Source organism: Methylobacterium sp. NMS14P (assembly GCF_028583545.1).
Taxonomy (GTDB): Bacteria; Pseudomonadota; Alphaproteobacteria; order Rhizobiales; family Beijerinckiaceae; genus Methylobacterium.
This window is the reverse complement of the sequence record NZ_CP087106.1, coordinates 4,796,912-5,000,000: the sequence shown is the minus strand read 5'-3', so window position 1 is coordinate 5,000,000 and position 203,089 is coordinate 4,796,912. Positions and strand designations below refer to the sequence as shown.

Here is a 203,089-nt window from a genome sequence, read left to right as displayed (position 1 = left end):
TTGCTTCGAATTAAACCACATGCTCCACCGCTTGTGCGGGCCCCGTCAATTCCTTTGAGTTTTAATCTTGCGACCGTACTCCCCAGGCGGAATGCTCAAAGCGTTAGCTGCGCTACTGCGGTGCAAGCACCCCAACAGCTGGCATTCATCGTTTACGGCGTGGACTACCAGGGTATCTAATCCTGTTTGCTCCCCACGCTTTCGCGCCTCAGCGTCAGTAATGGTCCAGTTGGCCGCCTTCGCCACCGGTGTTCTTGCGAATATCTACGAATTTCACCTCTACACTCGCAGTTCCACCAACCTCTACCATACTCAAGCGTCCCAGTATCGAAGGCCATTCTGTGGTTGAGCCACAGGCTTTCACCCCCGACTTAAAACGCCGCCTACGCGCCCTTTACGCCCAGTGATTCCGAGCAACGCTAGCCCCCTTCGTATTACCGCGGCTGCTGGCACGAAGTTAGCCGGGGCTTATTCCTCCGGTACCGTCATTATCGTCCCGGATAAAAGAGCTTTACAACCCTAAGGCCTTCATCACTCACGCGGCATGGCTGGATCAGGCTTGCGCCCATTGTCCAATATTCCCCACTGCTGCCTCCCGTAGGAGTCTGGGCCGTGTCTCAGTCCCAGTGTGGCTGATCATCCTCTCAGACCAGCTACTGATCGTCGCCTTGGTAGGCCATTACCCCACCAACTAGCTAATCAGACGCGGGCCGATCTTCCGGCAGTAAACCTTTCCCCAAAAGGGCGTATCCGGTATTAGCCCTAGTTTCCCAGGGTTATTCCGAACCAGAAGGCACGTTCCCACGCGTTACTCACCCGTCCGCCGCTGACCCCGAAGGGCCCGCTCGACTTGCATGTGTTAAGCCTGCCGCCAGCGTTCGCTCTGAGCCAGGATCAAACTCTCACGTTGAAGAGATTGATCTGGCCGATCACGTGTATTCTCAGACGGAGCCTCACATCGACCAAGTGCCAGACGCTTCACAGCGCCAGAACACCCGTCGGTGAGCTCAGAAAGAAGAACAACAGATCGGCACAAGTCTACTCACGCTAGGCCTCTCGACCTAGCCGCAAGGACAAACGCCGCCCGCGTCTCCCTTCCTCATTCCAACTTGTCAAAGATCAGTAATCACTCTCGTAATTACCGGCTGAGGAGAAGTCAAGTACCTCGGCTTTCGCCAGATCTACTTTTCTAAACCTCGGTAAGTCCGTCCGACCCGCTCCGTTTTTCTTCCGGACCGCGTCGGGAGGCGCCGTATAAGCTGCCCCAGACTTCCGTGTCAACCGCCCATTTTCCCGGCGAAAGAACCGAACCGGCCGAGCCGTTATCCGGTGCCTCCGTCGACAAAGCGCGGCGCGGAACGGCCCGGGGGCCCGTCGTTGCGGCGCTGGACGATGGACGCTCCCTCGATCGCCGGCTCCGGGTCGAGCCTGCGCTCGCGCCCGACAGTGTCGCGACCCCGGAGGGTCGATGCTGGCCGGTGATGCTGAAGGAAGTACCGGCCGACGGCGTGCCGTCGTGGCCGGTGAAGCGGATTTAGGGGCGCGCGCCGCGATGCGCAAGGGGCGGCACGCAGGACGGCCAAGCCCGGGACGCACGGCTCCCGGGTCGCCCTCACCGTGCGCCCGCCGCCCGACATCCGCTCACGGAAGGCGCGGCGGGGCGCCGATCTGGGCACGCAGAGCCGCGACTGCACCGCCTTTGGTCTTCCGCATCCAGGGGCGAGCGCGGATCATCCGCCATCGACACCGGTCCCGCGCGGGCGCCCACCCGGCGCGCCCGGACGCGCGTCCCCGCCGCAGAGGAATCGCCATGCCGCGCCACCACGAGATCCCCGCCGTCCCCGAGACCATGGTGCTCGGCACCTTCGACGCCGCGCGGCCGCCCGTGCTGAGGGTCGCGTCCGGCGACACCGTCACCCTGCACGCGCATCCCGCCGGCGGCCGGGCGACGCTCCACCCCGACCCGGCGCGGGTCCCGGCGGACCTGCTGCACGCCCTCGACACCCTGCCGCGCGGTCTGGGACCGCACTTCATGACCGGGCCGGTCCACGTCGAGGGTGCCGAGCCCGGCGACATGCTGCAGGTCGACATCCTCGACCTCAGGTTCCGGCTCGACTGGGGCTTCGTGTCGATCCTGCCGCTGCTCGGCACCCTGCCGGACGAGTTCACCGATTACGAGACCGTCCACGCCGACATCGACGCGGCGCGCGGCATCTGCCGCCTGCCCTGGGGGACGGAGCTGCCCCTCGCCCCGTTCTTCGGCATCCTCGGGACCGCCCCGCCGGCCGCCTGGGGGCCGGTGGGCTCCGCGGTCCCGCGCGCCTTCGGCGGCAACATGGACAACAAGGAGCTGACGGTCGGCACGACCCTGTACCTGCCGGTCTTCAACGCCGGCGGCGGCTTCTACGCGGGCGACGGCCACGGCGTGCAGGGCGACGGCGAGGTCTGCGTCACCGCCCTGGAGACGGGGCTCACCGGGACCGTCCGGCTGACGGTGCGCGAGGATCTCCGGGAGGCGCGGCCCTTCGCCGAGACCCCGACCGACCTGATGTCGATCGGCCTCCACGAGAGCCTCGACGAGGCGATGCGGCAGGCGGTGCGCGGGATGATCCGCCTCGTCTGCGACCGGACGCCCCTCACCCGCAACCAGGCCTACATGCTGTGCTCCCTCGCCGGGAACCTGCGGATCACCCAGACGGTGGACGGCAACAAGGGCGTCCACATGCTGCTCCCGAAGGCCGCGCTCGCCACCGCCTGAGCGCGGCGGACTCACCGGCCGGGGACAACACAGGACTTTTACGGATTTAACTTAGGTCAATACCGTATTTCCCGGCCACTTAAACACCGAATTAGCATCTTTCCGGCTATCCAGGCGCTGTTTTCCTGCCGCGCGCCGCCCGGCACTCACGCGAGGCCCTGGCATGCGCCCGGATCCCCAGCCCGCCCGCCCGCCGCTCCGGGACGCGGGGTTCCCGATCCCGCCCGGGCGGGACGCGGCGCGCGAGCCCCTGGTCCCCTATCTCGACGCGGTCCGGCAGGGCCTCCTGATGATCGACCGCGCCGGGACGGTCGTGGCGGCGAGCGCGCCGGCGCGGCGGCTCCTGGAGAGCCTGACGGTCGCGCCGCTGATCGGCGCCGCCGCGCTGCCGCTGCTGCGGGCCCTGCGCGACGGGAGCGCCCCCGCGCGGCGCGCGACCCTGCGCGCCCTGCGCGGCGCGCTGGCCCGGCGGCAGCCCGCCCTGTTCGAGGTGCGGCGCCGGGACCACACGGTCCAGGTCGAGCTCCACCCCCTCGCGGAGGGCGGCTGGGTCGTCACCCTGGAGGATGTCAGCACCCGGAAGGCCACCGAGGCCCGGGCCGACGCGATGGCGCGGCTCGACCCGCTCACCGGCCTGCCGAATCGCCTGCTCCTGCGCGAGCGCCTCGCCGAAGCGCTGGAGCGCCTCGCGCGCTCGGGCGAGTGCTGCGCCCTGCTGCTCATCGACCTCGACCGGTTCAAGCCGGTCAACGACACCCTCGGCCACCCGATCGGGGACGCGCTCCTCGCGACGGTCGCCGACCGCCTGCGCTCGACGGTGCAGGCCACCGACACGGTGGCGCGGATCGGGGGCGACGAGTTCGTCATCCTGCAGGCCGGGATCCGCGACGCGGCCGGCACGCAGGCGCTCGCCCGCCGCGTCGTCGACCTGATCGGCCGGACCTACATGGTGGAGGGCCATCTCCTGACGATCGGCGCCAGCGTCGGCGTGGCGCTCGCCCCCGCGGACGGGACCGACGCCGACCGGCTCCTGAAGAACGCCGACCTCGCCCTGTACCGGGCCAAGCTCGACGGCCGCGGCACCTACCGGTTCTTCGAGCCGGAGATGGACGCGCGCATGCAGGCGCGCCGGAAGCTCGAGCTCGACATGCGCCAGGCGCTGGCCCGCCGGGAATTCCAGCTGCACTACCAGCCGCAGATGCAGCTCGCGAGCGGCACGCTGATCGGCTGCGAGGCCCTGATCCGGTGGCGCCATCCCGACCGCGGGCTGGTCTCGCCCCTCGACTTCATCCCGCTGGCCGAGGAGATCGGCCTCATCGTCCCGATCGGCGAGTGGGTCGTCCGTCAGGCCTGCCGCGACGCCGTGACCTGGCCGGACCCCATGTCGGTGGCGGTCAACGTCTCGCCCGCGCAGTTCAAGAGCGACCGGCTCGTGGAGACGATCATCTCGGCCCTGGCGGGTTCGGGGCTGCCGGCGCGGCGGCTCGAGGTCGAGATCACCGAGGGCGTGCTGCTGCAGGAGAACGACCGGACGCTCCAGACCCTGCACCGGCTGCGGGAACTCGGCGTGCGCGTCTCCATGGACGATTTCGGCACCGGCTACTCGTCGCTCAGCTACCTGCGCTCGTTCCCGTTCGACAAGATCAAGATCGACCGGTCCTTCGTGAAGGACCTGACCAGCAAGCCCGACGGCGAGGCGATCATCCGGGCCATCGCGGGGCTGGGGAAGAGCCTCGGCATGACCACCGTCGCGGAGGGCGTCGAGACGTCCGAGCAGATGCAGCGCATCCGGCTCGAGGGCTGCACCGACGTGCAGGGCTACCTGATCAGCAAGCCCGTTCCCGCGGAGGACCTGCGCCAGGTCTTCGCCGCCTTCCCGCAGGCCTGACACCCCTCCCCTTCCGGACGCAAAGCCATGAGCGACCTCTACCGCCTCGTCTACGCCAGCAAGAACCTGCTCCAGGGCCCTGAGCCGGAGGCGGCGGCCGCGGTCCGGCAGATCCTGGACGCGTCCCGGCGGAACAACGCCGCGCTCGACGTGACCGGCGCCCTGATGTTCAACGCGGGCGCCTTCGCGCAGGTGCTCGAGGGCCCGCGGCGGGGCGTCGAGGCGACCTTCGAGCGGATCCAGCGCGACCTGCGGCACGACGACGTCACGGTCCTGCAGTGCGGCCCGGCCGAGAGCCGCGGCTTCGCGAACTGGTCGATGGCGTTCGTGGGCGCGTCGCGCAGCGGTCAGGCCCGTTTCAGCGGCCTCGCGACCGAGAGCGGGTTCGACCTCGCGCGGCTCGACGGCGACCGGGTCTTCGCCATGCTGCACGGCCTCGTTCTCGAGGAGGAGGGCCTCCCGGCCGTCGAGACCGCCGCCGCACCCGTCCCGGCGGAGAGCGGGCCCGAGCCGCGCGCGGTGTCCGGGCTCGACGTCGCGCAGGTGCGCGCCGAGATCGCGCGGCTGCGCCCGGAACCCGCGCCGCCGGTCGCCGCGCCGCCGCCTGTCGCGCCGGACCGGGCGCCGCCGGCCGAGCCGGCCCCGCGCCGGCCGATCGGGACGCGCGGCGCGACCGAGGCCGCCCTCAGCGTGCTCAAGGCGGCGCTGGCGAGCGAGCGGCAGCGCACGACCGACCTGCGGGCGGAGATCGACGCCCTGCGCGTCGCGCTGGCCGCGTCCGAGGACGGTCTCGAGGCGCTGCGCGACGAGCGGGACCTGTGGGCCGGGCGGGCCGGCCTGCTCGCCCGCACCCTGGCGCAGGAGGCCGACGGTGTGCGGGCCGCCGCACCGGTCGAAACGGGCGATCGGCCTCCGGCGCTGCGCGAGACGCGCGCCGCCTGAAACCGCCGCGGCGGGCGAGCGAATAGGCGTCATCGTGGCCGATCCCGAGGGATTCGATGACGCTGCTGCACGACCTCACGGGCGCGCCCCCCGGCATGACCGGGGGCGCGCTGCTCCTGCGCCTGTCCGCCATCGGCGCGGTGCTGGCCGGGACCGCCGGCACCTTCGCGTATGCCGGCGGCTGGCTCTCGCCAGGCCTGCTCACGCCGGCCCGGATCGTCGACCGGTTCGAGCAGGTGAACGGGCCGCATCCCGGCTTCCGGCGCAATCACGCCAAGGGGATGTGCGTCGCGGGCCGCTTCACGGGCAGCGGCGCGGGGGCGCGCCTGTCGAAGGCGGGCGTGTTCGCGGCGGGACGCGTGACACCGGTCGAGGGGCGGATGGCGCTGGCCGGCGGCCAGCCCTACGCGGCCGACGCCGCCGCCACCGTGCGCAGCCTCGCCCTGCGCTTCCGGCTGCCGGACGGCGAGGAGTGGCGCACCGGCATGAACAACATCCCGGTCTTTCCGGTGCGCACGCCCGAGGCCTTCTACGCGCAGCTCCTCGCGGCCAAGCCCGATCCGGCCACCGGCAAGCCGGACCCGGCGCGCCTGAAGGCCTTCTTCGCGGACCACACGGAGAGCGCGAAGGCCGCCGCGCTGATCAAGGCCCGGACCGTGACCGCGGGCTTCGCCGACAGCACCTACTGGAGCCTGAACGCCTTCCGGTTCGTCGCCGCGGACGGCGGCACCCGGCCGGTGCGCTGGGCCCTCGTCCCCGATCCGGCGCCGGCGACCGACGCCGCGCCGGGCGACGCGAACGCCCTGTTCGACGCGAACGCCCTGTTCGACGCGCTCGCCGCGCAGCTCGCGCAGGGCCCGCGGCACTGGCACCTGAACGTCACGCTCGGCCAGGCCGGCGACCCGACCGCCGACGCGACGCGGCCCTGGCCCGCCGACCGCGAGACGGTCGACGTCGGCACCCTGACCCTCACGGCGGCGACGCCGGAGGCCGCCGCCACCTGCCGGGACATCAACTTCGATCCGCTGGTGCTGCCGGACGGCATCGCGCCGAGCGACGACCCGCTGCTGAGCGCCCGGTCGGCGGCCTACGCGCAATCCGTCACCCGCCGGTCCGGCGAGGCCAAGACGCCGAGCGCCGTGACCGGCGCCGCGATCCACGGAGCCGCCCTGTGACGGAGACCGCCCGCTTCGACCGGCCCGCGCGCCTGCTCCACTGGACCATGGCGGGGCTGATCCTGGCGATGCTGCTGATCGGCGTCGCCATGGTGACCTCGCTCGCCGACTACGGCGCCCTCGTGGCCCTGCACCGGCCGCTCGGGATCCTGATCCTGCTGCTCGCCGGGCTCCGACTCGCGAATCGCCGGCGGCACGCGCCGCCGCCGCTGCCGGCGGATCTTCCGGGCTGGCAGAAGCGTGCCGCCCACGGCTCGCACATCCTGCTCTACGGCCTCATGCTGGCCATGCCGCTGATCGGCTGGGCGATGCTGTCGGCGGCACGCTATCCCGTCGTCCTCGCCGGCCCGTTGGTCCTGCCGCCGATCCTGCCGCAGGACCCGATGCTGTACGCCGCCCTGCGCCGGGTCCACACCGCGCTGGCCTACGGGCTGTTCGCCGTGATCCTCGCGCATCTGGCGGCGGCGCTGCTGCACGCGCTGGTCCGTCGGGACGGGGTCTTCGCCAGCATGGCGCCCTGGCGGTCGGCCGCGCCCGACGCCGCACCGCCGGGACCGCCGCATCGTTCTCTTGAAAGTCTGATCCGTTCTCCATAAAGAACGCCCGGCCGGATCGGACCCGGCGGCGATCTCTGCGTGGAGGACGAGGCGATGTCAGAGGGATTAGCGGCCCGTACCGTAGCGGCGGCCAACGGCGTGGCCCAGGACGCGGCCTTCGGCGCGGTGATCGCGCCGATCCACCTGTCGACGACCTTCAAGTTTCCGGCCTTCGAGCAGCCCGGCCCCTACGATTACTCGCGCCTGGGCAACCCCACCCGGGACGCGCTGGCCGACACGATCGCCAAGCTCGAGGACGGCGCCCGCGCCGTCCTGGTGGCGAGCGGCATGGCGGCCCTCGACCTCGCCCTGTCGAGCCTGCGGCCCGGCGATCTCTTGGTCGCACCGCACGATTGCTACGGCGGCACGCACCGCCTGCTCAGCTTCCGCGCGGACCGGGGCCACTACCGCGTCGCCTTCGTCGACCAGACCGACCCGGACGCTCTGGCGGCGGCCCTGGCCCAGGGGCCGAAGGTCGTTCTGATCGAGACGCCCAGCAACCCGCTGATGCGCGTGGTCGATGTCCGGCGCATCACCGCGGACGCGAAGGCGGCCGGCGCGCTGGCCGTGGTGGACAACACCTTCCTGTCGCCCGCCCTGCAGCAGCCGATCGCCCTCGGGGCCGATCTGGTCGTCCACTCCACCACCAAGTTCCTGAACGGCCATTCCGACGTGATCGGCGGGGCCGTGATCGCCGCCGACAAGGCGATGGGCGAGGACCTCGCCGCCTGGGCGAACACGATCGGCGTCACCGGCTCGCCCCTCGACGCCTACCTGACGCTCCGGGGCCTGCGCACCCTGTTCGTGCGGGTGGAGCAGCAGCAGCGCAACGCCGCCGCCCTGGCGACCTTCCTCGACGCCCATCCGGCGGTATCCCGGGTCCACTATCCGGGCCTGCCCACGCATCCGGGGCACGCCCTGGCCAAGGCGCAGCAGGCGGGCTTCGGGGCGATGCTGAGCTTCGAGCTGGCCGGCGGCCGCGCGGCGGTGAAGACCTTCGTGGAGGCCCTGCGGGTGTTCACGCTGGCGGAGTCGCTCGGCGGCGTCGAGAGCCTGATCGCCCATCCCCCGACCATGACGCACGCGGCGATGGACCCGGAGGCGCGCGCCATCGCGGGCATCACCGACGGGCTGCTACGCCTGTCGGTCGGCCTGGAGGCGGAAGCCGACCTGCTGGCCGACCTGTCGCGGGCCTTCCAGGCCCTGGACGGCTGAGCCGGCCGGTCACTCCTCCTCGACCACGCTGAACCCGGACTCGTCCTCGACCACGCGGAAACGGCCGAGCTGCACGGTCCGGGAGCGCTCGGCCGCCTCGTCGCGGCACTTGTCGACATGGGCGGCGCGGTTGACCACCCGCAGGTTCGGCGCGCCCCAGTAGCCGAGGAGCTCCGGCCAGGGCGCGTCGCGGTGCTCCCGCCAGACCCGGTAGAGCGGCAGCAGGTGGTCGACCTCGGCGGTCTTCAGCAGGCGCTTGCCGGTGGTGGTGCAGCGGTGGCGCTGGCGAAGCTTGAGCGCCCGGACCTGGGCGTGCGGCGCGATCCAGAACTTCCAGGCCGCGACACAGGCCGCGTGCCAGCCGGCATTGGTGTTGGGCGCACCGCGCGCCCAGAGATCCCGGTGCCAGCCGAACCGGTAGACCGGCTGGCCGCAGATGCAGCAGGCGCCCCGCCCGCGGGCGAAGGCCGGATGGCGGAAGGGGGCCGGCGGCAGGCGGAAGCTCCCGGCCCGGCCCGCGCCGCCGAGCTGCCAGGTCCAGCCCTCCGGTGTCCCGGAGCGGGCCGCCAGCGCCCGGGCGAGGCGGTCGGCCCGGAGGATGTGGTTGCGCCAGTAGCTCTCGACGGCGAGCCGCGGCGTCGGCGGGATCAGCGGCCGCGCGAGGGCGTGCTGCAGGACCGGCGCCGGGAAGACCGCCGGGAGGGCCTTCTCCAGCCGCGCCCGGGCCTGCACGTTGCGGAGGGTGCGCCAGCTCGATGTCGTCATGCCGGACCGGTGGTAACCCGGCCGGCGCCGCGCCGCGACGGCGCCAGTGCAACAGCCTGCCGGTCCCGCGCGGTCGCCGCTCAGGGTTAAGAAAATGTTTCCCGTGAAACATCGCGCGGCCCGGCAGGCCCGGCGCGGCCGTGCCGGCCCGGCTCAGAGATCCACCGCCATCGACAGCAGGTAGGTGCGCGGCGCGCCCTGGAAGAAGGTGCCGAACGAGGCGACCCCCGTCCAGTAGCGCGCGTCGGTCACGTTGAGGACGCTGGCCCGGAAGGTCGTCGGCCGCTCGGCGACGCGGGTCGTGTAGCGCAGGCCGAGGTCGAGGCGGGCCCAGTCCGGCAGGGCCTGGGTGTTCGCGAGGTCGACGAACTGACGCCCGGTATAGATGACCGCGCCGTTGAGCGTCAGGCCGGGCAACCTGGGCAGGTCCCACTCGGCGCCCAGGCTCGCCTGGACCTCCGGCACGCCGATCGGCCGGTGCCCGCGATTGGCGGCGAGCGCCGTCCGGACGAGGCGTCCGTCCAGCAGGGTCACGCCGCCGACCACCCGCACCTGCGGGGTGAGCTCGCCGAACAGGCTCAGCTCGAGCCCGCCGACGCGCTGCTCGGCGGTCGCCGCGAAGCGCCCCTGCGGGCCGAGTTCGCCCGCGGGCTTCGTGATCCGGAAGGCGCCGAGCGTGGCCCCGAACCGGCCGAGATCGAGCTTCACGCCCGCCTCGACCTGCCGGGCCACGTAGGGCGCCAGGATCGTTCCGGAATTGGTCGCCACCGCCGGGGCCACGTCGCCGCGGCTCAGGCCCTCGATGTAGTTGCCGTAGAGCGAGACCGTGTCCCAGGGCCGCACCACGAGGCCGACCATCGGGGTCGTGGCGCTCTTGTCGTAGGACGAGGTGAGCGTGCCGACATTCGACAGGTAGTTGTGCGCCTCCACGCGCTGGCGGCGCACGCCCAGGGTCAGCAGGATCCGCTCGTCGAGGGCCGACAGCGTGTCGGCCACCGCGATCCCCGACAGGGTGCTGTCGGACAGGCGGGGCCGGCCGACGCCGTAGATCGGCGCGATGTACGGGACGAGGGCCGGCGCGTAGAGGTTCGACAGGTAGGCGCCCCGGCCCGGCGAGAACCGCCGTCCCGTCGCCTCGTCGTACACGGAGCCCTGCACCGTCAGGGCGTGGCGGATGAATCCGGTCTCGAAGCGGGCCCGGACGCCGCCGTCGTAGGTGAGCCGGTCGACGCCCAGCGCGTAGAATTGCGGCGTGCTGGTCGTGTCGCCGCGTCCGTTGAGGATCGTCGGCGCCGACTGGAAGTAGCGCTCCACCCCGGTCTGCCCGCCGCCGACATCCGCGAACAGCGTGACCTGATCGGTCAGGTCGTACTCGGTGCGCAGCAGGCCGCCGCGATCGTCGACGTCCGAGTACTCCCAGGGCTGGGTCAGGTTCAGGCGACCGTCGGGCGCCCGCGGCACGGGCACGCCGGCCCGCAGGAGGAACGGGCGCAGCGGCGCGTCGAAGCGGTCGGTCTGCGCCAGCAGGTAGAGCCACGCGCGGAACCGGTCGCCCTGGTAGTCGAGGGCCAGGGCCCCGACGCCGGTCGTCTCGGTCTGGCGGTCGAAGGGCGTGGCGCCGCCGTGCAGGCTGCCGACGACCCGGGCACCCCATTCCCGGCCCGGCCCCCAGCGGCGGGCGACGTCGACCTGGCTGCCGCCCCAGGCGGACGAGCCGTAATCCAGGGTGACGCGGGTCAGGTCCGCGCCGGCGCGCTTCGGCACGATGTTGACCACGCCGCCGACCGCGCCGTTCGGCGACACCCCGGTGAGGGCGGCGGACGGCCCCTTCAGGACCTCGATGCGCTCCACGTAGTCGGTGAAGATGCGGAAGCTCGGGGCGATGCCGTAGAGCCCGTCGAAGGCGACCTCGCCGCTGGTGTTCTCGTTGGTCGGGAAGCCCCGGATGGAGAAGGAGTCGAACGGCGCCCCCGTGGTCTGGGTGGCGCGCACCGACGGGTCGAGGACCAGGGTCTCGGACACCGTCCGCGCCTGCCGGTCCCGGATGAGCGTGTCGGTGTAGCTGGCGATGCTGAAGGGCGCCTTCTGGGTCTCGGTATCGCCCAGAAGGCCGAGGCGCCCGCCCCGCGCCACCTGACCGCCGGCATAGGCCGGAACCGGGCCGCGCGGCGCGGCCGCGCTCGCGACCGAGAGCTCGTCGAGCTGGACGTCCCGGCCGGCGCCGGTCTCCTCCGCGCGGGCGGCGTGCAGCCCAGACCCGACGAAGCCCAGCAGGACGGCCATCGGGAGAACCGGCCGGGCCGCGCGCCGCCGGCGCCGGCGCCGGCGCCGAGCGGAAACAGGTACTGAGAAGTCGTGGGACCGCATTGTCGTGACGAAGGCTCCGAATCACGGAGCAAGGCAGCAAATATCTCTACATGTGTCAAAAATACATTTGGATTAATTACAATTCTATCCTGCTCGCGCCGCATCGACCTGAGATCTTCGATATTTATCGAAGAATGTGTCAGTATTTATTTCAAGACATCTCGTTTATCAATGCTGCGACCATTTTCGCGCGATCGCCGCGGCGATTTCACGGAAGGCCGGGCCGTATCCCGGCCGAGGCGCGCGGCCGGGATTGCCGGACCGGGCGGGCTGTCGAGGCCCGATCCGGTCCCGATTTCCGGTGGATCGCGCGCCCGATCGGACCACCGGGGCGCGCGGCCGCCCGATCTCGGCGCGGCCCGCGGGAGCGCTGCCCGGCGGCCGCGCCGCGGAGATTGGGGCCCCGGTTGCCAGGGTCGCCCGCCCCGCCTAGACGGGCCCGGCGCGAAACGTGCCCGTCACCCCTCCTCTAGTGCAGAGGTTTTCCCCGTGATCACCGGTCCGTGCCTCATCGTCCAGCCGATCCACGCGGCGGGCCTCGACCGGTTGCGCGCGGCCGGGCTGGAGCCGCGCCCGGCGAGCGGGACCGATCCCGAGACGCTGGCCCGCGAGGTCGCCGACTGCGTCGCCGTCATCACCCGCAACACCGGCTTCCCGGCCCGCGCCATCGCGGCGGCGCCGGCCCTGCGGGTGATCGGCGTGCACGGCACCGGCACCGACCACGTCGCCACCGCCGAGGCGACCGGGGCCGGGATCGCGGTGGTCAACACGCCCGGCGCCAACGCCGTCTCGGTGGCCGAGCAGACGCTGGCGCTGATCTTCGCCCTGGCCAAGGCCCTGCCGGAGGCCGACCGCTCGGTCCGGGCCGGCGACGACAGCTTCAAGTTCACCGCCCGGCTGATCGAGCTCGCCGGCCTGACGCTGGGCCTCGTCGGCTTCGGGGCGATCGGGCAGGCGACCGCCCGGCTCGCCGCCGCCCTGGGGCTGCGGGTGCTGGCCTACGGCCCGAGCCGCCCGGACGTCGACTTCGCCAATGCCGGCGCGCTGCGGGCGCCGTCGGTCGACGCGCTCCTGGCGGAGGCCGACATCGTCTCCCTGCACGTGCCGCTGACCCCGGGCACCCGCGGCCTGATCGGCCGGGACCAGCTCGCCCGGATGAGGCGGGAGGCCTTCCTGATCAACACCAGCCGCGGCGGCCTGATCGACGAGGCGGCCCTGGTGGAGGCGCTGGAGGCCGGCACGATCGCGGGCGCCGGGCTCGACGTCTTCGCCCAGGAGCCGCTGCCGGTCGACCACCCCCTCGCCCGCCAGCCCCGTGCGATCCTGACGCCCCATGTCGGCGGCTCCACCGGGGCGGCCCTGATCCGCACCGCCGAGACCGCCGCGACCCGCGTGGTCGACGTCCTCGCCGGCCGGCGGCCGGGCGGTCTGGTCAACCCGGCCGTCTGGGAGCGGCGCCGCGCGCCGTGATGGTCCCTCTCTCCCGTGCGGGAGAGGGTTGGGGTGAGGGACGAGGGGCTCCGGGATCAGGCACCCGATCGACGCGATTCGAGGGGGAGCCTCGTCCGGTGAGGTCTCACCCCTCGCCCTGTCCCTCTCCCGCACGGGAGAGGGGACCCGCGGCCGATCCTGACGGCGCGGCGGTCGTGGCCGGCCCGGTTCACGGTGTTTCGTCCGGACCGCGACCGCCCGCCGCGCGCTCTGTCATGCAATCGTCGCAGACGGGCCGGAAAGCCACCCGCTGCATCCGAGGCCAGAGAGGGCTCCATGGACTTCCACCGTCGCTTCACGGTCCTGATGTGCGCCCCGGCCTTCGACCCGGACGATCTCGAGGGCGCGCGCGTCAACCAGATCGTGGCGGCCGTGGAGCAGCGCGGCTTCGAGGTGGTGCGCGCCCGGCGCGTCGAGGACGCGGCCATCGCGGTCCAGACCGACGCGGCGGTCGGCTGCCTCGTGGTCGACTGGGGCAAGCGCGGCCTCGACGGCAAGGCCGCCGCCCTCATCGACATGATGCGCCGGCGCGGCCTGGAGATGCCGATCGTCATCATGGTCCGCCGCAAGCGGCTGGAGGACATCCCGGTCGAGCTCCTCGACTTCATCGACGGCTACATCTTCCTCGCCGAGGAGACGCCGGAATTCATCGCCCGCGGCCTCGTCAGCCGGGTCACGCAGTACGCCGAGACCCTCAAGACCCCGTTCTTCGGCGCGCTCGTCGACTACGCCGAGAAGGGCAACCAGCTCTGGACCTGCCCGGGCCACAACGGCGGCATCTTCTACAACCGGTCGCCGATCGGCCGGATCTTCGTGGAGCACCTGGGCGAGGCGATCTTCCGCGACGATCTCGACAACTCGGTCCTCGACCTCGGCGACCTGCTGACCCACGAGGGCCCGGCGCTGAAGGCCCAGAAGGAGGCCGCCAAGATCTTCGGGGCGGAGAAGACCTACTTCGTCCTGAACGGCACCTCGGCCTCCAACAAGATCGTCCTGTCCTCCCTGGTGGCGGAGGACGACCTCGTCCTGTTCGACCGCAACAACCACAAGGCGGCCCACCACGGCGCCCTGTTCCTGGGCGGCGGCATCCCGATCTTCCTGGAGACGGACCGCAACGCCTACGGGCTGATCGGGCCGATCTTCCACGAGGCCCTGGACGAGACCCGGATCCGGGAGAAGATCCGCCGCAACCCGCTGGTGACCGATCCGGAGGCGTGGCGCCGGGAGCGGCCGTTCCGCGTCGCGGTGATCGAGCAGTGCACCTACGACGGCACGATCTACGACGCTCAGGAGATCCTGGAGAAGATCGGCCACCTCTGCGACTACATCCTGTTCGACGAGGCCTGGGCGGGCTTCATGAAGTTCCACCCGCTCTACGCCCGCCGCTTCGCCATGGGGCTGACCGGCCTCGACGAGACCTCGCCGGGCATCGTCGCCACGCAGTCGACCCACAAGCAGCTCGCGAGCTTCTCCCAGGCCTCGCAGATCCACACCCGGGACGGGCACATCCGCGGCCAGTCCCGGCGGGTCGAGCACAAGCGGCTCAACGAGAGCTTCCTCGTCCACGCCTCGACCTCGCCGTTCTACCCGCTCTTCGCCTCCCTCGACGTCGGCGCCCAGATGATGAAGGGGCGCTCCGGGATGATCCTGTGGGACGACACGATCCGGCTCGGGATCGAGTGGCGCAAGAAGGTCCGGGCGATCCGGCGGGAGTTCGAGGAGAACGAGCGCGATCCCGCGCGGCGCTGGTTCTTCGACCCGTTCGTGCCGGACGTGACGGTGAACGCCGACGGCGCCGAGGTGCCGTGGGAGAGCGTGCCGACCGACGAGCTCGCCGCCACGCCGCGGCACTGGGAGCTGAAGCCGGGCGCGCGCTGGCACGGCTTCACCCACGTGGCGCCGGGCTACGCCATCACCGACCCGAACAAGCTCACCGTGCTGACCCCCGGCTTCGACCGGCACACGGGGGCCTACGCCCAGCACGGCGTGCCGGCGCCGATCGTGGCCCAGTACCTGCGTGAGAACCGGATCGTCGCCGAGAAGAACGACCTGAACTCGCTGCTCTTCCTGCTGACCCCGGGGGTCGAGTCCTCCAAGGCCGGCACGCTGATCTCGGGCCTCGTCGCCTTCAAGCGGCTCCACGACGACAACGTCCCGCTGGAGGAGGCCATGCCGGAATTCGTCAACCGCCGGCCGAACCGCTACCGGGGCGTGCGCCTGCGCGACCTCTGCGGCGAGTTCCACGCCTTCCACCGGGAGGCCGGCACCTCGACGCTGCAGCGGCGGCAATTCGCCCCCGAGCACCTGCCCGAGATGGTGATCCCGCCCAAGAAGGCCGCCCAGCTGCTGACCCGCAACAAGGTCGACTACGTGCCGATCGCCGAGGCCGAGGGGCGGATCGCCACCACGCTGATGCTGGTCTACCCGCCGGGCATCGGCACGGTGCTGCCGGGCGAGCGCCTGGACGACCGGGCCAAGCCCATGCTCGACTATTTCAAGATGTTCGAGGCCTCGGCCAACCTGTTCCCGGGCTTCGAGGCCGAGATCCAGGGCGTCTACCGCGAGGTCGAGCCGGACGGGCGGATCCGCTTCCACACCTACGTGGCGCGGGAGGGGGCCTGATGGAGATCGAGGTCGAGACGACCGAGCCCCTCGCGGCCCGTCCCTGCCCCGACATCGTCATCCGCGCCTCCTCGGACGCCGATGTCGAGGCGATGGTGGCGATCTACGAGCACCATATCGGCAAGGGCGTCAGCGACGTCGGCGTCGCCGAGGAGGACCGGCTGCTCCCCGACGACCTGAAGCGGCGGCGCAAGACCATGCGCAAGAAGCGCCTGCCCCACCTCGTGGCCGACCGGGACGGCACGGTGGCGGGCTACGCCTACGCGGTGCCGTTCCGGAAGCGCCCGGCCTACCGCTACACGCTCAAGCACTCGATCTACGTGCATCCCGACCACCTCCATGCCGGGATCGGCCGGCGGCTGCTGCCGGCCCTGATCGAGGCCTGCGCGGCGGGCGGCTACCGCCAGATGATCGGCTACATCGACGCCGAGAACGCGGCCTCCCTGCGGCTCCACGAGGCCTGCGGGTTCGAGCGGGTCGGCTACCTGCGGGCGGTGGGCTTCAAGTACGGCCACTGGTCGGACAGCGTCATGGTCCAGCGGGCGCTGGGAACCGGGTCGGAGGACCGGCCGGGGTAGCGGCCCGCGACCGGGCGGACTCCGACGCCCGGCCGCCGTCATTGCGAGCGCAGCGAAGCAATCCAGTAGCGCCACACTTACGGAGGGCGCGCTGCCCTGGGTCGCTTCGCTGCGCTCGCGATGACCGAGCGGGTGACGCCTGCCGAAGAACTCGACCGGCACCGGTCTCAGTGGCCGGCCGCCGGCTGCGCCGCCGCGACGATGTCGATCTCGACCCCGACATCGAGCGCCACCCACTGGCCCGAGGCCCACGCCCCCTGCCCGACGCCGAACTCGGTGCGGACGAGGCCGACGCGCCCCACGGCGTGCGCCGCCCCGCCGTCGAGGGTCAGGTGGAACGGCAGCGTCACGGGCCGGCTCGTGCCGCGGATCGTCAGCGTCCCGACCGCCGCGTAGTCGCCCTGCCCCTTGTCGACGAAGCGGGTCGCCTCGAAGCGCGCCTCGCTCGCCGCCTTGACGTCGAACCAGTCCTTCTGCGGCAGGGCCTGGTCGCGCTGGACGTCCCCGGTCCGCGTGCTGGCGAGGTCGACCAGCACGAGCGCGTGCCCCGCCTCGGGCTTCGCCGGGTCGAAATCGACCGTGGCCTTGAACCGCTCGAACCGCCCGGTGAAGGGCGCGCCGACCTGCACGCCCGAGAACCGGATCGCGCTCCTGGCCGGGTCCACCGCCCACTCGGCGGCGGCGGCCGGCAGGGTGACGGCCTGGAGAGCCGCCAGCAGGCAGAGGTGACGCGCGTTCATCGGGTCGGCTCCACGGTGGGGGCGGCGGTCGGGGCGGGCGACAGCCGGCGCCCCGGCAGCATGCGGCGCAGCACGTCGTCGCGCAGGAGGAGGTGGTGGCGCAGGGCCGCCGCCACGTGGACGGCGAGCAAAGCCGCCAGGAACCACGCCCCCAGGGCGTGGACCCGCTTCAGGACGCCCTCGGCGGCGGCTTGGTCCGGGACGAGATCCGCCAGCGGCAGGTGCGGCCAGGGCACAAGGCCGTACAGCACCGTCGGGATGTTGAACGGCGACAGCGACACCACGGCCCAGCCGGTCAGGGGCAGCCCGACGAGGAGCAGGTACAGCAGGGCGTGCGCCACCCCGGCGGCCCGGCGCTCCCGCGCCGGCATCCCGGCCGGGTGCGGCGGCGGCCGGTGGGTCAGCCGCCAGAGGACGCGCAGGGCCGTCAGCGCCAGCACCGTGACGCCGACGGACTTGTGCCACTGGTAGAGCTGGAACTGGCGCAGCGGCGCCAGGGTCGCGTGCGTCATGGTCAGCCCGAGGCCGATCAGGACGAGCACGCCGAGCGCGCTCGCCCAGTGCAGCAGGATCGCCACGGCGGAGTACCGCCGCGCGGAGACCCCGTTCGCCATGGCGGATCCTCCCAGGTCAGTCCTGCTTCTCGAAGGCGCCCGCGATGGTGAGGTGCAGCTCGTCGCCGATCAGCGGCACGTAGGTCTTCACCCCGAACTCGGAGCGCTTGAGCGTGCCGGTGGCCTCGAAGCCGACCGTGACCTTCTTGCTCAGCGGGTTCACGCCGGCGCCGACCAGGGTGACGTCGAGCGTCACCGGCTTGGTCACGCCGTGCAGCGTCAGGTTGCCGGTCACCTTCGCGCGGTCCTTGCCCTCGGGGGCGACCTTGGTGGACACGAAGGTCATGTCGGGGAACTTGGCGGCGTCGAGCCACTGGTCGCCCTTGAGCTCGTCGGTGAGCTTGGCGCTAGTGGTCGTCACCGAGGCGACCGGGATCTTCACCGAGAGCTTGGCGGAGGCCGGGTTCTTCGGCTGCAGCTCCAGCGTGCCGGACACGTCCGAGAAGCCGCCCGCGTAGTTCGAGAAGCCCATGTGGGAGACGCGCCAGCCGACCTGGGTGTGGCCGGGATCGACCGCGTAGGTGCCGGCCTGGATCTGCGCCGGATCGCGGGTCGGCGGGGTCTGGGCCAGCGCGGGGGTGGCGACCGGGGCGGCGACCAGCAGGGCCAGAGGGCCGGAGGCGAGAATCGACTTCAAGGGTGTCTCCTGCAGGGCAGACGGCCGAGCGCGATTCGCTGCGCCGCAGCAGCCGTGTAGACCCGTTCACGGCACCGGTTGAGCCTGCTATCCGGAACCCCATGGTTGCGAGAACGGAAACCTTCGGGGGCGGGCTCGACGACGTGCGGGCCTTCTGCGCCGTCGTCGATCTCGGCACGGTGACGGCCGCCGCCGCGACCCTGCGGGAGACCAAGGGCAGCGTCAGCCGCCGGATCTCCCGCCTGGAGCAGGCGCTGGGCGTCCGGCTGATGGCCCGGACCTCCCGGGCGGTCTCGCCGACTGCCGAGGGCCTCGCCTTCTACGCCAAGGCCCAGGAGAGCCTGACGCTCCTCGACGAGGCGGCCGAGACCGCCCGCGACGCCCGCACGGTGCCGGCCGGCCACCTGCGGATCACGACCTCGATCGATTTCGGGATCGAGGTGATGCCCGAGATCGTCGCGAGCTTCCGGGCCGCATACCCGCAGATCACCGTCGAGATGCTCAACACCGACGCGCGGCTCGACCTCGCGGCCAACCGGATCGACCTCGCCCTGCGGCTGGGCGGCGCGGAGGAGACCGGCTACCGCGCGATGGTCCTCGCGACCCTGGCGCTCGCCCTTTACGCCGCCCCCGCCTACCTGGAGCGCCGCCCGGCCCCGGCGGAGCTCGCCGATCTGCGCGACCACGACCTGATCCTCGCCCGGGAACGGATCGGCACGGCCGGGCTGACCCTCTCCGACGGCCAGGGCCGCACGGAGCCGCTGTCCCTGAGCCCGGCGATCCGGGTCAGCGACTTCGCGACCGCGCTCCGTCTCACCCTCGCGGGCGCGGGGATCGGCCACCTCCCGAGCCTCGTGGCCGCCCGGGCCGTGGAGGCCGGGCAAATCGTGCGCGTGCTCGGCCCCTGGGCGACCCGCAGCAGCACCTTGCGCGCCGTCACCCTGGCCGGGCGCGAGCTGCCGGCCCGCGTCCAGGTCTTCCGCGAGCATGTCCGGACCGTCCTGGCCTCGCGGGGATGTCCCCGCGATGTCGCGGAACACGGCAGCGAATACAGATAAAATTGCTTATTTATCTGTATACGTGCTCTACGCGAGTCTAAATCGGTAAATTTTTACCGGACATCGTAGCGACCGGTTGAGGGGCCGCGCGCATGCTGCGTCGCAGCGGCAAGCTCGGCCGCACGGCCAGCGCCCCAAAGGGTCAGGCCCGCAGCGCGTCACGTCTGGATATCGGTCATGTCCCTCCGCGGCAGGTGCCTGCGCCCCCTCGTGTTCGCCGGGATCCTGGCGCTGGCCGGGACGGGCATCAGCCTCGAGACGGCTCGGGCCTCGCTGCCGGCCGTGACCCGGATCGTGCTGCAGAAGGCGGGCCGGTACATGCCGACCGACCTGTACCTCCGCCGCGGGGACACCATCGCCCTGCGCAACGGCGACGCGCGCCTGACGCACCACGCCTTCATCGAGGCGGATCGCTTCTCGTTCGATGCCGGCGCTCAGGAGCCCGGCGCGGAGACGCGGCTCACGCTGGCGGAGCCGGGCGATTTCGTCATCCAGTGCGGCATTCACCCTAAGATGAAGCTCACTCTCCACGTCGAGTAGGGATCCGGGGCCCGGAGCCGGCTCAGCCGTCCCGGCCGAAGCCGAGGCCGCGGATGATGTCGCCGATCGGATCGATCTTCTGCGACGGGGCGGCTGCCGGCGCGGATTGCGGCGCGGGGGCCGCCGACCGGTCGGATTCGGCGGTGCGGACGACGGCGGCGTGGCGGAGCCGGGCCGCCCGGTGGACGCCGCGCTCCGTCCCCTTCGCGCGGTGCGCCGCTGTCTTGCGCGGCGGCTCGGCCGGGCGCGCCATCTCGGCCGGGAGCGGCGCCGACGGCATGGCGGCCGCCGGGACCGCCGCCGCGACCCGCGGTGCCGGCACGGCCGCCAGCGCACCGGTGGTCTCCGGCGCGGCCAGCTTGGCGGGCGGATCGACCCAGGCGCTCTGCGTGACCGGTGCGGCGTCCGTCACGGCCGGACGTGCGGGACGCGTCTGCACCTCGTAATTGCCCGGATGCAGAATATGCGCGGCTACCACCAGCCCGAATACGGCAACGGCAGTGGTACCGAGGGTGGAGCGGTAGTGTTCCATGGCGGAAAAACGTACCGCCAAGCTCCGAGTTCCGCGCGGTCGTGACGTCGCCGAACCGTCCGCGCGGCAGGTCGGCCGGCGCAAACAAAAAAGGCCACTCCCGAAGGAGCGGCCCGAAGTCTAGGGAGGAAACGCCCAAGAAGGGCAGCGGGATCGCGACGCCATCGCCATCCCGCAATGCAAAGATAGGATACCGCATTGCGGCATGCAATGGACCGGGCGCCGCGGAGGCATGCATATGTACCGGGTCCCGAACGTACAGCCATGCGAATTACGCATAGCGCCGCGCGGGGCTCACTTGGGGGTCGAGGGCGCGGCGCGCGGCACCCTTCGGGAGAACCTGAAACCGGTCCGCGAGTCTAGGCGCCACCGGACCGGCCGTCCTGGCCGATCAGGCGGTCGATCTCGGCTTCCGCGACGGCGCGCGCCGCGTGCTCGGAGCTGTGCGGGCGGTACGATCCCCGGACCAGCTTGCCGCGGTCGCGGATCGCCCAGGTGAAGCGGCCCGGATCATGCCGGCTCGGCCTGACCTCGACCGTGTAGAGATGCCCGCCCGTCGCACCCATGCCGGGAATGTGCGGAAGCGTCCCGCGCCGGGACAGGGGGTGCGACCGTGCGCGGCAGCCCCGGTCGGCGGAGCCGTTCCGCACCGGGGCGGGGGCGAGATCGCCGAGCCCGTGCCGTCCGCGACGCGGGGCCCCTCTCCCGCACGGGAGAGGGGGCGTGGCGCGGCCGCCGAGACCGAGACGCCTGTCGTCCAGACCGTCGCGGCGCGCTCGGGAGCCGCCCTAGCGCGCCGGCCGCCGCCGGCCCTGGGCCGGACCGCGCGGTCCGGAGCCGCCCGCTGCCCGGTCGTCGCCCCGGCCCTGGTCCCTCTGGCCCGGGCCTTCGGCCCGCCCCTCGGTCCGGGTCCCGAGCCAGACCACGTGCTTCGGGCCGCTGCCCCGGCCGCTCGCGTGGACGCGCTGCTCGTCGACCGCGAAGCCGGAGCGCTGCAGGCGGCTCTTGAACTTCCGGTCAGGCGCGCCCGACCAGACGCCCAGGATGCCCCCCGGCCGCAGGGCCCAGCGGGCGCGCTTGAGGCCCCAATTGTCGTAGAGCCGGTCGTTCGCCTTGCGCATCAGCCCCTCCGGGCCGTTGTCGACGTCGAGCAGGATCGCGTCGTAGCGCTCCGGACCGGCCTGGATCAGGCGGTTGACGTCGGCCTCCTGCAGGTCGACCCGCGGATCGTCCAGGCAGCCGGCGAAGACGTGGGCGAGCGGCCCCCGGGCCCAGGCGACCACGGCGGGCACCAGCTCGGCCACCACCACCTGCGCCTCCGGCCCGAGGCCCGCGAGCGCCGCCCGCAGGGTGAAGCCCATGCCGAGGCCGCCGATCAGGATCCGGGCGCGGGGCCGGTCCTGGAGCCGCGCGCAGGTCATCGCCGCGAGCGCCACCTCCGAGCCGCTGCGCCGGTTGTTCATCAGCTCGATCGTGTCGGCCATGATGGCGAACTCGTCGCCGCGCCGCATCAGGCGCAGGTCGGTGCCGCCGCCGGGCACGGATCCGGTATCGAGATGAACCCAGGGTATCACGCGCGCGTCCTCGTTTGCCGGCGCCCTGTCGTGCGGGCGGCGGAGGGATCGCGGCGGGAGCGGAGCGGCGCGGACCCGGCAGTGCGCGCCGCGCAACCCCCCGCCCGGCACCGCGCCTTGCCGCGACCGATTCCGGCGGCGTATCAGCACCTATGGCCAAGCGCATCAAGTCGAGACCGCAGGAGCGGGGCTCCGTTCTGTTCGATATCGTCTTCACGGACGGGTCCCGGGCCTCGAACCGGCGCGTGCCGGCCGAGATCCTCGGCGGCCTCGACGGCGACGAGCCCGCCCGGCAGCTCATCGCCGAGCAGGAGGAGGAGATCGCCCGCAAGGCCGGGCGGTCGGGACGCGCGATCGAGAGCCTGACCCGGTCGCCGATCGTCAAGCCGAAGCCGGTCGCCTGATCGGGGCAGCCTGAGGCGGCCGGGAACGGGAGCGGTCAGGCGCTCTCGGCCAGCCGGCGCGCGACCTCCTCGCGCAGGGCCTCGTTCATCGCGGTGAACCGGGCCTGCATGCGCGTCCGCAGCCACGGGAACAGGCCGGGGGCGAGCAGGCCCGCGACGGTCTCGGCCTGGACGAGGCGGACGCCGTCGGCGGTCTCGGTGATCCGGACCTCGTGCTCGCCGACGAGCAGGGGCGGCGTCGGGATGCCGCCGCGCCACGTGAGCCGCCGGCCGGGCTCCCAGCAGGTCACCGTCACCTGGCGCGCCCGGTAGGCGCGGCCGTTCAGGGTCCGCTCCAGGCGCCAGCGCGCGCCCTCGCGCAGGCGGCCCTCCGCCTTGCGGATGTACGGGTTCCACGCCGGGTAGGAATCCAGGTCCGTCAGCACCGACCAGACCAGTCCGGCCCGCGCGGGGATCGCGATCTCCGTGCTGCTGATCCGAGCGCCCGTCATCCGTCCCTCCCGGCGATCCGGCGACCGTTCGCGCCGGCCGCTCCCGCCCTCCCAGAACGCGCACCGCCCACCCTGCGGTTCAGACCGCGATTCAGCCGGCGCTCCGGGCGCGGCTCAGACCGCGCCCTCGACCACCTCCAGCGCCCGCAGGATGGCGAAGCCGATCCGCTCGGCCTCGGCCTCCGCGTCGGCGGGGAGCAGCGCCACGGTCTCGACCCCCGGCTCGTCCTCGGGCCCGACCACGATCCGGATGACGTCGCCCTCGACCGCCGACGGGTCGTGGATCAGGCCGACCCGGTGGCCGGCCCCCGTGCCGAAGACGCGCAGGGGCGCCTGGACCGGATCGGGCTCCGGCGCCGGGGTGCGGGGGACGCCGAAGGCGGGGCGGATGACGTTGTCGTCGGACATGCGAGAACCCAGTCTCCGTTCGTGCGCGACCGCCGCGGCTCAGGCCGGCCCGGGCCGGGCGCCGGCGAGGCCCGCCGTCGCCAGCACCGCGTCGGCCAGAACCTCCAGGCCGGCCCCGGCCCAGGCCGGCGTGATGCTCTCGGCCTCGTTGTGGCTGATCCCGCCGTGGCAGGGGCAGAACACCAGGGCCGCCGGCACCGCGCGGGCGCAGTAGACGGCGTCGTGGTAGATCGCGGTCGGCATCCGCGTCCAGGCATGGCCCCGCGCCTCGGCCGCCGCCTGGACGCGTCCCACCAGGACCGGGTCGAACGGTGTCGGCGGCGCGCGCCAGAACTCCGCGACCTGGATGGTGACGCCGCGCTCCGCCGCCAGGGCGTCGGCCCGGGCCCGGATCTGCGCCCCCATCGCCTCCAGCTGCGCGGTGTCGCCGTGGCGGGTGTCGAGGCTGAACCAGACCCGGCCGGGCGTTATGTTGCGGCTCGCCGGCTCCGCCCGCAGCACCCCGACAGTGGCGCGGCCGCGCTCCCCGCCCGCGCCGACCGCCGCCCCGGCGACGCCCTCGAGCGACGCGATCAGCGCCGCCGCGGCCATCAGGGCGTCGCGCCGGCCCGCCATGGGGCTGCCGGCATGGGCCTCCTCGCCCAGCACGGTGATCTCGTACCAGATCTGGGCGAGCGCCCGGTCGACCACCCCGATGGTGAGGCCGGCCTCCTCCAGGCGCTTGCCCTGCTCGATGTGGAGCTCGAAATAGGCGCCGATCTCCCGCAGGGCGGCCGGGTCCGCGGCCCCCTGCCAGCCGATGCGCCGCAGCTCGTCGCCGAAGGCGTGGCCCGCGAGATCCCGGGTCGCCAGGATGTCGGCCTCCGGGACGATGCCCATGGCGACGCCGCTGCCGCTCATCGGCGGCGCGAAGCGCGCGCCCTCCTCGTTGCACCAGTTGATCAGCAGGAGCGGCGCCTCGGTCTCGATCCCGGCCTCGTGCAGGGCGCGCATGATCTCCAGCCCGGCGAGGACGCCGAGGGGACCGTCGAACTTGCCCCCGGTGGGCTGGGTGTCGAGGTGGCTGCCGACCGCCACGGGCCTGCGGCCCGGATCGCGCCCGGGGCGGTGGAAGATCATGGTGCCGACCCGGTCGACGGTGAGCGTCAGCCCCGCCGCCTCGCCCCAGCGCTGGAACAGGGCGCGCCCCTCGGCGTCGCGGTCGGTCAGGGCCTGCCGGTCGTTGCCGCCGTTGGGCAGCGCGCCGATCCGGGCGAGGTCCATCAGGCTGGCCCAGAGCCGGTCCTGCGAGAGCGGGAGGTTGGTGCGGTCCACGGTGCGATCCATCGTGCAGTTCACGGCGCCTCTGCTGCGGGCCTCTCCGGCCGAATGCCTACCGGAAGGTGCAGGTTACGGCGCACCGGCAACCCGCACCAGGGCAGGCCCGGCGCGAGTCCCGGCTGTCGGACGCCGGCGGTGCCGGGTGGCGCCCGGCGATCCACGGGCCGAAGTGCGGATATCGGCCGGATCGCGGCGTCTACCGATCATTTGTGATCGAACTGTCCGCGCCGCGGCGCTGTGAATCCGGTCTTTGTGCCGGACCGGGACGGCCGAGGATTGTCGAGAACGGGTTTGTCCGGTGCCGAAGTCTTGATCATCCGCAATGCAACCCGGGGGTACGGGCCCGCGACGCCGTGTCAGAAGCCGTTCGCGCAGCCGATACTGGACTTCCGGCTTGCGGACTGCATGTGTTGCGGGTCAATCTGTCCGCCATCGTACAATCGTCGATTGTAGCCAGTTCGGAGGGAATTCTATGGTGCTGGCTTCCGCGGCCGCCTCTGCCCTGCAGGCCGCCGGATTCATCGGAATCTGGGATACGGACGTCCGGGCCGGCCGGTCCGTGCTGGACTCGGGCGCGGCCTCGCTGATGGCGGGGGATCCGGGGCTCGCCGGGACGCCGCTGCCGCTGGACGCCGCCCTCGGCCGTATCCACCCGGCGGACCGGGACTGGGTGTTCGGCCGGATCCGCCACGTCCGCCAGACCGGCGGCCCGGTCTCCCTCGAGTTCCGCGTCGTGACCGGGACGGGCGAGACCCGCTGGATCCTCAACCGCGGCTGCCTGACGCCCGATGCGGACGGTCTGCTGCACGGGCGCGGCGCCTACATCGACGTGACGGACCTCCACCGGCACGGGATCCAGGCCGCGGAGGTCAACGGCGCCACGAACGGTGCCACGAACGGCGCGCCGGACGGGGCGGCGAACGGCGCGGACCTGAACGCCGCGGCCGACCACGGCATCCAGATCCACGCGGCGCTGGAGCGCCACGGCGACCCCTATCTGCGCTCGGTCTCGGGGATGCTGCTCCTGGGGATCGGCCGCGCGCTGGCGCGGCGCGACCCCTGAGAGGCCCGGCGGCTCAGGTCCGCCAGGGATGGGCCGGCAGCTCGGTCCGGCCGATGGCCTTGGCGCCGGCCTCCGCGACGGTGTGGTCGTTCTCCACCGTCGAGCCGCTGACCCCGATGGCGCCCGACATGACGCCGTCGGCGTCGACGATCGGGATCCCGCCCGGGAAGGTGATGAGCCCGTCGTTGGAGTGCTCGATCCCGTAGAGCGGGCCGCCCGGCTGCGACAGCTGGCCGATCTGGCCGGTCATCATGCCGAAGAACACCGAGGTCTTGGCCTTCTTGTGGGCGATGTCGATCGACCCGACCCAGGCATCGTCCATGCGGTGGAACGCCTTGAGGTTCCCGCCGGAATCGACCACCGCGATGCACATCTGGGTGCCGAGCTCCACGGCCTTCGCCCGGGCGGCCGCGATCGCCTTCTCGGCCTGCTCGATCGTCACGTGCATGGGACACTCCCGTTCGCGTTGTTGGCGCGACAGCCTGTGACGGTTTGAAGCGGCCGATGCAAGATCAACCGCAGATCGGCATTGCCCTCGGCCCGCGCCGTCAGGCCGCGCTGTCCCGGACGGCGCGGATGCGCTCCAGGAGGTCGGTCGCGAGCGCCGTGCAGGCGGCGGAATCCGGGCAGGGCCGCTTCCACACCACTCGCCCGTCGCGCAGGACGATCCCGCCCTCGGCGGCCATCGCGGTCAGCGGCCGGTCGGGCCGCAGGTCGGCCGCGACGCCCTGCGGCCCGCCCCGGAGCCGGGCGACGCCCAGCGCGCAGCAGGAGGCGCGCAGCCGCGCGAGGTCGAACAGGGCGAGCACCGGCGCGGGGGCCGCGCCGAACCGGTCCTCGACCTCGCCGGCGAGCGCCTCGATCGCCTCGGCCTCCTGCAGGCGCAGCAGGCGCGTGTAGAGGCTGAGGCGGATCTCGGGCTCGGGGACGTAGTCCTCGGGGATCCGGCTCGGCAGGCCGAGTTCGATCTCGGGGCTCCAGTCCTCGGCGCGCTCGCCCTTGGCGGCGGTGAGCGCCAGCTGCAGGAGGTGCTGGTAGAGGCCGAGCCCCACGAGCTTGGCGTGCCCCGCCTGATCCTCGCCGACGAGGTCGCCGGCGCCGCGCAGGTCGAGGTCCCGGGCGCTGACCGCGAAGCCGGCCCCGAGGCGGTCGAGGGCCTCCAGGGCGCGCAGGCGCTGGAGCGCCGCCGCCGGCGGTGGCGCGGCCGGGTCGCTGAGCAGGTGGACGGTGCCGCGCCGCTGGCCGCGGCCGACGCGGCCCCGGAGCTGGTGGAGTTGCGCCAGCCCGAACCGGGCGGCCTCCCACACCAGCATGGTGTTGGCCCGCGGCACGTCGAGGCCGCTCTCCACGATGGCGGTCGCGAGCAGGACGTCGCCGTCGCCTTCCGCGAACCGGACCATGACCTCGTCCATGGCGGAGGGCTTGAGGTCCCCGTGCGCCACCAGGATGTCCAGGCCCGGCACGAGGGCCCGCAGGCGCTCGGCCATGGGGGCGATGTCCTCGATCCGCGGGCAGACCACGAAGCTCTGTCCGCCCCGGCGGTGCTCGCGGATGAGCGCCTCGCGGACCGCCTCGGCGTCGAAGGGCGCCACCACGGTCCGGACCGGCTGGCGCAGCGCCGGCGGCGTGGCGAGCACGCTGAGGCTCTGGAGGCCGACGAGCGCCGCCTGGAGGGTGCGGGGGATCGGCGTCGCGGTGAGCGTCAGCACGTGACCGCCGCCGGGCCCCGTCTCGGCGAGGCGGCGCAGGTCGGCCTTCATCTTCGCGCCGAAGCGCTGCTCCTCGTCGATCACGGTCAGGCCGAGATCGGCGAACGCCACCCCGCTGCCGGCGAGCGCGTGGGTGCCGACCACCAGCCGGATCGTGCCGTCGGCGAGCCCCGCCTTGACGCGCTTGGCCTCGGCCGGGGCCACGAGGCGCGAGAGCTGCGCCACCTCCACGCCGAACCGGCCGAAGCGGCGGCGCAGGGTCTCGGCGTGCTGGCGCGCCAGCACGGTGGTCGGGGCGATCAGCGCCGCCTGCCGGCCGGAGAAGATCGCGGCCGCGAGCGCCCGGAGCGCCACCTCGGTCTTGCCGAAGCCGACGTCGCCGCAGACCAGCCGGTCCATCGGCCGGCCGGAGGCGAGGTCGGCCATCAGGGCGTCGACCGCCGCCGCCTGGTCGGGGGTCGGGGCGAAGCCGAAGCCGGCGGCGAACCGCTCCATCTCGCTGGCCGGCGGCGCCAGGACCGGCGCCTCGGTCTCCCGGCGGGCCCGGGCGGCCTCCAGCATCAGGCGGGCGGTCCGCGCCATGGTGGCCTCGGCCTCCAGGCGGCGCCGGGGCCACGTGCCGCCGTCGAGCTTGTCGAGGGTGACGGCGTCGGGCTCCGACCCGTAGCGCCAGATCCGGTCGGCCTGCGTGACCGGCACCATCAGGATCGCGTCGCCGGCGAAGCGCAGGCGCAGCGCCTCGGAGGGCTCCCCGCCCTGCGCGGCGCCCTGCGCACTCATCTGCGCGGCACCCGGCGCGGAGACGGGCTCCAGCCCCTCGAACACGCACAGGCCGTGGTCCCGGTCGACCGCCACGTCGCCGGGGCGCAGGTCGACCTCGCCCATCGGCAGGATCGCCCGGGCGCCGCCCGCGACGGCGGCCTCCGGACCGAACAGGTCGGCGGCAGCGATCACCGTGGCCCCCTGCTCGGGCACCCGGAAGCCGGCCGCCAGCGGGGCCTCCAGGGCGAGGACGTCGCCGGGCGCCGCCTCGGCGACGTCGGCCCAGGCGTCGATCAGCCGGATCGGGCGCTCGGCGATCTTGCCCGCCTGGCGCACGAGGCGCCGGAGCGGCCGGACCGTGCCGGCGAGCACGACGACGTCGCCGGCCTTCAGCCGCGCGCGCAGGACCTTGGCGAAGGCCGTGCCGGGCCGGCGCTCCCCGGCGAAGCGCGGCATCGCGCGCGGTTCCCCGGCCGCCTCGGTGGCGGTGAGCCGGCCGTGGGCCGCCACGATGGCGCGCCACGCCTCCGGCGCCAGGTAGAGGCCGGCCCCGGGCCCGGCCGGCGCGTCGCGGCCCTTCATCCGGCCCCGCGCCTCGTCCATCTGCTCGAAGAAGGCGTCGATCCGGGCCTGCGTGCCGTCCTCGACCGCGAGGCGCGCCTCGGGCACGTAGTCGAGGAGCGTCACGAGGCGCGGGTAGTAGCGGTCCAGGCGGTGTTCCTGCCCGGTGAACGGCTCGAAGCTCTGGCCGGAACCGGGCTCCAGGACGATCTCGGTGGCCGGGTCGATGACGAGTTCGTCGACCTCCGCCACCGAGCGCTGCGAGATCGGGTCGTAGGAGCGGATCGCGGTGACGCGGCCCGCCGCGTGCTCGATCCGGCAGGGCCGCGGCGCGGCGGCGGGGAACACCTCCACGGTGCGCCCGCGGACGGCGATCTCGCCGGGCTCGTCGACCCGCTCGTCGAGGATGTAGCCGAGGCGCTTGAGGTCGGCGGTGGCGGCCGCGACGTCGAGGGGGTCGCCGACCCGGAGGGTCACGCGGGCCGAGGCCCAGGTCTCCGGCGGCGGCACCCGCTGCACCAGGGCGGGGGCGGTCGTCAGAACGAAGTCCGGCAGCGCGTCGCGGTCGGTCAGCCAGCGCATCACGGCGGCCCGGGCGCCCATCGTCGCCCGCGAGGGCGAGGCGTGGTCGAAGGGCAGGCAGTCCCACTCGGAATAGACCGCGACCCGCGCGTCGGGATCGAGCGCCCGCAGGGTCGCGGCGAGGTCCTCGAGACGGCGGGCGTCCCGGGCGACGTGCACCACCGGCCCGGGGCCCTCGGCGAAGGCCAGGAGCGCCACCGCCAGGGCGCCGGTGGGCATCAGCGGCGCGTCCTCCAGCCCCTGCTGGGCGCCCGCCTTCGTCCTGCGCTTGGCCATGCCTGATCCGAACCCATCCCGTGTGAGCCGGCAACGCCGCACCCGCCCGCGGGCTCCCGACCGCGGCGATCCGATCCACAAGGGCCGCCCGGCACGGACCCCGGCCGCCGGCCGGATCGCTTCGCGCGGCCCCTACGGGCGCCGCAGGAACAGATCCCGGCGGGCGCCCGAAGCCCGATCGGCCACACCAGCAAGACTTGGACGGTGGCCGTGAAACCGTGCCGCTACCGATAATCCGATATGAATGTCGAGTATTGGACGAACGCGGAATGCTTGCGCTGGTCCCGCCGCCGGACGCGCGATGCAGAGTTTCACTAGGGAGAAGCGGGAGCGTACGCTATGACGACCCCGTGTCGCCGAACGAGACAATAGCCCGCCCGTCGGGTTTCGAGCCCCAGCATCCCCAGCGGCTCGCCGCCCTGCGCGCCTGCGCGATCCTCGACACGCCGCCGGAGCGCGCGTTCGACGAGATCGCCGAGATGGCCGCCCGGGCCTGCGGCACGCCGATGGCCCACATCAACTTCGTCGACGCCGACCGGCAGTGGATCAAGGCCGCGTTCGGCCACGCCGCGCGGACGATGCCGCTCGATCTCGGCTTCTGCACCGAGGCCATGCGCGCGGACGGCGTCCTCGTGCTGCCCGATCTGGCCGCGGAGCCGGAGAGTGCCGCCAACCCCCTCGTGACCGGCGAACCGCACCTGCGCTTCTACGCCGGCGTGCCCCTGGTGACGCCGGACGGCTGGGCGATCGGGACGCTCTGCGTCCTCGACCGCGTCCCGCGCACGCTCACCGACCAGCAGCGCTTCATCCTGACGGCGCTCGCCCGGACGGTGATGACGCAGCTGGAATCCCGGAACGCCGAGGCGGCCCTGCGCCGGAACGAGGAGCGCTACCGCTCGCTGTTCACCTTCATCGATGCCGGCTTCTGCCTCATCGAGGTGGAGTTCGCCGACGGCGACCGGCCCGTCGACTACCGTTTCCTGGAGGTCAACCCCGCCTTCGAGCGGCAGACCGGCCTGCGGGACGCGGTGGGCCGCCGGATGCGGGACCTCGCTCCCGACCACGAGCAGCACTGGTTCGACCTCTACGGCCGGGTCGCCCTGACCGGCGAGCCGGTCCGGTTCGAGCAGGCCGCCGCGGCGCTGGGCCGCTGGTACGACGTGCACGCCTACCGGGTCGACGGGCCGGCGCGGAACCGCGTCGCGATCCTGTTCAACGACATCACCGAGCGCCGCCGGAGCGAGAACGCGCTGCGGGCCCGCGAGGCGGAGCTCCGGCTGGTCGCCGACGCGATGCCGGTCCTGATCGCCTTCATCGACCGCGACCTGACCTACCGGTTCGCGAACGCCGCCTACGAGACCTGGACCGGCCAGGCGCCCGACGCCGTCGTCGGGCGGACCGTCGGCGACCTCCTCGGCCCCGGCGCGTTCGAGGCCCGGCGCGCCGGCATCGAGCGGGCGCTCGCCGGTCAGGAGGTCCGCGAGGAATGGGCCTGGACCTTCCCGAACGGGCAGGCCCGGATCGCCGACACCCGCTACCTCCCGCGCCGCGGCCCGGACGGAAGCGTCGACGGGTTCTACGTCTTCGCCCACGATGTCTCCGAGCGGAAGCGGAACGAGGTCCTGCTCCAGTCCCGGGCGGAGCACCTGGAGGCGCAGGTCGCCGCCCAGACCCGCGACCGCGACCGGGTCTGGACGCTGTCGCCGGTGCTGAAGCTCGTCTCGGACCGGACCGGGCGGGTCCAGTCGGTGAACCCCTCGTGGAGCCGGGCGCTCGGCTGGTCGGAGGCCGAGACGATCGGGCGGGCGGCCCTGGACTTCCTCGCCTCCACCGAGCGCGACGGGGCGCAGGCGGCGCTGCGCCCGCTCTGCGCGGACAGCCGGGTCGAGGATGTCGAACTGTCCTGCCTGACCCGCGCCGGCGACCGGCGGCGGGTGCTCTGGACCGTCGTGCCGGAGGACGGGCTGTTCTACGGCTTCGGGCGCGACATCACCGAGCAGCGCCAGGCCGAGGAGGCGTTGCGCCAGTCGCAGAAGCTCGAGGCCATCGGCCAGCTCACCGGCGGGGTGGCGCACGACTTCAACAATCTCCTGACCATCATCCGGTCTTCCGTGGAGTTCCTGCGCCGGCCGGATCTGGCGGAGGAGCGCCGGCGCCGCTACCTCGACGCCGTCTCCGACACCGTCGACCGGGCGGCCAAGCTCACCGGCCAGCTCCTCGCCTTCGCCCGGCGCCAGGCGCTGAAGCCCCAGGTGTTCGACATCGGCGCGCGCCTGCGCAGCATCGCCGACATGCTCGACTCGGTCACGGGCGCGCGCATCCGCGTCACCATCGACCTGCCGGAGACGCCCCGCTACGTGCGCGCCGACGAGAGCCAGTTCGAGACCGCGCTGATCAACATGGCGGTCAACGCCCGCGACGCCATGGACGGGGAAGGCTGCCTGACCCTGCGGCTGGAGGGCGACAGCCCGATGCCGCCGATCCGCGGGCATGCCGGCGCGAGCGGGCCGTTCGTGGCCGTGCGGGTCTCCGACACCGGCGCCGGCATCCCGGACGCGGATCTGGGGCGGATCTTCGAGCCGTTCTTCACCACCAAGGAGATCGGCAAGGGCACCGGCCTCGGCCTCAGCCAGGTCATCGGCTTCGCCAAGCAATCGGGCGGCGACATCGACGTGGCGAGCGCGCTCGGCCGCGGCACGACCTTCTCGCTCTACCTGCCGCAGGTCGAGGCGCCCGCCGCGGCGTCCGAGGCCGACCGCGCGTCCGGCCGGGTGGCGGAGCCGCGGCGGGGCCTGTGCATCCTCGTCGTGGAGGACAATCTCGGGGTCGGGCGCTTCTGCACCCAGATCCTGGAGGATCTGGGCCACGCGCCGGTCTGGGCGAAATCCGCCGAGGAGGCGCTGGCCGAGCTCGACCGGGCGCCGGACCGGTTCGACGTGGTCTTCTCCGACGTGGTCATGCCGGGGATGGGCGGCTTCGCCCTCGCCCGGCAGCTCCGGACCCACCGCCCCGACCTGCCGGTGGTGCTGACCTCGGGCTACAGCCACGTCCTCGCCAAGGACGACGCCCACGGCTTCGCCCTCGTGCGCAAGCCCTACTCGGCCGAGCAGCTCGCCCAGGTCCTCTACGAGACGGCGCAGCGGGGCGGGCAGCCGGCCTCCCGGGCTCGACCCGACGTCGGCTCCGATTAACAGTCTTCGTCAGAATTCATCCGCGGACTGGACGGCAATGTTCCCGCAGATCGGATCCGGATGTAGTCTATCCCCATCTACCAACGGGGCCTCGACCGCCATGCCGCTGACCGGACGTTTCTGGTTCCGCCGGACCTGGACCGGCAAGCTGATCCTGCTCGTCGAGGAGGAGCGCGGGCGCTGGTTCCGGCGCCGCCTCGGCCGCAGCCTGCGCTGGCGCGACGCGCGGCTCCTCGACCTCGCGGAGGGGCCGCTGCGGGGGCTCATGACGCTGGAGCGGACCTACCGCGCCGAGTTCGGCCCCGGGGAGCCGCGCCGCCCCGCCGGCCTCACGGCGGTCCCGGGCGGGCTGGCCCTGCCGCGCGGCGGATCGGAGCCAGGAACAAGGCCGCCCCTGTCGGGTTGACCGGAGGCAGCACAGCGACGGCGTCGCTGTCTTGCAGCCCCTCGTGGGCGTTTCCTCCCTAGACTTCCGGACCGTTCTCCTTGGGGGCGGTCCTTTTTTTGCTGTCGTTCGCCAGCCCTCGACAGGGCTCGCGACGGACAGTTCTCAAAAACCTCTCACAAACTCTTCCCGCCGCCTCGGGCGTCGCCCGTGGCACCGGCCCCGTCACCCGACCCGTCACCCGCCTCGAGGGCCAGCAGCGCGAAGGTCGCGAGCCAGTGCTCGCCCATGTAGTCGCCGGTGACGTGCGGGAGCCCCGCCGCGAGGTGCGCCTCCGCGGCCGCGCGGAGCGGCGGCCGGCGGGGATCGTCTGGACCGAGGGACGCGGCGAGGGCGCGGAAGCACCACGCGCGGCTGAGGTTCAGCCCGTCGAGATGGGCGATCTTCCCGTCCGAGCGGTCGGTCACGCTGGCCGGGCGGAACAGGGTCCCGGGCTGGGCCGCCGCGAGACCGGGCAGGAACCGGTCGAACCAGGGCGCGAAGCGCGCGAGCGGCAGCAGCCGGCGCATGCACTCCGCCTCGATCAGCGCCGAGGAGAGGAAGTCGTCGCCGCCGGGCTCGCCCCAGGCCGGGCAATCCGCGTCGTCCCCGTACCAGCGGACGGCGGTGTCGCGCAGCAGGGCGGTCAGCCCCGTATCCCCCGCGCCCTCCGCGTAATCGGCCGCCAGACGCAGCGCGAAGGCGGTGTTGAAGTGGGTCCCGACCCGCACCGGATAGGCCGCCACCGGCAGGAACTCCGCGAAGCGCCGGACGATCAGCCCGGCCAGCGGCGCCAGGGCCTCGGACCAGCGGCGCTCGGGGAGCGCGGCGAGTTCGTCGGCGAGCTTCAGGAGCCAGCCCCAGCCGTAGGGCCGCTCGAAGCCCCGGGCGGCCGGGGCGGCGAAGTAGGCGCATTCCCCCGCCACCGTCCCGGGGGTCAGCTGCGCGTCGAACCGGGCGCGGATCGCCGCGGCCCGCGGGCCGTCCGGGAACAGCCGCAGCACGCGCGCCAGCAGCCACGTGCCGTGGACGCAGGAATGCCAGTCGTAGCTGCCGTGGAAGGCCGGGTGCAGGGCCGCGGGGGTGCGGGCATCCTCCGGCCCGGCCAGGACGTGACCCGGCTTGTTCGGATACTCGCGGCCGACATGGCCGAGGGCGACGGCGGCGAAGCGCGCGGCGATGTCGGGGGTGAGCGTGGAAGCGGGGGTGGGCGCGGGGGTGGGCGCGGGCGTCATCGCGGCATTCCGGCGGGGACTCGGCAAATGCCGGCATAGCGGGTTTCCCGGTGCGGCGTCAGGACCATCCTTTGCCGGCGCGGCCCCGGATCGGCTATCGCGGAGGGCCGGGCCGGACGCGCCGGCCTCACCGGGAGCCCCCATGCGCCGCGCGCCGCCCGCCGCCCTCCTCGTCGCGGCCCTGTCGGCCGCCGCGGCCCTGTCGGCCGCCGCGGCACCGGCCGAAGCCGCGCCGGACCCGAGCCGCGACGTGCTGTGGGCGGCCCTGAAGACCTGCGTGCTCGCCAAGCGGCTCGCCAACCGGACCTTCCCGTGCCTCTCGGTCGATCTCGGGGACGGCGACCGTCCGGGCTCGGCGGTCCTGCGCGCGCCCGGCGAGCCGACCCACAGCGTCGTCATGCCGACCGACACCGTGCCGGGCCTGGAGGCGCCGGTCCTGCGCGGGCCGCGCGGGGCCGCCTACTGGCGGGCGGCCCTGGCGGCGCGGCCGCTCGTGTCGGACGTGCTGAAGGGGAAGCTCACCCCCGCGGAGGTCGGGCTCGCGGTCAACTCGGCCCGGGGCCGCAGCCAGGACCAGCTCCATATCCACGTCGACTGCCTGAAGCCGAGCGTGCTCAAGGCCGTCCGGGCGCACGGCCGGCAGGTGCGCCACACCTGGAGCCGCTTCCCGGTGCCGCTGGCCGGCGACCGGTACTACGCCCTGCGCGTGCCGGAGGCGGAGGCCGCGCAGTTCAACCCGTTCGCGGCCCTGCACAGCCTGCCGGGCGCCCGGCCGGACCTGCACCGGACGAGCTTCGCGGCGCTCGCCACGCCCTTGGGCGATCCCGAGCCGGGCTACATCCTCCTGGCCTACCGGGCGCCGAGCGCCAGCGCCGAGGACGTGATGGACCATGGCTGCACCGTCGCGGCCGCCCGGGGCGGCGCCTGAGCGGCCGCGGTCACCGGCTCAGCCCCTCCGCGCGGTAGAAGCCGGCCAGGGCAGCCCCCGCGGCGAGCCGGATCTTGGGCAGGGCGACGTGGTCGAACAGGGCCGCGTCGCGGGCGCGGTTCCCGCGCTCGGTGACGGCGATGTGGCGGATCATCGCCCATTTCACGCTGTCCCGGCCGCCGTCGAGGGCGCCGAGCCGGTCGCGCACGAACCACGACCGGCTCAGGTAGCGGATCAGGCCGGTGGCGGTCGGGACGTCGAGGAGGATCACGCCCGTCGCCCGTGCCAGACGCTGCGGCAGGCATCGGGCGTAGGTGCCGTCCATGACCCAGCGGGGCTCGCGGATCGCCGCGTCGTGCAGGGCCTGGAACTCCGCGAAGGGCCGCGGCTCCCAGTCGGTGCCCGGTCGATGGTACAGCCGGTCGAGGTGGACCGGCGGCAGTCCGCGCGCCCGCGCGATGGCGACCGTCAGGGTGGACTTGCCGCTGTTCGACGGACCCAGGATGCAGAGCCGCGGGCCGAGCGCGTCGAGGGTCACGGCGATCGCGGCGGCGGCAGCGCGTCGAGCAGCTGGCGCAGGAACGCCCGCACCGCCCGGGGCAGCCGCCGGTCGCGCATGGCCTGGACCTTGATGCCGCGGGCAAGGCTCGCCCGGGACTGGATCGGCAGGCTGACCAGCTCGTTGAGGCGCAGCGGCGTCCGGACCGACAGCGCCGACATCAGCGCCAGGCCGCGCGACCGCCGCACGAAGGGCAGCAGCGCCGAGAGCTTGTTGGCGGTCAGCACCGGCTCGACCGTGATGCCCTCGTGCGCGCAGGCGGCGTCGAAGACCTGCCGCAGGGTCGTGTCCCGGGTCGGCAGGGCGACGGGATAGTCCAGCAGGTCAACGAGGCGCAGGGCCGGCGCCCGCGCGAGGGGATGGTCGGGGGCGGCCAGCGCCAGCATGTCGACCTGCCCGTCGTAGAGCACCTCGACCTGCGCGGTGGGTGTCAGCGCGAAGGTGATCCCGAGATCGGCATCCCCCGCCGCCACCGTCTGGGTGACCTGGGCCGGGGGCTGGACCGTGACCTCGAAGCGGATGCCGGGATGGTCGGCGTGGAACGCCGCGATCGCGTTCGGCACGATGTCGAGGGAGAAGCCCTCGGAGCAGGCGACCCGGATCAGCCCGCGGGCGAGCCCTTCCAGCTCCCGGATCTCGGTGACCACCTGCTCGGAGCGGATCAGCACCTGATGGGCGTGCTGCGCCAGGAGCTCGCCCGCCGGGCTCGGCACCATGCCGCGCGGGCGCCGCTCGAACAGCACGCAGTCGAGCTCGGCCTCGAGGTTGGCGATCTGCCGGCTGATCGCCGAGGCCGCCACGTTGAGCTGGGACGAGGCCGCCGCGATCGACCCGGTGCGGGCCACGGCGAGGAAGTAGCGCAGGCCCGTACTCTGCATTATCGTGCTCGATACACTGTATGGTGCCGTGCACATTGCCGATACGGCAACGCAGCACTCGCTAAATTCTACTTGTTGCGATCCCAGATGCACAACACCATGGCAGGGTGAAAAACGCGGCAGCCGCGGAACCATCCGCCGGACCTGTCCGCCGCGCCGTCGGAGCCTGCATGCCGCTACGGACTCTCACCCGGGCCGCCACCTTGGCCGCCTCGCTCGCCACGCTGCTGGCCGCGCACCCGGCGCTCGCCGGCAAGGCCAACGACACGCTGGTCTACGCGTCGGACAGCGAGCCCGAGAACGTCAGCCCGTATCACAACAGCGCCCGCGAGGGCGTGATCCTCGCCCGGAACTGCTGGGACACGCTGCTGTACCGCGATCCGAAGGACGGTACCTACAAGCCGATGCTGGCGACCGCCTGGACCTGGAAGGACGACACGACGCTCGATCTCACGATCCGCGAGGGCGTGGTCTTCCACAACGGCGACCCGCTGGGTCCCGAGGACGTGGCCTTCACGTTCAACTACGTGCTGACGCCAGAGGCGCGCACGGTCACCCGCCAGAACGTCGACTGGATGAAGTCGGTGGAGGTCACCGGCCCGCACAGCGTGCGCATCCACCTCAAGGCGCCGTTCCCGGCGGCGCTGGAGTACCTCGCCGGCCCGACCCCGATCTTCCCGGCGGCCTACTTCAAGAAGGTCGGCCTCGACGGCTTCGCCAAGGCGCCCGTCGGCAGCGGGCCGTACCGGATCACCAAGGTCGACAGCGGCCGCGGCGTCAGCATGGAGCGGTTCGACAAGTACTGGGCCGAGAGCCCGCTCGGGAAGCCGAAGATCGGCAAGCTGCAGTTCCGCGTCATCCCGGACGGCGAGAGCCGCATGGCCGAGCTGATGACCGGCGGCGTCGACTGGATCTGGCGGGTGCCGAGCGACCAGGCCGAGCAGCTGCGCGCCGCGCCCAACATCACGGTGCTGAACTCCGAGACGATGCGGGTCGGCTTCCTGCAGTTCGACACGCTGGGCCGCGCCAAGGAGAACTCGCCGCTCAAGGACGTGCGCATCCGGCAGGCGATCAGCTACGCCATCGACCGCAAGGCGATGGTCGACAACCTCGTGCGCGGCGCCTCGCGGGTGATGAACGCGCTGTGCTTCGTCGACCAGTTCGGCTGCACCGACCAGGGGGTGATGCGCTACCCTTACGACCCGGCCAAGGCCAAGGCGCTGCTCAAGGAAGCCGGGTATCCGAACGGCTTCGAGATCGACCTCGGCGCCTATCGCGAGCGCGACTACGCCGAGGCGGTGATCGGCTATCTCGGCGCCGTCGGCATCAAGGCGCGGCTCAACTACCTGCGCTACGCGGCCTTCCGCGACGCGCTGCGGGCCGGCAAGACCTCGATCGGCTACCAGACCTGGGGGTCGTTCTCGGTCCTCGACGTCTCGGCCTTCGACGGGGTGTATTTCCGCGGGGGCGAGGAGGACCTGACCAAGGACCCGCAGGTGATCGCCGACCTGCAGGAGGGCGACGGCTCCACCGACCCGGAGAAGCGCAAGGCCGCCTACGCCAAGGCGCTCCAGCGGATCGCCGCGCAGGCCTACGCCCTGCCGATGTTCTCCTACTCGACCAACTACGCCTTCACGTCGGACCTCAACTTCACCACCCAGCCCGACGAGGTGGCGCGCTTCTACGCGGCGTCGTGGAAGTAGGAGGCACCCCATGCTGGCCTTCACGTTCCGGCGCGTGCTGGTCGCCCTGGCGGTGGCCCTCACGGTCTCGGTGGCGAGCTTCCTGCTCCTCCACCTCTCGGGTGACCTCGCCACGGCCATCGCGGGCCCGGAGGCCACCGGGCCGCAGATCGCGCAGATCCGCCAGGATTACGGCCTCGACCAACCGCTGCTGACACAGTTCCTCACCTGGGGCTGGCGGGCTTTGCACCTCGACTTCGGCAACTCCTTCTATTTCCGCGAGAGCGTGATCGACCTGCTGGCCGCCCGCCTGCCGATCACCCTCTATCTCGGCATCATCGCGCTGGCCGTCGCGCTGTTCGTGGCGATCCCCCTCGGCGTCGTCGCCGCGGTGAAGCGGGACACGTGGATCGACCGGACGGCGCTCGCCGTCTCGGTGCTCGGCCAGGCGATGCCGAGCTTCTGGTTCGGCCTGACGCTGATCCTGATCTTCTCCGTCAACCTCCGCTGGCTGCCGGTCTCGGGCAACGCCACGTGGAAGAACTTCGTCCTGCCGGCGATCGCGCTCGGCTACTACGCGATGCCCGCCGTGATGCGGCTCACCCGCAACGGCATGCTGGAGGTGCTGGCCTCCGACTACGTCCGCACCGCCCGCGCCAAGGGGCTGCCGCCCCGAAAAATCCTGGTGCGGCACGCCCTGCGCAACGCCGTGATCCCGGTGATCGCCCTGTCGGCGGTGCAGTTCGGCTTCATGCTCGGCGGCTCGATCGTGATCGAGGCGGTGTTCTCGCTCCAGGGCCTCGGGCAGCTCGCCTGGGAATCGATCGCCCGCAACGACTTCCCCGTCGTCCAGGCGATCGTGCTGGTGCTCGCCATGATCTACATCGGCCTGACGCTGGCGGCCGATCTCCTGAACGCCTTCCTCGACCCGCGCCTGCGCCAGTCGTGAGGATCCGCCGATGAGCCTCCCCCCCGACACGGCGGCGCTCGCCGCCCCCGCCCTGCCCCCGGACGCGCCGATCGCGCTGGCGCCGGTCCCCTCCCCCACCCGCCTGATCCTGCGGCGGGGCCTGCGCCACACCGGCTTCCTGATCGGGGCCGGGATCCTCGGGCTGATCGTGCTGGCAGCGCTCGCCGCCCCGCTCATCGCGCCGCACGACCCCTATGCGCAGGACGTGTCGCGCCGCCTGATCCCGCCGGTCTGGCAGGCCAAGGGCAGCTGGGAGCACGTGCTCGGCACCGAAAAGCTCGGCCGCGACTACCTGAGCCGCCTGCTCTACGGCGGCCAGATCTCGCTGCTGATCGGGATCTCGGCGGCGCTGATCTCCGGGCTGATCGGCACGACGCTCGGGCTGTGCGCCGGCTATTTCGGCGGCTGGGTCGACTCGGTGGTGAGCTACATCGTGACCACGCGGCTGGCCATGCCGGTGGTGCTGGTGGCGCTCGCCATGGCGGCCCTCGTCGGCGGCTCGCTGAAGGTGGTGGTGCTGGTGCTGGGCTTCCTGCTCTGGGACCGCTTCGCCGTGGTGACCCGGGCCGCCACCCAGCAGATCCGCAACCAGGATTTCGTCTCGGCCGCCCGCGCCGCGGGGCTCACGGACCTGCGGATCATCCGCCAGGAGATCCTGCCCAACATCATGAACGCGCTGATCGTCGTGGCGACCCTGGAGATGGCCCACGCGATCCTGCTGGAGGCCGCCCTGTCGTTCCTCGGGCTCGGCGTGCAGCCGCCCCTGCCCTCCTGGGGCCTGATGATCGCCGAGGGCAAGCAGTACATGTTCTTCCAGCCCTGGGTGATCACCATCCCGGGTGTGGCGCTCCTCCTCCTCGTGCTGGCGATCAATCTCCTGGGTGATGGCCTGCGCGACATCACCGCCCCCGAGGCGCGCCACTGACACCTTCGCCAGGCCGGAACCGGCCGGCAGATTAACGAAATGTTTCACGGGAAACACACCATGACGCGAGACGCCGCCATCGCGCGCGCCACGGAGGCCTTCGACTCGGGCGCGTTCCTCGCCCTCCTGCGGGAGGCGGTGGCGATGCCCACCGAGAGCCAGGCCCCCGGCCAGGAGGCGGCGCTCCGCGCCTATCTCGACGCCTTCGTCGCCCCGCTCGTCACCCGCCTCGGCTTCGAGACCCCGAAGATCTTCCCGAACCCCGACGGGGTGCACGGCCCGTTCCTGATCGCCGAGCGGCGCGAGGGCGCGGACCTGCCGACCGTGCTGATCTACGGCCACGGCGACACGGTGCGGGGCTACCCCGAGCAGTGGCGGGAGGGTCTCGGCCCCTGGGAGATCGTGGTCGAGGGCGACCGCTGGTACGGCCGCGGCACCGCCGACAACAAGGGCCAGCACGTCCTCAACCTCGCGGCACTGGAGCAGGTGATCGCGGCCCGCGAGGGCCGTCTCGGCTTCAACGTGAAGCTGCTGATCGAGATGGGCGAGGAATCGGGCTCCCCGGGCCTGCGGCCGTTCTGCCGGGAGCAGGCCGCGGCGCTGCATTCCGACGTGCTGATCGCCTCGGACGGGCCGCGCCTCAACGGCGAGCGCCCGACCCTCTTCCTGGGCTCCCGCGGCGCCTACAATTTCGAGCTGAGCCTGAACCTGCGGGAGGGCCCGCACCATTCCGGCAACTGGGGCGGGCTGCTGCGCAACCCCGGCACGGTGCTGGCCTCGGCGATCGCCTCGATGGTCGATGCCCGCGGCAGCATCCTGGTGGAGGCCCTGCGGCCGCCGCCGATCCCCGAGGGCGTGCGCGCGGCGCTCGCCGACATCCGCGTCGGCGAGGACCCGACCGCGCCCACGATCGATTCCGACTGGGGCGAGCCGGGCCTCACCCCGGCCGAGCGGGTCTTCGCCTGGAACACGCTGGAGGTGCTGGCCTTCAAGACCGGCGATCCGGACGGCCCGCTCAACGCCGTGCCGCCCCACGCCAAGGCGACCCTGCAGCTGCGCTTCGTGGTCGGCACCGACTGGCAGAACCTGATCCGGAACGTGCGCGCCCATCTCGACGCGCACGGCTTCCCGATGATCGAGGTCCGGCCGGCCCGCGCCGCGGAAGTCTTCCAGGCGACGCGGCTGCCCGTGGAGGATCCGTGGGTCGAGTGGGCGCTCCAGTCGATCGAGGCGAGCTCCGGCAAGAAGCCCGCGCTGCTGCCCAATCTCGGCGGCTCGCTGCCGAACGACGCCTTCTCGGAGATCCTCGGCCTGCCGACCCTCTGGGTGCCGCATTCCTACCCGGCCTGCCGCCAGCACGGGCCCGACGAGCACATGCTCGCCTCCGGCACCCGCGAGGGCCTGGCGATCATGGCCGGCCTGTTCTGGGATCTCGGCGAGGCCGGACCCGACATCCTCCGCCGCCGCACAGCGAGGGCCTGACACGATGAGCGAGCCGGTCGTCCGCATCCGCGATCTGACGATCGCGCTCCCCAAGGGCGCCGACCGCCCGCACGCGGTCGAGGGCCTGAACCTCGACCTCGAGGCCGGGAAGATCCTGTGCGTGGTCGGGGAATCGGGCTCGGGCAAGTCGATGAGCGCCTACGCGCTCACCGGCCTCCTGCCCCGGGCCCTGAAGCCGACCGCCGGCACGATCCTGTTCGAGGGGCGGGACCTCCTGACCCTCGACGAGCCCGCGTGGCGGTCCCTGCGCGGTCGGCGCATCGCCATGGTGTTCCAGGAGCCGATGACGGCGCTGAACCCGGTGATGCGGATCGGCGACCAGATCGCCGAGATGTTCGAGGCGCACAACCTGCTCACCCGCGGCGAGCGCTGGGCACGGGCGGTGGCGCTGGCCACCGAGGTCGGCCTGCCGAACCCCGAGGAGGCGGTGCGGGCCTACCCGCACCAGCTCTCCGGCGGCCAGCGGCAGCGGGCGATGATCGCCATGGCGCTGGCCCTGGAGCCCTCGGTGCTGGTCGCCGACGAGCCGACCACGGCGCTCGACGTCACCACCCAGGCCCAGATCCTCCGGCTGATCCGCGACCTGCAGCAGAAGCGCGGGATGAGCGTCCTGTTCATCACCCACGATTTCGGCGTGGTGGCGGAGATCGCCGACCACGTGGCGGTGCTCCAGCGCGGCCGGCTCGTGGAATCCGGCACCGCCGAGGCCGTGCTGCGCGCGTCCCAGGCGCCCTACACCAAGGCGCTGCTCGCCGCCGTCCCGAGCCTGACGCCGCCGCCGCGCTCGGCCCTGGCAGCGGCTCCGGTCGCCCTGTCGGTGACCGGGCTGTCCAAGACCTATTCCGGGCGCTCCGGCCTGTTCGGCAAGCCGCGGGTCGTGGCGGCGGTGAAGGAGGTCTCGTTCGATGTCCGCCGCGGCGAGACCCTGGGCATCGTCGGCGAGTCCGGCTCGGGCAAGTCGACCACCGCGCGGCTCGCGATCCGGCTGATCGAGCCCGATGGCGGCACGGTCCGGCTGGGGGACCTCGACTACACGGCCCTCGGGAAGGCGGCCCTGCGCGACAAGCGCAGCCGCATCCAGATGATCTTCCAGGACCCGTTCGCGTCGCTGAACCCGCGCCGCACCGTCGAGCAGATCATCACGGCGGGGCCGATCGCCCACGGGGTGCCGGCCGCCGAGGCGCGCGAGCGGGCCCGGAGCCTCCTCGACCTCGTCGGCCTCGATCCCAAGGCCGCCGCCCGCTACCCCAACGCCTTCTCGGGCGGGCAGCGCCAGCGCATCGGCATCGCCCGGGCGCTCGCCATGGAGCCGGACGTGCTGGTGGCCGACGAGGCGGTCTCGGCGCTCGACGTCTCGGTCCAGCGGCAGGTGCTGGACCTGCTGGAGGATCTGAAGCAGCGGCTGTCGCTGGCGATGCTGTTCATCACCCACGACCTGCGGGTGGCCGCCACTATCTGCGACCGGATCGCCGTGATGCACCGCGGCGCCATCGTGGAGATGCGGGGCACCGCGGACCTGTTCGCCGCGCCGGAGCACGCCTACACCCGCACCCTGCTCGCCGCGGTGCCGGGGGCGCACGCGTCCTGAGCCGTTCCGGCCCCGGACAGGCCAATCTGGGACGCAGAGACAAGTTTTTTGGACGGGACTGCCCTGTCCGGATCCTGCAAGTTCAGTAGGATAGCGCCGTTGTCGAGGGTGGAGCACCCCGGCGGATCCACGGCTGCACCCGCTATCCGTCCCCGCTCGCACCTCGAACGGGGACAGGGTTATCGAGCGTGTCGATCTCAGACAAGACCGACGACATCCGGCCGAACCGCAAGCGCAGCGAGGCGGATCTGCCGCCGGTGCTGCGCCGCGGGCGCGAACACCGGATCGTGCGCTGGATCGGCGCCGCCAACCGCAAGGCACAGCGCCCCGCGGAGGACACCGCGCCCGCGGCCGCGGACAACCGCGTGATCAAGCTGAGCTGGGCCGACACGTTCGGCCGCCCGGGCCGCGTCGAGCCCGGCCGGTCCGCGCCGGGCCCCGCGCAGGTGCTCCCGTTCCAGGCGCGCCGGAGCGAGACCGCGCCGCGCGCCACCCCGCGCCGCGCCGCCGATCAGCCGCCGGTGCCCGTCCTGCGCTGATCGACGCGCCCGCCGGGCACGCCGAGGCCGATCGCCTTCGCCAGGGCGGAGCGCTGCGCGGCGTAGCCCGGCGCGGTCATCGGGTAATCGTCCGGCAGGCCGTAGCGCTCGCGGTACCGCTCCGGCGTCAGGCCGTGGGCGGTGAGATGGCGCTTCAGGGTCTTGTAGGTCCGGCCGTCGATGAAGCTGACGATCCCGTCCTCCTGAACCGACTTGCGGATCTGGGCCGGCGTCGGCCGCTCCACGGCCGGCTCGGCGGCCGCCACCGGCGGCTGCCCGTCGAGGGCCGCCAGGGCCGCGTGGACGCTCGCCATCAGCTCCGGCAGGGCCGTCGGCGGAACGGAATTGTTCGAGACGTAGGCGGCGACGATCTCGCCCACCAGCGTGACCAACCTGAGGCTGTTCTCGGGATTCTTTTCAGGCACTGCGCGAGTCCACACGAAGCTTTCGACGACGATGCCTGCGGTTCCAAAGCAAAAACCGCGTATGTGTCAAGACGGTCTTGACAGAGGGTCGAGCTCCCAAAGCGCTTTTCGGTGCCGGCGGGTCGGCTCGCCGGCGCGAAAGGCCTCGGTCACCTGCACAAAGGTGCCAATTTGATGCCGGTTACAGCGACCGACGGGCGGTGCGGCGTGAAATACCGCGCGCGGCGTCAGCCGATCCCGAGGGCGCGGATCAGCGTGAGGCTGAGGGCGATCAGGACCGCCAGGGAGGCGGTGACCGCGAGGGTGACCCGGCCGCCGACCCGGGCCAGGACGCGGACGTCGACCCCGAGGCCGAGGGCGGCCATGGACAGGACCGTGAGCACGCCGGCGAGCTGGGTCAGGGGCTTCACCGCCGGGTCCGGGACGAGGCCCAGGGAGCGCAGGGTGGCCAGCGCCAGGAAGCCGAGGATGAACCAGGGCACCAGCTTGGTGAAGCCCGGACGGGACGGCGCCGGCGGCGCACCCGCCGCCCGCGGCAGCCGCGGGGCGATCAGCGAGAACACCACCACGACGGGCCCGAGCATCAGCACGCGCACCAGCTTGACCAGGGTGCCGACCTGGGTCGACTGCAGGCTCACCGGCACGGTCGCGGCCAGGACCTGCGGGACCGCGTAGACGGTCAGCCCCGCCAGCACCCCGTACTGGTTGTCGGTCATGCCGGCGAGGGGCACGAACAGCGGCAGCCCGAGCACCATCAGCACGCCGAGGACGGCGGTGAACGCGATGGCGGCGGCGATGTCCTTCGCCTCCGCGCCGATCACGGGCGCCACCGCGGCGATGGCCGAGTTGCCGCAGATGGCGTTGCCGCAGGCCACCAGGATCGCCATCCGGGCCGGAAGCCCGAGCGCCCGGCAGATCGCCACGCTGGCGGCGATGCCGAGCACCACGGTCCCGACGATGCCGGCCAGCAGCGCCGGCCCGGAGGCGAGGATCGCCCCGAGGCTCAGGGAGGCGCCGAGCAGCACCACGGCGACCTCGAGCAGCTGCTTGGCCGAGAAGGCGATGCCGGTGCGGAACTGCGCCGGGGGGGTCCAGGCGGTCCGCATCGCGATGCCGATCAGGATCGCCAGGACCAGGGCCTCGATATAGGGGTGGCCGGCGACCCGCTCCTCCACCGCCTGCGCGGCCATCGCCACCGCGGTGATCACCGCGCACAGGCCGATCCCGGGCAGGACCGAGGCGGCCGTGTCCGACCGGCCGCCCCGCTCGGGGCGCGCCGTCGTCGGGGCCGTCTTGGAGGGGGCTTCAGGGCTCACGGGATCGGGCTCCGGGGGTCGTCGGCGGAGCCTATAGGAAGAAAACGTTCGTCGCACCCGCGCAACAGAGAAGTTCGATCTCTATTCGAGCAGCATGCGAGAAGACACATCTCGGCGGCTGTCGGTAACGGCGGCGGGCGGGGCGCTGCCGGAACGCTCCGCGTCCCCCGCGACGACGCGGGCCGGTGTCGCGCACCGGCCCGCGCCCGCTCAGGCCTGCATGCCCCAGCGCTGGACGGTGCGCCGCTCGATCGTCTGGAAGATCAGGTTCTCGACCACGAGACCGATCAGGATCACGGTGAGCAGCCCGGCGAACACGTTCGGGATGTCGAGCATGTTCTTGTTCTCGAAGATGAACCAGCCGAGGCCGCCCGCGCCGGACGACACCCCGAAGACCAGCTCGGCGGCGATCAGGGTGCGCCACGCGAAGGCCCAGCCGACCTTCAGGCCGGTGAGGATCGACGGAAAGGCCGCCGGGATCAGGATCTTGCCGATCAGCCGCGGGCCCGACAGCCCGTAATTGCGCCCGACCATCTTGAGCGTGCGGCTGACCGACAGGAAGCCCGAATGGGTGTTGAGCGCGATCGCCCAGGTCACCGAGTGGACGAGGACGAAGATCAGGCTGCCGTTGCCCAGGCCGAACCAGATCAGCGCCAGGGGCAGCAGCGCGATCGCCGGCAGCGGGTTGAACATCGACGTCAGCGTCTCGAGCAGGTCGGTCCCGATCCGCGACGCGATGGCGACGCCGGTGAGCAGGGTCGCCAGGGCGACGCCGGCGGCGTAGCCCATGAGCAGCACCTTCAGCGAACTCCAGGCCCGGGCCGGCAGCGTGCCGTCCGCGATGCCCCGGAAGAAGGCTTCCACCGTCGCCGTGAAGGTCGGGAACAGGAGGTCGTTGTCGAGGTAGCGCCCGTAGGCCTCCCAGATCCCGGCGAGGAGCACGAGGATCACGATCTTGCGCAGCCAGGCCTGGTTGTAGAGCCGCTCGGTGATCGACAGCGGTTTCTCCACCACCGCGGCGCCGTGGGCGTGGCCGGTCTCGCGCACGATCTCGGGCCGGCCGGACGGCAGGGGCGACAGGCGCGGCGCGGTGCCGGCCAGCGGGGCGCCGCTCAGGGCTCGCGCGCTAGACATTCTCCGCCTCCTGGATCTCTTCCGAGAACAGCATGTGCTGGATCCGGCCCTCGAGCTGCAGCGCCGCCTCCGGCGATTCGGCGCTGTTGAGCTCGGCCTTCACCTCGCCGGGATGGGGCGAGAGCAGCAGGATGCGCGAGCCGACCTTGATCGCCTCGGGGATCGAGTGGGTGACGAACAGGACGGTGAAGCGCGTGCCCTCCCACAGCATCAGCAGCTCGTCCTGCATGCGCCGCCGGGTGAGCGCGTCGAGCGCCGCGAAGGGCTCGTCCATCAGCAGGATGTCGGGCTCCATCGCCATGCCGCGGGCGATGGCGACGCGCTGCTTCATGCCGCCCGACAGGGTGTGGGGGTAGCTGTCGGCGAACTTCGTGAGGTTGACCTTGTCGATGTAGAGGTTGGCCCGGTCCAGGGCCTCGCGACCTTTCAGCCGGCCCGAGGCCTCGAGGGCGAAGACCACGTTCTGCCGGACCGTCTTCCACGGCAGGAGCTGGTCGAATTCCTGGAACACCATCATCCGGTCGGGGCCGGGCTCAGTGACCGGGCGCCCCTTCAGGCGGATCTCGCCCTCGGTCGGCGCCATGTAGCCGCCCACCGCCTTGAGCAGGGTCGACTTCCCGCATCCGGACGGCCCGAGCAGGACGAAGCGGTCCCCGGGCCAGACCCGGAAGTTCACCCGGTAGGTGGCCGTGACGAGGTGCTCGGGCGTCTTGTAGCGGAGCGTGACGCCGTCGACCTCCAGCAGAGGCTGACCCGTGTCCATCCATCCTCCCTGGCGCCGCGGCTTGGGCCGCGTTTCGCTGAGCGCCGGAGGTGGTCCGGCCCTCACGGGAAAGTGTATCGGCGAGCGGAAGAGGCTGTAAAGGTCGATATTTTGTATGCGATAGGACCGCTGTCCCCGAGAGGCGGGCCCGGCGCGGTCAGGCCGGGTGCCACCACGCCCCGCGCAGCACCACGCCCTCGGCGGTGATCCGCCGGTCGCCCGTCATGTGCTCGCCGCGTGTGTCGACGTAGTCGAACGCCCCGTCCCGCACCGCCAGCACGGTGGCGTCGCCGAGCGCCCCGACCTTCAGGGTCCCGTACTCCATCCGCTTCAGCGCCACGGCGGCGTTCACCGTGGAGGCGGCGACGACCTCGTTGAGGCTCATGCCGAGGCAGAGCATCTTCGACATGGTGGTGACTTGGTCGAAGGCCGGCCCCTCGATGCAGAGCTGGTGCACGTCCGACGAGATCGTGTCGGGCAGGAAGCCCCCCGCCAGCATGGCCCGCGCGGTCCTGAAGGCGAACGAGCCCTTGCCGTGGCCGATGTCGAAGATCACGCCCCGCGCCCGCGCCTCGCGGAGCGCCGGCTTCACGGCGCCCTGGGCCGTGATGGGGGAGTTCGGGAACGGCCGGAACGCGTGGGTCAGCACGTCGCCGGGCCGCAGCATGGCCAGCACCTCCTCGTAGCTCGGCGGCGGCTCGTCGATATGGGCCATCAGCGGCAGGCCGGTCTCCTCGGCGACCTGCAGGGCGATGTCGAGCGGCGCGGTGCCCTGGTCGCCCGAGGCGTGGCGCCCGACCCGGACCTTGATGCCGACGATCACGTCCCGGTTGGCGTCGGCGACCTCGACCGCCTCCCGGGGCGCCATGAGCCGCGGGTCCTCGCTCTCGCCGACCATGATGGTCTTCGAGAAGCCGAAGATGCCCGCGAAGGAGACGTGCAGGTAGGCGAGGATCCGCGCCTGGGACCGCTCGATCACGTGGCTGCGGAAGCCCGCGAAATTGCCCGGTCCGGCGCTGCCGGTATCGACCGAGGTGGTCACCCCCGAGGTCCGGCAGAACGCGTCCGCGTCGATGCCGAGGGAGGTGCCGCCCCAGTAGACGTGGGTGTGCAGGTCGATCAGGCCCGGCGTGACGATGGCGCCGGCCATGTCCCGGACCTGCGTGCCCGGGCCGGCCGGCAGGTCGCGGCCGAAGCCCGAGACGCGGCCGTCCGCGAAGGCGACGTCGCAGATCCCGTCGTGGTTCTGCGACGGGTCGATGACCCGCGCGCCCTTCAGGATGAGGTCGTGCTGCACGGTTGTCTCCAAAAGCCGTCTGCAGGGATCCGATCCGTCATCGCGAGCGCAGCGAAGCGACCCAGGGATCCGCCACGCTCGGGGATCGCGCGCCGCACTGGGTTGCTTCGCTGCGCTCGCAAAGACGGCTCCGTCAGGCCGCGCGGGCGGGCGCGGCCACGTCGTTGAGGTGGCAGGCGGCGAAGTGGCCGGCGCCGACCGGGTCGAGGCCCGGCACCTCGGTCCGGCAGCGGTCGAAGGCGTGCGGGCAGCGGGTGTGGAAGCGGCAGCCCGACGGCGGGTTGATCGGGCTCGGCACGTCGCCCTTGAGCACGATCCGCGTCCGCCCCGCCCCGGGCTCGGGGATCGGCACCGCCGAGAGCAGGGCCTGGGTGTAGGGGTGCTTGGGCGCCAGGAAGATGTCCCGGCGCGGGCCGATCTCGACGATCTTGCCGAGATACATCACGGCGACGCGGTGGGTCATGTGCTCGACGATGGCGAGGTCGTGCGAGATGAACAGCATCGCGAGGTCGAGCTCGCGCTGCAGGTCGCGCAGCAGGTTGACGATCTGCGCCTTCACCGAGACGTCTAGCGCCGAGACCGCCTCGTCGCAGATGATCAGGTCGGGCTCGGCGGCGAGTGCCCGGGCGATGCCGATGCGCTGGCGCTGGCCGCCCGAGAACTCGTGCGGCCAGCGCCCGAGCGCCTCCCGCGGCAGGCCGACCCGCTCCATCAGGCTGGCGAGCCGGCTCTCCAGGTCGGCGGCGTTGCGGGCGAGGCCGAAATTGCGGATCGGCTCGGCCAGGATCGCCCGCACCCGCATCCGCGGGTTGAGCGACGAGAACGGGTCCTGGAACACCATCTGGATGTGGCGCCGCAGGGGCCGGAGCGCCCCGGCCGAGAGGTCGTCGATGCGTTTCCCGCCGAGCACCACCTGTCCGGCGGTGGGCGCGTAGAGGCGCATAAGCGCCTTGGCGACGGTGGACTTGCCGCAGCCGGACTCGCCGACGAGCGAGAGGGTCTCGCCGCGGGCGACCGTGAACGACAGGCCGTCCACCGCCTTGAGCACGCGCTTGGACTGGCCGAACAGGCCGCCGCCGAGGGCGAAGTGCTTCTTGAGGTCGTTGACCTCCAGCAGGGTGCGACCGGCGGGTGCGGGCGTGGCGCTCATGCCGCGAGGGCGTCCTTCGGCGCGTAGTGGCAGGCGGCGAGGTGGCCCGGCGCCTTCGGCTCCAGGGCCGGCGCGTAGGCGCGGCACAGGTCGGTCACGTCCGGGCAGCGCCCGGCGAAGACGCAGCCCTCGATCCGGCCCTTCAGGCTCGGCACCATGCCGGGGATCTCGGCGAGCCGCGCGTCGGCCCCGTGCTCGACGGCGCCGAGCTTCGGCACCGCACCCATCAGGCCGCGGGTGTAGGGGTGGCGCGGCGACCGGAACAGGTCGCGGACCGGCGCCTCCTCGACCTTGCGGCCGGCATACATCACCACCACCCGGTCGGCGACCTCGGCGACCACGCCGAGATCGTGGGTGATCAGCATGATGGCGGCCCCGACCCGGGCCTTCAGGTCGCGCATCAGGTCGAGGATCTGGGCCTGGATGGTCACGTCGAGCGCCGTGGTCGGCTCGTCGGCGATCAGGAGCTTCGGCGAGCAGGCGAGCGCGATGGCGATCATCACCCGCTGGCGCATGCCGCCGGAGAGCTGGTGCGGGTATTCCCGCACCCGGCGCCGCGGCTCGGGGATGCCGACGAGGGTCAGCATCTCCACAGCCCGCTCCTCGGCCTCCCGGCGGCCGAGCCCCTGGTGCAGCCGCAGGGTCTCGCCGATCTGGCGGCCGACCGTCAGCACCGGGTTCAGCGAGGTCATCGGCTCCTGGAAGATCACGCTGATGTCGTTGCCGCGGATCTTGCGCATGGCGCTGTTCGGCAGGTCGAGGAGGTTTTTCCCTTCGAACCTGATCGCGCCGGCGATGCGGGCCGGCGGCTCGGGCAGGAGCCGCAGGATCGACATCGAGGTCACCGACTTGCCGCAGCCGGACTCGCCCACGATCGCCAGGGTCTCGCCCGACTGGATCGCGAACGAGACCCCGTCCACCGCCCGGTTCACCCCGTCGGGGGTGCGGAAATGGACCTGCAGGTTCTCGATCGACAGGAGGGGGGTGCCGCTCACGCCTGTGCTCATCACACGTCCTTCGCCATGCGGGGGTCGAGGGCGTCGCGCAGGCCGTCGCCGACGAGGTTCACGGCGAGCACCGTCATCGAGAGGAAGATGGCCGGGAACAGGATGATGTAGAACTTCACCTGCCAGAGGGCCCGGCCCTCGGCCATGATGTTGCCCCAGGAGGGCGTCGACGGCGGCACGCCCGCGCCGATGAACGACAGGATCGCCTCGGTGATCATCGCGGAGGCGCAGATGTAGGTCGCCTGCACGGTCATGGGCGCCAGCGTGTTGGGCAGGATGTGGCGCCAGATGATCGCCGGCATCCGGGTGCCCGTGGTCACCGCCGCCTCGACGTAGGGCTGCTCGCGCAGCGACAGCACCACGCCGCGCACGAGGCGGGCGACGCGCGGGATCTCCGCGATGGTGATCGCGATGATCACGTTCTGGACCGAGCCGCGGGTGAGCGCCATCAGCGCGACCGCGAGCAGGATCGGCGGGATCGACATCATGCCGTCGACGACCCGCATGACGATCCCGTCGAGCCAGCGCACCATGCCGGAGACGAGGCCGACCGCCAGCCCGGCGACCGAGGCGAGGAACGCCACCGAGAAGCCGACCAGCAGCGAGACCCGGGCGCCGTAGACCACCCGCGAGTAGACGTCGCGGCCGAGCATGTCGGTGCCGAACCAGTACTGCGCCGACGGCGCCCGGGTGCGCTTGGCCGGCGCCAGGGCGGTCGGGTCGACGGTGCCTAGGTAAGGAGCGAGGACCGCCATCAGGAAGACGACGAGGAGCAGCACGCCGCCGACCACGATGGTCGGGTTGCGGCGGACATAGGTCCAGACCCGGCCCCGGCGCTTGCGGGCCGGGATGACGTCGGGCAGCGGCGCCGCGACGGCGAGGCCGGGCGGCGGGGGCGCCTTGGGGGCGATCCCCTCGGGCGGGGCGCCCGCCTGCGGGGCGCTGCTGGGGAAGGGCGCGACGGTCGCGGTCAATAGCGGATCCTCGGGTCGAGCACGGTGTAGAAGAGGTCGATGGCGAGGTTCACGAGCACGTAGACGAAGCTGAACAGCAGCACGACGCCCTGGATGACCGGGTAGTCGCGCCGCAGGATCGCGTCGACGGTGAGGCGCCCGAGGCCGGGAATCGCGAAGACCGTCTCGGTCACCACCGCGCCGCCGATCAGCAACGCGATGCCGATGCCGATCACGGTGACGATCGGCACGGCGGCGTTCTTGAGGGCGTGGACGAACAGGACCGGCCCCTGCGCCAGCCCCTTGGCCCGGGCGGTGCGCACGTAATCCTGCTGGAGCACGTCGAGCATGGTCGCGCGGGTCACCCGGGCGATCAGCGCGATGTAGACGAGGCCCAGCGTCACCGCCGGCAGGATCAGGTTGGACAGCCAGGGCCACAGGCCCTGCTCGATCGGCGTGTAGCCCTGGACCGGCAGCCAGCCGAGCTCGAGGGCGAAGACGTAGGCCAGCACGTAGCCGACCACGAAGACCGGCACCGAGAAGCCCGTCACGGCGAGCCCCATCACGAGGCGGTCGATCAGGCTGCCGGCCTTCCAGGCGGCGACGACGCCGAGCGGCACCGCCACCACGATGGCGAAGACCAGGGTGACGAGCATCAGCGAGACGGTGGGCTGCACCCGCTGGCCGATCATGGTGGTGACCGGCAGGTTGGTGAAGATCGAGGTGCCGAGATCCCCGTGGAGGATCTGCCACGACCATTCCCAGAACCGCACCAGGAACGGCCGGTCGAGGCCGAGCGTGGCGCGGATGCGGGCGACGTCGTCGGGCGTCGCCTGGTCGCCCGCGATGATCGCGGCCGGGTCGCCCGGGGCGAAGTAGAGGAGGCTGAAGACGAACAGCCCGACCACCGCCATGACCGGGATGGTGGCGAGGATGCGCCTGCCGATATAGCCGAGCATGGGGCGCCTCCGGTCCTAAGCCTTCGACACGCCCCAGGTGAAGGGAATCGGCCCCTTCACGATGCCGGAGACGTTCTTGCGCCACGCCTGGTAGCCGAGGAAGAACCCGGTGGGCACGTAGACCACGCCCTCGCAGGCGGCGGCGTTGACCTTGTCGATGGCGGCCTTCTCGGCGGCCGGGTCGGCGGCGTCGAACCACTCGGCGATGGCAGTCTCGACCGGCGGGATGCTGGGCCAGCCGAACCATGCCTTGTCGCCGCTCGCCCGCACCGCCGGGTAGCCCGCCGGGTTGATGCAGTCGGCGCCCGCGTGCCACGTGTGGAACATGTTCCAGCCGCCCTGGGACGGCGGCGCCTTGGAGGCCCGGCGGGTGCCGGTCGTGCCCCAGTCGGTGGCGACGAAGTCGACGTTGAAGCCCATCTGCTTCAGGAGGTCGGCGGTGATGTCGCCCTGCGCCTTGGTGATCCCCTGGTCCTGCGCCACGACGCAGACCACCGGCTCGCCCTTGTAGCCGGCCTCCTTGAGCAGCTTCTGGCCGAGCTTGATGTCGCCCTTGCCGACATTGCCGCCGCCGGCCTCGCTGTAGAGGGGCGTCCCCGGCGTGAAGAAGCCCGGCAGCTTCTTCCACAGGCTGTCGTCGTCGCCGACGATCGCCCGCATGTAATCCTCCTGGCTCATCGCGGTCATGACCGCCTGGCGGATCTTCGGGTTGTCGAAGGGCGGGTGCAGGTGGTTCATCCGGAACGACCCGACATTGCCCAGCGGGTCGGCGATATCGACGTTGAGGTTGGCGTTCTTGCGCAGCAGCGGCACGAGGTCGGAGATCGGGTTCTCCCACCAGTCGACCTCGCCGTTCTGCAGGGCCGCCGACGCGGTGGCGGCGTCCGGCATGATCACCCACTCGACCCGGTCGACCAGCATGCGCTTGCCGCCTGCGAGCCAGGAATTCGGCTCGTCGCGGGGCTTGTAGTCGGCGAAGGTCTCGAACACCGCCCGGGCGCCGGGCACCCACTCGTTGCGGACGAACTTCATCGGGCCCGAGCCGACATACTCGGAGATCTGCGTGAACGGGTCGGTCTTGGCGATCCGCTCCGGCATCATCAGGGCCATCGGCGCGTTGGTCTTGCCGAGCGCGTAGAGCAGCTTCGGGAACGGCTTCTTCAGGCGCCACTGGAAGGTCTTGTCGTCGGTCGCCGCGAGGTCGTCCTGGATGCCGCGGATCATCAGGCCGATCGGGTCCCGGGCCATCCAGCGGGTGAGGCTCGCCACCACGTCCTTGGCGAGAACCGGCTCGCCGTCGTGCCACTTGAGGCCGGGGCGCAGCCGGAAGGTCCAGGTCAGCTTGTCGCCCGAGACCTCCTCGGACTCGACCATCTGGCGCTGCGGCTTCAGCTGCGCGTCGACGCCGTACAGCATGTCCCAGACGAGGGTGCCGGCGTTGCGCACCACGTACTGGGTTCCCCAGATCGGGTCGAAATTGGCGAGGTTCGCCTGCGGCACGAAGCGCAGGACCTTGCCGCCCTGCGCGAGGGCCGGCCGCGCGAGTTGCGGCGCAGCCAAACCGAGCGCAGCCGAACCCTTGAGAAAGGTCCTGCGGTCCATCGTCGTCTCCCTGGCGGTGCGGGTCTCAAGCATCGGTCGCCGGCCCGCACCTTGCGGGCGAGTTTGAACGGTTCTGATGCACGGGCGCAATGGCCCGGCGTGACAACGGGGCCCGGGCACGCGCCCGCCCCGCCGCCGGCCCCAGGGCGACGTCGGCGTGGATGGGGGCTGTGTCGGTGCGGCTCGAACTCACGGGGCGCGTCTCGCAAAGCCCGCGCCAGCCCGGCCGTCACTGCGTTATGTATTCAGGATCGGCGGGGGATTTTTTCGACGCGCGGGCGCGGCGCGCGGGATCTCGCGAACGCGCGCTATACCGGGATCGCATCGCGGCGCCCCGGGGAGACGGCGCGCGGCCGCGACCGGGAGGCCGGCGCGATCGCGCGCCGTCTCCCCCCTCGCTCCGCCCCTCCCCGCGGGGGAAGCGGGGGCGCGTCGTGCCGGGTCCGGGCTCAGCCCACCTGCCGCAGGTGGCCGCCCCGCGCGCCCGGCACCGCCTGCATGGCGCGGATGAAGGCCGCGATGCGGGGGGCGATCACCGCCCGGTAGCGCGAGCCGTTGAACACGCCGTAATGGCCGACGCCGGTCTGGAGATGGTAGGCCTTGCGCGCCTCCGGAAGGTTCGGCGTCAGGTCGAGGGCCGCCTTGGTCTGGCCGACGCCGGAGATGTCGTCGTTCTCGCCCTCGACCGCGAGGATCGCGCAGCGGCGGATGGCGCCGAGATCGACCGGCGTGCCGCGGTGCGTCATCTGCCCCGTCGGCAGGGCGTGGTCGACGAACACGGTCTGCACGGTCTGGAGGTAGTACTCGGCCGTCAGGTCCATCACGGCGAGGTACTCGTCGTAGAATTCGCGGTGCTTCTCGGCCGAGTCGCCGTCGCCCGTCACCAGATGGTCGAACATGTCCGAATGGGCGGTGACGTGGCGGTCGAGGTTCATCGCCATGAAGCCCGACAGCTGCAGGAAGCCCGGATAGACCCGGCGCCACGCACCTGGGTAGATCGGCGGCACGAGGCTGATCGTGTTCTGCTCGAACCACTTCTGGCCGCGCTCCTGCGCGAGGCAGTTCACCGCGGTGGGCGAGCGGCGGGTGTCGATCGGGCCGCCCATCAGGGTCATGGAGGTCGGCACGGCCGGCTCGTCGGCCGCCTCCATCAGCGCCACCGCGGCGAAGACCGGCACCGCCGGCTGGCACACTGCCATGACGTGCAGGTCCGGCCCCAGGACCGCGAACATCTCCTGCAGGTAGTCGATGTAGTCGTCGAGATCGAACTGGCCCGCGAAGAGCGGCACCATCCGGGCGTCGGTCCAGTCGGTGATGAACACCCGGTGGTTCGGCAGCATCGCCTCGACGGTGCCGCGCAGCAGCGTGGCGTAGTGCCCCGACATCGGCGCGACGATCAGCAGCTTGGGCTGCGGCTCCGCGGGGGCGGCCTGGAACGCGCGGTCGAAGGCGATCAGGCGGCAGAACGGCCGCTCCCAGACCACCCGCTCGGTGACCGGGACCGCCGCGCCGTCCACCACCGTCTCGGTGAAGCCGAAGGCGGGCTTGCCGTACTGGCGGGTGACGCGCTCGAACATCTCGCAGCCGGCGCTGACCGCGCGGGCATAGGGTCCGTAGGCCAGGGGATTGCCCGGCATCTGCAGGCCGTAGCGGGTGAGGTCGGCGGCGACGCGGGCGGGCGCCATCAGGGCGCGGGCGCCCTCGTACAGGGAATAGGCCAGCAGCATCGTCACCTCGCGGTCTCGGTCTGGCCGCGGGCATCGAGCCGCGCGGCCCTCACCCTCTGCAACCCGAATCGGTAGGATAATGCTCCACCCTGAACGCGGGCGGAACATCCCGGAGCTGCGGCGACTTGCCTGTGACCACGTCCGCGGGCGACCGTCCGCCAGCGACGACGTGTCCGGGTCGGCGTGCCGGGATTCCCACCGCCGCGTCATGCGAAGGGAGTCCGCGGGACGCCGCGCCGGCGGGCCCGTCCGGCGACGGACCGATACAGCCTATGCCCGATACCGATCTCAGCGGCCTCGGTCGCGACGCGCGACACCTGCGGCTCGACACCTTCGTCCGCCTGCGCTGGCTCGCCATCACGGGCCAGAGCGCGGCGGTCGTGGGGGCGCAGTTCGGCCTCGGCCTACCCCTGCCCTTCGGCTGGTGCTTCCTGGTGATCGCCACCTCGTCCTGGCTGAACCTCGCCCTGCGGATCCGCTTCCCGGCGAGCTACCGGCTCAGCGACGATTCCGCCGCGCTGCTGCTCGCCTTCGACATCGTGCAGCTCGCCGCCCTGCTGTTCCTCACGGGCGGGCTCCAGAACCCGTTCTCGCTGCTGTTCCTCGCCCCCGTGCTGATCTCCGCCACCGCCCTGCCGCCCGAGCGGACGCTGGCGCTCGGCCTCCTGGCGGTCGGCCTCGCGACCCTGCTGGCCCTGGTGCACCGGCCCCTGCCCTGGTTCGCGGACGGGCGGATTGAGCTGCCGTTCCTGTACGTCTCCGGCGTCTGGACCGCGATCCTGCTCGGCACCGCCTTCACGGGCGTCTACGCGTGGCGGGTGGCCGAGGAGACCCGGCTCCTCGCCCAGGCGCTCGCCGCCACCGAGCTGGTGCTCGCCCGCGAGCAGCACCTGTCGCAGCTCGACGGGCTCGCGGCCGCGGCTGCCCACGAATTGGGCACGCCGCTGGGCACGATCATGGTGGTGACCAAGGAGCTGATCCGCCAGCTCGGCCCCACCGCCTCCCCGGGGGTGGCGGAGGATCTCAACCTGCTGCGCGAGCAGGTCGACCGCTGCCGCGGCATCCTCGGCAAGCTGACCTCCCTCGACGGGGACGGGGCCGGGGCCGGCTTCCTGGAGACGGTGACGTTCAGCCACCTCGTGGAGGAGCTGGTGGCGCCGCAGCGGGCACTCGGCGCCGCCCTCGCCGTCACCAGCGCCGGCGAGGGGCCGGAGCCGGCCTGCCGGCGCAACCCGGGCGTCATGTTCGGGCTCGCCAACATCCTCGACAACGCCGTCGACTTCGCCGAGGCCGGCGTCACCGTGGAGGGGCGCTGGACCCCCGACCGGGTCTGGATCGAGATCCGCGACGACGGGCCGGGCTTCTCCAGCGAGGTGCTGCTGCGCGCGGGCGAGCCCTACGTCACCACCCGCAGCCACGACCGGCCGCAATCCGGCGGGACCGTGGGGGCCGGGCTCGGCCTCGGGCTGTTCATCGCCAAGACCCTGATCGAGCGCTCGGGGGCGCAGCTCGCCCTGATGAACGTCGCGGCGCCGGACGCCCACGGGGCGATCGTGCGCGTCTCCTGGGCCCGCCACATCTTCGAGCGCGGCGCCGCGCCGCGACATTCTCCGGAACTCAGTATCCGCGCCCCCCTGCCACCGCGCGACGCCGTACCTATATGAGGGACAGACCAAGAACCCGAATACGAAAACCCGAAAGGAGTGCCGGATGCTCACGCAGCCCGGGACCTCGGCGGCGTCAGACCCCGCCGTGATCAACGATGCCGATCCGCTGGCCGCCTTCTCCGACCGCAGCCTGCTGATCGTCGACGACGACAAGCCCTTCCAGACCCGCCTCGCCCGCGCCATGGAGAGCCGCGGCTACCACGTGCAGGTGGCCGACAGCGTCGCGGACGGCGTCTCGGCCGTCGAGGCGCGCGCCCCCGCCTTCGCGGTGATCGACATGCGCCTCGGCGACGGCAACGGCCTCGACGTGATCGCCCGCCTCAAGGAGCGCCGCCCCGAAGCGCGCGGCGTGATCCTCACCGGCTACGGCAACATCGCCACTGCGGTCACCGCGGTGAAGCTCGGCGCCTTCGACTACCTCGCCAAGCCGGCCGACGCCGACGAGATCCACGGCACGCTGATGGCGCAGCCGGGCGAGCGGGCCGACCCGCCCGAGAACCCGATGTCGGCCGACCGGGTCCGCTGGGAGCACATCCAGCGCGTCTACGAGCTGTGCAGCCGCAACGTCAGCGAGACCGCCCGGCGCCTCAACATGCACCGCCGGACCCTGCAGCGGATCCTGGCCAAGCGCGCGCCGCGCTGAGGCCGGGACCGCCCGGGTGGCGGCCTCGACGGCGGGCCGGCGCCGATCCGGTCGGTTGCATCGCCCCGCCTCTGTGGGCTAGCTGCGCGGGTCCCGGACGGTTCGTCCGGGGCCCGAAATCTTTTCGAGGGCGGATCTCGTGAACGGGCGCAACGCCATCACCATCATCAGCATGATGGTCCTCGTCGGCACCGAGGTGTTCGCCGTGGCCATCGCGGCGGGCTGGGCCATCGCGGGCATCTTCGATCTCGGCGACCGGGTCGGGCACGTCCTGATGGGCCTGTTCAGCCTGTTCGCGGCCTGGATCATGCTTCAGCTCTGGCGCCGGGCGACCAGCATCGAACCCCTGCGCGGGCCGGCCCCGGCGGCGCATCGCTGAACGAGCGCGCGCGGGCGGGTTCTTCATTCAAGTTGTATCCAACGGCGGAATGATCCCTATGCGTGCGGCGTGTTCGACAGTGCGCCGGCCTTCCTGCTAGAAGCGACCGGCGACGGTCTGTGTGATGTTGTCGCAGGTCACACCCCCGTCCCGGACACGCGTGAGACCCGAAGATCCATGAAAGCCCGTATCATCGTCACCCTGAAGACCGGTGTGCTGGACCCGCAGGGCAAGGCGATCGAGGCCGCCCTCCGATCCCTCAGCATCGAGGGCGTCGACGGCGTCCGGCAGGGCAAGGTCTTCGACATCGAGGTGTCGGCGGTCGACAGCACCGCTGCCGAGGCGACCCTGCGGGCGGCCTGCGAGAAGCTCCTGGCCAACACCGTCGTCGAGAACTACGCGATCGAGATCCTCTGATGCACGCCGCGGTCGTCGTCTTCCCGGGTTCCAACCGCGAGTCGGACGTCGTCCGGGCCCTGCGGCGCTCCGGCGCGCAGGTGAGCCTCGTCTGGCACGCGGACCACGAGCTCCCCGCCGGCACCGACCTCGCGGTCCTGCCCGGCGGCTTCTCGTACGGCGACTACCTGCGCTGCGGCGCCATCGCCGGCCGGGCCGCCGCCATGGACGCGGTCCGGGCCCACGCGGCCCGCGGCGGGCTCGTGCTCGGCATCTGCAACGGCTTCCAGATCCTGTGCGAATCGGGCCTGCTGCCCGGCGTGCTGATGCGCAACGTCGACCGGCGCTTCATCTGCCACCGGCAGACGCTCCGGGTGGAGCGCACCGACACCCGCTTCACCAGCGCCTACACCCGGGGCCAGGTGATCGACGTCTGCGTCGCCCACGGGGAAGGCAACTACTTCGCCGATCCCGAGACCCTGGCGCGGATCGAGGGCGAGGGCCGGGTCGCCTTCCGCTACTGCGACGCGACCGGCGCGATCACCGTCGAGGCGAACCGCAACGGCTCCCTCAACGCCATCGCGGGCGTCCTGTCGGAGACCGGGAACGTCCTCGGGATGATGCCGCACCCGGAGAACTTCGTCGAGGACCTGGTCGGCGGGACCGACGGGCGCGGGCTGTTCGACAGTCTCGCGGCCTGAGATCGATGCGCGAAAACGCGCCTTAACTCCCCATTAAGGTTTTCGAGGCATAAACAGACATCCAGTGATCTGGATATCGAGTTGGACATATTCGTCCGCTCTGTTTTGATGCCTCCCTGATGACTCCTCGAGCCGCTCCATCCGGAGCGGCTTTTTTCTGCGCGCTCGCCGCCGCGCCGAAGGGCCGGGCCGCGCGGGAGCGACCCGCACGGATGGGGCAGCCGCGCCGCATGACCCCCGTTGGGGCACCGCTGCGCGCGCGGCCCCGGACGGCGCCGGTCGCCGATCACGGGCCGTCACCCGGCGATGAAGTATCGAGCGCGCCGTCGCCCCGGATCCGGGACGCCGCCCTCGCGACCGTCCCCGCGCGAGACGCGCGTCCGCTCCGGATCCGCAACGCGAGAGCCCAGGCCGGGCGGACCCGACCTGGGCTGAGAGCGATCTCGGCTGAGAGCGGGCTGGGCGGGGCGAGCCGCCTCAGTACAGTCCGCCGGCCTGCGCGGCCCGGTCGGGATCGGGCGCGACCGCCGCGGGGGCGGCCGCCTGGCCGCCGCCCGATGAGGATGGCGCCGAGTAGGAATCCGGCGGCGCGGTGCCGGGCTTGAACGCCTCCAGGATCGTCCCGGCGCCCTCCCCCGAGCCGGCGCGGGTGCCGCTCGCGAGGTTGATGCGGATCAGCTTGATCCCCGGGGGCACGCGGAACGGCGTCGGCGGCTTGTCCTTGAGGGCCGTCTTCAGGAACTCCAGGGCGATCGGCGCCGCCAGCCCGCCGCCGGTGGCGCGGTCGCCGAGCGAGCGGGGCTTGTCGAAGCCGATATAGATGCCGACCGCCAGGTCCGGCGAGAAGCCCACGAACCACGCGTCCTTGGCGTCGTTCGTCGTGCCGGTCTTGCCGGCGAGCGGCTTGCCGATCTGCTTCAGGATCGTGGCGGTGCCGCGCTGGACCACGCCCTCCATGATCGAGACCATCTGGTAGGCGGTCAGCGGGTCGAGCACCTGCTCGGAATCGTCGACCAGCTTCGGCTCGTCCTGGCCCGACCACTTCTCGGCGTCGCAGCCGATGCACTTGCGGTTGTCGTGCCGGTAGATCGTCTCGCCGATGCGGTCCTGGATCCGGTCGATCAGGGTCGGCCGGATGCGCCGGCCGCCGTTGGCCAGCATCGAGTAGGCGGTGACCATGCGCATGACCGTGGTCTCGCCGGCACCCAGCGACATCGGCAGCACCGGCAGCATGTCGTCGTAGACGCCGAAGCGGCGGGCATACTCGGCGATCAGCGGCATGCCGACATCCTTGGCGAGCCGGACCGTCATCAGGTTCTTCGAGTGCTCGATCCCGTAGCGCAGGGTGTGCGGGCCGCCCGACTTGCCGTCGTAGTTCGAGGGCGACCAGGCCTCCTGGCCGGGACCCGCTTCGATGGTGATCGGCGAGTCCTGCACGATCGAGGCGGGCGTGTAGCCGTTGTCGAGGGCCGCCGAGTAGACGATCGGCTTGAACGAGGAGCCGGGCTGGCGCATCGCCTGGGTGGCGCGGTTGAACTCGGACTCGTCGTACGAGAAGCCGCCGACCATCGCGTGCACGCGGCCGGTATTCGGGTCCATGGCCACGATGGCGCCGGAGACCTCGGGCTTCTGGCGCAGGCGGAACTGGCCGCGGCCGCCGTCCATCGCCTCGACATAGACCATGTCGCCGGCCTGGAGATTGGCGCGTCCGGCCCAGCGCATGCCCTCGGGGGTGATCACGCCGGTCTCACGGTCCTTGCCGACCTGGCCGGAGGCCTCGCGCTTGGGCTGCAGGCCGATCTGCACGCCGCCGCCGCCGTTGCCCAGCACCACGGCGAGCCGCCAGGGCGCGACGTCGCCGAGCGCCGGGACCTCGGCCGCCGCCATGCCCCAGTCGCGCCCGGTCAGGTCGACCTTGGTGACCGGACCGCGCCAGCCATGGGCCTGGTCGTAGCGCACGAGGCCGTCGACCAGCGCCTTGCGGGCCCAGGCCTGCATCTTCGGGTCGAGGGTCGTGCGCACCGAGAGGCCGCCCTCGTAGAGCTTCTTCTCGCCGTAGCGCTCGGAGATCTCGCGGCGGACCTCCTCGGTGAAGTAGTTGGCGTTGGCGGCGTTCGGGAAGGCGACGCGCGGGTTGACGCCGAGCGGCATCTTCTTGGCGGAATCCGCCTCCTCCCGGGTGATGTAGCCGTTCTCCGCCATCAGGCGGATGATCTCGTTGCGGCGGTCCAAGGCCGCCTGGGTCTTGCGGTAGGGGTGGTAGTTGTTCGGCCCCTTCGGCAGGGCGGCGAGGTAGGCCGCCTCGTTGATGGTCAGCTCGTGGACCGACTTGCCGAAATAGTCGAGCGCCGCCGCCGCCACGCCGTGCAGGTTGCGCCCTGGGACGATCGTGCCCAGGAAGATCTCGTTGAGGTAGAGCTCGAGGATCTTGTCCTTCGAGTAGGCCGCCTCGATCCGGAGCGCCAGCAGCGCCTCCTTGATCTTGCGGTCGTAGGTCTGCTCGGAGGAGAGCAGGAAGTTCTTGGCGACCTGCTGGGTGATGGTCGAGGCGCCCTGCCGCTTGCCCGACTTGGCGTTGGTCAGGAAGGCGCGCACGATCCCCTCGGGGTCGATGCCGCCGTGCTTGTAGAAGTTCTTGTCCTCGGCCGACAGGAAGGCCGCGACGACGATCTTCGGCATCGCCTGGATCGGCAGGTACAGGCGGCGCTCGCGGGCGTACTCGGCCAGCAGCGAGCCGTCCGCCGCGTGGACGCGGGTCATCACCGGCGGCTCGTAATTGGAGAGCGCGGCATGGTCGGGCAGGTCCTGGCTGTACTTCCAGTAGAAGTAACCGCCCACCGCCGCGCCGACCACGAACAGCACCGCGGCGGCGCTGAACAGGATCCCAAAGAAACGAAGGATCAGACGCATCCGGTGTTCCGCTCGTCGCTGGCCCGGCCGAATGCCGGAATCGGCTCATCCGGCGCGTGCAATCCGCGCGCTGCGCGGCCGGCCCCCGGACGGTCCCGTGAGACCCCCTCGGAATGCCGGTTTCGGCGGCCGTGCGACGGGGCGTCGGACGTCCCGTATCGACACTCTATCTATGGTGAAACTGGGGCGGCGGCGGCCGAGCGGCGCGTCGGGGCCGGCCGGCCGAGCGTGGCGCGGTTGGTGAAGAACTGGTCGATCGCCTTGGCCATGGAGCCGGTGACGTCGGCCCGCCACTCCGGCGATTGCAGCATCTCCAGGTCGCGCTTGCTGGAGAGATAGCCGAGTTCCACGAGCACGCTCGGCACGTCGGGGGAGCGCAGCACCACGAAGCGCGCCTCCCGGTGGGGCTTGGCGCTCATCTTCATCACGGGGGCGAGCTGGCCCATCAGCGTGCGGGCGAAGCCCGACGAGAAGCCCCGGGTCTCGCGCAGGGTCAGCTCCTGCAGGATGTCGGCGATGTCGGGCGGCGCCTCGGCGGCGTCGACGCCCGCGGCGGAATCGGCCCGGTTCTCGCGCTCGGCGAGCTTGGCGGATTCGGCGTCCGTGGCCTTCTCGGAATTGGTGTAGATCGTGGCGCCGCTCACCTGGGGGGCCGCCGAGATCGAGTCCGCGTGGATCGACACGAACAGGTCGGCCCGGGCGTCGCGGGCGAGGCGCACCCGCTCGGCCAGGGGCACGAACACGTCGCGGTCGCGGGTCATCCGGACCCGGTAGCGGCCGCCGGCCTCCAGCTTCGCCACGAGCGCCTGGGCGAAGCCGAACACGATGTCCTTCTCGAACACGCCGCCCACCGCGATGGCGCCGGGATCGGTGCCGCCGTGGCCGGCATCGACCATGATCAGAGGCCGCTGGTCGGCGGGCTCCGGCGGGACGGCGCGGGCCTGGGCGGGGGCGGGATCGGCGGTGGCGGCGGCCTTGCGGAACGCGTCGCGGTCGGCGCGCTGCAGCGGGATCGTGAGCAGCACCGCGCCGTCGCGCGGCCGCGTCGCGGTCTCGATCTTGCCGACCGTGGCGGGCGCCGCGAGGTCGATCACGATGCGGGACCGCCCGGGGGCGAACAGGCCGTAGCGGAAGGATTGCACGAGGCCGTCGCGGCGGCTGCCGGTCCCCGAATCGAGCTGGAAGTTGACCTCGGGCAGGTCGATCACCGCCCGGTCGGGCCGCTCCATCACGAAGCCGCGGGCCTCCACGGCCCGGGACAGCGTCAGGGTGAGGCGCGTGGTTCCGGCCTGGCTCGCGAGGTCGGCCCCGATGGCGACGGCCGGCTTCTCGCCGTTCTGCGCGGCAACCGGCGCCCCCGCCAGCGCCGGCAGGAGCGCGACGGCGAGGCGGAGCCATGCGGAACGGATCAGGCGCGCGCAGTTCGGCATCGGTCCGGTGTCGTCTCCCGTGCCCTCCGATAAGGCATGGGACCGGCTTGGTTAACGGGGAGTTGCCGGCGCGGGTTCGATCCGGTCGGCCTTGTGGCCGGGATGCGACAAGTCCCGGCGCCTCGGGCGCGGCGCCTCAGCGGTACGCGACGAACCGGCTCGCCTGCCCGACCACCGTGACCCAGCAGGTCAGGGACGCGTCGGCGGCCCGCTGGGCCTCGCCGACCTGCAGCCGGAGGACGTCGGCCGGCGAGCGGGCGCCCGAGAGAGCCCGCAGATGCGCGACGGCCGCCTCGCCCTCGCCGCGCACGTAGCGGGCGATGATCGAGCCGATCTCGACGACGTCGAGGCGGTCGGGAGTGAAGACGATTCGGTTCGCGGCCGCGGCGAGGCCCGGACCCGTGGCCGGCACCGGCGAGGGGACGTCGATCGCGGCCTCGGCCACCGTCTCGACGGCGGCCTCAGTCACCGGGTCGGACGAGGTTCCCACCACCTCGTCGGGCGCGGTCTCGGCCGAGACGTCGGACGCCGTGTCAGGCCTCGCCTCGGGCACCGTGTCGGGCATGATCGCCTCGGCCGGCGGCGCGGCGGCCTCGACCGGCCGGTCCATCGCCGGGGCGGGTCGGTCTGCCGGGCCCGGGGCGTCCGCGGCCCGGATCTCGGGGGTGGCCGACGCGTCCTGCAACGGCTGGGGCGTCCCGGCGGGACGGCTCCTCGGTCGACGCGGCTTTCCCATCGCGCGATCTCCTCCTGTCGGCGTCGGCCGGTCCCGACGGAGCGGCGGCCGGAGGTCGTGCGCGGCCGGCTCGCCGGCGGTGTCGGCGCCGGGCCCGTGACGCCCGGGCGTCAGAGCGAGGGATCCGGCGGGCCCTGAGCGGCCCACCGGATCCCGGTCTTCGAGCCCCGATCGCGGATCGGGGCGGCCGGCCTCAGCGGGCGGCGGCGTTCTGCGCGAGGGCGCCGTAATCCTTGGCCTGGGCCTGGAGGGCGGCGAACTGGCTGCGGACGAACTCGGACTGGAGCTCGAACGCCTCGCGGAGGTCCTTCGTGCGCACCAGCTTCTGGGCGAAGTCGAAGGTCGCGTTGGCGTTGGCCTGGGCGTGATCGAACCCCTTCGCGATCGCGGCGCTGAAGGTCGACTGGAAGGTCTGGCCCGAGGCCTGGACCTGCTCGGAAGCCTTCACGGCGTTCGCCATCAGCGTGCCGACCGCCGTCCGGGCCTGGTCGACGCTCTTGTCGGCGAAGTCGCGCATCTCGGTCGGGATCTCGAAGTTCGGGGTCTGCATCGATGTCTCCAGCATCATCCATGGAGCGGGACGCCGCATGCGTCCGCGTTGACGCGCCTCTATATGTTGCACCGCAACAAGAAGTCAAGTGCAGGTTTCGGGGGCAATCGCGGAACCGGAAGCCCGATAAAATGCCGATCCGATGATCTCACGAAGTCATCGGAACGCGGGGCAGGCCCGACAGCAGGTTGCGATCAAGCTGTGCCGTTGAGACAGGGAGCTAAGATTGCTGATCCCGGCGGAGACCCGCTTCGCAAAAAACTATCCCGGTGTCCAGGGCGGCGCGAACGGATCGTGAATGCTTCTGGTATGCCAAATATCGCCGCGCCCGTCAGGACCGTTGCTCCGGGGCGAGCGCCGCGGGATGCTGCATCGCACCAGCCGCCGATTCGACCAGACGGGCGTAGAGCGCGCGGAGCGCCGCCGCGTGCGCGTCCAGGCCCGTCGGCGCCGCCCGGGAGAGCCGGGCCGCCTCGGCCCCGAAGGTGCCGGCCAGGGCGTCGTCGCGGAGCGCCGTGAACGCCTCGGCGAGGGCGCCGACCGCCGGCGCGACCACGAATCCGGTCCGGCCGTGCCGGACCTTCTCGGCGGCGCCGGAGCGGTCGGAGGCCACGACCGGGATGCCGGCCGCCAGCGCCTCGTAGACGGTGAGCGGCCCGGTCTCGTACCAGCGGGACGGCGCGGCCAGCGCCCGGGCCCGGGCGCGGAGCGTCGTCCAGACCGCCTCGGGCCTCTGCCACCCGATCACCTCCACGCCGTCCCGGGCGCGCAGCTCCGCCTCCAGGGGCCCGGCGCCGATGAACAGGGCCGGGAGCCCGGCGGCCCGGGCGGCGTCGGCCACGAGGTCGGCGCCCTTCTCGCGGGTGAGCCGCCCCACGTAGGCGATCGCGTCGCCGCGGGCGGGCTCGGCCGCCGGCCCTTCCGGGAGCCGGACGGGATTGTCGACCCGGTGATGCGTCAGGGCGTAGCCGCCGAGGAGGGCACCCAGCCGCTGCCGGCTGGCGTCGCAGACATGGACGACGTGGAGCGGGCGGCGCCGGCTCGCCCGTCCGACGACCTGACGCAGCGCCGCGGCGCGGGCGACGCGCACGGCCTTGTGCACCCGGCTGCGCGGGTCGCAGGGCGCCGCCAGGCAGGCGGCCGACAGGGGCGCGAGCCCGCACGGCTCGGCCCGGTCGAAGCGGTAGTAGACGCCGTTGGGGCAGGCCAGGGCGTAGTCGTGCAGCGTGACGACCACCGGCACCCCGGTCCCCGACAGGACCGGGAAGATCGCCGGCGACAGGGTCCGGGTCCACTGGTGCAGGTGGATGCAGTCCGGCGGCGCGGCGAGCCCGGCGAGGACCGCGGCGAGCCGGCGGGCGGCGCCCGCGTGCCAGATCCCGGCGGCGGCCGCCCGCGCGGCGCCGAGCGACCAGATGTCGGGCAGGCCGAGGTCGATCCGGCGGATGCCGGCATGGTCGAGGAGCGGGTCGACGGGGCCCGGGATCGCCTGGATGTAGGTGACGGCGAGGCCCGCCTCGGCGAGCCCGCGGGCCGATTCCAGCGCGACCTTCTCGGCGCCGCCGCTGGCGGCCGCGAACTCGGCCAGGATCACGACGTGCATGGTGACCCTCCCGGGGATCGATCGGTCTCGCGCGCCGGGAGGATGGGGCAGTCCGGTTTACGGGCGATCAACCGCGGCCGGATACAGGTGTCGTCCCGGGATCGCAGCGGCGGAAGTCCTGACGTGCACGTCGTCCTCGTCGCAGACCACGCCGCGATCAACGGCGGCCAGGCCAAGGTCGCCATCGAATCCGCCCTGGGGCTGGCCGCCCGGGGGGTCCGCGTCAGCCTGTTCGCCGCGGTCGGCCCGGTGGATCCGCGGCTGGAGCCGGCCGGCGTCCGGGTGGTCTGCCTGGACCAAGACGACGTCACCACGGCGCGCAGCAAGCTCGCCTTCGCGGTCCAGGCGATCTGGAACGGGCCGGCCTGCCGCGCCCTGGCGGCGGAACTCGCCGCCTGCGATCCCCGCGACACGCTGGTCCACGTCCACGCCTTCGCCAAGGCGCTGTCGCCGTCGATCGGCACGGCGCTCCGGGCCTCGGGGCTGCCCTGCCTCTACACGATGCACGAGTTCTTCCTCGTCTGCCCGACCGGCGGCTTCTACGCCTACCCGGCGCAGCGGATCTGCCACCGCACCCCGATGTCGCCCGCCTGCATCGTGGCGCATTGCGACGCGCGCAGCTACCCGCGCAAGGTGGCCCGGATGGTCCGCCACGCCGGCCTCGCACACGTGGCCCGGCTGCCGGAGCTGTTCGCCCACGTCATCACGATCAGCGACCTGCAGGAGAGCGTGGTGCGGCCGCTTCTGCCCGGCGGCACCGCCTTCCACCGGGTCGACAACCCGATCGCGGTGGCGCGGGCGCCGGTTCACGACGGGCCGCCGGGCGACTTCCTGTTCGTCGGGCGGATCTCCACCGAGAAGGGCGCGCCGATCTTCGCCGAGGCGGCCCGGCGGGCGGGGGTGCGGGCGGCCTTCGTGGGCGACGGCCCCGAGCGGGCCGAGCTCGCGGCGCGCTATCCCGAGGCGGTGATGCTCGGCTGGCGCGACGCCGCGGCCGTGCAGGCGCTGATGCGGCGGACCCGCGCGCTGGTCTTCCCGAGCGTCTGGTACGAGGGCCAGCCGCTCACCGTCTACGAAGCGCTGGCCTGCGGGGCGCCGGTGATCGTCAGCGACGCCTGCGCGGGCCGCGAGGCGGTGGCCGACAGCGAGACCGGGTTCTGGTTCCGCTCGGGCGACCCGGACGACCTCGCCGCGCACCTGCGCCGCCTGACCGACGACGGCCTCGCCGCCCGGATGGGCCGGGCCGCCCACGACCGCTACTGGGCCGCGCCCCTGACCCTGGACGCCCATCTCGACCGGCTCGAGGCCGTCTACGGGACGGTCATGCGCGAGTCCGCGGCCCGCGCGCCGGTCCACGGTCCGCTCGCGCGGCCGCTCGCGACCGCCTGAGACCCGGACCGGTCGCGCGTCGGCACCCCGCCCTCGGCCGGCGCGAACCGCACCCCGAGCCGCCAGATCGACGCGCGTCCCCGAAAGATCGGAAACACCCGCCCTCCCTCGCGTTGATGCGCACCGGCACCCTTGCGTGCCTCCGTCACGGACGAGCGAGCGACATGGCCGAGACCGACAAGCCGAACGAGACCAAGCCGGGCTTCCAGCAGGGCAGCGCCAAGCCGGGCGACGCCAAGAACCCCGACAACAAGCAGGAGAAGCTGAACGAGCGCCTGGACGACGCCCTGGAGGAGACCTTCCCGTCGAGCGACCCGGTCTCGGTGAAGATCACCAAGTAGGCCCGCCGTGCCGGCATGGGCCGGGCGGGATCAGGCCGCCCGGTCGTCCGGCACCGCCTCCCGCCCGCGGTCGATCAGGCGGCGGGCCTCGGGCCCCGGGACCGCGCGGCTGAACAAGAAGCCCTGCACCTCGTCGTAGCCCTCCGCGCGGAGCATCGCGAGCTGCTCGGCGGTCTCGACGCCCTCGGCGGTGGTGGCGATGCCGAGGCTGGTGCCCAGGCTCGCCACCGCGCGCACGATCGCCGTGCAGTGGGTGTTCTCGCCGACCTGGCTCACGAAGGAGCGGTCGAGCTTGATCTTGTCGAACGGGAAGCTGCGCAGGTAGCTGAGGCTGGAATAGCCGGTCCCGAAATCGTCCATGGCGATCCGGATCCCCATGTCCCGCAGCGCGTGCAGGGTCGCGAGATTGGCGGTGCTGTCGGCGAGCAGGACCGATTCGGTGATCTCCAGCTCGAGGCGCCGCGGATCGAGCCCCGTGGCGGCGAGCGTGCCGCGCACGGTCTCGACCAAGTTGCGGTTGCGAAACTGGATCGGCGACAAGTTCACGGCGAGCCGGATCGTCTCCGGCCACGTCGCCGCCTCGGCGAAGGCGGTCTGCATCACCCAGGCGCCGATCGGCACGATCAGGCCGGTCTCCTCGGCGAGCGGCACGAACTCGGCCGGCGAGACCGGGCCGTGCTCCGGGTGGTGCCAGCGCAGCAGCGCCTCGAAGGCCAGGATCCGGCCGGCGCGGGCATCCATGAGCGGCTGGTAGACCAGCGAGAACTGGCCGCGCGCGAAGGCCTCGCGCAGCTCGTTCTCGCGCCGCCGCCGCGCCTGCACCCAGGCATCCATCTCCGGCTCGAAGCACCGGAAGGTTCCGCCGCCCTCGGCCTTCGCCCGGTACAGGGCGAGGTCGGCGTTCTTCATCAGCGTCTCGGGATCGGTGCCGTCCCGGGGCAGGCAGGCGACGCCGATGCTGGTCCCGATGTGGCAATCCTGGTCCTCCAGGCGGAAGGGCCGGCCGAGCTCGGCGATCACCCGGGCGATCAGCCCGTCGGCCAGCGCCGGGAGATCCATCGCGCGCACCAGGATGGCGAACTCGTCGCCGCCGAGACGGGCCACGAGGTCGTCCTTGCGCAGGCAGCCGGCGATCCGCTCGGCCGCCTCGCGCAGCAGCGCGTCGCCGACCGGGTGGCCCAGCGTGTCGTTGACGATCTTGAACTTGTCGAGGTCGAGGCAGAGCAGCACCGCCTCCTCGCCGTCCCGGGCGTGGCGGGTGATCGCCTCGGCGAGGCGATCCCGGAACAGCACGCGGTTCGGCAGCCCGGTGAGCGCGTCGTGGTGGGCCATGTGGGCGATGCGGGCCTCGGCCCGGCGCCGCTCGGTCATGTCGATGGCGGCCTCGAGCACGGCCTGCCGCCCCTCGAACGGCATCGCCCTCTGGAACAGCGAGACCTCGATCGCGGAGCCGTCGGCGCGGCGGTGGAGCGAGCCGGCGGCGGAGGGCGGGCCGAGCCCGGTCGCCTCCCCGGCCGCGACGGCGAGGTCGGCCGGCGCCCGGCTCAGGAACTGCTCGCGGCTGTAGCCGTAATGGGCGACGGCCGCGTCGTTCACCGCCAGGAAGCGGTCGCGCGCGTCGGCCACGACCCACATCGGCACCGGGTTGTTCTCGAACAGGAGCCGGAACGAGTCCTCCCGGGCCTTGATGTCGCCGACATCCGTCATGGTGACCGAGAGGAGGTCGCCGACGCAGCCCGCCTCGACCTTGAGGTAGAGCGTGCCGCCGTCGGACCGGGGACGGCTCAGCTCGAAGGCCGAGCGCCCGCCCCGCTCGACCATGGCGGCGAGCGTCGCGATCGTCCGCGCGGTGACCGCCCCGGGGAAGAGCTGGCCCACGCGCTGCCATTGCAGGGCGGCGGCGGGGCGCTCCAGCAGGCGCTCGGCACCGCGGTTGAGGGCGACGATCTTGAAATCGACCGGGCGGCCCGCGGCGTCCCGGATCGTGCTGAGGGCCAGGATGCCCTGGTCGGTGGCGGTGAACATCGCCTGGACCAGCTCGGTCCGGACGCTCGCCCCGTCGAGCCCGATCAGCACGAACGGCTCGCCCCAGCGGTTGCCCAGGGGCACGCCGACGAGCCGGGTGGAGGTCACGACGCCGGCGGCGAGGCGATCGCACCGGCCGTAGGCGGGCTGGGCGGAAGCGAGGGCGGCCGCGACCATCTCGTCGACGGGCTCGCGCAGCTCGATCGGGAGCGCGTCGACCGGAAGGGTCTCGGCCGACGGGCCCTCCGCGCTGTCCGCGAGCCAGGCACCGAAGGCCTGGCCCGCCCAGAGGATCCGGGCGGCCCGCCCGTCGCGGGTCGTCACCAGGGCGGCCCGGTCGGCCAGCCGACCGAGGCTCCCCAGCACGACGGCCTCGTAGGACGGGATCGGCGCCCCCGGCGTCCGGCAATCCTGCCAGTGCCGGAGGAGGTTCTTGCCCGTCTGTCCGTCGTCGTGCTGCGCGCTCACCGAGCCGCCCCAGTTGTTCACCGGGCGCCAGGAAGCAGGGACTTCGTTTAAGCCGGGTTCATGTGCCGACTTATAATCCCATGATACGTACTGTTCCCCAGTTTTAGCCAGGCTTTCAGGCGGATTCGAGCAGCCGGCGGGCGATGACCTGGGCCTGGATCTCCGCGGCGCCCTCGAAGATCGAGAGGATGCGCGCGTCGCAGAGGATCCGGCTCACCGGGTACTCGAGCGCGAAACCGTTGCCGCCGTGGATCTGGAGGGCGTTGTCGGCCGCCGCCCAGGCGACGCGGGCGCCGAGCAGCTTCGCCATCCCGGCCTCCAGGTCGCAGCGCTTGCCCTCGTCCTTCTCGCGGGCCGAGAAGTAGGTGAGCTGGCGGGCGATGTTGATCTCCACCGCCATCATGGCGAGCTTGTCGGCCACACGCGGGAAGTTCACCAGCGCCTTGCCGAACTGGACCCGCTCCTCGGCGTAGCGCAGGCCGACGTCGAGGGCCGACTGGGCGACGCCGATGGCGCGCGCCGCGGTCTGGATGCGGGCCGACTCGAAGGTCTGCATCAGCTGGGCGAAGCCTTTGCCCTCGACCTCGCCGAGCAGGTTGCCGCCCGGCACCTCGAAGCCCTCGAAGGCCAGCTCGTACTCCTTCATGCCGCGGTAGCCGAGCACCTCGATCTCGCCGCCCGACAGGCCCTGGACCGGGAACGGATCCTCATCCGTCCCGCGCGGCTTCTCGGCGATCAGCATGGAGAGGCCCTTGTGGCCCTTCTCCTCGGGCTTGGTGCGGACGAGCACCGTCATGATGTCGGCGCGGACCGGGTGGGTGATCCAGGTCTTGTTGCCGGTGATCTTCCACGTCTCGCCGTCCTTGACGGCCCGGGTGCGCAAGCTGGCCAGATCCGAGCCGGTGTTCGGCTCGGTGAAGACGGCCGTCGGCAGGATGTCGCCGCTGGCGATCTTCGGCAGGAAGCGCTGCTTCTGCTCCTCGGTGCCGCCGCACAGGATCAGCTCGGCGGCGATCTCCGAGCGGGTACCGAGCGAGCCGACGCCGATATAGGCGCGGGACAGCTCCTCCGAGACCACGCACATGGCGGTCTTGGGCAGGCCCATGCCGCCGTACTCCTCCGGGATCGTCAGGCCGAAGACGCCGAGCTCGGCCATCTTGGTCACGATCTCCATCGGGATATAGGCGTTCTTCAGGTGCCACTCGTGCGCCTGGTCGACCACCTCGGCCTTGCCGAAGCGGCGCATCTCGGAGCGGATCGCCTCCATGTCCTCGTCGAGGCCCGAGGCGCCGACGGTCGCCGAGCCGCCGCCGTCGCGCATCAGCGCCACCAGGGCGGCGCGGTTCTCGGGCGTGTTGCCCTCGGCGATCAGGGTCTCGACCGCGTCGGTGCGGTACTGGGCCACCTCCTTGGCGGACAGGCCGAGCGACCCGGTGACGCGGACCATCTCGCCCTGGCTCATCGGGATGCCGGAGAACAGCTGGTCGAGATACTCGCCGGCGCCGATCCGGACGAGGAGCGCCTCGGTCTCGCCGAACCGGCCCTCTGCCTGGAGGCGCTCGGCGTAGCCGCCGAGCTCGTTCACCGCCTCCGCGTAGGTCGCGAGCCACGCGAGCCCGTGGGCGGCGTGCTGCTGGCCCTCGAGCTTGGCCGCGTCGATCCGCCCGTCCGTCCCGAGGATCCGCGTGCGGACCCGGCGCGTGGCCTCGGCGGCCAGCGCCTTCGCGCTCTCACCGGCGGCCTTGGTGAGGGACACGAGGTCCTGTGGCTCGGTCTGGATGGCGGGGGATGCGGACATGGTTCTCTGCTCGCGTGGCGTCTTCTTGGATCGGGTCTTTTAACCTGCCGCGGTCCGGAGCCGAAGCAGATTTCGTTTGTCTCGCCTTGAACTGAAGTTGAATACCGGGATCGGCGGGCCGGGGCGCGGCCCTGCGAAGTCGAGGCCGGACCGGCGCGGCGACGCGCGACGGTCCGGACACTGATGATCGTGCCTCCGGCCTGCTGAAACCTGCTCGCCGGACGGCCTCGGCTCAGCGCCTCTGCTCGCAACGCGTCTTCAGATAGGCCCCGTCCTCGCCCTTGAAGCCGGCATTGGCCGCCAGGACCGGGCCTTGGACGAGGCATTCCTGGAGCGTGTGGGCCGGGCCGGTGACCACGTCGATGGCGGTCTCGCGCGAGCAGTCCGGGGCCTGGACGGAGGCGGCGCAGATGAGGGCGACGACGATGATCTGGTTCATGGGGCCTCCCGTGCGGGCCCGGCTCTCGAGACGGCGGGCGGCGTCTACCGAAAGATGGGCCGCAGGACCTTGTTCCATCGACCCGGCTGCCCCGATGTCACGCCGATCTCGCCGCGACGTCACACCAGCGCGGCGAGGTCGGCGCCGGACTCGATCGCGTCGGGGCTGGGCACGCGTCCCTCGCCCAGCAGGTGGAGGAACGCCGTGAAGGCCGGGTTGCGGCCGATGCTGCAGGCGGCCACCGCGCGGCCGTCGCGGACGTAGTAGGCGATGAAGTCGAGCGCCGCCGGGTCGCCCCGCAGGATGATCCGCTCGAAATCCGGCGCGTAGCCGCCGTAATCCAGGCGCTTGTCGCCCTGGTTGCTCCAGAAGAACGGCGCGCCCGCGAAGGCGCCGGTGGCACCGAGCATCGCCCGGGCGACGTGCGTCCCGTGCTGCTGCGCCAGCCGCCAGTGCTCGATCCGCGCCGTGACGCCGCTGCCGCGCTCCGGGAACGCCGCGATGTCGCCCGCGACCCAGACGTTGTCGGCGAGCTTCAGGTCGGCGCCGACCGGGAGGCCGCCGGTCTCGTCGGGCTCCACCCCGGCGACGATCCCGGTCTCCGGCGCGGCGCCGGCGCCGATCAGCACGAGGTCGGCCGGGAACCGCGCGCCGTCCCCGGTCTCGACGGCCTCGACCGCCCCGGCGCCGGCGATCCGCGCGACCGTGCCGGTCACGAAGGTCACCCCGTTGCCGGCGTGGTAGCGCTTCAGCGCCGCGCCCACCGCCTCGCCGAACCGCTTGGCGAAGGGGATCTCTTCCCGGGACAGGACCGTGACCGACAGGCCGCGCTTGGTCAGGAAGGCCGCCGCCTCCAGGCCGATGAAGCCCGCGCCGATCACCACCACGCGCGCCGCCCGTTCCGCCGCGGCGCTGAGCCGCACCGCGTCGTCGAGGCTGCGCAGGGTCATCACGCCGTCGAGATTTCCTCCCGCGAAGTCCGGCACTACGGCGCGGCTGCCGGTGGCGATCAGCAGCGCGTCGCCGGTGAGCGTGCGCCCGTCCGCCAGCGCGACGCTGCGGTCGGCCGGGTCGATCCGCGTCGCCTCGGCCTCGACCCGCTCGACCCGGTGGGCGGCGGCGAAGTCCGGCTCCAGCAGGGTCTTCTCCGCCGGGGTCGGCTTGGCCAGGAACTGCTTGGACAGCTTGGTCCGGTCGTAGGGCGGGTGGCCCTCACGGCCGACCATCGTGATCGTCCCCGCGAAGCCGTCGCGCCGGAGCGTGGTGACGCAGGCCACGGCCGCCGCGCCGGTGCCGACGATCAGGACCGTCCCGACAGGGGCCTCGGCCCGCCGCGCCGGGACCGGCTCGGGGGTCAGCGTCGCCACCGCCTCGCCGCCCTCGATCCGGACGGGATAGCGAGTCAGCGCCTCCAGCGCCGGCGGCTCCTCCAGGGCGCCGTCGGCGACCGCGAAGGCCGCCTTGTGCCAGGGGCAGTAGAGCCGGCCGCCGCAGATCTCGCCCTTGGCGAGGGGCGCCCCGAGATGCGGGCATTTCGCCTGGAAGGCGCGCACCCCGTCGGCGTCGCGCACGAACAGCACCGCGTCCTCCCCCGCCTTGCCCTCGGCCTTGCCGCCGAGGGGGATCGCGTCGAGGGCGAGGCGGATCTCGCGGGGCTCGTCCTGGTTCATGCTCGCCTCGCGCGGTGCCGGCCCGGGCCGACCCGGCCCGCGCGCACCAAACCGCGAGGGCACGAAGGGTTTCCGCGCCTTCCGTCGCAGGGGCGACGGACTCGGCCGCGACTTCGGCGGCGGCTTCGGCGGCGACTTCGGCGGCGGCTTCAGCCGCGGCTCGCCACCGCCACGCCGAGGGCGGCGAGCGCCATGCCGGCGCCCTGCACCGGGGTCAGCACCTCGCCGAACAGCAGGTAGCCGAGCACGGCGGCGACCGGCGGAACGAGGAAGAACAGGGCGGCGACGCCCGCCACCGCCCCCCGCCGGATCAGCACCAGCAGCAGCAGGATCCCCGCGACCGAGTTGACCAGGACCGCCCAGCCGAGGCCGAGCCACAGGGCCGGCGCCGGGTCGAACGCGGTGCCGCCGAAGGCGAGCGCCAGCGGGATGGCGCAGGCCATACCGCCGACGAACTGGAGGGTCGCGCCGGCCAGGAGATCGACCCGGCCGCCGGTGCGCTTCTGCCAGAGCGTGCCGAGGGTCAGCGCCAGCACCCCCAGGAGGCTGACGGCCAGCGCCGCCGGCGGGATCCCGGACGGGTCCGTGGCGCCGAGCTTCGGGGCGAGCACCAGGCCCGTGCCGACGAAGCCCATGAGGATCCCGAGGGCCCGCCGGCCGCTGACCCGCTCGCCCAGCAGCGGCTGCGCCAGGAGCGCGGTGAGCAGCGGCTGGAGGCTGCCGACGAGCGCCGCGATGCCGGCCGGCAGCCCGTGGCTCACCGCCCAGAAGACGCCCGACAGGTAGACCCCCTGCATCAGGAAGCCCGCGATGACCGGGTCGCGCCACCCCGCCCGGTCCCCCGGCCAGCGCACCCGGGAGGCCGCGGCGATCAGGGCCAGGACCAGGGCCACGGCCGTGAAGCGGACGGCCGTGAAGGCGAGCGGATCGACGTGCGGCACCACCGCCCGGGCCGAGATGAAACCCGTGGCCCAGATCGGGATGAACAGCGCCGGGAGGGCGCCGGACGCGAGCGTCGACGGGCGTGAGAGCATCGGCATGGCCGCCGGACGGAGCACGCCGGCGCGCCCGGCGCAACGGTGATCTCGCCGGCCGGGCGGGGGGCGGCCGGGGCGCGGCCACGACGGGCGCCGGCGTGGCGCGGACGCGTCACCGGCCGCCGATCGGGACCGGAGCGCGCCGGCGGCGTTGACGCGCGGGTGCCGGCGCCGTTCATCGGCGGGCCTCTCTCCGGGAGGAGCGCCCCGAGGATCGCGCGATCGAGGATCGTTGGACACCCGTGAAACCTCTCCGCAGCGGATTACAGGTCATGGGCGTCGCCGCGCAGCGCTTCGTCTCCCATGACGGCTGGGCGATCGCGAGCCACATCGCGCTCTCGAGCCTGACCTCGCTGTTCCCGTTCCTGATCCTGCTGGCGGCGCTCGCCGGCCTGTTCGGCACCCAGTCGCTCGCCGACGAGGCCGGGGTGCTGATCTTCGACGCGTGGCCGCGGGAGATCGCCAAGCCGATCGTCGGCGAGGTCCACCGAGTGCTCACCGAGCAGCGCAGCGGCGTGCTGACGCTCGGCGCGCTGTTCGCCCTGTACTTCTCCTCCTCGGGTGTCGAGAGCCTGCGGGTCGGGCTGAACCGGGCCTACGGCCTGCGCGAGAGCCGGCCCTGGTGGCTGACGCGCCTCGAATCGATCGGCTACGTGATCTGCGGCGCCTTCGCGATGCTGGCCTTCGCGCTGCTCGTGGTGCTGGGGCCGCTGATCTGGCGCAACGTCGTCCTGGTGGCGCCGGGCCTGGAGCCCCTGAGCCTCACGGTGGCGATCGGGCGGATCGCCGTCACGGCCCTGCTGCTCGCCGTCGTGCTGGTCATCGCCCACAAGTTCGTCGCGGCCGGGCGGCGCTCGATCCTGTCGGTGCTGCCGGGGATCGGGGTGACCCTGCTCCTGTGGTTCTTCGCCGGCCTCGGCTTCGGCTACTACCTGGACCGGTTCTCCAACGCCTACGCGTCGACCTACGGGGGGCTGGCCACCGCGATGGTGTTCCTGGTCTTCCTCTACTGGCTCGCCGCCATGTTCCTGTTCGGCGGCGAGATCAACGGCACGGTGATCGCCGCCCGCCGCACCCGCCTGCAGGCGAAGATGCTGGCGCGCCGGGCCGAGATGGAGGGCAGGCGGGCGGGAACGGGCGCCCCGGGACCGGGCGCCTGAGGCCTCTCGGCCCCGGCCACTAGGCGGTGCGCCCGGCGGCGGCTCACGCCGCCAGCGCCAGCCCCTCGTCCTCCTCCGCCTGGGCCGCCATGAACTGCGCCCGGGCGAGCTCGGCGAAGCGGCCGCCCTCGGCCACCAGCTGGTCGAAGGTGCCGGCCTCGACGATCCGGCCCTCGTGGAACACCAGGATCCGGTCGGCGTCGCGGATCGTCGCGAGGCGGTGGGCGATCACGAAGGTGGTCCGCCCCTCCATCACGGTCTCCAGCGCGCCCTGGAGCTTGCGCTCGGTGGCGGCGTCCAGCGCCGAGGTCGCCTCGTCGAGGATCAGGATCGGCGGGTTCTTCAGGAGCGCCCGGGCGATCGAGAGCCGCTGGCGCTCGCCGCCCGAGAGCGACCGGCCGCGCTCGCCGATCACCGTGTCGAGCCCGTCGGCCTGGCGCGCCATGAAGGCGCTGGCCTGGGCGCGCTCCAGCGCGTCGAGCATCTCGGCGTCGGTGGCGTCGGGGCAGCCGACCTGCAGGTTCTCGCGGATCGAGCGGGCGAACAGCATCGGCTCCTGGAACACCACGCCGATGTTGTGGCGCAGCGAGGCGAGGCCGACGTCGCGGATGTCCATGCCGTCGATCCGGATCGCGCCGGAGGCCGGGTCGAAGCTGCGGTGCAGGAGGCCGAGCGTCGTCGACTTGCCCGAGCCGGTGGTGCCGACCAGCGCGATCGTCTCGCCGGGCTTGGCGGTGAACGAGACGCCGTCGAGCGCTTGGCGCCGGCCGTCGTACGAGAAGGCGACGTCGTCGAAGGTGACCGCGCCCTCGAAGCGGGCGACCTGCCGGGCGTGCGGCCGGTCGGCCACCGCCGGGACGGTGTCGTAGATCTCGAAGAACTCGGCGATCTTCGGCGCCTGCTGGAACAGGCCGTTGACGAAGCCGACCACGTGGTCGAGCCGGGCCACGAAGGCGGTGGCGAGGCTCATGAAGGCCACGACCTCGCCCACCGTGGTGGTGCCGGCCTGGTAGAGCCAGATGCCGGTGACGAAGATCGCCGTCATGGTGATGGTCGCCGACGCCCGGGTCGCTACGTTGGCCAGCGCCCACCAGGACAGGACCGGGATCTGCGCGGCGAGCAGGTTGGTGATGATGCCGCGCATCGCCTCCTTCTCGGCCTTGGCGCGGGTGAAGGACTGGATCACCGCGACGTTGCCGAGCGCGTCCGAGGCGTGGGCGGCCAGCCCCGAGTTGAACGCCTCGACCTGGCCCTGCAGCGTCTCGGTCCGGCGCATCACGAAGGTGGTGAGCGCCGTGAAGGCCAGCACCAGCACCACCAGGATCGAGCCGAGCTGCCAGTTGATGAACAGGGTCATCGGCAGGAGCACGCCGAGCGAGACCAGGGCGACGAGGTGGTCGCGGAAGAAGCCGAGCCACAGCCACGCCATGCCGTTCGTGCCCTCCAGCATCGCCTTCAGGACGCGGCCGGAATGGTTGGCCGAGTGGAAGGCGAGCGGCAGGTCGAGGACGTGCTCGAAGTAGCTCGCCATCGACGACAGGCGGTTGCGGTGCGCCAGCCGGTCGGCGTGGAGCGCGATGAACACGCCCGCCGCGATGGTGAAGAAGCCGAACGCCACCCAGGCGGCGAGCAGGGGCAGCATCGTGCCCATGGCGTCGCCGCCGCGCTTGAGGTGGGTCAGCTGGTCGATGATCCGGCCCATCAGCAGCGGTTCGGCGAAGGCCGCCACCGCCAGGACGACGTTGGTGGTGGCCAGGCCTATGGCCAGCCGCCGCTCCGCCTTCAGGAATCCCAGGACCCGCCCGTACAGACGAACCATCGTACCGCTCCGCCACCCCTGGCGCGGCCCGTGTGACCCGGGTCTCACGCCTTCACCGACGAGGTCCGCTCGGCCGGCATGAGTGCCGGATCCGAGTCAAACCCCTCGTACGAAACGGGTATGCCAGCGCCTGCCTGAACGGGCGATGACGGGCCGATACAGGTTCGAAACAGTCGCCCTTACGGTTGCTTCAGCAAAGTTTCCCGAAGCTTAGCGCGGCCCCGCCGCGTCCCGGACGCGCGGGCGGTGCCCGACGGCTCGGCGGCCTCGGCGCGGCGTTCGCGCCGTTCATGATCGACGGCGTCCGGCTGTCCGGACGACCGAATCGCCTCCGCCGTCGGCAGGGCGGCCCGCTCCATGCCGGCCGACCGGCGGAGCGCCGCTACTTCGCGGTGAGCAGAGCCCAGTAGACCTTGTACTTCGAGCCCGGCGCGTAGGCGGTGGCGATCCCCATCTTGGTCGCCCGGGGCGCCAGCATGGTGGCGTCGTGCGGCGGGCTCTCCCGCCAGCCGGAGAACGCCTCGGCCAGGGTGTGGTAGCCGGCCGAGAGGTTGGCGTTCACGTCCGCGTAGCCGAGCCGCTCCACCGCGCCCTTCACGGTCTGGGCCCGGCTCGGCCGGTCGGCGAGCGCCATGGCGGCCGCCTCGGCCTCGGCGAGGCGCTGCAATTCGGGATCGACCGTCAGCGGCGGCGCGCCGCGGTTGCGGCGATAGGACGAGATCATGTCGCGGGCCGCCTCGACGTCGATATGCGCGCTGTTGCTGGCGAGCGGCAGGTAGATGCTCGGCAGCGCGGTGCCGCTCGACGGCTGGGCGGCGCAGCCACCGAGCAGCGCCGCCGTCGCCAGCGCGGCCGGGCCGACCATCCGGGTCCTGATCCCGATGCTGATCCGGCCGAGCCCGCGCCCCGCCTGTCGACCGTCCCGATCGCGTCTCGTCACGACTGACTCATCCCTGCGACGGCCCTGCCGCCCAGGCGGCATATAGGGGCTGCCGGGCGGCCGTGCACCGGACGGTTAGGGCTTCCTCAAAAGCCTTCCGTCTAGAACTGCACACCGATGACGACCGCGCGTTCCCTGGCCCCGGTGGACCCACCCCGCGACCGATCCGTCGGCGGGCGAGCCGGCCCGTCGGCCGCGGCCGAGATGGCCGCCGAGGCCGATGCGGACGCCGAGGCCGCGGCCGCGTGCGCCCTGCGGCGCACGATCATCCGCCAGCAGGCCGGCCTGCTGGCGCGGCAGGAGCGCGCCCTGGCGGGCGCCGGGATGGGCCTGTGGTCCTGCCGCCTGCGCGACGGCGCCCTCGACTGGTCCGGGGGCGTCCACGACCTGTTCGGCGTGCCCCGGGGCGCGGCGCTGCACCGGCCCCGGATCCTGGACCTCTACGAGCCGGCCTCGCGGCGCCTGCTGGAGACGATCCGGCACCGGGCGATCGCCCGGAGCGGCGCCTTCGTGCTCGACGCCGAGATCCACGCCGGGGGCCGGCAACGCTGGATCCGGATCCGCGCCGCGGTCGAGACCGAGGACGGGCGCCCCGCCCGCCTGTTCGGGACCAAGCAGGACATCACCGAGGAGATCGCCCGGCTGGCCGAGCTGAGCCGGCGCGCCGAGCGCGACCCGCTCACCGGGCTGGCGAACCGCCGCGGCTTCGAAGCGCTGTTCGAGGCGCCGTTCGGGGCCGGGACGGCCGGCTCCGGTCCGGATCCCCACGGCGCCCTGCTGCTGATCGACCTCGACGGGTTCAAGCCGGTCAACGACGTCCACGGCCACGCGGCCGGCGACCTGTGCCTCCGGCGCTCGGCCGCGCGGCTGGCCGCCGTCTGCCGGGACGCGGCCCTCGTGGCCCGCATCGGCGGCGACGAGTTCGCCGTGCTCCTGCGGGCGCCCGTCGACCCGTCCGCGCTGGTGGAGCGCGGCCGGCGCATCGTCGCCGCCCTGAGCCGGCCGATCCCGTATCGCGGCCAGGGGCTGCGGATCGGCGCCTCCGTGGGGATCTCCGTCGGACTCTCCGCGGGGAGCGGCGGCCGCGCCCGGCTGTTCGGCCGGGCGGACGCGGCACTCTACGCCGCCAAGGACGCGGGCGGGAACACCGTCCGGATCGCCCGCGGCGGCCGGTCAGGCACCGGCACTGCGGAGGCCGCGGTCGCGCTGGGGCCGGGCTGATTCGCCGCCCTCGGGAACCGGGGCCGCCTGGATGAAGCGGCTGGCGATCTCGCCCATGGCGCTCTGCATCGTGTCGAGGCCCTGCACGGTGACGACGCTGGAGCCGGGCCCGAGCGGCGGGATGAAGCCCGCCTCCGAGAGGGTCGCGAACACCGAGAAGTTCAGGTCGGTCACCACCTTCTGGCCGAGGCTCACGTCCACGATCCAGACGAGGAGCTCGAATTCCAGGAACGGGTCGCCGATCTTCTTGAACACCACCCGGGGCGGGGGCTCCTTCAGGATGTCGGAATGGCCCTGCGCGCAGGCCGTCATCATCTCGGCGGCGCGCACCGGATCCTGGTTGCGCAGGACGCTGACCGTGATGCTGACGCGCCCGGTCCGGTCGCCCCGCACCCGGTTCTTGACCACCCCGGAGATCAGGTTCGAGTTCGGCACGATCACGGCCGAGCGGTCGAAGGTCTGGATCTCGGTGGAGCGGACCGAGATCCGCTTCACGATGCCCTCGGAATCGCCGATCACCACCTGGTCGCCGACCCGGATCGGCCGCTCCCACAGGAGCAGCAGTCCGGAGACGAAGTTGTTGACGATCGACTGGAGGCCGAAACCGATACCGACCGACAGGGCGCCGGCCACGATGGTGAGCTTCTCCAGGCTCAGGCCGAGATACGAGAAGGCGAGCGCCAGCGCGATCAGGAAGCCGCAATAGCCCGCCACCGTGGTGATCGAGTTGCGCAGGCCGGCGTCGAGGTCGGTGGCCGGCAGGTAGGTGTTCTCCAGCCAGCGCTGCACGCCGCGGGTGATGAACACGCCGACCACCAGGATGCCGATCCCGAAGGCGATGCTGGAGAGCGAGATCGTGACGTCGCCGACCTTGAAGCCGAAGAAGGCCTGCCGGACCGACGAGACGATGTCGGTGGAATCGAGCCCCCAGGGCGCCAGCACCAGGACCGCGGCCGCCAGGAACAGGACGAGCCGGGTCGCGCCGGTCGTCAGGACCGAGATCTGGTTGAGCGAGCGCTTGCGCAGGCCGGTGTTGGCCTGGAGCGTGGTGGCGAGCCGCGTCTCGTCGCTGAGCGCGCGGCCGACGAAGATGTCGACGCTCTGGACCAGCAGGTAGAGCAGCACGAGGACGGCCGCGTCCCAGATCAGCTGGTCAATCAGGAAGGCCGCGAAGGCCACGTAGCCCACCAGCGCACCGAGCCCGATCAGCGCCACCGCGGCCCAGCCCAGGAGCCGGGCCGGCCCGCCGATGCCCGTGGTGGTCTTGGTCGGCACGTAGGGGCCGAAGCACGCCTCCTCCTCCTGCTCGGTGTCGGCGAAGCGGTGGAGGCCGACCGCGAGGATCAGCGCGGTGGCGACCGCCCCGAGGCCCCGCGTGGCGATGGAGATCGGCAGGGCCGCCGAGATCCCGGAATTGAGCGCCTCGACGGACTTCACCACGGTGATCACCGTGGCGATGCCGACGGCGAGCCGGGTCAGGCGCGTGGCCGCCGCGTCGCTCACCGGGGCGGGCCGCCACGCCGGCTTCTCGGGGCTGAGCAGCCCGTCGCACAGGGCCTCCACGAAGGCGATGAAGGCGAGGCCGCCGAGGATCGCGGCGGCGACCGGCAGGAGCCGGGACGGCAGCAGGTTGGTGGAATCGAGGGCGTAGTAGACCGCGTAGGACCCGGCGACCGCCGGCACCGTGCCGAGCAGGATCACCCGCCAGGCGGCGAGCATCACGGCGCGCCGCGACGGATCGGTCTTGGTGGCGTCCCGGCGGGCCCCCTTGGGGGCGATGTTGCGGCGGCCGAAATACAGCGCCACCGAGATCCCGAAGGCGAGGCCCAGGAACAGCAGGTTGGCGAGGTTGCCGTTGCGGGAGAACAGCAGCCCGATATCCGACACGGCGCTCTGCAGGGCGCGCGTGTCCCGGGGCACGTCGCCCATCACCTTGGTCCAGAGACCGGGGCCGACCAGCGGCTGGGAGCGCTGGAGCAGGTCGCGCGTGAACGATTCGCGGCGGCGATTCGAGACCCGGTCGACGATCTGGTCGCCCTGCACCACCAGGGAGCGGGCGAGGCGCTGGGTCTCGTCGATGCGGGTGACGGCGGCCTCGCGCTCGGCGCGCTCCGCGGCGACGTCGGCGCTCTCCTGGGTGTCCTTCGGCTTCGGCCCGAGCTGGGCCAGGCGCTCGCGCGCGGCCTCCAGCGGCGAGTCGAGCCGGGTGACCAGGGTCCGGATCTCGTCGGTGACCGTGACGGCGCTGTCGCGGACGGCGTTGAGGTCGGCCACCGTCAGCTCCGCGTGGCCGAGCTGCTTCTCGCGGGCGTCGAGCTCGGCCTTGGCGGCGTCGAGCTTGGCCCGGACCTTCTTGAACTGCTCGGGAACCTCGGCCTTGGCGGCCGGCGGGGGCGCGGGCTTCGCGTCGGCCGGTTTCGTGTCGGGCGCCTTTGTGTCGGGCGCCTTTGTGTCGGGCGCCTTGCCGTCCGCCGGCTTGGCCTCCGGCGCGGCCTTGGTGTCCCCGGACTTGTGATCGGCGGGCTTCTGATCGGAAGACTTGGCGGCGGGCGCCGGATCCTGGGCGAAGGCCGGCAGGGTCAGGGCCGCCGGGGTTGCGAACACCAGCGCGGCGAGCAGGGCGAGTGCGCGGGACGGGCGCGGGGCGCCCTCCGGCTTCTGGGTCCGCGCTGGGATACGATGCATGAGCAACCTCTCGTCGGGCGCGCGGCGGCCGGCCGGAGTCCGGCATCGGCGAATCGGCGGCGATCGGGGACCGGGCGGGCCTCCTGGCGGCCGGGCGCTCTGGGCGAGCAATAGGGCGAAAGCGTGCCCCTGCCCACCCCGGGCCGGATCCCGCCGCGTCGAGCCCGCTGTGGGTGCGTCCCCGGGGCTCATCCGGAAAAGCTTCACAAGGGTGTCACGCTGGGATTAGATGAACACCTGATGGACAGGGCCTTTTCGTCGCTACGCGAAAGGGCGCGGCCGGTGGCGATACCGGCCCGGCCCGGCCGCGTTCCGGATGCTACCGCATCGACCGGCGCCCCCGCGCGCCGGCCCGCCGCCCTGTTGTTCCCTCCGTCTCTCCCGTCAAGCCGTCGCTCCGCGCGCCGGCTCGTCCTGCATCGGCCCCGGGCCGGTTCGGACGGGCCGGCGGGGCGGCGGCATGGTCCCGCGCGTCTCACGCGCCAGAGCTAGTCCGAAGAGTCGCGCCGATGATGGATCTCCAAACCCTCGTCCTCAACGCGGATTATCGGCCGCTCTCGTACAATCCGCTCTCCCTCTGGTCGTGGAAGGACGCCTTCACGGCCCTGTTCCTCGACCGGGTCACCCTGGTGGCGAGCTACGACGTCGAGGCGCGCTCGCCCTCGCGCGCCCTGCGGGTGCCGAGCGTGGTGGCGCTGAAGAACTACGTGGCGCTGGCCCGCAGCCCGGCCTTCACCCGCTACAACATCTACCTGCGCGACGGTTTCAGCTGCCAGTATTGCGGCCTGCGGCTGCCCTCGGGCGGCCTGACCTTCGACCACGTGGTGCCGCGCTCCCGGGGCGGCCTGTCGAGCTGGGAGAACGTCGTGGCGGCCTGCTCGCCCTGCAACCTGCGCAAGGCCAACCGCACGCCGGACGAGGCGGACATGCCGCTGATGACCGAGCCCCGGCGGCCGACGCGCTACGAGCTGCACCACCGGCAGCCCGAGTTCGACCACCGCCAGTACCATCACACCTGGCTCGACTACCTCTATTGGGACAGCGAGCTGGAGAGCTGAGGGCGGCGCGGAGGCCTCACCAGGCCGGCTCGCGGCGGGGCGGCTCGTTGTACATCGGGACGTTGAGGTTGCGCGGCAGGTAGCCCCGCACCAGGACGGGCGGGGGGACGGCGGGAACGGACCGCACCGGGCTCCGGTATCGAACGCTGCGCGGCGGATGCGGGTCGCGCGGCCAATCGGCCGCGACGGCGGGGTCGAGGAGCGGGCCGGCACCGAGCAGCAGGAGGGTGAGCCGGATGGTGCGTGCGTACCGCATGAGCAGGCTCCCGCCGAAGCGCGGCATCAGAACTTGACGGCCGCGCCGGCGCGGACGGTGTTCAGGTTGACCTTGTGCCCGTCGAAGGCATCGAAGAGAACGTATTGATACTCGGCGCGCAGGAGGATGTTGGGCGTGATGGCGTAATCGACGCCGGTTCCGGCCGAGAAGCCGCCGACGATCTTGGTCTTGGCGCGGTTGAATACCAAGGGATCGGACAGGATCCCAGCATTCGGGTTGCTCGCGTCGAACGAGCTGTACCCGTAACGTCCGACGAAGGCCGGCTTGGTAGCGTCCGTGATCGCCTGGTTCGCTCTGTAGGTCGTCTGGTCGTAGCCGGCCACCTGCACGGACACGTGGTCGGCGATCTGCGCGGAGCCGATCGCGAATCCGCCCGTCACGAAGGGAAGAATGTTTCCGAACGCGTAACCCGCTCGGGCGCGCAGCGTGGCGTAATCGTTGAGCTTGGTGCGGGAGCTGCTCGCGAGGTTGACGTAGTTCACGAAGCCATCGTTGGTCACCATCTGCCGACCGATGGTGTCAGTGACCGCGCCGCCCGAGCCGAAATGTGTGTAGTCGGCCTCGATACCGAGAACGATCTCGTCGAATTGAATGTTGTAGCCGACGAATGCGCCGAAGCTGGTTCCGTTCACACGCCGATTGGCGTTCGAGGACATCAGGGTCGAGACGTGGTACTGGCTCTCGACGCTGGTCTGGCGCAGATCATTGGCAACGATCGGCTGGGCGGTGTTCCCGAAGCCCAGGCTCGTCGACGTGAAGCCGCCGTGGCCGCCGACATACACGCCGCTCCAGTCGACCACCGGGGCCGGGACCGGGTCGTAATCGGCGCCGCGCAGGTAATCGTAATCCAGATCCGCGGCGCGCGCGGTGTTCACGCCGCAGAGACCGAGAACCGCCAGCAGCGGGAAAGTGACGGTACGCATCGGGATCGTCCTGGGACGGAAGAGACGGACGGCGGATCGAGCCTCGACACGGTGATACGCCGGTAACCTTAATTCTCCGTTGCTCGACTGCGACAGGCCAGTCCCGATCCAGGTATGCCAGTCCCGGCGCGTCGTGACGGAACTTGGGTCGGGCAAGAACTGGTCGAGAACCGGGCGAGAACCGACCCGGTCGCGACGGGACGCCGAAACGCGAAACGGCGCGGAGACCCTCCGCGCCGTCGTCGCCTGTCGGTGGGATCGCGGTCGAGGCGCGATCAGTACTTGCGCACCAGCGGGCCGGGGATCGGCTCCGGCATCAGCGGCGGCAGCGGGGCCGCCACGAAGCCGCCGAGGTAGTAGCGCAGGCCGATCTTCACGTCGTGCGCCTCGATGTCCTTGATCTTGATCGCCTGCAGGCTGCCGGTGCAGCACGGGACGAAGCCCGGGCCGGTCTCGGCCTTGCCGAGGTTCAAGTAGCGGTAGGCCACCTCGATCTTCAGCGCGTCGGTCACGTTGTAGGCGAGACCGGCGTGGAGCGCCCAGGCGAGGCTGCCGGTGGTCTTGTCCTTGTAGAACTTGCTGCCGCTGTTGGTGTTGTACACCGGGTTGCCGTTCGGGTCGTAGACCGGGGCGTACGGGATGCAGCCGCAGCCGGCATTGGTGTAATCGTACGCGTAGGTCGGGCTGGTGAACTGCTGGTTCGTCGAGTAGCTCGAGACGTGGTTGAACGCGTAGCCGACGCCGCCGCCGATGAACGGCGTGATGCCGTACCACGTGCCGAGGTCGAAATACGCGTTGGCCAGAACCACCGCGGAGTCGAAGTTGCCGCTCGACTTGTTCACGCCGTACGACCCGAGCCCGTTATCGAAATCGGGACCCTTGTAGTACTCGCTGCCGCGCAGGCCGGTGGAGTAGCGGTACTCACCGGTGATGTCGCCGCGCAGGAACGGGGTGAACTGGTAGCCGACGCCGACGCCGGCGAAACCGCCGCCGCCCACCGCGTTGCCGAAGGCGCGGTTGGACTCGGCGTAGCCGGTGTAGTCGTAGGCGTCGCTGTAGCGCGGACGGGTGTAGATGCTGGCGCCCACGTCGCCGCGCAGGTACCAGCCGCCGCCGACCTCGATCGGCGGGGGCGGCGGAGGCGGAGGCGGCGGGAGCATCAGATCCGCGGCCGCGGCGAGGCAGGGCGCGCCGACGCTCGCCGCGAGCGTCAGGCTACGCACCAAAGCGTTCAGCTTGGAGCGGGCCATGGAGATTCCTTCACTGGACTCGTGGGCCGGACGCGCGGCGCGCGGTCCCGGGGTACGAGGGAAGGATGGAAGGAACGTCTTAAATCCGGCTTAACGTTAAATGTTAGGCTTGCGCATCCGTTGCCGAGCTGTCGAACTGGTCGTCCGTGCGAGACTTGCTTGTTTCCGCTGCGTCGCGTCGCCGGGTTGGCGCAGTTCATCTGTCGGGGAAGGGCCGCATGAGCGACCGGATCGCCGTGGCCCGGTCGCCCGGGCCGCGCGGGGACTGACGACCGCATGGGGCCCGACGACGTGCGCGTCCTGGCGCTGATGCTGCCCGAGACGGTGGCGGGCGCCCACAGCGGCAACCCGGATTTCCGGGTCGGCGGCCGGGTCTTCGCGACCCTCTGGGTCGAGGAGGCGCGGGTGGTGCTGCGCCTCGCACCCGCGGATCAGGCCGCCCTGTGCGAGGCCGAGCCGGACCTGTTCGCGCCGCTCGACGGCGCCTGGGGGCGGCGGGGCTGGACCAATCTCGACCTCGACCCCTGCACCGAGGAGACCCTGCGGGCGGCGCTGCTGGGGGCGTGGCGGATGACCGCACCCGCGGAGCTGCGCGCCGCCTACGCCGACCTGGGCTGACCCCGCGCCCGATGCGGCTCCGCCCGGCCCCCGCAGGGTCGGGCGGCTCCGAGGCTCCGGCCTCAGGCCGCCGCGCGGGTGACGGCGTCGACCACCTCGTCGACCACCGCGTTGACGAGGCCGCGATCGTCACCCTCGGCCATGACGCGGATCACCGGCTCGGTGCCCGACGGGCGGATCACGAGGCGGCCGGCATTGCCGAGCCGCTCGCGCGCGTGCTCGATCGCGCTGACCACGCTGTCCTCGCGCAAGGGCTCGCCGCTCCGGTAGCGGACGTTCTTGAGGATCTGCGGCAGCGGGTCGAAGCAGTGGCAGACCTCGCTCACGGGCCGGTTCTGTCGCTGCACCACGCTCAGGAGCTGCAGGGCGGCCACGAGGCCGTCGCCGGTGGTCGTGTAGTCCGACATGATGATGTGGCCGGACTGCTCGCCGCCGAGGTTGTAGCCGTGCGCCCGCATGTGCTCGAGGACGTAGCGGTCCCCCACCGCCGTGCGGGCCAGGGTCAGGCCGAGGCCGCCGAGGAAGCGCTCCAGGCCGAGATTCGACATGATCGTCGCCACCACGCCCGGCTGCGTCAGGCGCTCGTCCTCTTTCCAGGAGCGCGCCACGACGGCCATGAGCTGGTCGCCGTCGACCACCTGGCCCTTCTCGTCCACGATCAGCACCCGGTCGGCGTCGCCGTCCAGCGCGATGCCGATATCGGCCCGGCGCTCGCGCACCATGTCGATCAGGGCCGCGGGCGCGGTCGAGCCGACATCCCGGTTGATGTTGAACCCGTCCGGCTCGGTGCCGATGGCGATCACCTCGGCGCCGAGCTCCCACAGGGTCTCGGGGGCGACCCGGTAGGCCGCGCCGTTGGCGCAGTCGACCACGACCCGCAGCCCGTCCAGCGTCACCTGCCGCGGCAGGGTGCGCTTGGCGAACTCGATGTAGCGGGCGTGCACGCTCTCGATGCGCTTGGCCCGGCCGAGGTCGTTCGAGCCGGAGAGGCGCTTGTGCATGTCGGCGTCGATCAGCCCCTCGATCTCGTGCTCGATCGCGTCGTTGAGCTTGAAGCCGTCGGGCCCGAACAGCTTGATGCCGTTGTCCTCGAACGGGTTGTGCGAGGCCGAGATCATCACGCCGAGATCGGCCCGCATCGAGCGGGTCAGCATGGCCACGGCCGGCGTCGGCACCGGCCCGAGCAGCAGCACGTCCATGCCGACCGATGTGAAGCCGGCGACCAGGGCGGTCTCGATCATGTAGCCGGAGAGGCGGGTGTCCTTGCCGATCACCACCCGGTGGCGGTGGTCGCCGCGCTGGAACACGAGGCCGGCGGCCTGACCGACCTTGAGGGCGAGCTCGGGCGTGATCACGCCGTTGGCCCGGCCCCGGATGCCGTCGGTTCCGAAATACTTGCGCACCATCACGTCTCCGGCGCCCGGTCTCGTGGACCCGGCACAGCTTAGCAGATTATCGCGCCCGCCGGCGGCTCACCGGCCGGCAGAGTCAACGGGGTGCTCCGCGACAAAGGCGGTCGAAATGGGGCGCCCGGCGCGCTGCAGGAGCCGCGGCACCGAGGCCGAGACCAGCGCGAGGCCCGAGACGGTCAGCAGGCCGAGCACGAGCCGGCGGAAGGCGACCTCTCCGATCCCCAGATAGATCCGGGTGCCGAGCAGCGTCGGGACCAGCATCGCCGGCAGGATCACCGCCAGCATCGGCAGCGTCTCCCGGGTGACGAGCCCCGCGGCGAGATAGGTCGCCATGGTCACGCTGAGCATGGCGAGGTTGAAGTTCTGGATCACCGAGCGCTGCACGTCGCGCTCGTAGCGGCGCAGGGTGCACCAGAGGGTCGGCAGCACGCCCGTGAAGCCGCCGAGCCCGCCCATCATGCCGCCGCCGAGGCCCACCGCGGCGTCGGCAAGCCGGCCGCCGGCCGTGATCCGCGGCAGGTTGCGGGCGAACAGCATGGTCGGGCACCAGACCATCAGCAGGAGGCCGAGGAGCATCTTGAACCAGTCGGCGTCGAGCCGCGGCAGCAGGAGGACGCCGAGGGGGATGCCGGCGAGGCCGCCGAGGACGAAGGGCGCGAGGCGCCCGGGCTCGAACCCGCGCCGGACCGTAACCGCCGCGATGACCTGACCGGTGAAGGCGCCGGAGACGGCGAGCACGGCGGCGAGCTGCGGGTCGATCACCCAGGCCCAGAACGACAGGGCCGTGAGCCCGAAGGCGAAGCCCGACAGGCCCTGCACGAAGCCGGCGACGACGGCGCCGAGGGCGACGACGAGATAGGTCGAGACCGGCATCGGGATCTGGCTGCGACCCGCGGAAAGGTTCTGTGTTTCCGATTCGTCGGATTCCGCCGAGCCTCCGGCCAAGCTGACGACATCGATCGGCAGACAGGAGGGTTGGTTTGTCACGGGCGACGCGCCGATGATCACGCGTCGCGGGTGAACACCGACGCTGATGAGAGAGCCCAGCGAGTTCCCTCCTCCGCCCGGGAGAGGGGACCCGCGCCCGCTCCCGACAGCGCACCGCCGACGGAGACATCGAAGCTGCACGTGCGTCGGAGGAGGCTGCACGGCACGAAAAAGGGCGCCTCGCGGCGCCCTTTCGCTCGTCCAACCGCGCGGTCTCAGGCCTGCGGCTGCGGCTCCAGGCCGCCGTCGCTCTCCTTCGGCCGGCCGCGGCCCGCCGAGGGGACCGAGGAGCCGCGGGCCGGGGTCGGCGGCACGTCGCCGCCGTCGCGGACCGGGGGCTGGCCCTTGAGCAGGTTGCGGATCTCCTCGCCCGAGAGGGTCTCGTACTCGAGGAGCCCCTGCGCCAGGGCCTCCAGATCGTCCTTGTGCTCGGCCAGGATGCGGCGCGCCTCCTCCAGGCCGGTCTCCACGAGGCGGCGGACCTCGGCGTCGATCTTCTGGGCGGTCGATTCCGACACCGACTGCTGCCGGCCCATCGACATGCCGAGGAAGACCTCGTCGTTGTTGTCGCCGTACGCGACGGTGCCGAGTTCGGGGCTGAAGCCCCAGCGGGTCACCATCATCTTGGCGAGACGCGTCGCCTGCTCGATGTCCGACTGCGCGCCCGAGGTCACCTTCTCGCGCCCGAAGATCATCTCCTCGGCGATGCGGCCGCCCATCATGATCGCCAGCCGCGAGGTCATCTGCTCGAAGCTCATGGAGAGCTTGTCGCGCTCGGGCAGCTGCATGACCATGCCGAGCGCCCGGCCGCGGGGGATGATCGTCGCCTTGTGCACTGGGTCGGTGGCCGGGACGTTCAGCGCCACGATGGCGTGGCCACCCTCGTGGTAGGCGGTGAGCCGCTTCTCGTCCTCGGTCATCACGAGGGTGCGCCGCTCGGCGCCCATCATGACCTTGTCCTTGGCGTCCTCGAACTCGTGCATCGTCACGATGCGCTTGCCGCGACGGGCGGCGAGCAGCGCGGACTCGTTCACGAGGTTCATCAGGTCGGCGCCCGAGAAGCCCGGGGTGCCGCGCGCGATCGTCTTCAGGTCGACGTCGGGGGCCAGCGGGACCTTGCGGACGTGGACGCGCAGGATGCGCTCGCGGCCGGTGACGTCCGGGTTCGGCACCATGATCTGGCGGTCGAAGCGGCCGGGACGCAGCAGCGCCGGGTCGAGCACGTCGGGGCGGTTGGTCGCCGCGATGATGATCACGCCCTCGTTGGCCTCGAACCCGTCCATCTCCACGAGGAGCTGGTTCAGGGTCTGCTCGCGCTCGTCGTTGCCGCCGCCGAGGCCGGCGCCGCGGTGGCGGCCGACCGCGTCGATCTCGTCGATGAAGATGATGCAGGGCGCGTTCTTCTTGGCCTGCTCGAACATGTCGCGCACGCGGCTGGCGCCGACGCCCACGAACATCTCGACGAAGTCGGAGCCCGAGATGGTGAAGAACGGCACGTTGGCCTCACCGGCGACCGCCCGGGCGATCAGGGTCTTACCGGTGCCGGGCGGGCCGACGAGCAGCACGCCGCGCGGGATCCGGCCGCCGAGCCGCTGGAACTTCTGCGGGTCGCGCAGGAACTCGACGATCTCCTGCAGATCCTCCTTGGCCTCCTCGACCCCGGCGACGTCGTCGAACGACACGCGGCCGTGGGCCTCGTTCAGGAGCTTCGCCTTCGACTTGCCGAAGCCCATGGCGCGGCCGGCGCCGGACTGCATCTGGCGCGAGAGGAAGATCCAGGCGCCGATGAAGACGAGGATCGGCAGCCAGCTCACGAGCAGCTGGATGAACCAGGGGGTGTTGTCGGATGGCGGGCGGGCGGTGATCTGCACGCCCTTGCCCTGGAGCTTGGAGACCAAGCTCGGGTCGTTGGGCGCGTAGCTCGTGAAGTTGCCGCCGCCCACGTAGGTGCCGGACACGTCCTGCCCGGAGATCACCACCGACTGGATCTTGCCGGCATCGGCGTCGTTCAGGAGCTGGCTGTAGGCGATCTCGCTGCCGCCGCCCCGGTGCCCCGGGTTCTGGAACAGGGTGACGAGGGCCAGCACCAGCAGGAAGATGACGACCCACAAGGCAAAGTTGCGAAAATTCGGGTTCATCGATCAATCCCTGGCGCGTGCGACCCCCGGGACGGACCCGCCACGCGGCTATTCCGGTCCATCCGTGCACACCTCGCCAATGTAGGCGGGGGGCTCTCCCTTGCCAAGTAAGTCGGGGGACCCTGCGGCGAGGGCAGCATCTGCGGGCCCGTGCCGGCGCGGCGGCGCCGGGGCGAGGCTCACGGTCCCGCCCGCGTCGGCGGAGACGAGGAACCCCGCCAGGGTGCGGCGGACCGGCTCCCGGCGTCGCAGGGCCGGCAGGAGCGATTCGAGGACGAGGGTCTCGAGGCGCTCGAGGCGGCGCGGCGCCGCGCCGGCCCGGGCCAGGGCGAGATCGAGGCAGCGCAGGGCGACGGCGTCCGGCAGCGCCGCCAGGGCGCGCCCGTCGAGCCGCAGCTCCGCGCCCGTCTGCGGCCCGGGCCGCTGCGCCGCGTCGAGGGCCCGCTCGGCCGCGCTCCGGAGCGCGGCCTCGTCGCGGGCGGCGCGCTCGGCGAGCCGGGCGAGGCGCGCGCGGGTCAGGCCCTCGCGCTCCAGGGCCGGCCAAGCCGCGCGCAGGCGGCCGCGGGCGAAGCGCGAGTCGCCGTTGGCGGGATCGCGCACATACGCGATGTCGCCTGCCGCGCACCACGCCACCAGACTGGCCTTCGGCAGGTGCAGGAACGGGCGCCCGAGGGCGAGGCCGGGGCCGAGGTCCCGCTCGGCGCGCATGCCGGCGAGGCCCGCGGGGCCGCTGCCGGCCGCGAGCCGGATCAGCACCGTCTCGGCCTGGTCATCCCGCGTGTGGCCCGTCAGCACGAGCCCGGCGCCGGCCGCCTCGGCATGGGCGGCGAGGAGTGCGTAGCGGGCCGTGCGGGCCGCGTCCTGCAGGCCGGTGCCGGGCTTCGCGCCTGCCCAGGGCAGGATCGCGTGGGGCAGGCCCAGCGCCCGGGCCGCGCGTCCGACGGCCTCGGCCTCCGCGCCGGATTCCGGCCGCAGGCCGTGATCCACGGTCGCCACAAGCAGCGACGCGCCGGCCGCGTCGCGCAGGCGCGCGGCGGCGTGCATCAGGGCGCTCGAATCGGGACCGCCCGAGACGGCGAGGAGCACGCCCCGCCCGCCGCGCGCGGCCCGGTCGAGCCAGGGACGGAGAGCGCCGAGGACCGGGTCGCCCGGATCGCTCAGGCGCCGCAGCGGGCGCGCTTCTGCTCGCGGGCGACGCCCTGGCGGACGCCGTTGCCGGCATTCGGGAACTTCCGGTCCAGCTCGGCCAGGGTCGCGCAGGCCTGCTCGCGGGCGCCGAGCGCGTTGAGCGTGACGCCGAGCTTCAGCATGGCGTCAGGGGCCTGGGAGGAGCGGGCGTAGTCGGTCGAGACCTTCAGGAACTGCTCGGCGGCCTCGCGGTTGCGGCCGCGGGCGAGGTAGCTCTCGCCGAGCCAGTAGGTCGCGCCGGCGACGCGGTTGTCGCGCGGGTGCGACTGGATGAACTGGCGCAGACCCATCTCGGCCTGCTCGTACTGCTTGGCGCGGTACAGCTCGACCGCGGCGTCGTAATCGACGGCCGGATCGCCCGTCCGGGTCGCCGCCACGCTCTCGGAGGGCCGCGCCGGGATCGCCCCGGTCCGGGCCGGCGGCCGCAGATCGACCGGCTCGTCGTAGCCCGGGGTCCCGGCCTCCGCGTCCTCCTCGCCCGATTCGTTGACCGCGCCCTGGGGCAGGCGCTGCGGCCGGGGCGCCGCCTCGGCGGCCTCCTCGGCCTCGCGGGGCGGCAGCGGCGCGGAGGGCCGCGTGCTGCCGAGCTGCACCGGGGCGCCCGGGGCCCCGGGGGATTGCGACGGGTCGAAGGCGTCGCCGCGCTTGCCGGGGCGTCCGGCGCCCGGGTTGCCGCCGTTGACGGGGCCCGACGGCGCGGGCGCGGCCGAGGGCTTGCCGCCCTTGCCCTCGTTCAGGCGGAACTCGACGTCCTCCTGGAACTTGCGCAGTTGCTCCTTGAGCTGGCGATTCTCGTACTGGAGGGTCTCGATCTGTCCGGCCATGAGCCGCGACTGGTTCTCGATGCGGCCGAGCCGCACCACCAGCTCGGAGGCGTCCTGCGCGGCGGCCGGGTGGGCGAGGAGCGCGGCTCCCAGGATCGTGGTGAGCGCGAGGCGGGTGCGAAGACGGGCGGACATGGTTCGGGTGCGATCCGGTGGCGGCGCGAGGCCCTAACAGATGCGCCGTTCCGCGGCAAAACTGCGGCGCGAGTCGAAGGCCGTGATCGAAGGCCGTGATCGAAGGCATTGACGGGGGCGGTCGGACGCTGCCCCCGGGGTCGTTCGCGGCGGCTCTACGCGCCGCCGCCGCGGCCTTACGCGCCGGCGCCGCGGTCGAGGACGATCACCGCGCGGCGGTTCTGCGACCAGCAGGAGATGTCGTTGCACACCGCCACCGGCCGCTCCTTGCCGTACGACACGGTCCGCATCCGGCTCGCCGCGATGCCGCGGGTCGCGAGGTAGTCGTTCACCGCCTGGGCCCGGCGGGCGCCGAGGGAGAAGTTGTACTCGCGGGTGCCGCGCTCGTCGGCGTGGCCCTCGATGATGAAGGTGTAGCGCGGGTAGCGCTGCAGCCACGCGGCCTGCTTGTCGAGGGTGGCGGTCGCGGTGGGCGTCAGGTCGGTGGAGTCCGACTCGAAGAAGACCCGGTCGCCGATATTGACGACGAAGTCCTGCGCGCTGCCGGGGGTCGCGGCGCCCGCCCCGAAGGCGGAGGCGTCGGCGAGGTCCTTGTCGTTGCTGCAGGCGCCCAGGCCGAGGGCGGCGACGAGCGCGAGGCCGAGGGCGGCGGCGCGGAAACGCTGGGGCATGGTCTGAAAACTCCTCGAGCGGTGCCGAAGGCCGGCTGCTGGTCTTCGAGGCGGGTCCGCGTAATCCTGGCGCCGTTGGTAGGCGGGGTTGGTTAAGCGACGGTTCCGCCGGGCGGCGCGGGGGCGTGGTGACGGTCCGCACCGATCGACGGCGTGCGCTGACGCACCCGGGACGCGCCCGGAATGCGGCGGCGGCGGGGCGGAGGGCGGCGCCGCGCCATTTCGGCCGCCCCGGTTGCGGCGCTGCAACAGGCGCCGGGGCCGCCCGGTAACGGGTCCGGGCAGGCCTTTAAGAGATCCTCAACCCTATCGCTCCCTAATCGGCGGGCCGAACACCGGACCTCCCGCATGCGCCCCGCCCAGAGCGTCCTCATCGTCGAGGACAGCTACCTGCTCCTCGAGATCATCGCGAGCCTGTGCGAGACGCACGGCATCCGGGTGATCGAAGCCTCCACGGGCGAGGCCGCGCTGACCGTCCTGCGCGAGCGGGGCGCGGCGATCGACTGGCTGTTCACCGACATCCACCTGCCCGGGCTGATCGACGGCTGGACGGTGGCCCACGCCTTCCGGGCGATCCACCCGGACCGGCCGGTGGTCTACACCTCGACCGACACGAACGGCCGCAGCGGCGTGCCGGGCAGCCTGTTCCTGCGCAAGCCCTTCCAGATGCAGGAGGTCAACCGCCTGGTCCGGATGATGGTCGAGGGCCTCGGCGAGGCCGGCTCCGACAGCCGGCTCTGCGCGGCGGGCTGAGTCACGGACCCATCCGAGCCGGACCGTCGTCGCGCGCGCAGCGACGAGCCTGCCGGCCGGACGCCTCGGCGCCCGGGGGCGCCCGGGGGCGGACTCAGCCGCCCCGGAACAGCGCGACGATCTCCGGCGCGGCGAGCCACGCCTCGACCCGCGGGCAGGCGAGATCCCCGGGGGGCACCGCGTCGTAGAGGGCGAAGCTCGCCGCGACGAAGCCCGGCAGGTCGTAGAGCACCGGGAAGTCGTCGCCCCGCGGCTTGGTCTTGAACAGGTACGAGCCGGTCAGGCCGAAATGCTCGGCGATGGGCGGGTAGATCGGCCAGACCACGTCCTGGGCCAGCTCGTCGCCGAGGTAATTCTCGATCTCCACGGGCTCCGGCGCGAGCCCGTTCTCCTGCAGCAGCCGCCGGGCGATGTCGCCGAGGACGTGGACCTTGGGATGGTTCATCAGGTGCATGAAGGCGCCGCGGCGCGCCCAGCGGGTCACCTCGCGCTCCAGCCCGAAGCCCAGGGCGTCGGCCGCGCCGACGAGCTCGCGCACGGCCGGGTCCCAGTGGTCGAGGTAGCCCAGGCGGGCGAACACGTCCTCGCGGAACAGGCCGGCGGTGCGGCCGGCGTCGAGGCCGAGCCGGTGGGCGGTGAGGACGATCGCCGAGTGGTACTGGCCCAGCGGCGACGGCGTCAGCTTCAGCGCGGCGAGGTCCGAGGCCTGCCCGACATAGACCATGTCCGGGTGGAAGGCCGAGAACACGATCGACGGGAACAGCTTGAGCCGCGGGTCGGCCGCCCGCACAGTGGCGACGTCGCCGCCCGGGATCAGCCCGGCCGGGAAGGCCTGCGAGAAGACGTGGTCGTGGGCGCGCAGGGTCCGGATCAGGCCGTCGACATGGCCGTGGTCGCGCTTCAGCGAGCCCATGGGCAGGTAGTGGACCGGGCTCTTCGGCGCGAGCAGGCGCATGGCCCGGGCGATGCCCCGGGCCTGGCAGTTGCCCAGCACCGCGATGCTCGGACCGTCACGGGTCGTGGCGGCACGGGCGCGGTTCCGCCATGGTGTCGCCCAGGTGGGGGCCCAACTGGGCGTCGAGCGGGCGAACGCGCTGCGGGCGCGCCGGGGCAGGTCGTTCAGGGCCACGTCGCGTGCCGGTGTCAGCGGACGGAGCAGCGCCCCCGAGGGCCTGCCGCCGTCGTGAAGAAGAGGGTTCGAAGATGGCGTTGAATCCGTATACGGGTCTACCGGCCGAGCGATTCTGGCGCAAGGTCGTCACCAACGTGCCGCCCTTCGCGGTCAATCCGCACCCGAAGGACACCTTCGTGATCGGGCCGACCGACAAGGTCGCCACCGGCGGCTCCTGCTTCGCGCAGCGGGTGGCCGAGGCGGTGCGCGGCGCCGGGTTCAACTACTACCTGACCGAGCCGCCGACCCCCGGCATGAGCGCCGAGGAGGCCAATGCCCGCCAGTTCGGCACGTTCTCGGCGCGGTACGGCAACCTCTACTACACGCGCCAGTTCGTGCAGCTGTTCGACCGGGCCTACGGAACGTTCGAGCCGGAGCTGAAGGCGTGGCTGCGCGACGACGGCCGCTACGTCGACCCGTTCCGCCCCACGGTCGAGCCGGCGGGCTTCGCCAGCGAGGCCGAGGTGGTCGCGGCGCGCGACGCGCACCTCGCCGAGGTGCGCCGCCTGTTCGAGACGCTCGACGTGTTCGTGCTGACGCTCGGCCTCACCGAGGGCTGGCGCTGGCGGGCCGACGGCGCGGCGCTGCCCCTGGCTCCGGGCGTTGCCGGCGGCACCTTCGACCCCGAGCTCTACGAGTGCGTGAATGCCGGCGCGGGCGAGGTTCTGGGCGACCTCAACGGCTTCCTCGACCGGCTCTGGAGCGTGAACCCGAAGGCGCGGGTGATCTTCACGGTCTCGCCGGTGCCGATGATCGCCACCTACATGGACCGGCACGTGATGGAGTCGAACAGCTACTCCAAGTCGGTGCTGCGGGTGGCGGCCGGCGAGGTGGTCGGCCGGGGCGACCCGCGGGCGGTCTACTTCCCCGCCTACGACATCGTCACGAGCAACGTGAATGCCGGGCGCTACTACAACGAGGACCAGCGCACCATCAACGACGCGGGCGTGCGCCACGTCATGCGCCTGTTCCTGGCGACCTTCGCCCGCGACCGGGTCTCGCCGGCGCCGACCCACGCCCCCGTGGACCTCGCGGCCGAGTTCGAGGGCAATGCCGGCGTGATCTGCGACGAGGAGGAGATCGAGCGCAGCGTGGCGTGAAGTTCGGAGCGTCTCGGTCAGCCGCTCCGGTGGCGGCACGCCTGCCGTCATCACGAGCGCAGCGAAGTGACCCAGGGTAGCGCGGCGTCGGAAGACGTGGCGCCGCCTGGATTGCTTCGCTCCGCTCGCAAAGACGGCGGCGCCTCGAAGCGCTCCGGGGGGCGGCCATGCGCGGCCTCCGCCCGGCAGGGGCCGGCGATCCGGGTTTGCCTCCGGGCGGGCGTTTCGGGCAAGCTCGGCCGGCCCGGGCGCCCCGCCCCTCCGGAGACGAATCCCTTGAGCCTGCCCCCGCCCCGCCGCGCCGACCACGACATCGATCCGGTCTTCGTGAAGCGGCACTCGCCCCGCGCCTTCACGGGCGAGGCCGTGCCCGAGTCCGAGCTGATGCGGATGATCGAGGCGGCGCGCTGGTCGCCCTCCGCCTACAACTCGCAGCCCTGGCGCTTCCTCTACGCGCTCCGGGGCGACGCCCACTGGGACACGTTCTTCGACCTCCTGGTGCCGGGCAACCAGAAATGGGTGTCCGGCACCGGCGCGATCCTGTTCCTGGTCTCGAACGGGCTCATGAAGGTCGGGGACGAGCTGAAGCCGTCCTACAGCCACTCCTTCGACGCCGGCACCGCCTCGCTGGCCTTCCAGCTCCAGGCGATCCACCAGGGCTGGCACGCCCACGGCATGGTCGGGTTCGACCATGTCCGCGCCCCCGCGGTGCTGCGCCTGCCCGAGAACCACCGGATCGAGGCCGCCTTCGCGGTCGGCCGCAAGACGCCCGAGGCGGACCTCACCGAGGAGCAGCGACCCCGCGAGACCCCGAACGGCCGCCGGCCGATCACCGACTTCACCATCGCGGGACCCTTCCCGCCGGCCGCCGGCTGAGACGGGCCGGAACCCGCTTGCACGACCGGGGATTGGCTTCGCATCGCGACGCCGTCGCAGGCCCGTGGGCGCAGGCCCACGGGCTCGACCCGGGCCGGCAGGGGGCCGCCGCCGCGCGCCTCCTGTCCGCCCTCCGACGCTTCGGGAGCTGGCTCATGGATCCGTCCGACACCGCCGCGTCCGACCCGTTCCGGGATGACGGGCCGTTCGATCCCGTCTCCGGGCTGCAGGCCGTCGCCGACCGCCACGGGGTCGGCCTGGACGCGGTGCGCCACCTGATCCGGGCCCTGGAGCGCGGCCACGGCACGATGGCGCAGTTCGACCATCCCGATCTCGGCGGGATGGGGCAGTGGTTCGCCGGCGGGATGGTGATGGTCGGCCGGATGTTCGACGACGCGCTGAAGGCGCGGGTCGACGCGCTCTGCACCGAGCTGGCCGGGGCGCTCCCGGCGGGCGGCTTCTCGGAGGCCGCGCCCGCGGCGCGCCGGGGCGGCGGCGAGTGGTGGCCGGCCGGCCTCGGGGATCCGGCCAGCACCGGCGCGCAGAACGGACTGCGCTACGCCTATTTCCCGGACAGGCGGCGGCTCGCCGTCGACGCGGGGTCCGGGGTCGCGCTCTACGACACCGGCGAGCACCGCATCACCGGCGTCTCCCAGGCGAACGGCAGCCTCGGCTTCACGGGACCGGCCGGGGCCGTCGCCCTCGACCGCCTGCGCCGGATCGAGGCGGAGGTCGCGGCGCCGCGCCAAGCGGACCCGGGCCAAGCGGATCTGGGCCATGCGAACCCGGCCGGGATCCCGGCGAAGGCCGCTTCGCCTGCCCCAGGCCCGTCATCACCGAGCGACGTTCTCGCGACCATCGAGCGGCTGGCCGAGCTGCACGCGCGCGGCGTGCTCACCGACGCGGAATTCGCGACCAAGAAGGCGGAGCTGCTGGCACGGCTGTGAGGGGTGCCCGGCCGCCGCATTCGCCGCCCCGTCCTGAGGCGCGGAGGCCTCGCGGGACGCGGGCGCGGATCGGACCTGCCGGGTCCGGACGGCCTCAGGCGATGCCGACGCGCAGCAGGTCGTGGACGTGCACGATGCCGACCGGCCGGCCGTCGGTGACGGCGAAGACCGCCGTGATCAGCCGGCGGTTCATCAGCTCCAGCGCGGCCTGAGCCAGCTTGTGGGGCTCCACGGTGACCGGGTCCCGGGTCATGACCGTCGAGACCGGCGTGTCGAGGAGCGCCGGACCCATGTGGCGGCGCAGGTCGCCGTCCGTGACGATGCCGACGAGGCGGCCGGCCGCGTCCGTGACGCCGACGCAGCCGTAGCGCCGCGCCGCGATCTCGATCAGCACCTCGGACATGAGGGCGGTCTCGTGCACCAGCGGCATGTCCTGGGGGCCGTGCATCACCTGCTGCACGGTCCTGAGGCGGGCCGCGAGGGTGCCGCCCGGATGCAGGGTGTGGAAGCGCGCCGAGGTGAAGCCGCGCCGCTCCAGGAGCGCCACCGCCAGGGCGTCGCCCAGCGCCAGCTGGATCAGGCTGGAGGAGGTCGGCGCCAGGTCGTGCGGGCAGGATTCCCGCACGCGGGGCAGTTCCAGCAGCACGTCGGCGGCCTTGCCCAGGGTGCTCTCGCCGTTGCGCGTGATGGCCACCAGGGGGATCGAGAACCGGCGGCTGAAGCCGACGAGGTCGGACAGCTCGGCGGTCTCCCCCGACCACGACAGCGCGATGATGACGTCGTCCCGGGCGATCATCCCGAGATCGCCGTGGCTCGCCTCGGTCGGGTGGACGAAGAAGGCGTGCGTGCCGGTGGAGGCCAGCGTCGCGGCGATCTTGCGGCCGACATGGCCGCTCTTGCCGATGCCGCTGACGATGACGCGGCCCTTGCTCTGCAGGATCGTCTGCACCGCCTCCTCGAAGGCCGCGCCGAGCCGGCCCTGGAAGGCCGCGCTCGCCTCCTGCAGGGCCGCGATGCCGAGCTGGAGGCTGCGGATCCCGAGGTCGCGGGTGGTGGCGAGATGCGCCGACGGCGCGTCGTAACGGTCGTCGCGCAGGGCGCTGGAGGCGGGAGCGTTCATCGTGTCCGTTCTTGACCCGTCGTCCGGATCCGGCACCGGGGCCGGGATCGGGGATCGGCGCAGCGAGGCGTCTCCGGCGACGCTAGGCAGCCGTCGTGGTTGAAATGTGACGCGGGGACGACGCAGCGCCGCACGCCGGTTGAAGGCGCGGCCGCCGGGGTCCATGCTGCCCCCACGCCATCCCGCGCGCCATCTCGCGCCGCGGGCCCCAGGAGGGCACGAGCCCCATGAGCATCCGCTTCCCCGACCCCGACCCCGCGATCCTCGCCCGCCGCGAGGCGATCCTGGCCGGCCTCGCGCCCCTGGTCGCGCCTGAGGCGCTGGTAATCAGCGAGGACGAGCGCCGGGCGTTCGAGACCGACGGGCTGACCGCCTACCGGCAGATGCCGCTCGCCGTCGTGCTGCCCTCCACCACCGCGGAGGTCGCCGCCGTGATGGCCTACTGCCACGCCAACGGCGTGCGGGTCGTGCCCCGCGGCGCCGGCACCTCGCTGGCGGGCGGCGCCATCGCGCAGGCCGACGCGATCATCCTGGGCGTCGGCAAGATGACCAAGGTCCTCGACATGGACTTCGCCAACCGCACCGCCCGCGTGCAGAGCGGCATCACCAACCTGGCGATCTCCGGGGCGGTCAGCCACGAGGGCTTCTTCTACGCCCCCGACCCGTCGAGCCAGCTCGCCTGCACGATCGCCGGCAACATCGCGATGAATTCCGGCGGCGCGCACTGCCTGAAATACGGCGTGACCACCAACAACCTGCTCGGCGTCACCCTGGTGCTCAACGACGGCACCGTGGTGGAGATCGGCGGCCAGCACCTCGACAGCGGCGGCTACGACCTGCTCGGCCTCGTCTGCGGCTCGGAGGGGCAGCTCGGCATCGTCACCGAGGCGACCGTGCGGATCCTCCGGGCCGCGGAAGGGGCGCGGCCCGTGCTGGTCGGCTTCTCGAAGGTCGAGGATGCGGGCGATTGCGTCGCGGCGATCATCGCGGCGGGCATCATCCCGGTGGCGATCGAGTACATGGACCGCGAGGCGATCCTCATCACCGAGGACTTCGCCCAGGCCGGCTATCCCCGCGACGCCGAGGCGATGCTGATCATCGAGGTCGAGGGCTCGGACGCCGAGTGCGACGCGATGCTGGCGCGGATCGAGACGATCGCCAGGGATTTCCGCCCGACCAGCGTGCGCGTCTCGCGCTCGGAGGCGGAATCGGCCGCGATCTGGAAGGGCCGCAAGTCGGCCTTCGGCGCCACCGGCCGGATCTCCGACTACATCTGCATGGACGGCACGATCCCGACCGGCCAGCTCGGGCCGGTGCTGGAGCGGATCGGCGCCATCTGCGCCGAGAAGGGCCTACGGGTCGCCAACGTGTTCCACGCGGGCGACGGCAACCTGCACCCGCTGATCCTGTTCGACATCAACAGGCCCGGCGAGTTGCAGAAGGCCGAGGCCGCGGGCGACGAGATCCTGAAGCTCTGCGTCGAGGTCGGCGGCTGCCTCACCGGCGAGCACGGGGTCGGCATCGAGAAGCGCGAGCTGATGCGCTTCCAGTATGACCAGGTCGATCTCGAGCAGCAGATGCGGGTCAAGGCGGTGTTCGATCCGGACTGGATGCTGAACCCCGCCAAGGTGTTTCCGCTGGACGGGCGCCTCGCGGCCTGAACCGGGCCGCGCGAGGGGTCCGGCCAAGACGTCTGGCCAAGACGTCTGGCGAATCGGTCCGGACCGGTGCGGACGCGATCGTCCCCGATCGCGCCTCCGCCCCGTCCGGCCCTCGCGGCCGCGCTCAGGCGGCTTCGACCTTGCGGCTCGCCCGGGCCTTGGTCGAGGCGGTCGCGGTCTTGCGGCGGCCGGACGCGGGGGCGGCGGGCGCCTCCTCGGCGGGGTCGGCGGCCTTGTCGCCCGACGGGGACCGGCCCGGCTGGCCGAGGCCGAGGCTCTTGGCGAGCGCCGAGCGCTGCGCCGAGTAGTTCGCCGAGGTGGTCGGGTAATCGGCCGGCAGGCCGTACCGCTCGCGGTAGGTCTGCGGATCGAGACCGTGCTTGGTCAGGTGGCGCTTCAGTGTCTTGTACGACTTGCCGTCGATGAAGCTGACCAGTCCGTCGGGGCGGATCGACTTGCGGATCTGGGCGGGCGTCGGCCGCTCGACGCTCTCGGTCGCCGGTGCGACGGGGCCGGCCCCGATCGTGTTCAGCGCCTCGTGGATGCTCGCGATCAGGGCCGGCAATTCGGCCGAGGGCAGCGAGTTGTTGGAAACGTAGGCCGCGACGACGTCCACGGTCCGCTCGATGAAATCCAATTGCGATGTCGGCGCAGCTTCTGACATTCTCTCATTCCTCGGCACAAAAGCCTGATGGGATCCCCACTTTCCGCGAGTTAAGACAGCGTCTGAAAAATGCAAGGCGATTCATACAATTATCTGTGATGAGGCCGAAGTCTAACTCTGCATCACGCGGCGAGGCTTACAGGGTATGGTTGCATTGGCGGCACTTAAGGGACACTTCTGAGAGGCTTTACCGGTGTCCGATCGGCGAATTCTAGTCGCTTCCTCGAAGCGGGTTTTCGCAGCCGGCAGAGACCTTTACCCCAGGGTTCGGGTCCGGCTCTAGACGATCGTATACGGTTGCCGCCCGGTCGTGCGGGCACAATGCGCAATCTTCGTACAGTTGTGCGCGCGCAGGGCGGGGCCCTGCGTCATTTTCGCCACCCGGTCGCGACCTCAGGCGAAAGTCTTGCGCGGGTCGAAGGCGTCCCGGACGGCCTCGCCGGCGAAGACGAGCAGGCTCAACATCACGGCGATGACCAGGAATCCGGTCAATCCGAGCCACGGCGCCGTCAGATTGTCCTTGCCCTGCGCGAGAAGCTCTCCGAGGGACGGCGAGCCCGGCGGCAGGCCGAAGCCGAGGAAGTCCAGCGAGGTCAGGGTGGTGATCGAACCGTTCAGGATGAACGGCAGGAAGGTCAGCGTCGCCACCATGGCATTCGGCAGCAGGTGGACCGTCATGATGCGGATGTTCGACAGGCCCAGCGCCCGGGCGGCCCGGACATACTCGAAGTTCCGCGCCCGCAGGAACTCGGCGCGCACTACGCTCACCAGCGCGACCCACGAGAACAGCAGCATGATCCCGAGCAGGACGAAGAAGCCCGGGGCGATGAAGGCCGAGATGATGATGATCAGGTAGAGGGTCGGGATGCCGCCCCAGACCTCGATGAAGCGCTGGAAGGCGAGATCGACCCAGCCGCCGAAATAGCCCTGCACGGCGCCCGCGACGACGCCGATCACCGACGAGACCGCCGCCAGGATCAGGCCGAACAGCACCGAGATGCGGAAACCGTAGATCACCCGCGCCAGCACGTCCCGGGTGGTGTTGTCGGTGCCGAGCCAGTGCCAGGGAATGTCCGCGCAGGTGCTGCCGCCGAGCTTCTCGGCGACCGGCCTGCACTGCGCGTCCGTGAGCATCCAGGTGGGCGGCGACGGCGACGGCGTCGGCAGGTCCTCGTTGATCGTGTCGTACGAGAACGGGATCGGCGGCCACAGCGCCCAGCCGTTCGCCGCGATCTCCCGGCGGATCTCGGCGGAGCGGTAGTCGGTCGTGGCGAGGAAGCCGCCGAACTTCTCCTCCGGGTAGTCGACCAGGACCGGGACCAGCCACTCGCCCTTGTAGGACATCACGATCGGGCGGTCGTTGGCGATGAATTCCGCGAACAGGCTGAGCACGAACAGGATCGTGAAGATCACGAACGATCCGTAGCCGAGCCGGTTGCGGCGGAAATTGTCGAGGCGGCGACGGTTGAGCGGCGAGAGCCGGGCGCGCCGCCCGGCGGGCTCGGGCAGGACCGGGGGCGGCGCTCCCTCGTCCGGCCGCAGGACCAGCGGCTGAGCGCCGGGCATCGGCGCGGGCACGACCTCGCTGTCGCCGGGACGCGTGACCTCGTTCATCCGTGCTGCCTCCCGCGCCGCGCCGCGCGCGCACCCGCCGCCCCGGGGCCCGGGCGGCCCCGCGACCGGCCGGCCGCGGGGCGGAGGCCGGGCACGCTCAGCCGTCGAGCCGGGTCGCGGTGCCGTCGATCTCGGTGGGACGCAGGTTGCCGCTGCGCTCCAGCCAGCGGCGCAGCAGCCGGACGTTGCGGCGGTTGGCCTTGAAGGCGGCGTCGAACAGGTCGCCCGCCACCGGCACCGCGCCGATCAGCCCGTCGAAGGCCACGTTCAGCCCCATCCGGGCCAGCAGCCAGCGCGGCGCCCCGAGGCGCTTCGCCTCGTAGACGATGAAGGACGAGATCACCATGCCGGCCAGGTCGCCGATCACCGGCACGAGGCCGATCAGCGCGTCGAACCCGACCCGACGGTTGATGCCCGGGATGACGAAGGCCGTGTCCATCAGGTGGGCCAGCGTCTCCAGCCGGGCGAGGCTCGCCTCCCGGCCGAGATCCGCCGACAGGAAGGGGGGCCGGGGACCGGCGCCGGTCCCGCCCCCGGGGAAGGTCTCGGCACGGGCGAAACGCCCGGACTGGGCAGCCTGGGTGAAGTCCATGGTCGGGATCCGTCGGGAAGCCATCGTCCCCAACGATGTGGCCCCCCGTCCGGATCCCCGCAAGGATGGCACCCGCTCGGCGCGTGCCGTCCGTCGTGCTGCCGCTCATGCCGCCGCCCCGGGGAGCCCGCGCATGCGGTCGAGCGCCGCATCCAGGGTGGCGTCGTCCTTGGCGAAGCAGAGCCGGACGAGGCCGCGCACGGAGGCGCCCGGGTAGAAGGCGCTCACGGGGATCGCCGCGACGCCGTGACGGGTGACGAGCGCCTCGCAGAAGGCCACGTCGTCGGCGTGGCCCCGCGCGGCGATGTCGATGTTCAGGAACCACGTGGCCTGAGCCGGCAGCACCGTGAAGCCGAGCCCGCGCAGGCCGTCCGCGAGCCGGTCGCGGGACCGGGCGTAGCCGGCCCGCATCGCCTCGAACCACGGGGTCGGCTTGCCCAGCCCGTAGGCCACCGCCTCCTGGAGGTTCGGCGGCGTGGTGAAGGTCAGGAACTGGTGCGCCTTGGCGAGCCCGCGCATCAGCCGGGCATCGGCCATCACGAAGCCGACCTTCCAGCCGGTGAGCGAGAAGATCTTGCCGGCGGAGCCGATCTTGACGGTCCGCTCCCGCATCCCGGGCAGCGCCATCAGCGGCCGGTGGCGCGCGCCGTCGAACACCACGTGCTCCCAGACCTCGTCGCAGAGGGCGGTCACGTCGAAGCGCTGGCAGTAGCGGGCGAGCAGGTCGAGGTCCTCCGGCGCGAACAGGGTGGCGCTCGGGTTGAGGGGATTGTTCAGCACCACGACCCGGGTCCGCGCCCCGAAGGCCCCCGCCAGCGCGGCCTCGTCGAGGCGGAAGGCCGGGGGCTGGAGCGCCACGATCCGCGGCACGCCGCCGGCCCGCCGGACCAGGGGCAGGTAGGCGTCGTACATCGGCGCGAACAGCACGACCTCGTCGCCGGGCTCGATCAGCGCCAGGAGCGCGCCGGCCAGGGCCTCGGTCGCCCCGGAGGTGACCATCACCTCGGTCTCCGGGTCGAGGACGAGCCCCTGGTGCTGCGCGTAATGGGCGGCGACCGCCTCGCGCAGGGCCGGCAGGCCCATCATCGGCGGGTACTGGTTCCAGCCGTCCAGGAGCGCCCGGGCGCCGCGCGCGCGCACGTCCTCCGGCCCGGGATCGTCTGGGAATCCCTGGCCGAGATTGATCGCGCCGTGGACCCGCGCGAGCCGCGACATGGTCTCGAACACTGTGGTGGGCAGCGCGTCGAAGACGGGGTTGATGACGGCGGGCGTCATGCGGCGCGGCGAGCGGCACGGCCCGGGGCGCGGCACGCGGCGCCGGGCATCGGGAAGGTCGGCATGGCGGGTCTCGGCATCGCCGGCCTGTAGCATGGCCGAGCCGGGCCGTCGCGCGTCGCGGAATGTGCGCGGTCGCACAGACCCGGTCTCCGGCGCGCAACCGACGGCTGACGAATGTTGACATTCATCAGCCGTCTCGTAGATTCGGATCACGGCTGGAGCGGCGCACTCGCCGACGGGGCTTCGCCCCCTCGCCCCGTCAGCGGGGTGCCGCTCCGGTCCCCAGAAGGGCCATCGACTTGCGGGTCGGTGGCCCTTTCGGCATGTGCGGCGGCGGCCGCACCGATCACCTTCCGATCACCGGGCCGGCCTTCCGGATTCGACGATGCGGCCCTCCTCACGCGTGTTCCTCGGCTGCCTGGTCCTGGCGCTGCTGACCGGCGGTCTCGGGCTCGGCCTGCGCCGCGCCGTGGCCGTCACCCCGGTCGATCCCGCGTTCCGGGCGGTGCTGCGCGCTTATGCGGCACCGGACGCGTCCGGCGGGCCCCAGCAACACGAGTGAAACGTCGCCGCCCTAGTGACGGCGCATTGGCCGGGCACCGGTGGAGCGCACCGCGAGGTGCGCGAGCGGCGCGACGCGGGCGACCATGTCGCCGCGGTAAGGAGCCGTTCGGGGCCCGGACAGCTTTATGGGCTTACGCTCCCGCGTACGGGATCAGGGCCGCCGGTTCCCGCGGGATCGGGCGGCTTCAGGACGGGCTTCCGGGACGCGGCGTTCCGGGGGCGGCATGGGGGCTTGGACAGCGAGGGATAGGGTGCCGCCGGTCGCGCTGACGACCGTCCTGTGCTCTAGTCAGGCATGAACGAGAGTTCACCGATCCGGACCGACACGGCCCGCGCCTATCAGCCCGGCGAGGCGCCCGCGCGCGAGGTCCGGACGCGGCGCTTCCGGCCGATCCGCTGGCTCGTGATCCTGGTGCTGCTCGCCGGCGCCGGGGCGATCGGCCATCGCTGGTACGAGGCGCGCACCGACAAGGGCGCGGAGCCCGCGACGGCGCACCGGACCGGCGGCCGCGGCGGCCGGCACGGCGGCTCCGACATGCCGCAGGCGGTGGGCATCGCCGGCGTCACGACCGGCGACATGCCGGTGGTGCTGCAGGGCCTCGGCACCGTGACGCCGCTCGCCACCGTGACGGTGAAGTCGCAGATCAGCGGCTACCTCACGCAGGTGCAGTTCCGCGAGGGCCAGACCGTGAAGGCCGGCGACGAGCTCGCCCGGATCGATTCCCGCCCCTACGAGGCGCTGCTCGCCCAGTACCAGGGCCAGCTCGCCCGCGATCAGGCGCTGCTCCAGAACTCGAAGCTCGACCTGCAGCGCTACCAGACGCTGAACCGGCAGGACTCGATCTCGAAGCAGAACGTCGACACGCAGGCCGCGCTGGTGAAGCAGAACGAGGGCACGGTCGCGGCCGACCAGGCACTGGTCGACCAGCAGAAGCTCAACATCACCTACACGCACATCGTCTCGCCGGTGGACGGCCGGGTCGGCCTGCGCCAGGTCGACCAGGGCAACTACATCTCGGCCGCCTCCACGGCGATCGTGGTCGTGACCCAGCTGCACCCGATCTCGGTGGTCTTCACCCTGCCGGAGGACGACGTGTCGCGGGTGATGCGGCAGGTGCGCGCCGGCGCCAAGCTCACCGTGCGGGCCTACGACCGCGGCGACGCCCACGAGATCGCCACCGGCCGCCTCGACACGGTCGACAACCAGATCGACACGACCACCGGCACGGTGAAGCTGCGCGCGCTGTTCGACAACGCCGACGAGGAGCTGTTCCCGAACCAGTTCGTCAACGCCAAGCTGACCGTCGACACGGTGCGGGGCGCGACGCTCGTGCCGAATTCCAGCCTGCTCCAGGGCACGCCCGGCACCTACGTCTACCTGATGGACGGGGACAGCAAGGTCACGGTTCGGCCGATCAAGACCGGCGAGACCGACGGGACCACCACCGTGGTGGTCTCCGGGCTGAAGCCGGGGGACCGCGTCGTCACGGACGGCACCGACCGGCTGAAGGACGGGGCGCCGGTGCGCATCACCGAGGGTGCGCAGGCGGCCGCGGGCGACGGCAAGGCCGCGGCGGTGAAGCCGGACGGCCAGGGTGAGGTGAAGCCCGATGCGCCGGCCGATGCCGCGGCGACGGAGTCCTCCCAGGGCACAGCGGAGGGCGGTCGTCGGCACCGGCGCCGTCAGGCGCAGTGAGGAGGTTGTCTGCGCGCGCGTGCGGCTTAACCCCTTCCCCCCGCACGGAGGGAGAGGGCCTCGCGCGCCCTGCCGGGGGCGACGCGAGGCGGCAGCCGAAGGTGAGGGGGCTCGGCCTTAGGAGCTCCACCCCGCGGCGCCCCCTCACCGCCGCTGCGGCCACGCCTCCGCTCCCCGCAGGCACGACAAGGTGCCTGCGGGCCTCCCCCCGCGTGCGGGGAGAGGGGAAAAACACGGCGCGCCCATGAACCCGTCCCGCCTCTTCATCCTGCGCCCGGTGGCGACGACGCTGCTGATGCTGGCGATCCTGATCGTCGGCGGCGTGTCGTACCTGAACCTGCCGGTCTCGGCTCTGCCGGCGGTCGATTACCCGACCATCCAGGTCCAGACCTTCTATCCCGGCGCCAGCCCGGAGGTGATGACCTCCTCGGTGACCGCGCCGCTGGAGCGGCAGTTCGGCCAGCTCGCCAACCTCAACCAGATGACCTCGCAATCCTCGGCGGGCGCCTCGGTCATCACCCTGCAGTTCAGCCTGGACCTGCCGCTCGACATCGCCGAGCAGCAGGTCCAGGCGGCGATCAACGCCGCCGGCAACCTCCTGCCCTCCGACCTGCCGGCGCCGCCGATCTACGCCAAGGTCAACCCGGCCGACGCGCCGGTCCTGACGCTGGCGCTGACCTCCAAGACCCTGCCGCTCACCCAGGTCCGCGACCTCGCCGAGTCGCGGCTGGCCCAGAAGATCAGCCAGGTGGCGGGCGTCGGCCTCGTCAGCATCTCGGGTGGCCAGCGGCCGGCCGTGCGGGTGCGGTTCAACGCGCGGGCGCTCGCCGCCTACGGGCTCAACATCGACGACCTGCGCACCACCATCACCAACCTCAACGTCAACACGCCGAAGGGCACGATCGACGGGCCGAAGCAGTCCTACGCGATCAACGCCAACGACCAGATCCGCGACCCGAAGGCCTACGACGCGGCGATCATCGCCTACCGCAACGGCGCCCCGGTGATGCTCTCGGAGGTGGCCGACGTGGTCGAGGGGCCGGAGAACACGAAGCTCGGCGCCTGGGCCGACGCGACGCCGGCGGTGATCCTCAACATCCAGCGCCAGCCCGGCGCCAACGTCATCGCGACCGTCGACAAGATCAAGGCGCTGCTGCCGCAGCTCCAGGCGAGCCTGCCGGCCGCCGTGGCGGTGGCGCCGCTCACCGACCGCACCACCACGATCCGCGCCTCCGTGGAGGACGTGCAGTTCGAGCTCGGCCTCGCCATCGCGCTGGTCGTGCTGGTGATCTTCCTGTTCCTGCGCAGCCTGTCGGCGACCCTGATCCCGAGCCTGTCGGTGCCGCTGTCGCTGGTCGGCGCCCTCTCGGTCATGGACCTCTACGGCTTCTCCCTCGACAACCTGTCGCTGATGGCGCTCACCATCGCCACCGGCTTCGTGGTCGACGACGCCATCGTGGTGATCGAGAACATCGCCCGCCACGTGGAGGCCGGCGATTCGCCCCTGGAGGCGGCGCTGAAGGGCTCTCGCGAGATCGGCTTCACCATCATCTCGCTGACCGTCTCGCTGATCGCCGTGCTGATCCCGCTCCTGTTCATGGGCGACGTGGTCGGGCGGCTGTTCCACGAATTCGCCATCACGCTGGCGGCGACCATCATCATCTCGGCGGTGGTGTCGCTGACGCTGGTGCCGATGCTGTGCGCGCGGCTCCTGAAGCACGTTCCGGAGGCGGCCCACCGCCGGGAGGGCGCGATCGCCCGCCTCGGCCGGCGCGCCATCGACGGCACGATCGAGTCCTACGGCCGCTCCCTGCGGGTCGTCCTGAACCACCAGGGCCTGACCCTGCTGGTGGCGCTCGGCACGCTCGGGCTCACGATCTACCTGTTCGCGGTGATCCCGAAGGGCTTCTTCCCCGTGCAGGACACGGGCATGATCCAGGGCATCACCCAGGCTGACCAGTCGGTGTCCTACGCCGCCATGGCCGAGCGCCAGCAGCGGATGGCCGAGATCGTCCTCAAGGACCCGGACGTGGCGAGCCTGTCGTCGTTCATCGGGGTCGACGGCCAGAACGTCACGCTCAATTCCGGCCGGATGCTGATCAACCTGAAGCCCCGGGACGAGCGCACCGCGACGGCCAGCGCGATCATCCGGCGGATCTCGGCGGCGGCGGCCAACCAGCCCGGCATGCGGCTCTACATGCAGCCGGTCCAGGACCTGACCATCGACACGGCGGTCTCGGCCACCCAGTACCAGGTGATCCTCGAGAGCCCGAACATCGACGATTTCGAGACCTGGGTGCCGCGCTTCACCGAGGCGCTGGCGAAGTCGCCCGTGGTCACCGACGTGGCGAGCGACCACCAGGGCCAGGGGCTCGCCGCCTACGTGACCATCGACCGGCCGACCGCCGGCCGCTACGGCATCACCCCGGCCACCATCGACAACGCCCTCTACGACGCCTTCGGCCAGCGGATCATCTCGACGATCTTCACCCAGTCCAACCAGTACCGGGTGATCCTGGAGGCCGACCCGAAGCTGCACACGACGCTCCGCAGCCTCGACGCGATCTACCTGCCCTCCTCCACGGCGACCAACGGGCAGGTGCCGCTCTCGGCCGTGGCGCGGATCAGCGAGCGGCGGGCGCCGCTGCTGATCTCGCATCTCGGCCAGTTCCCCGCGACCACCGTGTCGTTCAACCTCGCGCCCGGCGCGGCGCTGGGGCAGGCGGTCGAGGCGATCGACACGGTGAAGGCCGAGATCGGCCTGCCGCCCTCGTTCCGGGTGGTGCCGCAGGGCTCGGTCTTCGCCTTCCAGTCGGCGCTCGGCAACGAGCTGTTCCTGGTCCTGGCGGCGATCGTCACGGTCTACATCGTGCTGGGCGTGCTCTACGAGAGCTTCATCCACCCGATCACGATCCTCTCGACCCTGCCGTCGGCGGGGATCGGGGCGCTGCTCGGCCTGATGCTGTTCGGGCTGTCGCTCGACATCATCGCGGTGATCGGCATCGTGCTCCTGATCGGCATCGTGAAGAAGAACGCCATCATGATGATCGACTTCGCGCTCCAGGCGGAGCGCGAGGACGGCCTGGAACCCCGCGAGGCGATCTTCCAGGCCTGCCTGCTGCGCTTCCGGCCGATCATGATGACGACGCTGGCGGCGCTCTTCGCCGCGGTGCCGCTGATCCTCGGCACCGGCGTCGGCTCGGAGCTGCGCCAGCCGCTCGGCATCTGCATCGCGGGCGGCCTGATCGTCAGCCAGGTGCTGACGCTGTTCACGACGCCGGTGATCTACCTGGCCTTCGACCGGCTGGAGCGGCGGATCTCGGGGCGGCGAGGGCCGGATCTCGCGCGCGGCGAGGCGCTGCCGTGAACATCTCCGAGCCGTTCATCCGGCGGCCGGTGGCGACCACGCTGCTCACGATCGGCGTGCTGCTCGCCGGGCTGTTCGCCTTCCTGAAACTGCCGGTGGCGCCGCTGCCGCAGATCGACTTCCCGGTCATCCTCGTCCAGGCGCAGATGGCCGGCGCCTCGCCCGACACCATGGCCACCACGGTGGCGGCGCCCCTGGAGCGGCGGCTCGGCGCCATCGCGGACGTCAACGAGATGACGTCCACGAACTCCCTCGGCTCGACCCGGATCGTGCTGCTGTTCGGCCTGAACCGCGACATCGACGGTGCGGCCCGCGACGTCCAGGCCGCCATCAACGCGGCGCGCGCCGATCTCCCCGCCTCGCTCCGGCAGAACCCGACCTACCGGAAGTTCAACCCCGCCGACACGCCGATCATCATCCTCGGCATGACCTCGGATACCCTGACCCGCGGCCAGGTCTACGATTCCGCCGCCACCGTGGTGCAGCAGAAGCTGTCGCAGCTGCCGGGCGTCGGCAACGTCGATATCGGCGGCTCGTCCCTGCCGGCGGTGCGGGTCGAGCTCGATCCCACGGCCCTGTTCAACTACGGCATCGGCCTCGAGGGCATCCGGGCGGCGCTGGCCTCGGCCAACGCCAACTCGCCCAAGGGCGAGATCGACGCGGGCGACCGCCGCTACCAGCTCTACGCCAACGACCAGGGCCGCAAGGCCGCCGATTACCGCGACATCATCGTGGCCTACCGCAACGGCGCTGCGGTGAAGCTCACCGATGTCGGGCAGGTGCTCGATGGGGTCGAGGACAAGCGCAACCTCGGCATCGTCAACGGCAAGCCCGGCGTGCTGCTGTTCGTCTACAAGCAGCCCGGCGCCAACGTGGTCGAGACCATCAACGCCGTGAAGGAGGCGCTGCCGCAGATCACCGCGGCCCTGCCCGGCGGCATCGACATCAAGCTCACCGGCGACCGCAGCGCCACGATCCGCGCCTCCCTCGCGGCCACCGAGGAGACGCTGCTGGTGGCGGTCGGCCTCGTGATCCTGGTGGTGTACGGCTTCCTGCGCTCCTGGCGGGCCACGCTGATCCCGGCGGTCGCCGTGCCGATCTCGATCGTCGGCACCTTCTCGGCGATGTACCTGCTCGGCTACTCGCTCAACATCCTGTCGCTAACCGCGCTGATCATCGGCACCGGCTTCGTGGTCGACGACGCCATCGTGGTGCTGGAGAACGTCCAGCGCCACATCGAGGAGGGCAAGCCCCGGCTCCAGGCGGCGCTGATCGGCGCCCGCGAGGTCGGGTTCACGGTGATCTCGATGAGCCTGTCGCTCATCGCGGTGTTCCTGCCGATCCTGCTGATGGGCGGCCTCGTCGGCCGCATCTTCCAGGAATTCTCCGTCACCCTGTCGCTGTCGATCCTGATCTCGCTGGTGCTGTCGCTCACCACGACGCCGATGATGTGCGCCCGCCTGCTGCGGGCGGAGGGGCACGGCCCGGGCGGTGCGCCCGTCGCGGGGCGCCGGCCGAACCTGCTGATCCGGATCCTGGAGGGCGGCTTCGCCCGGCTGCTCGGCGCCTACGCGCGGACGCTGGAGGTGGCGCTCGCCCATCCGCGCCTCGTCCTGCTGAGCCTGCTCGCCACGGTGGGGCTCAACGTCTACCTCTACATCATCGTCCCGAAGGGCTTCTTCCCCGAGCAGGATACCGGGCAGATGATGGGCGGCGTCCAGGCCGACCAGCGCATCTCGTTCCAGTCCATGGAGCAGAAGCTCAAGCAGGCGACCGCGATCGTCGGGGCGGATCCGGCGGTCGAGAGCGTCGTCGGGTTCACGGGCGGGCGCGGCACCAACTCGGCCAACGTGTTCATCGGCCTGAAGCCGCTCAACGAGCGGGCGCCGATCTCGGCCGTGATGGCGCGGCTGCGGCCGAAGCTCGCGCAGGTCGCCGGGGCGCGTCTCTACGTCTTCCCCCGCCAGGACCTGCAGATGGGCGGCCGCCAGAGCTTCGCCCAGTACCAGTACACCCTCCAGGGCGACACCGCCGAGGAGCTGTTCGCCGCCGCCCCGAAGCTGGTAGCGGCCCTGCAGAAGGACCCGACCTTCGCGGACGTGACCTCGGACCAGCAGGAGGGCGGGCTGGAGAGCCGGGTCGTGATCGACCGGGCGACCGCGTTCCGCTACGGCATCACGCCGAACAAGATCGACAACACCCTCTACGACGCCTTCGGCCAGCGCCAGGTCTCGACGATCTACAACCCGCTGAACCAGTACCACGTCGTGATGGAGATCGCGCCGCGCTACCTGGAGACGCCGGAGACGCTCAAGCAGATCTACGTCTCGACCTCGGGCGGCAACGCGCCGGGCTCGGCCACCACCAACGCGGTCGCCGGCACGGTGGCGGCGGGCGGGACCGTCAACACCAACGCGGCGACCGGCACCAGCAGCCCGGGCAGCGGGGCGTCGGCGAATGCCGCGAGCGGCGTCGCCACCGGCTCCGGCGCGGTCGGCAGCACGGGCGCCGGTGCGGCGGCGGCCGCCTCCGCCAGCACGGCCGACACCGCCTCGAACGCCGCCGCCATCGCGTCCGACTCGGCCCGCAACGCCTCCGCCAACGCCATCGCGGCGAGCAAGGGCGGCGCCTCGTCGAGCGCGCCGGTCTCGGCCGCCAAGGAGACGATGGTGCCGCTCTCGGCCTTCGCGCGGATCGAGCCCGGCAGCGCCCCCGTGCAGGTGAGCCACCAGGGCCTGTTCGTGGCGACGACGATCTCGTTCAACCTCGCCCCGGGCAAGAGCCTGTCGGACGCCACCGACGCCATCGACCGGGCGATGGCGTCCCTGCAGCTGCCCGCCACGATCCACGGCGAGTATGCCGGCGCGGCCAAGAACTACGTCGCCTCCGCGTCGCGCCAGCCGCTGCTGATCCTGGCGGCGATCCTGGCGGTCTACGCGGTGCTGGGGATCCTGTACGAGAGCTTCGTGCACCCGCTGACGATCCTCTCCACCCTGCCGTCGGCCGGCGTCGGCGCGGTGCTGGCCCTGCTGGTGACCGGCACCGACTTCACCATCATCGCGCTGATCGCGGTGTTCCTGCTCATCGGCATCGTGAAGAAGAACGCGATCATGATGATCGACGTGGCGATCGACGCCGAGCGGACCCGGGCGGCGAATCCCGTGGACGCGATCCGCGAGGCCTGTCTCCTGCGCTTCCGTCCGATCATGATGACGACGCTGGCCGCCATGCTCGGCGCCGTGCCGCTGATCCTGGCCAACGGCGAGGGCGCGGAGCTGCGCCGCCCGCTGGGCATCGCCATCGTCGGCGGGCTGATTGTGAGCCAGATCCTGACCCTCTACACCACCCCCGTCGTCTACCTCACCCTCGATCGCCTCCGGCACAGGGTGCTCAACCGGCGCAGGCGCGGCGGGCGGAGCGGAGAAGCGGCGCTGCCGGCCGGAGAGTGATGGTTAAGGTTTCACGTGAAACAGCGGCGGCTCCGGTCGGGTGTGAAGGTTTGTCCAGCTCACACCCGCATCCCGAGGTGCCGCGCGGCAGCCGCGAAGGAGGCCTCCAGGAAGAGGCCTCGGCCGCGCTCCGGCATCTCGGGATGAGCGTTCGGGCTGGACGACCCGTCGCCTCCGATCGTCGGACCGGGCGGCCGGCACCGTCACTCCTCCGCGGTCTCGGACCCCTCCTGCTGGCCGGTCCCCTCCTCGCCGGCTGCGTGGTCGGCCCCGACTACACCCGGCCCTCCGTCGAGACGCCGCTGGCCTACAAGCAGGGCGGCGTCCGGGAGGACAGCCCGGCCTACGTCGCGGCGCGGAAGAAGGGCTGGCGCGAGGCCCGGCCGAGCGACGCCGTCGAGCGCGGCGACTGGTGGCGGGTGTTCAAGGATCCGGCCCTCGACCGGCTGATCCGCCTCGTCGACGTCGACAACCAGTCCCTCCGGCAGGCGGTGGCGAATTACCGGCAGGCCCGGGCGCTGGTCGCCTCCGCGCAGGCCGCCCTGTACCCGACCGTGATCGGCGCGCCGAGCATCACCCGGACCGGCAGCGGCACCACCACGCGCACCAACGTGGCGCTGATCGGTCAGGCGAGCTGGGAGCTCGACCTGTTCGGCGGCACCCGCCGCACCATCGAGAGCGAGGCGGCCCTGGCGCAGTCCGACGCCGCCACGATCGCGCTGACCCGCCTGTCCATCCAGGCGGAGATCGCGGCCGATTACCTGACGGTCCGCTACGCGGATTCCCTCCAGAAGGTGCTCGACGAGAACGTCGAGAACTTCAAGAGGACCCTCGCGATCACCGAGAACCAGTACGCCGCCGGCGTGGCGGCGCGCTCCGACGTGATCACCGCGCAGACCCAGGTCCAGACCATCCAGGCCCAGGCCATCGCGGTGCGCCTGACCCGGGTGCAGTACGTCAACGCCATCGCCACCCTGATCGGGCGGCCCCCCTCCGAGGTGTCGATCCCGGTATCCGGCATCGGGCGCAATCCCCCCGGGGTGCCGGTCGGGATCCCGGGCGATCTGCTGGAGCGGCGGCCGGATGTGGCCCAGGCCGAGCGCCTCGTCCAGGCGCAGAGCGAGCGCATCGGCGTGGCGGTGGCGGCCTTCTTCCCGACCGTGACGATCTCGGCCCAGGGCGGCATCTCGGGGGCGACCCGCAACGGCCTGCTCTCGGCGGCCAACCAGGTCTGGTCGGTGGCGGCCTCCGGCAGCGAGGTGCTGTTCGACGGCGGCGCCCGCACGGCGGCGCTGCGCTCGGCCGAGGCCGGCTACGACGCCGCGGTGGCCAATTACCGGCAGGTGGTGCTGGCCGCCTTCGCGGAGGTCGAGAACCAGATGGCGGCGCTGCGCATCCTCGGCCAGCAGCAGGGGGCGCAGGACACCGCCGTGGACCTGTCGCGCAAGGCCGTGGAGATCACGCTCAACGAGTACCGGGCCGGCACCCAGAACTTCACCACCGTGGTGACCGCGCAGAACCTGCTGGTGACCAACGAGGTCAACGCCCTCCAGGTGCGGCTGAGCCGCTTCACCGCGGCGGTCACGCTGATCCGGGCGCTCGGCGGCGGCTGGGACGTGCGCGCCCTGCCGAGCGATTCCGAGCTGAAGGGCCCGAGCCTGCCGATCGACCGGGGTGGCCAGGCGGTCCGCCCCGACGAGTAGCGGCCGCCGGGCCGAGCGCCCGTGCGGGGCCGCCGCCCCGCTCGCGACGCGCGCCGGGACGGGGCGCGGTGTCTCTCAGGCCACCGCCGCGTGCCCCCCGCAGGGCTGGACCTCGACGGTGACGTGGCTCAGGCCCCTCACTCCGGCGAGCCGCGCCTTGTAGTGCGCCGGCGGCCGGGGATCGTCGCTGACGAGGGCGATCACGGCGGCCCGGTGGCCCGGCCCGACCTGCCAGAGATGCAGGTCGCTGACCCGGTCGCCGCCGACCTCCAGGCGCTCCCGGATCTCCCGGGTGGCGGCGGGCGAGGGCCGCGCGTCGAGGAGCACGAGGCCGGACGTCCGCAGCAGGCTCCACGACCACGCCAGGATCACCGCGGTGCCGACGAGGCCCATGGCCGGGTCGAGCCAGGCGAGGCCGAGATAGCGCCCGCCGAGCAGCGCCACGATGGCCAGGACCGAGGTCAGCGTGTCGGCCAGGACGTGGACGTAGGCGGCGCGGAAGTTCGTGTCGTGGCCGCCATGGCCGCCGTGCGCGTGACCGCCGTGCGCGTGACCGTGGGCGGCGTGGCCGTGACCGTCGTGGTCGTCGTGCAGGAGCCAGACGCTCGCGAGGTTCACGGCGAGTCCCAGCACGGCGATCGGGATCGCCTGACCGAAGCCGATCGCCACCGGGTGCAGCAGCCGGTCGAGGCTCTCGGCGCCGATCAGCAGGGCGATCAGGCCGAGCAGCAGCGCGCTGGCGAAGGCCGCGAGATCGCCGAACTTGCCGGTGCCGAAGCTGAAGCGGGGATCGTCCGCGTGGCGCCGGGCGAAATGGTAGGCGAGCGCCGCGATGCCCAGCGCCGCCGCGTGGGTCGACATGTGCCAGCCGTCGGCGACCAGAGCCATCGAGCCGAGCCACGTGCCGCCGACGATCTCCACCACCATCGTGACGGCGGTGAGCGCGACCACCGCCCAGGTCCGGCGGGCGTGGCGATCGTGCCGGTCACCCAGGAAGACGTGGCTGTGGGCCCAGGGTTCGAGGGAGTGGGTATGCATGCGGGGTTCCTTGATCCTAGACTCGGCGCAGCATAGCCCAAGGGGGCACCGGAACGGGCCTCGCCGCGGCGGGTTGTCAGGCCGGTTTGCTGCACCGCAGCCACACGGGAGTCAGGGATGGCCGAGCCGACGACAGCCCTCAAGGACACGGCAGCCTGCGGCACGCAGCCGGCGCCGCCCTGCACGCTGGTGATCTTCGGGGCCGGCGGCGACCTCACCAAGCGCCTGCTGATGCCCTCGCTCTACAATCTCGCCGGCGCGGGCCTTCTGTCCGAGGGCTTCTCGATCCTCGGCATCGATCACAACGACGGCACCGACGAGTCGCTCCGCGAGAATCTCACCCAGACCCTGGAGGCGTTCAGCAAGGACCCGACCTCGGAGTTCCACGCCGACCACATCGACCCGAAGAGCTGGGGCTTCATCCGGGAGCGACTCCACTACCTCAAGGGCGATTTCGAGAAGCCCGAGACCTACGCGGCCGTGAAGCAGCGGGTCACCGGCAGCGCGGTGTTCTACTGCGCGGTGGCGGCGCGCTTCTTCGGGACGATCGTGGATGGGCTGGGGCAGGCCGGCCTGCTCAAGCAGGAGGGCGACAGCTTCCGCCGCGTCGTCATCGAGAAGCCGTTCGGCTCCGATCTCGCCTCGGCCCGGGAGCTGAACGCCCGCATCCTGCGCCAGGGCGACGAGAGCCAGTTCTACCGGATCGATCACTTCCTGGGTAAGGAGACCGTGCAGTCGATCATGGCGTTCCGCTTCGCCAACGGCCTGCTGGAGCCGGTCTGGCGGCGGGAATACATCGACAGCATCCAGATCACGGCGGCCGAGACCGTCGGCGTCGAGGAGCGGGGCGGCTTCTACGAGCCGACCGGGGCGCTGCGCGACATGGTGCCGAACCACATGTTCCAGCTGCTCTGCATGGTCGCCATGGAGCCGCCGAACTCCTTCGACGCGGAGGCCGTGCGCACCGAGAAGGCCAAGCTCGCCGAGGCCGTGAAGCCGATCCCGCCCGAGGACGCGGTGCGCGGCCAGTACACGGCCGGCACCTCGGAGGGGCGCGACGTGCCCGCCTACCGGGACGAGCCGCACGTGGCGAAGGACTCGGTCACCGAGACCTACATCGCCCTGAAGCTCAACATCGAGAACTGGCGCTGGGCCGGCGTGCCGTTCTACGTCCGCACCGGCAAGCGCATGACCGGGCGGCGCACCGAGATCGCGGTGCTGTTCAAGCCGGCGCCGTTCAAGATGTTCGAGGACACCCCCACGGCCGACCTCGCGCCCACCGTGATGCGGATCCAGATCGATCCCGATCACGGGGTCAGCACCGAGTTCAACGTCAAGGTGCCGGGACCGCAGATGAAGATCGGCCGGGTGCGCTCCGGCTTCCGCTACAAGGACTTCTTCGCCGACCGGCCGAATGTCGGCTACGAGACGCTTCTCTACGATTGCATGACCGGCGACGCGACGCTGTTCCAGCGCGCCGACAACATCGAGGCCGGCTGGGCGGCGGTCGATCCGCTGCTCGAGGGCTGGCCGCAGGCGGAGGTGAAGTTCTATCCCGCGGGCAGCGCCGGCCCGACGGAGGCCGACACGCTCCTCGCCCGCGACGGGCGCCACTGGCTGGGTCTGGACGGCGAGACCGACTGAGCGGCTCGACGATTCGTTCGAACGCGAGGGTCGGCGGTTCCGCCCCTTCCCGAAGCGGTGCGGCCGCCTGTTGCCCCCTGCGGCCCAGCCGTCACTGCGCGTGCAGCGAAGCGATCCAGGGCAGCGCTACGGCGACGAGCGTCGCGCGACCCTGGGTCACTTCGCTGCGCTCGTGATGACGGGGTTGGGCTCTGTCAAACCGGTCGTGGCAGACGGATCGACCCGGTTGTTCAGCGGGTCGCCGGCTCATCCGCGTCTCAGCCCGCCCGCCCGTAATCGCGGGCGTCCCGCGCCCGGCGGTGGAATGTGAGCCGGCGATCGAATTCCCGCGGGTCCTTCGGCTTCACAAGGGCGCCCGGGGGCACGTTCAGCCAGTCGACCAGCCGGGTGAGCATGAAGCGGAGGGCGGCGCCCCGGCACAGGATCGGCAGGGCGGCGACCTCGGCGGCCTCCAGGGGGCGCACGGCCTCGTAGCCGGCGATCAGCGCGGCGGCCATGTCGCGGTGGAAGGTGCCGTCAGGGTCGAAGCACCACGCGTTCAGGCAGACCGCGAGGTCGTACGCGAAGGCGTCCGTGCAGGCGAAGTAGAAGTCGATCAGGCCCGACAGGGCGTCGCCGATGAAGAAGACGTTGTCGGTGAACAGGTCCGCGTGGATGACGCCGCCCGGCAGATCCCGGGGCCAGTGCGCCTCCAGGACGGCGAGGTCCGACCGGGTGCGCGCCGCGAGGCCGGGCTCGACCGAATCGGCCTGGGCCTCGGCCTGCGCGAAGAGCGGGCGCCACGCGGACACCGAGAGGTTGTTGTCCCGCACCATCGGGAAGTCCCGGCCGGCGGCGTGCAGCTCCGCGAGGGCCCGGCCGAGTTCCCGGCAATGCTCGACGCCCGGCGCCTTGACCGAGACGCCCTCCAGGAAGCTCACGATGGCGGCGGGCCGGCCGCAGAGCTGGCCGAGGGCCTGGCCGGCCCGGTCGCGCACGGGCTGCGGGCAGGCGAGGCCGCGGGCCGAGAGGTGCTCCATCAGCCCGATGAAGAACGGCAGGTCCTGTTCCCGGACGCGCTTCTCGTAGAGCGTCAGGATGTAGGCGCCCTCGGTCGTGTGCAGGAAGAAGTTTGAGTTCTCGACGCCCTCCGCGATGCCCTTGAAGGAGAGCAGGCTGCCGATCGCGTAGGCGGACAGGAACTCGGCGAGCGCCGCGTCGGATACCTCGGTGTAGACGGCCACGTGTCTGCGCTCTGATGTCGGAAGTTCGATACGGCAAGGGGCGCCGAAGCGCCCCCGCACAAAGCCTGCCGCGCCCCGAGCCTGAAGCGTCGGGCCCGCGCTGTCGGATCGGACCGCCTACTCGGCGGCCTCGCTGCGCAGCTCCCGCGGCAGCGGGAAGACCATGTCCTCGATCACCGTCGAGACCGTGTCGACGATCACGTCGTAGCGGGCCGCGAAGGCGTCGATGATCTCCTCGACCAGGACCTCGGGGGCCGAGGCGCCGGCGGTGAGGCCGAGCTTGCGGATCCCCTCGAAGGCCGGCCAGTCGATCTCCTCGGCGCGGAGCACAAGGCGGGTGATCGGGCAGCCGACGCGCTCGGCGACCTCGCGCAGGCGCTGCGAGTTCGACGAGTTCGACGAGCCCACCACGATCAGGGCGTCGACCAGCGGCGCCACCTGCTTCACCGCCTCCTGGCGGTTGGTCGTGGCGTAGCAGATGTCGTCCTTGTGCGGCCCGGTGATGTTCGGGAACTTCTTCTTCAGGGCCTCGACGATGTGCCGGGTGTCGTCCACCGACAGGGTCGTCTGGGTGACCCAGGCGAGGTTGTCGGGATTGTCCGGGGTCAGGGCCGCGATCTGCTCGAGATCCTCCACCAGGGTGATCGAGCCCTTGGGTAGCTGGCCCATCGTGCCCACCACCTCGGGATGGCCGGAATGGCCGACGAGCAGCACGTGGCGGCCGCGCTTGTGGTGGATCTCGGCCTCGCGGTGAACCTTGGTCACCAGCGGGCAGGTGGCGTCGATCGTGGTCAGCCCGCGCGAATCAGCGTTGGCCGGCACGGTCTTGGCCACGCCGTGGGCGGAGAAGATCACCGGGGCGCCGCCGTCCGGCACCTCGTCGAGCTCGCGGACGAACACGGCGCCCTTCCGCTTCAGGCTCTCCACGACGTACTTGTTGTGCACGATCTCGTGGCGGACGTAGACGGGCGGCCCGTAGATGGCGAGGGCCCGCTCCACGACGTCGATGGCCCGCACCACGCCGGCGCAGAAGCCGCGCGGGGCGCAGAGCAGGATCTCCAGCGGCGGCTTGCCGGCGGTGCCCGGGACGGGCTCGGGGGTCGCGATATCGGCGGTCATGCGGGGGATGTGGCGAGGGCGGGGCTGTCCTGTCAACAGGACTGGCGCAGGAACCGGGCGGGAAGAGGGAAGCGGAGCCGCTCCGTGGCACGTCTGTAGCACGATTGCCGCGGCAATGGGACCCGTGCCGGCCCGCTCATAGCCGTTCATAGCCCGCTCAGAGGCGGCGGATCCCCGTCACGGCGCCGAAGCTGTGCGCCGCGATGCGGGCGACCGCCTCGGCGAGCGGCTCCGCGGCGACTGCCATGTGGTGGCCGTTGGCGTGGATCAGCGTCTCGGGATCGGCCATCAGCCCGACATGGCCGCGCCAGAAGACGAAGTCGCCCCGGCGCAGGCCCGCGACGTCCGGGCGCGCAGGGTCGAAGGGCAGCGCCTGCCCGAGGGCCCGCTCCTGCATGTCGGCGTCGCGCGGACAGGGCAGCCCCGCCGCGTCGAGGCAGAGCTGCACGAGGCCGGAGCAGTCGAGCCCGAGGCTGGTGCGGCCGCCCCAGAGATAGGGGGTCCCGGCGAGCCGCGCGGCCGTCGCCGCGTAGTCCGGCTCGCGCCTGTCGACGGGCGCGCAGTGGCCGGCGAACACGTAGCCGCCCGGCGTCTCGAGGTACGCGCCCGCCTCCCCCGTCGCGGCGAGGCGGGCGCCGAGGCTGAGATGGCCGAGGACCGGCCGCTTCAGGTCCGGCTCGGGATACAGGAAGGTGCGCAGGGCCGTGACGCGGTGCGTCGGCTCCGGATCGGCCGGACCGAGGCTGTCGGCCGGCAGGTAGCCGACGTAGCCGTCGCGGGCGAGCTGCACGAAGGCGAAGCCGTCCGCCGCGTCGTAGAGATCGACCGCGTCGCCCAGCAGCGCCTCGGTGTCGAGCCCCGCGTCGGCGACGGGCGCGCGGCGCAGCGGCGCCGACGGGGCGGTCACGCGGCGGCGCGTCCCGGCGACGTAGCGCGCCGCCGCGACGCGGTCCCGCAGGCGGAGATCGGCGACGTGCGGCCGGGCCGGGGTCAGCCGGGGATCGAGGCTCTCGGTCATACGCTGACCCTACCATGCCGGGTTGAAGCGCGGGTAAGAGCGGGCCCGTCGGTCTGCGCCACTATGACGCATGGAGGCGCGTTCCGCGACCGGTGCGGCTGGCATCTGCCCACGGGATCGCCCGAAGCCCGGCCGATCGGACACGGGACGCCCGCGGCTGCACAAGGCCGCGGCAACCGGGATCACGCCGGTTTCACATCGGCGCCACCCAGACGCGAGACATGTGCGGGAGGCGCCCACCACACGTTTTTGATGCACTGCACAACCTGCCCGGAAGGCGCTATGTCTGGTGCATGAAGACTGCGAGTCGCCCCGTGAAGAAGACGCAGAAGAGCTTCGCCGACCTGCCGCCGATTCGCGTCCGCCGCGAGCCACCCACCGTGAGCGAGGCGGTCGCCGCCGCGCAGGATCTCGCGGAGGACGTCGAGCAGCAGGTCGAGATCGCCGCGGGCCTGATGGGCCTGCCGGCCGACGAGGTCCGCCCCCACGTCCTGGCGGCCAAGAAGGTCAAGCCGGAGCGCGCGCCCGAGCGGATCCTGACCCAGGCGAGCCCGAGCCGGGCCCCGCGCACCGTGGTGGTGGAGCGCCGGACGCGCCCGACCGTGGTGATCGAGCGCCGCATCCGCCCCCTCGACCCGCGCCGCTGACGGCCCGGATCGCCCGCGCTCAGTCGGCGGTCTGCACCGACCACGTGGCGTGGCGGATGCCGGGCATGCGGGCCAGCTCGTTGGTCACGGCGTCGAGCTCCTCGGCCTTGACGGCGCTGGCCGTGAGCGTCGCCACCACGTCGACCGCGCTCTCGCCGCGCTCCTCGATCTCGACGCTGCCGACCGGGTAGTTCGCTGCCTCGAGCCGCTCCACCAGCATGTCCTGCGCCGGCCCGGCCTCGCCGGGCGCCGTGGTGACCTGGACCTCGTAGGTCGCCTCGGTGGCGGATTCCCGGATCGGCGCGCGGTTGATGGCGTTCACCAGCGGCCGGAGCGCCGTGTTGCAGGCGAGCACCGTCACCATCACGAACACCGCCTCCAGGGGCAGGTCAGCGCCGCAGAAGGCCCCGACCGCGGCCGAGCACCACAGGGTCGCGGCCGTGTTGAGGCCGCGGACGTTCATCCCCTCCTTCATGATCACGCCGGCGCCGAGGAAGCCGATGCCGGAGATCACGTAGGCCACCGTGCGGACGCCGCCGTCCGGCCCGGTCAGCCGCATGCCGAGATCCACGAAGGCGCTGGCCCCGACCGCGACCAGCACGGCCGTGCGCAGGCCCGCGGTGCGCTGCCGGTACTGCCGCTCGGCCCCGATGATCGTGCCCAGCACGAAGGCCACGAGCAGGCCGATCGCGGATTTCAGTTCTTCGGGGAGGGCGGCGTAGCTGGTCATCCACCGTCTCATGAAAGCGGGGAGGTGACGGAACCGTGACACCATGGCCCGGCCGGGACCGGAAAGCGTGTCCGAAGCGGGATTGACGGCCGCACCGGGCAGCGGGCACACCGGCAAGAGCCTGAGGATCCCTTAAGAATTCGGGACCCGGCCGAGGAGACGTGCAGGATGCAGCACACGGCCCACGATATGGCCCGACGGGCGGATTCGGTCCGCACCGGAACGTTCTCCGCATGAGCGGCGCCACCAGCGGCGCCCTCGCCGAACGCCGGCCCGACAGCGCGCCAGACAGTACCCCCACCAGCGCTCCCGACGCCGCCCTGCACGGCCGCGTCATGGCGCTGCGCGAGGGGCTGGAGCGCGGCCTGATCGGCAGCGCCGGCCTCGTGGAGCGCCTGCTGATCGGGCTCCTGACCGGCGGCCACCTGCTGATCGAGGGCGCGCCGGGGCTCGCCAAGACCCGCGCGGTCAAGCGGCTCGCCGACGGCCTCGACGGCTCCTTCGCGCGCATCCAGTGCACGCCGGACCTGATGCCGGCCGACCTCACCGGCACCACCGTCTGGCGCCAGGACAGCGGCACCTTCGAGTTCCTGCCCGGGCCCCTGTTCCACGCCCTCGTGCTGGTGGACGAGGTCAACCGCGCGCCCCCGAAGGTGCAGTCGGCGCTGCTCGAATCCATGGCCGAGGGGCAGGTGACGGTCTCGGGGACGACCCACCGGCTCTCCGACCCGTTCATGGTCGTGGCGACCCAGAACCCGATCGAGCATGCCGGCACCTTCCCGCTGCCGGAGGCGCAGCTCGACCGCTTCCTCCTCCACGTCGTGGTCGACATGCCCGACGAGACCACCGAGCGGGCGATTCTCGACCTCGTGGAGGGCGAGATCACCCACCACGTCGACGCGATGACCGTGCGGCTGTCGCTCGCGGACGTGCGCGCCGCCCGGGAGGCGGCGCTCGCCACCTACGTGTCGCCGGCCCTCAAGGACTACCTCGTCCGGCTGGTGGCGGCGACCCGCACCGACGCGGCCGCCCCGGACCTGCGCGCCATGATCGAGCACCCGGCCTCCCCGCGCGGCACCCTGGCGCTGATGATGGCCGGCAAGGCCCGGGCCTGGCTGCGGGGGCGCGACCACGTCACGCCCGAGGACGTCGCGGAGCTGGCCCGCGACGCCCTCTCCCACCGCATCGGCCTGACCTGGCGGGCGGCGGCCGAGGGCAGGACGGCGCGCGGCCTCGTCGGCGAGCTGGTGCAGCGGGTGCGGGCGCTCTGACGGTGTTCGGGTTCGGGCAGGCGCGCCGCAGATCCCCGCCCCCGGCCCCGGGGGCGGTCGGCCCGACCGCCGGGCCCCCATTCCCCGCCCAGGGGGCGGGGCGAGACCGCGCCGAGCACGGTATCCACCTCTCGGGCGAGGCCCTGATGGGCCTGCGCCACCTCGCCCGGCGGGGCTCCGCGCCCGCCACCCGGACGCTGGCGGGCCTGCCCGGCGGCATCGTCACCCGGCGCCGCGGGCGCGGCTCCGAGCCGGAGGATGTCCGCCTCTGGTCCGAGGGCGACGACCGCCGCTTCATCGACCGCAACGCCACGGCCCGCACCGGGCAGCTGCACGTCCGCACCCACCACGACGAGCGCGACCGCGCCGTGGTTCTGCTCGCCGATTTCCGGCCCGGGATGCTGTTCGGCACCCGCCGGGCCCTGCGCTCGGTGGCGGCCGCCGAGGCCCTGGCGCTGCTCGGCTGGCGGGTCGCCGCCGACGGCGGCCGGGTCGGCCTCGCGGTCGCCGCGGCCGGGGCGCCGACCGTGCTGCGGCCGGCGGGCGGCGAGCGCGCCATGATCGCGGTGACCGGCGCCCTCGCCCAGGCCCACGCCGACGCGCTGGCGGCCGAATCCGGCGCGCCGACCCGCGCGGAGCCGCCGCTGGAGGCGACGCTCGCCCTCGCCCGCAGCCTGCTGCCGGCCGGCGGCCACCTCGTCATCGCCAGCGCCCTGGACGATCCCGGCCCGGGCTTCGACGAGCTCCTGACCCTGCTCGCCGAGCGGATCGCCATCCGGCTGATCCTGGTGAGCGACGCCTTCGAGCGCGCCCGGCCGCCGGGCTACTACCCCTTCGCCCTCGCGGACGGCCGCCGCGGGACCGCGCTGCCGACCGTACCGTCGACCGTGGCCGGGGCGGCGGGGGAGTCCGCCGAGGCCCGGCTCGCCGACTACGCCCGCCGGGGCATCGCGGGCGTGCGCCTCGACGTCGAGACCGGCCCGGAGGCCTACGCGCCGCTCATGGAGCGCCTCGATGCGGTGCTGTGAGACCGGACCTGGCGACCTGATCCGCGGCGCGACCCGATGAACCCCGTCGCGCCCGCCGAGATCCCCCTGTCCCTCGACCAGCTCCGGGGCCTGCACCTGCCCGGGGGCGCCGCCGGCGCCGTGCAGGGCGAGGTCGTGGCGGCCGCCGCCCTGGGCTTCCTCGCCGCCCTGCTGGTCGGGCTCGTGCGCTACGCGCGCGGCCGGGCGCGGGCCACCCTGCGCCGGGCGGCGCTCGCCGAGCTCGCGCGGAGCCGCGGCCTCGACCCGGAGGCGCGTCTCGTCGCCCAGGCCCGGCTGCTGCGCAGACTCGACCGATCCCTCGACCGGTCCGGCGAGGCAGGGCCCGGGACCCGGGCGACGGGCGCGGACTGGGCGGCCCGGCTGGACGGGCTGTTCCGGACCGACTTCTTCACCCGGGGCGCCGGCCGGGTGCTCGCCGACGGGCTGTACCGGCGGCAGGATCCCGACCTCGACGCCCTGGACGCCGAACTCGCCCGCCTGATCGGGCGGCTGCGGGCATGAGCGGATTCCTGCCCGCGTGGCTCAGCGCGCTCCTGTCGGCCTTCGACCTCGCCGCGCCCTGGGTGCTGCTGGCGCTGCCCCTGCCGCTGCTGGCCGCGCGCCTGATCCCGGCGGAGCCGGAGGGCGGCAGCGGCGCCCTGCGCGTGCCCGCGACCCTGGTGGCCGGCACGCGCGCCGGCGCCGACCGCGCGGCCCGGGGCCGGCGGCGGGCGCTGCTCACCTGGACGCTCTGGATCGCCCTGGTGGCGGCCCTGTCGGGCCCGCGCCTCGTCATGCCGGCGGCCGCCCTCCCGGCCTCGGGTCGCGAGATCATGATCGCCATGGACCTGTCGGGCTCGATGGAGCGGCGCGACTTCGCCCTCGACGGCGAGACCGTGAACCGGCTCACCGCGGTCAAGCGCGTCGGCACCGACTTCATCCGACGGCGGGCCGGGGACCGGATCGGCCTCGTGATCTTCGCCGACCAGGCCTACGTGGCGGCGGCGCCGAGCTTCGACACCGCGGCGGTCGCCCGGGCGCTGGACGAGGCCACGATCGGCATCAGCGGTCGGTCCACCGGCATCGGCGACGGCCTCGGGCTCGCGCTGCGCCGGCTGGACCCGCGGGACGCGGGGGGCGAGGCCGCCGGGGTCAGGCCGGGCGAGAAGGCCGCGAAGGCCGTGATCCTGCTGTCGGACGGCGCCAACAATGCCGGCCAGACCGCCCCCAAAGACGTGGCGGAGCTCGCCAAGGAGCTGGGCATCAAGGTCTACACGATCGCGCTGGGACCCCGCGACATGGCCGACGCCGACGGCGAGCAGGACGTGGTCGACACCGAGACCCTGCGCGACATGGCGCGGGCGAGCGGCGGCGAGGCGTTCCGGGTGCGCACCACGGACGACCTCGTCCGCGTCGCCGACGCCATCGACCGGCTGGAGGGCGGTCGCGCCCTCGCCCCGCCCCTGCCGCTCCGCCGGGACCTCTGGCCGTGGCCGGCCGCCCTGGCATTCCTCAGCGCCGCGCTCCTGCTGGCCAGCCGGAGGGGGGTGTGATGGTTCGATACCACGCCTGTCCGACCGACCCCCGCATCCTGGCGTGCCGGTGCGTGGCACAGGCCGCGGAGGATGAGGGAATTCGGGTAGGAGGATCCACCCGATGAGCGCCCTCGACGCCGTCGCGCTGCTGCGCCCCTGGTGGTTCCTGGCGGTCCCAGTCGTGGTCCTGCTGGCCTTTCGCGCCGCGTGGCGCTCGGCGCCGCTCGGCGACTGGGCCCGGGCGGTCGACCCGGCGCTGATGGCCCATCTCGCCCGGGCCGGCGCGGTGCTCGGCGGCCGGCGGCAGGCGAACCTCGCCGCCGCGCTGGCGGCCGGGCTGATCGCCCTGGCGCTGACCGGCCCCGCGGTGGAGCGGGCGGACGGGCGGACCTTCCGCAACCTCGACGAGACCGTGCTCGTCGTCGACCTGTCGCGCTCGGTCACCGAGAGCGGCAACCTCCAGGGCGTCCGGCAGGCCGCCGCCGCCGTGGCGGAGGCCGCCGGCACCCGGGCGGTCGCCCTCGTGGTCTACGCGGGCGACGCCTACCTCGCCGCCTCCCCGACCACGGACCGCGACAGCCTCGGCACCACCCTGTTCGCCCTCGACGCCGACACGGTGCCGGACCGCGGCTCCCACCCCGAGCGCGGGCTGGCGCTTGCCCGCCGCACCCTCGCGGAGGCCAACGTGGTGGCGGCCGACGTGGTGCTGATCAGCGACGGCGACGGCATCGGCGAGGCCGCCACCCGCGAGGCCCGCGCCATCGCCGAGCACGGCTGGCGACTCCAGACCCTCTACGTCCCGGCCGACAAGCCGCTGCCGCCCGGCGCGCCGAAGCCCGACCGGACCGCCCTCGACGCCCTCGCCCGGGCCGGCGGCGGCACCACCGCCGACATCGCGACCCCCGGCCCGGTGCTCGACGCGGTCGGGGCCGGGCTCGCCCAGCACCTCGCGGCCGGCGGCTACGGCGTCCTGGCCTACGCGGATCTCGGGCGCTGGCTGCTGCTGCTGGCGGCGCTGCCGGCCCTGCTGCTGTTCCGCAGGAGCGCGTGATGCGGAGCGTCCGATGCGGCTGACCCTTCCCGAGACCGGCCTCGCCGCCCCGCTCCGGGCCGGCCTGCCGCCGCGCTGGCGGCGTCTCGCCCGCGTCGCCGGCCTCGCGCTCGCCGGGGTCGGCCTCCTGGCGCTGCTCGCGGTCTCGCAGCCCCGCACCGGCTTCGGGCGGCTGCTGATGGGCCTCGGCCTGCCGGGCCTCGCCGCGGACGTGTTCGCCGACCCGGCCTGGCGCGCCGCCGCGCTCTACGAGGCCGGCCGCTACGGGGACGCGATCGCGCTGTTCCGCGCCGGCGGGCGGCGGGCGAGCTACAATCTCGGCAACGCGCTGGCCAGGGCCGGCGACCTCGACGGTGCGCTCGCGGCCTACGACGAGGCGCTGCGCTTCAACCCCCGCGACGCCGACGCCCAGGCCAACCGCTCTCTCATCGCCCGGATGCGGGCCGAGGTGATCGACCGCGGGCCCGGCGGCGGCATCGCCAACGGCACGGCCCAGTACGGCGCCCGCTACAACAACACCGCCAACCAGGACCAGAACAACGACATCAACGCCGCCTCCAGCGGCGAGGGTCTCGCCGGCAACAAGGAGTCGAACGCCAGCGCGTCGCTGCCCGGCAACAGCAAGGTCGCTCGCCGCGGCAAGGCCGAGCAGCAGTCGATCGATGCCGGCAAGGGTCAGGCCCGGGGCTCGGCCGGCGACGCGGCCGGCCGCGGCCGGACCGGCGGCGGCGCCGCCATGGTGGCCGAGGCGCCCGAGCGCGAGGTCCGCCGGGTGACCAAGAGCTTCGAGGCCCACGAGATCCGCCCGGACCGGCTCTGGCTCCAGACCCTGCCGGACGATCCCGGCCGCTATCTCAAGCTGCGCCTGCGCGCCGAGCAGACCCGCCGGGTCGAGGCCGGCACCGCGATACCCGCCGGGAGCAACCCGTGGTGAGTGTTTTTGCGGTGCCCGAGACGCGCGATCCCCCTCCGCCCTCTGCGGGACACCTGCCACACGCAGCGTGGGCGATGACGCGGCTCCGGAACGGGGCGCGGGTCCCCTCTCCCGTGCGGGAGAGGGACAGGGTGAGGGACGAGAACGCGCCGGAAGCGGCGCGACCTGCCGACGCGTCGAGGGCGCGCTCGATCCCGAGACGTTTCGTCCCGCACCCCAACCCTCTCCCGCACGGGAGAGGGGGCAGATCGCGCTCTGCCACCGGCGTCGCCCACGGAGGAGGGAGAGTCTGCATCGTGTTGGCAGCTCTAGCCCTCATCCCCCTCCCGGCCCGGGCCGAGGTCGAGCCGGGCGACCTCACCCTGATGGTGACCGCGGAGCTCAACGGCAACAGCGCCCCCTTCCCCCGCGAGATGGTGCTGCTGAAGATCCACGGGGTCTACAAGCAGCCGATCCTGCTCGAGGAGGTGGTGCAGCCCTCCCTCGCCAACTTCTCCTGGACGCAGCTCGGCCGCGACCACTGGAGCCGGACCAAGCTCCCCGACGGTCAGAGCGCCATCGCGTTCGACCGCACCGTGGCGGTCTTCCCGCACCATGCCGGGCAGTTCACCATCGAGCCGTTCGTCCACAAGCTCACCGTCAACGATGTCGGCGAGCGGCGGGTGGTCGAGGTCCGCTCGAAGCCGATCCCCTTCCCGGTCGCGCCGTGGACCGAGTCCACCGGCGGCCCCGACGCCAAGGAGCCCTGGTGGCTGCCCGCCAAGGACGTGGCGATCACCGATTCCTGGAGCCCGGACCCCGAGACCATCAAGGTCGGCGAGACCACCCGCCGGATCGTCACCCTCGAGGCCCAGGGCATGGTCGCCGAGGGCCTGCCGCCCCGGCCGGTCATGCGCACCCGCGGCATCATCACCTTCGCGGGGCCGGTCACCCGCGAGACCCTGCTGACGCCCTCGGGCCCCGTGGCGCGGGCCACCTACCAGTGGGACGTGAAGCCCGGCGTCCCGGAGATCATCCCCCTCGACGCCATCGCGATCCCGTGGTTCGACACCAACACCCGCACGATGCGCGAGACCGAGATCCCGGCCCGGCAGATCGGCGGCGGCCTGCCCGACCGCGAGACCGACCGGGCGCCCCCCGCGATCCCCTCGCCCCTCGTGGTCGCCGCCGCGGCGCTCGCCGCCTTCGGGCTGGGCCTCGCGCTGATCGGCTTCGGCCTCGGACGGCCGCGCCTGCGCCTCTCCGGCGCGGCGCGGCGCTCCCTGCGCGCGACGGCCCGGGCCGGCGACCCGGTCGGATTTCGCGCGGCCCTCGACGCGGCCCTGCGGGAAGCCCCCGACCTCGCCCGGACCTGGCGGGCGCGGCCCGACCTCGCGGCCGCCCTCGCGGCCCTCGACCGGGCGGTCTTCGGCGCGGCGGACACCCCCGTCCCGGATCTCCGGGCCCTGGCCCGGACCCTGTCGCGCGCCGAGCCGGGCGAAGCCTCGGCCGCGGCGCCCGACCGGCTCGCACCGCTCGACGGCCCGGTCGGCTGAGCGCGGCGCGGCTCCGCATCTCGTGAAGGCGCGCGCGGGAACGCCCGCCGGGATCGTGATTTGGGCTGCCGGCACCGACTGCCACCGGAGATCCCCATGCCCGCGACCCCGCGTAGATCCGCCCGCACCGCGACCGTCGTCCTCGTCACCGCCCTCGTCGCCGGCTTGATCCTGCCGGCCGCGCTGCCGTCGGCGGCCCTCGCCCGGTCCTCCGGCACCGAGCGCACGCTGAAGATGGTCGACACCGACCACGACGGCACGATCGACTTGGCCGAGGCCCAGGCCGCCGCCGGCAAGGTCTTCGACACCGCCGAGAAGGATAAGGACGGCACCGTCGACGCCAAGGAACTGAAGGGCCGGCTCAGCAAGAAGGACCTGAAGGCCGCGGATACCGATTCCGACGGCACCCTCGACCGCAAGGAATACCTCGCCCTGGTCGAGCAGCGCTTCAAGGCGGCCGATCCCGACAACGACGGCACCCTGGACGCCAAAGAGCTCAAGTCCCCGGCCGGGCGCAGCCTGCTGCAGCTCCTGAAGTAAGCGCGCCTCCCTGACCCGCCGTTGCACAGTTCATGAGCAAGTATTATTCCTGTGCAACGGCTCACGTTCTGAGCAGGCATCAATATTTTGCACTATCTTGCGTCATCTGAATTGGCCCCGTAGGCTTCGGTTATCCGGTCGGCAAAGCATCGGATGAACCACCAGGGAGGAGCGCGATGGCACGCGCCAACGAGGTCAAGGACAGGTTTCGCGCGCGGCTGCAGGCGGCCGACGAGCGCAGCAACGACTTCCGGCGGAAGCTGCTCGAGGACGGCTCCCGGGCGCTCCAGCCTGTCATGGGCGTGCTGAACCTGATGGCCGAGGTCCTCAACGAGGAGGACAACGTGCACGGCAGCATCAGCGGCCTCGAGGCGAAGATCGATCAGGACAACTTCATCAGCCTGTGCGCGCAGCTGCGCGGCACCGAGTCCGAGCAGAAGATCAAGATCAAGTACGGTCCGGAACTCGGCGGCAGCAACTACATCTCGGTCTCGGGCCTGAACCAGCGCTACAACGAGCGCCTCGTGCCGGGGGCGGCGAGCTGCTCCATCGGCCGGACGGTCGGCAGCGACATCCAGCTCGACGAGCACCGGGGCGACGAGCTGGCCGAGGTGGTGCGCGAGGTCGTCGAGGACTTCTACGCCGCCCAGATCGAGCAGCGCAGCCACTTCGCCTCCGCGCGCTGAAGTCCGCGGCTCCGCGGCCCGACCCGCGGTCCGTCGGCATCCGTCGGCATCCGCCGGCCCGGCCCGGACCCCGCCGAAGATCCGAGCCCGTCGGAGGCCCCGTCTCAATCGGCGATGAACTTGAGCCGGTGGTCGCGGTAGAGGTCGACGATCGCGGCCGCCGTCTCCTCGATGGAGCGGCGGGTGACGTCGATCGTCGGCCAGCGGTTCTTGGTGAACAGCCGGCGGGACATCGTGATCTCGTCCGCCACCGCCGAGCGGTCGACGTAGAGGGACGATTCGTCGGCGTTGAGGCTCGACAGCCGGTTCTGCCGGATCTGCACGATGCGCTCCGGCGAGGCGAACAGGCCGACCACGAGGGGCTTGCGCGCCCGCTCGATCGCCGGCGGCAGCGGCATGCCCGGCACCAGCGGCAGGTTGGTGGTCTTGAGGCCGCGATTGGCGAGGTAGATCGAGGTCGGCGTCTTCGACGTCCGGCTGACGCCGAGCAGGATCACGTCGGCCTCCTCCAGGTCGTCCGGCAGGTTGCCGTCGTCGTGGGCCAGCGTGAAGTTCATCGCGTCGATGCGCTTGAAGTACTCGGCGTTCAGCATGTGCTGGGCGCCGGGCCGCGCCGTGGTCTCGGCGCCCAGATAGGCGCGCAGCAGGTCGTGGACCGGCCGCAGCACCGACAGGCAGGGCGAGCCGGTCTCCCGAGCGACCTCCTCCAGCCGCTCGCCGAGGTCGCCCCCCACCAGCGTGTAGAGGACGAGGCCCGGCGCGGCCCGGATCTCCGAGATCACCCGGTCGAGCTGCGCGGCCGAGCGCACCAGCGGGTAGACGTGCTCGATCGCCGACACGCCCTCGTACTGGGCGGCCGCCGCGCGCCCGACATTGATCAGCGTCTCGCCGGTGGAGTCGGAGACGAGGTGGAGGTGGAAGTAGCTGCGGCCCATTCCGATCGCCTCTGCGGTCGACCTTGCAGCCGACTTTGCGGTCGTCTCGCGCGGCGCCCACGTTGTCCACCGCCGGCCGCCAGGGGAGTCGATGAGTGTGGATAGGATGCCCCGCCGGGCCGGTCCAGGTCGATCCCGGTGCGGGCTATCGACTCCGCCGTTCACAGGCAGATGATCGGGACGCGCCGAATCCGGCTCTCTGGACGAATCGGTCGCGGATCCGGCGCCCGTACACGACTCGGCGTTGCCAAGGCGCTGTCGGACCATCCGGTTCTCGCAAGTTGGAGGAAATCCTTTAAAGCCCCGTTAACGGCGCGACGGCGGGGACCGCCTGTGGACGCTTTTGTGCCCCCGAGATTCGGCCCCCCAAGAGAAAAAACAGACTCCAAGATTCTCTCTTATCTTTTCGAAGGGGCCTGTGTGGGGATCGGCGCGCCTCGACTCGACAGGACGCCCGCCGAAGGGCATGCGGGGTGAGGGATACGGGATGGGAGCGACCATGACGGGGACGGAGCGCGAGCCCGGGCGGACGGCGTCGGGGACGACGTCCGAGCGCAAGGTGCTGCGGGTCCTCGAGGGCGAGGCGATCGGGCCGCCCCCGGCCTGGATGATGCGCCAGGCCGGGCGCTACCTGCCGGAATACCGGGCGACCCGGGCCGAGGCCGGCTCGTTCCTCGACCTCTGTTACAGCCCGGACTTCGCCGTCGAGGTGACGCTCCAGCCGATCCGGCGCTTCGGCTTCGACGCGGCGATCCTGTTCTCCGACATCCTCGTCGTCCCCCACGCGCTCGGCCAGGACGTGCGCTTCGTGGAGGGCGAGGGCCCGCGCCTCGACCCGCTCGACGGTCGGGACGCGTTCGCGCGGCTGCGCGAGGCCGGCGACCCGGCGGTGATGACCCACCTCGCGCCGGTCTTCGAGACGGTGACGCGGCTGCGGGCGGAGCTGCCGGGCGAGACCACGCTGCTCGGCTTCTGCGGCGCGCCCTGGACGGTGGCGAGCTACATGATCGGCGGCCGCGGCACGCCGGACCTCGCCCCCGCGCGGGCCCTGGCCGAGGGCGACACCGCCCTGGTCGACACCCTGATCGACCGCCTCGTCGCCGTGCAGACCGAGTACCTCGTGCGCCAGCTCGAGGCCGGCGCCGACGCGGTGCAGATCTTCGAGTCCCACGCCGGCACCCTGCCGCTCGCCGTTCCGGCCTCCGGCGGCACGGTCGAGCCCGTCGGCGACGTCGCCGAGAGCGCTGTGCCGGGCGCGTCTGCCGCCGATGCTCTCACCCGCTGGTCGCTGCGGCCGATCGCCCGGATGGTGGCGGGCGTCCGCGCCCGGGTGCCGGGGGCGAAGATCATCGTGTTCGCCCGCGGCTCGGGCCTCGACGGCCATGCCCGGGTGGTGCCGGAGACCGGCGCCGACGCCGTCGGCGTCGACTGGGGCGTGGACCTGAAGGCCCTGCGGCAGACGGTGCCGGCCACGACGGTCACGCAGGGCAACCTGCATCCCGACACGCTGATCGCGGGCGGCGCGGCCCTCGACGCCGCCGTGGACACGGTGCTCGAGGCGACCGCCGGCCTGCCGCACATCTTCAACCTCGGCCACGGCATCACGCCGCAGACGCCGGTGGCCCATGTCGAGCGGATGCTCGCGCGGCTGCGCGGCCAGGGCTGAGGCCGGACCCGTGCTGTACGACTGGATCAAGGCCCTCCACGTCATCAGCCTGATCGCCTGGATGGCCGGGATGCTCTACCTGCCCCGGCTGTTCGTCTACCACGCGAGCCTGCCGCCGGGCTCGGAGGCACAGGCCGCGACCTTCAAGGTGATGGAGCGCCGCCTGCTCAAGGCGATCATGAACCCGGCGATGATCGCCACCTGGGCGTTCGGGCTCACGCTCGCCTGGATGAGCCAAGCCTACATGGATCATTGGCTGCAGGCGAAGTTCGTGCTGGTGCTGGCGATGTCGGGCATCCACGGGTGGCTCGCCCGGATGGTCAAGGATTTCGCCGCCGACCGGAACACCCGCGGGCACAAGTTCTACCGGGTGCTCAACGAGGTGCCGACGCTGCTGATGATCGGCATCGTCATCCTGGCGATCGTCAAGCCTGGCCTCTGATCCCGCGATACCGCGATCCTGTGATCCCGGGCTGCGCGGTCCGACTGTCTGCCCCGGCGGCCGGAGCCTTTCCGCCGCCGGCCCGTTGGGAGGCCATGTCGAAACCCCTCATCCGCGCCCTCGCGCTGGCCGTCCTCGCCGCCCCGGTCGCCGGCGCGATGACCGCGGCCCCCGCCCGGGCGGCGAGCTTCCCGTGCGACAGGGCCGAGGCCCCCGACGAGAAGGCGATCTGCGCGCGTCTCCCCCTCAACGACCGGGACGTCGAGATGGCGACCCGGTTCGAGATCCTGAAGAGCGTGCTGCCGATGGGCGGCCAGGCCAAGCTGCGCGACGACCAGGAGGCGTGGCTGAAGGAGCGTCAGGCCTGCGGCGGCGACGTCGGCTGCCTGAGCGCCGCCTACGATGCGCGGCTCAAGGTGCTGCGCGGGGTCCTGGCGGAATTCGCCAAGCAGGGCCCGTGAGGGCGCCCGCGCGGGCGCCGGCGGCTCTCGCCCGCGATCAGGCCGCGCGCGGCAGCGTCGCCTGCGCGGCGCATTCCGGCCGGTCATCCGGTCGGCACGCCGCCACGCAGGCGCGCGCCAGCGCCTCTGTGGCGTCCACCAGCAGGCCCGACGGGTCGCGCCCGGCGAGCGCGAGCGGGATCTCCGTGCAGGCCATCACCACCCGGTCGCAGCCGGCCTCCGCCAGCGCCCGGACCTGTGCCTCCAGGAGCGGCCGCGCCTCGGCCGCGCGGTGCGCCTTCACCAGGCGGATCGCCGCCGCCACCGTGGCCTGACCCTCCGGACCGGGCGCGCGGCACGCGACCCCGCGCCGTGCCAGCTGCTCCCGGTAGAGCCCGGCCCGCAGGGTGCCGTCGGTGGCGAGCAGGCCGATCCGGCCGCCGGCCCCGATCCCGGTCCGCGCCAGGGTCTCGGCCACGGCGTCGACGATGTGGAGGATCGGGAGGCCGGTCCCGGCCTGCAGCGCCGCGTGCCAGTGATGGGCGGTGTTGCAGGGGATCGCGATCCGGGTGGCGCCGCCGGCCTCGAGCCGCGCCAGGGCGGCGCGCATCGCCGGCAGCGGGTCCGGACCGGCGCCCAGGATCGCGTCGGCACGGTCGGGAATGTCGACGGCCGAGCAGACCAGGGTCGGGATGTGGTCCTGGTCGCGCCCCGCGGGCGTCGCCCGCACGAGCTTGGCCAGGAAGTCCACCGTGGCCATCGGGCCCATCCCGCCGAGTACACCGAGCATCGCCGCCTCCGACCGTCGCGGCGCCGTGATGGGCCGCGGCGGGGCGGGAATCCAATGCCGTGTCGGCACCGGCCATGCCGATCCGGCACCGGGCGCGGGCGGCGGTGCCTAGGGCTCCGCTGCCAGGGCGGCGGCCGCGGCCCAGACCGCCTCGACCGCGCCGCCGCGCCCGGCCCGGCGGTACAGCCGGATCTCCAGCGCCGTGCCCGGCCCGGCGGCCACGAGGCTGCCCTCGGCGAGCTCGCGGGCGACGAGGCTCTCGGGCAGCCAGGCGCGGCCGTGGCCCGCGAGGACCATGAACTTCAGGGCCTCCGCCATGGCGTTCTCGTTGACGTGGGCGACGGCCGCCCCGTCACCGGCCAGCGCCGCGACCCGGCCCAGGAACGAGTCCCGGGGATAGCCGAGCCCGGGCCGGTCCGCGGCCGGTCCCGGCCGATGCACCGGCACGAGGCTGTCCCGGCCGATGGCGAGGTGCGGGAAGGCCGCCGGGTCGAGGGGGATCGGCACCAGGGGATGGTGGTAGGTCAGCAGCAGATCGTAGCCGCCCTCGGCCAGCGCCTGCACGCAGGCGTGGAAATCGTCGGGCAGCAGCCGGCTGCCGAGGGGCCCGGTGCGGGCCTCGACGTCCCGGAACCAGCGCGGGAAGACGGTCAGCGCCAGGGTGTGGAGCGCCGCCATCGACACGGTCCGCGGCGGCGGACGGATCCGGTCCCGGAGCGCGTCGCGGCTGCCGTGGAGCCGCCGCACGGTCTCCTCGGCGGTCTCCAGGAACAGCCGGCCCTCCGGCGTCAGGGCGGTCGGGTAGGTGCTGCGGTCGACCAGCGCGACGCCGAGCCAGCCCTCGAGCGCCCGGATGCGGCGGCCGAAGGCCGGCTGGGTGACGTGGCGCTCGACCGCCGAGCGCGAGAAGCTGCCGGTGCGCGCGAGGCTCAGGAAGTCCTCGAGCCATTTCAGCTCCATCGCGCGGCGGTCTCAGAGCCGCGCCAGGAGCCGCTCCGCCAGCGGGTTCTCGGCCGCGAAGGCGTAGTCGACCCGCCGCACCGTGACGGCCCGCGCGCCGGCCTCGACCAGGGCGCCGGCGAGGTCGAACACCGCGGCCTCCCGGCAGCGCAGGACGATCTCGCCCTCCGGACCCTTCGGCGCGCCGTAGGGCAGCTCGGCCTCGTGCAGGCCCGCGATCGTGGCGAGGTCGATGGTGCCGCTCTCCGGCAGGGCGGCGCGCACCTCCCGGGTGGTCCGGGCGCGCTCCTCGGCGGCGATGCGGCCGAGCACCGTGCGGAGCGCGGCCCGCTGGCCCTCGCCCCAGGGCGCCTTCAGCGAGGCGACGAGATTGGCCTCCGAGCGCAGGATGATGCCGTCGTCCAGCACCTTCAGGGCGTTGGCCGAGAGCGTCGCCCCCGTGGTGGTGATGTCGACCACGATCTCGGCCGAGCCCGCGGCCGGCGCCCCCTCGGTGGCGCCCAGGCTCTCGACGATCCGGTAATCGGCGACGCCCTTCTCGGCGAAGAACCGGCGGGTCAGGTTCACGTACTTGGTGGCGACCCGCAGGCGGCGGCCGTGACGGGTCCGCATCCCGGCCGCGACCTCGTCGAGGTCGGACATGTCGCGCACGTCGATCCAGGCCTGGGGCACGGCCACCACCACGGTGGCGTTGCCGAAGCCGAGCGGCGTCAGCAGCTCGACCTGGCCGCGCACGTCCGGCAGGGTCTCGCGGATCAGGTCCTCGCCGGTGACGCCGAGATGGGCGGCGCCCGAGGCGAGCTGCGCGGCGATCTCGGAGGCCGACAGGTAGCGCACCTCGACGTCGGGCACGCCGAGCAGCTTGCCCCGGTAGTCGCGGGCGCCCGCTCCTTGAGCGAGCTTCAGCCCGGCCCGGCCGAAGAACGCGCTGGCATTCTCCTGCAGGCGGCCCTTGGACGGGACGGCGAGGATCAGCGGCATGGCGGTCGCGTCCGGAGCACTCATCGGCCGGCTCCCGCGACGCGCTCGATCCAGAAGGTGCAGCCGACCGCGGGCAGCGGCGCCGGGCTTCCGAGATGGCCGAGCAGGCCGTCGTAGCGGCCGCCGCCGACCAGGGTCGGGCCCTCGCCCTCGGTCACCTCGAAGATGAAGCCGGTGTAGTAGTCGAGGTTGCGGGCGAAGCCGCCCTGGAAGCGGAAGCGCTCGATCGGCAGGCCGCGGGCCGCGATGAAGCCGGTGCGCTCCTCGAACAGGTCGAGGGCGGCCGCGAGGGCGTCGTGCCGGATGCCCGCGTCGGCGACCAGCGCCCGCAGGTCGCGGGCGGCGGCGTCCGGATGGCCGGCGATCGCCCGGTAGCGGTCGAGGAGCGCGCGGTTCTCGGCGTTGAGCCCGGCCCCGCCATGGGCCTGCGCGGAGGCCTTGGCGAGGAAGCGCTCGGCGATCTCGCCGGCGCTGCGCCCGCCCACAGCCGAGATCCCCGCGATGGCCAGCACGTCCTCCACGAAGGCGCGCACCCCGCGCGGATCCTGGCCCTGGATCGCCGCCAGCAGGCCCGCGTGGGGATCCTCGGGACGGGTGCCCTCGGCGCCGTTGGTCACGGCATCGAGCGTACGCCCGGCCGCGAGCGCCCGGAGCGTCCGGCGCTTGGCCGCGGGCGGAACCGCGAGGCCGTCGAGGAGCGCCACGGTCAGGCCCATGTCGCCGAGCCGCACCGCCGGGTCGGTCCGGCCGAACAGGGCGAGGCCCTCCAGGGCGAGGCCCAGCACCTCGGCGTCGGCCGCCGGCGTGTCGGTGCGCCCGATCGACTCGATGCCGGCCTGGAAGAACTCGTCGGGCTCGTCGGCGGCGAGCCGGAAGACCGGGCCGCAATAGCTGTAATCGGCCGCCCGGCCGTCGGCCTCGGCCCGGTGCAGGCGGCAGACCGGGATGGTGAATTCCGGCCGCAGGCACAGCTCGGCCCCGCCCGCGTCCTGGGTGACGAAGATCCGCCGGCGGATATCCTCGCCCGACAGTTCGAGGAACGGCTCCAGCGGCTGCAGCACCGGCGGCGTCACCGGCCGGTAGCCCGCCGCCGCCAGATGTGCGGAGAGCCGCGCGCGCGCCGCGTCCCCCGCCCCCGTCTCGCCCGCCTCCGGTCGTGTCATCGCAATCCACCTCGCGGGCGCTCTGTAGCAACCGCGACCGGACTTGGCGACACGCGGCGCGCCGGCACCGGGCCGGCGCGCCGCGCAGGACTGCGCAGTCCCGGGCAGGTCCCGGCCGGGACCCGGTATCCGCTACGGAATCAAGGACCTGACCGGCTCAGAGCGGCCGGAGGCTGCCGAGGCGCGCCCCGCGCGGTCGCCGGGCGGGCTTGCGGCGGGCGAGCACGGTCAGGGCCGGCGCCCCCGCGATCCCGGCGCTGAGGATCGGCGCGCTTCCGGTCCCGGGCGTGGCCTGCGCGACGGCGCTGGGCAGCCGGCCGAGGACCGGTCGGGCGGCCCAGACGGGTCCCGCCCCGGCGCAGAGCAGGCCGAGGGACAGGACGAGGATCTTCGCGCGCATCCCGACATCTCCGCGGCACCGACCGACGACAACGCCGCCGGAGCCCCTGCGTTCGATGTGCGGTTCGATGCGCGAGTGTCTCAGATCTCCGTTGACGGAAAATGCCGGGCCAGCACGGAGCGGACCTGCGCCACCAGGTCGGCCTCGGGGCACGAGACCTGCGCGGGCCGCGCGGCCTTCCACTCGGCGTTGCTGGCGATGGACTCGGCCGCCTGGGCGCCCGCGATCAGGTCCTTGATCTGGACCTCGCCGGCCAGGCGCTCGTTCGAGCCCTGGATGATGGCCACCGGGGCGCGGCGGCGGTCGGCGTACTTCATCTGCGCCTTCATGCCGGCGGCGCCGAGGTAGAGCTCGGCCCGGATGCCGTCGGCGCGCAGGAGCGCGACGAGCCGCTGGTAATCGGCCATGTTCTCCCGGTCGAGGACCAGCACCACCACCGGCCCGGGCGCCTCGGCGCCGGCGAGCAGCGGGCTGCCCACGAGCTGCAGGGCCGAGAACAGCCGCGAGACGCCGATCGAGAAGCCGGTCGCCGGCACCGGCTCGGCCCGGAACCGCCCGACGAGGCCGTCGTAGCGCCCGCCGCCCGCCACCGAGCCGAAGCGCACGGTCTGGCCGTCCTCGTTGGTGACCGGGAACGTCAGCTCGGCCTCGTAGACCGGGCCGGTGTAGTACTCGAGGCCGCGCACCACGCTCGGATCGGCCCGGATCACGTCGTGGCCGTAGCCGGCGGCGGCGCAGAGGCGCATGATCGCGTGCAGCTCGGCGATGCCCTCCCGGCCGGTCTCGGAATCGCCGACCGCCTCGTGCCAGCCGGCGAAGAATTTCTCCCAGAACGCCACCTTGTCGGCGCCGTCGCCGGCATCGGCCTGGAACGACACGTAGGCGAGAATCCGGCCGATCGCCGTCGCGTCGAGGCCCGCGCCCTTCGTGAAGTCGCCGCTCTCGTCCTTGCGGCCGGCGCCGAGCAGGTCGCGCACCCCGTCGACGCCGAGCCGGTCGAGCTTGTCGATCGCCCGCAGGACCGTGAGGCGCTGGCCGGCCTTGTCGGGACCGGCGAGCCCGATCGCCTCCATGACGCCGTCGAGCACCTTCCGATTGTTGACCTTGACCACGTACTGGCCGCCGAGCCCGAGGCGGTTCAGCGTGTCGGCCATCAGCATGCAGGTCTCGGCATCGGCCGCGACGCTGCCGGCGCCGACGATGTCGGCGTCGAACTGCATGAACTGGCGGAAGCGGCCCGGCCCCGGCTTCTCGTTGCGGAACACGTAGCCGGCCCGGTAGCTGCGATAGGGCTTCGGCAGGGCGTCGTAGTGCTCGGCCACGAACCGGGCCAGCGGCGCCGTCAGGTCGTAGCGGAGCGACAGCCACGCCTCGTCGTCGTCCTGGAACGAGAACACGCCGGCGTTGGGACGGTCGAGGTCGGGCAGGAACTTGCCCAGAGCCTCGGTGTACTCGACGAAGGGCGTCTCCAGGGCCTCGAACCCGTAGAGCTCGAAGCTCCTGCGGATCGTCTCCAGCATCCGGCCCTGCGCGGCGATCTCGCCGGCGCGGCGGTCGACGAAGCCGCGCGGCAGGCGTGGCTTCAGGGTGTCGGCCTTCTCGGCCTTCGGGCTGTCGGGCTTGGGCGTTTCGGCCTTGGACATGTGCGCGCGTTCGCTTCCCGCGGACCCGGAGCCCGGGTCCGGCATCGGATCTGAGTCGTCTCCGGCGGGCGGAGATCCTGGGGCCGGGCTCTAGAGCATGCCGCGCGAAAGGGGAATTCGGTTTGCGGGCTCTCTCGACACCCGACCATCCGGCGCAAGACGGCGCCGTCGTCCTCGCGAGCGGAGCGAAGCGATCCACGGCCGCGCCACGCTTGTCGAGCTCGCGCGGCCCTGGGTCACCTCGCTGCGCTCGTGATGACGGGTGAGACGCATCAGCCGAAGCGTTGAAGTGGGGACCGTGTCGGACGGACGCTGCGCGCCTCCGTGCACCGGAACAGGGCGCGGTTCGCTCGGCAGAAAACTCAGTACGGGGCCGTCAGCTTGAGCCAGAGCAGGGCCGCGAGACTCACCACGGCGATCGGCATCTGCAGCGGGCGCAGGCGGGCATGCGCCAGCGGCACCTCGCCGGCGCGCGCGGCGATCGGGTCGAGGATCCCGATGGCGGCGTAGCCGAGGATCAGCATCGCCAGCGCCGGCACCGCCTTGCCCATCACCGCCGCGAACAGGCTTCCCAGCCCGAGGCCGTAGAGGACCAGCATGGTGACGATCTGCGACACCTGCGGGCCGCCCTCGGTCCGGAAGCTGACGCCGCGGCGCACGCCGGCCAGGAACAGCAGGATCGAGGCCGCGTAGAGCAGGGTGAACAGCGCCACGAGGTAGTCGAGGGGCTTGCCGTTCAGCCACCACGCCACGGCGGTGCCGACGGCGATCGGCAGCATCGGGCCGAAGCCGAAGACGATGTCGAGCCAGGGGATCCGGCGCGGCTCGTGCGTGGTGAGGGTGCGTCCGGTGGCGTCATCGCGCATGGCGGTCAGGGGAACTCTCGATTCGGCGGTCTGCTGCGCCGCAGCACCGGGACAGGGAACGGCCGCGCGTCGGCCCGGTTCCGAAACACGGCTCGAGCTCGGCTCAGCGCTTCCCGTGTAGCGCCGGCACAGCGCTCCGGCGAGGCCTCGCCGGTCGTCCGGCCGGTCGTCCGGTCCGTCACCGCGCCGTCGGGATCCCCGTCCACCACCCCGGGCCCTTGAGTGCGGGCGAAAAAGGCGTTATCTGTGTGGGGCCCTCATCACAAGGTCTGCGCCGCAGCGCGCCCGTGAGCCGCGAGGGTCCTGCCTCATCGGTTTCGCCAACCTGACCTCGGGCCCCTCGCCGCAGCGCGGCCCGCTCTCCGGCGCCCATCCCCCGGGCACCTGGCACTGAACCGGCCCTCCCACCTACTCCGTCGGTTGCAAGATACCCCCATGACGCCAAATCCCGACGCCCTCGCCGACGATATCGAGACCGCGGAGCCGGCCGACGTGCCGACCATGCCGGCCGCCCTCGAGGGCGTCCGCGAGGTCAAGCTCCAGGACCTCAAGTCGAAGACGCCGACCGACCTGACGGCCTTCGCCGAGGAGGTCGAAGTCGAGAACGCCTCGACCATGCGCAAGCAGGAGCTGATGTTCGCCATCCTGAAGCAGCTCGCTGCCAAGGAGGTCGAGATCATCGGCTCGGGCACCGTCGAGGTGCTGCAGGACGGCTTCGGCTTCCTGCGCTCCTCCGACTCGAACTACCTGCCCGGCCCGGACGACATCTACATCTCGCCGACCCAGATCCGCCGCTTCGGCCTACGGACCGGCGACACCGTCGAGGGCCCGATCCGCGGCCCCAAGGACGGCGAGCGCTACTTCGCGCTCCTCAAGGTCAACACGATCAACTTCGAGAACCCCGAAAAGATCAAGCACAAGGTCCACTTCGACAACCTGACGCCGCTCTTCCCGACGAAGCGGTTCAAGCTCGAGCTGGACAACCCGACCAAGAAGGATTTCTCGCCGCGGATCATCGACATCGTGGCGCCGATCGGCAAGGGCCAGCGCGCCCTGATCGTGGCGCCGCCGCGCACGGGTAAGACCGTGCTGATGCAGAACATCGCGCAGTCGATCACCCTGAACCACCCCGAGTGCTACCTGATCGTGCTGCTCATCGACGAGCGGCCCGAGGAGGTCACCGACATGCAGCGCTCGGTGAAGGGCGAGGTCATCGCCTCGACCTTCGACGAGCCGGCCACCCGCCACGTGCAGGTCGCCGAGATGGTGATCGAGAAGGCCAAGCGCCTCGTGGAGCACGGGCGCGACGTCGTCATCCTGCTCGACTCGATCACCCGCCTCGGCCGCGCCTACAACACGGTGGTGCCGTCCTCCGGCAAGGTGCTGACCGGCGGTGTCGACGCCAACGCCCTGCAGCGGCCCAAGCGCTTCTTCGGTGCCGCCCGCAACATCGAGGAGGGCGGCTCGCTCTCGATCATCGCCACCGCGCTCATCGACACCGGCTCGCGCATGGACGAGGTGATCTTCGAGGAGTTCAAGGGCACCGGCAACTCCGAGATCATCCTGGACCGCAAGGTCTCCGACAAGCGCATCTTCCCGGCGATCGACATCACCCGCTCGGGCACCCGCAAGGAGGAGCTGCTGGTCCCGCCGGACTCGCTCAAGAAGACCTACGTGCTGCGCCGCATCCTCAACCCGATGGGCGTCACCGACGCGATCGAGTTCCTGCTCGACAAGCTGCGCCAGACCAAGAGCAACGGCGACTTCTTCGACTCGATGAACACCTGAGGCCGGCCCCGGCCGCGGGCATCACCGCCGTCCTTGCGAGTCGAACGAAGCGATCCAGGCAGCGCCACGGTGGCAAGCCGCGCGCTGGCCTGGGTCACGTCGCTGCGCTCCGGTCCCTCAGGATCGAGGAGCGGATGGGACGGGGGTCGCGTCCGCCGCGCGGGACGCCGCGACGCCTGTCCCGCGGCGGCACGAAACGCGATTCCGGCCTGATCGGGCCGTTGACCTTCCCCTAACCGGCCTCTGCCAAGGTCCTGTCTGGGCGCCAGGTTGCGTATCGGCGCCGCGACAGCCCCGCCGGCCGGTCCATCCCGGCGGCGGGGCTCGTCGCAGCCCGGCCCGCGGCTTGCGCGCACCACCGGATCCGTGACACTGGCGCGATGCCCCGCTCGCCCTGGACCGGTCCGCAACCGCTCCTCCTCGCCTCGACCAGCCCGACCCGGCGCCTCCTGCTGGAGAGCGCCGCCCTGCCGGTCGAGACCGCCGCCCCGGACGTCGACGAGCGCGCCCTGGAGGCGGCGAGCGCCGGCCTGTCCCCGCCCGACCTCGCGCTGGCGCTCGCCCGCGCCAAGGCCGAGTCGGTGGCGGCGCGCCATCCCGGGCGGATCGTCCTCGGCGCCGATCAGGTGCTCGACCTCGTCGGCACCGTGTTCCACAAGCCGGCCGATGCCCGGGCCGCCCGGGCCCAGCTCGCCCTTCTGTCCGGCCGCACCCACGCCCTGCACTCAGCCGTCGTCCTGGCCGGGGCGGTGCGGGACGCCTTCGTGGAGACGGCGCGGCTGACCCTGCGCCCCCTCGATGACCGGGCGATCGCGGCCTATGTGGACTGCGCCGGCGAGGCGCGGGTGCGGTCGAGCGTCGGCGGCTACCAGCTCGAGGGGCCGGGGATCCACCTGTTCGAGTCGGTCGCCGGGGACCACAGCACCGTGCTGGGCCTGCCGCTCCTGCCGCTCCTCGCGCGGCTCCGCGCCGCCGGCTACCTGGATTTCTGAGGGAGCACCGTCTTGGCCGGGCACGATCATTCCGATGGCGGCCACGCGCAGGCCGGCCATTCTCTCAGCGGCCATTCTCTCAGCGGCCACGCGCACGGAAGCCACGCCCATGGTGGCCACGCCCATGGCGGCCACGGCGGCCACGCGCACGCGCCGAAGGATTTCGGCACGGCCTTCGCCATCGGCATCGTGCTCAACACCGCCTTCGTGGTGATCGAGGCGGCCTACGGCTATCTCAGCAATTCCATGTCGCTGGTGGCCGATGCCGGCCACAACCTGTCGGACGTGCTGGGCCTCGCGGCCGCCTGGATCGCCGCGATCCTGGTGCGCCGCCGCGCCAGCGCGCGCTTCACCTACGGCTACCGCGGCTCCTCGATCCTGGCCGCCCTGTTCAACGCCGTGTTCCTGCTCATCGCCATGGGGGCGGTGATCTGGGAGGCGCTGGTCCGGCTGGTCCACCCGGAGCCCGTCGCGGGCACGACCGTGATGGTGGTGGCCGCGGTCGGGATCCTGGTCAACGGCCTCACCGCGTGGCTCTTCGCCAGCGGCGCCAAGGGCGACATCAACGTCCGCGGGGCGTTCCTCCACATGGTGGCCGACGCCGCCGTCTCGGCCGGGGTCGTGGTGGCGGGCCTCGTGATCCAGCTCACCGGCCTCGCCTGGCTCGACCCGGCGGTCAGCCTCGTCATCGCGGCCCTGGTCGTCTGGGCGACCTGGGGCCTGCTGCGCGACAGCGTGGCCATGTCCCTCGACGCGGTGCCGCCGGAGATCTCGCCGGACGCGGTGACCGGCTTCCTCCTCGAACGGCCGGGTGTCGCCGGCCTCCACGACCTGCACATCTGGCCGATGAGCACCACCAGCGTCGCCCTGACGGTCCATCTCGTGATGGCAGAGGGCCATCAGGCACGCCGCCTGCCCGGCAACGGCTTCCTCACCGAGACCGCCGAGGGCCTGCGCGCCCGGTTCGGCATCGGCCACGCCACCCTCCAGGTCGAGGAGGCCGGCGGCCCGGCCTGCCGCCTCGCGCAGGACTGCGCGGCGTGAGCGTCGCGATCCCCCGCGCCTTCGTGGTCGGCCACCCGATCGCCCACTCGCGCTCGCCGCTGATCCACGGCCACTGGCTCGCCGTGCACGGGATCCCGGGCTCCTACGAGCGGCTCGACGTGGCCCCGGAGGCCTTTCCGGACTTCATCCGCGCCCTGCCCGCGTCCGGCTACCGGGGCGGCAACGTCACCATCCCCCACAAGGAGGCGGCCTTCGCGCTGGCGGACACGCTCACGCCGCGGGCGAAAACCATCGGAGCGGTCAACACCCTGGTGGTCGGGCCGGACGGGCGGATCCGCGGCGACAACACCGACGCGCCGGGCTTCTGCGCCCATCTCGACCACAGCCTGGGCGCGGCCTGGCCGGAACGGGCGGGCGGCACCGCCCTGGTGCTCGGTGCCGGCGGTGCGGCGCGGGCGATCGTGGTCGGGCTCGCCGAGCGCGGCCTGCGGCGCGTCTGGGTCGCCAACCGCACCGCGGCCCGGGCCGAGGCGGTGGCGGCCCTCGCGCCGGGCGTCGGCGCGGCGCTCGCCTGGGACGACCTGCCGGCGGCGCTTCCCGGGACCGGCCTCCTCGTCAACACCACGTCCCTGGGCATGAAGGGCCAGCCGCCCCTCGTCGTCGACCTGTCGCCCCTGCCGGCGGACGCGGCCGTGGCCGACATCGTCTACGCGCCCCTGGAGACGGAGCTCCTGGCGGCGGCGCGGCGGCGGGGGCTCGCCGCCGTGGACGGGCTCGGCATGCTGCTGCACCAGGCGGTGCCGGGCTTCGAGGCGTGGTTCGGCGCCCGCCCCGCCGTCACTGCGGAGCTGCGCGACCGGATCGTGGCGGACCTCGCCGGATGATCCCGAAGGCCGGATCCGGACCCGTCATCCTCGGGCTCACCGGCTCGATCGGCATGGGCAAGTCGGCCACGGCCCGGATGTTCGCGGAGCGCGGCGTCCCGGTCCACGACGCCGACGCCGCCGTCCACGCCCTCTACGGGCCGGGCGGCGCGGCCGCCGCGGCGATCGGCGCGGCCTTTCCCGGCGTGCTCGGCGGCGACGGCGGCGTCGACCGGGCGCGGCTGCGCGCCGCGGTGCTCGACGCGCCCGACCGGATGGCGGCGCTGGAAGCTCTCGTCCATCCCCTGGTCCGGGCGGCCAGCACGGACTTCCTGGCGCGGCACGCGGCGGCGCCGCTGGTCGTCCTCGACGTCCCGCTCCTCTACGAGACCGGCGGCGAGGGCCGCTGCGACGCGGTCGCGGTGGTGAGCGCCCCGCCCGAGATCCAGCGCGACCGGGTGCTCGCCCGTCCCGGCATGACCGAGGCGGCCTTCGCGGCGATCCTGGCCAAGCAGATGCCCGACGCCGAGAAGCGCGCCCGGGCGGATTTCGTCATCGACACGGGCCGGGGTTTCGCCGCCGCCGAGGCCGCGGTCGCGCGGATCGTCGAGCGACTGACGGCGCACCGTGCGCCGCCGCATCGTGCGCCGCCGCACCGCGGCGACGGATGAAACGCCCGGAGGATTGAATATCTGCGGTTGTGTTCCGGGGGGAATACGGACGGCAGGATGGACGTGATGGCGCGGCGCTGGGGCGGGATTGATCGCATTCGGTCGGGCGGCATCCGGGCCGCAACCCTTCTCGCGCTGCTGGCGGCCGGGCCCGCGCAGGCCCAGTACGCCGCCAGCTGCCCGCCGCCGAAGAAGTTCGCGGCCGGCGCCTGCGTCACCGCCTGCCCGGGCGGCTACGAGGACCGGGGACCCGTCTGCGTCTACCGCAACACGTCCCGGTGAGGGGCACGGGAGCTTAACCCCTCCGCCGTATCCGGCTAGGGTCCGCCCCCTTTCCCTGCGAGTCGCGAGACCCATGCTGCGCGAGATCGTCCTCGACACCGAGACCACCGGCACGGAGGCGAGGGGAGGCGACCGGCTGATCGAGATCGGCGCGGTGGAGCTCCTCAACCACATCCCCACCGGCCGGACCTTCCACCGCTACTGCAACCCGCAGCGGCCGGTCTCCGAGGGTGCGTTCAACGTCCACGGCCTGTCCGACGCGTTCCTGTCCGACAAGCCGCTCTTCGCCGAGATCGTCGGCGACTTGCTGGCCTTCCTGGCCGACGGGCGGCTCGTCATCCACAACGCGCCGTTCGACGTCGGCTTCCTCAACATGGAGTACGCCCGGCTCGGCGCGAACGCCCCGCCGCCGATCCAGCTGGAGGACGTGGTCGACACCCTGCCGATGGCCCGGCGCAAGCATCCGGGCGCGGCCAACAACCTCGACGCCCTCTGCAACCGCTACGGCATCGACAACACCCGGCGCACCAAGCACGGGGCGCTCCTCGACGCGCAGATCCTCGCCGAGGTCTACGTCGAGCTGCTCGGCGGCAAGCAGACCAGCCTCGGGCTCTTGGAAGCCGAGACGGCCGCGCCGGTGGCCGGATCGGCCGCCCTGGCGGCGGCCCCGGCGGCGCCCCGTCCCTATCGGAGCCGCCTGACCGACGCGGAGCGCGTCCGCCACGACAGCTTCCGCGCGAGCCTCGGTCCCGCCGCGATCTGGGCCGAGTATATCGGGGTGGACGATCCGGCCTGATCCGCCGGTCTGACCCGCTCTCCGATCCGCACGCCTGCTGCGCTGTGCCGGCTGTTGCCGCATTGCACAGGGGCGTTTATTGCAATGCACAAAACACCGTCGGCGTACCATCTCGCGGGTCGGCGAAGGCCGATCGGCGCGGTGCCCGTGCGACGCCCGTGGGGCGGCGCAGGCGAGCTGGACCCGGCCGTGACGAGAGATGCTGAGGCAGTGAGGCGCGCACGCATGACCGAGGATTTCGGCAGTCGCGACGGACAGCGCGACGACAGGACCGGCCCGTCACCCTTCGCCGACATGATCGAGGCCACCCGCCTGACCGGCCTCGGCCGGCTCGAGGAGGCGACCGCCCTCATCCAGCGCAGCCTCGGGGGCCAGAGGCCCGCACCCACCGATCCGTCGGCCGCGCCGCAGCCTCCCGCGCGCCGCGACGCGCCGGCCGCCGAGACGCGCAGTCCCGCGGCGGAGTCCGGCACGCGGATGCGCGAGGTGGTGGGGCAGGTCGTGCGCGGGCTCGCGCCGGTGCTGAAGGGCCTGGGCAACCCGCTCCGGCCGCCGGCCCCGCCGCCCGCCGACCGGGCGGGCGGGACCGGGGGCCGCTTCGTGTCCCTGACCCATGCCGAGCCCGCCGGCACCCGCGAGTACAAGCTGTTCATCCCGAGCCACCCCGACCGGGCGGCACCGCTGATCGTGATGCTGCACGGCTGCACGCAGAATCCGGACGATTTCGCCGCCGGCACCGGCATGAACACCCTCGCGGAGCGCGCCGGCGTGTTCGTGGCCTACCCGGCCCAGAGCCGCCAGGCCCACGCCCAGCGCTGCTGGAACTGGTACGAGCCCCGGGACCAGGGCCGCGGCGCGGGCGAGCCGGCGATCATCGCGGGCCTCACCCGCGCGATCATGGCGGAGCACCCGATCGACCCGGCCCGGGTCTACATCGCCGGCCTGTCGGCGGGGGGCGCCGCCGCCCTCAACATCGCCCGCGCCTACCCGGATCTCTACGCCGCCGTCGGCGTGCATTCGGGCCTCGCGGCCGGCTGCGCCCGGGATCTCGGCTCGGCGCTGATGGCCATGCAGGTCGGCGCCCCGGGCCTCGGCGCCCCGACGGCCTTCGGCACCCCCGCGCCCGCCACCCGCGTCCCGACGATCATCGTCCACGGCGAGGACGACGGCACGGTGAGCGTGCGCAACGCCGACCAGGTGCTGGCCCAGGCCAAGGTCGCCGGGCTGACGCCGCGGTCGGAGACCTTCGAGGGCCGCGGCCACCCCTTCACCCGCACCCGCTACCGGGACGAGGCGGGCCGGGTCGTGGTCGAGGATTGGCGGGTGCGCGGCGCCGGCCACGCCTGGTCCGGGGGCCGCCCCGACGGCAGCTACACGGATCCCGAGGGGCCCGACGCGTCCCGGGCGATGCTCGACTTCTTCGCCGAGCACCGGCTGGGACCGGCGGGGCGCCCGTAAGGGGTTTCCGGAGGGCCGCGCGCCCCGGCGGGTTGTCAGGGCGCGGCCCTGCTGTATCGCAGGGCGCTGCCCTGCTCCCACAAAAGGTCCCGGACCTTTTGCATCCAGGACCTCCCATGAGCACCACCCCCGCGCCGATCCCGACCCTCCAGGGCCTCGCCGAGGTCGCCGACCGGTACGACCTGATCCTCTGCGACGTCTGGGGCGTGCTGCACGACGGCCAGAAGGCCCACACGGCCGCCGGCGAGGCGCTGATCCGGTTCCGCGGCCTCCCGGGCGCGCGGCCGCGCCGGGTCGTCCTCGTCTCGAACGCGCCCCGGCCCGGCGACGGCGTCGGCCGCATCCTCGACCGGTTCGGCGTGCCGCGGGAGGCCTACGACGCGATCCTGACATCGGGCGACCTCACCCACGACCTGATCGCCGCGCGCCCGGGTGCCCGGATCCGGCATCTCGGGCCGGAGCGCGACCTCGGCATCTTCCAGGGGCTCGACCTCAGCCTCGTCCCGGAGCCGGAGGCCGACCTCGTCGTCTGCACCGGCCTGTTCGACGACCGCAGCGAGACCCCCGACGATTACCGGCCGGAGCTGGAGCGCCTGGCGGCCCGCGGGCTGACGATGATCTGCGCCAATCCCGACCTCGTCGTGGAGAGCGGCAACCGCCTGATCCCCTGCGCGGGCCTGCTCGCGGCGGCCTACGCGGAGATCGGCGGCCCCGTGGTCTACGCCGGCAAGCCGCACCGCCCGGTCTACGAGGCGGCGCTCGCCAAGGGGGCCGCGCTCACCGGGGCCCCGGTGGATCCGGCGCGGGTCCTGGCGATCGGCGACGCGATCCGCACCGACATCGCCGGCGCCCGCGGCTTCGGCATCGCCAGCCTGCTGGTGGCCCGCGGCATCCACGCGGAGGAACTCGGCGTCACGGCCGCGCATCACCGGCTGGGCGACGTGGCGGAATGGCTCGGCCGGCAGGCGGTGCATCCGGACGCGGTGATCGAGCGGCTGGTCTGGTAGCGCCCGATCCGCCGACACGGGCCGGGCTTCGGCGTATTGCCACCAGTCTAACTCTCTGAAATCCGCGACAAGCTTGACACCGCGCGGGAAATTGCGTGGATTCGCGCGTGTGAATCGGTTCCGCGCGCAGCAATCAGCCCCGACATTCGCCTCGCGCGTCGGGCGATGCGACCCGAAGACCTGTCCGATGGCGGCGCGCGCGACGATCGGGGCCGGCGAGACGGTGGGTCTTGCGTGACCCTGGTCTCCGGACTGCCCGACTTCCTGCTCTATCTCGGCACCGCGACCGGGCTGACCGGCCTCTACCTGCTGATCTACACCCTCGCCACCGCGCACAACGAGCTCGCGCTGATCCGCCGGGACGTGACGGCGGCCGCCGTCGCGCTGGGCGGGAGCCTGGTCGGCTTCACGCTGCCGCTGGCGGTGGCGATCTACAACGCGCGGTCGCTGCTCGACTGCCTGATCTGGGGGCTGATCGCCCTGGTGATCCAGATCGCGATCTACTGGCTCGTGCGCCTCGCGGTGCCGGACCTGTCGCGGCGCATCGAGGAGGACCGCGCCGCCGCCGCGATCCTCCTCGGCGCGGCCTCGCTGGCGGGCGGCGTCGTGAACGCCGCCTCGATGACCTATTGAGGCGCCGGTGACGGAGACCGCGCCACGTCCCGACGCAGCCTCCGGCGACGCCGCCGGCGGGCCCGGGGCCGGCTTCGCCGCCACCCGCCGCTCCAAGCGCTCGGCCGCCGTGTCGCTGGTCCTGGTCGCGGGCGCCGGCGCGGCCGCCCTGACGCTCGGCGGCCTCGACCCGTCCCAGCGGGAGGAGGAGGCGCTCGTCTACGGGACGCTCGGCGCCTGCATCGCCCAGCAGCTGCGCGGCGCCGAAGCCTGCATCGCCGCCTACACGAGCGCGCAGGAGACCTACGCGGCGACGGCGCCGCGCTACGAGACCGAGGCTGATTGCCAGCGCCACCACGGGACCGGCGGCTGCACCCCGGGCGCGCAGGTCACGGAGGCCGCGCGCGGCCGCTACCTGCCGGTGATGGCCGCCTTCATGATGGGGCGCACGGACGCGCAGGACCTGCCGGTCCAGCCGCTCTACCCGCACGCGCCCGAGGAGGAGCGCGACGAGGCCGGGGCCGCGACGGCCGGGCACGGGGGCGGCTACTGCACCGGTGCGGGCGGGCGGGTCGCCTACGCGGGCGGCGTCTCGCGGGTCCACGTCCCCGCCTCGGTCGCCCGCACCACGAGCGCGACCCCGCGCACGGTCAGCCGCGGCGGCTTCGGCGGCACCGGGCGGGCGACGGCGTTCTCCGGAGGCTCGGGCGGCCGCGCGGGCGGATCCGGGGGCGGCTGATGCGCCGCGTGCCGATCCCGGAGCGGCCCGACTGGCGGCTCCACGCCGCGCGCGCCGGCTTCACCTTCCACACGTTCGACGGCGCCCCCTACTGGGACGAGAGCGCCTACTACGCCTTCAGCCTCGCGGAGATCGAGGACGCCATCGAGGCGCCGAGCGCCGCGCTGCACGACCTCTGCCTCGCCTTCGTGGACCGGGCGGTCCGGGACGCGGCGATCCTCGCCTCGCTGCGGATCCCCGAGCACGCCTGGGACGCGATCCGGGCGAGCTGGGACCGGCGCGATCCCAGCCTCTACGGGCGCTTCGACTTCAGCTACGGGGGCGACGGGCCGGCCAAGCTCCTCGAGTACAACGCCGACACGCCCACCGCCCTCTACGAGAGCGCGGTCTTCCAGTGGCTGTGGCTGGAGGACGGGCTGGCGCGGGGACGCCTCCCCGCCGGCGCCGACCAGTTCAACACCCTGCACGAGGCGCTGGTGGCGCGCCTCGCCGCGGTGGCGCCCCCGGAAGGCGTCGCCTTCGCGGGCTTCCCCGACGCGCCGGAGGATCGCGGCACGCTCGCCTATCTCCAGGACTGCGCGCTCCAGGCCGGCCGCGCCGCCCCCTTCCTGCCGGTCGAGGCGATCGGGCTCGACCGGGACGGGCGCTTCGTGGACGCGGCCGGCGCCCCGATCGGCTGCCTGTTCAAGCTCTACCCGTGGGAGTGGATGTTCGCCGACCCGTTCGGCCGCGCGGTCGGTTCGGCCACGACCCGGTTCCTGGAGCCGCCCTGGAAGGCGGTGCTCTCCAACAAGGGGCTGCTGGCGCATCTCTGGGCGATGGCGCCGGGCCATCCCAACCTGCTGCCGACCTTCTTCGAGGAGGACCCCGCCAAGGCCGCGCTGGGCCGGAGCTTCGTGAAGAAGCCCCTCTACGGGCGCGAGGGCGCCAACGTGCTGATCGTGCGCGACGGCGCCGTCGCGGCGCGCGACGAGGGGCCCTACGGCGGCGAGGGCTACGTGCGGCAGGCCCTGGCCGCGCTGCCCGACTTCGCGGGCCGCCGCGCGCTGGTCGGCAGCTGGATGGTCGGCGACCGGCCCGCCGGCCTGTGCGTGCGCGAGTCGGACGGCCTCATCACGACCGATCGGGCCCGGTTCGTGCCGCACCTCATCGCGCCCTGACCGGGCCCGAGTCACCGGTCACCGGCCCAGTGCGTCGAGCTCCCGCCGCATGTTCGACCGCGCCGGCCCCTCCAGCTCCGCCCGGGCCCGGTCGGTGACGAACAGCGGCCGGCCGGATTCGAGGGCCCCCCGCAGGAAGGCGGCGCGCCCCTGCCGGTAGGCGGCCGCGCCCACGACCGGGACGAATTCCCGCGCCACGCCGGCGGCGTAGCCGTCGTAGGCGGCGGGCTGCGCCCCCAGGATCGCCATGTCCAGGTCGAGGAAGAGCGCGACGTCCGCGGCGAGCGCGGCCGGGAGACCGTCCGGGACGGCGTGCCGCTCGGTCGCCAGGATCATCGTCTCGGCCGCCGCCAGCGCGGGCGCCGGGACCGCGCCCTCCAGCAGCGTCCGCAGGAGCGCGGCGCTGCGCCGCTCGTTGTCCGGGGCGCCCGGCCGGTAGACGGCGTCGTGGAACCAGATCGCCAGTTCGACCGCGTCGGGATGCCGGACCGTCCCGCGGCGGGCGCGAAACGCCGCCAGGAGCGCGTCGATATGGGCCTGGCCGTGATAGACGCGGTGCGGCTCGGCCAGCCGGGCACGCAGGTCAGCCAGGATGCGGGGATGGCCGTCGAGCATCGGCCGATCCTCTACCCGATCCGCCTTCGCGGGACGAGACGGCCTCGCGCCGCCTGTCCGGGGAGCGGCGTCCGGGCGCCGCGATAGACTTTCCCGGCCTCGATCTCCGACGTCGCGCGAGATCATCGTCCCGGTGGCGATGACCGGAGATGTGATCGTCGATCTCTCCGATAGACGCGTCGCTGTCGATCCCGAGCGATCTATTGGGCGCAAGGCACCAGAGCCTGCGTCTGGTCTTCACGCCGAACGCCCGCTACACGGGCAGAACCCATCCGGAGGATCCCCCGCGCCCATGAGAGCGACGACCCTGAGAACGACGACTTGGTTGATGCTGGCCGCGCTGCTCGCCGCCGCCCCGGCCCGCGCGCAGGCCCCCGCTCAGACCCCCGCCCCGGCACCGGCGGGTCCGGCGACCAGGCCCGAGAGCGATCCCGCGCAGGAGACGATCCGCAAGCTCAACGCCTATGTCGGCCTCCTCAACCGGACCCTGCGGGCGCAGGAATCGCTCAGCCGCTATCAGAGCTGGGTCAACATGAAGACCGGCCCGACCGGCCGCGAGCGGATCATCTACGGCCTCTACGGGCTCTACGACGTGCGCGGCGAGATCGCGAAGGCGGAGGCCGCGACCGCGCAGCCCCCCGCGATGCCGGACCTCGACGGTGCCGTGAAGAGTTACATCGCCGCCTATCAGGCGCTCGCCCCGACGGTCACCGAGGCGGAGGGCTACTACGAGCGGCAGGATTACCGCGCGGACAAGATGGAGCAGGGCAAGGCGCTCCACGCCAAGCTCGCCGTCGCGGGGCCGGCCTTCCTGGCGGCGCGCGCCAAGGTCGACGCCGCGCTGCGGGTCGAGAAGGAGAAGAGCGACGCGCTGGAACTCGCCGCCCTCGAGGCGCGGGAGGGCCGCAAGGCGCGCTGGCACGTCGCGAACGTGATGACCGCCTGCCGCAAGGTCATGGACCTGCTGCCCACCGACGCCAGGCCGGTCGTCGACATGGCGGCCTTCGACGCCGCGCTCGGGCGCTACGCCGTCGCCGTGAAGGACATGGACGGGTACAGCGCCGCCAACCCGAACTCCTTCCACGTGTTCGAGAGCCGGCCGCGCGCGCTCCTGGGCAAGCTGCGCGAGTTCGACGACAAGCTCGCCAAGGCCAGGGGCGACGCCCGGCGCGGCGCCGGGCGCGACGTGACCTGGATCGTGAACGACTACAACATGATGGTCTCGACCGCGCAGACCGCCACGACCTTCTCTCGGTGACCGGTGCGCGTCAGGGCCTCCGTCAGCGGGTGCTCCGGCCCGGTTCCGTCAGGCGCAGCGAGGTCGCGGCCATGGTGACGGCCGCGCGCCATCGCGCCTCCTCGTCCGCGGGGTAGCGGACGCGCAGGGTCACGAAGGCGCCGCCGCGGCCGCCCGACAGGAGGGTCTTCCGGTACAGGCTTCCGGCCGCCGTCGTGCAGGAGAGCACGATCCAGCCGGGCCTGCGCGCCGCGTACTCGGGCGGCTGCCGCAGGCAGGTCTTCCGATCCGCGGCCACGACGGCGTCGAGATCCTGGTCGATCACGGCGTTCAGGCCCGACACCGTCAGGTGCAGGTGGCCGTCGGCCGAGCGGAAGACCTGCCCGTCGCCGTTGTCCGGCGGCGGCTCCGCGACGAGGTCGGCGGGCACGTCGACGGAGAAGCCGAAACGGGCGTTGACCACGTGCCGCAGCGCCGGCGTGTCCGACAGCGCCCGGCTCCAGTCGTGCCGGACCTGCGCGATCCGCGCGGTGTAGGCCCGCGTCAGGCAGGCCGTGTCCGGGCAGGCGTCGCGGACCTGCGCGCGCCAGCGCGCGTGGTCCGCGCCGAAGGTGTCGATCGCCCGGCCGGTCTCGCCGTCGACCCCGCGCGTCTCGTCCACGATCCTGTCGAACAGGCGCCTGAGTTCGTCGTCCAGCCGCGTCAGGGCGGGATCGGCACAGATCAGTGTCTCGACCCTGCCCCGGCTCGCGGCGCAATCCGGGGCTGCCTGGGCGACGGGGACGCCGAGAACACCGAGCGCACCGAGGGTGCCGAGGAGGCCTGATCGGAGGCCCGATCGCGGGCTCGGGCGCGCCGGATGGGCTTGGATACGCACGGACTCCCTCCTGTTGCGGTCTGGATGTGATCGGCAGTGCGGCCCCGGCCGGCCCGGGCCCGTCGGATCTGCGCGGCGCCGGAGCCCGCTCGTCGCGCGGGCCGCCGGGCGTGCCGGGTCCGGGCCGGACGGCGCGCCGCCGCTCATCGGCCCGCCGTGGTCTTGAGCAGCAGGATGTCGATGTCGTGCCCGGGCACGTAATCCGTCGCGACGCTCTCGAAGGTCGTCGGGCCCGTCTTGCGGACGCCGGTGCCGCAGAACGACACGAGCGTCGCGGGATCCCCCTTGTCCACGGTCAGCTTGAACGTGCCGATCGGTCCGGCCCAGTTGCCGCCCGAGGTGATCACGTAGGACAGGTACTGCTCGAAGGCCTGCACCCCCCGCCCGCCGCCTCGATCCTGCGGGCGGGCCCCTGGGCCGCCTTCAGGAAGGCCGCGTCCGTGCAGTACTTCCGCGCGTAGGCGGCCCTCTCGTCGGCGCCCTCGGTCGCGGTCCCGAACGAGAGGCTGGAGAGGCCGCCGAGGCCCGGAACGTAGCTCTGCCGGACGACGTCGCGTCCCGCCGGGAAGACCTGCCGGCGCCAGAACTTCGACCGCAGGGTCCAGACCGGGAACAGGCTCGTCGTGCCGTTGCCCGTGTCCTGGGCCTCCAGGAGGCCGTCCGCCGCGAGGCCGCGGCGCTGATCCTCGCCCAGGACCGCCAGAGCGGCCTCGGTCGCCTCGACCGTCGGAACCAGGGGGATGCCGAGGCTCCTCAGCCGCCCGGTCACCTCGATCTCCGGCTTGCCGGCCGGCGTGACGAAGGCGCGCTGCTCGACCTGCGATTCGACCGGCCGGCCGTCGACCCCGGTGGTGAAGCGGAGGAAGTTGTCGTGCTTCGGGTCGGCGATGTTCAGCATCGCGTCGGGACCCCCGGAGATGTCGGGCATCGGGAACGCGATCGTCGTCTCGACGTCCCGGTCGGTCAGGTTGTGGAAGCGGTAGGCGATCCGCACAGTCGATGAGCGACGGGCAGGGACTGCCGCTTCTCTCCGCCAGATCGATGCTGTTGCGCGTGATCCTTCCGTCGGCGGAGATCTCCACGATCCGCAGAACTGCGTCCCGGGCTTCGCTGACTTCGGAGAGGATCCTTGCCGGTTCGCCGACGGGGATGTCCTCGTCGGGCCAGCGCCCCCCGGTATGGGCAAGGTCGTCGCGAGACGGCGTGTCGGCGGCACCCTCACGCGCGAAGCGCGGTGGCGACGCGTTGCCCGAGCATCGCACGCCACGATCGTCCCTGGGCTGGACGTCGGCACCGGCGCCTCGCGCGGTCCCGGTCGGAAGCGGCCGGCCCGGCGCGCAATCGCGCGCGGTCGCGCGCGATTGCGTCGACGGGACGGTCCGGTCTATCGGCTGCCCGGGAGGGCCGGCGGCCTCGGGCGCCGGCTCGATCCGCGACGATCTGCGAGGAGCGCCCATGTCAGCCGAAGACGCCCCGATCGGCCGCTTCCCGATCCCCCGCCTGGAGACGCTGCCGGACGACATCCGCGCGCGGATCGAGGCGGTGCAGGAGAAGTCCGGCTTCGTCCCGAACGTGTTCCTGGTGCTCGCCCACCGTCCGGACGAGTTCCGGGCCTTCTTCGCCTACCACGACGCCCTCATGGACAGGCCGGGCAACCTGACCAAGGCCGAGCGCGAGATGATCGTGGTGGCGACCTCGGCCATGAACCAGTGCCAGTACTGCGTGATCGCCCACGGGGCGATCCTCCGGATCCGCGCCAAGGACCCGCTGATCGCCGATCAGGTGGCGATCAACTACCGCAAGGCCGACATCTCCGACCGGCAGAAGGCGATGCTCGACTTCGCCATGCTGGTCAGCCAGTCCGCGCACCATGTCGGGGAGGCCGCGTTCGCGGCGCTCAGGGTCCACGGCTTCGACGACGCGGATGCCTGGGACATCGCCGCCATCGCGGCCTTCTTCGGCCTCTCGAACCGGCTGGCGAACGTCAGCAACATGCGGCCCAACCCGGAATTCTACGCGCTGGGGCGCGGCTGACGGCGCGGCATCCCTCGCCGTCGGCGAGCGGAGCGCGGGTTCCGGTTTCCGATCGTCCCCGCGGATCGGGTTCCGCGATCCGGGCTCCGGGTGTCCGCCACCCCCTTCAGCGCGGTCGGCGCCCTGCGGCACCGCCGGAGCCCCGTCGTGCGACCTGGCGTCGCGCGCGCGGGGCGGATGAAAGTGCTCCCGCCCTCTGAGCCCGGCGGCGACCGCGCCCGCGGACACCACACGCCGTCCAGACCGGTGCTTTAAGCCTATAGGAGCCGCCCGGTCCGGCTGTTAACACGCGTTAAATTTTGCGACCGACCCGGTGAGGAGGCGAATCCCGGCTTGAACCTTCGAAGCGGCGCGGCCCAGCGTCTCGACCTGACCGCGTGCGATCGCGAGCCCATCCACATCGTCGGCAGCGTCCAGCCGCACGGGTTCCTGCTCGGCCTCGAGGCCCGGTCCCTCACCATCGTTCAGGCGAGCGCCAACGCCCCCGCGGCGGCCTCGGTCGGGACCCTCCTCGACGCGGCCCTGCCCGACCTCGCGGCCATCGTCCGCCACCATCTCGAGGCGGCGGAGCCCCAGGACGGCGCCCTCTATCTCCGGACCGTGACGCTGGAGACCGGCGGCGGGCGCCAAGCCTACGAGGTCGCGGCCCACCGGGTCGACGATCTCGTCGTGCTGGAACTGGAGGAGATCGACGCGGCCGCGGCCGAGATCGGCATCGACGTGCTGACCCCGCGGCTGCGGGCCTTCGTCGAGCGCCTGCAGACCGCCCTCACCGTCGAGGACCTCTGCCAGTTCGTCGCCGAGGACATCCGCCAGATCACCGGCCTCGACCGGGCCCTGGTCTACCGGTTCGACCGCGACTGGCACGGCACGGTGCTGGCGGAGGCCGGCAACGGCGTCCTGCCCTCCTACCTCGACCTGCGCTTCCCCGCCTCCGACATCCCCGTCCAGGCGCGCGAGCTCTACCGCCGGAACCGGCTGCGCATCATCCCCGATGCCGGCTACGTCCCGGTGCCGATCCGGCCGGCCACCACGCCCTCCGGCAGGCCGCTGGACCTCAGCCAGTCGGTGCTGCGCTCGGTCTCGCCGGTCCACGTCGAGTACATGCGCAACATGGGCACGATGGCGTCCATGTCGGTGTCGATCCTCGTGGACGGCGGCCTCTGGGGCCTGATCTCCTGCCACAACCGCACGCCCAAGCGCGTGCCCCTCCAGGCGCGCAACGCCTGCGACGTGCTCACCCAGATCTTCGCCCTGCAGCTCTCGGCCCGCGAGCGCGGCGCCCAGTCCGAGAAGCGGCTGGCGCTGGGCGCCGTGCAGGCGCGCCTCCTCGCCTTCATGGCCGAGGAGGACAGCTTCGTCGACGGCCTGCTCAACCACCCCGACGACGTCCTGGCCCTCGTGGACGCGACCGGCGCCGCGGTGGTGACGGCGGACCGCTGCCGGCTGCTCGGGGCGACGCCGACCGAGCGCGAGGTCCGCGCCCTCTACCGGTGGCTGTCCGAGCGCGACGATGCCGAGGAGGTCTTCGTCTCCGAGGCCCTGTCGGAGGCGTTCCCGGCCGCCGGCGCCTTCGCCGATCGGGCGAGCGGCCTCCTGGCGATCTCGGTCTCGAAGAAGTACGCGAGCTACATCCTCTGGTTCAGGCCCGAGGTCGTGCGGACGGTGAAGTGGGGCGGCAACCCCGTGAAGGCCGTCCGGCCCGACCCGGACGGCGGCCCGGACCGGCTGCACCCGCGCAAGTCGTTCGAGATCTGGAAGGAGACCGTGCAGGGCCGCTCCCTGCCCTGGTCCGACCCGGAGGTGGAGGCCGCCAAGGACCTGCGCGCCTCGGTGCTCGGCATCGTGCTCCGCCGGGCCGAGGAGCTCGCCGCCATGAGCGAGGAGCTGCAGCGCTCGAACAAGGAGCTGGAGGCGTTCTCGTACTCGGTCAGCCACGACCTGCGCGCACCGTTCCGCCACATCGTCGGCTACGCGAACCTGCTCAAGACCCGCGAGGGCGCCCAGCTCTCCGACAAGGGCCGGCACTACGTGGAGACGATCATCGAGGCGGCCTTCTCGGCCGGCACCCTGGTCGACAGCCTCCTGAGCTTCTCGCAGATGGGCCGGCACGCCCTGAACAAGGTCTGGGGCGACATGAACGCCCTGGTGGAGGAGGTCCGCCGGAAGGTCCTGCGCGACGTCACCCCCGACCGGACCCTCCGCTGGGAGATCGCGCCGCTGGGCCGCGCCTACGCCGACCCCATCATGCTGCGGCTCGTCATCGAGAACCTGCTGTCGAACGCCGTGAAGTACACCCGCGGCACCCCGGAGGCGGTGATCGCGATGGGCAGCCTCCCGCCCCGGGAGGGCGAGGCGGTCTACTTCGTGCGCGACAACGGCGCCGGGTTCGACATGGCCTACGTCGACAAGCTGTTCGGCGTCTTCCAGCGGCTGCACCGGGTCGAGGAGTTCGAGGGCACGGGCATCGGCCTCGCCAACGTCCGTCGCATCGTCGAGCGCCACGGCGGCCGGACCTGGGCCGAGGGCAGGCTCGGCGAGGGCGCCACCTTCTACTTCACCCTGCCTATCCGGGAGGAGGCGCACTGATGGCGGGACTGAAGCCCATCCTCCTGGTCGAGGACAACCCGAACGACATCGAGCTGACGCTGGCGGCCCTCGAATCGAGCCAGCTCGCCAACGAGATCGTCATCTGCCGCGACGGCGCCGAGGCCCTCGACTTCATCTACCGGCGGGGCGCGCACGAGAAGCGGCAGGCCCAGGATCCCGCGGTGGTCCTGCTCGACCTGAAGCTGCCGAAGGTCGACGGCCTGGAGGTGCTCGCCAAGATCAAGGGCGACCCGGTCACCCGCCAGGTGCCGGTGGTGATGCTGACCTCCTCCCGCGAGGAGACCGACCTCGTGCGCTCCTACGATCTCGGGGTGAACGCCTTCGTGGTGAAGCCGGTCGCCTTCGAGGAGTTCTTCGCGGCGATCAAGGAGATCGGCGTGTTCTGGGCCCTCCTCAACGAGCCGCCGCCGTACCGGGGAGGCTGGCCATCGAACGCGTGATCGGACCTTCCGCGGGGCCGCTGCGCGTCCTCCACCTGGAGGACAGCGACCTCGACGCCGAGCTGATCGAGGCCGAGCTGGAGACCCTCGGGCACCCGGTCGCGATCGAGCGGGTGATGACCCGCGACGCCTTCGCGCGCGCGGCGGTCGCCGGCCGGCACGACCTGATCCTCGCGGACTACGTCCTGCCGACCTTCGACGGCGTGAGCGCCCTCGGCATCGCCCGGGCGCAGTGCCCCGACACGCCGTTCATCTTCTGCTCGGGCACGCTCGGCGAGGACGTCGCGGTCGAGGCCCTGAAGAACGGCGCCACCGACTACGTCGTCAAGCAGCGCCTGGACCGGATGCCGCGCACGATCGTCCGGGCGCTCGCCGAGGCGCGGGCGCGCGCCGACAAGCGCGAGGCCGAGGCCGCCCTGCAGGCGCTCAACGAGACGCTGGAGGTGCGCATCGCCGAGCGGACCCGGGAGCTCGCCACGGCGAACCAGGCCCTCCAGGCGCAGATCGTCGAGCGGGAGCGGGCTGAGGACGCCCTGCGGCTCGCCCAGCGCCTGGACGCGGTCGGCCAGCTCACGAGCGGCGTCGCGCACGACTTCAACAACCTGCTGACGGTGATCGCCGGCAACATCGAGTTCCTGGAGAAGGCCGTCTCCGACACGCGCTCGAAGCGCCGCCTCGCCATGATGCGCGGGGCCGCCGAGCGCGGCGCCCGGCTCACCGCGCAGCTCCTCGCCTTCTCCCGCCGCCAGCGCCTGGAGCCGACGCCGGTCAGCCTCAACCAGACGGTCGCCTCGATGCGCGACCTGCTGCAGAGCTCGATCGGCGGCGCGGTCCGGATCGAGACGACCCTCCAGCCCGACCTGTGGCCGGCTCTGGTCGACGCCACCCAGATCGAGCTGGTGATCCTGAACCTCGCCATCAACGCCCGCGACGCGATGGCGGTGGGCGGCCGGCTCGCCATCGAGACCGCCAATGTCAGCGTCACCGGGGCGCCGACGCGGCCCGAGCAGCCGGCGCCCGGCGCCTACGTCATGGTGGCGGTGAGCGACACCGGCACCGGGATGACGCCGGACGTGCTGGCGCGGGTGTTCGAGCCGTTCTTCACCACCAAGGAGGTCGGCAAGGGGTCGGGTCTCGGGCTCGCCCAGGTCTACGGCTTCGTCAAGCAGTCCGGCGGCGGCATCCGCATCGACACAGTCGCGGGCGAGGGTACCTCGATCAAGGTCTACCTGCCCCGGGCCGCGGAGCCCGAGGGCGCCGTGCCCCGCCTGCCGGCCGCGGCCGAGGCCGCGCGGACGCACCCGCCCGGAGGCGGCCCCCGGCTCCTGGTGGTCGACGACGACGCCGAGGTGCGCGAGGTGACGACGACCCGCCTGATCGAGGCCGGCTACGCGGTGCGCGAGGCGGCCTCCGGCCTCCAGGCGCTGGCCGCCCTGGAAGCGGATCCGGGCGTCGACCTCGTCGTGATGGACTTCGCCATGCCGGGCATGAACGGGGCCGAGACGGCCCTGGAGGTCCGGAAGCGCTGGCCGGCACTGCCGATCCTGTTCGTCACCGGCTTCGCCGACACCACCGCCCTGACCCAGGCCGGCGCGGTCGGCACCGACGCGATCGTGCTGAAGCCGTTCCGCGTCGGGGAGCTCGAGGGCAAGGTCGCCGCCGCCCTGGCGGCCCGCCCGCCGGCGCAGCTCCGGCTGATCTCGGGCCGCGACAGGAGCGCCTGAGGCGCGTCTCGCGGGCGTTCTCCACACGGAGTGCGGCCACCGCACGGCGTCCCGGACGGCGCGAGCGCGCCGCCGCGGTTGCGCGGACCCGCCCGCTGGGGCACCGATGGGACTGTCCTGTCCCGCCGGTCCCTCGCCCCATGTCCGAGTCACGCGCCTGGTCCGATGTCTGAGATCGCCGGGACCGCGCACCCGCCCTTCCTCGCGGAGGGCGGCGCGATGGGCGCCCGGATGCGCGCCCACGACTGGTCCGGCTCGCCGCTCGGGCCGCCGGAGCGCTGGGCCTCCTGCCTGCGGGCGACCCTGAGCCTGATCCTGGGATCGCGGTTCCCGATGTTCGTGGCGTTCGGGCCCGACCTGGTCTTCCTGTACAACGACGCCTACGCGGAGATCCTGGGCGACAAGCATCCCGCGGCGCTCGGCGCGCGCTTCCGCGACGTCTGGCCGGAGATCTGGCCCGAGATCGGCCCCCTGATCGACCGGGCGCTCGCCGGCGCGGCGACGTGGTCCGAGAACATGCCGCTGACCATGAACCGGCACGGCTACGACGAGCCGACTTGGTTCACCTTCTCGTACGCGCCGGTGCGCGACGGGGCCGGCCGGGTCGTCGGCCTGCACTGCGCCTGCACGGAGACGACCGGCCGCGTCCAGGCCGAGGCGCGCCTGCGCGAGGCCGAGGCCCGGATCCGGGCGCTCACCGACCACCTCCCGGGTGGCTACGTCTACCAGCTCGCCACGGGCCCGGACGGCGCGGACCGGCGCTTCCTCTACGTCTCGCAGGGCTTCGAGCGCATGACCGGCGTGCCGGCCGAGGCGGTGCTCGCCGACCCGACCGTCGCCTACGACCTCATCCTGCCTGAATACCGCGCCGGCATCGCCGAGGCCGAGGCCGCCGCGGTCCGCGACGTCGCGCATTTCGACGTCGAGGCGCCCATGCGCCGGCCGGACGGCACCCGCGTCTGGACGCGCATCATCTCGGCCCCCCGCCGCGTCGGCGACACGCTGGTCTGGGACGGGCTGCATCTCGACGACACGGTGCGCCGCCGGACCGAGGAGCAGCTCCGGGAGAGCGAGCGGCGCCTGCGGCTCGCGACCGAGGCGGCCGAGATCGGTCTCTGGGACGTCGACGTCGTCGCCGACACCCTGTTCTGGCCGGCGCGGGTCAAGGCGATGTTCGGGATCTCGGCCGACGTGCCGGTCACGATGGCCGATTACTACGCCGGCCTGCATCCCGAGGACCGGGAGGCCACGAGCGCCGCCTACGCCTCCGCCCTCGATCCCGCGCGGCGCGCCGTCTACGACGTGGAGTACCGCACCGTCGGCCAGGAGGACGGGGTCGTGCGCTGGGTCGCCGCCAAGGGGCGCGGGATCTTCGAGGGCGGGCGCTGCGTGCGGGTGATCGGCACGGCGATCGACATCACCGCCCGCAAGCAGGCCGAGGAGGCCCTGCGCGCCAGCGAGGCGCAGTTCCGGGTCCTGTCGCAGGTGCTGCCGAACTTCGTCTGGGCGACCGACGCGGCCGGGGCTGCGAACTGGTTCAACGAGCGCGTCTACGCCTACGCGGGCTGGGAGCCCGGCACCCTCGACGGGGCGGGCTGGCGGGGGATCATCCACCCCGACGACCGGGACCGGGTCGCCGCGGAATGGCGGGAGGCCGTCCGGTCGCGGGCCGACTACCAGTCCGAGTACCGCCTGCGCCGCGCCGACGGCGCCTATCGCTGGTTCCTGGCCCGGGCGCAGCCGGTCCTAGCGGCCGACGGCACGATCACCCGCTGGGTCGGCACCAGCACCGACATCGACGACCAGAAGCGGCTCATGGCCGAGCTCGTGCGCTTCAACGAGACCCTGGAGCAGCGCGTGGCCGAGCGCACGGCCGAGCACGACCGGGTCTGGCGCAACTCGCGCGACCTGCTGGCCGTGGTCGGGGCCGACGGCATCTTCCGCGCGGTCAACCCGGCCTGGCAGACGATCCTGGGGCACGAGCCGGCCGAGGTGGTCGGCCGCAGCTTCCTGGACTTCATCTGGCCCGAGGATGCGGGCCCGACCCAGGAGGCGCTCGACGCCGCCGCGGCCGCGCGCGACCTGACCGATTTCGAGAACCGCTACCGGCACAGGGACGGCACCCCGCGGCTGATCTCGTGGCGCACCTCCGTCGAGGGCGCGCACGTCTACGCCTACGGCCGCGACGTCACCGCCGAGAAGGCCCAGGCCGAGGCGCTCCGGCACGCCGAGGAGGCCCTGCGGCAGTCGCAGAAGCTGGAGGCGGTGGGCCAGCTCACCGGCGGCGTCGCCCACGACTTCAACAACCTCCTGACGATCATCCGCTCGTCGGTGGACTTCCTCCGCCGGCCGGATCTGGCGGAGGAGCGCCGGTCCCGCTACCTCAACGCCGTCTCGGAGACGGTGGACCGCGCGGCCAAGCTCACCGGCCAGCTCCTCGCCTTCGCGCGGCGGCAGGCGCTGAAGCCCGAGATCCTCGACGTCGGCGCGCGGCTGCGCGGCGTGGCCGACCTGCTCGACACGGTCACGGGCGCCCGCATCGCGGTCGTGACCGAGCTGCCGGACCGGCCCTGCTTCATCCGGGTCGACCTCAGCCAGTTCGAGACCGCGCTGGTCAACATGGCGGTGAACGCCCGGGACGCCATGGACGGCGCCGGCACGCTGACCCTGCGCCTGCACTGCGGCGCGGCGCTGCCGCCGATCCGCGGCCATGCCGGCGCCCCCGGCCCGTTCGCGGCGATCGCCCTCGCGGACACCGGCACCGGCATCGCGCCCGACGTCCTGGCGCGGGTGTTCGAGCCGTTCTTCACCACCAAGGAGGTCGGGAAGGGCACGGGCCTCGGCCTCAGCCAGGTCTTCGGATTCGCCAAGCAGTCCGGCGGCGACGTCGCGGTCGAGAGCGCGGCCGGCCGCGGCGCCACCTTCACGCTCTACCTGCCGCAGGTCGAGCCGGAGGCGTCCTGCGCGGCCGCCGCCGCGGAGGCGGCCGCGCTCGATCCCGGCGGCGCGGGGCAGCGCGTGCTGGTGGTGGAGGACAACATCGAGGTCGGCCGCTTCGCCACGCAGATCCTCGAGGATCTCGGCTACGCGACGACCTGGGCGGCCAACGCCGAGGAGGCGCTGGATCAGCTCGGGGCCGCCGGCGCGGCCTTCGACGTCGTGTTCTCCGACGTGGTCATGCCCGGCATGGGCGGGATCGCGCTGGCCCGCCTCCTCCGGCGGCGGATGCCGCACCTGCCGGTGGTGCTGGCCTCCGGCTACAGCCACGTTCTCGCCCAGGAGGGGATCCGCGACTTCGAGCTGCTGCACAAGCCCTACTCCGCCGATCAGGTCTCGCGCGCGCTGCGCAAGGTCCTCGGCGCGCGGCGGGCGCGGCCCAAGGGTGGCCAGCCCTGAGGCGGGGCGCGGCCGGGGCCCCGGGCCCGAGGGAGGCCTGACGCCGCAGCCGGGCGGCGCCGGGCCGTCCCGGCGCCATGTTCCCTCAGGGGGTTCGCGCGGGCGACGCGCCGCCGCCTCGGGAGGTCGCCGTGGACAGGGTCATGTACGCGCTCGTCACCCTGGTGGAGGCCGTGCTCGGGATCTTCGGCGTGCGGGCGCTCTACGAGCAGCCCGCCTACACGGTCGTCGAGCGCCTCGACCGCGGGGTCGAGATCCGGGCCTACGCGCCGCGCCGCGCGGTCGAGACCGACGCGCGCGGCCAGGGCGACGGCGCCGCCTTCGGGCGGCTGTTCCGCTACATCACCGGCGCGAACCGGGCGGGCGACCGCATCGCCATGACCGCGCCGGTGGAGAGCGGCGGCCAGCGCATCGCCGTGCCGGCCCCGGTGGAGCAGGCCGGGACCGGCACGATGCGATTCTTCCTGCCGCGCGCGGTGGCGGCGGCCGGGGCGCCGGCGCCGAACGAGCCGGGGGTCCGGCTGGTCGAGGTCCCGGCCGAGCGGATCGCCGCCCTGCGCTTCTCCGGTCGCCTGACCCCGGAGGCGCGGGCCGCGCAGGCGGGCATCCTCGCCGCCGTCCTGGCGGCGGCCGGCCGCGCACCGGCGGGCGCGCCCTTCGTCATGGGGTACGACCCGCCCTTCGCGATCCCGTTCCTGCGCCGGAACGAGGTCGCCGTCCGCCTGCCGCCGCCGTGAGAGCCGGGCCGGTCCTGACGGCCGGGCGCGCGGCGTCGGACGCCGCCCCTGAGGACCGGCCCGATTGCGCAATTATCCCGCGATGTCCTTCATAATAATCCCGAAGACTTGCCGCGATCTTCCGCTCTTGTTGTCTTTGCGCCACAGGCCCGATCATTCGAGCCCGCAAGTCGTCCCCGGAAGGGATTAAACAGAATGTGAATTGAGATCGCGTCCCGACCCGAGATCAGTGAGGCGCACGCAGCCGACGCGAAGCGGCGCGTGCCTTCGAATCCAGGTTGGGGGAAGATATGCGGGCCCTGCGAGGCAGCTTGATCGCGTCCGTGGCTCTGTTGCCGGGCGTCGCGCAGGCTCAACAAGCCGTCACCCTCGGCGAGATCAGCGTCGTCTCGACGTCGCCGGTGGGTGCGGGCGGCGGCAATTCCAGCGGCGCCCAGAACCTCGATACGCTCGCCCAGGCCGCACCGACCTTGCCGGCCCCGGCCGGCGGGGTGCGGCTGCGCGGCTCCGAGCAGCCGCTCAACAAGATCCCCAGCACCGTCGAGACCGTCACGGCGCGGCAGATCGAGGTCGATCAGGGCTCCGACAACGTGATCGCCACGCTGGCGCGGCGGACGCCCGGGGTGAACCTCAACGACTCGCAGGGCAACGCGAACCGGGTCGACCTCAGCTACCGCGGCTTCACGGCCTCGTCGGTGCAGGGCGTGCCGCAGGGGCTGGCCGTCTACCAGAACGGCGTGCGCATCAACGAGGCCTTCGGCGACGTCGTCAATTTCGACCTGATCCCGCCGCAGGCGATTCAGCGCATCGACGTCGTCACCGGCAACCCGGTCTTCGGCCTCAACGCCATCGGCGGCGCGGTCAACATCCAGATGAAGAACGGCTTCACCTGGCAGGGCACCGAGATCTCGGCCTGGGGCGGCTCGGACGCGCGCACCGCCGGCTACCTCGAGTACGGCAAGATCTCCGGTCCCTGGAGCTTCTACTTCACCGGCGACGGCCTGAACGACCGCGGCTGGCGCTACCAGAACCCGAGCACGATCGGCCGCCTCTACGCGGATCTCGGCTACCGCTCGCAGGATTCGGAATTCCACCTGATCGGGCTCGCCGCCCGCAGCTTCTACGGCGCGGCCGCGGCCACGCCGGTGGACTTCACGCATCTCGACCCGCGGGCGATCTTCACCTACCCGCAGACCCAGACGACGCAGGTCGGCACGCTCCAGCTGACGGGCCGGGTCGACCTCTCGCCGACCTGGGATCTCGCCGGCAACGCCTATTACCGGCGCTTCAGCGAGTTCTACGTCGACGGCAACCAGGGCAACTTCGAGAACTGCAGCAGCCGCAGCAGCTTCCGAGGCTCGCTCTGCTACCAGGACGACGCGTTCAACGTGAACGCGCCGCCCACCAGCCAGGTGGCGGCCCGCCGGGCCTACGCCAACCAGTTCGCGATCCTCGGCCTGGACAACCGGACGATCCCGTTCCTGCGGAACATCCCGTACGGCACGATCGACACGACCCTGACTCAGGCCGAATCCTACGGCGGCTCGCTCCAGGCGGCCAACCGCGACCGGATCTTCGGCCTGAACAACGCCTTCGTGGTCGGCGGCAGCGTCGACGCCTCGAACTTCTCGTTCAAGTCGTCCAGCCAGCTGGGCGTCATCAACCCGAACCTGTCGATCACCGTCGACCCGAACAACCCGTACTACGGCACGGTCCCGGGCCTCGGCACGCCGGACATCCGCACCCTTGGGGCGATCGGCCTCGCGCCGAGCAATGTCAGCGGCTCGACCCTGTATCTCGGCCTCTACGCCACCGACACGCTGGACGTCACCGACCGGCTGTCGCTGACCGGCGGCTTCCGGCTCAACTACGCCCGCATCCAGACCCGGGACCAGACCGGGTTCTCGCCGGACGTGACCGGCGTGCACGAGTACACTAAGGTCAACCCGCTCGCGGGCCTGACCTACCAGTTCGACCCGGCGCTCAACCTCTACGGCGGCTACTCGGAATCGAACCGCGCCCCGACCCCGCTGGAGCTGTCCTGCTCCAGCCCGACCCAGCCGTGCCTGCTGCCGAACTCGCTGGTGGCGGACCCGCCGCTCAAGCAGGTCACCGGCCGGACCTACGAGGCCGGCTTCCGCGGCGTGATCCCGGCCTTCCTGTCGGGCGGCGCCCTCACCTACAAGGCCGGCGTCTACCGCACCGACCTGAGCAACGACCTCTACCAGGTCGCCGTCGCGGGCAACGCCGCCCGCGCCTACTACATCAACGTCCCGGCGACCCGGCGCCAGGGCATCGAGGTCGGCGCCGAGTACGCGGTCACGCCCGACCTGATGGTCTACGCCAACTACGCCCTGGTCGACGCGACCTTCCAGTTCAACGCGACCCTCTCGTCGCCCAACAACCCGCTGGCGAGCACCGGCGCGGCCGGCGGCGCCGCGGGCGGCGACGTGATCCCGAACGGCGGCATCCGCGTCCGGCCGGGCGACAAGATCCCGCTGATCCCCGATCACCAGATCAAGGCGGGCTTCGAGTACAGCATCACCCCGAACTGGCGCTTCGGCCTCAACGTCTCGGCCTTCTCGTCGTCCTACTACCGGGGCGACGAGTCGAACCTCAACCGCAAGCTGCCGGCCTACTACGTGATGAACCTGACAACGAAGTATCAGGTCAGCAAGAACCTGGAGATCTTCGGGCTGATCACCAACCTGACCAACAACCGCTACGCCACGTTCGGCACCTTCGCGGAGACGGGAGCGGTCGCCGGCAACCTGTCGATCAACGACCCGCGGACCACGACCCTGGCGCAGCCGCTCTCGATCTACGCCGGCCTGACCTACCGGTTCGGGGCGGATCCGGTCCCGATGGCGCCGGAGCCGATCATCCGGAAGTATTGATCCCGTCCACGGAACGATGATGCGAGGGGCCGGGGGATCCGCGGCCCCTCTTCTGTTCCGCGTCACCGGTCCCTCGCGGCCGAAAGATGGGCGCGGTATTTCAAACTCAGATGAGTGCGGCCGCCGATCCGATCTGTATCCATGATCGGCCGCCGGCGAGGCTTGCGGGCGCTCCCGCCCCGATCATCCCGATCCCGGAGATCTCCATGCCGCGCTACTTCATCGACACCGCCGACCACGTCGACGTCCGCGACGACGAGGGCACCGTGCTGGCGGACCGGGCGGCCCTGCGCGACCTGCTGCGCCGGACCCTGACGGCGCTCCTGCACGACGAGGGCGAGGCGACCGGGGTGAACGACTTCACCGCCCGGGCCTACGACGAGGACGGTCGCCTCGTGATGCGGGCCCGGGCCAGCTTCCACATCGTGGACCCGTAGGGCGGGCCTTCGCGGGGACGCCCGGTGCCGGGCGTCCCCGCGGACCGGCTCAGGCCGCGTCCGGCATGCGGTCGAGGAGCTTGTCGAGGGTGATCGGGTAGTCGCGCACGCGGATGCCGGTGGCGTTGTAGATCGCGTTCGCCACCGCGGCGCCGACCCCCGAGATGCCGAGCTCGCCCACGCCCTTGGCCTTCATGGGCGAGGACATCGGGTCGACCTCGTCGAGGAAGATCACCTCCTGGTGCGGGATGTCGGCGTGGACCGGCACCTCGTAGCCGGCCAGGTCGTGGTTGGCGAAGAAGCCGCGCTTGGTGTCGACGGCCAGCTCCTCCATCAGGGCCGCGCCGGTGCCCATGACCATCCCGCCGATCACCTGGCTGCGGGCGGATTTCGGGTTGAGGATGCGCCCGGCCGCGCAGACCGCCAGCATCCGCCGGACCCGCACCTCCGCGGTATAGGCATCCACCGCGACCTCGACGAAGTGGGCCCCGAAGGTCGAGACCTGCTGGGTCTTCGAGAACTTGCCGAACTCGATCGCGTCCTCGGCCACGAGCTCGCCGTCGGCGGCGGCCCGCGCAAGCGGGATGGCGCGGTTGCCGGCGCGGACCTCGCCGTCCTCGAACACCGCGTCGGTGGCGTTGAAGCCGAGCTTCTGCGCGACCGCCTCCCGCAGCTTCACGCAGGCCGCGTAGACGCCCGCGGTCGACGAGTTGGCGCCGAACTGGCCGCCCGAGCCCGACGAGACCGGGAAGTCCGAGTCGCCGAGCCGCGCCACGACCCGGTCGAGGGGCACGCCCATCATCTCGGCGGCGGTCTGCGCGATGATCGTGTAGCTGCCGGTGCCGATATCGGTCATGTCGGTCTCGACCGTGACCGTGCCGTCGGCGGCGAGCCGCACCCGGGCGCCCGACTTCAGCACCATGTTGTCGCGGAAGGCCGCCGCCATGCCGTGCCCGACGAGCCACTGCCCCTCCCGGACCTGTCCGGGCCTCGGGTTGCGCTTAGCCCATCCGAACCGCTCGGCGCCGAGCTTGAGGCAGCCGACGAGGTCGCGGTGGGAGAAGCGCAGGTCCGGCTGGGTCGGGACGACCTGCGTGTCGTTGCGGATGCGGAACTCCACCGGGTCGAGGCCGAGCTTCTCGGCCATCTCGTCCATGGCGACCTCCAGCACCGCGAGGCCCGGGGCCTCGCCGGGGGCGCGCATGGCGTTGCCCTCGGGCAGGTCGAGCCGGGCGAGCTTCATGGCGGTCAGGCGGTTCGCCCCCGCGTAGAGGTACTTGGTCTGGTTCACGGCCGTCTCGGGATCGCCCTCCGGCAGGTTGCCCGAGACGCTCTCGTGCGCGATCGCCGTGATGGTGCCGTCCTGCTGGGCGCCGATCCGGACCCGCTGGATCGTGGCCGGGCGGTGCGTGGTGTTGTTGGCGATCAGCGGGCGCGTCAGCGCCACCTTGACCGGCCGCCCGGTGGCCTTCGCGGCGAGCGCCGCCAGCACCGCGTCGGCGCGCACGAACAGCTTGCCGCCGAAGCCGCCGCCGACGTAGGGCGCGTCGAGCCGGACCTTGTCCTTCGGCAGGCCGAGCATCTTGGCGAGGCTGCCGTGCCCCCAGCCGATCATCTGGTTGGCGGTCCAGAGCGTGACCCGGTCGCCGTCCCAGGCCGCCGTCGTGGCGTGCGGCTCCATCATGGCGTGGCTCTCGTCGGACGTCGTGTAGGTCGCGTCGAGCGTCACGGGGGCCTGCGCGAAGGCGCCCTCGAAGTCGCCGGTCCGCTCCTCGCCGTCGCCGCCGCTGCCCTCGCCGCTGTCCGCCGGGACCGGCTCGGCGGTCTTCGCCGCGGCGGCGAGGTCGAACGCGCCGGCCTCGGGGGCGTACTCGACCGTCACCAGGAAGGCGGCCGCCCGGGCCTGCTCGAAGGTCTCGGCCACCACCACGGCGATCGCCTGGTGGTAGTGCTGGATCAGGTCGCCGCCGAACAGGTAGGCGACGTTCATCACGCCGCGCTCGATCCGCGGCGTGTCGAGGGTGGTGACGACCCCGATGACGCCGGGCGCCTGCCGGGCCGAGGCCGTGTCGATGCTGCGCACCCGGCCCTTGGCGATGGCGGAGCCCAGCACGTAGCCGTAGGCGGCGTCGGGGGCCGCGTCGTGACGCTCGTACGCGTAGGGCGCGGTGCCGGTGGTCTTGTACTTGCCGTCGATGCGGTCGGTGGGCAGGCCCACGACCTTGAGGCGGTCGATCGGGTTCGGGCCCGCGGCGGTGTCGAACTTCATGGCTCAGGCCCTCGCTTGGTTGAGCGCGGCGCCGAGGGTCCGCTCGGCGAGCTTCAGCTTGTAGGCGTTCTCGTGGGTGGGCTTGGCGTCGGCGAAGACCCGGGCCGTCACGGCCCTGGCGCCCTTCGGGAGATCGGCCTCGGCCGCCTCGACCCGCCAGGGCTTGTGGGCGACGCCCCCGAAGGCGACGTGGCCCGTGCCGTCCTTGCCCAGGATCGCCGCCACCGAGACCAGCGCGTAGGCGTAGGAGGCGCGGTCGCGGACCTTCCGGTAGATGTGCGTGCCGGGAACGGGCTTCGGCAGCGTCACCGCGGTGATGAGCTCGCCGGGCTCGAGATTGGTGTCGCGGGCGGGGTCGTCGCCCGGGAGGCGGTGGAACTCGGCGATCGGGATCTTCCGCGCGGCGCCCTGAGCGTCGATCGTCTCCACGGTGGCGTCGAGGACGCGCATGGCCACCGCCATGTCGCCCGGATGCGTGGCGATGCAGGCCTCGCTGGCGCCGATCACCGCCAGCTGGCGGCTCACGCCGTCGAGCGCCGAACAGCCGGAGCCCGGCCGGCGCTTATTGCAGGGCTGTGCGGTGTCGTAGAAGTACGGGCAGCGGGTCCGCTGCAGCAGGTTGCCGGCGGTGGTCGCCTTGTTGCGCAGCTGGCCGGAGGCGCCCGCGAGGAGCGCGCGGGCGAGGACACCGTAATCCTTGCGCACCCGCGGATGGGCCGCGAGGTCGGTGTTGCGCACCAGCGCGCCGACGCGCAGGCCGCCCTCCTCGGTCGGCTCGACCGCGTCGAGGCCGAGCCCGTTCACGTCCACGAGGTGGCGCGGGGTCTCGATCTGCAGCTTCATCAGGTCGAGCAGGTTGGTGCCGCCGGCGATGAACTTGGCGTCGGGCGTGGCGGCGACGGCGGCGGCCGCCTCGGCGGGCGTGCCCGGGCGCTCGTACGTGAAGGACTTCATGCGCGGCTCCCGGCGACTTCGGTGATCGCCTCGACGATGTTGGAATAGGCGCCGCAGCGGCAGAGGTTGCCGCTCATCCGCTCGCGGATCTCCGTCTCGGTCACCTGCGGCGGGGCGCCGAGATCGGCCGTGACGTGGCTCGGGATGCCGGCCCTGATCTCCTCGAGCACCGCGACGCCCGAGCAGATCTGGCCCGGCGTGCAGTAGCCGCACTGGTAGCCGTCGTGCTTGACGAAGGCGGCCTGCATCGGGTGCAGGTGGTCCGGCTGCCCGAGGCCCTCGACGGTCACGATCTCGGCGCCCTGGTGCATGATCGCCAGCGTCAGGCAGGCGTTGATGCGCCGGCCGTCCACGATCATCGTGCAGGCGCCGCACTGGCCGTGGTCGCAGCCCTTCTTGGACCCGGTGAGGTGCAGGTGCTCGCGCGCGGCGTCGAGCAGGCTGGTGCGGGTGTCGAGTTCGAGCGTGCGCCGCTCGCCGTTCACCGTGAACGTGACGGTGGCGAGGACCGGTGCGTCGGTCCGCGCCGCTCTGGCGCCCGGGTCCCGGGACGCGGCTTCAACTCCCACCATCAAGTCTCTCTCCGGTTCAGATCACAAAGGCGGGGACGGGATCCCGGTCTCCGGGCCCGGTGCCGACGGGCGCCCCGTCGCGGGCGGGAGACCCGGCAGGATACCTCGGGAAACACCGACTCCCTGGATTGGCTCCAAGGTAGAGCCCGCCCCGGCGATCGTCAGGGGGGCCGTGCGGCCGGGCGCGCGAAAGATGGGGCGCGCCGGGGCGCGCCCAAACGAAAGGGCCGACCCGAAGGCCGGCCCCGATCGTCGCGCCGCGGGCGGTTCTACTCGGCCGCGGTCATCTCGGCGGTGTAGTGGCCGCACCAGTCCTGGGCGGCGACCACCGGCCAGAGGCCCTTGGACTCGGGCGCGGGCTGGCTGACCGGCGGGTTGAAGCGGCACAGGCCGGCATCGTGCTGCGCGACGGCGCCGTTGCCCTTGTGCTCGTCGAAGAACCGGCAGGTCTCGCACTTGGCGTTCATGGTCAGGCTCCTGTGAGGCCGGCGGCCGGGGGCCGTCCCGGCGAGGGACGAGAGCTTGGACCTTAGAAGTGATCCAATCTGCGGGGCCAACGTCGGAGGGATCCGGCGGGTTCCCGGCCGCGGCGGAGGGGCGATCCCGCTCAGCCGGCGGCGGCGAAGGCCGGCGCGGCCGGGGCGGCGGCCTCGGAGGCCTCGGCGGGACCGCCGACCGCGTCGGCATAGTCGGTGATCGGGCGCGGCCTGCCGAACAGGTAGCCCTGCATCTCGCCGCAGGCCTCCTCGGTCAGGAACTTCATCTGCGCGTGGGTCTCGACGCCCTCCGCGACGACGCCCATGCCGAGGCTGCGGCCGAGGCTGAGCACGGCCCGCACGATCACGGCGGCCTGCGGCCCGGTCCCGAGCTGCGCCACGAAGGAGCGGTCGATCTTCAGCTTGTCGAACGGGAAGGCCTGGAGGGTCGCGAGCGACGCGTAGCCGGTCCCGAAATCGTCCATGCTGATCCGGATGCCGTAGCTCTTCAGGCGGCGGAGGATGCCCACGGCCCGCGCCATGTCGTTGATGATGATGCTCTCGGTGACCTCCAGCTCGAGGCGGTCCGGCGACAGGCCGGTCTCCGCCAGGATCGCCAGCACGGTCTCGGGCAGGTCGGGCTTCTGGAACTGGCGCGGCGAGAGGTTGACGGCGACCTTCAGGGGCTGCGCCCACTGGGCGGCCTCGCGGCAGGCCTCGCGCAGCACCCAGTCGCCGAGCGCCACGATCAGGCCGGTCTCCTCGGCGACGGGCACGAACACGTTCGGCGAGACGCTGCCGCGGACCGGGTGGGTCCAGCGCAGCAGCGCCTCGAACCCCACGAGCGCCCCCGTGTGGCCGTCGACCTGCGGCTGGTAGTGCAGGCTCAGGGTGTTGTCGTCGAGGGCTTGGCGCAGGTCGCGCTCGAGCACCCGCCGCTCCTCGGCCTCCTCGTCCATGGCGGGGGTGAAGATCCGGTAGGTGCCGCGGCCCTCGGCCTTGGCCCGGTAGAGGGCGAGGTCGGCGCGGCGGTACAGGGGCTCGGCATCGATCCCGTGATCGGGCGCCAGCGCGATGCCGACGCTCAGCCCGACGCCGACGCGGTGCCCGCCCACGCTGAATGGGCTGTCGAACAGCGCGATGAGGCGCTCGGCCAGGGCACCGGCCTCGGCCGCGCCGCCGGCGGAGAGCACGGCGAACTCGTCGCCCCCGAGCCGGGCCACGGCCCCGTCCCCCGCGATGCCGCGCAGGCCGGCCGCCACGCGCCGGAGGAGCTCGTCCCCGGCCTGGTGGCCGAGGCTGTCGTTCACGCTCTTGAAGCCGTCGAGGTCGAGGTACAGGACCGCGCAGGCGCCGCCGCGCTGGACGATGTCGGCGAGGCTGCGCGCGAGGGTCTCGTGGAACAGCGCCCGGTTCGGCAGGCCGGTGAGCACGTCGTGGCGGGCGAGGCGCGCCACCTCGGCCTCCGCGGCTTTCCGCTTGGTGATGTCGGTGAAGGTCCGCACGAAGCCGCCATCCGCCAGGGGCACGGTGCGCACCTCCAGCACGAGGCCGTTCGGCCGCGCCCGCTCGTGAACCTGCGTCTGTCCGGCCTCGCCGCGCTCGATCCAGGTCCGGATCGAGCGGTCCGGGCGCCGGCGCTCGCGGCGGCGGGCCTCGTGGCGCAGCACCGCCCGGTAGCTCGGCCGCGCCTGCATCATCGCCCGGGGCAGGTCGAGGAGCGTCAGCGCCCGCTCGTTGCAGACCCGGACCACGCCGCCCGCGTCGACCATGATGAGGCCCTGGTCCATGCTGTCGAGGGTGGCGTCCAGCAGCAGGGTCTTCTCGCGCAGCATGCGGCCCTGCCGGGCCAGGGCGACGTTGATCCGGCGCAGGTGGTCCAGCATCAGCGTCAGCGCCGCGAAGGCCAGGATCACCGCCATCATGCCGGCGATGCCGGCGGCCAGGACGCCGCGGGCGAGGCCGAGCTGCGGGACCGCCAGGGCCGGGTCCGGCACCACGCGGGCGGCCGCCATGGCCAGGAAGTGCAGGACCGCGATGGCGAGGGTCAGGACGGTCGCGGCCGCGAGCCGGGCCCGCGCGCCCGTGCTCCCGACATGGATGGCCATGCCGGCGGCCGCGAGCCCGCAGCCCGCCGCGATCGCCGCGGCGGCCAGGACCGGGTCCCAGGTGAAGTGCCCCGGCAGTCGCACGCCGGCGATGCCGAGGAAATGCATGCAGGCGATGCCGATCCCGAGCACGAGGCCGGCCCCCGCCCCGGCCCAGCGCGACGGCATGGCCCGGGCGAACAGGAACGCCACGGTGGCGGCCGCGATCGCGACGATCAGCGACAGCAGGGTCGTGCGCGGCTCGTAGCCCAGCACCACGCCGGGATCGTAGCCCAGCATGCCGATGAAGTGCGTGCTCCAGATTCCGGCCCCGATCGAGAAGCCCGACGCCAGGAGCCAGACCGGCCCGTGCCCGTCGGCGCGGACCTGGACGCGCTGCTCCAGCTTGAGGGCGACCGTGCAGGAGATCCAGCACACGCAGGCGGCCAGGGCGACCACCCAGCCGGTATGTTCCTCGGTCAGGCAAGCGAACGCGCGATACATCGAGGTGCCCCGCCGATCTGTGACGGCGAGAACCTTAACCCGCGGATACTAATCAGAAGTTGCATAACGCCCGGGTGCGGATCGGATCCGCGATGCCGGCCCGACCTTCCGGACGCCGCCGCGCGCCGGCCCGGCCGCAGATCAGGAGTTGTATCGTCGGGCGCCGCGACGGGCCGCCCGCCGCGCCCGTCAGCCGCGCCCGTCGCCGCGGATCTCGACCGGCCGCGCCGCGAAATCCGTCAGGAGTTCCTGGAGCTCGTCCTCGTGGACGAGGCGCGCCGCCTCCTCGGGCGGGAACCACTGCAGCGTGCGCTGCGCCTGTTCCGGCCAGCGCTCGTGCTGGGCCTCGACCCGCAGCGGGTAGACGCGCACCATGCAGGGGAAGGCGCGGCCGTGGTCGAAGCGCTTCTGGTAGTGGTACCGGCCGATCGGGTTCGCGGCGATCTGCCCCTCGAGCCCCGCCTCCTCGTAGGCTTCCCGCTCGGCGGCCTGATGGGCCTTGCGGCCGGCCATCGGCCAGCCCTTCGGGATGATCCAGCGACCCGTATCGCGCGAGGTGATCAGCAGAACCTCGATCCGGCCGTCCGCGCCGACGCGAAACGGCAGGGCCGCCACCTGCTTGAGCGGTTTGACATGCGCCTTCCGGAGCAGCTTCTTCAAGTTCGGCCGCTTGGATGCCGTCTTCAGCGCTGACCTCGGGGACGGAGGGGGGCGGGATTTCTGATGATGCTTCTGCAAGCGCGGGCCTCCTCACGCTTTTACATAAGTTTAACAGGATCGCATTGCAGCCCGCGCGCATTGGCACCGAGCCATGCCTGTAACGCTGTGCTCATCCCCGCCAGGCGGCTTGTCGCGGGCCGGCTTGTCGGCGAAGGCTGGCGCGGCAAACGTCCACGAGGCGCGGCATGGCTGTCGAGATCGAGCGCAAGTTCATCGCGAACCCGTCGGTTCTGGCGCTGTGCCGGGCGGGGACGCCCCTGGTCCAGGGCTATCTCTTCACCGACGCGGCCAACACGATCCGGATCCGCCGGGCCGGTGAGCGCGCGCTCATCACGTGGAAGAGCCAGCGCCGCGGCGCCAGCCGGGACGAGATCGAGTTCGCCATCCCGTCGGAGGACGGCGCGGCGCTCCTCGCCACCGTGCCGCCCGACCGGCGGCTCGAGAAGACCCGCTACCGGGTCGCGCATGCCGGGGCGGTGTGGGACGTCGACGTGTTCGGCGGGGACCTCGCGGGCCTGATCCTGGCCGAGATCGAACTGGAGCGCGAGGACCAGCCCGTGGTGCTCCCCCCTTGGGTGGAGCGCGAGGTCACCGACGACGCGCGCTACCGCAACTCGCGGCTGGCCGCGGGACCGGTGCCGGAGCGGCGGGCAGCCTAGATCCCCGCCGCGCCCGGCGGGTCCGTCCGGTCGATCATCCGGGCCCGTGAACATCCGGGGACGGCGGCCGTTCTCACGGCATGCCCCGGACCTTGATCACCTGGACGCAGGACGAGACCGCCGGCGTGCCGCTCCCGCGCTTCGTCGGCCGGGTCGGGGCGGTCGTCGTGGGGATCTGCGCCTACGACGGCGCGAGCCGGTTCTGGACCTGGTGGAGCCCGCTGGCCGAGGACATCTGGGGCCACGGCCAGGACGCCGAGGGCGCCCGGCAGGGCTGCGAGGCCTGGCTGCGCGGATGGCTCGAGAACTTCAGGCCGTTCTTCACCTGACGATGCGGGCCGTGGCGCGCCGTGGCGGGCCCGGCCGGACCGTCAGCGCATGAACTGCGGAAGGCGCCGCTTCCAGCGCTCGCCGAGCCGCAGCTCGTTCGTCCGCCGCCCGGCCGTCGACCGCGGCGACGGGCCCTGACCGGACATGGGACCGGAGGTGGCCGGCGGGACGTGGGCGGGCACCGCGTCGACGGGCGGGGCTGGCGATGGGGCGGGCGGCGCGACCGTGCGCGGCGGCGGTGCTGTCGGCTCCTGGGGAAGCACGTCCCGCGCGGCCGCGCGCGGCCGTCCGCGCCGCACCCGCGGCGCCGGGACGGTCTCGGCGGCGGATCCCGTCACGACATCGCCGGCAGCTTCGAGGACCGGATCGGCCGGAACCTCGAACATCGGCATGAGGCTCGGCAGGACGCGGCGCGCCGGTGCGTCCGGCACCTTCCGCTCCGGGCGCGGCGCCGGCGCCGCCTGAGGAGCGGGCGCGGGCGCGGGCGGCTCGAGGGCAGCCTGCGCCAGTTCCGGCCACAGGATCTTGTCCGGGCGCGGTCGCGCCTCGGTGGCAGTCAACGATGTGCGGGCCGAACGAGTCTGCTTGACTTCGACCATGAACGGTCGCGCGCTGCGGCGCTTCATGTAAAATGATCCTTGGAAGCATTCGAGCCCGCACTTCGGCGGCACGAACATACCGAGGTTAAGCCTGATCTCGGCCGTTGTCCAGAAAGACGATGTCGTACTGGTCAAATTTCTCTTTAGTCGAGGTCGGCCGCGGTCCTTTCCAGGCCTCGGGTCGTGAAACGGAAATCGTGCACGCCCGAGAACCGCCCGGGCACGGGGTGATCTGCTGCGGGATCCGTGCCGCGCGCGATCAGGTCTCTCGGGATCAGGCGGCCCGCGCCTGCCCCTGCCCTTGCACCTGGGCGGACGCCGGGCGGCGCCGCAGGGGACCGGGCGCCCCGAACAGGGACTGGTACAGCGCGGCCGGCGTCCGGGCCTCGCCGCTGCCGTCCGTGATCGTCACCTCGGCCATGCCGGCCGCGATCAGGCTCATGCCCTGGTCCAGGGCGGTCAGGACCGAGGCGTGCTGGTAGGCGAACCGGCGCGCGGACAGGCGTGCGGTGACGGTGAAGTGCATGACGATAATCCCGGAAATCCGAACCCCGCCGGGGTTCGGACGGCAACGGCGCGCGCGAGGCGCGCTCGGGTGAGGACGGAGCGCCGGCAACGCCGCTGTCGGCATCCGGTCCCGCACCTGCTCGCCGGCAATAAAGTCGTTATCTTGACGAAAGCTTGTTCATCCCCGCTTTGCACGGAACAAGGCCGATCACTGACGGTACGGCTTCAGTGTTCGCCGCCGCTCCGCCGCGGTCAAGCTTCAGTTCAGGAGACGGCGTCGCTCGGCGATTTGCCGCCGGGCCAGCCGCCGCCCCAGCGCCATCAGCAGCGCGTCCGCCTCGGCCTTCAGGGCCGGATCGCCCAGCGCCGCGACGGCCTCCTGCGCCGCGAGGGCGTGCTCGACCGCCCGGTCCAGGGGCGTCTCGCCGGTGCCGGGCGCGACCGCGCCGCCGGTCTCCTCGCGCGCGCGCAGCCCCGTGATGTCCACGAGGATCCCGCGCCCGCCCGTCGGCCGGCCGGCATGGTCGCTGGTGAAGCGGCCGCGCGCCAGGACCCAGCGCGTCCGGCCGTCGACGGCGATCACCCGGTACTCGGCGACGTAGGAGCTCCCCGCCGCGACGCTGCGGCGGATCAGGCCGTCGACCCGGTCGCGGTCGTCGGCGTGGATGGCCCCCTCGTAGATCGCCAGCGGGATGCCGGCTTCCGCCGCGGTCGGATCGACCTTGAACAGGAGGGCCACCAGGGCATCGACCCGCACGCGGTCCGTCGCGGGATCCCACGCCCAGTGTCCGATCATGTCGGCGGAATCGAGCGCGCTCTGGAAGGCTTCGAAGCAGGTCTGACCGACGGGCGCGCTGGTCTTGGGCATGGCGGTGTGCGTGTGCGGTTCCGGGCCGCTCGGTCTACGGGGACGGTGACTGCAACCTCAAGAGATTTTCGGCGCATTTATGCAACTGTTGCGTGCTGGCCACTCGCGTCCGAACGTTCTTCTGTATTATGAATGCTCAAGCCAGCCCGCGCGCCAGAGCCTGACCGCCGATGGGATCGAAATCACCTGTCCGGGGCATATCCTCCGGGGCTGCGGCGCCCGAGGAAGACCTGTTCGAGCGCTCCGCCCTGCCGCACGCGCCCGGTGCCGGGCGGCTGCTGCAGCGGATCGCCGACGCGCTGCAGGTTCCGGCCGCCTCCCTGTACGGGCCGCAGGGTGCGGAGCGCGGCGCCGGCATCGCCGGCGGCCGCGGCGACGAGGCGGACGCCCTGCTGCACGCCTACAGGCGCATCGACGATCCCGAGACTCGCCGCCGCGTCCTGACCCTCGTGCAGGATCTAGCGGCGGCACGCTGACCGGCGCGCCCGCGCTGCGCCCGTGATGCGCTTGGCCCGCCACGTGCTAACCTCCGCGGGACTGCAACGCTTGGGCGAGTCGGCATGCTGAACAGACGATCCTTCATGGCCCTGTCGGGCGCCGCCCTCGCGGCGCCGGCCCTGGCGCAGGGCAGCGCCGCCCGGACGCTCAAGTTCATCCCGCAGGCCGACCTGACGGTGCTCGATCCGATCTGGACGACCGCCTACGTCACCCGGAACCACGGGCTCGCCGTCTTCGACACGCTCTACGGCACCGACGCCGGCTACGCCGCCCAGCCGCAGATGGTGGCGGGCCACACGGTGGAGAACGACGGCAAGCTGTGGCGCCTCACCCTGCGGCCCGGACTGACCTTCCACGACGGCAGCCCGGTGCTGGCCCGCGACTGCGTGGCGAGCGTCGCGCGCTGGGGCAAGCGCGACGCGATGGGCCAGACACTCATGGCCTACACGGACGAGCTCTCGGCCCCGGACGACCGGACGATCCAGTTCCGCCTGAAGAAGCCCTTCGCGCTCCTGCCGGACGCGCTGGGCAAGGTCGGCTCCTCGATCTGCGCCATCATGCCGGAGCGCCTCGCCAGGACCGACCCGTTCACGCAGGTGACCGAGATGGTCGGCAGCGGCCCGTTCCGCTTCAAGGCGGACGAGCGCGTGGTCGGCGCCCGGGTGGTCTACGAGCGCTTCGCCGGCTACGTCCCCCGCGAGGGCGGCGAGCCGCAATGGACCTCGGGCCCGAAGCGCGTCTTCGTCGACCGGGTCGAGTGGCACGTCATCCCCGATCAGGCCACCGCCGCCTCGGCCATGCAGACGGGCGAGTTGGACTGGTGGGAGCAGCCGCCGGCCGATCTCGTCCCGACCCTCGGCGGCCTCACGACGCGGATCACCGATCCGACCGGCCTGATCGGCTGCCTGCGGATGAACCAGCTCCAGCCGCCCTTCGACAATCCGGCGATCCGGCAGGTGCTGCTGAAGGTCGTCGAGCAGACCGACTTCATGCAGGCGGTGACCGGCACCGATCCCAAGCTGATCCACGTGCCGACCGGCTTCTTCTGCCCGGGCCTGCCCATGGCGAGCGATGTCGGCCTCGACGTCCTGACGCGCAAGCGCGACTACGCGGGCGCCAAGGCGGCGCTGGCGGCGGCCGGCTACAAGGGCGAGAAGGTGGTGCTGATGGGCGCCTCGGACTTCCCGAGCCTGAAGGCGCTCGCCGACGTGGCGGCCGACATGCTCACCCGCGCCGGCTTCAACGTCGACTATCAGGTCATGGACTGGGGCTCGGTGGTGCAGCGGCGCGCCAAGAAGGAGCCGGTCGCCCAGGGCGGCTGGAGCGCCTTCTGCACCTTCTGGGCGGGGCTCGACCAGGCGAATCCCGCGGTCAGCGCCTTCCTGCGCGGCACGGGCCAGAGCGCCGCGATCGGCTGGCCCACCAGCGAGAAGATCGAGGCGCTGCGGGACCAGTGGCTGGACGCCCCGGACACCGCCGCGCGCAAGCGACTCGCCGGCGCCCTTCAGGAGCAGGCCTTCGTCGATCTGCCCTACCTGCCCCTCGGGCAGTACTTCAACCAGACCTCGTACAAGCCGTCCCTGACCGGTGTCCTCGACGGCGTGCCGGTGTTCTGGAACGTCAAGAAGGGTTGAGGGCGGCGGGCTAACGGCGGGGCGGTCGAAGCGCCCGCCCCGCCCGTCCCTCCGAGCGCGGCGAAGCAGTCCAGCGGCGCCGCGCCCTAGATGCCGGGCTGCCCCGGGTCGCTTCGCCGCGCTCGCGAACATGAGGGGCCGCCGGGAGCGTCGCGGGAGCCTGCCCGATACCGGCCCGGCGATCGTCAGCGGCCTCTTCAGCGGTGTCCCGACGTACGAACACGCCGTCCCCTTCGACAGATCGGCGCCATTGAAGCCCGGCGGCGCTTCCCAGCCGCGGCGGCCGCGGGTTAAGCAGGGTCGGCACAGGTCACAACCAGAGATGACCGGCCCGCGAGGAAGCCCGAGACGACGCGCCTGCCCGCCGCCCGCCCGCGCGGCGGCGCCCGGCGCCGTCCCGCCCCGCGCGGGCCCGGCCCTGACCCGGAGACGTGACCTGGATCGACCCGGACCCCCGCGGGGGCCGGCCTGACCCCACGACACGCCGCGAGGATAGGCCCGATGACAGGCTCCTTGGACGAGGCCGCCCTGGAACGCTCGGCGATGCGCAGGATCGGCTGGCGGCTCGTGCCGTTCCTGATCCTCGCCTACTTCGTCTCGTTCCTGGACCGCGTGAATGTCGGCTTCGCGGCGATCCAGATGAACCACGATGTCGGCCTGTCGGCGACCGTGTTCGGCTGGGGCGCCGGCATCTTCTTCCTCGGCTACTTCCTGATGGAGATCCCCAGCAACCTGATGCTGGAGCGCTTCGGGGCGCGGCTGTGGATCGCCCGGATCATGGCGACCTGGGGGCTGATCTCCGCCGCCATGGCGCTGGTGCAGGGGCCGTGGTCGTTCATCGGCCTGCGCTTCCTGCTGGGGCTCGCCGAGGCCGGCTTCTTCCCCGGCGTGATCCTCTACCTCACCTACTGGTTCCCCTCCGCCTACCGGGCGCGGATCATCGGGATCTTCATGATCTCGATCCCGATCTCGTCGTTCCTCGGCTCGCCGATCTCCGGCGCGCTGCTCAACGTGACGGGGTTCGGCCTCGCCGGCTGGCAGTGGCTGTTCATCCTCGAGGGCCTGCCGGCGGTGTTCCTGGCCGTCGCGGTCCTGTGGTTCCTGCCGGACGGGCCGCGGGACGCCGAGTGGCTGCCGGCGGCCGAGCGGGACTGGCTGGAGCGGCAGCTCCGCGCCGAGGCGGCGCGCAACACCCGCAGCGGCCAGCCCGCGAAGCCGCCGCTCTGGGACATCCTGCGCGACCGGCGGCTCGCCCTCTTCGCGGCGATCTATTTCGGCTCGACGGCGAGCAGCTACGGGCTTTCGTTCTGGACGCCGCAGATCGTCAAGAGCTTCGGCCTCGGCAACGTCGAGACCGGGCTTCTGAACAGCATCCCGTACGGGTTCGCGTCCCTGGCGATGGTCCTCTGGGGCCGGCACAGCGACCGGACCGCCGAGCGGCGCTGGCACCTCGCGCTCTCGTTCCTGATCCTGGCGCTGGGTCTCGCGGGCGGCACGGTCCTCTCGGGGCTCGGCCCGGTCGTGGCGGCGCTGACGATCGCCGCGATGGGCGTCTACATGCTCAAGGGCCCGTTCTGGGCGCTCGCGACCGAGCAGATGCCGCCCGCCACGGCGGCGGCGAGCATCGCGGCCATCAACGCGGTCGGCAATCTCGGCGGCTTCCTCGGCCCCTACCTGATCGGCGCGATCAAGGACGGGATCGGCAGCTTCACCCTGAGCCTTCTGCCGCTGGTGGTCTTCGCCCTGCTCTCGGCCGCCCTGTCGCTGGTGCCGGGCCGTGCCCCGCACCCGGACCAGGGCGCGCCGCGGCCGTCGACCGTCTGAGCCCGGTTCGGCGGCGAACCGAGCCCGGGACCGGCCGGTTGGCCCCGGTACAGCCGTCGCCCGACGCGGGGCCGATCCGGACCGGATTGGGGCCCGCGGGCCGGGCGCGCCGATGACCGGGAGCCAACCCATGAAGCTCGACGACGCCCTGCGGGACGCCATCCTGGCGGAGCTGACGCGCCAGGCCGAGGCGGAGGATCCCGCGCCGCAGGTCGACCTGTCGGAGCCGGGCTACGCGCGGATCTCGGGGCGGATCGACCTCGAGGCCCTGCTGATGGTGATTGCCGGCGCGGTCGCCGGCGGACCGTGAGGCCCGCGCCGGGTCGCGGACATCCCCGCCGGACGTCCGGGCCCCGCGGGCCGGGCCGCCCGTGACCGAGCCGCCGCCAGGAGATCGCCGTGCCCCCGCTCAACGCCATCCTGGAGACGGCGCTGTACGTCGCCGACCTCGACCGCGCCGAGGCCTTCTACCGCGACACGATGGGATTGCGCTGCCTCTTCAGCGACTTCCGCATGCGCGCCTTCGACGTCGGCGGCCGCGGCGTCCTCCTGCTCTTCCCGGAGGGTGGGTCCCTGCAGCCGATCGAGACGCCGGGCGGTCTCATCCCGCCCCATGACGGCCGCGGCCCGGCCCATATCGCGTTCTCGATCGACGCCGGCGCCCTCGCGCCCTGGGAGGATCATCTCGCGGCCGCCGGCGTGGCCGTCGAGGGCCGCACCCGCTGGCCGCGGGGCGGCGTCAGCGTCTACTTCCGCGACCCGGACGGGCACCTGCTCGAGCTGGCCACACCCGGCCTCTGGAAGGGCTACTGAGGCGGCGTAGGGCCGGATTCCGGCAGCCTGAACGGCGCGGGGCCGCCTCCTCTCGGAAGCGGCCCCGCGCGTGTTCGGTCAGGTGCGACGGTCGCGATGCGGTCTCAGTAGGAGCCGAACTTGTAGTTCAGGCCGGCGCGGACGACGGCGAACTCGTCGGAGCGGCGACCGACGCCGCTGTAGACGACCGGGAAGTTGTTGGCGGCGTTGATGACGAACGCGCCCTGGTTGCGGGTGCCGCGGTCGAGGTTGACGTACAGACCTTCGACCTTGAGCGTCACCGCCGAGGAGCGGAAGAAGTTCAGGAACGAGTCGGTCGGCAGGGCGTACTCGATGCCGCCGCCGGCGGCCCAGCCGGTGCGGAAGCTGTCGTTGCCGGCGAAGCCGCCGAAGGAGCGGTCGGCGCTGCCCGAGCCGTAGGCGAAGCCGCCGGTGCCGTACACGAGGGTGCGGTCGAAGGCGTAGCCGAGGCGGCCGCGGACGGTGCCGAAGAAGTCGAGGCTGGAGAGGCCGCGCGGGTCGGTGAGGTAGTAGCCGGGGGCGACGGCGCCGGAGACGAAGGCGTTGTTCCGGTTACGGCCGAAGTCGAGGTACTGGGCGTCGGCCTCGACACCGATCACGAGGCCGGAGCCGGGGGTGATCTGCCAGTTGTAGCCGATCTGGCCACCGCCGGAGAAGCCGTCCTGGCTGCGGTTGCGGAAGGAGGCGACGGTGCCGGGGGCGGCGTACGGGAAGGGGACGGCGAAGGTGTTGCCGGTGTTGCGGTCGCTGGCGTCGAAGGCGTAGCCGGCGTTGATACCGAAGTAGGCGCCGGTCCAGGTGAACACCGGGACGGGGGTGAACACCGGCGGCGGGGCGGCGCGGCGCGGCAGGTCGGCGGCCGAGGCGGCGCCGGTCAGGAGGGCCGTGGCGGCGCTCGCGAGAAGAAGCTTCTTGATCATCTGGTCCTCTGTCTCCCGTTGGACGGGATGTGTGCGGGGCGGACAGGACGTCAGGATGTGCGACCGCGATAGTGCATCGTTGCAACAGCGCCCGCGGGGGTCCCGAGCCGGTGGACCGGAAGGTGCGCTGGAGCACATCATCGCGGCCTCGTGATCCAGTGGGCCGGAACTATTTCGAGACTTCTGTCACGAGGTTTCGCCGCGACGACCAATATGGGGACGCGGTGTCGGCTCATCTCGACGCCGCCACGCGCGATCTCCCCGTGCCCGTTCCCCTTCGGCGAAACGCTTGATCCAAGTTGTTGTCCGCCGGGTCGGCTGTGGTCAGGCTTCGCCGCAGTCGCACACGCGTGACGGCGACGTCGCGCGGCGACACCGCACGCAATGTTGCACGATCGATCGGAGTGCTCGCGCGCCGCGTCCCACATGGATGAACGCTCCCTGGATCCCGCCTCGGGTCTGGCTCGGGCCTGTCGCCGTCTGGCGTCCGCCCGTGCCCTGGAGGACATCGTCGCGATCCTTCGCGAGACCGCGCGGGAGATTGCCGGCTCCGACGGCATCGCCGTGGTGCTGCGCGAGGGCGACGCCTCCTTCTACGCCGCCGAGGATGCCATCGAGCCGCTGTGGCGCGGCCGCAGGTTTCCGCTGACGTCGTGCATCTCGGGGCACGCGATGCTCGACGACGCGACCATCGTGGTGCCGGACATCGAGTCCGATCCCCGGGTGCCGCTCGCCCTCTACCGCCTGACCTCGATGCGCAGCCTCGTGATGGTGCCGATCGGCTCGCCCGAGCCCGTCGCCGCGCTCGGCGCCTACTGGTGCGCCTCGGTCATCCCGGACGACGCGACGGTCCACCGGCTCGAGGAGCTGGCCCGGCAAGCGGCGGCCGCCGTGGCGCGGACGCGTCCGGTGAAGTCGTAGCCGTCGAGGCCGCGCGGATCGGTGACGGCGCCGGGATCCCGTCCGGGGCGGGATCGATCGGCCGTCCCGGCCGTTCCCCGCCCGCAGGCCCCGCACGGAAGACCCAGACCCGCCACATGAAGCGCCTCACCCTCATCGGCATCTTCATCGTCCTGCTGCTCGCCATCGTGGCGATCGCGGCCACGTGGTCGAAGGTCACGCCCGTCAATCCGGCTGTCGCGCCGGACACGTCGGCGACGCCCAATCCCACCGGCGAGCGGAAATGAGGCCGCGGTGACGCAGCGCCCGGCACGCCGCGCCTGACCGGGGCCTCGCCGGCGGCTCCATCCCGTCGGTCCGGATACGCCCGAATCCTCCGCGACAGGCCGGAGCGGCCGGACGAGGCGGCGGTCGCGCCCGGACAGGCCGTCGTGACCGGGCGCAGCGATCGACCGCGCCGAGTTCCGCGCACGCACGGCCCGCCGGCACCGGTCCCTGCGACCGGCGGCGGCACGGCCGTCCGGGGAACATGCGGTGGCCTCCCGCCTTCCCTAGACGAGGGGCCGCAAGGCCGGTCGGGAGGGACGGATGGGACAGGATGTCGACGCCGCACGCGAAGCCCTGGGAACGGTCCCGCCGGGCCGGCCGGTAGCCCCGGAGAAGCGGCCCGATCCGGCGGCCGGCGGCAGCGGTCCGCACGCTCCGGGCCCCGTGGATCCCGGATCCGGCACGGCGCCGGAGAGCGGCGGCTACGACACCCGGCCGCCCGCGCCGCAGCCGGACAACCGCAAGGGCGGATACGGGGCCGGCTGAGGCGCTCGAACCCCTTCTATCTGTACATCGCCGTCCGAGGCGCGTCGTCCGTGCCGGGACGCGCGGCTCGCTCGTCGGGGGCGCCCGTGGGCGCCCGACAACGCGCGCGGGCGTGGTCCTGAGCTTGCGCGCCGGCAGCCGGATCGCCCGCGACAGGATGCGCCGGGATCCGCGGCGGCCCGGGATGCCGGGCGACGGATCGCGCGCCCGGCGGCGTCCGCGCGGCGCGGGAAAATCTCGAGATATTCATCGAGTCTTTGTTCTATATTTACGCTGTTTAAACCCTTACCGCGCCCAAACCGTAGGAACGTAAATCGCTCGCTGAAAGTCCGACCATGAATGAGACCTTCGATGAGACAGCCAACACCTTGGCCGTTATGACCGCCGAGCTTGTCGCCGCCTACGTGTCGAACAATCCGGTGCCGGCCGCGGAACTGCCGGCGCTGATCGTGCGGGTGCACGGCGCGATCAGCGGGCTCGTCGCCGGGACGCCGAAGGCGGAGGCCGGCGCGGCCGCGCAGGTCGATGTCGAGAAGCCGAGCGCGACCCAGATCCGCAAGTCGGTCCGGCACGACGGGATCGTCAGCTTCATCGACGGCAAGCTCTACAAGACCCTGAAGCGCCACTTGGCCAGCCACGGCCTGGATCCGCGCAGCTACCGCGACAGCTACGGCCTGCCGACCGACTACCCGATGGTCGCGCCCGGTTACGCCGAGCAGCGCTCCGCCCTCGCCAAGGCGATCGGCCTGGGCCAGCCCGGCGCCATGGCGCGGCGCGGCGGCTCGGACCGCTGATCCCCGACAGGCCTGTCGCCGCCCGGCGGCGACACCGCCGCCCGACCGGGCCGCCGCGCGGGCGCCGATGAGCGCTCAATCCTCCGGGCCGGCGCGGCGCTCGCCCGGGCCTCCGCCCGTCTCGGTGCGGCCGCGGGCGTAGCCCAGGGATATCAGACCCCCCTGCCGGGCGAGGCGCCGCTCCAGCGCCTCGAGATCGACCAACGCATCCGCGACAGCGGCGACGAGGGCGGCCCACGCGTCGCCCCTCGCCGCCCGGTGATAGGCGACGGCGATCATCTCGGCCTCCCTGAGACGAATCTCCGCAGGGGCCGCGTCGGGATCTGGGTGCATCGCCGCTCGAATCCGTATAGAACATATAGCGAACAAAGCGCATCGATGCGGTGGGTTCAACCGCCGATGCGCCCCGTTCCCGGATCGCGGTGGAGTGCTGTGGATTGATCGAGGGAAGCTCAATGCCGACGCGGCTTTACCGGTTCCACTGCACGGACGGCCACGAGTTGGTGACCGACCTGCGCGGCAGCCGGTTCCCCAACGCGGCGCAAGTGCGGGCCCATGCCGAGCGGGTCGCGCTCGCGCTGATGGAGCGGGTCGTGGAGCGGTTCGACTGGTCGGGCTGGCAGGTCGAGGTCTACGACGCCAAGGGGCGCCGGGTCTGGATCCGGGCCTTCCCGGACGTGAGCGTCGACAGGCAGGCCGCCTGAGACGGGCGGCCGCGCAGAAGGAGAAGCAGATGGCGTTCAAGCCGAAATCCGCCGCCGAGACCAAGGCGCGCGACCTGGGGCTCGCCCTGGCCCGGATCGCCGAGGAGGCAGGCATGCCGGCCAATATCGGCGTCGACCGCTTGCGGCGCGCGAGCCCCCGACTGACCCCGCTGGCGGTGGGTCAGATGGTGCGCCGGGAGCGGGACACCGTCGAGGCGACCCTGGCCGAGCGCGGCTTGGCGCTCGTCGACTATTCCGATCAGGGGCCGGGTCGCGGGATGGAATTCGTCATCGACGCGGCGGCCTGAGCGGCGCGGTCAGGCCGCGGCCGGGCGGCTGCGCAGAAGGCGGCCGACCAGGCGGAACGGCAGGAGCGGCAGCTTGAACAGCGCCGTGACCACCAGCACCGCCACGACGGTGAGAAGCGCGAGAACAGAGTTCATCATGCGCGTCGGACTCCCATGACCGGCTCGCCCCTCGGGCCGGGAGCGCTACGAGGCGCCCGGAACACGGCGAGACTATGAACGGGCGGAAGCCATTCGGTCGCAGCCCGCCATTCGCGCGGGGCCCGGGATACCGGGCTCCGTTCGGGCGGTTCCATCCGGCAGGCCTGACGGGGTCTGGCCCGCATCGGGCGGGGAGGAGTTCGGTATGCGCACGCGTCTCGCCGGAGGATTGGCCACGCTCGCGGTCGCGGCCGCGCTGTCGGTGACCGGGCCGTTCGCGGCCCCGGTTCAGGCGCAGGTGCGGGGACAGGTGAACGTGCGCTACGCCGCGCCGGACCGGTTCACCGATGCCGAGAACCGTTTCGGCTCCGGGCAGCCGCTCCGGGTCACGCTGGCCGAGTTGACCCGGATCTTCACGGATCTCGGCGCCGCGCGGCTCCGCCCGGACGAGCGCCTCGACATCACCGTGCTCGACGTCGACCTCGCCGGCTTCGACCGGCCCGGCTTCGCGACCCCGACCGACCTGCGGGTCGTGACGGACGTCACGCCGCCGCGGATCCGCCTCGCCTACAGCCTGCGTCGCGGCGGTCGCGTCGTGGCGCAGGGCGAGGACACGGTGACGGACATCAACTTCTTGCTGACGTCCAACCCGCGCTTCTCCACCGGTGCCCTCTACTACGAGCGGCAGATCCTGCGCGACTGGTTCGCCCGGCGCTTCCCGGAGCCCGCGGGCCGCGGCTAGGGTCCCTCGGCCGGCCCGACGAAACCATCGGTCAGGGCCGGACCGGTACCGGTCCGGCACACGCCCGCCGCCCGCTCGGGGCCGCCGCGCTTCCGGTGACGGCGTTGCCGCAGCCGTCGCCGCCGATCGCGCCGCGTGCGACGGTGTTGAACCGGCTGCCGGCGGGTATCCGGGCGCCGCGCCGCGGGCCTCGGCGCTCGGCCCGCACCTGGATCAGCAGCGCGCCGGACGCGACGACGCACGGGCACGGACCGGAGGGCGCCGCCGTGGCGGGGCCGGCCAGCAGGGCCACCGCGGCCCTGGTCCTCGGCCGGGGACGTCCGGCAGGGCCGCGGACGCTCATGGCGGTGCCCGGGGCCGGCCGGATCGGTCCGGCGGCCCGGAACAGCGCCGCGCCCCCCGGGTTCACCGGGCATCACAGACATAGGAGGCGACGATGTCGGCACCCGACAGCCTGAAAGAGGTCTATCTCGACGAGATGCAGGATCTCTGGTCGGCGAACGACCAGATGGTCCGGGCCGTGCAGGAGCTCGGCGGGCAGGTCAGCGACGCCAACCTGAAGCGGATGCTCGAGCAGTCCGTGGGCGGGATCCGGAAGCACACCGACGTCCTGAAGAGCCTGATCCAGGCCAATGGTGGCGAGACCCGGCCGGAGCACTGCAAGGGCATGGAGGGCCTCGTCGCCGAGGCGCTGAAGCACGGGATCAAGGAGGCCTCGCCCGACGGCCGGCTGCGCGACGTGGCGATCATCGCGCAGTATCAGCGCATGTCGCATTACGGCCTCGCCGGATTCGGCTCGGCGGCCGCCTACGCCAAGGCCCTCGGCCGCACCGAGGACGCGTCCAAGCTGAAGCAGGCGGTGGACGAGATCTACAAGGGCGACGCGGCCGCGAGCCAGCTCGCTGAGGCGGTGGAGCGCGCCGCGGCCTGAGGTCAGAACCTGAGGTCCGACGCGGAGCGCGGGCTTCGGTCGTCCGAAGCCCGCGGGCGCGCACGGGGACCGGTCGGTGCGGGCCGCGCCGGCACCGACCGGTCCCCTATGAGGCGCGGAGGCGGTGTAGTAGCCTGGGCGTGACCCGCCCGCCGGGACGGCCGACGCGGCCGGTCGCGGAACGGGCTTCCGCCATCCGCGCTGCGCTCGCCCGAGCTGGAGCCTCACGAGTCGGTCACCGCATGAGCGAGGCCTGCATCTTCTCGGCCGGCTGCAGCGAACTCGCCGACCTCGTCCGGACCTACAGGTGGGCGGACACGCCCCTCGGTCCCATCGCCGACTGGCCGCAGAGCCTGGTCTTCGCGGTCAGCACGCTGCTGCAATCGCCGGTGCCGATCGTGCTGCTCTGGGGCGAGGACGGCATCATGATCTACAACGACGCCTATTCGGGCTTCGCGGGCGGGCGCCATCCCGAACTCCTCGGCTCCAAGGTGCGCGAAGGTTGGCCGGAGGTCGCCGACTTCAACGACAACGTCATGCGCGTCGGCCTGGCCGGTGGGACGCTGTCGTACAGGGATCAGGAACTCACCCTGCACCGCTACGGCCGGCCCGAGCGGGTCTGGATGAATCTCGACTATTCGCCGGTCTTCGGCGAGGACGGGCGCCCCGCCGGCGTCATCGCCATCGTGGTCGAGAGCACCGAGCGGGTGCTGGCCGAGCGCCGCCTGCGCGCGAGCGAGGAGCTGTTCCGCACCCTCGCCCAGGGCATTCCGCAGCTCGTCTGGCGCGCGGCGATCGACGGCGCCTGCATCTGGTCGAGCCCGCAGTGGCAGGCCTATACCGGGCAGACCGACGCGACGAGCCTCGGCTGGGGTTGGCTGGAGGCGGTCCATCCGGGCGATGAGGCGGTCGCCGAGGCCGCGTGGCGCGAGGCGCCGCTGAGCGGCCACCTCTCCTTCGAGCACAGGCTCCGCAACGCGGCCGAGGACCGCTTCTGCTGGTTCCAGACCCGCGCCGCGCCGGTCCGCGACGCGCGGGGTCGAATCGTCGAGTGGCTCGGCACCTCGACCGACATCGACGATCTGCGCCAGCTTCAGGAGCGGCAGCAGGTCATGGTCGCCGAATTGCAGCACCGGACCCGCAACCTGCTCGGCGTCGTCCGCTCCATCGCCAAGCAGACGATGGCCCAGACCGGGCCCGGCGAGACGTTCCGGCAGCGGTTCAACGACCGCCTGTCCGCCCTCTCCCGGGTTCAGGGCCTCCTCTCGCGCTCCGACCAGGAACCGATCACGCTCCGCGCCCTGATCGAGACGGAACTCGCCGCCCTCGATGCCCCGGCCATGCCGGCGCGCATCCGGCTCCACGGGCCCGTGGTGCGGCTGCGCAAGGCGACGGTGCAGACCTTCGCGCTGGCCCTGCACGAGCTCGCCACCAACGCGCTGAAATACGGCGCGCTCACCACGGCGCACGGACGCCTGAGCGTGACGTGGCGGACCTACAGGGCGGACGATGGCGGCGGCCGGCTGCTGGTGGAATGGGTGGAGGAAGGCCTCGTCCGCGGACCGGAGCTGGCGGACGCGCCGCCGCGGGGCGGCTACGGGCGGGAGCTGATCGAGCACGCCCTGCCCTACGCCCTGAAGGCGACGACCAGCTACGAACTCGGCGCCACGGCGCTACATTGCTCGATCAACATCCCGCTCCCCGAGGGAGAAGCCGCAGGCAACCCCGCATGACCTCGAAACCACGCGCGCTGGCCGGCAGGCGGGTCCTGCTGGTCGAGGACGATTACTTCATCGCCGTCGATCTCAAATCCGGCTTCGAGGAAGGCGGCGCCCAGGTCCTGGGTCCGGTCGCCAGCGTCGGCGAGGCGCTGGCGCTGATCGCCGGCACGGCCGAGATCGACGCCGCGGTCCTCGACATCAACCTGCAGGACGAGCTGGTCTACCCCGTGGCCGACGCGCTGCACGCGCGCGGCGTGCCCTTCCTGTTCGCGACGGGCTACGACCCGGTCGCCGTGCCGTCGCTCCACGGCGCCGTGGCTCTCTGCCAGAAGCCGATCGACCCGCAGACCGTGGCGCGCGCGCTGTTCGGCTGAGCTGCCCGACCCTGCCGGTGACGCGAGATCCGGCGGCGACGCGGATGTTTCCCGTGAAACATCGGCCCAGGCATATCGTCCTGCGCTCGCGCCGTGCCCGGTGCGGATCGCGGGGACACTGATCCGGATCCCGCCGGCGACGTGGCAGGCAGGGTGACGACCGTCAGCGATCGCCGAAGAGGCGCACGATCGCGCCGGCGGCCAGCCACAGGCCCCTCAGGAGCCACCAGAGCAGCCGGCCGGCCTGGACCAGCAGCTCGACGGCTTCGAGACCGTCGAGCAGCCGTCGGAAGAAGCCGGACCGGCGGGACGCCGGCTCGGCGTCGATCGGTGGCTCATCCCGCCCGTCTTTCCTGCTCATGCCCGCCTCCGGAGCACGGCGCCGGCCGGGGATGGGCGGCGCCGTTCCTCACCACGCGGCCCGGAGGCCGGCGGTGACGACCTGCGCGGTGGCGCCCGGGCGCAGCTCGCCCGTGTAGCCCACCGACAGCTGCACGCCCTCCGCGACCGCACCCGTCAGGCTCACGCCCAGGACTGCGCCGTTCCGGCCCAGCGCGCTCGTGCGGGTCGTGAACGGAGCCCCGAACAGGTTGGACCGGATCAGGGCCGCCGTGTCGGCCAGCTCGTGCGCCCAGTACGCCCGCCCCTCCAGACGCAGCTCCGGGATGCCCCCCAGCGCCACGCTCGTCACCCGCCCGCCGACCAGGCTGCGCGCCGCGTCGAGGTCGGCCACCGCGAACCCCTGCCCGCCGAAGCCCTGACCCACCAGACCGCCCCGCTCGGACACCCGGCCCCGCGTCAGCCGGTCGTAGCTGAAGCCCACCTCCGGCACGACCTCGACCGGAACGCCCGCCGGAAGACCCACCGCCACCGCGTAGCCGGCAAAGCCCGACGCCCCGCCGTTCCAGCCCGACGACAGCCCGCTCGCCTGCGACACCGCCGTGCCCAGCGCCACCGTCCGGTCAACCCGACCGTCGGCGTACGATACCCCCGCCGTGCCGCGCAGCACCACCGCGCCGAGCCGCGCGCTCGCGTACAGCGTGCCGCCGTAGCTGTCGGTGGTGAACCGGCCCAGCCCCGCGCCCCGGGACGTGCCGCCCGCGCGCAGGTAGCTGAACGCCCCGCCCACCTGCGTGTCCGCCCCGACCTGCCGGTCGACGCCCATCAGCAGCCCGCCCGCGTCGAACCCGGCCCCCGTGGCCGCCCGGTCGCCGGCGCGCGCGCCGAACCCGTACAGCGCGTCGGCCCAGACCCGGCCCTCGCCCACCGCCAGCGGCGGCTCCGCCGTCCCGGCGCCGCCGCGCACCTGCAGCGCCGTGCGGTTCGGGCCCGGGCCCGGATCGCCCGCGCTGAACGCGCCCGCGCCCCCGCCCAGCCCGCGCTGGTGCCGGTCGATCGTGTCGGCCAGCAGCCGGCGCGCGGCGAGGTCGGTCATCACCGCGTCGCCGTAGCTCTGGCCCGACAGGCTCGCCAGGCCGCCCGGCAGGGTCGCCGGGTTGGCCGCGTAGAGCGGGTCGAATACCCGCGCCCGCGCCGCGTCCGGCCGCGTGCCGGCATCCGGGCGGGCGAGGTCGAGGGCCGCGCCCACGGCCCGGCCGTTGCCGGTCTGGGCGAGGCCGAGCCCGGCGAGGCTGCCGTAGGCAGCGGGCGTGACCACGAGGTCGAGGCCGGTGGCGGCGTAGAGCGCGTCGAGGCGCGTGCCGGCCGGCAGGCCCGCCGCCGGCTGGGCGAGCCCGCTGAACGAGCCCGACAGCCCGGCCTGCGCGGTGAGCACGCCGAAGCGCTGGCCGAGCGCGGGGTGAAGCCGTTGCCCGCGTTGCCGGTGATGCCGCGCAGCTCCGGCACCAGGGTGCCGCCCGCCGCGACCGTGCCGGTCGGGCCGAGCGCCAGGAGGCGGGCGTAGCTGCCCGCGCCGGTGCCGGTGCCCGGTCCGTCGATGTCGAGGCCGAGGCTGCTGCCGGGGTTGAACACCACCGGGCCGAGCACGGTGAGCGTGCCGGGGGAGTTGCCCGGCCGCAGGGCGCCGGCGACCGTGACCGGGGCCGCGACGGTGCCGATGCCGCGCAGGGTGCCGGCGGCCGCGACGGTGACCGGCGAGGTCCAGAGGCCGTTGAGCGAGAGCGTGCCGGCCTGGACGGTGGTCGGGCCGGAGAAGCGGCCGAGGCCGGTGAGCGTGAGCGTGCCGGGGCCGGCCTTGGTCAGGCTGGTCGGGCTCGCGGTCTCCAGGATGGCGCCGGCGTAGGTGGAGGCGGCCGCGCCCGCGACCGTGAGGGCGCCGTTGCCCAGGACGGCGGAGGCGGAGCCGGCGAGGTCGGTGAGCGCGACGGCGGTGCCGCCGAGGTCGAGGGCGCCGGTGTTGGTCAGGCCGGTGAGCCCGGCGAGCGGGCCGGTGACCTGCAGCAGGCCGGCATTGGTCAGCGTGCCGTTGTACTGACCGGACAGGCGGGCGACGCCAGTGTTGGTCAGGTCGGCGGTGAGGGTGCCGTCGCTGACGACGAGGCCGGCATTGCTGAGGCCGCCGGAGGCGGTGAGGCTGGCGCTCTGGGCGACCGCGACGAGGCCGGCATTGGCCAGGGGGCCGGCGAGGCTGTAGCTGCCGCCGCCCGTGACGGCGAGCGTCGCGCCGGCGGCGTTGGCGACGGTGCCGGCGCTGGCGACGGATCCAGCGATGGCGAGCAGGCCGGCATTGTTGGCGATGGCGCCGTCGATGCGGCCGCCGCTGGCGAGCACGGTGCCGGCATTGGTCAGGCCGCCGCCGACCGTGCCGCTGGTGGAAAGCGTGCCGGTGTTGACGACGCCGCCGATGGCGCCGGCGTTGCTCAGGACGCCGCTGTTGGTCGCGCCGCCGGCGATGGTGCCGGTGTTGAGGGCGGTGCCGGCGTTGGTCAGTCCGCCCGCGAGGGTGCCGGCGTTGACCAGGCTGCCGGTGTTGGCAGCGCCGCCGCCGACGGTGCCGGTGTTGAGGGCCAGACCGGCATTGGCGAGGCCGCCCGTGATGGTGCCGCTGTTGGCGAGGACGCCGAAGTTGCCGACGTTGCCGGAGACGAGGCCGGCATTGAGGAAGCTCGCCGCCGAGCCGACGAGAACGGGCGCGGTGAGGCTGCCGGTGGCGGTCAGGGCCAGGGTGCCGGTGCCGACCAGGGCGCCGCCTGTGAACGTGTTGGCGGCCGAGAGCACGGCGGTGCCGGGGCCGGTCTTGACCAGCACGCCCGGCTGGCTGCCGTCGGCGATCGGCCCCGCGAAGGTGGCGGTGCCGAGGTCGATCTGCAGGGTGCCGGGGCCGGCCAGCGTGATCGGGCGGGCGGTGGCGAAGCCGTCGGCCAGGACCTCGAGGGTGCCGCCGCCGAGGGTCAGGCCGGTGCCGGCGGCGCCGAGATTGGCGTCGCGGGAGACGGCCAGGGTGCCGCCGTAGACGGCGGTGCCGCCGGCATAGGTGTTGGAGCCGGCGAGTTCGAGGGTGCCGAGACCGACCTTGATCAGACCGCCGGGCCCCGAGATGTCGTTGGCGAAGCGGCCGTAATAGGCCTGGTCGTTGTAGGTGGTGTTGACCGTCCAGGTGGAGGTGAACTGGCCCGGGCCGTCGATGGCCTTGCCGAGGTTGAGCAGGCCCCAGCCGAAGGTGGCGTTCGGGGCGTTGGCCGGACCGTCACCGAGATGGGTGGCGGTGGTGAACATGGTCTGGGCGATCTGCGGCGCCGTCAGGAACGGGAACGCCTGACGCAGGACAGCTGCGGCACCGGCCACGTGCGGCGAGGCCATCGATGTGCCGCTCAGGCTCTGGTAACCGCCACCGGCTTTGGTCGAATAGATACCTTCACCTGGGGCGGCGATACACCAAGCCGCCGCAACGCCGCACAGATTGCTGAAACTAGCGATCGAACGGTTTTTATCGACAGCAACTACTGCGACAATATATCCTGATACATCTGAGAAGTCCGCAGAATTCTGCTGCTGGGCAACGGATCTGTTCGAATCATTAGGGTTTCTATCATAAAATTGATATACTCCGCTGTTCGCATTGCTCGGTTTTATATACGGAAAAAGAGCAGAGTCGCTTGGACTTTGTGCTGTAGCCGGCTGTAATGATCGGTCATTTCCCGCAGCAAAAATGAAAAGAACATCTCTGCTGATTGCTCTCTTGATTGCCTCGTATTGAACCCGCTCCTCATCATACCAATATTCTTGACGAGAGAGTGCTCGAGGAAATTGCCAAAAATTGACGCCGTAACTTCCATTCATAACGCGGGCGCCACTATTTGCCGCATAATCAATGGCGACGGGCACTTCCCTGAAGGTGTAGGCGCTGCCGAGCGAGGACACGAGTGACAGAATAGTGCTGTCGTACGCTACTCCCATCATGCCTACGCTGTTGCGAGCAGCTGCGACTGTGCCAGAAACATGAGTGCCATGCCCGCGGGGGTCCATATCAAAAAGCTCGGACGGATTGATCGTCGGATCCAAATACGAAACAAAGTTGCGGGAAAGTGGTGATATTTGACCACGTCTTGCGTTGAATTCTGGATGTGTCGGATCAACGCCACTATCAAGAACGGCCACCAACACGCCGTTTCCAGTAAAGCCGCGAGCATAGGCGGTTGCGGCGTTGATGGCCGCCAAGCCCCAATCGAGCCTGTATTCGGGCGTGTCGAACTGCGCCGCCGTCAACGGTACCCCGAAGGCATCGACCGTCGAGGGCGAGCGCGCCGGCACGGTCTGCGCCGCGACAGGTCCCAGGGCCAGCGCGAGGGTTGCGAGCGAGCTGCCGACCAGCAATCCCAGCCGCACGGCGCCGCAGCGCCGCGTTTCGGCGCGCGCGCCCCGGCTCGGATCACAGGATCCGGTCACACGCTCGACATCGCTATACTGTCGGACCACTGGACTGACCCCCGTCATGCCTGCCGCAAGCTTTGCACGGGGGTTAGGAAATGCGGGTTTAACGGACTATCACATCGCGGCCACACCCGGCGCCGCGCGCGACGTCCTGAAACGGGGATCCCCCTTTCTGGGACGGAAGGAACCACACCGCCGGCTCGTAAGTCACGATGATCGGACGTTGCGCCGGTGGCGGCCCGATCCGGCGGCGCCCGCGTCGAATCGCACGTCGCCCCGGCAAACGACAGTGTACAGCCGTCCGGGCCGGCGGGAGACAGGAAGACTGTCCGGGTGGGCGCGGCTAACGTGCGGGACGACCGGACCGCGTTGCCACGCGTCACCTTGGGGCAGGCCCTCGTTCTTCATCGGTCGCGCTAACAGCAGGTGTCAGGCTCTACGTATGTCTTCCGAGGAGAGAGACCGGGACCCGGACGCGGCGCCGGCCGGGGGCGAGGCTCCGGCCGGCGAGGTCGCCTGCCTGCGGTTCGAGCCGCCCGGCGATCCCGCGGCGCTCGGCCGGGCGTGGCAGGACCATCTCGCGCCCATCTTCGACGTGAGCTTCCGCCCGGAGACCGACCTCACCGTCCCGATCGCGATGCGCAGCTACCATCTCGGCGACCTGCTGGTCGGCGACGTGGTGGCGCCGGCCCACACCCTCGTGCGGACGCGGGAGATGATCGGCCAGCAGGGCCTCGACCACATCCTGCTGCAGTTCTACCGGCGGGGGCAGAGCCTGGTGGAGACCGATCAGGGTGCGGGCCCGGTGAACGAGGTGCAGTGCATCGTCTTCGACCTCGCCCAGCCCGTGCGCATCGTGGCGGCTGCCGTCGACGCCACGAACGTCGTGATCCCCCGCGCCCTGCTGGAGAAGCAGGGCTGCCACCCCGACGCCCTGCACGGGCGCCCCCTCGACCACGACGGCGACCCGTTCGGGCGGCTGGTCCACAATTTCGTCGCCAACGTCGTCGCCTGCGGCGACCTCCTCGACCGCCGCGAGGCCCTGGCGGCCTCGGCGGCGATCACCCAGCTCTGCGCCAGCTGGCTGCGCGGGCAGGAGGAGGGGCGGCCCTCCCAGCACCAGGACATCCGGATCCGGGTGCGCCGCCTCGTCGAGGCGGAGCTCGGCAACCCGAAGCTGACGCCGGCCCTGATCGCGACGCGGCTCGGCCTGTCGCGCTCGACCCTGTACCGGCTGTTCGCCCCCAACGGCATCGTGGCGTATATTCGCGACCGCCGCCTCATGGCGGCGATGCGGATGCTCGTGCGCGACGATGCCCCCAGACCCCTGCGCATCTCGCAGGTCGCCTTCGCGGTCGGCTTCTCGGACGAGCGGACCTTCCGGCGGGCGTTCAAGCGCCGGTTCGGCTTCATCCCGAGCGACGCGTCCCAGCGCCTGGAGACCGGCCCCG

Annotated in this window: 182 protein-coding genes, 1 rRNA gene and 1 pseudogene (2 of these 184 cut by a window edge); 96 read left to right on the top strand and 88 right to left on the bottom strand. The window is 72.5% G+C overall.

Going from position 1 to position 203,089, the window contains the following annotated elements:
* Positions 1–910: ribosomal RNA gene (locus LOK46_RS23715) — 16S ribosomal RNA — on the bottom strand; it reaches 572 nt to the left of the window's first position.
* A gap of 900 nt (positions 911–1,810) precedes the next feature.
* Between LOK46_RS23715 and LOK46_RS23710 the strand changes: the two genes are divergently transcribed.
* The 6 genes from LOK46_RS23710 to metB all read left to right on the top strand — a co-directional run bounded on the left by LOK46_RS23710 (position 1,811) and on the right by metB (position 8,574).
* Positions 1,811–2,758, top strand: a complete 948-nt coding sequence (locus LOK46_RS23710) for an acetamidase/formamidase family protein (protein ID WP_273560830.1) — start codon at positions 1,811–1,813, stop codon at positions 2,756–2,758.
* A 163-nt stretch (positions 2,759–2,921) separates the two neighbouring features.
* On the top strand, positions 2,922–4,646 hold the full coding sequence (locus tag LOK46_RS23705; protein ID WP_273560829.1) for a putative bifunctional diguanylate cyclase/phosphodiesterase: 1,725 nt from the start codon (positions 2,922–2,924) through the stop codon (positions 4,644–4,646).
* Between the two features lie 27 nt (positions 4,647–4,673).
* Positions 4,674–5,588: a BLUF domain-containing protein gene (locus tag LOK46_RS23700; RefSeq protein WP_273560828.1), complete on the top strand. Its 915-nt coding sequence runs from the start codon at positions 4,674–4,676 to the stop codon at positions 5,586–5,588.
* 56 nt (positions 5,589–5,644) lie between these two features.
* Positions 5,645–6,763 (top strand): catalase family peroxidase, encoded by a 1,119-nt coding sequence (locus LOK46_RS23695; protein ID WP_273560827.1) that lies wholly within the window; start codon positions 5,645–5,647, stop codon positions 6,761–6,763.
* Positions 6,760–7,359, top strand: coding sequence for a cytochrome b (locus LOK46_RS23690; protein WP_273560826.1), 600 nt, complete (start codon positions 6,760–6,762; stop codon positions 7,357–7,359). Before LOK46_RS23695 ends, LOK46_RS23690 begins: the two co-directional genes overlap by 4 nt.
* A gap of 54 nt (positions 7,360–7,413) precedes the next feature.
* Positions 7,414–8,574 (top strand): cystathionine gamma-synthase, encoded by a 1,161-nt coding sequence (gene metB, locus LOK46_RS23685; RefSeq protein ID WP_273560825.1) that lies wholly within the window; start codon positions 7,414–7,416, stop codon positions 8,572–8,574.
* A gap of 9 nt (positions 8,575–8,583) precedes the next feature.
* On the opposite strand, the gene LOK46_RS23680 is transcribed toward metB, so the two are convergent.
* A complete protein-coding gene (locus tag LOK46_RS23680; RefSeq protein ID WP_273560824.1) occupies positions 8,584–9,339 on the bottom strand; it encodes a hypothetical protein in 756 nt (251 codons plus the stop codon).
* A gap of 153 nt (positions 9,340–9,492) precedes the next feature.
* Entirely contained in the window at positions 9,493–11,622 is a 2,130-nt protein-coding gene (locus LOK46_RS23675) for a TonB-dependent receptor (RefSeq protein WP_273560823.1), read from the bottom strand.
* A 573-nt stretch (positions 11,623–12,195) separates the two neighbouring features.
* On the opposite strand from LOK46_RS23675, the gene LOK46_RS23670 reads away from it, so the two are divergent.
* From LOK46_RS23670 to LOK46_RS23660, 3 genes are all read left to right on the top strand, one after another.
* On the top strand, positions 12,196–13,176 hold the full coding sequence (locus LOK46_RS23670; protein WP_273560822.1) for a hydroxyacid dehydrogenase: 981 nt from the start codon (positions 12,196–12,198) through the stop codon (positions 13,174–13,176).
* A gap of 297 nt (positions 13,177–13,473) precedes the next feature.
* On the top strand, positions 13,474–15,819 hold the full coding sequence (locus LOK46_RS23665; protein WP_273560821.1) for an Orn/Lys/Arg decarboxylase N-terminal domain-containing protein: 2,346 nt from the start codon (positions 13,474–13,476) through the stop codon (positions 15,817–15,819).
* Positions 15,819–16,397, top strand: coding sequence for a GNAT family N-acetyltransferase (locus LOK46_RS23660; RefSeq protein ID WP_273560820.1), 579 nt, complete (start codon positions 15,819–15,821; stop codon positions 16,395–16,397). Before LOK46_RS23665 ends, LOK46_RS23660 begins: the two co-directional genes overlap by 1 nt.
* 167 nt (positions 16,398–16,564) lie before the next feature.
* On the opposite strand, the gene LOK46_RS23655 is transcribed toward LOK46_RS23660, so the two are convergent.
* Genes LOK46_RS23655 through LOK46_RS23645 form a run of 3 tightly spaced genes read right to left on the bottom strand, consistent with a single transcriptional unit; the run spans position 16,565 to position 18,388 of the window.
* On the bottom strand, positions 16,565–17,137 hold the full coding sequence (locus LOK46_RS23655) for a YceI family protein (protein ID WP_273560819.1): 573 nt from the start codon (positions 17,135–17,137) through the stop codon (positions 16,565–16,567).
* The gene (locus tag LOK46_RS23650) at positions 17,134–17,751 is read right to left on the bottom strand and encodes a cytochrome b (protein ID WP_273560818.1); all 618 of its coding nucleotides are present in this window, start codon (positions 17,749–17,751) and stop codon (positions 17,134–17,136) included. The genes LOK46_RS23655 and LOK46_RS23650 overlap by 4 nt, the downstream gene beginning before the upstream one ends.
* 16 nt (positions 17,752–17,767) lie before the next feature.
* Positions 17,768–18,388 (bottom strand): YceI family protein, encoded by a 621-nt coding sequence (locus LOK46_RS23645; RefSeq protein WP_273560817.1) that lies wholly within the window; start codon positions 18,386–18,388, stop codon positions 17,768–17,770.
* A 101-nt stretch (positions 18,389–18,489) separates the two neighbouring features.
* Between LOK46_RS23645 and LOK46_RS23640 the strand changes: the two genes are divergently transcribed.
* Together LOK46_RS23640 and LOK46_RS23635 are read left to right on the top strand one after the other, a co-directional pair.
* Positions 18,490–19,446, top strand: coding sequence for a LysR family transcriptional regulator (locus LOK46_RS23640; RefSeq protein WP_273560816.1), 957 nt, complete (start codon positions 18,490–18,492; stop codon positions 19,444–19,446).
* Positions 19,447–19,623: 177 nt separating this feature from the next.
* On the top strand, positions 19,624–19,986 hold the full coding sequence (locus LOK46_RS23635) for a hypothetical protein (RefSeq protein ID WP_273560815.1): 363 nt from the start codon (positions 19,624–19,626) through the stop codon (positions 19,984–19,986).
* Between the two features lie 22 nt (positions 19,987–20,008).
* Here LOK46_RS23635 and LOK46_RS23630 read toward each other — a convergent pair whose 3' ends face one another.
* The 3 genes from LOK46_RS23630 to LOK46_RS23620 form a co-directional block, all read right to left on the bottom strand.
* Complete coding sequence (locus LOK46_RS23630; protein WP_273560814.1) at positions 20,009–20,398, bottom strand: hypothetical protein; 390 nt, start codon at positions 20,396–20,398, stop codon at positions 20,009–20,011.
* Positions 20,399–20,877: 479 nt separating this feature from the next.
* A complete protein-coding gene (locus LOK46_RS23625) occupies positions 20,878–21,084 on the bottom strand; it encodes a hypothetical protein (RefSeq protein WP_273560813.1) in 207 nt (68 codons plus the stop codon).
* Between the two features lie 222 nt (positions 21,085–21,306).
* Positions 21,307–22,092 (bottom strand): spermidine synthase, encoded by a 786-nt coding sequence (locus LOK46_RS23620; RefSeq protein ID WP_273560812.1) that lies wholly within the window; start codon positions 22,090–22,092, stop codon positions 21,307–21,309.
* 152 nt (positions 22,093–22,244) lie between these two features.
* Here LOK46_RS23620 and LOK46_RS23615 point away from each other — a divergent pair, with 152 nt between their 5' ends.
* Positions 22,245–22,496: a hypothetical protein gene (locus LOK46_RS23615; RefSeq protein WP_273560811.1), complete on the top strand. Its 252-nt coding sequence runs from the start codon at positions 22,245–22,247 to the stop codon at positions 22,494–22,496.
* A gap of 35 nt (positions 22,497–22,531) precedes the next feature.
* Here LOK46_RS23615 and LOK46_RS23610 read toward each other — a convergent pair whose 3' ends face one another.
* The 3 genes from LOK46_RS23610 to LOK46_RS23600 form a co-directional block, all read right to left on the bottom strand.
* Positions 22,532–22,987, bottom strand: a complete 456-nt coding sequence (locus LOK46_RS23610; protein WP_091979035.1) for an SRPBCC domain-containing protein — start codon at positions 22,985–22,987, stop codon at positions 22,532–22,534.
* 114 nt (positions 22,988–23,101) lie between these two features.
* On the bottom strand, positions 23,102–23,395 hold the full coding sequence (locus tag LOK46_RS23605) for a hypothetical protein (protein ID WP_273560810.1): 294 nt from the start codon (positions 23,393–23,395) through the stop codon (positions 23,102–23,104).
* 39 nt (positions 23,396–23,434) lie between these two features.
* Entirely contained in the window at positions 23,435–24,721 is a 1,287-nt protein-coding gene (locus LOK46_RS23600; protein ID WP_273560809.1) for an allantoate amidohydrolase, read from the bottom strand.
* Between the two features lie 466 nt (positions 24,722–25,187).
* Here LOK46_RS23600 and LOK46_RS23595 point away from each other — a divergent pair, with 466 nt between their 5' ends.
* Complete coding sequence (locus LOK46_RS23595; RefSeq protein ID WP_273560808.1) at positions 25,188–25,778, top strand: PAS domain-containing protein; 591 nt, start codon at positions 25,188–25,190, stop codon at positions 25,776–25,778.
* 13 nt (positions 25,779–25,791) lie between these two features.
* On the opposite strand, the gene LOK46_RS23590 is transcribed toward LOK46_RS23595, so the two are convergent.
* Positions 25,792–26,226: a GlcG/HbpS family heme-binding protein gene (locus LOK46_RS23590; protein WP_012321309.1), complete on the bottom strand. Its 435-nt coding sequence runs from the start codon at positions 26,224–26,226 to the stop codon at positions 25,792–25,794.
* Positions 26,227–26,326: 100 nt separating this feature from the next.
* Complete coding sequence (locus LOK46_RS23585; RefSeq protein ID WP_273560807.1) at positions 26,327–29,668, bottom strand: DEAD/DEAH box helicase; 3,342 nt, start codon at positions 29,666–29,668, stop codon at positions 26,327–26,329.
* A 350-nt stretch (positions 29,669–30,018) separates the two neighbouring features.
* Here LOK46_RS23585 and LOK46_RS23580 point away from each other — a divergent pair, with 350 nt between their 5' ends.
* Both LOK46_RS23580 and LOK46_RS23575 read left to right on the top strand, forming a co-directional pair.
* Positions 30,019–32,859, top strand: coding sequence for a PAS domain-containing protein (locus LOK46_RS23580; protein ID WP_273560806.1), 2,841 nt, complete (start codon positions 30,019–30,021; stop codon positions 32,857–32,859).
* Between the two features lie 100 nt (positions 32,860–32,959).
* Entirely contained in the window at positions 32,960–33,265 is a 306-nt protein-coding gene (locus LOK46_RS23575) for a hypothetical protein (RefSeq protein ID WP_273560805.1), read from the top strand.
* A gap of 155 nt (positions 33,266–33,420) precedes the next feature.
* Here LOK46_RS23575 and LOK46_RS23570 read toward each other — a convergent pair whose 3' ends face one another.
* Positions 33,421–34,518, bottom strand: a complete 1,098-nt coding sequence (locus LOK46_RS23570; RefSeq protein ID WP_273560804.1) for a DUF2891 domain-containing protein — start codon at positions 34,516–34,518, stop codon at positions 33,421–33,423.
* 142 nt (positions 34,519–34,660) lie between these two features.
* Here LOK46_RS23570 and LOK46_RS23565 point away from each other — a divergent pair, with 142 nt between their 5' ends.
* Positions 34,661–35,446, top strand: coding sequence for a CDP-diacylglycerol diphosphatase (locus LOK46_RS23565; RefSeq protein WP_273560803.1), 786 nt, complete (start codon positions 34,661–34,663; stop codon positions 35,444–35,446).
* A 10-nt stretch (positions 35,447–35,456) separates the two neighbouring features.
* Here the strand turns inward: LOK46_RS23565 and LOK46_RS23560 are convergent, their stop codons facing one another.
* Both LOK46_RS23560 and LOK46_RS23555 read right to left on the bottom strand, forming a co-directional pair.
* Complete coding sequence (locus LOK46_RS23560; protein WP_273560802.1) at positions 35,457–35,984, bottom strand: AAA family ATPase; 528 nt, start codon at positions 35,982–35,984, stop codon at positions 35,457–35,459.
* Entirely contained in the window at positions 35,981–36,883 is a 903-nt protein-coding gene (locus tag LOK46_RS23555) for a LysR family transcriptional regulator (RefSeq protein WP_273560801.1), read from the bottom strand. Before LOK46_RS23555 ends, LOK46_RS23560 begins: the two co-directional genes overlap by 4 nt.
* A gap of 170 nt (positions 36,884–37,053) precedes the next feature.
* On the opposite strand from LOK46_RS23555, the gene LOK46_RS23550 reads away from it, so the two are divergent.
* The 6 genes from LOK46_RS23550 (at position 37,054) to LOK46_RS23525 (ending at position 44,090) form a co-directional block, all read left to right on the top strand.
* Positions 37,054–38,586: an ABC transporter substrate-binding protein gene (locus LOK46_RS23550; protein ID WP_273560800.1), complete on the top strand. Its 1,533-nt coding sequence runs from the start codon at positions 37,054–37,056 to the stop codon at positions 38,584–38,586.
* A gap of 10 nt (positions 38,587–38,596) precedes the next feature.
* Positions 38,597–39,514 (top strand): ABC transporter permease, encoded by a 918-nt coding sequence (locus tag LOK46_RS23545; RefSeq protein WP_273560799.1) that lies wholly within the window; start codon positions 38,597–38,599, stop codon positions 39,512–39,514.
* A gap of 10 nt (positions 39,515–39,524) precedes the next feature.
* Entirely contained in the window at positions 39,525–40,460 is a 936-nt protein-coding gene (locus LOK46_RS23540) for an ABC transporter permease (protein WP_273560798.1), read from the top strand.
* A gap of 60 nt (positions 40,461–40,520) precedes the next feature.
* Positions 40,521–41,942, top strand: coding sequence for a M20 family metallopeptidase (locus LOK46_RS23535; RefSeq protein WP_273560797.1), 1,422 nt, complete (start codon positions 40,521–40,523; stop codon positions 41,940–41,942).
* Between the two features lie 4 nt (positions 41,943–41,946).
* Positions 41,947–43,551 (top strand): ABC transporter ATP-binding protein, encoded by a 1,605-nt coding sequence (locus LOK46_RS23530; protein ID WP_273560796.1) that lies wholly within the window; start codon positions 41,947–41,949, stop codon positions 43,549–43,551.
* A gap of 188 nt (positions 43,552–43,739) precedes the next feature.
* Entirely contained in the window at positions 43,740–44,090 is a 351-nt protein-coding gene (locus tag LOK46_RS23525) for a hypothetical protein (protein WP_273560795.1), read from the top strand.
* Here the strand turns inward: LOK46_RS23525 and LOK46_RS23520 are convergent.
* The 11 genes from LOK46_RS23520 to LOK46_RS23470 form a co-directional block, all read right to left on the bottom strand.
* Positions 44,063–44,515 (bottom strand): MucR family transcriptional regulator, encoded by a 453-nt coding sequence (locus LOK46_RS23520; protein WP_273560794.1) that lies wholly within the window; start codon positions 44,513–44,515, stop codon positions 44,063–44,065. The two genes, LOK46_RS23525 and LOK46_RS23520, sit on opposite strands and share 28 nt — an antisense overlap.
* Positions 44,516–44,742: 227 nt before the next feature.
* Positions 44,743–45,831, bottom strand: a complete 1,089-nt coding sequence (locus tag LOK46_RS23515) for a YeiH family protein (RefSeq protein ID WP_273560793.1) — start codon at positions 45,829–45,831, stop codon at positions 44,743–44,745.
* 210 nt (positions 45,832–46,041) lie between these two features.
* On the bottom strand, positions 46,042–46,965 hold the full coding sequence (locus LOK46_RS23510) for an ABC transporter permease (protein WP_273560792.1): 924 nt from the start codon (positions 46,963–46,965) through the stop codon (positions 46,042–46,044).
* Positions 46,958–47,728 carry an ABC transporter ATP-binding protein gene (locus LOK46_RS23505; protein WP_273560791.1) on the bottom strand — a complete coding sequence of 257 codons (771 nt, stop codon included), beginning with the start codon at positions 47,726–47,728 and terminating at the stop codon, positions 46,958–46,960. Before LOK46_RS23505 ends, LOK46_RS23510 begins: the two co-directional genes overlap by 8 nt.
* A 157-nt stretch (positions 47,729–47,885) precedes the next feature.
* Positions 47,886–49,025, bottom strand: a complete 1,140-nt coding sequence (locus tag LOK46_RS23500; RefSeq protein WP_273560790.1) for an amidohydrolase/deacetylase family metallohydrolase — start codon at positions 49,023–49,025, stop codon at positions 47,886–47,888.
* A gap of 133 nt (positions 49,026–49,158) precedes the next feature.
* A complete protein-coding gene (locus tag LOK46_RS23495; protein WP_273560789.1) occupies positions 49,159–50,175 on the bottom strand; it encodes an ABC transporter ATP-binding protein in 1,017 nt (338 codons plus the stop codon).
* Positions 50,172–51,182, bottom strand: a complete 1,011-nt coding sequence (locus tag LOK46_RS23490) for an ABC transporter ATP-binding protein (RefSeq protein ID WP_273560788.1) — start codon at positions 51,180–51,182, stop codon at positions 50,172–50,174. Before LOK46_RS23490 ends, LOK46_RS23495 begins: the two co-directional genes overlap by 4 nt.
* Positions 51,182–52,093: an ABC transporter permease gene (locus LOK46_RS23485; protein ID WP_273564679.1), complete on the bottom strand. Its 912-nt coding sequence runs from the start codon at positions 52,091–52,093 to the stop codon at positions 51,182–51,184. Before LOK46_RS23485 ends, LOK46_RS23490 begins: the two co-directional genes overlap by 1 nt.
* Positions 52,094–52,152: 59 nt before the next feature.
* Positions 52,153–53,094, bottom strand: coding sequence for an ABC transporter permease (locus LOK46_RS23480; protein WP_076730208.1), 942 nt, complete (start codon positions 53,092–53,094; stop codon positions 52,153–52,155).
* A 15-nt stretch (positions 53,095–53,109) separates the two neighbouring features.
* The gene (locus LOK46_RS23475) at positions 53,110–54,696 is read right to left on the bottom strand and encodes an ABC transporter substrate-binding protein (protein ID WP_273560787.1); all 1,587 of its coding nucleotides are present in this window, start codon (positions 54,694–54,696) and stop codon (positions 53,110–53,112) included.
* A 449-nt stretch (positions 54,697–55,145) separates the two neighbouring features.
* Positions 55,146–56,423 carry a polyhydroxyalkanoate depolymerase gene (locus LOK46_RS23470; protein WP_273564678.1) on the bottom strand — a complete coding sequence of 426 codons (1,278 nt, stop codon included), beginning with the start codon at positions 56,421–56,423 and terminating at the stop codon, positions 55,146–55,148.
* A 272-nt stretch (positions 56,424–56,695) separates the two neighbouring features.
* Between LOK46_RS23470 and LOK46_RS23465 the strand changes: the two genes are divergently transcribed.
* The 5 genes from LOK46_RS23465 to purQ all read left to right on the top strand — a co-directional run bounded on the left by LOK46_RS23465 (position 56,696) and on the right by purQ (position 60,209).
* Positions 56,696–58,087, top strand: a complete 1,392-nt coding sequence (locus LOK46_RS23465) for an ActS/PrrB/RegB family redox-sensitive histidine kinase (RefSeq protein ID WP_273560786.1) — start codon at positions 56,696–56,698, stop codon at positions 58,085–58,087.
* Positions 58,088–58,133: 46 nt separating this feature from the next.
* Positions 58,134–58,733 (top strand): ActR/PrrA/RegA family redox response regulator transcription factor, encoded by a 600-nt coding sequence (locus tag LOK46_RS23460; protein ID WP_273560785.1) that lies wholly within the window; start codon positions 58,134–58,136, stop codon positions 58,731–58,733.
* A gap of 139 nt (positions 58,734–58,872) precedes the next feature.
* Positions 58,873–59,112 carry a hypothetical protein gene (locus LOK46_RS23455; RefSeq protein WP_012321282.1) on the top strand — a complete coding sequence of 80 codons (240 nt, stop codon included), beginning with the start codon at positions 58,873–58,875 and terminating at the stop codon, positions 59,110–59,112.
* Positions 59,113–59,289: 177 nt separating this feature from the next.
* A complete protein-coding gene (gene purS / locus LOK46_RS23450) occupies positions 59,290–59,529 on the top strand; it encodes a phosphoribosylformylglycinamidine synthase subunit PurS (protein WP_091782486.1) in 240 nt (79 codons plus the stop codon).
* Positions 59,529–60,209 (top strand): phosphoribosylformylglycinamidine synthase subunit PurQ, encoded by a 681-nt coding sequence (gene purQ / locus LOK46_RS23445; RefSeq protein WP_273560784.1) that lies wholly within the window; start codon positions 59,529–59,531, stop codon positions 60,207–60,209. The genes purS and purQ overlap by 1 nt, the downstream gene beginning before the upstream one ends.
* 477 nt (positions 60,210–60,686) lie before the next feature.
* On the opposite strand, the gene LOK46_RS23440 is transcribed toward purQ, so the two are convergent.
* The 5 genes from LOK46_RS23440 to LOK46_RS23420 all read right to left on the bottom strand — a co-directional run bounded on the left by LOK46_RS23440 (position 60,687) and on the right by LOK46_RS23420 (position 67,438).
* On the bottom strand, positions 60,687–63,119 hold the full coding sequence (locus LOK46_RS23440) for a penicillin-binding protein 1A (RefSeq protein WP_273560783.1): 2,433 nt from the start codon (positions 63,117–63,119) through the stop codon (positions 60,687–60,689).
* Between the two features lie 170 nt (positions 63,120–63,289).
* Positions 63,290–64,549: an N-acetylmuramoyl-L-alanine amidase gene (locus LOK46_RS23435; RefSeq protein WP_273560782.1), complete on the bottom strand. Its 1,260-nt coding sequence runs from the start codon at positions 64,547–64,549 to the stop codon at positions 63,290–63,292.
* 136 nt (positions 64,550–64,685) lie between these two features.
* Positions 64,686–65,234, bottom strand: coding sequence for a phasin family protein (locus LOK46_RS23430; protein ID WP_273560781.1), 549 nt, complete (start codon positions 65,232–65,234; stop codon positions 64,686–64,688).
* A 244-nt stretch (positions 65,235–65,478) separates the two neighbouring features.
* Positions 65,479–65,835 carry a phasin gene (locus tag LOK46_RS23425; RefSeq protein WP_273560780.1) on the bottom strand — a complete coding sequence of 119 codons (357 nt, stop codon included), beginning with the start codon at positions 65,833–65,835 and terminating at the stop codon, positions 65,479–65,481.
* A 331-nt stretch (positions 65,836–66,166) separates the two neighbouring features.
* Complete coding sequence (locus LOK46_RS23420; protein WP_273560779.1) at positions 66,167–67,438, bottom strand: glycosyltransferase; 1,272 nt, start codon at positions 67,436–67,438, stop codon at positions 66,167–66,169.
* 123 nt (positions 67,439–67,561) lie between these two features.
* On the opposite strand from LOK46_RS23420, the gene LOK46_RS23415 reads away from it, so the two are divergent.
* Together LOK46_RS23415 and LOK46_RS23410 are read left to right on the top strand one after the other, a co-directional pair.
* Positions 67,562–68,827 (top strand): glycosyltransferase family 4 protein, encoded by a 1,266-nt coding sequence (locus LOK46_RS23415; RefSeq protein ID WP_273560778.1) that lies wholly within the window; start codon positions 67,562–67,564, stop codon positions 68,825–68,827.
* 164 nt (positions 68,828–68,991) lie between these two features.
* Positions 68,992–69,168: a hypothetical protein gene (locus LOK46_RS23410; RefSeq protein ID WP_273560777.1), complete on the top strand. Its 177-nt coding sequence runs from the start codon at positions 68,992–68,994 to the stop codon at positions 69,166–69,168.
* A 30-nt stretch (positions 69,169–69,198) separates the two neighbouring features.
* Here the strand turns inward: LOK46_RS23410 and LOK46_RS23405 are convergent, their stop codons facing one another.
* The 5 genes from LOK46_RS23405 to LOK46_RS23385 all read right to left on the bottom strand — a co-directional run bounded on the left by LOK46_RS23405 (position 69,199) and on the right by LOK46_RS23385 (position 76,602).
* A complete protein-coding gene (locus LOK46_RS23405) occupies positions 69,199–71,682 on the bottom strand; it encodes a putative bifunctional diguanylate cyclase/phosphodiesterase (RefSeq protein WP_273560776.1) in 2,484 nt (827 codons plus the stop codon).
* A 94-nt stretch (positions 71,683–71,776) separates the two neighbouring features.
* Positions 71,777–73,459, bottom strand: coding sequence for an acyl-CoA dehydrogenase family protein (locus LOK46_RS23400; RefSeq protein ID WP_273560775.1), 1,683 nt, complete (start codon positions 73,457–73,459; stop codon positions 71,777–71,779).
* Positions 73,460–73,691: 232 nt separating this feature from the next.
* Positions 73,692–73,898: a hypothetical protein gene (locus tag LOK46_RS23395; protein ID WP_273560774.1), complete on the bottom strand. Its 207-nt coding sequence runs from the start codon at positions 73,896–73,898 to the stop codon at positions 73,692–73,694.
* Between the two features lie 119 nt (positions 73,899–74,017).
* Positions 74,018–75,568 (bottom strand): FAD-dependent oxidoreductase, encoded by a 1,551-nt coding sequence (locus LOK46_RS23390; protein WP_273560773.1) that lies wholly within the window; start codon positions 75,566–75,568, stop codon positions 74,018–74,020.
* Between the two features lie 149 nt (positions 75,569–75,717).
* Positions 75,718–76,602: a DMT family transporter gene (locus LOK46_RS23385; protein WP_443192840.1), complete on the bottom strand. Its 885-nt coding sequence runs from the start codon at positions 76,600–76,602 to the stop codon at positions 75,718–75,720.
* A 275-nt stretch (positions 76,603–76,877) separates the two neighbouring features.
* On the opposite strand from LOK46_RS23385, the gene LOK46_RS23380 reads away from it, so the two are divergent.
* On the top strand, positions 76,878–77,765 hold the full coding sequence (locus LOK46_RS23380) for a YihY/virulence factor BrkB family protein (protein WP_273560771.1): 888 nt from the start codon (positions 76,878–76,880) through the stop codon (positions 77,763–77,765).
* 43 nt (positions 77,766–77,808) lie between these two features.
* Here LOK46_RS23380 and LOK46_RS23375 read toward each other — a convergent pair whose 3' ends face one another.
* On the bottom strand, positions 77,809–79,584 hold the full coding sequence (locus tag LOK46_RS23375; protein WP_273560770.1) for a glucan ABC transporter ATP-binding protein/ permease: 1,776 nt from the start codon (positions 79,582–79,584) through the stop codon (positions 77,809–77,811).
* A gap of 382 nt (positions 79,585–79,966) precedes the next feature.
* Complete coding sequence (locus LOK46_RS23370) at positions 79,967–80,449, bottom strand: CAP domain-containing protein (RefSeq protein ID WP_273564677.1); 483 nt, start codon at positions 80,447–80,449, stop codon at positions 79,967–79,969.
* A 192-nt stretch (positions 80,450–80,641) separates the two neighbouring features.
* Between LOK46_RS23370 and LOK46_RS23365 the strand changes: the two genes are divergently transcribed.
* Positions 80,642–81,745, top strand: a complete 1,104-nt coding sequence (locus LOK46_RS23365) for a diguanylate cyclase domain-containing protein (protein WP_273560769.1) — start codon at positions 80,642–80,644, stop codon at positions 81,743–81,745.
* Here the strand turns inward: LOK46_RS23365 and LOK46_RS23360 are convergent.
* Entirely contained in the window at positions 81,698–84,430 is a 2,733-nt protein-coding gene (locus LOK46_RS23360; protein WP_273560768.1) for a DUF3772 domain-containing protein, read from the bottom strand. The two genes, LOK46_RS23365 and LOK46_RS23360, sit on opposite strands and share 48 nt — an antisense overlap.
* Positions 84,431–84,939: 509 nt before the next feature.
* On the opposite strand from LOK46_RS23360, the gene LOK46_RS23355 reads away from it, so the two are divergent.
* Positions 84,940–85,488, top strand: coding sequence for an HNH endonuclease (locus tag LOK46_RS23355; RefSeq protein WP_020094004.1), 549 nt, complete (start codon positions 84,940–84,942; stop codon positions 85,486–85,488).
* Positions 85,489–85,504: 16 nt separating this feature from the next.
* Here the strand turns inward: LOK46_RS23355 and LOK46_RS23350 are convergent, their stop codons facing one another.
* The 3 genes from LOK46_RS23350 to LOK46_RS23340 all read right to left on the bottom strand — a co-directional run bounded on the left by LOK46_RS23350 (position 85,505) and on the right by LOK46_RS23340 (position 87,938).
* On the bottom strand, positions 85,505–85,744 hold the full coding sequence (locus LOK46_RS23350; RefSeq protein WP_273560767.1) for a hypothetical protein: 240 nt from the start codon (positions 85,742–85,744) through the stop codon (positions 85,505–85,507).
* Between the two features lie 26 nt (positions 85,745–85,770).
* Positions 85,771–86,640 carry an outer membrane protein gene (locus LOK46_RS23345; RefSeq protein ID WP_337251952.1) on the bottom strand — a complete coding sequence of 290 codons (870 nt, stop codon included), beginning with the start codon at positions 86,638–86,640 and terminating at the stop codon, positions 85,771–85,773.
* 323 nt (positions 86,641–86,963) lie between these two features.
* The gene (locus LOK46_RS23340; protein WP_020094007.1) at positions 86,964–87,938 is read right to left on the bottom strand and encodes an outer membrane protein; all 975 of its coding nucleotides are present in this window, start codon (positions 87,936–87,938) and stop codon (positions 86,964–86,966) included.
* A 276-nt stretch (positions 87,939–88,214) separates the two neighbouring features.
* On the opposite strand from LOK46_RS23340, the gene LOK46_RS23335 reads away from it, so the two are divergent.
* A complete protein-coding gene (locus LOK46_RS23335; protein WP_273560766.1) occupies positions 88,215–88,556 on the top strand; it encodes an MmcQ/YjbR family DNA-binding protein in 342 nt (113 codons plus the stop codon).
* 62 nt (positions 88,557–88,618) lie between these two features.
* On the opposite strand, the gene glmM is transcribed toward LOK46_RS23335, so the two are convergent.
* The 6 genes from glmM to pal form a co-directional block, all read right to left on the bottom strand.
* The gene (gene glmM, locus LOK46_RS23330) at positions 88,619–89,959 is read right to left on the bottom strand and encodes a phosphoglucosamine mutase (RefSeq protein WP_026605059.1); all 1,341 of its coding nucleotides are present in this window, start codon (positions 89,957–89,959) and stop codon (positions 88,619–88,621) included.
* 69 nt (positions 89,960–90,028) lie between these two features.
* Positions 90,029–90,841, bottom strand: coding sequence for a sulfite exporter TauE/SafE family protein (locus LOK46_RS23325; RefSeq protein WP_273560765.1), 813 nt, complete (start codon positions 90,839–90,841; stop codon positions 90,029–90,031).
* A 329-nt stretch (positions 90,842–91,170) separates the two neighbouring features.
* Positions 91,171–93,093, bottom strand: a complete 1,923-nt coding sequence (ftsH, locus tag LOK46_RS23320) for an ATP-dependent zinc metalloprotease FtsH (RefSeq protein WP_273560764.1) — start codon at positions 93,091–93,093, stop codon at positions 91,171–91,173.
* Positions 93,094–93,141: 48 nt separating this feature from the next.
* Positions 93,142–94,179 (bottom strand): tRNA lysidine(34) synthetase TilS, encoded by a 1,038-nt coding sequence (gene tilS, locus LOK46_RS23315; protein ID WP_443192839.1) that lies wholly within the window; start codon positions 94,177–94,179, stop codon positions 93,142–93,144.
* 71 nt (positions 94,180–94,250) lie between these two features.
* Positions 94,251–95,240, bottom strand: a complete 990-nt coding sequence (gene ybgF / locus LOK46_RS23310; protein WP_273560763.1) for a tol-pal system protein YbgF — start codon at positions 95,238–95,240, stop codon at positions 94,251–94,253.
* A gap of 176 nt (positions 95,241–95,416) precedes the next feature.
* Entirely contained in the window at positions 95,417–95,911 is a 495-nt protein-coding gene (pal, locus tag LOK46_RS23305) for a peptidoglycan-associated lipoprotein Pal (protein ID WP_012321252.1), read from the bottom strand.
* 348 nt (positions 95,912–96,259) lie between these two features.
* Between pal and LOK46_RS23300 the strand changes: the two genes are divergently transcribed.
* Positions 96,260–96,664, top strand: coding sequence for a response regulator (locus tag LOK46_RS23300; protein ID WP_273560762.1), 405 nt, complete (start codon positions 96,260–96,262; stop codon positions 96,662–96,664).
* A gap of 94 nt (positions 96,665–96,758) precedes the next feature.
* Here the strand turns inward: LOK46_RS23300 and LOK46_RS23295 are convergent, their stop codons facing one another.
* On the bottom strand, positions 96,759–97,793 hold the full coding sequence (locus LOK46_RS23295) for a WcbI family polysaccharide biosynthesis putative acetyltransferase (RefSeq protein WP_273560761.1): 1,035 nt from the start codon (positions 97,791–97,793) through the stop codon (positions 96,759–96,761).
* A gap of 74 nt (positions 97,794–97,867) precedes the next feature.
* Here LOK46_RS23295 and LOK46_RS23290 point away from each other — a divergent pair, with 74 nt between their 5' ends.
* From LOK46_RS23290 to LOK46_RS23280, 3 genes are all read left to right on the top strand, one after another.
* Positions 97,868–98,935 (top strand): GSCFA domain-containing protein, encoded by a 1,068-nt coding sequence (locus LOK46_RS23290; protein ID WP_273560760.1) that lies wholly within the window; start codon positions 97,868–97,870, stop codon positions 98,933–98,935.
* A 276-nt stretch (positions 98,936–99,211) separates the two neighbouring features.
* Complete coding sequence (locus LOK46_RS23285) at positions 99,212–99,811, top strand: nitroreductase family protein (protein WP_273560759.1); 600 nt, start codon at positions 99,212–99,214, stop codon at positions 99,809–99,811.
* A gap of 155 nt (positions 99,812–99,966) precedes the next feature.
* The gene (locus LOK46_RS23280) at positions 99,967–100,758 is read left to right on the top strand and encodes an SHOCT domain-containing protein (RefSeq protein ID WP_273560758.1); all 792 of its coding nucleotides are present in this window, start codon (positions 99,967–99,969) and stop codon (positions 100,756–100,758) included.
* A 94-nt stretch (positions 100,759–100,852) separates the two neighbouring features.
* Here LOK46_RS23280 and LOK46_RS23275 read toward each other — a convergent pair whose 3' ends face one another.
* Positions 100,853–101,878 (bottom strand): KpsF/GutQ family sugar-phosphate isomerase, encoded by a 1,026-nt coding sequence (locus tag LOK46_RS23275; RefSeq protein WP_273560757.1) that lies wholly within the window; start codon positions 101,876–101,878, stop codon positions 100,853–100,855.
* Positions 101,879–102,105: 227 nt separating this feature from the next.
* On the opposite strand from LOK46_RS23275, the gene LOK46_RS23270 reads away from it, so the two are divergent.
* A complete protein-coding gene (locus LOK46_RS23270) occupies positions 102,106–103,539 on the top strand; it encodes an FAD-linked oxidase C-terminal domain-containing protein (RefSeq protein WP_273560756.1) in 1,434 nt (477 codons plus the stop codon).
* A 124-nt stretch (positions 103,540–103,663) separates the two neighbouring features.
* Here the strand turns inward: LOK46_RS23270 and LOK46_RS23265 are convergent, their stop codons facing one another.
* From LOK46_RS23265 to LOK46_RS23250, 4 genes are all read right to left on the bottom strand, one after another.
* Positions 103,664–104,203, bottom strand: coding sequence for a MucR family transcriptional regulator (locus LOK46_RS23265; protein WP_273560755.1), 540 nt, complete (start codon positions 104,201–104,203; stop codon positions 103,664–103,666).
* A 393-nt stretch (positions 104,204–104,596) separates the two neighbouring features.
* The gene (locus tag LOK46_RS23260; protein ID WP_273560754.1) at positions 104,597–105,817 is read right to left on the bottom strand and encodes an ABC transporter permease; all 1,221 of its coding nucleotides are present in this window, start codon (positions 105,815–105,817) and stop codon (positions 104,597–104,599) included.
* 97 nt (positions 105,818–105,914) lie between these two features.
* The gene (locus tag LOK46_RS23255) at positions 105,915–106,409 is read right to left on the bottom strand and encodes a DUF4112 domain-containing protein (RefSeq protein ID WP_273560753.1); all 495 of its coding nucleotides are present in this window, start codon (positions 106,407–106,409) and stop codon (positions 105,915–105,917) included.
* A gap of 105 nt (positions 106,410–106,514) precedes the next feature.
* Complete coding sequence (locus LOK46_RS23250; protein WP_273564674.1) at positions 106,515–107,684, bottom strand: aminotransferase; 1,170 nt, start codon at positions 107,682–107,684, stop codon at positions 106,515–106,517.
* Between the two features lie 388 nt (positions 107,685–108,072).
* Here LOK46_RS23250 and LOK46_RS23245 point away from each other — a divergent pair, with 388 nt between their 5' ends.
* From LOK46_RS23245 to LOK46_RS23225, 5 genes are all read left to right on the top strand, one after another.
* Positions 108,073–108,249 (top strand): hypothetical protein, encoded by a 177-nt coding sequence (locus tag LOK46_RS23245; protein ID WP_273560752.1) that lies wholly within the window; start codon positions 108,073–108,075, stop codon positions 108,247–108,249.
* Positions 108,250–108,546: 297 nt separating this feature from the next.
* On the top strand, positions 108,547–109,947 hold the full coding sequence (locus LOK46_RS23240; protein ID WP_273560751.1) for an MdtA/MuxA family multidrug efflux RND transporter periplasmic adaptor subunit: 1,401 nt from the start codon (positions 108,547–108,549) through the stop codon (positions 109,945–109,947).
* 244 nt (positions 109,948–110,191) lie between these two features.
* Positions 110,192–113,314 carry an MdtB/MuxB family multidrug efflux RND transporter permease subunit gene (locus tag LOK46_RS23235; protein WP_273560750.1) on the top strand — a complete coding sequence of 1,041 codons (3,123 nt, stop codon included), beginning with the start codon at positions 110,192–110,194 and terminating at the stop codon, positions 113,312–113,314.
* Positions 113,311–116,763 (top strand): efflux RND transporter permease subunit, encoded by a 3,453-nt coding sequence (locus LOK46_RS23230; protein ID WP_273560749.1) that lies wholly within the window; start codon positions 113,311–113,313, stop codon positions 116,761–116,763. Before LOK46_RS23235 ends, LOK46_RS23230 begins: the two co-directional genes overlap by 4 nt.
* A gap of 143 nt (positions 116,764–116,906) precedes the next feature.
* Entirely contained in the window at positions 116,907–118,466 is a 1,560-nt protein-coding gene (locus LOK46_RS23225; protein WP_273560748.1) for an efflux transporter outer membrane subunit, read from the top strand.
* Between the two features lie 75 nt (positions 118,467–118,541).
* Here LOK46_RS23225 and dmeF read toward each other — a convergent pair whose 3' ends face one another.
* Positions 118,542–119,504 carry a CDF family Co(II)/Ni(II) efflux transporter DmeF gene (dmeF, locus tag LOK46_RS23220; protein ID WP_273560747.1) on the bottom strand — a complete coding sequence of 321 codons (963 nt, stop codon included), beginning with the start codon at positions 119,502–119,504 and terminating at the stop codon, positions 118,542–118,544.
* Positions 119,505–119,621: 117 nt separating this feature from the next.
* Between dmeF and zwf the strand changes: the two genes are divergently transcribed.
* On the top strand, positions 119,622–121,148 hold the full coding sequence (gene zwf, locus LOK46_RS23215) for a glucose-6-phosphate dehydrogenase (protein ID WP_273560746.1): 1,527 nt from the start codon (positions 119,622–119,624) through the stop codon (positions 121,146–121,148).
* 257 nt (positions 121,149–121,405) lie between these two features.
* On the opposite strand, the gene LOK46_RS23210 is transcribed toward zwf, so the two are convergent.
* The 3 genes from LOK46_RS23210 to LOK46_RS23200 form a co-directional block, all read right to left on the bottom strand.
* On the bottom strand, positions 121,406–122,371 hold the full coding sequence (locus LOK46_RS23210) for a homoserine kinase (protein ID WP_273560745.1): 966 nt from the start codon (positions 122,369–122,371) through the stop codon (positions 121,406–121,408).
* A 117-nt stretch (positions 122,372–122,488) separates the two neighbouring features.
* Positions 122,489–123,490, bottom strand: coding sequence for a 4-hydroxy-3-methylbut-2-enyl diphosphate reductase (gene ispH / locus LOK46_RS23205; RefSeq protein WP_056533661.1), 1,002 nt, complete (start codon positions 123,488–123,490; stop codon positions 122,489–122,491).
* A gap of 157 nt (positions 123,491–123,647) precedes the next feature.
* The gene (locus LOK46_RS23200) at positions 123,648–124,508 is read right to left on the bottom strand and encodes a C40 family peptidase (RefSeq protein WP_273560744.1); all 861 of its coding nucleotides are present in this window, start codon (positions 124,506–124,508) and stop codon (positions 123,648–123,650) included.
* A 314-nt stretch (positions 124,509–124,822) separates the two neighbouring features.
* Between LOK46_RS23200 and LOK46_RS23195 the strand changes: the two genes are divergently transcribed.
* Positions 124,823–125,155, top strand: coding sequence for a hypothetical protein (locus LOK46_RS23195; RefSeq protein WP_273560743.1), 333 nt, complete (start codon positions 124,823–124,825; stop codon positions 125,153–125,155).
* A 19-nt stretch (positions 125,156–125,174) separates the two neighbouring features.
* Here the strand turns inward: LOK46_RS23195 and LOK46_RS23190 are convergent, their stop codons facing one another.
* Entirely contained in the window at positions 125,175–125,885 is a 711-nt protein-coding gene (locus tag LOK46_RS23190) for an MgtC/SapB family protein (RefSeq protein WP_020094035.1), read from the bottom strand.
* A 233-nt stretch (positions 125,886–126,118) separates the two neighbouring features.
* Between LOK46_RS23190 and LOK46_RS23185 the strand changes: the two genes are divergently transcribed.
* The 9 genes from LOK46_RS23185 (at position 126,119) to LOK46_RS23145 (ending at position 134,465) form a co-directional block, all read left to right on the top strand.
* Positions 126,119–127,156, top strand: coding sequence for an AAA family ATPase (locus tag LOK46_RS23185; protein WP_273560742.1), 1,038 nt, complete (start codon positions 126,119–126,121; stop codon positions 127,154–127,156).
* A gap of 146 nt (positions 127,157–127,302) precedes the next feature.
* Positions 127,303–128,184, top strand: coding sequence for a DUF58 domain-containing protein (locus LOK46_RS23180; protein ID WP_273560741.1), 882 nt, complete (start codon positions 127,303–127,305; stop codon positions 128,182–128,184).
* Positions 128,185–128,220: 36 nt separating this feature from the next.
* Positions 128,221–128,706: a DUF4381 family protein gene (locus LOK46_RS23175; protein ID WP_273560740.1), complete on the top strand. Its 486-nt coding sequence runs from the start codon at positions 128,221–128,223 to the stop codon at positions 128,704–128,706.
* Positions 128,703–129,737 carry a VWA domain-containing protein gene (locus LOK46_RS23170; protein ID WP_273560739.1) on the top strand — a complete coding sequence of 345 codons (1,035 nt, stop codon included), beginning with the start codon at positions 128,703–128,705 and terminating at the stop codon, positions 129,735–129,737. The genes LOK46_RS23175 and LOK46_RS23170 overlap by 4 nt, the downstream gene beginning before the upstream one ends.
* Before the next feature lie 103 nt (positions 129,738–129,840).
* The gene (locus tag LOK46_RS23165) at positions 129,841–130,770 is read left to right on the top strand and encodes a VWA domain-containing protein (protein WP_273560738.1); all 930 of its coding nucleotides are present in this window, start codon (positions 129,841–129,843) and stop codon (positions 130,768–130,770) included.
* A 13-nt stretch (positions 130,771–130,783) separates the two neighbouring features.
* On the top strand, positions 130,784–131,704 hold the full coding sequence (locus LOK46_RS23160; RefSeq protein ID WP_273560737.1) for a tetratricopeptide repeat protein: 921 nt from the start codon (positions 130,784–130,786) through the stop codon (positions 131,702–131,704).
* A 296-nt stretch (positions 131,705–132,000) separates the two neighbouring features.
* Positions 132,001–133,239 carry a hypothetical protein gene (locus tag LOK46_RS23155; RefSeq protein WP_273560736.1) on the top strand — a complete coding sequence of 413 codons (1,239 nt, stop codon included), beginning with the start codon at positions 132,001–132,003 and terminating at the stop codon, positions 133,237–133,239.
* A 96-nt stretch (positions 133,240–133,335) separates the two neighbouring features.
* A complete protein-coding gene (locus LOK46_RS23150; protein ID WP_273560735.1) occupies positions 133,336–133,779 on the top strand; it encodes an EF-hand domain-containing protein in 444 nt (147 codons plus the stop codon).
* A 176-nt stretch (positions 133,780–133,955) separates the two neighbouring features.
* On the top strand, positions 133,956–134,465 hold the full coding sequence (locus tag LOK46_RS23145) for a hypothetical protein (protein ID WP_273560734.1): 510 nt from the start codon (positions 133,956–133,958) through the stop codon (positions 134,463–134,465).
* A 104-nt stretch (positions 134,466–134,569) separates the two neighbouring features.
* On the opposite strand, the gene LOK46_RS23140 is transcribed toward LOK46_RS23145, so the two are convergent.
* Positions 134,570–135,400, bottom strand: coding sequence for a pyruvate, water dikinase regulatory protein (locus LOK46_RS23140; protein WP_012321220.1), 831 nt, complete (start codon positions 135,398–135,400; stop codon positions 134,570–134,572).
* A gap of 499 nt (positions 135,401–135,899) precedes the next feature.
* Between LOK46_RS23140 and LOK46_RS23135 the strand changes: the two genes are divergently transcribed.
* The 3 genes from LOK46_RS23135 to LOK46_RS23125 all read left to right on the top strand — a co-directional run bounded on the left by LOK46_RS23135 (position 135,900) and on the right by LOK46_RS23125 (position 137,969).
* Positions 135,900–137,066 carry a uroporphyrinogen decarboxylase gene (locus tag LOK46_RS23135; RefSeq protein ID WP_443192838.1) on the top strand — a complete coding sequence of 389 codons (1,167 nt, stop codon included), beginning with the start codon at positions 135,900–135,902 and terminating at the stop codon, positions 137,064–137,066.
* A 10-nt stretch (positions 137,067–137,076) separates the two neighbouring features.
* Positions 137,077–137,508 (top strand): protoporphyrinogen oxidase HemJ, encoded by a 432-nt coding sequence (gene hemJ / locus LOK46_RS23130; RefSeq protein WP_273560732.1) that lies wholly within the window; start codon positions 137,077–137,079, stop codon positions 137,506–137,508.
* 95 nt (positions 137,509–137,603) lie between these two features.
* Positions 137,604–137,969 carry a lysozyme inhibitor LprI family protein gene (locus tag LOK46_RS23125; RefSeq protein ID WP_273560731.1) on the top strand — a complete coding sequence of 122 codons (366 nt, stop codon included), beginning with the start codon at positions 137,604–137,606 and terminating at the stop codon, positions 137,967–137,969.
* A gap of 37 nt (positions 137,970–138,006) precedes the next feature.
* Here LOK46_RS23125 and LOK46_RS23120 read toward each other — a convergent pair whose 3' ends face one another.
* The 7 genes from LOK46_RS23120 to LOK46_RS23090 form a co-directional block, all read right to left on the bottom strand.
* Positions 138,007–138,738, bottom strand: a complete 732-nt coding sequence (locus LOK46_RS23120) for an aspartate/glutamate racemase family protein (RefSeq protein ID WP_273560730.1) — start codon at positions 138,736–138,738, stop codon at positions 138,007–138,009.
* A 108-nt stretch (positions 138,739–138,846) separates the two neighbouring features.
* A complete protein-coding gene (locus LOK46_RS23115) occupies positions 138,847–139,698 on the bottom strand; it encodes a LysR family transcriptional regulator (protein ID WP_273560729.1) in 852 nt (283 codons plus the stop codon).
* A gap of 12 nt (positions 139,699–139,710) precedes the next feature.
* Positions 139,711–140,703, bottom strand: a complete 993-nt coding sequence (gene hisG / locus LOK46_RS23110; RefSeq protein ID WP_273560728.1) for an ATP phosphoribosyltransferase — start codon at positions 140,701–140,703, stop codon at positions 139,711–139,713.
* The gene (locus LOK46_RS23105; RefSeq protein ID WP_273560727.1) at positions 140,700–141,842 is read right to left on the bottom strand and encodes an ATP phosphoribosyltransferase regulatory subunit; all 1,143 of its coding nucleotides are present in this window, start codon (positions 141,840–141,842) and stop codon (positions 140,700–140,702) included. The genes hisG and LOK46_RS23105 overlap by 4 nt, the downstream gene beginning before the upstream one ends.
* 157 nt (positions 141,843–141,999) lie before the next feature.
* Positions 142,000–142,242, bottom strand: coding sequence for a hypothetical protein (locus tag LOK46_RS23100; RefSeq protein WP_273560726.1), 243 nt, complete (start codon positions 142,240–142,242; stop codon positions 142,000–142,002).
* Positions 142,243–142,322: 80 nt separating this feature from the next.
* On the bottom strand, positions 142,323–143,885 hold the full coding sequence (gene hisS / locus LOK46_RS23095; protein WP_273560725.1) for a histidine--tRNA ligase: 1,563 nt from the start codon (positions 143,883–143,885) through the stop codon (positions 142,323–142,325).
* Between the two features lie 362 nt (positions 143,886–144,247).
* A complete protein-coding gene (locus tag LOK46_RS23090) occupies positions 144,248–144,751 on the bottom strand; it encodes a DUF3429 domain-containing protein (protein WP_273560724.1) in 504 nt (167 codons plus the stop codon).
* A gap of 435 nt (positions 144,752–145,186) precedes the next feature.
* Between LOK46_RS23090 and rho the strand changes: the two genes are divergently transcribed.
* The 12 genes from rho (at position 145,187) to LOK46_RS23030 (ending at position 156,124) form a co-directional block, all read left to right on the top strand.
* Positions 145,187–146,539 carry a transcription termination factor Rho gene (gene rho / locus LOK46_RS23085; RefSeq protein ID WP_443192837.1) on the top strand — a complete coding sequence of 451 codons (1,353 nt, stop codon included), beginning with the start codon at positions 145,187–145,189 and terminating at the stop codon, positions 146,537–146,539.
* 380 nt (positions 146,540–146,919) lie between these two features.
* Positions 146,920–147,531 (top strand): Maf family protein, encoded by a 612-nt coding sequence (locus LOK46_RS23080; RefSeq protein WP_273560723.1) that lies wholly within the window; start codon positions 146,920–146,922, stop codon positions 147,529–147,531.
* A gap of 12 nt (positions 147,532–147,543) precedes the next feature.
* A complete protein-coding gene (locus tag LOK46_RS23075) occupies positions 147,544–148,575 on the top strand; it encodes a cation diffusion facilitator family transporter (protein WP_273560722.1) in 1,032 nt (343 codons plus the stop codon).
* Positions 148,572–149,420 carry a shikimate dehydrogenase gene (locus LOK46_RS23070; RefSeq protein WP_273560721.1) on the top strand — a complete coding sequence of 283 codons (849 nt, stop codon included), beginning with the start codon at positions 148,572–148,574 and terminating at the stop codon, positions 149,418–149,420. The genes LOK46_RS23075 and LOK46_RS23070 overlap by 4 nt, the downstream gene beginning before the upstream one ends.
* Entirely contained in the window at positions 149,417–150,070 is a 654-nt protein-coding gene (coaE, locus tag LOK46_RS23065) for a dephospho-CoA kinase (protein ID WP_273560720.1), read from the top strand. The genes LOK46_RS23070 and coaE overlap by 4 nt, the downstream gene beginning before the upstream one ends.
* Before the next feature lie 66 nt (positions 150,071–150,136).
* A complete protein-coding gene (locus tag LOK46_RS23060) occupies positions 150,137–150,352 on the top strand; it encodes a hypothetical protein (RefSeq protein WP_132368595.1) in 216 nt (71 codons plus the stop codon).
* A gap of 73 nt (positions 150,353–150,425) precedes the next feature.
* Entirely contained in the window at positions 150,426–151,148 is a 723-nt protein-coding gene (dnaQ, locus tag LOK46_RS23055; RefSeq protein WP_273560719.1) for a DNA polymerase III subunit epsilon, read from the top strand.
* 225 nt (positions 151,149–151,373) lie between these two features.
* Entirely contained in the window at positions 151,374–152,606 is a 1,233-nt protein-coding gene (locus tag LOK46_RS23050; RefSeq protein WP_273560718.1) for an extracellular catalytic domain type 1 short-chain-length polyhydroxyalkanoate depolymerase, read from the top strand.
* A gap of 116 nt (positions 152,607–152,722) precedes the next feature.
* Positions 152,723–153,613 (top strand): TIGR01459 family HAD-type hydrolase, encoded by an 891-nt coding sequence (locus LOK46_RS23045; RefSeq protein ID WP_273560717.1) that lies wholly within the window; start codon positions 152,723–152,725, stop codon positions 153,611–153,613.
* 234 nt (positions 153,614–153,847) lie between these two features.
* Positions 153,848–154,246 (top strand): DUF350 domain-containing protein, encoded by a 399-nt coding sequence (locus LOK46_RS23040; protein ID WP_273560716.1) that lies wholly within the window; start codon positions 153,848–153,850, stop codon positions 154,244–154,246.
* A 7-nt stretch (positions 154,247–154,253) separates the two neighbouring features.
* Positions 154,254–154,964, top strand: coding sequence for a DUF1190 domain-containing protein (locus tag LOK46_RS23035; protein WP_273560715.1), 711 nt, complete (start codon positions 154,254–154,256; stop codon positions 154,962–154,964).
* On the top strand, positions 154,964–156,124 hold the full coding sequence (locus tag LOK46_RS23030; RefSeq protein WP_273560714.1) for a glutathionylspermidine synthase family protein: 1,161 nt from the start codon (positions 154,964–154,966) through the stop codon (positions 156,122–156,124). Before LOK46_RS23035 ends, LOK46_RS23030 begins: the two co-directional genes overlap by 1 nt.
* Positions 156,125–156,142: 18 nt before the next feature.
* Here the strand turns inward: LOK46_RS23030 and LOK46_RS23025 are convergent, their stop codons facing one another.
* Positions 156,143–156,739: an HD domain-containing protein gene (locus tag LOK46_RS23025; protein ID WP_273560713.1), complete on the bottom strand. Its 597-nt coding sequence runs from the start codon at positions 156,737–156,739 to the stop codon at positions 156,143–156,145.
* 292 nt (positions 156,740–157,031) lie between these two features.
* Here LOK46_RS23025 and LOK46_RS23020 point away from each other — a divergent pair, with 292 nt between their 5' ends.
* Complete coding sequence (locus LOK46_RS23020; RefSeq protein ID WP_273560712.1) at positions 157,032–157,997, top strand: YiiG family protein; 966 nt, start codon at positions 157,032–157,034, stop codon at positions 157,995–157,997.
* 22 nt (positions 157,998–158,019) lie between these two features.
* Here LOK46_RS23020 and LOK46_RS23015 read toward each other — a convergent pair whose 3' ends face one another.
* The 3 genes from LOK46_RS23015 to LOK46_RS23005 all read right to left on the bottom strand — a co-directional run bounded on the left by LOK46_RS23015 (position 158,020) and on the right by LOK46_RS23005 (position 159,847).
* Positions 158,020–158,853, bottom strand: coding sequence for a lysozyme inhibitor LprI family protein (locus tag LOK46_RS23015; RefSeq protein WP_273560711.1), 834 nt, complete (start codon positions 158,851–158,853; stop codon positions 158,020–158,022).
* A 143-nt stretch (positions 158,854–158,996) separates the two neighbouring features.
* Positions 158,997–159,230 carry a DUF4424 family protein gene (locus LOK46_RS23010; RefSeq protein WP_273560710.1) on the bottom strand — a complete coding sequence of 78 codons (234 nt, stop codon included), beginning with the start codon at positions 159,228–159,230 and terminating at the stop codon, positions 158,997–158,999.
* Complete coding sequence (locus LOK46_RS23005) at positions 159,197–159,847, bottom strand: DUF4424 family protein (RefSeq protein ID WP_273560709.1); 651 nt, start codon at positions 159,845–159,847, stop codon at positions 159,197–159,199. The genes LOK46_RS23010 and LOK46_RS23005 overlap by 34 nt, the downstream gene beginning before the upstream one ends.
* Positions 159,848–160,308: 461 nt before the next feature.
* Here LOK46_RS23005 and LOK46_RS23000 point away from each other — a divergent pair, with 461 nt between their 5' ends.
* The 8 genes from LOK46_RS23000 to LOK46_RS22965 all read left to right on the top strand — a co-directional run bounded on the left by LOK46_RS23000 (position 160,309) and on the right by LOK46_RS22965 (position 173,128).
* Positions 160,309–160,887 (top strand): peroxidase-related enzyme, encoded by a 579-nt coding sequence (locus LOK46_RS23000; RefSeq protein WP_273560708.1) that lies wholly within the window; start codon positions 160,309–160,311, stop codon positions 160,885–160,887.
* 333 nt (positions 160,888–161,220) lie between these two features.
* Positions 161,221–163,476 carry an ATP-binding protein gene (locus tag LOK46_RS22995; RefSeq protein WP_273560707.1) on the top strand — a complete coding sequence of 752 codons (2,256 nt, stop codon included), beginning with the start codon at positions 161,221–161,223 and terminating at the stop codon, positions 163,474–163,476.
* Positions 163,476–163,937, top strand: a complete 462-nt coding sequence (locus LOK46_RS22990) for a response regulator (RefSeq protein WP_020094074.1) — start codon at positions 163,476–163,478, stop codon at positions 163,935–163,937. The genes LOK46_RS22995 and LOK46_RS22990 overlap by 1 nt, the downstream gene beginning before the upstream one ends.
* Entirely contained in the window at positions 163,934–165,661 is a 1,728-nt protein-coding gene (locus LOK46_RS22985; protein ID WP_273560706.1) for a response regulator, read from the top strand. The genes LOK46_RS22990 and LOK46_RS22985 overlap by 4 nt, the downstream gene beginning before the upstream one ends.
* Positions 165,662–165,826: 165 nt before the next feature.
* A complete protein-coding gene (locus tag LOK46_RS22980) occupies positions 165,827–169,057 on the top strand; it encodes a PAS domain-containing protein (RefSeq protein WP_273560705.1) in 3,231 nt (1,076 codons plus the stop codon).
* A gap of 131 nt (positions 169,058–169,188) precedes the next feature.
* Complete coding sequence (locus tag LOK46_RS22975) at positions 169,189–169,794, top strand: SOUL family heme-binding protein (RefSeq protein ID WP_273560704.1); 606 nt, start codon at positions 169,189–169,191, stop codon at positions 169,792–169,794.
* A gap of 290 nt (positions 169,795–170,084) precedes the next feature.
* Positions 170,085–172,691, top strand: a complete 2,607-nt coding sequence (locus LOK46_RS22970; RefSeq protein WP_273560703.1) for a TonB-dependent receptor — start codon at positions 170,085–170,087, stop codon at positions 172,689–172,691.
* Positions 172,692–172,897: 206 nt separating this feature from the next.
* Positions 172,898–173,128: a DUF6894 family protein gene (locus LOK46_RS22965; protein WP_273560702.1), complete on the top strand. Its 231-nt coding sequence runs from the start codon at positions 172,898–172,900 to the stop codon at positions 173,126–173,128.
* Between the two features lie 49 nt (positions 173,129–173,177).
* Here the strand turns inward: LOK46_RS22965 and paoC are convergent, their stop codons facing one another.
* The 6 genes from paoC to LOK46_RS22935 all read right to left on the bottom strand — a co-directional run bounded on the left by paoC (position 173,178) and on the right by LOK46_RS22935 (position 180,650).
* The gene (gene paoC / locus LOK46_RS22960) at positions 173,178–175,397 is read right to left on the bottom strand and encodes an aldehyde oxidoreductase molybdenum-binding subunit PaoC (protein ID WP_273560701.1); all 2,220 of its coding nucleotides are present in this window, start codon (positions 175,395–175,397) and stop codon (positions 173,178–173,180) included.
* A 3-nt stretch (positions 175,398–175,400) separates the two neighbouring features.
* Positions 175,401–176,351, bottom strand: coding sequence for an FAD binding domain-containing protein (locus LOK46_RS22955; protein WP_273560700.1), 951 nt, complete (start codon positions 176,349–176,351; stop codon positions 175,401–175,403).
* Entirely contained in the window at positions 176,348–176,923 is a 576-nt protein-coding gene (paoA, locus tag LOK46_RS22950; RefSeq protein WP_273560699.1) for an aldehyde dehydrogenase iron-sulfur subunit PaoA, read from the bottom strand. Before paoA ends, LOK46_RS22955 begins: the two co-directional genes overlap by 4 nt.
* A 269-nt stretch (positions 176,924–177,192) precedes the next feature.
* Positions 177,193–177,390, bottom strand: coding sequence for a hypothetical protein (locus LOK46_RS22945; protein WP_273560698.1), 198 nt, complete (start codon positions 177,388–177,390; stop codon positions 177,193–177,195).
* Positions 177,391–177,530: 140 nt separating this feature from the next.
* On the bottom strand, positions 177,531–179,990 hold the full coding sequence (locus LOK46_RS22940) for a bifunctional diguanylate cyclase/phosphodiesterase (protein WP_273560697.1): 2,460 nt from the start codon (positions 179,988–179,990) through the stop codon (positions 177,531–177,533).
* A gap of 189 nt (positions 179,991–180,179) precedes the next feature.
* Complete coding sequence (locus tag LOK46_RS22935; protein ID WP_273560696.1) at positions 180,180–180,650, bottom strand: NUDIX hydrolase; 471 nt, start codon at positions 180,648–180,650, stop codon at positions 180,180–180,182.
* Positions 180,651–180,895: 245 nt separating this feature from the next.
* On the opposite strand from LOK46_RS22935, the gene LOK46_RS22930 reads away from it, so the two are divergent.
* On the top strand, positions 180,896–181,369 hold the full coding sequence (locus LOK46_RS22930) for a CYTH domain-containing protein (protein WP_273560695.1): 474 nt from the start codon (positions 180,896–180,898) through the stop codon (positions 181,367–181,369).
* A gap of 80 nt (positions 181,370–181,449) precedes the next feature.
* Positions 181,450–181,698 carry a hypothetical protein gene (locus LOK46_RS22925; protein ID WP_273560694.1) on the top strand — a complete coding sequence of 83 codons (249 nt, stop codon included), beginning with the start codon at positions 181,450–181,452 and terminating at the stop codon, positions 181,696–181,698.
* A gap of 42 nt (positions 181,699–181,740) precedes the next feature.
* Here the strand turns inward: LOK46_RS22925 and LOK46_RS22920 are convergent, their stop codons facing one another.
* The 3 genes from LOK46_RS22920 to LOK46_RS22910 all read right to left on the bottom strand — a co-directional run bounded on the left by LOK46_RS22920 (position 181,741) and on the right by LOK46_RS22910 (position 183,673).
* The gene (locus LOK46_RS22920; protein WP_273560693.1) at positions 181,741–182,433 is read right to left on the bottom strand and encodes a hypothetical protein; all 693 of its coding nucleotides are present in this window, start codon (positions 182,431–182,433) and stop codon (positions 181,741–181,743) included.
* A 139-nt stretch (positions 182,434–182,572) separates the two neighbouring features.
* The gene (locus LOK46_RS22915) at positions 182,573–182,824 is read right to left on the bottom strand and encodes a hypothetical protein (RefSeq protein WP_273560692.1); all 252 of its coding nucleotides are present in this window, start codon (positions 182,822–182,824) and stop codon (positions 182,573–182,575) included.
* Between the two features lie 240 nt (positions 182,825–183,064).
* Positions 183,065–183,673 (bottom strand): PAS domain-containing protein, encoded by a 609-nt coding sequence (locus LOK46_RS22910; protein ID WP_273560691.1) that lies wholly within the window; start codon positions 183,671–183,673, stop codon positions 183,065–183,067.
* A gap of 170 nt (positions 183,674–183,843) precedes the next feature.
* Between LOK46_RS22910 and LOK46_RS22905 the strand changes: the two genes are divergently transcribed.
* The 5 genes from LOK46_RS22905 (at position 183,844) to LOK46_RS22885 (ending at position 188,442) form a co-directional block, all read left to right on the top strand.
* Positions 183,844–184,149, top strand: a complete 306-nt coding sequence (locus LOK46_RS22905) for a hypothetical protein (RefSeq protein ID WP_273560690.1) — start codon at positions 183,844–183,846, stop codon at positions 184,147–184,149.
* A gap of 84 nt (positions 184,150–184,233) precedes the next feature.
* Positions 184,234–185,805, top strand: coding sequence for an ABC transporter substrate-binding protein (locus tag LOK46_RS22900; protein ID WP_273560689.1), 1,572 nt, complete (start codon positions 184,234–184,236; stop codon positions 185,803–185,805).
* A gap of 501 nt (positions 185,806–186,306) precedes the next feature.
* Positions 186,307–187,629, top strand: a complete 1,323-nt coding sequence (locus LOK46_RS22895; protein WP_273560688.1) for an MFS transporter — start codon at positions 186,307–186,309, stop codon at positions 187,627–187,629.
* Positions 187,630–187,759: 130 nt separating this feature from the next.
* Positions 187,760–187,939: a hypothetical protein gene (locus LOK46_RS22890; RefSeq protein ID WP_012321170.1), complete on the top strand. Its 180-nt coding sequence runs from the start codon at positions 187,760–187,762 to the stop codon at positions 187,937–187,939.
* An 89-nt stretch (positions 187,940–188,028) separates the two neighbouring features.
* A complete protein-coding gene (locus LOK46_RS22885) occupies positions 188,029–188,442 on the top strand; it encodes a VOC family protein (protein ID WP_273560687.1) in 414 nt (137 codons plus the stop codon).
* 104 nt (positions 188,443–188,546) lie between these two features.
* Here the strand turns inward: LOK46_RS22885 and LOK46_RS22880 are convergent, their stop codons facing one another.
* On the bottom strand, positions 188,547–189,383 hold the full coding sequence (locus tag LOK46_RS22880; RefSeq protein ID WP_273560686.1) for an outer membrane protein: 837 nt from the start codon (positions 189,381–189,383) through the stop codon (positions 188,547–188,549).
* Positions 189,384–189,809: 426 nt separating this feature from the next.
* Between LOK46_RS22880 and LOK46_RS22875 the strand changes: the two genes are divergently transcribed.
* The 4 genes from LOK46_RS22875 (at position 189,810) to LOK46_RS22860 (ending at position 191,890) form a co-directional block, all read left to right on the top strand.
* A complete protein-coding gene (locus tag LOK46_RS22875) occupies positions 189,810–190,304 on the top strand; it encodes a GAF domain-containing protein (protein WP_273560685.1) in 495 nt (164 codons plus the stop codon).
* Positions 190,305–190,420: 116 nt separating this feature from the next.
* Entirely contained in the window at positions 190,421–190,570 is a 150-nt protein-coding gene (locus LOK46_RS22870; protein ID WP_020096531.1) for a hypothetical protein, read from the top strand.
* Between the two features lie 301 nt (positions 190,571–190,871).
* Entirely contained in the window at positions 190,872–191,096 is a 225-nt protein-coding gene (locus LOK46_RS22865) for a hypothetical protein (RefSeq protein ID WP_273560684.1), read from the top strand.
* Between the two features lie 335 nt (positions 191,097–191,431).
* On the top strand, positions 191,432–191,890 hold the full coding sequence (locus tag LOK46_RS22860; protein ID WP_273560683.1) for a MucR family transcriptional regulator: 459 nt from the start codon (positions 191,432–191,434) through the stop codon (positions 191,888–191,890).
* Between the two features lie 75 nt (positions 191,891–191,965).
* On the opposite strand, the gene LOK46_RS22855 is transcribed toward LOK46_RS22860, so the two are convergent.
* Positions 191,966–192,169 (bottom strand): hypothetical protein, encoded by a 204-nt coding sequence (locus LOK46_RS22855; RefSeq protein ID WP_337251951.1) that lies wholly within the window; start codon positions 192,167–192,169, stop codon positions 191,966–191,968.
* A gap of 176 nt (positions 192,170–192,345) precedes the next feature.
* Between LOK46_RS22855 and LOK46_RS22850 the strand changes: the two genes are divergently transcribed.
* Both LOK46_RS22850 and LOK46_RS22845 read left to right on the top strand, forming a co-directional pair.
* Positions 192,346–192,594, top strand: a complete 249-nt coding sequence (locus LOK46_RS22850; protein WP_273560681.1) for a DUF6894 family protein — start codon at positions 192,346–192,348, stop codon at positions 192,592–192,594.
* A gap of 29 nt (positions 192,595–192,623) precedes the next feature.
* Positions 192,624–192,902, top strand: coding sequence for an adenylosuccinate synthase (locus LOK46_RS22845; protein WP_273560680.1), 279 nt, complete (start codon positions 192,624–192,626; stop codon positions 192,900–192,902).
* Positions 192,903–192,911: 9 nt separating this feature from the next.
* Here the strand turns inward: LOK46_RS22845 and LOK46_RS22840 are convergent, their stop codons facing one another.
* Positions 192,912–193,040, bottom strand: coding sequence for a hypothetical protein (locus LOK46_RS22840; protein WP_273560679.1), 129 nt, complete (start codon positions 193,038–193,040; stop codon positions 192,912–192,914).
* 205 nt (positions 193,041–193,245) lie between these two features.
* Between LOK46_RS22840 and LOK46_RS22835 the strand changes: the two genes are divergently transcribed.
* The 4 genes from LOK46_RS22835 (at position 193,246) to LOK46_RS22820 (ending at position 196,808) form a co-directional block, all read left to right on the top strand.
* Positions 193,246–193,782, top strand: coding sequence for a DUF3016 domain-containing protein (locus LOK46_RS22835; RefSeq protein WP_273560678.1), 537 nt, complete (start codon positions 193,246–193,248; stop codon positions 193,780–193,782).
* Between the two features lie 436 nt (positions 193,783–194,218).
* On the top strand, positions 194,219–194,713 hold the full coding sequence (locus tag LOK46_RS22830; RefSeq protein WP_273560677.1) for a YciE/YciF ferroxidase family protein: 495 nt from the start codon (positions 194,219–194,221) through the stop codon (positions 194,711–194,713).
* Between the two features lie 242 nt (positions 194,714–194,955).
* Positions 194,956–196,446: a sensor histidine kinase gene (locus tag LOK46_RS22825; protein WP_273560676.1), complete on the top strand. Its 1,491-nt coding sequence runs from the start codon at positions 194,956–194,958 to the stop codon at positions 196,444–196,446.
* Positions 196,443–196,808: a response regulator gene (locus LOK46_RS22820; RefSeq protein WP_273560675.1), complete on the top strand. Its 366-nt coding sequence runs from the start codon at positions 196,443–196,445 to the stop codon at positions 196,806–196,808. The genes LOK46_RS22825 and LOK46_RS22820 overlap by 4 nt, the downstream gene beginning before the upstream one ends.
* Positions 196,809–196,971: 163 nt before the next feature.
* Here LOK46_RS22820 and LOK46_RS22815 read toward each other — a convergent pair whose 3' ends face one another.
* From LOK46_RS22815 to LOK46_RS22805, 3 genes and pseudogenes are all read right to left on the bottom strand, one after another.
* Positions 196,972–197,169, bottom strand: a complete 198-nt coding sequence (locus LOK46_RS22815) for a hypothetical protein (RefSeq protein WP_273560674.1) — start codon at positions 197,167–197,169, stop codon at positions 196,972–196,974.
* 48 nt (positions 197,170–197,217) lie between these two features.
* Positions 197,218–198,465, bottom strand: a complete 1,248-nt coding sequence (locus tag LOK46_RS22810; RefSeq protein ID WP_273560673.1) for an autotransporter outer membrane beta-barrel domain-containing protein — start codon at positions 198,463–198,465, stop codon at positions 197,218–197,220.
* A gap of 497 nt (positions 198,466–198,962) precedes the next feature.
* Positions 198,963–201,701, bottom strand: a pseudogene (locus LOK46_RS22805) (S8 family serine peptidase); the annotation flags it as partial.
* Positions 201,702–202,080: 379 nt separating this feature from the next.
* Between LOK46_RS22805 and LOK46_RS22800 the strand changes: the two are divergent.
* Positions 202,081–203,089 carry the 5' portion of a helix-turn-helix domain-containing protein gene (locus tag LOK46_RS22800; RefSeq protein ID WP_273560672.1) on the top strand. 47 nt of this gene lie beyond the right edge of the window, so 1,009 of the gene's 1,056 nt are visible here — the first part of the coding sequence; its start codon is at positions 202,081–202,083; its stop codon lies beyond the right edge, outside the window.

What these genes read in the sequence shown, in the direction of transcription:
- LOK46_RS23030 (WP_273560714.1), top strand. Translation starts at nt 154,964, where the DNA reads ATGCGCCGCGTGCCGATCCCGGAGCGGCCCGACTGGCGGCTCCACGCC.
- LOK46_RS23475 (WP_273560787.1), bottom strand. Translation starts at nt 54,696, where the DNA reads ATGGACCGCAGGACCTTTCTCAAGGGTTCGGCTGCGCTCGGTTTGGCT.
- LOK46_RS22820 (WP_273560675.1), top strand. Translation starts at nt 196,443, where the DNA reads ATGACCTCGAAACCACGCGCGCTGGCCGGCAGGCGGGTCCTGCTGGTC.
- LOK46_RS23225 (WP_273560748.1), top strand. Translation starts at nt 116,907, where the DNA reads ATGAGCGTTCGGGCTGGACGACCCGTCGCCTCCGATCGTCGGACCGGG.
- LOK46_RS23000 (WP_273560708.1), top strand. Translation starts at nt 160,309, where the DNA reads ATGTCAGCCGAAGACGCCCCGATCGGCCGCTTCCCGATCCCCCGCCTG.
- LOK46_RS22955 (WP_273560700.1), bottom strand. Translation starts at nt 176,351, where the DNA reads ATGAAGTCCTTCACGTACGAGCGCCCGGGCACGCCCGCCGAGGCGGCC.
- LOK46_RS23175 (WP_273560740.1), top strand. Translation starts at nt 128,221, where the DNA reads ATGAACCCCGTCGCGCCCGCCGAGATCCCCCTGTCCCTCGACCAGCTC.
- LOK46_RS23105 (WP_273560727.1), bottom strand. Translation starts at nt 141,842, where the DNA reads ATGACACGACCGGAGGCGGGCGAGACGGGGGCGGGGGACGCGGCGCGC.
- LOK46_RS22890 (WP_012321170.1), top strand. Translation starts at nt 187,760, where the DNA reads ATGAAGCTCGACGACGCCCTGCGGGACGCCATCCTGGCGGAGCTGACG.
- LOK46_RS22865 (WP_273560684.1), top strand. Translation starts at nt 190,872, where the DNA reads ATGGGACAGGATGTCGACGCCGCACGCGAAGCCCTGGGAACGGTCCCG.
- LOK46_RS23255 (WP_273560753.1), bottom strand. Translation starts at nt 106,409, where the DNA reads ATGGACTTCACCCAGGCTGCCCAGTCCGGGCGTTTCGCCCGTGCCGAG.
- LOK46_RS23100 (WP_273560726.1), bottom strand. Translation starts at nt 142,242, where the DNA reads ATGCGCGCGAAGATCCTCGTCCTGTCCCTCGGCCTGCTCTGCGCCGGG.
- LOK46_RS23555 (WP_273560801.1), bottom strand. Translation starts at nt 36,883, where the DNA reads ATGCAGAGTACGGGCCTGCGCTACTTCCTCGCCGTGGCCCGCACCGGG.
- LOK46_RS23600 (WP_273560809.1), bottom strand. Translation starts at nt 24,721, where the DNA reads ATGGATCGCACCGTGGACCGCACCAACCTCCCGCTCTCGCAGGACCGG.
- LOK46_RS23465 (WP_273560786.1), top strand. Translation starts at nt 56,696, where the DNA reads ATGCCCGATACCGATCTCAGCGGCCTCGGTCGCGACGCGCGACACCTG.
- LOK46_RS22915 (WP_273560692.1), bottom strand. Translation starts at nt 182,824, where the DNA reads ATGCACTTCACCGTCACCGCACGCCTGTCCGCGCGCCGGTTCGCCTAC.
- LOK46_RS23395 (WP_273560774.1), bottom strand. Translation starts at nt 73,898, where the DNA reads ATGAACCAGATCATCGTCGTCGCCCTCATCTGCGCCGCCTCCGTCCAG.
- LOK46_RS23625 (WP_273560813.1), bottom strand. Translation starts at nt 21,084, where the DNA reads ATGGGTGCGACGGGCGGGCATCTCTACACGGTCGAGGTCAGGCCGAGC.
- LOK46_RS23325 (WP_273560765.1), bottom strand. Translation starts at nt 90,841, where the DNA reads ATGCCGGTCTCGACCTATCTCGTCGTCGCCCTCGGCGCCGTCGTCGCC.
- LOK46_RS23340 (WP_020094007.1), bottom strand. Translation starts at nt 87,938, where the DNA reads ATGGCCCGCTCCAAGCTGAACGCTTTGGTGCGTAGCCTGACGCTCGCG.
- LOK46_RS23245 (WP_273560752.1), top strand. Translation starts at nt 108,073, where the DNA reads ATGCGGCCCTCCTCACGCGTGTTCCTCGGCTGCCTGGTCCTGGCGCTG.
- LOK46_RS22880 (WP_273560686.1), bottom strand. Translation starts at nt 189,383, where the DNA reads ATGATCAAGAAGCTTCTTCTCGCGAGCGCCGCCACGGCCCTCCTGACC.
- LOK46_RS22875 (WP_273560685.1), top strand. Translation starts at nt 189,810, where the DNA reads ATGGATGAACGCTCCCTGGATCCCGCCTCGGGTCTGGCTCGGGCCTGT.
- LOK46_RS22815 (WP_273560674.1), bottom strand. Translation starts at nt 197,169, where the DNA reads ATGAGCAGGAAAGACGGGCGGGATGAGCCACCGATCGACGCCGAGCCG.
- LOK46_RS23375 (WP_273560770.1), bottom strand. Translation starts at nt 79,584, where the DNA reads ATGGTTCGTCTGTACGGGCGGGTCCTGGGATTCCTGAAGGCGGAGCGG.
- LOK46_RS23250 (WP_273564674.1), bottom strand. Translation starts at nt 107,684, where the DNA reads ATGACGCCCGCCGTCATCAACCCCGTCTTCGACGCGCTGCCCACCACA.
- LOK46_RS22845 (WP_273560680.1), top strand. Translation starts at nt 192,624, where the DNA reads ATGGCGTTCAAGCCGAAATCCGCCGCCGAGACCAAGGCGCGCGACCTG.
- LOK46_RS23540 (WP_273560798.1), top strand. Translation starts at nt 39,525, where the DNA reads ATGAGCCTCCCCCCCGACACGGCGGCGCTCGCCGCCCCCGCCCTGCCC.
- LOK46_RS23610 (WP_091979035.1), bottom strand. Translation starts at nt 22,987, where the DNA reads ATGACGGGCGCTCGGATCAGCAGCACGGAGATCGCGATCCCCGCGCGG.
- LOK46_RS23160 (WP_273560737.1), top strand. Translation starts at nt 130,784, where the DNA reads ATGCGGCTGACCCTTCCCGAGACCGGCCTCGCCGCCCCGCTCCGGGCC.
- LOK46_RS23235 (WP_273560750.1), top strand. Translation starts at nt 110,192, where the DNA reads ATGAACCCGTCCCGCCTCTTCATCCTGCGCCCGGTGGCGACGACGCTG.
- LOK46_RS23190 (WP_020094035.1), bottom strand. Translation starts at nt 125,885, where the DNA reads ATGACCAGCTACGCCGCCCTCCCCGAAGAACTGAAATCCGCGATCGGC.
- LOK46_RS23710 (WP_273560830.1), top strand. Translation starts at nt 1,811, where the DNA reads ATGCCGCGCCACCACGAGATCCCCGCCGTCCCCGAGACCATGGTGCTC.
- LOK46_RS23370 (WP_273564677.1), bottom strand. Translation starts at nt 80,449, where the DNA reads ATGGTCGGCCCGGCCGCGCTGGCGACGGCGGCGCTGCTCGGTGGCTGC.
- LOK46_RS23655 (WP_273560819.1), bottom strand. Translation starts at nt 17,137, where the DNA reads ATGAACGCGCGTCACCTCTGCCTGCTGGCGGCTCTCCAGGCCGTCACC.
- LOK46_RS22940 (WP_273560697.1), bottom strand. Translation starts at nt 179,990, where the DNA reads ATGTATCGCGCGTTCGCTTGCCTGACCGAGGAACATACCGGCTGGGTG.
- LOK46_RS23565 (WP_273560803.1), top strand. Translation starts at nt 34,661, where the DNA reads ATGCGCCGCGCGCCGCCCGCCGCCCTCCTCGTCGCGGCCCTGTCGGCC.
- LOK46_RS22970 (WP_273560703.1), top strand. Translation starts at nt 170,085, where the DNA reads ATGCGGGCCCTGCGAGGCAGCTTGATCGCGTCCGTGGCTCTGTTGCCG.
- LOK46_RS23410 (WP_273560777.1), top strand. Translation starts at nt 68,992, where the DNA reads ATGGCCGAGACCGACAAGCCGAACGAGACCAAGCCGGGCTTCCAGCAG.
- LOK46_RS23180 (WP_273560741.1), top strand. Translation starts at nt 127,303, where the DNA reads ATGGGCCTGCGCCACCTCGCCCGGCGGGGCTCCGCGCCCGCCACCCGG.
- LOK46_RS23140 (WP_012321220.1), bottom strand. Translation starts at nt 135,400, where the DNA reads ATGGGCCGCAGCTACTTCCACCTCCACCTCGTCTCCGACTCCACCGGC.
- LOK46_RS23170 (WP_273560739.1), top strand. Translation starts at nt 128,703, where the DNA reads ATGAGCGGATTCCTGCCCGCGTGGCTCAGCGCGCTCCTGTCGGCCTTC.
- LOK46_RS23290 (WP_273560760.1), top strand. Translation starts at nt 97,868, where the DNA reads ATGGCGTTGAATCCGTATACGGGTCTACCGGCCGAGCGATTCTGGCGC.
- hisG (WP_273560728.1), bottom strand. Translation starts at nt 140,703, where the DNA reads ATGAGTGCTCCGGACGCGACCGCCATGCCGCTGATCCTCGCCGTCCCG.
- LOK46_RS23400 (WP_273560775.1), bottom strand. Translation starts at nt 73,459, where the DNA reads ATGTCCGCATCCCCCGCCATCCAGACCGAGCCACAGGACCTCGTGTCC.
- coaE (WP_273560720.1), top strand. Translation starts at nt 149,417, where the DNA reads ATGATCCCGAAGGCCGGATCCGGACCCGTCATCCTCGGGCTCACCGGC.
- LOK46_RS23150 (WP_273560735.1), top strand. Translation starts at nt 133,336, where the DNA reads ATGCCCGCGACCCCGCGTAGATCCGCCCGCACCGCGACCGTCGTCCTC.
- LOK46_RS22930 (WP_273560695.1), top strand. Translation starts at nt 180,896, where the DNA reads ATGGCTGTCGAGATCGAGCGCAAGTTCATCGCGAACCCGTCGGTTCTG.
- LOK46_RS23505 (WP_273560791.1), bottom strand. Translation starts at nt 47,728, where the DNA reads ATGGACACGGGTCAGCCTCTGCTGGAGGTCGACGGCGTCACGCTCCGC.
- LOK46_RS23570 (WP_273560804.1), bottom strand. Translation starts at nt 34,518, where the DNA reads ATGACGCCCGCGCCCACCCCCGCGCCCACCCCCGCTTCCACGCTCACC.
- LOK46_RS23585 (WP_273560807.1), bottom strand. Translation starts at nt 29,668, where the DNA reads ATGGCCAAGCGCAGGACGAAGGCGGGCGCCCAGCAGGGGCTGGAGGAC.
- zwf (WP_273560746.1), top strand. Translation starts at nt 119,622, where the DNA reads ATGGCCGAGCCGACGACAGCCCTCAAGGACACGGCAGCCTGCGGCACG.
- LOK46_RS23335 (WP_273560766.1), top strand. Translation starts at nt 88,215, where the DNA reads ATGGGGCCCGACGACGTGCGCGTCCTGGCGCTGATGCTGCCCGAGACG.
- LOK46_RS22855 (WP_337251951.1), bottom strand. Translation starts at nt 192,169, where the DNA reads ATGATCGCCGTCGCCTATCACCGGGCGGCGAGGGGCGACGCGTGGGCC.
- dnaQ (WP_273560719.1), top strand. Translation starts at nt 150,426, where the DNA reads ATGCTGCGCGAGATCGTCCTCGACACCGAGACCACCGGCACGGAGGCG.
- LOK46_RS23495 (WP_273560789.1), bottom strand. Translation starts at nt 50,175, where the DNA reads ATGAGCGCCACGCCCGCACCCGCCGGTCGCACCCTGCTGGAGGTCAAC.
- LOK46_RS23640 (WP_273560816.1), top strand. Translation starts at nt 18,490, where the DNA reads ATGGTTGCGAGAACGGAAACCTTCGGGGGCGGGCTCGACGACGTGCGG.
- LOK46_RS23470 (WP_273564678.1), bottom strand. Translation starts at nt 56,423, where the DNA reads ATGCTGCTGGCCTATTCCCTGTACGAGGGCGCCCGCGCCCTGATGGCG.
- paoC (WP_273560701.1), bottom strand. Translation starts at nt 175,397, where the DNA reads ATGAAGTTCGACACCGCCGCGGGCCCGAACCCGATCGACCGCCTCAAG.
- LOK46_RS23350 (WP_273560767.1), bottom strand. Translation starts at nt 85,744, where the DNA reads ATGCGGTACGCACGCACCATCCGGCTCACCCTCCTGCTGCTCGGTGCC.
- metB (WP_273560825.1), top strand. Translation starts at nt 7,414, where the DNA reads ATGTCAGAGGGATTAGCGGCCCGTACCGTAGCGGCGGCCAACGGCGTG.
- LOK46_RS22980 (WP_273560705.1), top strand. Translation starts at nt 165,827, where the DNA reads ATGTCTGAGATCGCCGGGACCGCGCACCCGCCCTTCCTCGCGGAGGGC.
- LOK46_RS23700 (WP_273560828.1), top strand. Translation starts at nt 4,674, where the DNA reads ATGAGCGACCTCTACCGCCTCGTCTACGCCAGCAAGAACCTGCTCCAG.
- LOK46_RS22860 (WP_273560683.1), top strand. Translation starts at nt 191,432, where the DNA reads ATGAATGAGACCTTCGATGAGACAGCCAACACCTTGGCCGTTATGACC.
- LOK46_RS23535 (WP_273560797.1), top strand. Translation starts at nt 40,521, where the DNA reads ATGACGCGAGACGCCGCCATCGCGCGCGCCACGGAGGCCTTCGACTCG.
- LOK46_RS22965 (WP_273560702.1), top strand. Translation starts at nt 172,898, where the DNA reads ATGCCGCGCTACTTCATCGACACCGCCGACCACGTCGACGTCCGCGAC.
- LOK46_RS23595 (WP_273560808.1), top strand. Translation starts at nt 25,188, where the DNA reads ATGGTGCTGGCTTCCGCGGCCGCCTCTGCCCTGCAGGCCGCCGGATTC.
- LOK46_RS23165 (WP_273560738.1), top strand. Translation starts at nt 129,841, where the DNA reads ATGAGCGCCCTCGACGCCGTCGCGCTGCTGCGCCCCTGGTGGTTCCTG.
- purQ (WP_273560784.1), top strand. Translation starts at nt 59,529, where the DNA reads ATGCACGCCGCGGTCGTCGTCTTCCCGGGTTCCAACCGCGAGTCGGAC.
- LOK46_RS23365 (WP_273560769.1), top strand. Translation starts at nt 80,642, where the DNA reads ATGACGACCGCGCGTTCCCTGGCCCCGGTGGACCCACCCCGCGACCGA.
- LOK46_RS23635 (WP_273560815.1), top strand. Translation starts at nt 19,624, where the DNA reads ATGTCCCTCCGCGGCAGGTGCCTGCGCCCCCTCGTGTTCGCCGGGATC.
- LOK46_RS23440 (WP_273560783.1), bottom strand. Translation starts at nt 63,119, where the DNA reads ATGCGTCTGATCCTTCGTTTCTTTGGGATCCTGTTCAGCGCCGCCGCG.
- LOK46_RS23420 (WP_273560779.1), bottom strand. Translation starts at nt 67,438, where the DNA reads ATGCACGTCGTGATCCTGGCCGAGTTCGCGGCCGCCAGCGGCGGCGCC.
- LOK46_RS22945 (WP_273560698.1), bottom strand. Translation starts at nt 177,390, where the DNA reads ATGAACGCCAAGTGCGAGACCTGCCGGTTCTTCGACGAGCACAAGGGC.
- ybgF (WP_273560763.1), bottom strand. Translation starts at nt 95,240, where the DNA reads ATGTCCGCCCGTCTTCGCACCCGCCTCGCGCTCACCACGATCCTGGGA.
- LOK46_RS23380 (WP_273560771.1), top strand. Translation starts at nt 76,878, where the DNA reads ATGGGCGTCGCCGCGCAGCGCTTCGTCTCCCATGACGGCTGGGCGATC.
- LOK46_RS22900 (WP_273560689.1), top strand. Translation starts at nt 184,234, where the DNA reads ATGCTGAACAGACGATCCTTCATGGCCCTGTCGGGCGCCGCCCTCGCG.
- LOK46_RS23080 (WP_273560723.1), top strand. Translation starts at nt 146,920, where the DNA reads ATGCCCCGCTCGCCCTGGACCGGTCCGCAACCGCTCCTCCTCGCCTCG.
- purS (WP_091782486.1), top strand. Translation starts at nt 59,290, where the DNA reads ATGAAAGCCCGTATCATCGTCACCCTGAAGACCGGTGTGCTGGACCCG.
- LOK46_RS23185 (WP_273560742.1), top strand. Translation starts at nt 126,119, where the DNA reads ATGAGCGGCGCCACCAGCGGCGCCCTCGCCGAACGCCGGCCCGACAGC.
- LOK46_RS23695 (WP_273560827.1), top strand. Translation starts at nt 5,645, where the DNA reads ATGACGCTGCTGCACGACCTCACGGGCGCGCCCCCCGGCATGACCGGG.
- LOK46_RS23660 (WP_273560820.1), top strand. Translation starts at nt 15,819, where the DNA reads ATGGAGATCGAGGTCGAGACGACCGAGCCCCTCGCGGCCCGTCCCTGC.
- LOK46_RS23200 (WP_273560744.1), bottom strand. Translation starts at nt 124,508, where the DNA reads ATGACCGAGAGCCTCGATCCCCGGCTGACCCCGGCCCGGCCGCACGTC.
- LOK46_RS23530 (WP_273560796.1), top strand. Translation starts at nt 41,947, where the DNA reads ATGAGCGAGCCGGTCGTCCGCATCCGCGATCTGACGATCGCGCTCCCC.
- LOK46_RS23575 (WP_273560805.1), top strand. Translation starts at nt 32,960, where the DNA reads ATGCCGCTGACCGGACGTTTCTGGTTCCGCCGGACCTGGACCGGCAAG.
- LOK46_RS22895 (WP_273560688.1), top strand. Translation starts at nt 186,307, where the DNA reads ATGACAGGCTCCTTGGACGAGGCCGCCCTGGAACGCTCGGCGATGCGC.
- LOK46_RS23360 (WP_273560768.1), bottom strand. Translation starts at nt 84,430, where the DNA reads ATGCATCGTATCCCAGCGCGGACCCAGAAGCCGGAGGGCGCCCCGCGC.
- LOK46_RS23605 (WP_273560810.1), bottom strand. Translation starts at nt 23,395, where the DNA reads ATGTCCGACGACAACGTCATCCGCCCCGCCTTCGGCGTCCCCCGCACC.
- LOK46_RS23050 (WP_273560718.1), top strand. Translation starts at nt 151,374, where the DNA reads ATGACCGAGGATTTCGGCAGTCGCGACGGACAGCGCGACGACAGGACC.
- LOK46_RS23355 (WP_020094004.1), top strand. Translation starts at nt 84,940, where the DNA reads ATGATGGATCTCCAAACCCTCGTCCTCAACGCGGATTATCGGCCGCTC.
- LOK46_RS23240 (WP_273560751.1), top strand. Translation starts at nt 108,547, where the DNA reads ATGAACGAGAGTTCACCGATCCGGACCGACACGGCCCGCGCCTATCAG.
- LOK46_RS23135 (WP_443192838.1), top strand. Translation starts at nt 135,900, where the DNA reads ATGACGGGGACGGAGCGCGAGCCCGGGCGGACGGCGTCGGGGACGACG.
- LOK46_RS23680 (WP_273560824.1), bottom strand. Translation starts at nt 9,339, where the DNA reads ATGACGACATCGAGCTGGCGCACCCTCCGCAACGTGCAGGCCCGGGCG.
- LOK46_RS22840 (WP_273560679.1), bottom strand. Translation starts at nt 193,040, where the DNA reads ATGATGAACTCTGTTCTCGCGCTTCTCACCGTCGTGGCGGTGCTGGTG.
- LOK46_RS23615 (WP_273560811.1), top strand. Translation starts at nt 22,245, where the DNA reads ATGGCCAAGCGCATCAAGTCGAGACCGCAGGAGCGGGGCTCCGTTCTG.
- LOK46_RS22910 (WP_273560691.1), bottom strand. Translation starts at nt 183,673, where the DNA reads ATGCCCAAGACCAGCGCGCCCGTCGGTCAGACCTGCTTCGAAGCCTTC.
- LOK46_RS22925 (WP_273560694.1), top strand. Translation starts at nt 181,450, where the DNA reads ATGCCCCGGACCTTGATCACCTGGACGCAGGACGAGACCGCCGGCGTG.
- pal (WP_012321252.1), bottom strand. Translation starts at nt 95,911, where the DNA reads ATGCCCCAGCGTTTCCGCGCCGCCGCCCTCGGCCTCGCGCTCGTCGCC.
- LOK46_RS22990 (WP_020094074.1), top strand. Translation starts at nt 163,476, where the DNA reads ATGGCGGGACTGAAGCCCATCCTCCTGGTCGAGGACAACCCGAACGAC.
- paoA (WP_273560699.1), bottom strand. Translation starts at nt 176,923, where the DNA reads ATGGTGGGAGTTGAAGCCGCGTCCCGGGACCCGGGCGCCAGAGCGGCG.
- LOK46_RS23025 (WP_273560713.1), bottom strand. Translation starts at nt 156,739, where the DNA reads ATGCTCGACGGCCATCCCCGCATCCTGGCTGACCTGCGTGCCCGGCTG.
- LOK46_RS23705 (WP_273560829.1), top strand. Translation starts at nt 2,922, where the DNA reads ATGCGCCCGGATCCCCAGCCCGCCCGCCCGCCGCTCCGGGACGCGGGG.
- LOK46_RS23675 (WP_273560823.1), bottom strand. Translation starts at nt 11,622, where the DNA reads ATGGCCGTCCTGCTGGGCTTCGTCGGGTCTGGGCTGCACGCCGCCCGC.
- LOK46_RS23550 (WP_273560800.1), top strand. Translation starts at nt 37,054, where the DNA reads ATGCCGCTACGGACTCTCACCCGGGCCGCCACCTTGGCCGCCTCGCTC.
- LOK46_RS23275 (WP_273560757.1), bottom strand. Translation starts at nt 101,878, where the DNA reads ATGAACGCTCCCGCCTCCAGCGCCCTGCGCGACGACCGTTACGACGCG.
- LOK46_RS23590 (WP_012321309.1), bottom strand. Translation starts at nt 26,226, where the DNA reads ATGCACGTGACGATCGAGCAGGCCGAGAAGGCGATCGCGGCCGCCCGG.
- LOK46_RS23545 (WP_273560799.1), top strand. Translation starts at nt 38,597, where the DNA reads ATGCTGGCCTTCACGTTCCGGCGCGTGCTGGTCGCCCTGGCGGTGGCC.
- LOK46_RS23020 (WP_273560712.1), top strand. Translation starts at nt 157,032, where the DNA reads ATGAGAGCGACGACCCTGAGAACGACGACTTGGTTGATGCTGGCCGCG.
- LOK46_RS22830 (WP_273560677.1), top strand. Translation starts at nt 194,219, where the DNA reads ATGTCGGCACCCGACAGCCTGAAAGAGGTCTATCTCGACGAGATGCAG.
- LOK46_RS22870 (WP_020096531.1), top strand. Translation starts at nt 190,421, where the DNA reads ATGAAGCGCCTCACCCTCATCGGCATCTTCATCGTCCTGCTGCTCGCC.
- hisS (WP_273560725.1), bottom strand. Translation starts at nt 143,885, where the DNA reads ATGTCCAAGGCCGAAACGCCCAAGCCCGACAGCCCGAAGGCCGAGAAG.
- LOK46_RS23490 (WP_273560788.1), bottom strand. Translation starts at nt 51,182, where the DNA reads ATGAGCACAGGCGTGAGCGGCACCCCCCTCCTGTCGATCGAGAACCTG.
- LOK46_RS23665 (WP_273560821.1), top strand. Translation starts at nt 13,474, where the DNA reads ATGGACTTCCACCGTCGCTTCACGGTCCTGATGTGCGCCCCGGCCTTC.
- LOK46_RS23510 (WP_273560792.1), bottom strand. Translation starts at nt 46,965, where the DNA reads ATGTCTAGCGCGCGAGCCCTGAGCGGCGCCCCGCTGGCCGGCACCGCG.
- LOK46_RS23115 (WP_273560729.1), bottom strand. Translation starts at nt 139,698, where the DNA reads ATGGAGCTGAAATGGCTCGAGGACTTCCTGAGCCTCGCGCGCACCGGC.
- LOK46_RS23265 (WP_273560755.1), bottom strand. Translation starts at nt 104,203, where the DNA reads ATGTCAGAAGCTGCGCCGACATCGCAATTGGATTTCATCGAGCGGACC.
- LOK46_RS23480 (WP_076730208.1), bottom strand. Translation starts at nt 53,094, where the DNA reads ATGCTCGGCTATATCGGCAGGCGCATCCTCGCCACCATCCCGGTCATG.
- LOK46_RS23385 (WP_443192840.1), bottom strand. Translation starts at nt 76,602, where the DNA reads ATGCTCTCACGCCCGTCGACGCTCGCGTCCGGCGCCCTCCCGGCGCTG.
- rho (WP_443192837.1), top strand. Translation starts at nt 145,187, where the DNA reads ATGACGCCAAATCCCGACGCCCTCGCCGACGATATCGAGACCGCGGAG.
- LOK46_RS23435 (WP_273560782.1), bottom strand. Translation starts at nt 64,549, where the DNA reads ATGCCGAACTGCGCGCGCCTGATCCGTTCCGCATGGCTCCGCCTCGCC.
- LOK46_RS23270 (WP_273560756.1), top strand. Translation starts at nt 102,106, where the DNA reads ATGAGCATCCGCTTCCCCGACCCCGACCCCGCGATCCTCGCCCGCCGC.
- LOK46_RS22905 (WP_273560690.1), top strand. Translation starts at nt 183,844, where the DNA reads ATGGGATCGAAATCACCTGTCCGGGGCATATCCTCCGGGGCTGCGGCG.
- LOK46_RS23090 (WP_273560724.1), bottom strand. Translation starts at nt 144,751, where the DNA reads ATGCGCGATGACGCCACCGGACGCACCCTCACCACGCACGAGCCGCGC.
- dmeF (WP_273560747.1), bottom strand. Translation starts at nt 119,504, where the DNA reads ATGCATACCCACTCCCTCGAACCCTGGGCCCACAGCCACGTCTTCCTG.
- LOK46_RS23060 (WP_132368595.1), top strand. Translation starts at nt 150,137, where the DNA reads ATGGCGCGGCGCTGGGGCGGGATTGATCGCATTCGGTCGGGCGGCATC.
- LOK46_RS23300 (WP_273560762.1), top strand. Translation starts at nt 96,260, where the DNA reads ATGCGCCCCGCCCAGAGCGTCCTCATCGTCGAGGACAGCTACCTGCTC.
- LOK46_RS23045 (WP_273560717.1), top strand. Translation starts at nt 152,723, where the DNA reads ATGAGCACCACCCCCGCGCCGATCCCGACCCTCCAGGGCCTCGCCGAG.
- LOK46_RS23145 (WP_273560734.1), top strand. Translation starts at nt 133,956, where the DNA reads ATGGCACGCGCCAACGAGGTCAAGGACAGGTTTCGCGCGCGGCTGCAG.
- LOK46_RS23390 (WP_273560773.1), bottom strand. Translation starts at nt 75,568, where the DNA reads ATGAACCAGGACGAGCCCCGCGAGATCCGCCTCGCCCTCGACGCGATC.
- LOK46_RS23425 (WP_273560780.1), bottom strand. Translation starts at nt 65,835, where the DNA reads ATGCAGACCCCGAACTTCGAGATCCCGACCGAGATGCGCGACTTCGCC.
- LOK46_RS23125 (WP_273560731.1), top strand. Translation starts at nt 137,604, where the DNA reads ATGTCGAAACCCCTCATCCGCGCCCTCGCGCTGGCCGTCCTCGCCGCC.
- LOK46_RS22825 (WP_273560676.1), top strand. Translation starts at nt 194,956, where the DNA reads ATGAGCGAGGCCTGCATCTTCTCGGCCGGCTGCAGCGAACTCGCCGAC.
- LOK46_RS23650 (WP_273560818.1), bottom strand. Translation starts at nt 17,751, where the DNA reads ATGGCGAACGGGGTCTCCGCGCGGCGGTACTCCGCCGTGGCGATCCTG.
- LOK46_RS23280 (WP_273560758.1), top strand. Translation starts at nt 99,967, where the DNA reads ATGGATCCGTCCGACACCGCCGCGTCCGACCCGTTCCGGGATGACGGG.
- ftsH (WP_273560764.1), bottom strand. Translation starts at nt 93,093, where the DNA reads ATGAACCCGAATTTTCGCAACTTTGCCTTGTGGGTCGTCATCTTCCTG.
- ispH (WP_056533661.1), bottom strand. Translation starts at nt 123,490, where the DNA reads ATGACCGCCGATATCGCGACCCCCGAGCCCGTCCCGGGCACCGCCGGC.
- LOK46_RS23120 (WP_273560730.1), bottom strand. Translation starts at nt 138,738, where the DNA reads ATGCTCGGTGTACTCGGCGGGATGGGCCCGATGGCCACGGTGGACTTC.
- LOK46_RS22835 (WP_273560678.1), top strand. Translation starts at nt 193,246, where the DNA reads ATGCGCACGCGTCTCGCCGGAGGATTGGCCACGCTCGCGGTCGCGGCC.
- LOK46_RS23460 (WP_273560785.1), top strand. Translation starts at nt 58,134, where the DNA reads ATGCTCACGCAGCCCGGGACCTCGGCGGCGTCAGACCCCGCCGTGATC.
- LOK46_RS22850 (WP_273560681.1), top strand. Translation starts at nt 192,346, where the DNA reads ATGCCGACGCGGCTTTACCGGTTCCACTGCACGGACGGCCACGAGTTG.
- LOK46_RS23260 (WP_273560754.1), bottom strand. Translation starts at nt 105,817, where the DNA reads ATGAACGAGGTCACGCGTCCCGGCGACAGCGAGGTCGTGCCCGCGCCG.